224 protein-coding genes, 3 pseudogenes and 1 riboswitch (2 of these 228 only partly in view) are annotated in these 222,817 nt (G+C 65.8%); of the genes and pseudogenes, 113 read left to right on the top strand and 114 right to left on the bottom strand.

Annotated features, from left to right (window positions below; all coding sequences use genetic code 11):
- Window positions 1–567, top strand: partial view of a PAS and ANTAR domain-containing protein gene (locus ACZ9J7_RS03265; protein ID WP_476206986.1) — the 3' portion only. Its footprint begins 114 nt before the window's first position; only the last 567 of its 681 coding nucleotides appear in the window; the start codon falls outside the window, past its left edge; the stop codon is at window positions 565–567.
- An 82-nt stretch (window positions 568–649) separates the two neighbouring features.
- Window positions 650–2,002: a Na+/H+ antiporter NhaA gene (nhaA, locus tag ACZ9J7_RS03260; RefSeq protein ID WP_476206984.1), complete on the top strand. Its 1,353-nt coding sequence runs from the start codon at window positions 650–652 to the stop codon at window positions 2,000–2,002.
- 14 nt (window positions 2,003–2,016) lie between these two features.
- Here nhaA and ACZ9J7_RS03255 read toward each other — a convergent pair whose 3' ends face one another.
- The 8 genes from ACZ9J7_RS03255 to ACZ9J7_RS03220 all read right to left on the bottom strand — a co-directional run bounded on the left by ACZ9J7_RS03255 (window position 2,017) and on the right by ACZ9J7_RS03220 (window position 10,621).
- Window positions 2,017–2,283 (bottom strand): hypothetical protein, encoded by a 267-nt coding sequence (locus ACZ9J7_RS03255; protein ID WP_476206983.1) that lies wholly within the window; start codon window positions 2,281–2,283, stop codon window positions 2,017–2,019.
- Window positions 2,284–2,389: 106 nt separating this feature from the next.
- Window positions 2,390–3,547, bottom strand: a complete 1,158-nt coding sequence (locus ACZ9J7_RS03250) for an ABC transporter ATP-binding protein (protein WP_476206982.1) — start codon at window positions 3,545–3,547, stop codon at window positions 2,390–2,392.
- Complete coding sequence (locus tag ACZ9J7_RS03245) at window positions 3,544–5,133, bottom strand: ABC transporter permease (RefSeq protein ID WP_476206980.1); 1,590 nt, start codon at window positions 5,131–5,133, stop codon at window positions 3,544–3,546. The genes ACZ9J7_RS03250 and ACZ9J7_RS03245 overlap by 4 nt, the downstream gene beginning before the upstream one ends.
- 4 nt (window positions 5,134–5,137) lie before the next feature.
- On the bottom strand, window positions 5,138–6,190 hold the full coding sequence (locus ACZ9J7_RS03240) for an iron ABC transporter substrate-binding protein (RefSeq protein WP_476206978.1): 1,053 nt from the start codon (window positions 6,188–6,190) through the stop codon (window positions 5,138–5,140).
- A 337-nt stretch (window positions 6,191–6,527) separates the two neighbouring features.
- Window positions 6,528–8,288: an aa3-type cytochrome oxidase subunit I gene (gene ctaD, locus ACZ9J7_RS03235; RefSeq protein ID WP_476211796.1), complete on the bottom strand. Its 1,761-nt coding sequence runs from the start codon at window positions 8,286–8,288 to the stop codon at window positions 6,528–6,530.
- Between the two features lie 13 nt (window positions 8,289–8,301).
- Window positions 8,302–9,159 carry an aa3-type cytochrome oxidase subunit II gene (gene ctaC, locus ACZ9J7_RS03230; RefSeq protein ID WP_476211795.1) on the bottom strand — a complete coding sequence of 286 codons (858 nt, stop codon included), beginning with the start codon at window positions 9,157–9,159 and terminating at the stop codon, window positions 8,302–8,304.
- 207 nt (window positions 9,160–9,366) lie between these two features.
- The gene (locus ACZ9J7_RS03225; RefSeq protein WP_476206976.1) at window positions 9,367–9,855 is read right to left on the bottom strand and encodes a hypothetical protein; all 489 of its coding nucleotides are present in this window, start codon (window positions 9,853–9,855) and stop codon (window positions 9,367–9,369) included.
- Window positions 9,856–9,898: 43 nt separating this feature from the next.
- Window positions 9,899–10,621 (bottom strand): VIT1/CCC1 transporter family protein, encoded by a 723-nt coding sequence (locus ACZ9J7_RS03220; protein WP_476206975.1) that lies wholly within the window; start codon window positions 10,619–10,621, stop codon window positions 9,899–9,901.
- 204 nt (window positions 10,622–10,825) lie between these two features.
- On the opposite strand from ACZ9J7_RS03220, the gene ACZ9J7_RS03215 reads away from it, so the two are divergent.
- Window positions 10,826–11,971: a carboxylate-amine ligase gene (locus ACZ9J7_RS03215; protein WP_476206973.1), complete on the top strand. Its 1,146-nt coding sequence runs from the start codon at window positions 10,826–10,828 to the stop codon at window positions 11,969–11,971.
- Between the two features lie 16 nt (window positions 11,972–11,987).
- On the opposite strand, the gene ACZ9J7_RS03210 is transcribed toward ACZ9J7_RS03215, so the two are convergent.
- The 6 genes and pseudogenes from ACZ9J7_RS03210 to ACZ9J7_RS03185 all read right to left on the bottom strand — a co-directional run bounded on the left by ACZ9J7_RS03210 (window position 11,988) and on the right by ACZ9J7_RS03185 (window position 17,293).
- Window positions 11,988–13,634 (bottom strand): alkaline phosphatase family protein, encoded by a 1,647-nt coding sequence (locus ACZ9J7_RS03210; RefSeq protein ID WP_476206971.1) that lies wholly within the window; start codon window positions 13,632–13,634, stop codon window positions 11,988–11,990.
- A complete protein-coding gene (locus tag ACZ9J7_RS03205; RefSeq protein WP_476206969.1) occupies window positions 13,635–14,831 on the bottom strand; it encodes an alkaline phosphatase family protein in 1,197 nt (398 codons plus the stop codon).
- A gap of 181 nt (window positions 14,832–15,012) precedes the next feature.
- Window positions 15,013–15,777, bottom strand: coding sequence for an ABC transporter permease (locus ACZ9J7_RS03200; RefSeq protein ID WP_476206967.1), 765 nt, complete (start codon window positions 15,775–15,777; stop codon window positions 15,013–15,015).
- Complete coding sequence (locus tag ACZ9J7_RS03195) at window positions 15,777–16,547, bottom strand: ABC transporter ATP-binding protein (protein ID WP_476206965.1); 771 nt, start codon at window positions 16,545–16,547, stop codon at window positions 15,777–15,779. The genes ACZ9J7_RS03200 and ACZ9J7_RS03195 overlap by 1 nt, the downstream gene beginning before the upstream one ends.
- A 26-nt stretch (window positions 16,548–16,573) precedes the next feature.
- A complete protein-coding gene (locus ACZ9J7_RS03190) occupies window positions 16,574–17,014 on the bottom strand; it encodes a DUF1048 domain-containing protein (protein ID WP_476211794.1) in 441 nt (146 codons plus the stop codon).
- Window positions 16,942–17,293: pseudogene (locus ACZ9J7_RS03185) on the bottom strand (PadR family transcriptional regulator). The gene ACZ9J7_RS03190 and the pseudogene ACZ9J7_RS03185 overlap by 73 nt, the downstream one beginning before the upstream one ends.
- Before the next feature lie 196 nt (window positions 17,294–17,489).
- Here ACZ9J7_RS03185 and ACZ9J7_RS03180 point away from each other — a divergent pair.
- The 9 genes and pseudogenes from ACZ9J7_RS03180 to ACZ9J7_RS03140 form a co-directional block, all read left to right on the top strand.
- Window positions 17,490–17,846, top strand: a complete 357-nt coding sequence (locus tag ACZ9J7_RS03180; RefSeq protein WP_175317785.1) for an SPW repeat domain-containing protein — start codon at window positions 17,490–17,492, stop codon at window positions 17,844–17,846.
- A 15-nt stretch (window positions 17,847–17,861) separates the two neighbouring features.
- Complete coding sequence (locus tag ACZ9J7_RS03175) at window positions 17,862–18,209, top strand: CU044_2847 family protein (RefSeq protein ID WP_476206964.1); 348 nt, start codon at window positions 17,862–17,864, stop codon at window positions 18,207–18,209.
- 5 nt (window positions 18,210–18,214) lie between these two features.
- Window positions 18,215–19,555 carry a phosphoribosyltransferase family protein gene (locus tag ACZ9J7_RS03170; protein ID WP_476206963.1) on the top strand — a complete coding sequence of 447 codons (1,341 nt, stop codon included), beginning with the start codon at window positions 18,215–18,217 and terminating at the stop codon, window positions 19,553–19,555.
- On the top strand, window positions 19,552–21,384 hold the full coding sequence (acsA, locus tag ACZ9J7_RS03165; RefSeq protein ID WP_476206961.1) for an acetate--CoA ligase: 1,833 nt from the start codon (window positions 19,552–19,554) through the stop codon (window positions 21,382–21,384). The genes ACZ9J7_RS03170 and acsA overlap by 4 nt, the downstream gene beginning before the upstream one ends.
- Entirely contained in the window at window positions 21,381–22,442 is a 1,062-nt protein-coding gene (pdhA, locus tag ACZ9J7_RS03160; RefSeq protein ID WP_476206959.1) for a pyruvate dehydrogenase (acetyl-transferring) E1 component subunit alpha, read from the top strand. Before acsA ends, pdhA (ACZ9J7_RS03160) begins: the two co-directional genes overlap by 4 nt.
- On the top strand, window positions 22,439–23,419 hold the full coding sequence (locus tag ACZ9J7_RS03155; protein ID WP_307359451.1) for an alpha-ketoacid dehydrogenase subunit beta: 981 nt from the start codon (window positions 22,439–22,441) through the stop codon (window positions 23,417–23,419). The genes pdhA (ACZ9J7_RS03160) and ACZ9J7_RS03155 overlap by 4 nt, the downstream gene beginning before the upstream one ends.
- Entirely contained in the window at window positions 23,412–24,839 is a 1,428-nt protein-coding gene (locus ACZ9J7_RS03150; RefSeq protein WP_476206957.1) for a 2-oxo acid dehydrogenase subunit E2, read from the top strand. Before ACZ9J7_RS03155 ends, ACZ9J7_RS03150 begins: the two co-directional genes overlap by 8 nt.
- Before the next feature lie 21 nt (window positions 24,840–24,860).
- On the top strand, window positions 24,861–25,103 hold the full coding sequence (locus ACZ9J7_RS03145; RefSeq protein ID WP_141159506.1) for an acyl carrier protein: 243 nt from the start codon (window positions 24,861–24,863) through the stop codon (window positions 25,101–25,103).
- 7 nt (window positions 25,104–25,110) lie between these two features.
- Window positions 25,111–25,668 (top strand): annotated as a pseudogene (locus ACZ9J7_RS03140) (alpha/beta fold hydrolase); the annotation flags it as partial.
- 426 nt (window positions 25,669–26,094) lie between these two features.
- Here ACZ9J7_RS03140 and ACZ9J7_RS03135 read toward each other — a convergent pair.
- The 8 genes and pseudogenes from ACZ9J7_RS03135 to ACZ9J7_RS03100 form a co-directional block, all read right to left on the bottom strand.
- Window positions 26,095–27,357 (bottom strand): annotated as a pseudogene (locus ACZ9J7_RS03135) (MFS transporter); the annotation flags it as partial.
- A gap of 157 nt (window positions 27,358–27,514) precedes the next feature.
- Window positions 27,515–28,915, bottom strand: coding sequence for an MBL fold metallo-hydrolase (locus ACZ9J7_RS03130; protein WP_476206954.1), 1,401 nt, complete (start codon window positions 28,913–28,915; stop codon window positions 27,515–27,517).
- Between the two features lie 91 nt (window positions 28,916–29,006).
- Window positions 29,007–29,417, bottom strand: a complete 411-nt coding sequence (locus tag ACZ9J7_RS03125) for a rhodanese-like domain-containing protein (protein ID WP_476206952.1) — start codon at window positions 29,415–29,417, stop codon at window positions 29,007–29,009.
- 4 nt (window positions 29,418–29,421) lie between these two features.
- Window positions 29,422–29,784 carry a thioredoxin gene (trxA, locus tag ACZ9J7_RS03120; RefSeq protein WP_476206950.1) on the bottom strand — a complete coding sequence of 121 codons (363 nt, stop codon included), beginning with the start codon at window positions 29,782–29,784 and terminating at the stop codon, window positions 29,422–29,424.
- A 62-nt stretch (window positions 29,785–29,846) separates the two neighbouring features.
- Window positions 29,847–30,143 carry a rhodanese-like domain-containing protein gene (locus ACZ9J7_RS03115; RefSeq protein ID WP_307359436.1) on the bottom strand — a complete coding sequence of 99 codons (297 nt, stop codon included), beginning with the start codon at window positions 30,141–30,143 and terminating at the stop codon, window positions 29,847–29,849.
- A 49-nt stretch (window positions 30,144–30,192) separates the two neighbouring features.
- Window positions 30,193–30,534 (bottom strand): rhodanese-like domain-containing protein, encoded by a 342-nt coding sequence (locus ACZ9J7_RS03110; protein WP_224026918.1) that lies wholly within the window; start codon window positions 30,532–30,534, stop codon window positions 30,193–30,195.
- A 22-nt stretch (window positions 30,535–30,556) separates the two neighbouring features.
- Window positions 30,557–31,315 (bottom strand): sulfite exporter TauE/SafE family protein, encoded by a 759-nt coding sequence (locus ACZ9J7_RS03105; RefSeq protein ID WP_307359431.1) that lies wholly within the window; start codon window positions 31,313–31,315, stop codon window positions 30,557–30,559.
- On the bottom strand, window positions 31,312–31,929 hold the full coding sequence (locus tag ACZ9J7_RS03100) for a rhodanese-like domain-containing protein (RefSeq protein ID WP_307359429.1): 618 nt from the start codon (window positions 31,927–31,929) through the stop codon (window positions 31,312–31,314). The genes ACZ9J7_RS03105 and ACZ9J7_RS03100 overlap by 4 nt, the downstream gene beginning before the upstream one ends.
- 125 nt (window positions 31,930–32,054) lie before the next feature.
- On the opposite strand from ACZ9J7_RS03100, the gene ACZ9J7_RS03095 reads away from it, so the two are divergent.
- The 6 genes from ACZ9J7_RS03095 (at window position 32,055) to crcB (ending at window position 35,293) form a co-directional block, all read left to right on the top strand.
- Window positions 32,055–32,312 (top strand): metal-sensitive transcriptional regulator, encoded by a 258-nt coding sequence (locus tag ACZ9J7_RS03095; RefSeq protein ID WP_043452296.1) that lies wholly within the window; start codon window positions 32,055–32,057, stop codon window positions 32,310–32,312.
- Window positions 32,313–32,360: 48 nt separating this feature from the next.
- Complete coding sequence (locus tag ACZ9J7_RS03090) at window positions 32,361–32,777, top strand: DUF302 domain-containing protein (protein WP_476206942.1); 417 nt, start codon at window positions 32,361–32,363, stop codon at window positions 32,775–32,777.
- Between the two features lie 180 nt (window positions 32,778–32,957).
- Window positions 32,958–33,629, top strand: coding sequence for a haloacid dehalogenase type II (locus ACZ9J7_RS03085; RefSeq protein WP_476206940.1), 672 nt, complete (start codon window positions 32,958–32,960; stop codon window positions 33,627–33,629).
- 55 nt (window positions 33,630–33,684) lie between these two features.
- A riboswitch (Fluoride riboswitch) is annotated at window positions 33,685–33,771 on the top strand.
- Window positions 33,772–33,843: 72 nt separating this feature from the next.
- A complete protein-coding gene (locus ACZ9J7_RS03080) occupies window positions 33,844–34,392 on the top strand; it encodes a universal stress protein (protein ID WP_476206938.1) in 549 nt (182 codons plus the stop codon).
- Window positions 34,392–34,919 (top strand): fluoride efflux transporter FluC, encoded by a 528-nt coding sequence (locus tag ACZ9J7_RS03075; protein WP_476206936.1) that lies wholly within the window; start codon window positions 34,392–34,394, stop codon window positions 34,917–34,919. The genes ACZ9J7_RS03080 and ACZ9J7_RS03075 overlap by 1 nt, the downstream gene beginning before the upstream one ends.
- Entirely contained in the window at window positions 34,916–35,293 is a 378-nt protein-coding gene (gene crcB / locus ACZ9J7_RS03070; protein WP_476206934.1) for a fluoride efflux transporter CrcB, read from the top strand. Before ACZ9J7_RS03075 ends, crcB begins: the two co-directional genes overlap by 4 nt.
- Window positions 35,294–35,332: 39 nt before the next feature.
- On the opposite strand, the gene ACZ9J7_RS03065 is transcribed toward crcB, so the two are convergent.
- Together ACZ9J7_RS03065 and ACZ9J7_RS03060 are read right to left on the bottom strand one after the other, a co-directional pair.
- On the bottom strand, window positions 35,333–36,067 hold the full coding sequence (locus ACZ9J7_RS03065) for a CDP-alcohol phosphatidyltransferase family protein (RefSeq protein WP_476206932.1): 735 nt from the start codon (window positions 36,065–36,067) through the stop codon (window positions 35,333–35,335).
- Between the two features lie 42 nt (window positions 36,068–36,109).
- The gene (locus ACZ9J7_RS03060) at window positions 36,110–36,538 is read right to left on the bottom strand and encodes a hypothetical protein (RefSeq protein WP_476206930.1); all 429 of its coding nucleotides are present in this window, start codon (window positions 36,536–36,538) and stop codon (window positions 36,110–36,112) included.
- 146 nt (window positions 36,539–36,684) lie between these two features.
- Here ACZ9J7_RS03060 and ACZ9J7_RS03055 point away from each other — a divergent pair, with 146 nt between their 5' ends.
- Window positions 36,685–37,230: a YceI family protein gene (locus ACZ9J7_RS03055; protein ID WP_476206928.1), complete on the top strand. Its 546-nt coding sequence runs from the start codon at window positions 36,685–36,687 to the stop codon at window positions 37,228–37,230.
- A gap of 83 nt (window positions 37,231–37,313) precedes the next feature.
- Here ACZ9J7_RS03055 and ACZ9J7_RS03050 read toward each other — a convergent pair whose 3' ends face one another.
- Complete coding sequence (locus tag ACZ9J7_RS03050; protein WP_476206926.1) at window positions 37,314–38,060, bottom strand: ABC transporter permease; 747 nt, start codon at window positions 38,058–38,060, stop codon at window positions 37,314–37,316.
- Window positions 38,061–38,269: 209 nt separating this feature from the next.
- On the opposite strand from ACZ9J7_RS03050, the gene ACZ9J7_RS03045 reads away from it, so the two are divergent.
- Window positions 38,270–40,846: a DUF4118 domain-containing protein gene (locus ACZ9J7_RS03045; RefSeq protein WP_476206924.1), complete on the top strand. Its 2,577-nt coding sequence runs from the start codon at window positions 38,270–38,272 to the stop codon at window positions 40,844–40,846.
- Window positions 40,843–41,526, top strand: a complete 684-nt coding sequence (locus ACZ9J7_RS03040) for a response regulator (RefSeq protein WP_476206922.1) — start codon at window positions 40,843–40,845, stop codon at window positions 41,524–41,526. Before ACZ9J7_RS03045 ends, ACZ9J7_RS03040 begins: the two co-directional genes overlap by 4 nt.
- A 33-nt stretch (window positions 41,527–41,559) precedes the next feature.
- Here ACZ9J7_RS03040 and ACZ9J7_RS03035 read toward each other — a convergent pair whose 3' ends face one another.
- The gene (locus tag ACZ9J7_RS03035; protein WP_476206920.1) at window positions 41,560–42,237 is read right to left on the bottom strand and encodes an NADPH-dependent F420 reductase; all 678 of its coding nucleotides are present in this window, start codon (window positions 42,235–42,237) and stop codon (window positions 41,560–41,562) included.
- A gap of 136 nt (window positions 42,238–42,373) precedes the next feature.
- Between ACZ9J7_RS03035 and ACZ9J7_RS03030 the strand changes: the two genes are divergently transcribed.
- On the top strand, window positions 42,374–42,952 hold the full coding sequence (locus ACZ9J7_RS03030) for a TetR/AcrR family transcriptional regulator (protein WP_476206918.1): 579 nt from the start codon (window positions 42,374–42,376) through the stop codon (window positions 42,950–42,952).
- Window positions 42,953–43,096: 144 nt separating this feature from the next.
- Window positions 43,097–45,073 (top strand): APC family permease, encoded by a 1,977-nt coding sequence (locus ACZ9J7_RS03025; RefSeq protein WP_476206916.1) that lies wholly within the window; start codon window positions 43,097–43,099, stop codon window positions 45,071–45,073.
- Here ACZ9J7_RS03025 and ACZ9J7_RS03020 read toward each other — a convergent pair.
- Window positions 45,042–45,467, bottom strand: coding sequence for a hypothetical protein (locus ACZ9J7_RS03020; protein WP_476206914.1), 426 nt, complete (start codon window positions 45,465–45,467; stop codon window positions 45,042–45,044). The genes ACZ9J7_RS03025 and ACZ9J7_RS03020 overlap by 32 nt on opposite strands.
- Before the next feature lie 144 nt (window positions 45,468–45,611).
- On the opposite strand from ACZ9J7_RS03020, the gene ACZ9J7_RS03015 reads away from it, so the two are divergent.
- Window positions 45,612–46,130, top strand: coding sequence for an N-acetyltransferase family protein (locus tag ACZ9J7_RS03015; RefSeq protein ID WP_476206912.1), 519 nt, complete (start codon window positions 45,612–45,614; stop codon window positions 46,128–46,130).
- 120 nt (window positions 46,131–46,250) lie between these two features.
- Window positions 46,251–47,150 (top strand): SGNH/GDSL hydrolase family protein, encoded by a 900-nt coding sequence (locus ACZ9J7_RS03010; protein WP_476206910.1) that lies wholly within the window; start codon window positions 46,251–46,253, stop codon window positions 47,148–47,150.
- 61 nt (window positions 47,151–47,211) lie between these two features.
- Here the strand turns inward: ACZ9J7_RS03010 and map are convergent, their stop codons facing one another.
- Window positions 47,212–47,985, bottom strand: coding sequence for a type I methionyl aminopeptidase (gene map, locus ACZ9J7_RS03005; RefSeq protein WP_476206908.1), 774 nt, complete (start codon window positions 47,983–47,985; stop codon window positions 47,212–47,214).
- A gap of 140 nt (window positions 47,986–48,125) precedes the next feature.
- Here map and ACZ9J7_RS03000 point away from each other — a divergent pair, with 140 nt between their 5' ends.
- Genes ACZ9J7_RS03000 through ACZ9J7_RS02980 form a run of 5 tightly spaced genes read left to right on the top strand, consistent with a single transcriptional unit; the run spans window position 48,126 to window position 51,163 of the window.
- Window positions 48,126–48,476 carry a metalloregulator ArsR/SmtB family transcription factor gene (locus ACZ9J7_RS03000; protein ID WP_476211793.1) on the top strand — a complete coding sequence of 117 codons (351 nt, stop codon included), beginning with the start codon at window positions 48,126–48,128 and terminating at the stop codon, window positions 48,474–48,476.
- A complete protein-coding gene (locus ACZ9J7_RS02995) occupies window positions 48,473–49,174 on the top strand; it encodes an aquaporin (RefSeq protein ID WP_476206906.1) in 702 nt (233 codons plus the stop codon). The genes ACZ9J7_RS03000 and ACZ9J7_RS02995 overlap by 4 nt, the downstream gene beginning before the upstream one ends.
- Window positions 49,171–49,581, top strand: a complete 411-nt coding sequence (locus ACZ9J7_RS02990; RefSeq protein ID WP_364396711.1) for an arsenate reductase ArsC — start codon at window positions 49,171–49,173, stop codon at window positions 49,579–49,581. The genes ACZ9J7_RS02995 and ACZ9J7_RS02990 overlap by 4 nt, the downstream gene beginning before the upstream one ends.
- Before the next feature lie 15 nt (window positions 49,582–49,596).
- The gene (locus ACZ9J7_RS02985) at window positions 49,597–50,952 is read left to right on the top strand and encodes an FAD-dependent oxidoreductase (RefSeq protein WP_476206903.1); all 1,356 of its coding nucleotides are present in this window, start codon (window positions 49,597–49,599) and stop codon (window positions 50,950–50,952) included.
- Window positions 50,953–50,965: 13 nt separating this feature from the next.
- Complete coding sequence (locus ACZ9J7_RS02980; protein ID WP_476206901.1) at window positions 50,966–51,163, top strand: hypothetical protein; 198 nt, start codon at window positions 50,966–50,968, stop codon at window positions 51,161–51,163.
- 178 nt (window positions 51,164–51,341) lie between these two features.
- On the opposite strand, the gene ACZ9J7_RS02975 is transcribed toward ACZ9J7_RS02980, so the two are convergent.
- Complete coding sequence (locus ACZ9J7_RS02975; protein ID WP_476206900.1) at window positions 51,342–52,901, bottom strand: IS1182 family transposase; 1,560 nt, start codon at window positions 52,899–52,901, stop codon at window positions 51,342–51,344.
- A 158-nt stretch (window positions 52,902–53,059) separates the two neighbouring features.
- Here ACZ9J7_RS02975 and ACZ9J7_RS02970 point away from each other — a divergent pair, with 158 nt between their 5' ends.
- Window positions 53,060–53,320, top strand: a complete 261-nt coding sequence (locus tag ACZ9J7_RS02970) for a hypothetical protein (protein WP_476206898.1) — start codon at window positions 53,060–53,062, stop codon at window positions 53,318–53,320.
- A 32-nt stretch (window positions 53,321–53,352) separates the two neighbouring features.
- On the opposite strand, the gene ACZ9J7_RS02965 is transcribed toward ACZ9J7_RS02970, so the two are convergent.
- The 4 genes from ACZ9J7_RS02965 to ACZ9J7_RS02950 form a co-directional block, all read right to left on the bottom strand.
- Complete coding sequence (locus ACZ9J7_RS02965) at window positions 53,353–53,787, bottom strand: hypothetical protein (protein WP_476206897.1); 435 nt, start codon at window positions 53,785–53,787, stop codon at window positions 53,353–53,355.
- 116 nt (window positions 53,788–53,903) lie between these two features.
- Window positions 53,904–54,731, bottom strand: coding sequence for an oxidoreductase (locus ACZ9J7_RS02960; RefSeq protein ID WP_476206895.1), 828 nt, complete (start codon window positions 54,729–54,731; stop codon window positions 53,904–53,906).
- 42 nt (window positions 54,732–54,773) lie between these two features.
- The gene (locus ACZ9J7_RS02955) at window positions 54,774–55,802 is read right to left on the bottom strand and encodes an aldo/keto reductase (protein ID WP_476206893.1); all 1,029 of its coding nucleotides are present in this window, start codon (window positions 55,800–55,802) and stop codon (window positions 54,774–54,776) included.
- 14 nt (window positions 55,803–55,816) lie between these two features.
- Window positions 55,817–56,698, bottom strand: a complete 882-nt coding sequence (locus ACZ9J7_RS02950) for an aldo/keto reductase (RefSeq protein ID WP_476206891.1) — start codon at window positions 56,696–56,698, stop codon at window positions 55,817–55,819.
- 86 nt (window positions 56,699–56,784) lie between these two features.
- Here ACZ9J7_RS02950 and ACZ9J7_RS02945 point away from each other — a divergent pair, with 86 nt between their 5' ends.
- A complete protein-coding gene (locus tag ACZ9J7_RS02945; RefSeq protein ID WP_476206890.1) occupies window positions 56,785–57,687 on the top strand; it encodes a helix-turn-helix transcriptional regulator in 903 nt (300 codons plus the stop codon).
- A gap of 316 nt (window positions 57,688–58,003) precedes the next feature.
- Entirely contained in the window at window positions 58,004–58,852 is an 849-nt protein-coding gene (locus tag ACZ9J7_RS02940; protein WP_476206888.1) for a response regulator transcription factor, read from the top strand.
- Between the two features lie 29 nt (window positions 58,853–58,881).
- Here ACZ9J7_RS02940 and ACZ9J7_RS02935 read toward each other — a convergent pair whose 3' ends face one another.
- Entirely contained in the window at window positions 58,882–59,247 is a 366-nt protein-coding gene (locus ACZ9J7_RS02935; protein ID WP_476206886.1) for a DUF7793 family protein, read from the bottom strand.
- 125 nt (window positions 59,248–59,372) lie between these two features.
- The gene (locus ACZ9J7_RS02930) at window positions 59,373–59,753 is read right to left on the bottom strand and encodes a hypothetical protein (protein ID WP_476206885.1); all 381 of its coding nucleotides are present in this window, start codon (window positions 59,751–59,753) and stop codon (window positions 59,373–59,375) included.
- A gap of 186 nt (window positions 59,754–59,939) precedes the next feature.
- Between ACZ9J7_RS02930 and ACZ9J7_RS02925 the strand changes: the two genes are divergently transcribed.
- Window positions 59,940–60,941, top strand: a complete 1,002-nt coding sequence (locus ACZ9J7_RS02925; RefSeq protein ID WP_476206883.1) for an MIP/aquaporin family protein — start codon at window positions 59,940–59,942, stop codon at window positions 60,939–60,941.
- Here ACZ9J7_RS02925 and ACZ9J7_RS02920 read toward each other — a convergent pair.
- From ACZ9J7_RS02920 to ACZ9J7_RS02885, 8 genes are all read right to left on the bottom strand, one after another.
- Window positions 60,938–61,756, bottom strand: coding sequence for an alpha/beta fold hydrolase (locus tag ACZ9J7_RS02920; RefSeq protein ID WP_476206882.1), 819 nt, complete (start codon window positions 61,754–61,756; stop codon window positions 60,938–60,940). The genes ACZ9J7_RS02925 and ACZ9J7_RS02920 overlap by 4 nt on opposite strands.
- A gap of 69 nt (window positions 61,757–61,825) precedes the next feature.
- Window positions 61,826–62,467, bottom strand: a complete 642-nt coding sequence (locus ACZ9J7_RS02915) for a winged helix-turn-helix transcriptional regulator (RefSeq protein ID WP_476206880.1) — start codon at window positions 62,465–62,467, stop codon at window positions 61,826–61,828.
- A gap of 5 nt (window positions 62,468–62,472) precedes the next feature.
- Window positions 62,473–62,907: a VOC family protein gene (locus ACZ9J7_RS02910; protein ID WP_476206878.1), complete on the bottom strand. Its 435-nt coding sequence runs from the start codon at window positions 62,905–62,907 to the stop codon at window positions 62,473–62,475.
- A 130-nt stretch (window positions 62,908–63,037) separates the two neighbouring features.
- Window positions 63,038–64,027 carry a sensor histidine kinase gene (locus tag ACZ9J7_RS02905; RefSeq protein WP_476206876.1) on the bottom strand — a complete coding sequence of 330 codons (990 nt, stop codon included), beginning with the start codon at window positions 64,025–64,027 and terminating at the stop codon, window positions 63,038–63,040.
- On the bottom strand, window positions 64,024–64,695 hold the full coding sequence (locus ACZ9J7_RS02900) for a response regulator transcription factor (protein ID WP_476206874.1): 672 nt from the start codon (window positions 64,693–64,695) through the stop codon (window positions 64,024–64,026). The genes ACZ9J7_RS02905 and ACZ9J7_RS02900 overlap by 4 nt, the downstream gene beginning before the upstream one ends.
- 5 nt (window positions 64,696–64,700) lie before the next feature.
- Entirely contained in the window at window positions 64,701–65,471 is a 771-nt protein-coding gene (locus tag ACZ9J7_RS02895) for a DedA family protein (RefSeq protein WP_476206872.1), read from the bottom strand.
- An 8-nt stretch (window positions 65,472–65,479) separates the two neighbouring features.
- On the bottom strand, window positions 65,480–66,238 hold the full coding sequence (locus ACZ9J7_RS02890; protein ID WP_476206870.1) for a phosphatase PAP2 family protein: 759 nt from the start codon (window positions 66,236–66,238) through the stop codon (window positions 65,480–65,482).
- A gap of 225 nt (window positions 66,239–66,463) precedes the next feature.
- On the bottom strand, window positions 66,464–67,483 hold the full coding sequence (locus ACZ9J7_RS02885) for a hypothetical protein (protein WP_476206868.1): 1,020 nt from the start codon (window positions 67,481–67,483) through the stop codon (window positions 66,464–66,466).
- A 445-nt stretch (window positions 67,484–67,928) separates the two neighbouring features.
- Between ACZ9J7_RS02885 and paaA the strand changes: the two genes are divergently transcribed.
- The 12 genes from paaA (at window position 67,929) to galU (ending at window position 78,479) form a co-directional block, all read left to right on the top strand.
- Entirely contained in the window at window positions 67,929–68,921 is a 993-nt protein-coding gene (gene paaA, locus ACZ9J7_RS02880; RefSeq protein ID WP_175317725.1) for a 1,2-phenylacetyl-CoA epoxidase subunit PaaA, read from the top strand.
- Entirely contained in the window at window positions 68,918–69,295 is a 378-nt protein-coding gene (paaB, locus tag ACZ9J7_RS02875) for a 1,2-phenylacetyl-CoA epoxidase subunit PaaB (RefSeq protein ID WP_255173088.1), read from the top strand. Before paaA ends, paaB begins: the two co-directional genes overlap by 4 nt.
- Window positions 69,292–70,152, top strand: a complete 861-nt coding sequence (paaC, locus tag ACZ9J7_RS02870; protein ID WP_476206866.1) for a 1,2-phenylacetyl-CoA epoxidase subunit PaaC — start codon at window positions 69,292–69,294, stop codon at window positions 70,150–70,152. Before paaB ends, paaC begins: the two co-directional genes overlap by 4 nt.
- Window positions 70,153–70,157: 5 nt before the next feature.
- Complete coding sequence (paaD, locus tag ACZ9J7_RS02865; protein ID WP_476206865.1) at window positions 70,158–70,679, top strand: 1,2-phenylacetyl-CoA epoxidase subunit PaaD; 522 nt, start codon at window positions 70,158–70,160, stop codon at window positions 70,677–70,679.
- Window positions 70,680–70,689: 10 nt separating this feature from the next.
- Entirely contained in the window at window positions 70,690–71,916 is a 1,227-nt protein-coding gene (gene paaE, locus ACZ9J7_RS02860; protein WP_476206864.1) for a 1,2-phenylacetyl-CoA epoxidase subunit PaaE, read from the top strand.
- 30 nt (window positions 71,917–71,946) lie between these two features.
- Window positions 71,947–72,735, top strand: a complete 789-nt coding sequence (locus ACZ9J7_RS02855) for an enoyl-CoA hydratase/isomerase family protein (RefSeq protein WP_476206863.1) — start codon at window positions 71,947–71,949, stop codon at window positions 72,733–72,735.
- Between the two features lie 169 nt (window positions 72,736–72,904).
- Window positions 72,905–73,510, top strand: coding sequence for a hypothetical protein (locus tag ACZ9J7_RS02850; RefSeq protein ID WP_476206861.1), 606 nt, complete (start codon window positions 72,905–72,907; stop codon window positions 73,508–73,510).
- Window position 73,511: 1 nt separating this feature from the next.
- Window positions 73,512–73,793, top strand: a complete 282-nt coding sequence (locus ACZ9J7_RS02845) for a PqqD family protein (protein WP_476206860.1) — start codon at window positions 73,512–73,514, stop codon at window positions 73,791–73,793.
- A gap of 4 nt (window positions 73,794–73,797) precedes the next feature.
- A complete protein-coding gene (locus ACZ9J7_RS02840) occupies window positions 73,798–75,018 on the top strand; it encodes a PqqD family protein (RefSeq protein ID WP_476206858.1) in 1,221 nt (406 codons plus the stop codon).
- A 45-nt stretch (window positions 75,019–75,063) separates the two neighbouring features.
- Window positions 75,064–76,629: a tyrosine-protein kinase domain-containing protein gene (locus ACZ9J7_RS02835; protein WP_476206856.1), complete on the top strand. Its 1,566-nt coding sequence runs from the start codon at window positions 75,064–75,066 to the stop codon at window positions 76,627–76,629.
- Window positions 76,583–77,539: a nucleotidyltransferase family protein gene (locus ACZ9J7_RS02830; protein WP_476206854.1), complete on the top strand. Its 957-nt coding sequence runs from the start codon at window positions 76,583–76,585 to the stop codon at window positions 77,537–77,539. Before ACZ9J7_RS02835 ends, ACZ9J7_RS02830 begins: the two co-directional genes overlap by 47 nt.
- 49 nt (window positions 77,540–77,588) lie before the next feature.
- The gene (galU, locus tag ACZ9J7_RS02825) at window positions 77,589–78,479 is read left to right on the top strand and encodes a UTP--glucose-1-phosphate uridylyltransferase GalU (protein WP_476206852.1); all 891 of its coding nucleotides are present in this window, start codon (window positions 77,589–77,591) and stop codon (window positions 78,477–78,479) included.
- Between the two features lie 8 nt (window positions 78,480–78,487).
- Here the strand turns inward: galU and ACZ9J7_RS02820 are convergent, their stop codons facing one another.
- The 10 genes from ACZ9J7_RS02820 to ACZ9J7_RS02775 form a co-directional block, all read right to left on the bottom strand.
- On the bottom strand, window positions 78,488–78,937 hold the full coding sequence (locus ACZ9J7_RS02820; protein WP_476206850.1) for a VanZ family protein: 450 nt from the start codon (window positions 78,935–78,937) through the stop codon (window positions 78,488–78,490).
- A 251-nt stretch (window positions 78,938–79,188) separates the two neighbouring features.
- Window positions 79,189–79,785 carry an LPXTG cell wall anchor domain-containing protein gene (locus ACZ9J7_RS02815; protein WP_476206848.1) on the bottom strand — a complete coding sequence of 199 codons (597 nt, stop codon included), beginning with the start codon at window positions 79,783–79,785 and terminating at the stop codon, window positions 79,189–79,191.
- Window positions 79,786–79,955: 170 nt separating this feature from the next.
- Window positions 79,956–81,686 (bottom strand): DUF4012 domain-containing protein, encoded by a 1,731-nt coding sequence (locus ACZ9J7_RS02810; protein WP_476206846.1) that lies wholly within the window; start codon window positions 81,684–81,686, stop codon window positions 79,956–79,958.
- Between the two features lie 143 nt (window positions 81,687–81,829).
- Complete coding sequence (locus ACZ9J7_RS02805; protein ID WP_476206845.1) at window positions 81,830–83,143, bottom strand: UDP-glucose dehydrogenase family protein; 1,314 nt, start codon at window positions 83,141–83,143, stop codon at window positions 81,830–81,832.
- A gap of 63 nt (window positions 83,144–83,206) precedes the next feature.
- On the bottom strand, window positions 83,207–84,634 hold the full coding sequence (locus tag ACZ9J7_RS02800; RefSeq protein ID WP_476211792.1) for a sugar transferase: 1,428 nt from the start codon (window positions 84,632–84,634) through the stop codon (window positions 83,207–83,209).
- Between the two features lie 70 nt (window positions 84,635–84,704).
- A complete protein-coding gene (locus ACZ9J7_RS02795; protein ID WP_476206843.1) occupies window positions 84,705–85,673 on the bottom strand; it encodes a GDP-L-fucose synthase family protein in 969 nt (322 codons plus the stop codon).
- Entirely contained in the window at window positions 85,673–86,701 is a 1,029-nt protein-coding gene (gene gmd, locus ACZ9J7_RS02790) for a GDP-mannose 4,6-dehydratase (protein ID WP_476206841.1), read from the bottom strand. The genes ACZ9J7_RS02795 and gmd overlap by 1 nt, the downstream gene beginning before the upstream one ends.
- A 38-nt stretch (window positions 86,702–86,739) precedes the next feature.
- Window positions 86,740–87,972: a glycosyltransferase family 4 protein gene (locus ACZ9J7_RS02785; protein WP_476206839.1), complete on the bottom strand. Its 1,233-nt coding sequence runs from the start codon at window positions 87,970–87,972 to the stop codon at window positions 86,740–86,742.
- A gap of 45 nt (window positions 87,973–88,017) precedes the next feature.
- Window positions 88,018–88,590 carry a glycosyltransferase gene (locus ACZ9J7_RS02780; RefSeq protein ID WP_476206837.1) on the bottom strand — a complete coding sequence of 191 codons (573 nt, stop codon included), beginning with the start codon at window positions 88,588–88,590 and terminating at the stop codon, window positions 88,018–88,020.
- 565 nt (window positions 88,591–89,155) lie between these two features.
- The gene (locus ACZ9J7_RS02775; RefSeq protein ID WP_476206836.1) at window positions 89,156–89,992 is read right to left on the bottom strand and encodes a glycosyltransferase family 2 protein; all 837 of its coding nucleotides are present in this window, start codon (window positions 89,990–89,992) and stop codon (window positions 89,156–89,158) included.
- A 373-nt stretch (window positions 89,993–90,365) separates the two neighbouring features.
- Here ACZ9J7_RS02775 and ACZ9J7_RS02770 point away from each other — a divergent pair, with 373 nt between their 5' ends.
- The 3 genes from ACZ9J7_RS02770 (at window position 90,366) to ACZ9J7_RS02760 (ending at window position 93,979) form a co-directional block, all read left to right on the top strand.
- Entirely contained in the window at window positions 90,366–91,898 is a 1,533-nt protein-coding gene (locus tag ACZ9J7_RS02770; RefSeq protein ID WP_476206834.1) for a tyrosine-protein kinase domain-containing protein, read from the top strand.
- Window positions 91,899–91,977: 79 nt separating this feature from the next.
- The gene (locus tag ACZ9J7_RS02765) at window positions 91,978–93,228 is read left to right on the top strand and encodes a hypothetical protein (protein ID WP_476206832.1); all 1,251 of its coding nucleotides are present in this window, start codon (window positions 91,978–91,980) and stop codon (window positions 93,226–93,228) included.
- A gap of 61 nt (window positions 93,229–93,289) precedes the next feature.
- Window positions 93,290–93,979: an acyltransferase gene (locus ACZ9J7_RS02760; RefSeq protein WP_476206830.1), complete on the top strand. Its 690-nt coding sequence runs from the start codon at window positions 93,290–93,292 to the stop codon at window positions 93,977–93,979.
- Window positions 93,980–95,273: 1,294 nt separating this feature from the next.
- On the opposite strand, the gene ACZ9J7_RS02755 is transcribed toward ACZ9J7_RS02760, so the two are convergent.
- Window positions 95,274–96,023, bottom strand: coding sequence for an ATP-binding protein (locus ACZ9J7_RS02755; RefSeq protein WP_476206829.1), 750 nt, complete (start codon window positions 96,021–96,023; stop codon window positions 95,274–95,276).
- Window positions 96,020–97,573 carry an IS21 family transposase gene (gene istA, locus ACZ9J7_RS02750; protein WP_476206828.1) on the bottom strand — a complete coding sequence of 518 codons (1,554 nt, stop codon included), beginning with the start codon at window positions 97,571–97,573 and terminating at the stop codon, window positions 96,020–96,022. The genes ACZ9J7_RS02755 and istA overlap by 4 nt, the downstream gene beginning before the upstream one ends.
- A gap of 741 nt (window positions 97,574–98,314) precedes the next feature.
- Between istA and ACZ9J7_RS02745 the strand changes: the two genes are divergently transcribed.
- The 5 genes from ACZ9J7_RS02745 to ACZ9J7_RS02725 all read left to right on the top strand — a co-directional run bounded on the left by ACZ9J7_RS02745 (window position 98,315) and on the right by ACZ9J7_RS02725 (window position 104,106).
- On the top strand, window positions 98,315–99,514 hold the full coding sequence (locus ACZ9J7_RS02745; RefSeq protein ID WP_476206826.1) for an IS110 family RNA-guided transposase: 1,200 nt from the start codon (window positions 98,315–98,317) through the stop codon (window positions 99,512–99,514).
- A gap of 83 nt (window positions 99,515–99,597) precedes the next feature.
- Window positions 99,598–100,425, top strand: a complete 828-nt coding sequence (locus tag ACZ9J7_RS02740) for an MBL fold metallo-hydrolase (protein ID WP_476206824.1) — start codon at window positions 99,598–99,600, stop codon at window positions 100,423–100,425.
- Between the two features lie 270 nt (window positions 100,426–100,695).
- Complete coding sequence (locus ACZ9J7_RS02735) at window positions 100,696–100,848, top strand: hypothetical protein (protein WP_476206822.1); 153 nt, start codon at window positions 100,696–100,698, stop codon at window positions 100,846–100,848.
- A 344-nt stretch (window positions 100,849–101,192) separates the two neighbouring features.
- Window positions 101,193–102,455, top strand: a complete 1,263-nt coding sequence (locus ACZ9J7_RS02730; protein ID WP_476206820.1) for a MinD/ParA family ATP-binding protein — start codon at window positions 101,193–101,195, stop codon at window positions 102,453–102,455.
- A 313-nt stretch (window positions 102,456–102,768) separates the two neighbouring features.
- A complete protein-coding gene (locus tag ACZ9J7_RS02725) occupies window positions 102,769–104,106 on the top strand; it encodes an O-antigen ligase family protein (protein ID WP_476206818.1) in 1,338 nt (445 codons plus the stop codon).
- Between the two features lie 375 nt (window positions 104,107–104,481).
- On the opposite strand, the gene ACZ9J7_RS02720 is transcribed toward ACZ9J7_RS02725, so the two are convergent.
- The 7 genes from ACZ9J7_RS02720 to ACZ9J7_RS02690 all read right to left on the bottom strand — a co-directional run bounded on the left by ACZ9J7_RS02720 (window position 104,482) and on the right by ACZ9J7_RS02690 (window position 109,951).
- The gene (locus tag ACZ9J7_RS02720; protein WP_476206816.1) at window positions 104,482–104,634 is read right to left on the bottom strand and encodes a hypothetical protein; all 153 of its coding nucleotides are present in this window, start codon (window positions 104,632–104,634) and stop codon (window positions 104,482–104,484) included.
- A 34-nt stretch (window positions 104,635–104,668) separates the two neighbouring features.
- On the bottom strand, window positions 104,669–104,929 hold the full coding sequence (locus ACZ9J7_RS02715) for a hypothetical protein (RefSeq protein ID WP_476206814.1): 261 nt from the start codon (window positions 104,927–104,929) through the stop codon (window positions 104,669–104,671).
- A gap of 313 nt (window positions 104,930–105,242) precedes the next feature.
- Entirely contained in the window at window positions 105,243–105,752 is a 510-nt protein-coding gene (locus tag ACZ9J7_RS02710) for a hypothetical protein (RefSeq protein WP_476206812.1), read from the bottom strand.
- A 444-nt stretch (window positions 105,753–106,196) separates the two neighbouring features.
- On the bottom strand, window positions 106,197–107,372 hold the full coding sequence (locus ACZ9J7_RS02705) for an alpha-hydroxy acid oxidase (protein ID WP_476206810.1): 1,176 nt from the start codon (window positions 107,370–107,372) through the stop codon (window positions 106,197–106,199).
- A gap of 23 nt (window positions 107,373–107,395) precedes the next feature.
- Complete coding sequence (locus ACZ9J7_RS02700) at window positions 107,396–108,160, bottom strand: amino acid ABC transporter ATP-binding protein (protein ID WP_476206808.1); 765 nt, start codon at window positions 108,158–108,160, stop codon at window positions 107,396–107,398.
- Complete coding sequence (locus tag ACZ9J7_RS02695) at window positions 108,157–109,116, bottom strand: amino acid ABC transporter permease (protein WP_476206807.1); 960 nt, start codon at window positions 109,114–109,116, stop codon at window positions 108,157–108,159. The genes ACZ9J7_RS02700 and ACZ9J7_RS02695 overlap by 4 nt, the downstream gene beginning before the upstream one ends.
- A gap of 4 nt (window positions 109,117–109,120) precedes the next feature.
- Window positions 109,121–109,951, bottom strand: a complete 831-nt coding sequence (locus tag ACZ9J7_RS02690) for an ABC transporter substrate-binding protein (RefSeq protein WP_476206805.1) — start codon at window positions 109,949–109,951, stop codon at window positions 109,121–109,123.
- A 301-nt stretch (window positions 109,952–110,252) separates the two neighbouring features.
- Here ACZ9J7_RS02690 and ACZ9J7_RS02685 point away from each other — a divergent pair, with 301 nt between their 5' ends.
- Both ACZ9J7_RS02685 and ACZ9J7_RS02680 read left to right on the top strand, forming a co-directional pair.
- Entirely contained in the window at window positions 110,253–110,954 is a 702-nt protein-coding gene (locus ACZ9J7_RS02685) for a GntR family transcriptional regulator (RefSeq protein WP_476206804.1), read from the top strand.
- A gap of 313 nt (window positions 110,955–111,267) precedes the next feature.
- Window positions 111,268–112,161: a hypothetical protein gene (locus tag ACZ9J7_RS02680; protein WP_476206802.1), complete on the top strand. Its 894-nt coding sequence runs from the start codon at window positions 111,268–111,270 to the stop codon at window positions 112,159–112,161.
- Window positions 112,162–112,645: 484 nt separating this feature from the next.
- Here the strand turns inward: ACZ9J7_RS02680 and ACZ9J7_RS02675 are convergent, their stop codons facing one another.
- A complete protein-coding gene (locus ACZ9J7_RS02675; RefSeq protein ID WP_476206800.1) occupies window positions 112,646–113,536 on the bottom strand; it encodes a hypothetical protein in 891 nt (296 codons plus the stop codon).
- 546 nt (window positions 113,537–114,082) lie between these two features.
- On the opposite strand from ACZ9J7_RS02675, the gene ACZ9J7_RS02670 reads away from it, so the two are divergent.
- Window positions 114,083–114,436, top strand: coding sequence for a hypothetical protein (locus ACZ9J7_RS02670; RefSeq protein WP_476206798.1), 354 nt, complete (start codon window positions 114,083–114,085; stop codon window positions 114,434–114,436).
- 74 nt (window positions 114,437–114,510) lie between these two features.
- Here the strand turns inward: ACZ9J7_RS02670 and ACZ9J7_RS02665 are convergent, their stop codons facing one another.
- Together ACZ9J7_RS02665 and ACZ9J7_RS02660 are read right to left on the bottom strand one after the other, a co-directional pair.
- Window positions 114,511–114,912, bottom strand: a complete 402-nt coding sequence (locus ACZ9J7_RS02665; RefSeq protein WP_476206796.1) for a PepSY domain-containing protein — start codon at window positions 114,910–114,912, stop codon at window positions 114,511–114,513.
- Window positions 114,913–115,213: 301 nt separating this feature from the next.
- Window positions 115,214–116,053, bottom strand: a complete 840-nt coding sequence (locus tag ACZ9J7_RS02660; RefSeq protein ID WP_476206794.1) for a COG4705 family protein — start codon at window positions 116,051–116,053, stop codon at window positions 115,214–115,216.
- A 201-nt stretch (window positions 116,054–116,254) separates the two neighbouring features.
- On the opposite strand from ACZ9J7_RS02660, the gene gad reads away from it, so the two are divergent.
- Complete coding sequence (gene gad, locus ACZ9J7_RS02655; RefSeq protein ID WP_476206792.1) at window positions 116,255–117,655, top strand: glutamate decarboxylase; 1,401 nt, start codon at window positions 116,255–116,257, stop codon at window positions 117,653–117,655.
- A gap of 17 nt (window positions 117,656–117,672) precedes the next feature.
- A complete protein-coding gene (locus tag ACZ9J7_RS02650) occupies window positions 117,673–118,542 on the top strand; it encodes a class II glutamine amidotransferase (RefSeq protein ID WP_476206790.1) in 870 nt (289 codons plus the stop codon).
- 30 nt (window positions 118,543–118,572) lie between these two features.
- Here ACZ9J7_RS02650 and ACZ9J7_RS02645 read toward each other — a convergent pair whose 3' ends face one another.
- From ACZ9J7_RS02645 to ACZ9J7_RS02625, 5 genes are all read right to left on the bottom strand, one after another.
- Complete coding sequence (locus tag ACZ9J7_RS02645) at window positions 118,573–119,433, bottom strand: anti-sigma factor (protein WP_476206788.1); 861 nt, start codon at window positions 119,431–119,433, stop codon at window positions 118,573–118,575.
- Complete coding sequence (locus tag ACZ9J7_RS02640) at window positions 119,420–119,992, bottom strand: RNA polymerase sigma factor (RefSeq protein WP_476206786.1); 573 nt, start codon at window positions 119,990–119,992, stop codon at window positions 119,420–119,422. Before ACZ9J7_RS02640 ends, ACZ9J7_RS02645 begins: the two co-directional genes overlap by 14 nt.
- A 179-nt stretch (window positions 119,993–120,171) precedes the next feature.
- On the bottom strand, window positions 120,172–120,888 hold the full coding sequence (locus tag ACZ9J7_RS02635) for a DUF4397 domain-containing protein (RefSeq protein ID WP_476206784.1): 717 nt from the start codon (window positions 120,886–120,888) through the stop codon (window positions 120,172–120,174).
- Window positions 120,889–121,018: 130 nt separating this feature from the next.
- Window positions 121,019–121,561 (bottom strand): hypothetical protein, encoded by a 543-nt coding sequence (locus ACZ9J7_RS02630; RefSeq protein ID WP_476206782.1) that lies wholly within the window; start codon window positions 121,559–121,561, stop codon window positions 121,019–121,021.
- A gap of 129 nt (window positions 121,562–121,690) precedes the next feature.
- Window positions 121,691–122,413, bottom strand: a complete 723-nt coding sequence (locus ACZ9J7_RS02625; protein ID WP_307494160.1) for a hypothetical protein — start codon at window positions 122,411–122,413, stop codon at window positions 121,691–121,693.
- Window positions 122,414–122,599: 186 nt separating this feature from the next.
- Here ACZ9J7_RS02625 and ACZ9J7_RS02620 point away from each other — a divergent pair, with 186 nt between their 5' ends.
- A complete protein-coding gene (locus ACZ9J7_RS02620) occupies window positions 122,600–123,097 on the top strand; it encodes a DUF2127 domain-containing protein (protein ID WP_476206779.1) in 498 nt (165 codons plus the stop codon).
- Window positions 123,098–123,102: 5 nt separating this feature from the next.
- Here the strand turns inward: ACZ9J7_RS02620 and ACZ9J7_RS02615 are convergent, their stop codons facing one another.
- From ACZ9J7_RS02615 to ACZ9J7_RS02595, 5 genes are all read right to left on the bottom strand, one after another.
- Complete coding sequence (locus ACZ9J7_RS02615) at window positions 123,103–123,561, bottom strand: cupredoxin domain-containing protein (RefSeq protein ID WP_476206777.1); 459 nt, start codon at window positions 123,559–123,561, stop codon at window positions 123,103–123,105.
- Window positions 123,562–123,620: 59 nt separating this feature from the next.
- Window positions 123,621–124,097: a class F sortase gene (locus tag ACZ9J7_RS02610; RefSeq protein ID WP_476206775.1), complete on the bottom strand. Its 477-nt coding sequence runs from the start codon at window positions 124,095–124,097 to the stop codon at window positions 123,621–123,623.
- Window positions 124,098–124,396: 299 nt separating this feature from the next.
- Window positions 124,397–125,149, bottom strand: coding sequence for a hypothetical protein (locus tag ACZ9J7_RS02605; protein ID WP_476206774.1), 753 nt, complete (start codon window positions 125,147–125,149; stop codon window positions 124,397–124,399).
- 121 nt (window positions 125,150–125,270) lie between these two features.
- A complete protein-coding gene (locus ACZ9J7_RS02600) occupies window positions 125,271–125,879 on the bottom strand; it encodes a hypothetical protein (protein ID WP_476206772.1) in 609 nt (202 codons plus the stop codon).
- Between the two features lie 130 nt (window positions 125,880–126,009).
- Window positions 126,010–127,104 carry a sodium:calcium antiporter gene (locus ACZ9J7_RS02595; protein ID WP_476206770.1) on the bottom strand — a complete coding sequence of 365 codons (1,095 nt, stop codon included), beginning with the start codon at window positions 127,102–127,104 and terminating at the stop codon, window positions 126,010–126,012.
- A 153-nt stretch (window positions 127,105–127,257) separates the two neighbouring features.
- On the opposite strand from ACZ9J7_RS02595, the gene ACZ9J7_RS02590 reads away from it, so the two are divergent.
- Entirely contained in the window at window positions 127,258–127,770 is a 513-nt protein-coding gene (locus tag ACZ9J7_RS02590) for a hemerythrin domain-containing protein (protein ID WP_476206768.1), read from the top strand.
- Between the two features lie 31 nt (window positions 127,771–127,801).
- Here ACZ9J7_RS02590 and ACZ9J7_RS02585 read toward each other — a convergent pair whose 3' ends face one another.
- The 7 genes from ACZ9J7_RS02585 to ACZ9J7_RS02555 all read right to left on the bottom strand — a co-directional run bounded on the left by ACZ9J7_RS02585 (window position 127,802) and on the right by ACZ9J7_RS02555 (window position 133,382).
- A complete protein-coding gene (locus ACZ9J7_RS02585) occupies window positions 127,802–128,716 on the bottom strand; it encodes a DMT family transporter (RefSeq protein WP_476206766.1) in 915 nt (304 codons plus the stop codon).
- 13 nt (window positions 128,717–128,729) lie between these two features.
- Window positions 128,730–130,004 carry a glycoside hydrolase family 26 protein gene (locus ACZ9J7_RS02580; protein ID WP_476206765.1) on the bottom strand — a complete coding sequence of 425 codons (1,275 nt, stop codon included), beginning with the start codon at window positions 130,002–130,004 and terminating at the stop codon, window positions 128,730–128,732.
- A 92-nt stretch (window positions 130,005–130,096) separates the two neighbouring features.
- Window positions 130,097–130,864: a VOC family protein gene (locus tag ACZ9J7_RS02575; RefSeq protein WP_476206763.1), complete on the bottom strand. Its 768-nt coding sequence runs from the start codon at window positions 130,862–130,864 to the stop codon at window positions 130,097–130,099.
- 124 nt (window positions 130,865–130,988) lie between these two features.
- Complete coding sequence (locus ACZ9J7_RS02570) at window positions 130,989–131,552, bottom strand: copper resistance CopC family protein (RefSeq protein ID WP_476206761.1); 564 nt, start codon at window positions 131,550–131,552, stop codon at window positions 130,989–130,991.
- A 13-nt stretch (window positions 131,553–131,565) separates the two neighbouring features.
- On the bottom strand, window positions 131,566–132,300 hold the full coding sequence (locus tag ACZ9J7_RS02565; RefSeq protein ID WP_476206759.1) for a YcnI family copper-binding membrane protein: 735 nt from the start codon (window positions 132,298–132,300) through the stop codon (window positions 131,566–131,568).
- 121 nt (window positions 132,301–132,421) lie between these two features.
- Window positions 132,422–133,012, bottom strand: a complete 591-nt coding sequence (locus tag ACZ9J7_RS02560; protein WP_476206757.1) for a hypothetical protein — start codon at window positions 133,010–133,012, stop codon at window positions 132,422–132,424.
- Window positions 133,013–133,175: 163 nt separating this feature from the next.
- A complete protein-coding gene (locus ACZ9J7_RS02555; RefSeq protein ID WP_307359209.1) occupies window positions 133,176–133,382 on the bottom strand; it encodes a hypothetical protein in 207 nt (68 codons plus the stop codon).
- 177 nt (window positions 133,383–133,559) lie between these two features.
- Here ACZ9J7_RS02555 and ACZ9J7_RS02550 point away from each other — a divergent pair, with 177 nt between their 5' ends.
- From ACZ9J7_RS02550 to ACZ9J7_RS02525, 6 genes are all read left to right on the top strand, one after another.
- The gene (locus ACZ9J7_RS02550) at window positions 133,560–134,798 is read left to right on the top strand and encodes a DUF1611 domain-containing protein (protein ID WP_476206755.1); all 1,239 of its coding nucleotides are present in this window, start codon (window positions 133,560–133,562) and stop codon (window positions 134,796–134,798) included.
- The gene (locus ACZ9J7_RS02545; protein WP_476206753.1) at window positions 134,792–136,537 is read left to right on the top strand and encodes an ABC transporter ATP-binding protein; all 1,746 of its coding nucleotides are present in this window, start codon (window positions 134,792–134,794) and stop codon (window positions 136,535–136,537) included. The genes ACZ9J7_RS02550 and ACZ9J7_RS02545 overlap by 7 nt, the downstream gene beginning before the upstream one ends.
- Window positions 136,537–137,655 carry a CapA family protein gene (locus ACZ9J7_RS02540; RefSeq protein ID WP_476206751.1) on the top strand — a complete coding sequence of 373 codons (1,119 nt, stop codon included), beginning with the start codon at window positions 136,537–136,539 and terminating at the stop codon, window positions 137,653–137,655. Before ACZ9J7_RS02545 ends, ACZ9J7_RS02540 begins: the two co-directional genes overlap by 1 nt.
- 143 nt (window positions 137,656–137,798) lie before the next feature.
- Entirely contained in the window at window positions 137,799–138,644 is an 846-nt protein-coding gene (locus ACZ9J7_RS02535) for a hypothetical protein (protein WP_476206749.1), read from the top strand.
- A gap of 157 nt (window positions 138,645–138,801) precedes the next feature.
- Window positions 138,802–139,455 (top strand): peptidoglycan-binding protein, encoded by a 654-nt coding sequence (locus ACZ9J7_RS02530; RefSeq protein WP_476206747.1) that lies wholly within the window; start codon window positions 138,802–138,804, stop codon window positions 139,453–139,455.
- 6 nt (window positions 139,456–139,461) lie between these two features.
- A complete protein-coding gene (locus tag ACZ9J7_RS02525) occupies window positions 139,462–141,876 on the top strand; it encodes a hypothetical protein (protein WP_476206745.1) in 2,415 nt (804 codons plus the stop codon).
- Window positions 141,877–141,890: 14 nt separating this feature from the next.
- On the opposite strand, the gene ACZ9J7_RS02520 is transcribed toward ACZ9J7_RS02525, so the two are convergent.
- Entirely contained in the window at window positions 141,891–143,156 is a 1,266-nt protein-coding gene (locus ACZ9J7_RS02520; RefSeq protein WP_476206743.1) for a S1C family serine protease, read from the bottom strand.
- Between the two features lie 301 nt (window positions 143,157–143,457).
- Here ACZ9J7_RS02520 and ACZ9J7_RS02515 point away from each other — a divergent pair, with 301 nt between their 5' ends.
- Complete coding sequence (locus ACZ9J7_RS02515; RefSeq protein ID WP_476206741.1) at window positions 143,458–145,680, top strand: transglycosylase domain-containing protein; 2,223 nt, start codon at window positions 143,458–143,460, stop codon at window positions 145,678–145,680.
- A gap of 183 nt (window positions 145,681–145,863) precedes the next feature.
- On the opposite strand, the gene ACZ9J7_RS02510 is transcribed toward ACZ9J7_RS02515, so the two are convergent.
- From ACZ9J7_RS02510 to ACZ9J7_RS02490, 5 genes are all read right to left on the bottom strand, one after another.
- Window positions 145,864–147,978 carry an OmpL47-type beta-barrel domain-containing protein gene (locus tag ACZ9J7_RS02510; protein ID WP_476206739.1) on the bottom strand — a complete coding sequence of 705 codons (2,115 nt, stop codon included), beginning with the start codon at window positions 147,976–147,978 and terminating at the stop codon, window positions 145,864–145,866.
- Window positions 147,975–148,463 carry a hypothetical protein gene (locus tag ACZ9J7_RS02505; RefSeq protein ID WP_476206737.1) on the bottom strand — a complete coding sequence of 163 codons (489 nt, stop codon included), beginning with the start codon at window positions 148,461–148,463 and terminating at the stop codon, window positions 147,975–147,977. Before ACZ9J7_RS02505 ends, ACZ9J7_RS02510 begins: the two co-directional genes overlap by 4 nt.
- Before the next feature lies 1 nt (window position 148,464).
- The gene (locus ACZ9J7_RS02500) at window positions 148,465–149,601 is read right to left on the bottom strand and encodes a COG1470 family protein (protein WP_476206736.1); all 1,137 of its coding nucleotides are present in this window, start codon (window positions 149,599–149,601) and stop codon (window positions 148,465–148,467) included.
- A gap of 77 nt (window positions 149,602–149,678) precedes the next feature.
- Window positions 149,679–150,131: a hypothetical protein gene (locus tag ACZ9J7_RS02495; RefSeq protein WP_476206734.1), complete on the bottom strand. Its 453-nt coding sequence runs from the start codon at window positions 150,129–150,131 to the stop codon at window positions 149,679–149,681.
- A 370-nt stretch (window positions 150,132–150,501) separates the two neighbouring features.
- The gene (locus tag ACZ9J7_RS02490; RefSeq protein WP_188570390.1) at window positions 150,502–150,963 is read right to left on the bottom strand and encodes an Lrp/AsnC family transcriptional regulator; all 462 of its coding nucleotides are present in this window, start codon (window positions 150,961–150,963) and stop codon (window positions 150,502–150,504) included.
- 160 nt (window positions 150,964–151,123) lie between these two features.
- Between ACZ9J7_RS02490 and pdhA (ACZ9J7_RS02485) the strand changes: the two genes are divergently transcribed.
- From pdhA (ACZ9J7_RS02485) to ACZ9J7_RS02475, 3 genes are read left to right on the top strand one after another with little or no spacing between them, the layout of a single operon-like run.
- Window positions 151,124–152,350, top strand: a complete 1,227-nt coding sequence (gene pdhA, locus ACZ9J7_RS02485; protein WP_476206733.1) for a pyruvate dehydrogenase (acetyl-transferring) E1 component subunit alpha — start codon at window positions 151,124–151,126, stop codon at window positions 152,348–152,350.
- Window positions 152,347–153,474 carry an alpha-ketoacid dehydrogenase subunit beta gene (locus ACZ9J7_RS02480; protein WP_476206731.1) on the top strand — a complete coding sequence of 376 codons (1,128 nt, stop codon included), beginning with the start codon at window positions 152,347–152,349 and terminating at the stop codon, window positions 153,472–153,474. The genes pdhA (ACZ9J7_RS02485) and ACZ9J7_RS02480 overlap by 4 nt, the downstream gene beginning before the upstream one ends.
- Before the next feature lie 2 nt (window positions 153,475–153,476).
- Entirely contained in the window at window positions 153,477–155,024 is a 1,548-nt protein-coding gene (locus ACZ9J7_RS02475) for a dihydrolipoamide acetyltransferase family protein (protein ID WP_476206729.1), read from the top strand.
- Between the two features lie 102 nt (window positions 155,025–155,126).
- On the opposite strand, the gene ACZ9J7_RS02470 is transcribed toward ACZ9J7_RS02475, so the two are convergent.
- Together ACZ9J7_RS02470 and ACZ9J7_RS02465 are read right to left on the bottom strand one after the other, a co-directional pair.
- Window positions 155,127–156,209 carry a DUF1648 domain-containing protein gene (locus ACZ9J7_RS02470; RefSeq protein WP_476206727.1) on the bottom strand — a complete coding sequence of 361 codons (1,083 nt, stop codon included), beginning with the start codon at window positions 156,207–156,209 and terminating at the stop codon, window positions 155,127–155,129.
- Window positions 156,206–156,604 (bottom strand): GntR family transcriptional regulator, encoded by a 399-nt coding sequence (locus tag ACZ9J7_RS02465; protein WP_476206726.1) that lies wholly within the window; start codon window positions 156,602–156,604, stop codon window positions 156,206–156,208. The genes ACZ9J7_RS02470 and ACZ9J7_RS02465 overlap by 4 nt, the downstream gene beginning before the upstream one ends.
- Window positions 156,605–157,488: 884 nt before the next feature.
- On the opposite strand from ACZ9J7_RS02465, the gene ACZ9J7_RS02460 reads away from it, so the two are divergent.
- The gene (locus ACZ9J7_RS02460; protein WP_476206725.1) at window positions 157,489–158,223 is read left to right on the top strand and encodes a glycoside hydrolase family 16 protein; all 735 of its coding nucleotides are present in this window, start codon (window positions 157,489–157,491) and stop codon (window positions 158,221–158,223) included.
- Here the strand turns inward: ACZ9J7_RS02460 and ACZ9J7_RS02455 are convergent.
- Together ACZ9J7_RS02455 and ACZ9J7_RS02450 are read right to left on the bottom strand one after the other, a co-directional pair.
- Window positions 158,124–159,512, bottom strand: coding sequence for an RNA polymerase sigma factor (locus tag ACZ9J7_RS02455; protein WP_476206723.1), 1,389 nt, complete (start codon window positions 159,510–159,512; stop codon window positions 158,124–158,126). The genes ACZ9J7_RS02460 and ACZ9J7_RS02455 overlap by 100 nt on opposite strands.
- Window positions 159,512–159,847 (bottom strand): YciI family protein, encoded by a 336-nt coding sequence (locus ACZ9J7_RS02450; RefSeq protein WP_476206721.1) that lies wholly within the window; start codon window positions 159,845–159,847, stop codon window positions 159,512–159,514. The genes ACZ9J7_RS02455 and ACZ9J7_RS02450 overlap by 1 nt, the downstream gene beginning before the upstream one ends.
- A 193-nt stretch (window positions 159,848–160,040) precedes the next feature.
- Here ACZ9J7_RS02450 and ACZ9J7_RS02445 point away from each other — a divergent pair, with 193 nt between their 5' ends.
- Window positions 160,041–161,492, top strand: coding sequence for an FAD-dependent monooxygenase (locus ACZ9J7_RS02445; protein WP_476206719.1), 1,452 nt, complete (start codon window positions 160,041–160,043; stop codon window positions 161,490–161,492).
- Window positions 161,493–161,818: 326 nt separating this feature from the next.
- On the opposite strand, the gene ACZ9J7_RS02440 is transcribed toward ACZ9J7_RS02445, so the two are convergent.
- Entirely contained in the window at window positions 161,819–162,556 is a 738-nt protein-coding gene (locus ACZ9J7_RS02440; RefSeq protein WP_307359159.1) for a GAF and ANTAR domain-containing protein, read from the bottom strand.
- Between the two features lie 104 nt (window positions 162,557–162,660).
- Between ACZ9J7_RS02440 and ACZ9J7_RS02435 the strand changes: the two genes are divergently transcribed.
- Complete coding sequence (locus ACZ9J7_RS02435) at window positions 162,661–163,866, top strand: acyltransferase family protein (RefSeq protein ID WP_307359156.1); 1,206 nt, start codon at window positions 162,661–162,663, stop codon at window positions 163,864–163,866.
- 33 nt (window positions 163,867–163,899) lie between these two features.
- Here the strand turns inward: ACZ9J7_RS02435 and ACZ9J7_RS02430 are convergent, their stop codons facing one another.
- From ACZ9J7_RS02430 to ACZ9J7_RS02420, 3 genes are read right to left on the bottom strand one after another with little or no spacing between them, the layout of a single operon-like run.
- Complete coding sequence (locus ACZ9J7_RS02430) at window positions 163,900–164,634, bottom strand: cation efflux transmembrane domain-containing protein (protein ID WP_307359154.1); 735 nt, start codon at window positions 164,632–164,634, stop codon at window positions 163,900–163,902.
- 11 nt (window positions 164,635–164,645) lie between these two features.
- Window positions 164,646–164,972, bottom strand: coding sequence for an ArsR/SmtB family transcription factor (locus tag ACZ9J7_RS02425; RefSeq protein WP_307359151.1), 327 nt, complete (start codon window positions 164,970–164,972; stop codon window positions 164,646–164,648).
- Window positions 164,973–165,030: 58 nt separating this feature from the next.
- Window positions 165,031–166,569 carry an LCP family protein gene (locus ACZ9J7_RS02420; RefSeq protein WP_476206714.1) on the bottom strand — a complete coding sequence of 513 codons (1,539 nt, stop codon included), beginning with the start codon at window positions 166,567–166,569 and terminating at the stop codon, window positions 165,031–165,033.
- Window positions 166,570–166,770: 201 nt separating this feature from the next.
- Here ACZ9J7_RS02420 and ftsW point away from each other — a divergent pair, with 201 nt between their 5' ends.
- Window positions 166,771–168,090: a putative lipid II flippase FtsW gene (gene ftsW / locus ACZ9J7_RS02415; RefSeq protein ID WP_307359142.1), complete on the top strand. Its 1,320-nt coding sequence runs from the start codon at window positions 166,771–166,773 to the stop codon at window positions 168,088–168,090.
- Window positions 168,074–169,360 carry an MFS transporter gene (locus tag ACZ9J7_RS02410; protein WP_307359139.1) on the top strand — a complete coding sequence of 429 codons (1,287 nt, stop codon included), beginning with the start codon at window positions 168,074–168,076 and terminating at the stop codon, window positions 169,358–169,360. Before ftsW ends, ACZ9J7_RS02410 begins: the two co-directional genes overlap by 17 nt.
- Here the strand turns inward: ACZ9J7_RS02410 and ACZ9J7_RS02405 are convergent.
- Together ACZ9J7_RS02405 and ACZ9J7_RS02400 are read right to left on the bottom strand one after the other, a co-directional pair.
- Window positions 169,357–169,503, bottom strand: coding sequence for a hypothetical protein (locus tag ACZ9J7_RS02405; protein ID WP_307359137.1), 147 nt, complete (start codon window positions 169,501–169,503; stop codon window positions 169,357–169,359). The genes ACZ9J7_RS02410 and ACZ9J7_RS02405 overlap by 4 nt on opposite strands.
- Window positions 169,504–169,800: 297 nt before the next feature.
- Window positions 169,801–170,553: an ANTAR domain-containing protein gene (locus ACZ9J7_RS02400; protein WP_476206711.1), complete on the bottom strand. Its 753-nt coding sequence runs from the start codon at window positions 170,551–170,553 to the stop codon at window positions 169,801–169,803.
- A gap of 223 nt (window positions 170,554–170,776) precedes the next feature.
- Between ACZ9J7_RS02400 and ACZ9J7_RS02395 the strand changes: the two genes are divergently transcribed.
- Entirely contained in the window at window positions 170,777–171,295 is a 519-nt protein-coding gene (locus tag ACZ9J7_RS02395; protein WP_476206709.1) for a MarR family winged helix-turn-helix transcriptional regulator, read from the top strand.
- A gap of 62 nt (window positions 171,296–171,357) precedes the next feature.
- Window positions 171,358–171,852, top strand: a complete 495-nt coding sequence (locus ACZ9J7_RS02390) for a hypothetical protein (RefSeq protein ID WP_476206708.1) — start codon at window positions 171,358–171,360, stop codon at window positions 171,850–171,852.
- A 146-nt stretch (window positions 171,853–171,998) separates the two neighbouring features.
- Here ACZ9J7_RS02390 and ACZ9J7_RS02385 read toward each other — a convergent pair whose 3' ends face one another.
- Complete coding sequence (locus tag ACZ9J7_RS02385; RefSeq protein ID WP_476206707.1) at window positions 171,999–172,322, bottom strand: hypothetical protein; 324 nt, start codon at window positions 172,320–172,322, stop codon at window positions 171,999–172,001.
- 306 nt (window positions 172,323–172,628) lie between these two features.
- On the opposite strand from ACZ9J7_RS02385, the gene trxB reads away from it, so the two are divergent.
- Window positions 172,629–173,606, top strand: a complete 978-nt coding sequence (gene trxB / locus ACZ9J7_RS02380; RefSeq protein WP_476206705.1) for a thioredoxin-disulfide reductase — start codon at window positions 172,629–172,631, stop codon at window positions 173,604–173,606.
- A 28-nt stretch (window positions 173,607–173,634) separates the two neighbouring features.
- On the opposite strand, the gene ACZ9J7_RS02375 is transcribed toward trxB, so the two are convergent.
- Window positions 173,635–173,976, bottom strand: a complete 342-nt coding sequence (locus tag ACZ9J7_RS02375; protein WP_307359124.1) for a thioredoxin domain-containing protein — start codon at window positions 173,974–173,976, stop codon at window positions 173,635–173,637.
- Between the two features lie 287 nt (window positions 173,977–174,263).
- Here ACZ9J7_RS02375 and ACZ9J7_RS02370 point away from each other — a divergent pair, with 287 nt between their 5' ends.
- The 4 genes from ACZ9J7_RS02370 to ACZ9J7_RS02355 all read left to right on the top strand — a co-directional run bounded on the left by ACZ9J7_RS02370 (window position 174,264) and on the right by ACZ9J7_RS02355 (window position 177,519).
- Window positions 174,264–174,785 (top strand): PAS and ANTAR domain-containing protein, encoded by a 522-nt coding sequence (locus ACZ9J7_RS02370; protein ID WP_307359122.1) that lies wholly within the window; start codon window positions 174,264–174,266, stop codon window positions 174,783–174,785.
- A gap of 234 nt (window positions 174,786–175,019) precedes the next feature.
- Window positions 175,020–175,451 (top strand): hypothetical protein, encoded by a 432-nt coding sequence (locus tag ACZ9J7_RS02365; RefSeq protein ID WP_476206701.1) that lies wholly within the window; start codon window positions 175,020–175,022, stop codon window positions 175,449–175,451.
- A gap of 91 nt (window positions 175,452–175,542) precedes the next feature.
- Window positions 175,543–176,760 (top strand): MFS transporter, encoded by a 1,218-nt coding sequence (locus tag ACZ9J7_RS02360; RefSeq protein WP_476206700.1) that lies wholly within the window; start codon window positions 175,543–175,545, stop codon window positions 176,758–176,760.
- Window positions 176,761–176,817: 57 nt separating this feature from the next.
- Window positions 176,818–177,519 (top strand): esterase/lipase family protein, encoded by a 702-nt coding sequence (locus ACZ9J7_RS02355; RefSeq protein WP_476206698.1) that lies wholly within the window; start codon window positions 176,818–176,820, stop codon window positions 177,517–177,519.
- On the opposite strand, the gene ACZ9J7_RS02350 is transcribed toward ACZ9J7_RS02355, so the two are convergent.
- The gene (locus ACZ9J7_RS02350; protein WP_476206696.1) at window positions 177,488–178,615 is read right to left on the bottom strand and encodes a flavin-containing monooxygenase; all 1,128 of its coding nucleotides are present in this window, start codon (window positions 178,613–178,615) and stop codon (window positions 177,488–177,490) included. The two genes, ACZ9J7_RS02355 and ACZ9J7_RS02350, sit on opposite strands and share 32 nt — an antisense overlap.
- A gap of 115 nt (window positions 178,616–178,730) precedes the next feature.
- On the opposite strand from ACZ9J7_RS02350, the gene ACZ9J7_RS02345 reads away from it, so the two are divergent.
- Entirely contained in the window at window positions 178,731–179,384 is a 654-nt protein-coding gene (locus ACZ9J7_RS02345) for a TetR/AcrR family transcriptional regulator (protein WP_476206694.1), read from the top strand.
- A gap of 62 nt (window positions 179,385–179,446) precedes the next feature.
- On the opposite strand, the gene ACZ9J7_RS02340 is transcribed toward ACZ9J7_RS02345, so the two are convergent.
- From ACZ9J7_RS02340 to ACZ9J7_RS02330, 3 genes are all read right to left on the bottom strand, one after another.
- Window positions 179,447–180,556, bottom strand: coding sequence for an ABC transporter substrate-binding protein (locus ACZ9J7_RS02340; protein WP_476206692.1), 1,110 nt, complete (start codon window positions 180,554–180,556; stop codon window positions 179,447–179,449).
- Between the two features lie 91 nt (window positions 180,557–180,647).
- Entirely contained in the window at window positions 180,648–181,487 is an 840-nt protein-coding gene (locus tag ACZ9J7_RS02335; protein ID WP_476206690.1) for an ABC transporter permease, read from the bottom strand.
- A gap of 41 nt (window positions 181,488–181,528) precedes the next feature.
- A complete protein-coding gene (locus ACZ9J7_RS02330) occupies window positions 181,529–182,383 on the bottom strand; it encodes an ABC transporter ATP-binding protein (RefSeq protein ID WP_476206688.1) in 855 nt (284 codons plus the stop codon).
- A gap of 190 nt (window positions 182,384–182,573) precedes the next feature.
- On the opposite strand from ACZ9J7_RS02330, the gene ACZ9J7_RS02325 reads away from it, so the two are divergent.
- The 9 genes from ACZ9J7_RS02325 (at window position 182,574) to ACZ9J7_RS02285 (ending at window position 189,435) form a co-directional block, all read left to right on the top strand.
- Entirely contained in the window at window positions 182,574–184,214 is a 1,641-nt protein-coding gene (locus ACZ9J7_RS02325; RefSeq protein ID WP_476206687.1) for an ATP-binding protein, read from the top strand.
- The gene (locus tag ACZ9J7_RS02320) at window positions 184,198–184,875 is read left to right on the top strand and encodes a response regulator (protein WP_476206685.1); all 678 of its coding nucleotides are present in this window, start codon (window positions 184,198–184,200) and stop codon (window positions 184,873–184,875) included. The genes ACZ9J7_RS02325 and ACZ9J7_RS02320 overlap by 17 nt, the downstream gene beginning before the upstream one ends.
- A gap of 190 nt (window positions 184,876–185,065) precedes the next feature.
- Window positions 185,066–185,632: an alternate-type signal peptide domain-containing protein gene (locus tag ACZ9J7_RS02315; protein ID WP_476206683.1), complete on the top strand. Its 567-nt coding sequence runs from the start codon at window positions 185,066–185,068 to the stop codon at window positions 185,630–185,632.
- Between the two features lie 76 nt (window positions 185,633–185,708).
- A complete protein-coding gene (locus tag ACZ9J7_RS02310; RefSeq protein WP_476206681.1) occupies window positions 185,709–186,320 on the top strand; it encodes a hypothetical protein in 612 nt (203 codons plus the stop codon).
- Window positions 186,310–186,954, top strand: a complete 645-nt coding sequence (locus ACZ9J7_RS02305; protein WP_476206679.1) for a signal peptidase I — start codon at window positions 186,310–186,312, stop codon at window positions 186,952–186,954. The genes ACZ9J7_RS02310 and ACZ9J7_RS02305 overlap by 11 nt, the downstream gene beginning before the upstream one ends.
- On the top strand, window positions 186,955–187,452 hold the full coding sequence (locus ACZ9J7_RS02300; RefSeq protein ID WP_476206677.1) for a hypothetical protein: 498 nt from the start codon (window positions 186,955–186,957) through the stop codon (window positions 187,450–187,452).
- Window positions 187,453–187,701: 249 nt separating this feature from the next.
- The gene (locus tag ACZ9J7_RS02295; RefSeq protein ID WP_476206676.1) at window positions 187,702–188,079 is read left to right on the top strand and encodes a VOC family protein; all 378 of its coding nucleotides are present in this window, start codon (window positions 187,702–187,704) and stop codon (window positions 188,077–188,079) included.
- A 311-nt stretch (window positions 188,080–188,390) separates the two neighbouring features.
- Complete coding sequence (locus tag ACZ9J7_RS02290) at window positions 188,391–189,032, top strand: LbetaH domain-containing protein (RefSeq protein WP_476206674.1); 642 nt, start codon at window positions 188,391–188,393, stop codon at window positions 189,030–189,032.
- 100 nt (window positions 189,033–189,132) lie between these two features.
- Window positions 189,133–189,435, top strand: a complete 303-nt coding sequence (locus ACZ9J7_RS02285; RefSeq protein ID WP_476206672.1) for a hypothetical protein — start codon at window positions 189,133–189,135, stop codon at window positions 189,433–189,435.
- A 4-nt stretch (window positions 189,436–189,439) separates the two neighbouring features.
- On the opposite strand, the gene ACZ9J7_RS02280 is transcribed toward ACZ9J7_RS02285, so the two are convergent.
- Both ACZ9J7_RS02280 and ACZ9J7_RS02275 read right to left on the bottom strand, forming a co-directional pair.
- Window positions 189,440–190,345: a phosphatase PAP2 family protein gene (locus ACZ9J7_RS02280; RefSeq protein ID WP_476206670.1), complete on the bottom strand. Its 906-nt coding sequence runs from the start codon at window positions 190,343–190,345 to the stop codon at window positions 189,440–189,442.
- Window positions 190,346–190,381: 36 nt separating this feature from the next.
- On the bottom strand, window positions 190,382–191,566 hold the full coding sequence (locus ACZ9J7_RS02275; protein WP_476206668.1) for an MFS transporter: 1,185 nt from the start codon (window positions 191,564–191,566) through the stop codon (window positions 190,382–190,384).
- 53 nt (window positions 191,567–191,619) lie between these two features.
- Between ACZ9J7_RS02275 and ACZ9J7_RS02270 the strand changes: the two genes are divergently transcribed.
- The 6 genes from ACZ9J7_RS02270 (at window position 191,620) to ACZ9J7_RS02245 (ending at window position 197,252) form a co-directional block, all read left to right on the top strand.
- Complete coding sequence (locus ACZ9J7_RS02270; RefSeq protein ID WP_476206666.1) at window positions 191,620–192,609, top strand: ABC transporter ATP-binding protein; 990 nt, start codon at window positions 191,620–191,622, stop codon at window positions 192,607–192,609.
- Between the two features lies 1 nt (window position 192,610).
- The gene (locus tag ACZ9J7_RS02265; RefSeq protein WP_476206665.1) at window positions 192,611–194,233 is read left to right on the top strand and encodes an ABC transporter permease; all 1,623 of its coding nucleotides are present in this window, start codon (window positions 192,611–192,613) and stop codon (window positions 194,231–194,233) included.
- Window positions 194,230–194,769, top strand: a complete 540-nt coding sequence (locus tag ACZ9J7_RS02260; RefSeq protein WP_476206663.1) for a GbsR/MarR family transcriptional regulator — start codon at window positions 194,230–194,232, stop codon at window positions 194,767–194,769. The genes ACZ9J7_RS02265 and ACZ9J7_RS02260 overlap by 4 nt, the downstream gene beginning before the upstream one ends.
- A complete protein-coding gene (gene corA, locus ACZ9J7_RS02255; protein ID WP_476206661.1) occupies window positions 194,766–195,782 on the top strand; it encodes a magnesium/cobalt transporter CorA in 1,017 nt (338 codons plus the stop codon). Before ACZ9J7_RS02260 ends, corA begins: the two co-directional genes overlap by 4 nt.
- Window positions 195,783–195,813: 31 nt before the next feature.
- The gene (locus tag ACZ9J7_RS02250) at window positions 195,814–196,851 is read left to right on the top strand and encodes an o-succinylbenzoate synthase (RefSeq protein ID WP_476206659.1); all 1,038 of its coding nucleotides are present in this window, start codon (window positions 195,814–195,816) and stop codon (window positions 196,849–196,851) included.
- Window positions 196,852–197,009: 158 nt separating this feature from the next.
- Complete coding sequence (locus ACZ9J7_RS02245) at window positions 197,010–197,252, top strand: hypothetical protein (RefSeq protein WP_476206657.1); 243 nt, start codon at window positions 197,010–197,012, stop codon at window positions 197,250–197,252.
- A gap of 34 nt (window positions 197,253–197,286) precedes the next feature.
- On the opposite strand, the gene ACZ9J7_RS02240 is transcribed toward ACZ9J7_RS02245, so the two are convergent.
- Window positions 197,287–198,459: a serine hydrolase domain-containing protein gene (locus ACZ9J7_RS02240; protein WP_476206655.1), complete on the bottom strand. Its 1,173-nt coding sequence runs from the start codon at window positions 198,457–198,459 to the stop codon at window positions 197,287–197,289.
- A 304-nt stretch (window positions 198,460–198,763) separates the two neighbouring features.
- On the opposite strand from ACZ9J7_RS02240, the gene ACZ9J7_RS02235 reads away from it, so the two are divergent.
- From ACZ9J7_RS02235 to ACZ9J7_RS02215, 5 genes are all read left to right on the top strand, one after another.
- Entirely contained in the window at window positions 198,764–200,830 is a 2,067-nt protein-coding gene (locus tag ACZ9J7_RS02235) for a PhoX family protein (protein ID WP_476206653.1), read from the top strand.
- A gap of 273 nt (window positions 200,831–201,103) precedes the next feature.
- A complete protein-coding gene (locus tag ACZ9J7_RS02230; protein WP_476206651.1) occupies window positions 201,104–202,525 on the top strand; it encodes an extracellular solute-binding protein in 1,422 nt (473 codons plus the stop codon).
- On the top strand, window positions 202,522–203,523 hold the full coding sequence (locus ACZ9J7_RS02225) for a carbohydrate ABC transporter permease (protein ID WP_476206649.1): 1,002 nt from the start codon (window positions 202,522–202,524) through the stop codon (window positions 203,521–203,523). Before ACZ9J7_RS02230 ends, ACZ9J7_RS02225 begins: the two co-directional genes overlap by 4 nt.
- A gap of 8 nt (window positions 203,524–203,531) precedes the next feature.
- Complete coding sequence (locus tag ACZ9J7_RS02220; protein WP_476206647.1) at window positions 203,532–204,434, top strand: carbohydrate ABC transporter permease; 903 nt, start codon at window positions 203,532–203,534, stop codon at window positions 204,432–204,434.
- A 32-nt stretch (window positions 204,435–204,466) separates the two neighbouring features.
- Window positions 204,467–205,855: a glycoside hydrolase family 32 protein gene (locus ACZ9J7_RS02215; protein WP_476206646.1), complete on the top strand. Its 1,389-nt coding sequence runs from the start codon at window positions 204,467–204,469 to the stop codon at window positions 205,853–205,855.
- A 46-nt stretch (window positions 205,856–205,901) separates the two neighbouring features.
- On the opposite strand, the gene ACZ9J7_RS02210 is transcribed toward ACZ9J7_RS02215, so the two are convergent.
- Complete coding sequence (locus ACZ9J7_RS02210) at window positions 205,902–206,990, bottom strand: LacI family DNA-binding transcriptional regulator (protein ID WP_476206644.1); 1,089 nt, start codon at window positions 206,988–206,990, stop codon at window positions 205,902–205,904.
- Between the two features lie 315 nt (window positions 206,991–207,305).
- On the opposite strand from ACZ9J7_RS02210, the gene menD reads away from it, so the two are divergent.
- Complete coding sequence (gene menD / locus ACZ9J7_RS02205; RefSeq protein ID WP_476211791.1) at window positions 207,306–209,057, top strand: 2-succinyl-5-enolpyruvyl-6-hydroxy-3-cyclohexene-1-carboxylic-acid synthase; 1,752 nt, start codon at window positions 207,306–207,308, stop codon at window positions 209,055–209,057.
- A 99-nt stretch (window positions 209,058–209,156) separates the two neighbouring features.
- Here the strand turns inward: menD and ACZ9J7_RS02200 are convergent, their stop codons facing one another.
- The 4 genes from ACZ9J7_RS02200 to ACZ9J7_RS02185 all read right to left on the bottom strand — a co-directional run bounded on the left by ACZ9J7_RS02200 (window position 209,157) and on the right by ACZ9J7_RS02185 (window position 213,467).
- The gene (locus ACZ9J7_RS02200; RefSeq protein WP_476206642.1) at window positions 209,157–209,933 is read right to left on the bottom strand and encodes an amino acid ABC transporter ATP-binding protein; all 777 of its coding nucleotides are present in this window, start codon (window positions 209,931–209,933) and stop codon (window positions 209,157–209,159) included.
- Window positions 209,930–210,889, bottom strand: coding sequence for an amino acid ABC transporter permease (locus ACZ9J7_RS02195; RefSeq protein WP_275179716.1), 960 nt, complete (start codon window positions 210,887–210,889; stop codon window positions 209,930–209,932). Before ACZ9J7_RS02195 ends, ACZ9J7_RS02200 begins: the two co-directional genes overlap by 4 nt.
- A gap of 35 nt (window positions 210,890–210,924) precedes the next feature.
- Window positions 210,925–211,878 (bottom strand): ABC transporter substrate-binding protein, encoded by a 954-nt coding sequence (locus ACZ9J7_RS02190; RefSeq protein ID WP_476206641.1) that lies wholly within the window; start codon window positions 211,876–211,878, stop codon window positions 210,925–210,927.
- Window positions 211,879–212,066: 188 nt separating this feature from the next.
- A complete protein-coding gene (locus ACZ9J7_RS02185) occupies window positions 212,067–213,467 on the bottom strand; it encodes an isochorismate synthase (protein WP_476206639.1) in 1,401 nt (466 codons plus the stop codon).
- Window positions 213,468–213,581: 114 nt separating this feature from the next.
- Here ACZ9J7_RS02185 and ACZ9J7_RS02180 point away from each other — a divergent pair, with 114 nt between their 5' ends.
- From ACZ9J7_RS02180 to ACZ9J7_RS02165, 4 genes are all read left to right on the top strand, one after another.
- Window positions 213,582–214,358 (top strand): demethylmenaquinone methyltransferase, encoded by a 777-nt coding sequence (locus ACZ9J7_RS02180; protein WP_476206638.1) that lies wholly within the window; start codon window positions 213,582–213,584, stop codon window positions 214,356–214,358.
- Window positions 214,359–214,361: 3 nt separating this feature from the next.
- Window positions 214,362–215,693: a geranylgeranyl reductase family protein gene (locus tag ACZ9J7_RS02175; protein ID WP_476206636.1), complete on the top strand. Its 1,332-nt coding sequence runs from the start codon at window positions 214,362–214,364 to the stop codon at window positions 215,691–215,693.
- Window positions 215,690–216,790, top strand: a complete 1,101-nt coding sequence (locus ACZ9J7_RS02170) for a polyprenyl synthetase family protein (RefSeq protein ID WP_476206634.1) — start codon at window positions 215,690–215,692, stop codon at window positions 216,788–216,790. Before ACZ9J7_RS02175 ends, ACZ9J7_RS02170 begins: the two co-directional genes overlap by 4 nt.
- 462 nt (window positions 216,791–217,252) lie before the next feature.
- A complete protein-coding gene (locus ACZ9J7_RS02165; protein ID WP_476206632.1) occupies window positions 217,253–217,906 on the top strand; it encodes a DUF559 domain-containing protein in 654 nt (217 codons plus the stop codon).
- Window positions 217,907–218,019: 113 nt separating this feature from the next.
- Here the strand turns inward: ACZ9J7_RS02165 and ACZ9J7_RS02160 are convergent, their stop codons facing one another.
- Both ACZ9J7_RS02160 and ACZ9J7_RS02155 read right to left on the bottom strand, forming a co-directional pair.
- A complete protein-coding gene (locus tag ACZ9J7_RS02160; protein ID WP_175316201.1) occupies window positions 218,020–218,448 on the bottom strand; it encodes a hypothetical protein in 429 nt (142 codons plus the stop codon).
- A 51-nt stretch (window positions 218,449–218,499) separates the two neighbouring features.
- On the bottom strand, window positions 218,500–219,153 hold the full coding sequence (locus ACZ9J7_RS02155; protein WP_476206629.1) for a trimeric intracellular cation channel family protein: 654 nt from the start codon (window positions 219,151–219,153) through the stop codon (window positions 218,500–218,502).
- A gap of 60 nt (window positions 219,154–219,213) precedes the next feature.
- On the opposite strand from ACZ9J7_RS02155, the gene ACZ9J7_RS02150 reads away from it, so the two are divergent.
- The 4 genes in view from ACZ9J7_RS02150 to cysD are tightly spaced (at most 54 nt apart) and all read left to right on the top strand, a layout consistent with a single transcriptional unit that may run on beyond the window.
- The gene (locus tag ACZ9J7_RS02150; RefSeq protein ID WP_476206628.1) at window positions 219,214–220,071 is read left to right on the top strand and encodes a sirohydrochlorin chelatase; all 858 of its coding nucleotides are present in this window, start codon (window positions 219,214–219,216) and stop codon (window positions 220,069–220,071) included.
- Window positions 220,072–220,125: 54 nt separating this feature from the next.
- On the top strand, window positions 220,126–221,871 hold the full coding sequence (locus tag ACZ9J7_RS02145) for a nitrite/sulfite reductase (RefSeq protein ID WP_476206626.1): 1,746 nt from the start codon (window positions 220,126–220,128) through the stop codon (window positions 221,869–221,871).
- A complete protein-coding gene (locus ACZ9J7_RS02140) occupies window positions 221,871–222,626 on the top strand; it encodes a phosphoadenylyl-sulfate reductase (RefSeq protein WP_476206625.1) in 756 nt (251 codons plus the stop codon). Before ACZ9J7_RS02145 ends, ACZ9J7_RS02140 begins: the two co-directional genes overlap by 1 nt.
- On the top strand, window positions 222,623–222,817 hold the 5' portion of the coding sequence (gene cysD / locus ACZ9J7_RS02135; protein WP_476206623.1) for a sulfate adenylyltransferase subunit CysD. Its footprint extends 750 nt past the window's final position; the window shows 195 of its 945 coding nt (coding positions 1–195); the start codon lies at window positions 222,623–222,625; its stop codon lies off the right edge, out of view. Before ACZ9J7_RS02140 ends, cysD begins: the two co-directional genes overlap by 4 nt.

Below are 222,817 nucleotides of genomic sequence, written 5' to 3'. Positions count from 1 at the left end.
GACGGTACCTACCGGCTGCACGGATACCGCCGGGGCGAAGTGGTCCCCACCATGGAGCTGGTCTTCGCCCACAAGCATCCCGATGACCGCGGACGGTGCGAGGAGATCGTGGCGCAGGTCTGCAACACCGGCGGCTTCTTCTGCATGTACCACCGGCTGGTCGATGCCCAGGGCCGGACGCGGCGCGTGCTGACCTCAGGCGAGGCTGTCCTCGGCCCGGACGGCGAAGTCACGGCGCTCGAAGGCGTGATGGTGGATCTCAGCCGGACGCTGCAGCGCGAAACCGAACAAACCGCCCGCGAGGCCGTGGCCGGCGCTACGGCAACCCGCACCGTGATTGACCAGGCGCGCGGAATCCTCATGGGCCAGCTCAAAATTGGCTCCGATGACGCCTTCCAGATGCTGGTGACCACCAGCAGCCACCGGAACGTAAAACTCGTGGCGGTGGCGGCGGAGCTGGTCCACCTGGCCAATTCACCGGAGGCGCGGACCTACCTGGACCGGGCCGTGCGGGCCATCGAGCTGCACGGCCGGCCGGAACCAGCCCGGGGCCGTTGCGCGGGCTGAAGCCTGTTCCCTTAGGATTGAAGCAGGTGCGCCGGGAAGTCTGGTCGGCATGGATTTGTCGAACCCGGATTTAAGGACGCCCATGAACTCCACGCCGCCCACCCCGCGCCGGAACATTTTGTTCGGTTCCACGCTCTTTTCGCGCGGCAGTTACTCAGAGGCGCTGCGGATCGGCGAGATCCTCCGCAAGGAGACCGTCGGCGGAGCCCTCCTGGTCGCAGCCGCCGTGATCGCGCTGGTCTGGGCCAACTCGCCGGCGTCGGACAGCTACTTCGCTCTCCGCGACTTCAAGCTGGGCTACGAACCGTGGCACCTTGACCTCAGCCTCGGAGCCTGGGCGGCGGACGGCCTGCTGGCCATTTTCTTCTTCCTGGTGGGCCTGGAGCTCAAGCGGGAATTCGTGGCCGGTGACCTGCGCCAGCTCAGCAAGTCGATCGTGCCCGTGGCGGCCGCTGTGGGAGGGGTGGCCGTCCCGGCGGTGATCTACGCCGTCGTCAATTTTTCCAGTCCGGACACGCTCCGTGGCTGGGCCATCCCCACAGCCACGGACATTGCGTTCGCCGTTGCCGTCCTGGCGATCATCGGCTCCCACCTGCCCAGCGCCCTGCGGATCTTCCTGCTCACGCTGGCCGTGGTGGATGACCTGATCGCCATCACCATCATCGCGTTCTTCTACTCCAGCGACATCCAGGTGGCCCCGTTGCTGCTGGCGCTCATCCCGCTGGCCCTCTACGCCTTCCTTGCGCAGAAGTACCGCCGGTTCTTCGGCCGCCATGCGGCCGCCGCCTGGCTGATCCTGCTGCCCCTGGGTGCCGTCACCTGGGCCCTGGTCCACGCGTCCGGCATCCACGCCACCGTGGCCGGCGTGCTCCTGGGTTTCGCCATCCCAGTGATCCGCTCGCAGGCCTCCGGCGGACCCGAGGCCGGGCCAGGGCTCGCGGAGATTTTCGAGCACAGGTTCCGGCCTATTTCCGCCGGCGTAGCCGTCCCCATTTTTGCGTTCTTTTCCGCGGGCGTGGCCGTTGGTGGTTGGGCGGGCCTGGGGTCGGCCCTGGCGGACCCGGTGGCCCTGGGCATCATCCTGGGCCTGGTCCTGGGCAAGCCGATCGGCATCCTGGCCACCACGTGGATCCTGACCAAGGCCACCCGGGCACGCCTGGACAGCTCTTTCAAGTGGATCGATGTGTTCGGTGTGTCCCTGCTGGCGGGGATTGGTTTCACCGTCTCGCTGCTGGTGGCAGAGCTCAGCTTTGGCCAGGGCAGCCTGCACGATGACCACGCCAAGGTGGGAATCCTGGCTGCGTCACTGATCGCGGCGCTGCTGGCAACTGCCGTCCTGCGCACCCGCAACCGGCAGTACCGGGTTGCCGAAGAGCTCGAAAAAGTGGACTCTGACAACGACGGCGTCCCGGACGTCTACCAGGAGCGCACCTGACCCCCGGGGGGGCGTCAGGCCGGGGCGAGGGGCGGTGCCGCCCCCGCCTCCAGCGTGGCCGCGGCGGCGAGGGCCGCCGGTGCCGGTTCCACGTGGCGGATCTCCAGGGCCTCGGGGTCCAGCAGCTTGCGCGCGCCGGTCCGGGCGTCCAGGATCCAGAAGAGTTCGAGGGCCGGGACGACGTCCGTGACCCGGCCTTTGTGGAAGAGCCTGCCCCGGTGCCACGCCTCGATCTGGTCGCCGATGCGGAGCTGGGCGGTCCGAATTCCTTGTGCCTCCATTGGGCTGCCTCCTGCTGTTGTGTCCCCGTAAGCACAGCTTGCCGTGGGCAGGTTGCCGCAGTGTTTCGGCCCGGTGTTTTTTCTGTGTCTTGTGTGGCTGGAGGGGCTACTCGTCCATGGGGAACGCCACAGCCTCGCCCACCACGCGCAGGCAGAGCTCCATCCCGGGGCGGGCGATCGAGGCGTTCCAGTGCCGGATGGTGATCACTTCGCCGCCGCCCGGGTAGCGGTGGTCGGCGTGCTCCGCCACTTCCTTGGGCACATTGAGCTTCAGCCGTACGGTGGTTTCGGGCCCGAAGTAGTCGGTGTCCACCACCACGCCGCGGATGGGGCCGTCCTCGGCAATGCGGATCTGTTCCGGCCGCAGCATCAGCTGCACGCGGCCCTGCGCCGGTGGCCTGCGCACCGGGATGCCGCCCAGGGAGCAGGTGGCCAGGGTCCCTTCCAGCCAGGCGTCCAGGATGACGGCGTCGCCCAGGAACTCGGCGGTGGCCCGGTCCGCGGGCCGGGTGTACACCACGAAGGGGTTGCCGATCTGTGCCAGCTTGCCGCCGCGCATCACGGCCACCTGGTCCGCGAAGGACAATGCCTCGGCCTGGTCATGGGTGACCAGGATGGTGGTGACGCCGGCCTCGGCCAGGACCTTGGCCACGGCGCGGCGGGTGGCCACGCGCAGGCCCGCGTCCAGGGCTGAGAACGGCTCGTCCAGCAGCATCAGTTCCGGCTCGCGTGCGAGGGCGCGGGCCAAGGCAACGCGCTGCTGCTGTCCACCGGAAAGCTGGTGCGGCCGGCGCTTGGCCATGGAGGGATCCAGCGACACCATTTCCAGCAGCTCCGCCACGCGGTCGTTCACGGCGCGGCGTCCGCCGTCGAGCCGGGCCGGATTCAGGCCGAAGGCAATGTTCTGGCCAACGTTCAGGTGCGGGAACAGTGCCCCGTCCTGGGCCACATAGCCGATCTGCCGCTTATGTGCCGGAAGCCACGCACCGTCGCCGGCCACGGTGGTGCCGTTGAGCGAGATGGTCCCGGTGTCCGGGTGCTCGAACCCTGCGATCAGGCGCAGGAGGGTGGTCTTGCCGGAACCGGACGGACCCACGATCGCGGTGGTCCCGCCCTTGGCCACGGACAGGTTGACGCCCCTGAGGACCGCCTGGGATCCGAAGTTCTTGGTGACGTCCGTGATCTGCAGGTGGCTGTTGGTGGTGGCTGCCACCGAAGGTGCCACCCGCGGCTCGGGCAGCCTGCGGGTTGATGGTGCTGTCACTGTCCGGCTACTTTCTTGGACTGTTGGAAGAGGAGATAGGTCATGGGCGCGGAAAGCAGGATCATCAGCAGGGCATAGGGCGCGGCGCCGGCGTAATCGATCTCGCTGCTCTTGCTCCAGAACTCGGTGGCCAGCGTCTTGGTCCCGTTGGGGGAGAGGAGCAAGGTGGCGGTGAGTTCGTTGGCGATGGCCAGGAACACCAGGGCTGCGCCGCCGGCTGCGGCCGGGGCTGTGAGCCGCAGGGTGACGCGGATGAACGCCAGAAGCGGGGGCTTGCCCAGCGCCTGGGCTGCCTCATCGAGTTCCTTGGGGGCCTGCGCCAGTCCGGCCCGAAGGTTCACCAGGGCGCGCGGGAGGAACAGGAGTACGTAGGCTGCCACCAGCACACCGGCCGTCTGGTAGATCCCCGGCGCCAGGCGGATGCTGACGGTCACGAAGGCCAGGGCCACCACGATGCCCGGCATGGAGCTGGTGACGTAGTTGGACAGTTCCAGGGACTTGCTGAACCAGCCGGGCTTCCGGACCGCCAGGTATGCCATGGGGAAGGCGACCACGATGGTGGCCGCGGCACCGGCGAGCCCGTACCCGAAGGTGGCAAAAAGCGCGGGAAGGAACTCGGCGGCGGCCCACACCTCGGCGCCGCCGGCCACGATCCACTTGAGCACGTAGTACAACGGGAGGCCGAACGCCAGTGCCGTGAGTGCCAGCAGGAAGACCTGGCCAGGGGCCTGGTAGGCGTGCAGCGGGAGGCGCAGCGCCCTGGCCTGGACCCCCGAGCCGATCCTGGCGTACCGGGCGGTGCCGCGGCTGCGGACCTCCGCCAGCAGCAGGAGCAGGCAGAAGAACACCAGCACGCTGGCCAGCATGTTTCCGGCGGCCCCGTTGAACGTGGACCGGTACTGGGTCATGATCGCAGTGGTGAAGGTGTCGAAGCGGATCATGGCGAAGGCGCCGTATTCGGCGAGCAGGTGCAGTCCCACCAGCAGCGCGCCACCGGTCAGGGCGATCCGCAACTGGGGGAGGACCACCCGGAAGAAGGCCCGCCAGGCGCCCAGGCCCAGCGCGGCTGCGGACTGTTCAATGGCCGGGTCCAGCCGGCTGAGTGTGGCGGCCGCCGGGATGTACACCAGCGGGAAGTAGGACAGGGTGGAGATCAGGATCCCCGAGCCCAGGCCGCCCAGCGACGGGATGGCCGATACCCACGCGTAGCTGTTCACGAACGCCGGGACGGCCAGCGGTGCGGCCAGCAGGACCGCCCAGATCCGGCGGCCGCGGAGGTTGGTCCGTTCCACCAGCCACGCCCCCGCCACGCCAAGCAGCAGGCACAGCGGGATGGTGGCTGCCATGAGGAGCAGCGTGTTCATGAGCAGTTCGCCCACGCGGGGCCGCAGGATGAGGCCGACGGCGGTATCCCACCCGGTTGCCACCGTCATGTAGACCACGTACCCCAGCGGGACGAGGGAGAAGAGGGCGATCAGCACCGCCAGGACAGATACTGCGGAAACGCCCAAAGGCGGGCGGGGGCTGCTGCCCCTGCCCGCCGTCGTCGCGCCCGCCCTTGGCGGAGCCGATAGATCGGAGGTCACGGAATTAGAGTAGTCCGGCCTGGGTCATCAGATCGCTGACCTTCTGCGAGTTGAGCTTTGCGGCGTCAACCTTGGGAGCCTGCAGGTCCTTGATGGGAACCAGCTTGTCGTTGGCGGGCACGTCGGAGCCGATGGCGTACTCGAAGGACGTACCGTTCTTCAGGACTTCCTGCCCCTTCTTGCCCGTGATGAACTTCAGGAACGCCTGCGCAGCGGCAGCATTCTTGGAGGACTTGAGCACGCCGCCGCCGGAGACGGACAGGAACGCGCCCGGGTCCTGGTTCTTGAAGTAGTACGGCGTGACGTTGTTGGAGTTCTCGCCGGTCTTGGCCTGGTCGCCGTAGTAGTAGTAGTGGTAGATGAGGGCGGCATCCACTTCACCGGCGTTGACAGCCTTCATGGCCGTGCTGTTGCCCTTGTAGGCCTTGGAGTTGTCCTTCATGGCCTTCAGCCAGTCCTCCGTGGCGGACTCGCCCTTGAGTTCCAGCAGGGCCGAGACGATCGCCTGGAAGTCGGCGCCGGTGGGCGAGGCAGCCCAGCGGCCCTTCCACTCCGGGCTGGCCAGGTCCAGCATCGACTTGGGCAGCTGGTCCTCGGTGAGCTTGGTCTTGTTGTACACCAGCACGGTGGAGCGGGCCGCGATGCCCGTCCACTTCCCGGTGGACGGAGAGAACTCGGCCGGGACCTGGTCCAGGGTGTCCTTGTTGACGTCCGCGAACAGGCCGGCGTTCTCAACCTGCGTCATGGCGGGGGAGTTCTCGGTCAGGAACACATCCGCGGGGGAGGCCTGGCCTTCCTGGATGATCTGGTTGGACATTTCCGTGTCATCGCCCTGGCGGAGGGTCACCTTGATTCCGGTCTCAGCGGTGAAGGCATCCACCCATTCCTGGGTGAGGCTTTCGTGCTGGGCGTTGTAGACGGTGATCTCGCCGGAGGCCGCGCCGCCGGAGGCGGAGGAGCCGTTGCCTGCCGGGGTGCCGCCGCCGCAGGCGGTCAGGCCGAGAGCTGCGGTGGCGGCGAGTGCGATACCTGCCAGCGCGCTGTTGCGGATCTTCATTGAGGCTGCTTTCGGTGGGGAAAAAAGTCTGCTTGAACCGAGGTCCTATTGCGCAACACTAATGTTGCCTATGTCTGAAAACTGTAGGGTAGGCAAACCTAAGCTCCAAGCCGAAAACCCGTTTAAGTGATGAGGTTCACATCAATTACGAAACTATGGCGTGACGTAATTATCGGGATGTGGGTGTGAGGGGACCGGCCCGTTCCTGCCACGCAATGCCGCTGCCGAAACGGAAAATGGAATGCGCTGCGCAACATCACCGGCGCTGCCCGGTTTTGGGGTGCGCCAGCGATGCTGCGCCTCGAAAAGTACGGTGCGCCCCCGAAACCGGACCGGGCTATTTGTCCGGGTTGGGATCGCGGACGTCCTGCGCCCCGATGTCTGCGGCTCCCAGGACGCTTTCCGCCGGCGCGTCCTCCGAGGGGTGGAGCCGGATACTCAGCTCGGGGTGGTGCAGGTCCAGGGCGGGTCGCTCGGACCGGATGCGCGGCAGCGACGTGAAGTTGTGCCGCGGCGGCGGGCAGGAGGTGGCCCATTCCAGTGAAGCCCCGAAACCCCAGGGATCGTCAACGGTGACCTTCTTCGCCGAACGCGACGTGATGTACACGTTCCAGAAGAACGGGATCAGGGACGCACCCAGCAGGTAGGACCCGACAGTGGAGAACTGGTTCATGAAGGTGAAGTTGTCCTCCGGCATGTAGTCCGCGTACCGGCGCGGCATGCCCAGGACGCCCAGCCAGTGCTGGATCAGGAACGTGGCATGGAAGCCCAGGAACAGCATCCAGAAGTGGATCTTGCCGAGCCGCTCGTTCAGCATCTTGCCGGTGAATTTGGGCCACCAGAAATAGAAGCCGGCGAACATGGCAAACACCACGGTGCCGAACACCACGTAATGGAAGTGCGCCACCACGAAGTAGGTGTCCGAGACGTGGAAGTCCATGGGCGGCGAGGCCAGGATGATGCCGGTGAGGCCGCCGAACAGGAACGTGGCCAGGAAACCCAGGCTCCACAGCATGGGGGTTTCGAAGGTCAGCGATCCGCCCCACATGGTGCCGATCCAGTTGAAGAACTTCACGCCGGTGGGCACCGCGATGAGCATGGTCATGAAGGCGAAGAACGGCAGGAAAATCGCGCCGGTGACGTACATGTGGTGGGCCCACACCGTGACCGACAAGGCCGCGATGGCGATGGTGGCATACACGATGCCCTTGTAGCCGAACAGGGGCTTGCGGCTGAACACCGGGAAGATCTCCGAGACGATGCCGAAGAACGGCAGCGCGATGATGTACACCTCAGGGTGTCCAAAGAACCAGAACAGGTGCTGCCACAGGATGGCGCCGCCGTTGGCGGGATCGAAGATGTGGGCACCGAACTTCCGGTCCGCGCCGAGGGCGAACAGCGCCGCGGCCAGCGGCGGGAACGCCATGAGCACCAGGATGGCGGTGACCAAGGTGTTCCAGGTGAAGATCGGCATCCGCCACATCGTCAGCCCGGGAGCGCGCATGCAGATGATGGTGGTGATGAAGTTGACCGAGCCCAGGATGGTGCCGAAGCCGGACAGCGCCAGGCCGAAGACCCACAGGTCACCGCCGATGCCCGGCGTAAAGGTGGTGTTGGACAGCGGCGCGTAGGCAAACCAGCCAAAGGATGCCGCGCCCTGCGGGGTGATGAAGCCGGACACGGCGATGGTGGAACCGAACAGGAAGAACCAGAAAGCCAGCGCGTTCAGGCGCGGGAACGCCACGTCCGGGGCACCGATCTGCAGCGGCATGATCACGTTGGCGAACCCTGCGAACAGCGGGGTGGCGAACATCAGCAGCATGATGGTGCCGTGCATGGTGAACAGCTGGTTGTACTGTTCCTTGGTCTGCAGGATCTGCATTCCGGGCTCGAACAGTTCGGCGCGGATCAGCAGCGCCATCACGCCGCCTGCGCAGAAGAACACGAAGGACGAGATCAGGTACATGTACCCGATGGTCTTGTGGTCGGTGGAGGTGATCCAGTTGACCACAAGGCGTCCCTTGGATTTAGGGACCACGGGTGCCGGCAGGACTCCGGCGGCCGGGGTGCCGCCCATTCGTTGGCCTGTGGTGGTCATCGTCATGCCCTCACTACTCTGTAACTTCCGCGGGCTGCGGCGCAGGGGCCGATTGCGGGACCCTGTCGTAGTCGGCGCCCAGGTTGCCGGTGTTGCCCTTCGCCTTCAGGTCTGCGATGTGGTTGTCGTACTCCTGCTGGGTCACCACCCTGACTTTGAAAAGCATCTCGGAGTGGTACTCGCCGCAGAGCTCAGCGCACTTGCCCATGTACTCGCCGGTGCGGTTGGGGGTGATGCTGATGTACGGGTTGTACTGTTCGTGACCGGGGTAGAGGTCGCGCTTCTGCAGGAAATCCACCACCCAGAACGAATGCTGGACGTCGCGGGACTGCAGGTGCAGTTCCACCGTCTTCCCCACCGGAAGGTAGAGCGTGGGCAGCCGGTCCGGTGCGCCATAGGACCCGTTCAGGTGGGCCTGCTGCCCGGCGTCCTCGTGGACCTGTTCCTTGACGTAGTTGAAGTCCCAGGACCACTGCTTGCCGAAGACATCGATCACCACGTCCGGGTTGGGGTAGCGCGCATCGATGGCACGCTGTTCCCGGTCGGTAAAGACGAACAGGACGCCGATGACAATCAGCGGAATGGCGAGGTAAAAGACTTCGAGGGGGAGGTTGTAGCTCAGCTGCGGTGGGAACCCCACGGTGTTCTTCCGGCGCCGGTACGCCACGATGACCCAGATCATCAGCCCCCAGGTGATGACGCCAACCACCAGTGCGGCGATCCAGGAGTTGACCCACAGGTCCGTGATCAGCTGGGTGTTGTTGGTGGTGTCACGGGCTCCGGGGAGGAAACCGCGGGAGACTTCCGCGGAGCAGGAGGCCAGCGCGGGCAGGGCAAGAATCCCTGCGGCAAGCGCTGCGAAGCGCCGCATGCTGTGGTTTCGGAACGGTTTCTTACCCACTTGTGGTCCCTCCGGCATGCTCCAGAAGCCCGACTGCATGAGCCCACCGCCGGCCCGGGGACCAGCAGTTGTGAGCCCCACCCTACGCGCGGAGCATGGCGATGTGAAGGGTTTTTAGGGCGCCCGGGGCAGCAGGTGCAGGTCCCCGAAGAGGACCGTTTCGCCGGGCTGGCTCCGCTAGCGCGTGGCGGCCCAGACTGACGCTGCTCCCGAGTGGCCGGTGGCGATGCTCTGGTACACCAGGAACAGGCCCGCCAGGACGCCCAAGACGGACGCGGCAGGAAGGACCCAGCGGGATTCGAGGAGCGTGGCCAGGCCGCGGAAGGCGGGCAGCCGGCCAAGCAGCGAGGGGAATGCGGCGGCGATCTGCACCGCCACCACCACCAGGAACAGCGCCGCAACATAGCGGAGGAAGCTTCCCTGGTGGGCGTGGTCCTGGATGAGTTGGGATGCCGGCCGGGCCTTCTCCAGCTGCTCCCCGGCTTCAGCAGTGACCACCGTCAGCGGAACCATCATCAGCGCCAGGATGCCCAGCGGCCATGCCAGGTAGCGCCTGCTGCGCCGGAGAAGTGCGAAAACCACCGCCAGGACACCGGCCAGCGGGGCCAGGACCACCACGCCGTGAATCAGCAGGATGTGGGCGGGAAGGCCGGCGATTTCGAGCACGTGGACGCTCCTGGGCGGTAGGTGGCGGGCGGGGTGGGTGCTGCTAGGCGATGCCGGTGGTGCCCAACAGGCTACCCACCGCGAACGTGAAGGCCATGGCCAACGCGCCGCCCACAACCAGCCGGATGGTTGCCTTGCGCTTGGAGCTTCCGCCGATCTTGGCGCTGATGGTGCCGGTCAGGGCCAGCGCCAGGATGACGGCAACGAAGGTGACCGGGATGCGGGCAGCTTCCGGCGGGAAGATGATGGCCAGCATGGGCAGGATGGCGCCGACGGTGAACGCGATGGCGGAGGCGAACGCGGCGTGCCAGGGGCTGACCACTTCTTCTTCGTCGATGTTCAGTTCGGCGGAGAGGTGCGCCTTCAGGGCGTCCTTCGCCGTCAGTTCCTCGGCCACGGTCCTGGCCGTGGCTTCGCTGAGCCCCTTGTTCTGGTAGATGTGGGCCAGTTCGTCCAGTTCGCCCTCGGGATCGTCCCTGAGCTCCTGGCGTTCCTTTTCGATCAGCGCGCGCTGGCTGTCACTCTGGCTGCTCACGGAGACGTATTCCCCCAGCGCCATGGACACGGCACCGCCCACCACGGCGGCGGTGCCCGCCACCAGGATGGGTGCGAGGTCGTTGGTCACGCCCGCGACGCCCACCACGGTTGCCGCGACCGAGACGATACCGTCGTTCGCTCCCAGTACACCGGCGCGCAGCCAGTTCAGGCGTGCTGCCACGCTGCTGTCGTGGGGCTCGTTGCGGTTGAGCTTGAGGGTTTCAGACATGTTGGCAGTAAAGCACCATGGCGGCCAGTACGCCATGAAGGTTTGCATCCCCTAACACACGGGTCGGGGAAGTGGTGGCTCTTCCCACGGATTGATAAGGCTGCTTATCATAAGGTTTCCTTCCAACAGCGCCTGGAGACAGGGGGCTGAGGGCCGGCAGCGGGAAGGAACTTGCAACGGCGCAGGGGACAGGGGACGACGGCGATGGACACCTATGGCAATGACGGCTCCGGCGGTGCGGGTGCAGGCAGCCGGACGTTCGGCATCGAGGAGGAGCTGCTCCTCGTGGATCCCGGAACCGGGGAAGCCGTACCCCTGGCAGGGGCCCTCCTGGACCTCTACGTCCGCCCGCTGGAAGCCGCGTCCGGACCCGTCCTGACAGCCGAGTTCCAGCAGGAAATGATCGAGGTGGTCAGCCCCCCGCATGCCACCCTGGCCCGGCTGGAACAGGACGTCGTGGCCGGCCGGGCCATCGCCCGCCAGGCGGCCGAGGACGTGGGTGTCAGGGTGGCGGCACTGGGAACCTCGCCGCTGCCCGCCGATCCCCATCCCGTACAGCTCCGGCGGTTCCGGGCAATGATGGAGGAGTACGGGCTGACCGCCAGGGAACAGCTCACCTGCGGCTGCCACATCCACGTCTCGGTCGAGTCCCCGGAGGAGGCCGTGGCCGTGCTGGACCGCATGCGTAACTGGCTGCCGGTGCTTGTCGCGCTGAGCGCCAATTCCCCGTTCTGGCACGGCGAGGACACCGGCTACGCCAGCTACCGTTCGCAGGTGTGGAACCGCTGGCCGTCCGCCGGGCCGCTGGAACTCCTGGGCTCCCCGGACGCCTACCACCAGCTGGTGCATGACATGGTGAGCACCGGCGTCGCCATGGACGAGGGCATGGTGTACTTCGACGCCCGCTTGTCCCGGCACTACCCCACGGTGGAAATCCGGGTGGCCGACGTCTGCCTGCGGCCGGAGAACACCGTGCTGCTGGCCGGAATTGCCCGCGGCCTGGTGGAAGCCGCCGCCAGGGAGTGGCGGGAAGGGATCGAACCGGTGTCCGTCCCGTCTGCGCTGCTCAGGCTTGCCGGCTGGAAGGCAAGCCGGTGGGGCCTCCGGGGTGAGCTGCTCGATCCCCAAACGCACCGCCCGGCGCCCGCGCTCGCCGTCGTCAACTCCCTGCTGCACCATGTCCGCGGGGCGCTGGAGGACATGGGCGACCTGCACCGGGTGGAGGACCTGATGGACAGACTGCTGGCGGACGGTACCGGTGCGGTGCGGCAGATGGAGGTGCTGCACCGCACCGGTGAGCTGGAGCGCGTAGTGGAGGACGCGGCGGACTGCACGGTCCCAACCTCCTGAAAGGCCTGCGGCGGGGTCAGTACGTTGTCGCGTCGGAGATGATCAGGGGTGGCCGGGGCGCCTGGTTGAAGTCGAAGGCGTTGGCCAGGTCACCGAGCTGGGGATTGTTCTCCCGGACGCCCGGACGGTTGTCAGGCCGGCCGTCGGTGGCGGGGTCGATCCGCTCACCGCCCAGGAAATCGTCCTCGATAAACTTGAAGTACGCGTCCTGGCTGAGGACCTGGTGGTCGATGTACCCCTTCTTGGCATACGGGCTGATAACCATGGCGGGGACGCGCAGGCCGTATCCATTGTTGTCCACCACCGGCGGCTGGACGTGGTCATAGAACCCGCCCCAGTCGTCCCAGTTGAGGAAGATGGCGGTGCTGTCCCAGTCCGGTCCGCTCATGATCGCGTTGATCAGGCCGGCAACATACTGCTGGCCCGTGCTCATCTTCGCCGGGGGATGTTCGCTGACTGCGTCGGTGGGCGCCACCCACGTGACTGCAGGGAGCCTGCCCTGCCGGGCATCGTCGTAAAAACCGGTCAGCGGCTTGATGTTCCCTTGCTCCCCGTCCTCCTTGACGGTGTCGAAATAGGGAAGCGGATTCCACCGGCCCGGCGTTTCGGCGTCCTGTTTGACGGGCTGGCAGGTGGCGGCGTCGTTTTCGCAGTCCGGTTCGGTCCCGCCGAACACGTAATACGCCCACGGGACGGCGTGTTTGTGGAGCAGGTAGGTCAGGTCGGTCCAGGCGTAGTCCGGCCGGCTGAGCGTTTTGGCGGCATCGGCCAGTTTTCCCTTTAGGGCATCCGGGACGTCGGCGCCGTTAACGGCGTTCCTGCAGCCGGTGAAGGTATCGGTGAATTTGCAGCTGCCAGAGGCGACCTGCGAGGTTTGCGCGGCCAGGTCAGGGCTGAGGCCCGCAGCCTGGAGGGCAGCCTGGCAAGGCTGCGGATCGGTGTTCGCCTGGCATTGGCCGATCAGGCTCTTGTCAAAGTCCGCCTTCTCCGGCTCGGTATCGAGGCCCTGCAGCGAATTGACGCACGACGACGGGTCCCCGGCCTTGGTGCACTTGGCGGACCACTCCGAAACCATGTAGAGGTGGGCCTGCAGGCTGCCGGCCGCAGCGGAGGAAAACATGTGGTCCTGCAGGACGAAGTTGTCGGCGTAATCCCAGTAGGTGGGCAGTTGGTTCCTGTCGTGGTAGCCCATGACATCGGTGGCCTTCGACTTGTACTTGCAGTCGGTGGCCGTGGGTTCGCAATGGGCCAGGCCTTTTTCCGCCTGCGCCACGAAACCGTCCAGGGCCCCGCCGTTGATGTCGGCGGTGGCGTCGTCCGGGCTGTGCGGGCCGCCGGCGTTGGAATCGGCGGTGCTGTAGAACGGTGACGCGCAGCCGCCTTTGGCAGGATCCGGAATGCAGGCGGTGGGTTTGCCGTCCTGCATGGGAATCCCGTCGGCACCCGGGTAGGTGCCGAAGTAGCTGTCGAACGACCTGTTTTCCTGGGTGATGATCACCACGTGCTTGATCTTGGAGATTCCCGTGTCAGGCCCCGAGGGCGTCCCGGACCGCATGACGGGGGGAATGGCGACGGCGAGGACCACCAAAACGAGCGCGGCCGCACCCGCCAGGACGGCCCGCCGTCGTCCTGCCCGTTGAAGCCGGGCCCGGGAGAGCTTCACCTAGGATGCCTGCCGCAGGACGTCGCCGCTGAAGGTCTTCACGCCGGGGTCGGCCGCCATTCCCAGCCGGGGCAGGTGGAAGAGGTCCTCGATGGTGGCCAGCAGGCTGTAGTGGTTGTACGGCTGGTCCGAGGAAGCGCCCGCCGTGCTGAACGGGGAGAGCACCAACGCTCCCACCCTTCCGCCTGCGGCACCTCCGGCGGGGCTGCCCGCGGATCCGGAAGAGGGGCCCACCGAGTTGACCTCGGCCTCGTCGAAGGTGATCACCAGCATGCCGTCCTGTTGGAAGGCCGGGGAGGCGAGGATGGCCGGGACCTGGTCCTTGAGCCAGTTGTCCACCGTCCCCATGCCGCCGCCGGTGCCGTCGGCGCAGGATTCGTCATGCCCGTCGTGGCAGAGGTCGGGGGTGATGTAGGCGAGGTTCGGCGTGGTGTCCACGGATTTCATGTCGTCCGCAAGCGCAGAGTAATTGACCACGTTGTTGGCGCAGTCCGGGGACGACAGGATCGAGTGGAAGTAGACGAACGGGTTGTGGTGCGTGGAGTACATCTCCTCCCGGGTGGCCCTGATGTGGTTATCGGCATCCCCGACGTTGGGGTGCTCACACGGTTGCTGCATGTCCTCCATGTAGCCCTTCCACGTTTTGCCTTGCGCGGTCAGCTGCCCAGCCACAGTTTGGGTGTCCTCAGGATAGACGCAACCGTTGCCCTGCAGCGTGCCGTCCGGCCCATTGCCGGTGGCGTGGAACTCGGTGTAGGCGCGGCAGTCCTGCTTGGTGGCGTCGTTGGGCAGCTGTCCGGAGATTTGGGCAAGGTAGTTGGGCAGCGAGTTGTGCGATATCCCGTAGTAGTTCGTCAGCAGCACACCCTGGCTCCGGAGAGTTCCGGCAAGGTACGGGGCGGCAGAGTTGTCACCCCACACAGTGTCGTAGTTCTTGTTTTCGAGGTTGATGACAAATACGTGCCCCGGAGTTCCCTTGGCAGGTGCGCCGCCGGGATTCGTGACGGGGGAGGGGGCCGGGGCTGCCGTCTTTGTGGGGCTCTGGGTCGGCGCTGGCTTGGGGCTGCCCGTCGGGGCAGGCGCGGGGCTGGCGGGCTGGCAGCCCACCAGGACGGTTACCAACAGGGCCGGGACCAGGAGCAGGCCGGCGGCCCGCCACCCCCGCGGCCTTTTTTGCGCAGCTGAACCTGGTTCCATGCCTGGCCTCCTTGGGCTGTCTGAGGTGACCTGCCGGCCGGGATGGGGGACAGCCCGGCCGGCAGGTATTTGCTCCCCAGCGATGCGGATACTCTCGCACACCGAAACCGCGTTTCGTCCGGGCACTACCTGTGAGTTGACCGGGAATCCAATGCCGAGGCTCCGCAATGCCTGACCAGGCTCAGCCGGTCTTTCGGCGGTATACCAATGCCGCGGCCGCGCTGGCTGCGACGAGTATCCCGGCAAGCCAGGCCAGGGCCGTCCAGATGCCGCTGCCCACCGCTTGCTGGGCAAACAGGGCACGGATGGTGTCCACGATGGAGGTCACCGGCTGGTTCTCCGCGAACCAGGCCACCGGGCCCGGCATCGAACCGGTGGGAACGAACGCCGAACTGATGAACGGCAGGAAGATCAGCGGGTAGCTGAAGCCGCTGGCCCCGTCCACCGTTTTGGCCAGCAGCCCGGCGATCACGGCGATCCAGGTCAGGGCCAGGGTGAACAGCGCAAGGATTCCGACGACGGCCAGCCAGGCGGCCACGGACGCTCCGGTGCGGAAGCCCATCAGCAGGGCAACGCCCACCACGATCGACAGTGCGCCGAAGTTGGCGGCCAGGGACGTGAGTACGTGGGCCCACAGCACGCTGGACCTGGCCACCGGCATCGACCTGAACCGTTCAAAGATGCCGCCCTGGAGGTCCAGGAACAGCCGGTAGGCGGTGTAGGCCACGCCGGAGGAAATGGTGATGAGCAGGATGCCGGGCAGCAGGTAATTGACGTAGGGGCCGCCGGTGCCGGTGCTGATGGCGCCGCCAAAAACGTAGACGAACAGCAGCATCATGGCCACCGGTGTGACAGCCGTGGTGATGATGGTGTCCGGGCTGCGGAGGATATGGCGGAGTGAGCGCCCGGTCAGGATTCGGGTGTCGCTGAGGGCATGGGTACGCATCACAATTCATCTCCAACAAGTGCCAGGAAGACGTCCTCCAGGGACGGCTGCTTCTCGACGTATTCCACCGTGGCGGCCGGCAGGAGCCGCTTGAGCTCGGCCAGGGTCCCGTTCTGGATGATGGTGCCATGGTGCAGGATGGCGATCCGGTCGGCGAGGTGTTCGGCCTCGTCAAGGTACTGGGTGGTGAGCAACACCGTGGTGCCCTGGCTGGCGAGTTGCCGGATGGTGTCCCAGACCTCGAGCCGTGCCTGCGGGTCCAGGCCGGTAGTGGGTTCATCGAGGAAGATGACCGGGGGATTTCCGATCAGGCTCATGGCGATGTCCAGCCGGCGCCGCATTCCCCCTGAGTAGGTGGAGGCCCTCCTGCCGGCGGCCTCCGCCAGCGAGAACCTGCGGAGGAGTTGGTCCGCGATGGCCCCGGCATCCTGCAGGTGCCGGAGCCTGGCCACCAGCACCAGGTTCTCCCGTCCGGTCAGCACTTCGTCCACGGCGGCGAACTGGCCTGTAAGGCTGATGGAGCCGCGCACCTCCGCCGGCTCTGCGCCGACGTCGTACCCGCCTACGGAAGCGGTGCCCGCGTCCGCCCTCAACAGCGTTGAGAGGATCCGGATCAGGGTGGTCTTGCCGGCGCCGTTGGAGCCGAGGAGCGCAAAGATGCTGCCCCGGGCGACATCAAAGTCCACGCCCCGCAGCACGTGCACGTCCTTGAACGACTTCTCGATGCCCTGCACCCGGACGGCGGGTTGCAGGGCCTGGTCAGTGGCCATGGCTGGTCCTTTCGGCGTTGGTGGGGTCAGGCGTCGCCGGCGGAGGCCTGGTTGATGGAGTCCGTCAGGCGCTGCCGCTCCTTCTGGATCCACTGGCCGCCGGAATAGTTGCGAATGAAAGTCTCGGCGAATTCAACGGGGTCGTCCCCCACGACGTCGCGGACGGGGGTGTTGTTGGCGGCGGCCTGTTCGATCAGGTCAGCAAGGTCCTCCAGCATCTGCATGAGGACATCGCCCTTGACGATGGCGCCCGCGTACATGAAGTAGCGTTCGAGGGCGTCGATGGCAGTGCGATAGCTGCCGGGCAGCTGCTCCTTGCGCGCCTTGTACTGGCGCCAGCGCTTCTTGTCCTCGAGCGGACCGGTGACTTTTTCGAGCCATCCCTGGGCCATGGTCATTCTCCTTGTTCGTGTGGTTGTTGATTGTTGCGGTGGAGGTGTTCGATCCGTTCGGCGAGGAAGCTCCAGGTGCTCCAGAATTCGTCCAGGTAGGTGCTGCCTGTTGCATTGAGGGTGTACACCTTGCGGGGCGGCCCCTTTTCTTGAGGGGACCTTTTCCACGTCCACCAGGCCACGCTGCTCGATCCGGACCAGCAGGGCGTACACCGTGCCCTCGGCGATGTCGGAAAAGCCCTGTTCCCGCAGCCGCGCCGTGATGTCATACCCGTACGCGGGCTGCAGGGCGAGGAGGGCAAGGACCACGCCTTCCAGCGTGCCCTTGAGCATCTCGGTCATTTGCTTGCCCATGAGGTGTTTTCCTTAGTACATAGTTACGCTGACTACTGGTAAATAGTAACACTGAGTACCGGAAGGGCAAGGGCCGGGCAGGTCTTTCTGCCCTACACGCCGGACAGCGGCAGGCGTTGACTTAAACCGCGGGATGCTGGGGACCGCGGGCTGGAAACGCACAATGCGTCCCGCCCACACCAGAAAGGAAAGTTCAGTGAAAAAGTGGTATCGGTGGCAGGACTATGTAGCGGTCGCCGCCGGACTCTTCACCGCGGTGGCGGTCCTGTTCACGCGGCAGCTAAACATGTCCACCACCCTGATGCTCGTCTTCGGCGGGCTCCTGGTGGTCAGCGGCATTATCAACCTGGCCATGCCGGGAACTCCGGCCATGGAATACGTGCAGGCCATCCTCGCAGCAGGACTGGTCCTCTCGCCATGGCTCGGGACATACACGGGCGCAACGGGTGCAGCCTGGACGTCATGGATCGCAGGGGCAGTGGCACTGGTGGTAACAGCGGTGGCCATTAAGCCCAGCACCGACCTCCGCCACACCTACCGCGTCTCGCATTAGCAGGAGGCATCCGCCATGACTGAGGTGCTGCGCTACGAAGTGGGATCCGGAACCGTGCTCGTTGAGGCTGCGGACAACAGCTACGGGGTGGACCATCCCGCCCGCAACGAGCAGGGGATCCTGGACACGGGCAGGCGGCTGGAAGATGCCCTTGCCAGCGTCCGTCCCGCCGCCCGCGCAGCACTGGAGGCCATGGCGGAACTCACCCCCGAACAGATCCAGATCGAGTTCGGCGTGAAGCTTGCCGGGGACGCCGGGGCGGTGATCGCCAAGAGCAGTTCGGACGCCCACTTTGTCCTCCGGATGTCCTGGAACCCCGCGGCGGCAGCGCCGCCACGGGAAGAAACCACACATGACGGGTGACGGCGATGGTGTCATTTCATGACAGGTCCGACGCCGGGCGGCGGCTGGGAAAACGGCTGGCCGGCCTGCGCGGCCGGGACGTCGTGGTGCTGGGCCTGCCCCGCGGCGGCGTCCCCGTTGCGTTTGAGGTAGCCAAGGCCCTCGGGGCGCCGCTGGATGTGATTGTGGTGCGGAAACTGGGGGTTCCGTTCCAGCCGGAGGTGGCCATGGGCGCCATCGGGGAGGGCGGCGTCCGCGTCCTGGACCCGCGCACCATCTCCATGGCCCGCGTCTCCCAGGAGGACCTGCAGCAGGTGGAGCGCCGGGAGCGGGCCCTGCTGGACAGCAGGGTGGCGCGGTTCCGCCAGGGCCGGCGCCGCATCGACCTCGCCGGCCGTACGGTGGTCATCGTCGACGACGGAATCGCCACCGGGTCAACCGCCAGGGCGGCCTGCCAGGTGGCACGGCAACTCGGCGCCGCAAAAGTCATCCTCGCAGTTCCGGTTGCCCCCGCCCGCGCCATTGTGGAGCTCAAGGAACCGGACGACGTCGTCTGCCTGCTCTCGCCCCAGGACTTCCAGGCCGTGGGGTACTACTACCGTGACTTTTCGCCCACCGAGGACGGTGAGGTGGTGCAGCTCCTGGACGCCGCTGCCGCTCCGGAGCATCCCAGTGACGGGTATCTGGGAGACGGCAGCCTGGAGGACGACGTCGAAATCCCGGACGGGATGGTGGTGCTGCGCGGCAGCCTCTACCTGCCGGCCCGGTGCGACGGCACGGTCCTGTTCGCGCACGGCAGCGGCAGCAGCAGGCACAGCCCCCGCAACCGCTTCGTTGCCTCCGTGCTGCACGCCGCCGGCCTGGGGACACTGCTGCTGGACCTGCTGACCCCCGAGGAGGAGGTCAACCGGGCCAACGTGTTCGACATCAGCCTGCTGGCACGCCGCCTTTCCGCCGCCACGCATTGGCTGGAGGCGCGGCATGACGGGTCCGCCGGCCGGATCGGCTACTTCGGGGCCAGCACCGGTGCGGGTGCTGCCCTGTGGACCGCCGCCGAGCCGGGCGCCCAGGTTGCCGCCGTGGTGTCCCGCGGCGGCCGGCCGGACCTGGCAGGTCCCCGGCTTGCGGCGGTCAAAGCCCCCACCCTGCTGATCGTCGGCGGCGCCGATACCCAGGTGCTGGCCCTCAACCGGCAGGCCATGGCGGGCATGCAGGCCCCCACCCGGCTGGAGATCGTCCCGGGCGCCACGCACCTCTTCGAGGAGCCTGGCACCCTCGCTTTGGCGGCAACCCTGGCGGCGGACTGGTTCCGGCATTACCTCCTGCCCTCGCCGGTCGGCCGGTCCGCGCCGGAGGCCAGGGAATGAACGTTTCCGCCGGCGGCCAGGTCGCCGCCGCCATCGCCAAAGATGTGGCCGCCCTCAGGGTCCGGCCCAACATGCTGGATTACGACGCCGCCCGGCGGGACTTCAGCTGGGAACAGGCACGGCAGGCGCTGGCCGGTCTGCCCGGTGGCCGCGGCGTCAACATCGCCTACGAGGCCGTGGACCGGCACGTGGCGGAAGGCCGGGGCGCCAAGGAGGCGCTGCGGTTCGTGATGGCCGACGGCGGCACCAAGTCCCTGAGCTACGGGGACCTTGCGGACGGGTCCGCAAGGTTCGCCGCCGTCCTCAGGACGCTCGAGGTGGGGCGCGGCGAGCGGGTCTTTTCGCTGCTGGGACGCAGCCCGGACCTGTACACCGCAGTGCTGGGGACGTTCAAGAACGGCAGCGTCTTCTGCCCGCTCTTTTCCGCCTTTGGTCCCGAACCGGTCCGGCAGCGGCTGCACCTGGGGGCAGGGCGGGTGCTGGTGACCACCAGGGCCCTGTACCGCAGGAAGGTTGCACCGCTGCGGGACACCCTGCCGGAGCTCCGCCACGTGCTGCTGGTGGACGCTAACGGCACTCCCGACCCCGGGACCCTGGACCTGGCAGCACTCCTGGCCCAGGTTGACCCCAGCGGGGAGATCGCAGCCACGCAGCCGGAGGACATGGCCCTGCTGCACTTCACCAGCGGCACCACAGGCACACCGAAAGGTGCCATCCACGTCCATGACGCCGTGGCAGCCCACTACGCCACCGGCCGCTTCGCCCTGGACCTGCACCCGGACGATACCTATTGGTGCACCGCCGATCCGGGCTGGGTGACCGGCATGTCATACGGCATCATCGCGCCGCTGGTGCACGGGGTCACCGCCATCGTGGACCAGGAGGAACTGGACGCGGACCGCTGGTACCGGATCCTCGCGGAGCAGCGCGTCACGGTCTGGTACACAGCCCCCACCGCCCTGCGGATGCTCATGAAGGCGGGTGCGGAACGAGCCGCCGGGCATGACCTGTCCGCGCTGCGCTTCATCGCCAGTGTGGGGGAGCCGCTGAACCCGGAGGCGGTGGTGTGGGGGCGGGACGTGCTCGGCCTGCCGGTGCACGATAACTGGTGGCAGACCGAAACCGGCGGAATCATGATCGCCAACTATGCCGCCATGGACATCCGGCCCGGGTCCATGGGCCGCCCGCTGCCCGGCATCGAGGCCGCCCTGGTGGCCCGCGACGCCGACGGCAAACCCATCATCAAGGACGGCCAGGCCGTCCTGGTCACCGAACCGGACACCATGGGTGAGCTGGCCCTTCGTCCCGGCTGGCCGTCCATGTTCCGCGGCTACCTCAATGAGGAGGAACGCTACCGGCGCTGCTTCGCCGGCGGCTGGTACCTCACGGGGGACCTGGCAAAGCGCGACGGCGACGGCTACTTCTGGTTCGTCGGCCGCGGCGACGACGTCATCAAGTCTTCCGGCCACCTGATCGGCCCCTTCGAAGTGGAGAGCTGCCTGATGGAGCACCCGGCAGTGGCCGAAGCGGGCGTGATCGGGGTTCCGGACCCCGTTGCCGGCGAAGTGGTCAAGGCCTTTGTGGAACTCAAGCCCGGCCACGAGCCCACCGAGGACCTGCAACTGGACATCATCGGGTTCGCGCGGAAACGGCTGGGGGCCGCCGTCGCGCCCCGGCTGCTGGACTTCACCACCACGCTGCCCAAGACGCGCAGCGGCAAGATCCTGCGCCGGCTCCTCAAATCGCGCGAGCTGGGGCTGCCCGAAGGTGACACCTCAACGCTGGAATCCCCGGCAGGACCTGCTATGACGCTGAAGGAGCGGCCATGAGCACCCTCAGGGGCCAGACCGTCCCGGACCCGGAACACGCCCTGCACCTGCTGCGGCAGATGCTTCGTGTGCGCCGGCTCGAGGAGAAATGCATCGAGCTGTACAGTGCCGCCAAGATCCGCGGCTTCCTGCACGTCTACATCGGCGAGGAGGCCGTGGCCGCAGGTGTGATGCAAACCCTGGCGCCTGAGGACGCAGTGGTGGCCACCTACCGCGAACACGGGCACGCCCTCCTCCGCGGCGTCTCGGCCGGTGCCATCCTCGCCGAAATGTACGGCCACGCCGAAGGATGCTGCCGGGGCCGCGGCGGGTCCATGCACCTCTTCGACGCCGCCACCCGCTTCTACGGCGGAAACGCGATCGTGGCCGGCGGGCTGCCCCTCGCCGTCGGCCTGGCGCTCGCGGACCGGATGGCCGGCCGCCAGCAGGTGACCGTCTGCTTCTTCGGCGAAGGCGCCGTGGCTGAAGGCGAGTTCCACGAAAGCATGAACCTGGCCGCCTTGTGGCAGCTGCCGGTGCTGTTCTGCTGCGAAAACAACCTGTACGCCATGGGAACCGCGCTGCGCCGCTCCGAATCCCAGACCGACATCGCGCTCAAGGCCGCCGGGTACGAGATCCCCGCCTGGGCAGTGGACGGCATGGATGTGCTCGCCGTGGAGGAAGCCGCCCGGCGGGCCGTGGAGGCGGTGCGGTCCGGCGGCGGCCCGCACTTCCTCGAACTGCGCACATACCGGTTCCGGGCCCACTCCATGTTCGATCCGGAGCTGTACCGGGAGAAATCCGAGGTGGCCCAGTGGATGGAACGGGACCCCATCAGCCTGCTGCAGGGTGCCATGCAGGCGGCGGGTCAGCTGGCGGAGAAGGACTGGACCGCCCTGCAGGCGGACGTGGACGCAGAGATCAGCACCGCCGTCGGATTCGCCGAGAACGGGACGCCGGAGCCGGTGTCCGAGCTCAGCCGGTTTGTCTACAGCGACCGGCCGGATGACGGCAGTGCGGGCAGCGGCGCGGGCCCGGGCCAGGGGGAGACGACTGGGAAAGGCGGGGCTGCAGGATGAAAACCACGTACCGGGAAGCCATGCGCGCGGCCCTCCGCGACGCCATGCAGCGCGATGACCGGGTGTTCCTCATGGGCGAGGACGTGGGCCGGTACGGCGGCAGCTTCGCCGTGAGCCTGGGCCTGCTGGAGGAATTCGGGCCGGAACGAATCCGCGACACGCCCCTGTCCGAGTCCGGTTTCGTCGGCGCCGGGATCGGCGCCGCCCTGGGCGGGATGCGTCCCGTCGTCGAAATCATGACCGTCAACTTCAGCCTGCTGGCGCTGGACCAGATCATCAACAACGCCGCCACCCTGCTGCACATGTCCGGAGGCCAGTTCAATGTGCCCATCGTGATCCGGATGACCACCGGCGCCGGCCGCCAGCTCGGCGCCCAGCACTCCCACAGCCTGGAGGGCTGGTACGCCCACATTCCCGGGCTGCGGATCCTCGCCCCCGCCACACTCGCGGACGCCCGCGGCATGCTGTGGACCGCGCTGCAGGACCCGGACCCGGTGCTGATCTTCGAGCACGGCTCGCTGTACAACGTGGCGGGGGAGCTCGACGACGGCGCCGGCGCCGTGGACATCGACAAGGCAGCGGTCCTCCGGCACGGGGACGGCCTGACCCTCATCACCTACGGCGGCACGCTGCCCATGGTGCTGGAGGCCGCCGACCAGCTGGCCGGTGAGGACATCGACGCGGACGTCATCGACCTGCGCACCCTCCGCCCGCTCGATGCCCACACCATCGTGGACAGCGTGGCCAGGACGCACCGGGCCGTGGTGGTGGACGAAGGCTGGCGCAGCGGCAGCATCTCCGCCGAGATCGCGGCCCGGATCTGTGAGCAGGCCTTCTTCGACCTCGACGCGCCCGTGGAACGGGTGTGCAGCCTGGAGGTGCCGGTCCCGTACGCCAAGCACCTGGAGCAGGCGGCGCTGCCAACCGTGGAGCGGGTCATGGCCGCCGCGCGAAGGGCCGTGGGGGCCAATGGCTGACTTCCGGATGCCGTCCCTGGGCGCGGACATGGAGCACGGCAAGGTGGTGGAGTGGCTGGTCAAACCCGGGGACTACGTCCACAAGGGCGATATCGTGGCGGCCGTGGACACGGACAAAACAGTCATGGATATCGAATCGTTCGAGGAAGGCGTGGTGGCCGAGTTCCTGGTGGACCTCGGCGACACGGTGGACGTGGGCACCCCGATCGCCCGGATCACGGCCACCCCCGCCGAACTTCCGGCCGCCCCAACCCCGCCCGCCCCATCCCCAAAGGCAGCCCCGCCCGTGCGCCACCTGGCGCACACACTCGGGGTCGACGTCGGACGCCTCAGCGGGAGCGGTGCCGGCGGTGAGGTGACACGGGAGGACGTCGAACGCGCCGCGGCAGCGCCCGGCGCCGGCCCCGGGCCTGCCCCCGCCGTGGCGGCGGAAGCGCCCGCGGAGCCGGCGGAGGACACGGCCCACCGGGTGCGGTCCTCACCGCTGGCCCGGCGGCTGGCGGTGGAACTCGGCGTCCGCCTGGCAGACATCGCGGGAACGGGCCCCGGCGGTGCGGTGACGGAAGAGGACGTGCTGGCCGCGGTTCCGCCCAGGGAACGGGCACCCCAGGGCACCCGCGCGGACAAGCCGGCGGCAGCACCGCCGTCGGCCGTTCCAGCGACGGAACCAGCCACGCCGGAACGGCAGGCTGCGGCGCCACCCGCGCCCCAGCCGCAGCAGTCGCCCCAGCACGGCAGGAAGGACACCGGCGGCAAGGCCGAGAGCCTGCGGCAGGCGATCGGCGCCCTGATGTCCCGGTCCAAGAAGGAAATCCCGCATTACTACCTCTCCACCACCCTGGACCTGGCGGCGGCCATGGCGTGGATGCAGGCGGCAAACCAGCAGCGCCCGGTCTCGTCCCGGCTGGTGCCGTCGGCCCTGCTGCTGAAGGCCACCGCGCTCGCGGCCAAGGAGGTGCCGGATATGAACGGGTTCTTCACCAAGGGCGCCTTCCAGCCCAGCAGCGGCGTGCACCTGGGCGTGGCAGTCGCCCTGCGGCACGGCGGCCTGGTGGCCCCGGCCCTGCACGACGCCGACACGCTGTCGCTCGATCAGCTCATGGACCAGCTGCGCGACCTGGTGGGCCGGGCCCGGGCCGGCCGGCTGCAGCGCGCGGAGATGGCCGATCCCACCATCACCGTGACCAATTTGGGGGACCTCGGCGTCGAGAGCGTGTACGGCGTGATTTATCCGCCGCAGGTGGCCATGGTGGGGTTCGGCAAGGTGATGGAACAGCCGTGGGCGCACAACGGGATGCTGGGCATCCGGCACGCGGCGATTGCCACGTTGTCAGCGGACCACCGGGTGAGCGACGGCCTGCGCGGCGGGCGGTTCCTGGCCCGCATTGACGAGTTGCTGCAGAAGCCCGGGGACCTGTGAATCCGTGAGCGAGGAGGAACCGTGAACGAACAGGACGCACGCCAGGCGGTGGAGGCCGCGATCGGCAAGGTAGCCCCCGACGTCGAGCCTGGAGACCTGGACAGCGGTGCCCGCCTGCGCCAGGACCTGGAACTGGACTCGCTGGATTTTCTCCGCCTGGTGGAAGTCATTGCGGAATCCACGGGCGTGGACATCCCGGAGGCGGACTACCCGGAGGTGGCCACGGTGGGCGGACTGGTCCTGTATTTGGCGGGCCACGGATAGGGCTGCCATGAAGCCCCGGAGGCCGCGGCGCCGGCTTCGCCGGTTGGGCATCACGGCACTGGTTGTCCTGGTGCTGCTCATGGCCTCTGCGTTGGCCAACGTGGCCCTGGAGTCGCGGGAGAAGGCCACCACCCCGTCCTACGGGGAGCGCGTCGCGGTGGCAGGGGGTTCGCTGAACGTGGTCCGTAACGGGAGCGGGGCCGGGCGGCAGGGGCCGCCCATCGTCCTGCTCAGCGGCCTGGGAACCGCCGCCCCTGGCCTGGATTTTGCCCCGCTGATGCGCGAGCTGGGTGAATTCGACGTGATGGTGGTGGAAGGCTTCGGGTACGGTTACAGCGACCTGGTGGCCAGTGCCCGGACGAATGAGAACATCAGCACCGAACTCCATGAGGTCCTGTCAAAGCTCCAGGTACGGCAGCCCTACGTCCTGGCCGGCCACTCGATTGCCGGGTTCTACCTGCTGGACTATGCCAACCGGTACCGTCCGGAGGTGGCCGCGGTGGTGGGCATTGACGCCACCATTCCCAAGCCGGGGGACCACCCGGTGACGGAACCGGAGACCGGCGTCAACTGGGTGAAGCTGCTGGCTGCCATGGGGCTGGTGCGGGCGGCGGCCGCGGTGGCGCCGGGGGTTTTCGATCCGGACAGCCATGCCTATTCGGACGAAGAGCTGCAGCGGATGCGCACCATGATGCTGTGGAACCTGGGCAATCCTGCGGTGGCGGATGAGACCGCCCGGATCGGCAACAACGCGGCGGCGCTCCGGGGAGTCACCTACCCGGTGGACCTGCCCGTGCTGGCGTTCGTTGCCGATGAGGGGGACGGCAGGGCGGCGGCGAAAACGGCAGCAGCCCAGGAGCTCCTCAGGAACGTCACCCGGCACGAGGTGCTGCCGCTGCAGGGCGGGCACTACCTGCACTGGACGCAGGCCGGACGGATGGCGGAAGAGATCCGGCGGTTCCTGGCCCCGGCCGACCTGTTCTACCCCCATGACGTGGTCGTTGCCGCGCATCCGGATGGCCACCACGGCGCCGGAAGCTGCGGTGAGGACCGCGACGGCGGCAACGGCGGCGGGGATGCCGTAAAGGTCGGCCAGGACACCGGAGAGCAGGGCACCCACGGCGAATCCGCCGTCGCGCCACAACCGGTACACGCCCACGGAGCGCGCCCGCCAGGCAGGGTGTGCGACGTCGCCGATGGCGGCCAGGAGGGTGGGGTAGACCAGGGCGGTGCCCAGGCCCAGCACGACGGCGGCGGCGAGCCAGGGCCCGAAGCTGTGGGCGGCTGCGGTGATGCCCAGCGCCACGGCCTGGACCAGCATGCCGGCGGTGATGAACCATTTGCGGCCCCAGCGGTCCGAGGCGGCGCCGGTGGCCAGTTGCGCTGCACCCCAGGCGGCGGGGTAGGCGGCAGCGAGGATGCCGATCTGCCCAAGGTCCAGCCCGGCGCCGGCGAACAGGACGGGGAAGAGGCCCCAGGCCAGGCCGTCGTTGAGGTTGTTGACCAGGCCCGCCTGGCTGGCTGCCGAGAGGGAACGGTCCTTGAAGCTGGTGAGGGTGAACACCTGGCCGGTGGTGAGTCCGGCGTGGGCGCCGCTGGAGTTGGCGGCGTGCTGGGAGGCTTCGGTTTTGGCGTGGTGGTGGGTTTCCCTGACGGCCAGGACGGTCAGTCCCAGGCCGAGGGCGATATAGGCCGCACCGAGCAGGAACGGGGCGGGGCGCAGGCCATAGGCGGTGGCCAGGTAGCCGGTGGCCAGCGCGGTGGCGGCCACCCCCAGGTAGCCGGCGGCCTCGTTGAACCCCATGGCCAGTCCGCGCTGCCTGGGGCCCACCAGGTCCATTTTCATGATGACGGCGGTGGACCAGGTCAGTCCCTGGCTGATGCCCAGCAGGACGTTGGCGGCCACGATCCAAGCCCAGGACGGGCCGAAGATGAGCATCAGCGGTACGGGAACCGCTGCCAGCCAGCCGGCGATGAGGACCGGTTTGCGGCCGTACTTGTCGGAGAGGGTGCCGGCGAAGTAGTTCATCGCGGCCTTGGACAGGCCGAAGGCCAGGATGTACGTCAGCGCCCCTGTGTAGAGGTCCAGGTGGAACTCCTGGGAGGCCAGCAGGGGCAGGACCGTGCGTTCCTGGCCCAGGGTTCCGCCCACCAGGGCATTGACGGAAACCAGCAGCATGAACTGCGCCAGGTTCTGCCGCAGGCCCAGCACGGGGCCGGCCGGACCGGCTGCGGGAAGTGTTCTGCCCTGCATTGGCTGCTCCATTCCTGGCGGGGACATTGGTGGGGACATGAAAGTGGCCCGGGCGTGTGGGGGCACGCCCGGGCCGGGTCCGGAGGCGCTGGGGACGCACCGGACCAGGGCCCGGGCAGGAGGGGGGTCCTGCCCGGGCGGTCTGTGGGTGTCCTGGTCAGACGGCGGGGACGCTGTTCTGCCAGGCGTTCCAGGCGGCGTAGCTGCCGTCCAGTTCGACGACGTCGTACCCGGCGCGGCGCAGGGCGCTGGCGGCTACGGAGTTCCTTACACCGGACTGGCAGTAGGAGACGATGGTGCCGCCGGCCGGCAGCTCATCGAGGTGCCACATGACGCGGCCGCCGCTGAGCTGGTAGGAACCCGGGACGTGCCCGGCCTTGTGCTCGGTCTTGTTCCGGACGTCCAGGACCATGGCGGCGTCGAAACCTTCGAGTTCCTCAGGCTGGATCAGCTTGGGGGTGAAGGTGGGCAGCCCCTCAATGCTGGTGAGGTAGCCGGCCACGTTGTCGATGCCCACGCGGACCAGGTGGTCCCACATGTCCTGGGCCTGGTCCTGGTCATTGGCCAGGAGCACCAGCGGGTTCTTGTCGGTTTCCGGGTTGACTACCCAGGCGCCGTAGCTGGCCACGGACTTGCCGGCCGGGACGTTCAGGGACCGGGCCACGGTGCCTTTGTGGACTTCGGCGTTGGAGCGGGTGTCGATGAAGGTGAGGGTGTCCTCCGCCAGGCCTGCTGCGACGATTTCGGTGGAGAGTTCGGGCAGCGGAGCGCGTTCGCCCATGACGTCCGGGCCTACGCGGTTTTCGCGCTTCATGCGGCCGAAGTAGGCGTGGGCGTCGGGCTGGCCGTCGAGGAGTTCGTCGATGAAGCCCTGTTCGTCGTTGGCGGCGAGGTAGGGGCCCCACCAGGCGTAGAGGCGTTCGTAGCCCACGGTGGAGGAGGGGATGGCGCCGAGGGCCTTGCCGCAGGCGCTGCCGGCGCCGTGGGCGGGGTGGACCTGGACGTAGTCGGGCAGGGTGAGGAACTTGTCGCGGAGGCTGGCGAAGAGCTGCTTGGCGCCCTCGAAACGGGTGTCCACGCCGCCGGCTGCCTCGTCCAGCAGGTCCGGCCGGCCCAGGTCGCCGGAGAAGACGAAGTCACCGGAGAGCAGGTAGCCGGGCTTGTCGCTGAACGCGCCGTCGGTGACCAGGAAGGACAGGTGCTCCGGGGTGTGCCCGGGGGTGTGGACCGCCTTGATGGTGATGTTGCCCAGGGTGATGATGTCGCCGTCGTACAGCCGCTCGCCCTCGAACTGGTACTGCCAGTCGGGGCCGCCCTCGCCGGAAACGTAGATCTTGGCGCCGGTGGCGGCAGCCAGTTCGCGGGTGCCGGAGAGGTAGTCGGCGTGGATGTGGGTCTCGGTGACGGCCACGATTTTCATGCCGTTCTTGGCGGCCAGCTCCTGGTACACGGCGATGTCGCGGCGGCCGTCCACCACGATCGCTTCACCCTTGGCCTGGCAGCCGATGACGTAGCTGGCCTGGGCGAGGTCTTCGTCGTAAATGCGCTCGATAAGCATCTGGTGCTCTCCTTCAGTTGAAAGGGGATTGGGAGGTTGTTCTGGATTCAGTATAGATACCCCCGGGGGTATATCGCAAGTGCGCTGCGGCCTATGCGGATGTCCTGCGGAAGAGCCTTGTCAGCAGGCGCCGGAGGCCTGGTGCTGCGGGGTTTCTTGATGGCGCCGGCTGGTCTGCCGGAGTTTGGTTGTAGGTGACGGGGTGCCCTGCCCGGTACCACTCGGTGATCCCGCCGGCCACGTTGACCGCGGTGTATCCGTGGTCGGTGAGGATCCGTTCGGCCTGGCTGCTGCGTTTGCCTGACCCGCACAGCAGGTAGATCGTGCCGTTGGGCAGGTCCGCGAGCCGGGAGGGCAGCTCGTTCAGGGGAATGTTCAGGCTCCCCGGAACATGCGCGGTGGCATGCTCCTCCCGGCTGCGGACGTCCACCAGCGTGGCCCGGGGCCACACCCGGGCAAGTTCGTCCGCCGTGACGGAGCGGAACGCCTGCGGGTCCGTCATGGTGTCAGGCGTGCTGGTGGGCGGCCTCGGCGCGGAGCTTGTCCATGTCCAGGTCCTTGACGGCCTGGATGACTTCCTCCAGGCCGGTGGCGTTGAGGGCGCCGGGCTGGGAGAAGACCAGGGTCTTGTCCTTGAAGGCCATCAGGGTGGGGATGGAGGTGATGTTCGCCGCGGCCGCGAGGGCCTGTTCGGCCTCGGTGTCCACCTTGGCGAAGGTGATGTCCGGGTGGCGGTCCGCGGCGGCGCCGTAGGTGGGGGCGAACATCCGGCAGGGGCCGCACCAGGCTGCCCAGAAGTCAACGAAGACGATGTCGTTCTCCTCCAGGGTCTGGGCGAAGGATTGCTGGGTGATGTCGATGGTTGCCATGGTCTGTCGTTGTCCTTTCGGGCGGTTGGGGTGGGTGCCCTGGGTTGGCGGGGCGGGTGGTGCTAGGTGGTGGGGAGTCCGGCGCGGGTCCAGGCGGTCATGCCGCCGGCCATGGTGTCGGCTTTGTAGCCGGCGCCGTTGAGGGCGTCGGCGACGGCGGCGCTGCGGTTGCCGCTGCGGCAGACGGCGATCACGGGCACGGTGGGATCGAGTTCGCCCAGGCGGGCCTGCAGTTGGCCCATGGGGATGTGCAGGGCGCCGGGAATCATGCCCTCGGCGACTTCGAAGTCCTCGCGGACGTCGAGGATCCGGGCGGTGGAGCGGCGCTCTTCGGCTTCGGTGATGGTGATTTCAGCCATGGTGGTTCTCCTTTGAAGTGGTTGGTGGCTGGGAGCTGGTGGGGTGTTGCTAGCGGACGGGTTCGCCGGCCTGGCGCCAGGCGGCCATGCCGCCGCGCACCGAGTAGGCGTCGTATCCTTTGGCGGCCAGGAGCCGGGCTGCGGAGGCGGAGCGGACGCCGGAGGCGCAGACGGCAATTACCGGCCGGGTCTTCTGGATGCCGGCAGTGCTGGTCTGCAGCCGGTCCAGGGGGACGTGCTTGGCCTGCGGCGCCCGGCCGGTCCGCCATTCCTGGGCAGACCTGACGTCGATGAGCGTGGCCCCGGAACCCAGGAGTTCCTTTGCCTGTGCCACGGAAATCGTTTTGTAGGGCTTGCTGAAGGCCTTCTTGAGGGAATCAATCAGTCCCATGGTGTTCTCCTCTGTGGAGGGGTCAGGCGGTGACCGTGCCGGCGGTGACCCACGCCGCGACGGCGAAGATGAGTACCGCGAACGAGATGCGGATGTGTTTGTCGTGCAGGTGCCGGGCGAACCTGGCGGCCACCACCGATCCCACGATCGCCGGGATGGCGAACGCCAGGGTGGTGGACCAGTCGATGGTGTAGCCGGCGGCGTGGGCGCTGAACCCGGCAGCCGAGTTGACCACGATGATGGCCAGGGATGTTCCCACGGCCTGCTTCATGCGCAGGCCCAGGAAGATGGTCAGTGCGGGGGTGATGAGGAAGCCGCCGCCCACGCCCAGCAGTCCGGTGAGGAACCCGACCAGCAGGCCCACACCCACGGCCTTCGGGGCGCAGGACCGGAAGGCCCGGTTCGGTCCGGTGCTGCAGGATCCCTCGCTTTCGCGGGGCTTGCTGAGCATCCGGATGCCGGCGGCCACCATGATCACGGCGAAAGCCAGCATCAGGATGTTCGGGTCCAGCAGCTTGCCCACGGCCGCGCCGGCCCAGGCTGCCGGGATGCCGGCACCCCCCACCAGGGCGATCACGGGCCAGTTCAGTCCTTCCCGGAACCGGGGGAGCAGGGCTGCCAGCGAGGAGATTCCCACCACCAGCAGGGAGGTGGGAATGGCCTGGGCGGGGCTCATGCCCACGCCGTACACCAGGGCCGGAACGGCAATGATGGACCCGCCGCCGCCAACTACGCCCAGTACGACGCCGACGACGAGCCCCAGACCCAGGGCCGGGATCATGCCGCTGCGCCCTCTTCAGCCGACTGCACGGGAAGCTGCAGGATGGCGCTTTCGCGGGTGGGCTCCTTGGCTGCCTTGTTCCAGGGCATGGCCGAGAGGGCCTTGCCCATGGCGCAGGTGTTGGTCGCGGCCGAGAAGGTCAGTCCGGTGCCGATGGCACCGGCCAGCATGCGCACCTTGGGAGAGACGAACTTGCCGCCGGCCAGGCCCAGCACCACCAGGGAGCCGGCGGCCAGGCGGACCTGGCGCTCCAGGTCCCAGCGGTCCTTGCCCTTGACCACGTCGCCGCCCGCGGCGGCGAATCCGGGAACCCCGCCGGTGAGGACGTAAGCGGTGTCAAGGCCGACAGTGGCCATGCGCTGGCGGGCCTGCTCGGCGCGGACGCCGGACTGGCAGACCAGGACTACCCGCGAACCCAGCCGGGCGGCGAGTTCGTCGGTGTGCTCGGAGAGCAGGGGAAGCGGCACGTTGTAGGAGCCGCGGATGTGCATGGACTCGAATTCAGCGGCCGAGCGAACATCGATCACCACGAGGTCCTGGTGTTCCTTAATCCAGGACTTGAGGGCCTCAGGGGCGAGTGCGGTAACGGCTGTTGCTTTGGAAGGGGGCGTCATGGGTGGCCTCTCGGAAGGGGTCGGGTTGATACCCCACCGAGTATTACAGATACCCCCGGGGGTAGTCAAAACACCCATGGGGGTATATAGTTGAACGCAAGCCCCTTACCGATGGAGACCCCGTTATGGAACTGAACCCCACAGAGCTCACGCCCGTGATCAACCGCCTCAAGCGGGCACAGGGCCAGCTTGCCGCCGTCACCCGGATGCTCGAGGAAGGCCGCGACTGCAAGGACGTCGTCACCCAGCTGGCGGCCGTGTCCAAGGCCCTTGACCGCGCCGGCTTCGCCATCATCGCCACGGGTCTTGAGCAGTGCATCGTCCAGAAGGACGAAACCATGGACCGGAAGGACCTGGAGAAGCTCTTCCTCTCGCTGGCCTGACCTGGCCCCGCACCGCAACCGACCGCCCGGCAATTTTCAAGGAGCATCATGACCTACACCCTGGCCACCACTGTTTCCCTTCCCTGGGCGGAGGCGCTGGAGCGCACCCGCGAAGCCCTTGCCGCGCAGGGGTTCGGGATCCTGACCGAAATCAACATCCGGTCCACCTTCGAAGCCAAGCTCGGCGCCGACGCCGCGGACGCCGTCGGCGATTACGTCATCCTCGGCGCCTGCAACCCAGCCCTTGCCAGCCGCGCCCTGGCCGCCGAGCCGGAGATGGGTGCCCTGCTGCCCTGCAACGTGGTGGTGCGCCGGAACAGCGCGGCAGAGTCCACCACGGTCGAAGCGATCGATCCGCAGACAATGGTGCAGCTCAGCAGCGCGCCTTCGGTGAAGGACGTGGCGGACGACGCCGGCACGCGCCTTCGCAAGGCCCTCGCCAGCCTGGGCGGGACGCCGGCCTAGCGGCCTGCGCCCAAGAACCACAACGCGGCGCCCCGCTGTCAGCGGGGCGCCGCGTTGCTTGCGTTTAAGGCGGCCCAAGGGGCTGGAACCTGCCAATCCCCGCCGGTAGTGTCCGTAGCCCCATGTGATCTACTGCTGAGTAGCCTGGCTATTCTGGACGGCGGAACGGAAAGGGACACCATGGCAGAACCCCTTGTCATCGTTTTTGACGTGAATGAGACCCTCTCGGACATGGGTCCCCTTGCGGATGCCTTCGAGCAGGCCGGTGCGCAGCGGGAACTGGCCAGGCTCTGGTTCGCCACCCTGCTGCGGGACGGCTTCGCCCTCGCCGCGAGCGGGGACAACCGGGCCTTCGCCGATATTGGCGCCGACGCCCTCGGCGCCCTGCTGGAAGCCGAAGGGGTGCCGGGAGACCTGGACGCCGCCGTCGGCCGCGTCATGGCAGCTATGCAGGACCTTGCCCTCCACCCTGATGTCCCGGCCGGGGCCAGGGCCCTGGCCGCAGCCGGGCACCGCCTCATCACCCTGACAAACGGCGCGGCCGCCAACACTGAAAAGCTGCTCGGGGCCGGGGGCATCCGGGACAACTTTGAGCTGCTGCTCTCCGTGGCGGACGCAGCCGCATGGAAGCCCGCCCAGGCCGCGTACCACTACGCGGCAGCTGCCGCCGGCGCGCATCCTTCCGGGATGCTGCTGGTGGCCGTGCACCCCTGGGACATCCACGGTGCAGCCCGGGCCGGACTGCGGACCGCCTGGATCAACCGGACCGGTGCCCGCTACCCCTCCTATTTCCGGGCGCCGGACATCGTCATCGCGGCCCTGACCGAACTGCCGGCCGCCCTCGCCGCATAAGCGGCTGTTCCGGCCCGCAGCCGTGGTGGCGGACGCCGCGGAAAAGCCTGTAGTCTCTGTTCACGGTGATGGATCCCGCCGGAAGGCCCGCGCAGGTGCGCGGTCTTCGAACCGCCGCCTGGCTGATGGTTCCTGCCTTTGCTGATCCGAAGGTAGGTGGCCCGTGCCCGCAGCCAGCCCAGTCTTCCTGCCCCCGGCCCGACCAGGAGAGCCCATGACTGAGCCCGAGAAACCACAAGACTCCGCCGGCGCCGTGCCCTACGTCCCCCGGAAAATCGGCGGTCCGGTGCTCATGGGCGTGGTGCCCGGCCAGCCACTGGTGGTCGCCCACCGTGCCGCCGAACTGGCGTACAGCCTGGGCGTGAAACTTGTCTGTGCCTACGTGGACGTCACCACTTACCTGGCGGAAGAGCCCGGCGGCAGGGTGGAAGCCCGCCCCATCGACCCCGACGGGATTGACGACGACATCGAAGGGATCAGCGCCTCCATCGCCGGTGGCCTCCGCGAAGCCCTGGGGGGCACCGGGATCGACTGGTCCTTCGTGACCCTGGCGGGGGACCCGGCCCGGGCACTGGGACGCCTGGCCGAATCCACTGATGCCTCCGTCATCGTGGTGGGCACCCGGGAACGCGGGCTCGGCGCCCGGTTCGAGGAACTGCTGGTGGGATCCGTCGCCGTCCACCTGACCCACCGCCAGCACCGGCCCGTCCTGGTGGTCCCGCTGGCCCCGCATTCCAGGCACCAGCCGAAGGCGGCCCGCTGATGGAGCAGCCTGTCCCCAGGGCCGACGCGCAGGACGCAGTAGACCAGGGCACCCTGGGCCGGGCGCGGGCCCACCGTCCGGTCCACCTGCACCCCGGGTTTGTCCTGGTGGTCACCGCCGGCGGCATCTTCGGCGCCCTGGCCCGCTACGGGGTAGCCAGCGTCCTGCCCGCACCGGGCGGCTGGCCGCTGCCCACCCTGACCATCAACCTGGCCGGCGCCTTCCTGCTCGGCGCCTTGCTGGAGGCCCTGGTCCGCCGGGGGCCCGACGCCGGACGGCTGAGGCTGGTCCGGCTGCTGGTGGGCACCGGGTTCATGGGAGCGTTCACCACCTACAGCACCCTGGCCGTGGAAGCCACCACCCTGTTCAGTGCCGGCCGCAGCGCCGACGCCGTCATCTACGTCGGCGCCTCCGTGGTTGCCGGCGCGGTGGCAACCGTGGCCGGCATCCGCCTGGCAGCAGCCCACCACGCCCGCACCACACCACGGCCGGGGCCGGCCGGTCCTGGCAACGGAGGAAGAAGGTGAGCCCCCTGGTCATCATCCTGCTGGGACTCGCCGGCGGACTCGGAGCCGCCACCCGCTTCGTGGTGGATGGCCTGGTGCGCGCCAAAATCAGGACCGCCCTGCCGGTGGGCACCATCGCCATCAACGTCACGGGATCGTTCCTGCTGGGCCTCCTCGCCGGTGCCGTGATCGTGCATGCGGCCCCGCCCGAGCTGCAGGCCATCGCCGGCACGGGGTTCCTCGGCGGCTACACCACCTTCAGCACGGCCAGCTTCGAAACAGTCCGCCTGGTCCAGTCCCGCCGCACCGGCCTGGCACTCCTCAACGCCGTGGGCACCGCGGTGGCCGCGGTGGGCGCCGCAGCCGGCGGCTTCGCCGTCGCAGGCCTGCTCTGACGGGACCTGCCCTGGCGGGACCGGGCCCAGCGTAGCCGGCTAGGCAATCCGGGCGGGAACCTCCCGCAGCCCGGCGCGGTGCAGGCGTTCCAGCTGGACCACATCACGGGTGAAGGACAACGTGAGCAGGGCCAGGGCCAGCGCGGGAACCAGGACCGCGGCCAGGGCAGGGACGCCGGGGAGCAGCGCAAGGAGCAGGGCAAACGGCTGGAATGCCCCGATGGCCTTCCGGGACGCCCTGAACGGCAGCGCCGCGCGAAGGTGCGGCCGGACGAGGCCTGCCACCACGAAGACGTAATACATGGCCCCGATGCCCAGCGTCCACGGACCGGCCACGGGAGCCGCCGCGACGGACAACACCAGCACCAGGGCGGCGTCCGTGGCGGAATCGAACCGCGCCCCGGCTGCCGAGGAGGTGCCAGTGCGCCGCGCCACCACGCCGTCCAGCCCGTCCAGGAGGAATGCGGCGGCGCCCAGGATGGGCAGGAGCAGGTCGGTGCGGCGGCCCGTGAACAGCTGCGGAACCGCCAGCACCGCGCACAGGGCCACCAGGATGGCGCGCAGCAGGGTCACCCGGTCCGCCGGCGTTGAGAAGCGCGGGATCCGCCGCAGGACCGAGCCGGCGGCGGCCACGGCCACCAACGCCCCCGCGCACAGGCCGGCCAGTTGGAGGAGCAGCCCGGACGGGGACAGGAGCGTCAGCGCGAGCGCCGAGAGCGCGTAGGCAGAAACGGCCCCGAACGCATCCGGCACCGCCCGCTCAGCCCCGCTCATCTCCCACCTCCCCTCGCATGCTAACAACGGCCGGGGTGATGCTCACCGCCGGCGGCGCGGCGCCCGAACCTGCGGCCCGGCGTCGGACGTTCCCCTGCGGCGGCTGCGGACCAGGCCGGCGAGCGCCAGCAGGGCGCCGGCCCCCTCGGCTGCGGCGCTCAGGGATTTGGAGAAGAACCAGACCGGGTCGTACATGGCCGGGATCGGCCCGATGGCAGGGATGTCCACGTACCGGTACAGCATGACGGCGGCGAACGCGCTGAGGGCCACCACCAGGGCCACGGCATAGGCAGCCCTGCTGCCGCGGACCAGGACGTAAACGCCGGCCACCAGCGCGGCCGCCGCCTCGAGCAGGAACAAAGTGCCCTGGCTGACGGTGCCCGGCTGCGTGTTCTGGTACCCGGGGGCCAGGAACAGGTGCACGCCGGCATCGATGAACAGCGCCAGGGCGGTCAGTAATCGTAGAGCCACGCTTATGTATACGCCCGAAGTTCCCTTCCGGTTCATTCGGCCCTGTTCTCCTTGTGGGATTTATGGGGAATATTTAGGGGCATCCGCATTCTTGCGCCCTTTAGCGGGCAGCCGAGCCTGCGGCCCTACGAGCAAGGAGAATGACAATGACCCTTCCCAAGGACATCACGCCGGGAATCTGGACCCTGGACATGTCACACAGCGAGATCGGCTTCAGTGTCCGCCATGCCGGGATCAGCAAGGTCCGCGGCCGCTTCACCGAAGCCCAGGCCGAGGCTCGCGTGGGCGAGTCGCTGGCGGACTCGTCGGTGCATGCCACGGTGTCCACCGCCAGCTTCGACTCCGGTGACGCCAACCGCGACGCCCACGTGCGCGGGGCGGACTTCTTCGACGTCGAGAAGTATCCCGAGATGACGTTCCGCGGCACCGCCATTGAAGGGGACGGGGAGGACTACACCCTGACCGGGGACCTGACCATCAAGGGCGTGACCCAGCCCATCGAGCTGGAAGTCGAGTTCACCGGTGTCGCTGTGGATCCCTTTGGCGCCACGCGGGCGGGTTTCTCGGCCGAAACAGAGATCAGCCGGAAAGCCTTTGGACTCACCTGGAACGCAGCCCTCGAAGCCGGCGGCGTGCTGGTCAGCGACAAGGTGAAGATCAACCTAGAAGCTGCGCTGGTCAAGCAGGGCTAAGCCCCAGGTTCCCGCTGCGCCCGTTACTTTTCGACGCGCAAAAATGCCGGCGCTACCGGAATACCGGTAGCGCCGGCAACTGCCTACAGCGGGTCGGGCCGGACCTTCACGTTGCCCAGCGAACGGATCAGGGCCACGGCGGTGATGGACCCCGCTGCCATGATCGAGGCGAGCACCACCACCTGGAAACGGCCCGCCTCGAACGGGGAGGCGCCGCCGAAGATCGCCCCCACGAAGGCGCCCGGGAGCGTGACAAGGCCAGTGGTCTTGGTCTGGTCCGTGGAGGGAATCAGGGCCGAGTGCACCGCCTGCCGGGCCTGGACCAGGGTGGCCTGCCGCGGGGTGGCACCCAGCGCGAGCCACCCCTCCACCTGGTCCCACTGCTCCATCACGGCTTCGAAGAAGCGCCTGCCGGCCAGGGTGGCGATGGTCATGGAGTTGCCGATCACGATCCCGCCCACCGCCAGCGCGTACCGGGGCGAGAATTCAATGGCGCCCGTTCCGAACACGACGGCGACCGTCACCAGGATCCCGGCGGCCATGGTTCCGGCCACCAGGCCAAAGCGCCGCCAGGACCAGGTGAGCCGCCGGGTTGCGGTTACGGACGCCACGCTGAACATCACCAGCAGCGCCACGCCCACCCAGAGCGGGTCGCTGATGACACCGCCCAGCACCAGGCTGATCACCGCCAGCTGCGCCGCGCCGCGAAGGATGGCCAGGGCGGGGGAGAGGTACGACGGCGTCCGCGAGCCCCACAGGATGCCCACCGTGAGTGCCGCCAGGATGGCAATGGCCGCCAGGGTGGGCAGCAGGGCGGCAAGCACGGACATCCTGCCAGCTTACTGAGCGCCCGCCGTCGTCCCCGCCCGGACGCCCGATCACGTTTGGCGCGTTTTCCTGCGACGCCCGATCACGTTTCGCGGGTTTTCCTGCGACGCCCGATCACGTTTGGCGCGTTTTCCCCTGACGCGCCATCACTTCCACGGCTGTCGCGGGCCGTGAGTTGGTTCCGGTGACGGGACGGGATAAGACTGTGGGTATGTCACGGGGAACCCTTCGGATCTTTCTGGGCGCGGCGCCCGGCGCGGGCACCACGTACGCCGCGCTGCGGGAAGCGCACCGGCTGCTGGCCGGGGGCAGCGACGTCGTGGTGGGCATTGCCGCGGACCACGGCCGGGAGGAGACGCGGCAGCTCGTTGAAGGGATCGACGCCGTTGCCCCGCGCCTTTCGGCCGGTACCGGGGGAGCGGAGGCGTCCGGGCTGGACGTGGACGCCGTGCTGGAACGGAATCCGGATGTGGCGCTGGTGGACGAATACGCGCAGGTCAACGCCCCGGGCAGCAGGAACCAGCGGCGGTGGCAGGATATCGAGGAACTGCTGGCGGCGGGCATCGACGTACTGTCCACCCTCTGCGTGCAGCAGCTGGCGTCCCTCAAGGACGTGGTCGCCGCGATCACCGACGATCCGCCGCAGGCCATGGTGCCGGATGGGATTGTGCGGCGGGCGGACCACATCGAGCTTGTGGACATCTCTCCGGACCTCCTGCGCCAGCGGGTGGCGGACGGCAGGATCTTCCCGGCGGACCGGATCGACGCCGCCCTGGCCAACGAGTACCGGCCGGGCACCCTCCTGGCCCTGCGCGGGATCGCCCTGATCTGGCTCGCGGACCGGGTGGAGGAAGGCCTGGCGGCGTACCGGGAAAGCCAAGGCATCACCGCCGCCTGGCCCACGCGCGAACGGGTGGTGGTGGGGATTGCCGGGTCTCCGGAGGACGGGGTGCTCATCCGGCGGGCAGCCCGGATCCTGTCCAGGGTCAACGGCAGTGAACTCCTGGCAGTCCATGTGCGCGGTACCACCGCCCGGCGGGAGGCATCCGAGCAGGCGGTGGAGGCGCAGCGGCAGCTCATCACGGACCTCGGCGGCACCTGCCACACGGTGTCCGGGGATGACCCGGCGCGGTCCCTCCTGGAGTTTGCCCGGAGTGCCAACGCCACCCAGATTGTCCTCGGGGCGTCGCCGGGAGGGCTCTGGAACCGCGTCCTGGGCAGGGGCGTGGCGTCAAGGGTGGTGCGGGACTCGGGAGACATCGACGTGCATCTGGTCTCCCATCCGCCGGCAGCCCGGGGACTCCCGCGGCACACCCCCGCCGCCCTCAGCCGGGCGCGCACCACGGTGGGCTACATCCTCGCGGTACTCCTCCCCGTCCTCGCCTCCACCGTCCTGTCCTTCAGCCGCGACCTGAACCTCGCCACCCACGCCCTGGTGCACCTGACCGGGGTGATGGCGGTGGCGTTCATCGGCGGGCTCTGGCCGGCCGTGCTCGCAGCCGTCCTGGCATCCCTGCTGCTGAACTACTTCGAAACGGACCCGGTGGGCACGTTCAACATCAGCGACCCGCAGAACGTCTTTGCCCTGCTGGTCTTCCTCGGGGCCGCGGTGGCTGTTTCCCTGGTGGTGGGCCTGTCCGAACGCCGGGCGCGGGAAGCTGTCCGCGCCCGTGCCGAGGCCACCACCCTCGCCGACCTCGCCCGGGACGCGCTCCTGGCGGACGATACCGTTGCCGGCTTCCTGGACAAGGCCCGCGAAACCTTCCAGGTCCGGGCCGCCGGCCTCTTCACCCGCGCCGGGGACCGGCAGAACACGTGGGAACTGCAGGCCTTCTCCGGGGACGCGCCGCCACCGGCCCCGGAAGCGGCCACCGCCATGACGGACAACGTGGAACTGGCCGATCCCCGGACCGCCCTGGTCCTGTCCGGCCGCACCCTGACGGCGGGGGACCGGCTCCTCCTGGCCGCCCACGGCGCCCACCTCCTGCTGCTCCGGCAGCACCACGCCCTGCAGCGCACCCTGAAAAGCACCACGAAACTGGCCGAAGGCAACAGCGTCCGCACCGCAATCCTGAGCGCCGTCAGCCACGACCTTCGGACGCCGCTGGCCGGGATCAAGCTGGCGGTCACCGCCCTGCGCCGCCAGAACAGCAGGCTCCCGGCGGAGGTGCAGGAAGAAATGCTCGCCACCATCGACTCCTACTCCGAGCGCCTGGACGCCCTCATCTCCAACCTCCTGGACATGTCCCGGATCTCCAGCGGATCGGCCGCCCCGCACACCGCCCCCGTCACCTGGCGCGACGCCATCGAGGACGCCCTGCGCGGCATCCCCACGGAGCGCATCCGGATCGACCTCGCCCCGAACATGCCGGCCGTGGACGCGGACCTGGGCATGCTGGAGCGGGTCATCGCCAACATCGTGGAAAACGCGCTCAAGTACGCGCCCGGCTCGGACGTGGTGATCGTGGGCGTTTCCGGAGCTGCCAACGCAGCGGACGACGGCGGCACACCCTTCGGCGAGCTCCGCATCGTCGATCACGGGCAGGGTGTGCCCGCTGCCGCGGTGGTGGAGATGTTCCTGCCGTTCCAGCGGCTTGACGATGCGCCGGAGGGACTGGGGATCGGGCTGGGCCTGGCCGTGGCGAAGGGCTTTACCGAGGCGATGGGCGGCCGGCTGGTGCCCGAACCAACTCCGGGCGGAGGGCTGACCATGGTGGTCAGGCTGCCGCTGTCCACCGGGCCCTACAGCCCCCACCTCCGCCGGGAAGCAGGCACCAAAACCGCATGAGGACAGTCCTGATCGTTGACGACGAACCGCAGCTGCTGCGCGCCCTGCAGGTGAACCTGCAGGCGGAGGGGTACCAGGTGCTCACAGCCCTGGACGGGGCAGCCGCGCTCAGGCACGCGGAAGGCGGCCACCCGGATGTCATGGTGCTGGACCTGGGCCTGCCGGACATCAACGGCGTGGACGTGATCACCCGCGTCCGCCGGACCAGCAGCATGCCCATCATCGTGCTGTCCGCCCGGCACGGGTCCGTGGACAAGGTCAGGGCCCTGGATGCCGGCGCCGATGACTACGTGACCAAGCCGTTCGGGCTGGACGAGCTCCTGGCCAGGCTGCGCGTCGCCGGCCGCCGGAGCAGCACGCCCGAGGTTGCCGAGGCCCCGGCCGCCGTCGACGTGGGGGACTTCGAGGTGGACCTGGCCAACCGGAAGGTCACCCGGGAAGGGGAACCGGTCCGGCTCACCCCGCGCGAGTGGGCCATCCTGGAGCTGCTGGTGCGGAACCCCGGCCGGCTGATCACCCAGCAGCAGATGCTGGCCAAGATCTGGGGACCCGGGTACGACAACGAGACCCATTACCTGCGCGTCTACATGGGCCAGCTGCGCCGCAAGCTGGAGGCGGACCCGGCCCGGCCCAGGCACCTGCTCACGGAAGCCGGGATGGGCTACCGCTTCGAGCCGTGACGCCCTGCCGGGCCCGGCGGGTGGTTGAGGGGCTTACCGGACGATCTTGAAGTTGAAGGCGGGGGTGCCCAGCGCGCCCCAGAGGCGCAGCCAGACGGGCAGGAGCATTTCGGTGCCGCGGGCGGTGGAGATGTCACCGAGATCGATGACGTCTTCATGGCCGAAGTCCTTCAGGAGGCCGGTGACGGTGTTCTTGGCCTCCGCGTCGTTGCCGGAAACGAAGACGGTGCCGGGGTCGGCCAGGAGCGTGGGCCGTGCCATGAGGTCGGCGTTGAGCGTGTTGAGGGACTTCACTACCCGCGAGGCGGGGAAGGCGCGCTGGATCTGTTCGCCAAGGGAATCGGTGTCCTTGACGAACAGGGTGGGCGGCATGCCCTGGCTGAAGTCGAGCGGGTTGGCGATGTCCAGGATCACCTTGCCGTCCAGGTTCCCGGCGCCGGCCGCTGCAAGGACGTCCAGGGACACGCTGCCGTTGGTTGCGTTGACGATGAGTTCGGCACCGGCCGCTGCGTCCGCGAAACCGGCGACGGCGACGCGAGGGTTTTCGGCGCTCCAGGCGGCGAACGGGGGAGTCCCCATGGCGTCCGGCGCGGTGCGGGCGAGGGTGGCCTTCGGATCGCGGGTGCCGATGGTAACGGTGTGGCCCAGTTCGGCCAGGCGGGTGGCGATGGTCCGGCCGACGATGCCGGTTCCGAGGACGGCGATGTTCATGGTTGCTCCTTGTGTCTCCGCGAGGGGCAGGAGAGTTTGTGACGGATCGTTCTCATGTAGTTTGTGACGGAACGTTCCGTCTGTCAAACTTGAAGCCACATAAGGGTGCAGGGACTTTTAGAGGAGGGCGGTCCAGATGGTGCGAAGAACGGCCGAGGAGAACCGGCGCAATGTCCTGGAGGTGGCCACCCGGCTGTTCTATCAGCAGGGGATAAGGGCCGTGGGGATGGATGCGGTGGTCAAGGAATGCGGTGTTGGAAATGCCACCGTCTACCGGCAGTTTCCCACCAAGGACGCCCTCGCCACCGCGTATGTGCAGGGACGTGCCGACGCCTGGTTTGAGCGGATGCGCCAGGCTGCGGACGCACAGCCAGGCCCCAAGGAGAAGCTCCTTGCGGTGTTTGCGGTGCTGGCTGATGACTGTGCCGGCCCAACGTACCGGGGCTGCCCGATGCTGAACACGAGCACCGAGTTTCCGCTCGGCCAGCACCCGGCCCATGTGGCCGCCGTTGACCACAAGCAGCAGGTGCGCGACTGGTTCAGTTCGCTCGCGGCCGACGCCGGAGCGGACTCGCCGGACCAGCTCGCCGAAGAGCTCCTCATCATTCTCAATGGCGCTTACGCCACGGCGGCAGTGCTCGACGGCGGCGTGTACGGAAGGCGCGCACTGGCCCTTGCAAAGTTGCTCATCGAGCAGGCCTGCCCGCGCCCCTAAAGCACGCCGCGCCAGCCGCGTGCCGCCGTCGTCAATCCCCGCGTAAATGATTCGTCAATAAAGGTCCTTTTCGAGGGCCGGCTGTTTTGGCCGGTGCTAGCTTCGCAGTGGTCGCGGTGCAAAGGGCAGCGCGGAAAGGCAGAGATGACCACGTTGAGCAGGCCCCCGGCGGATCCTTCCGCGCCCCATGCCCACGGCAGGAAGGCGCTGAAGGACTGGCTGCTGTTCGGGCTGCAGGACAGCAAGGGTGCCCACCAGGGCCCCGGCGGCGTGCCCACGCAGCACGAGAAGAAGCATGCGTGGTGGCAGGTCATGTGCCTGACGGGCGTGGACTACTTCTCCACCTTGGGCTACCAGCCGGCCATCGCCGCCCTGGCCGCCGGCGTCATCTCGCCGCTGGCCACCCTGGTGCTCGTGGCCGTGACCCTGCTCGGTGCCCTGCCGGTGTACCGCAGGGTGGCCGGTGAAAGCCCCCGCGGTGAAGGCTCCATCGCCATGCTGGAACGGCTGCTGCCGCGGTGGGGCGGCAAGCTCCTGGTCCTGGTGCTGCTGGGGTTCGCGGCCACCGACTTCATGATCACCATGACCCTGTCGGCCGCGGATGCCACGGCGCACCTGATCCACAACCCCGTGGCCCCCGGCTGGCTGCAGGGCCAGAACATTCCCATCACCCTGGTCCTGCTCGCATTGCTCGCTGCCGTGTTCCTGCGGGGTTTCAAGGAGGCCATCGGCGTCGCCGTGGTCCTGGTGGTGGTGTACCTGGGCCTGAATGCCATCGTGGTGGTGGTGACCTTGGGCCAGGTGATCTCGCACCCGGTGGCCATGGGTGACTGGTGGACCAACCTGTGGGTCTCGCACGGCAACCCGCTGATGGCGGTGGCCATCGCCCTGCTGGTGTTCCCCAAGCTGGCGCTGGGCCTGTCCGGCTTCGAGACCGGCGTCGCCGTCATGCCCCAGGTGCGTGGCGCGGCCAATGACACGGAGGAAAACCCTGCCGGGCGCATCAAGGGTGCCCGGCGCATGCTCACCACCGCCGCCGTGATCATGAGCGCCTTCCTGCTGACCTCGAGCTTCATCACCGTGGTGCTCATCCCGGAGCAGGAGTTCCAGCCGGACGGCCAGGCCAACGGCCGCGCCCTTGCCTACCTGGCGCATGAATACCTGGGTGTGGGCTTCGGCAGCGTGTACGACATCAGCACCATCGCCATCCTCTGGTTCGCCGGGGCGTCCGCCATGGCCGGGCTGCTGAACCTGGTGCCCCGCTACCTGCCCCGCTACGGCATGGCCCCGGGGTGGGCCAAGGCCGTGCGGCCGCTGGTGCTGGTGTTCACCCTGATCGGCTTCCTGATCACCTTCATCTTCAATGCCGACGTCGATGCGCAGGGCGGTGCGTACGCCACCGGCGTCCTGGTGCTGATGACCTCAGCCGCGGTGGCCGTGACCCTCTCGGCCCGTCGGCGCAGGCAGCGGAACCTCACCGTGGGCTTCGGCGCCATTTCGGTGGTGTTCGCGTACACCACCGTGGCGAACATCTTTGAACGGCCCGAGGGCATCCGGATCGCCGCCATCTTCATCCTCGGCATCATCGTCATCTCGCTGCTGTCCCGTGTCCGCCGCTCCTTCGAACTGCACGCCACCCGGGTGCACCTGGACCAGCAGGCCCTCGAATTCATGTCCAGCACCCTGGACGGCCCCATCGCGATCATCGCGCACGAACCGCTGCGGATGACCCCGGAGGCCTACCGGGACAAGCTCGAGTCAGCCATCGAGGTCAGCCACCTCCCGCTGGCCGGCGAGGCGCTGTTCCTCGAGGTCATCGTGGACGACTCCTCGGACTTCGAAACCGAGCTCCACGTCCGCGGCGTCAACCGGCACGGCTACCACATCCTGGAGGTCCACGGCCCGGTGGTTCCCAACACCATCGCCTCGGTGCTGCTGCACATCCGGGACGTCACGGGCCTCATGCCGCACATCTACTTCCGCTGGACAGAGGGGAACCCCATCACCAACCTGGTCCGGTTCCTCTTCCTGGGCGAGGGCGAGATCGCGCCGGTCACCCGGGAGGTGCTGCGCGAGGCCGTCCCGGACGTCACCCAGCGGCCCTGGGTCCACGTGGGCTGACGCCGGGTTGGCCGGTTTGCGGCTGGCTGATGTGCGGCACCGAGGCCGCCACCCGGGCTGCGTCCGCCAGGCTGGCAGGTGCCTTGTCGCGGAAGGCGGACTCGGCGTCGTCCTCCCAGACGCCGGCGGCCAGCACCACCACGTGCACCATGTCGCCGTAGGAGTCGTTGCAGGCCAGGATGTCGCCGGGCACCTTGTGCGCCGACGGCCCGGCTGACGACCAGGGCTGGAAGACCACCCACCAGCCCTCACCGTCCTGGTCGGGGAACAGGTAGCCGCTGGCCGGCTGCAGCGCGCGTCCGTTCAGTCCGCGGCCGCCGTAGCCCTCCACGGCCCCGGCTGCCGCGGCGAACTTGACCCTGCCACGGTCCTCGGGCGACTCATCCCACCGCATCCTGCGCTCCCGGCTCTCCACACTTTCCCTGAGTTAATGAAAGGTCCGGAGGGGGCTATCCGGGGCGTGGGCGGCCGTTTTTTGACGCATTATTTACGGGCCGCCGTGCGAAGGCTCCGCAGGTCAGCGCCCATAATGGGACCCATGGAAAGCCCCGTAACCATCCGCCCCATGTGCCCCGAGGACTGGGACGCCGTCCACGCCATCTACGCCGCCGGCATCGCCACGGGGGAGGCGACCTTCGAGAGCGAGCCGCCCACCTGGGAAGCGTTCGACGCCGTGCGGCTGGCTGAGCACCGGATGGTCGCCCGGGACGCGGGTCGGGTGGTGGGCTGGGCCGCCGTGTCCCGGGTTTCCTCGCGTGAGGTGTACCGGGGCCTGGTGGAGCACTCTATCTACGTGGCGCCGCAGGCGCAGGGCCGGGGCGTGGGCCGGTTGCTCCTGGGCGCACTGGTCGAGTCCACGGAGGCTGCCGGCATCTGGACCATCCAGTCCAGCATCTTCCCGGAGAACACCGCCAGCCTGGCGCTGCACCGGAAGCTGGGCTTCCGGGTGGTGGGTACCAGGGAGCGGATTGCGCGGATCAGCGCCGGCCCCAAGGCGGGGCACTGGCAGGACACGCTGCTGCTGGAACGCCGCAGCGCCGTGGCCGGGACCGAATAGCTGCCCTCACCCACTTTGATTCCTACGAACCACTTGCTGGGCCTAAGGACCCTGTCCTGACCTTCCGCCCGGGCCTAGCGTCATGGGGACATGCCTCCCCGAATACACTTGGAGCCCACAATGCAGGTCCCCGTACTCTTCCGGCGCAGTGCGGCCACGTTCGCCGCCGCAACAGCTCTTGTCCTTTCGGGCGCGTCCGCTCCGGCCTTCGCCGCGCAGGACCCGGTCAACTATGTCAACCTGGGGGACTCCTACTCGGCCGGCTGGGGCTCGTTGGCGCCAACCGCAGTCGTCAACCCGTACGTCGGCAGCCCGGCCTGCCGGCACGGCGGCCCGGACGACGTGACGATGCTCGATCAGCTCAAATCCGTGGCACTCGCCGGAGACTACGCGTGTGCAGGCGCGACTGTCGGAGCAAACGAGTCCGGTATTCCGACCATCGCCCAGCAGGCGGCAAAGGCATCCCTTGATGGTGCGCTGGACAGCGCAACTGGGCTGGTGACCCTCACAGCCGGCGGAAACGACGTCAACTTCGGACCGATCATCGCGGCCTGCGCCGCTGACACATCGCCGCAGGCCAGCGGGTGCCAAGCGGCCACAGCGTATGGACTTGGCCTGGCAGCGCAGGTCGATGTCGTCAAGACCGTTGGAACAATCCGTCAGTTGGCACCAAATGCCAAAATCATCTGGCTCGGGTACCCCCATCTCTTCGCGACAGCCGGGGAATCCACCACAGTCATCGCCGGAGGTGGCGTCATGTCCGCAGCGGCGGCGGCGGTCTTCGACAACGGCACAGACCAACTTAATGCGCTCCTCGCGAGCAAGGCCCGGAGCGCGGGCGCGCAGTTCGTGGACGTCGCTCCCAAGTTCAATGGCCACGAAATCGGATCCTCCGACTCCTGGTTCAACCTCGGCCCGTACACGGACTTCAACTTCCACCCGACCGCCCAGGGATATGCGCAGGGTTACTACCCTGCCATGGTCAGCCAGATCAAACCCGCCAGGCTCGTCAACCGCTGACAAGCGTTAGCCACGGCGCTGCTGCTGGAACGCCGCAGCGCCGTGGCCGGGACCGGGTAACTTACCGCGAGGGCAGGGTCAGGATCTCGGCGCCGTCCTCGGTGATCGCGATGGTGTGTTCGGTGTGCGCCGTCCGGCAGCCGGTGGCGCTCCGCAAGGTCCAGCCGTCGTCGTCCGTCACCAGCTCCGCCGTGTCCGCCATGATCCACGGCTCCAGCGCCAGCAGCAGCCCGGGCCGCAGTTTGAAGCCTCGCCCCGGCCGCCCGGTGTTGGGGACGTGCGGGTCCTGGTGCATGGTGGAGCCGATGCCGTGGCCGCCGAACTGCGTGTTGACCGGGTACCCGGCGTCTATGAGGACGCGGCCGATCGCGTAGGAGACGTCGCCGATCTTGGCGGCCGGCCCGGCGGCGGCGATCCCGGCGGCCAAAGCCCGTTTCGTGGTTTCGATCATGGCCACGCTCTCTTCCGGGCGTGAGTCCCCCACGATGAAGCTGATGGCGGCGTCCGCGGCCTTCCCGTTCTTGACGACGGCGAGGTCCAGCGTCAGCAGGTCCCCGTCGGCCAGGTCATAGTTGTGGGGGAGTCCGTGCAGCACGGCGTCGTTGACACCGGTGCAGATGTAGTGCCCGAACGGGCCCCGGCCGAAGGACGGCGCGTAATCCACGTAGCAGGATTCGGCCCCGGCCTCGGTGATCATCTCCTTGGTCCACTGGTCGATGTCCAGGAGGTTGGTGCCCACGGCGGCGCGTTTCTTCATGGCCTGAAGGATGTCCGCCACCAGGGCGCCCGTCTCCCGGGCTCGGGCCACTTCAGCGGGGTTCAGGATTTCGATCATGGGGCGCCCTTCGTATCCGGTAAAACCTACGGGCCATCCTATTTCCCGTTTCTCCGCGCACTGCAAGGGGAGGCGGGAATCGGCGGGATTTGTGCGGGTTGCCGACAGACATAGATAGGTGTAAATATTTACATGTGTCTATGTCTTTGGAGCTGACCCCCGTGGAAGCAGTGGCGTGCTGCGCGCCGCTGGCCCGTGAACCCCTGACCGAGCCGGAAGCGGAAGGGATTGCCCCGTTGCTGAAGGCCCTGGCCGATCCGGTCCGGCTGCGGCTGATGTCCCTGGTGGCCTCGCGTGCAGGCGGCGAAGCGTGCGTCTGCGACCTCAACGACGCTTTCGAACTCTCCCAGCCCACCATCAGCCACCACCTCAAGATCCTGCACGAGGCCGGGCTGCTGGACCGGGAGAAGCGCGGCGTGTGGGTCTACTACCGCGCCCGGACCGAGGCGCTGCAGAACATTGCCGCCCTGATCGGCGGCCAGGCCGCGTGAACGTCCTGGGCCGGCGGGTTGCCGCTGAATTCGTGGGCACCGCGTTCCAGGTGATGGCGGTAGTGGGCTCGGGCGTCATGGCCTCGCGGCTTTCACCGGACGACGCCGGGCTGCAGCTTCTGCAGAACAGCCTCGCCACGGGTGCGGCGCTGGTGGCGCTGATCGTGGCACTCCAGCCGGTGTCGGCGTCGTTCAACCCCGTGGTGACCCTCGTGGAGCGTGCGCTGGGCATGATCGATACCCGCGCGGCGGCAGGCCTGGCCGGGGCGCAGGTCCTGGGCGGCCTGGCCGGCACAGTGGCGGCGAACCTGATGTTCGGGCTGGACGCGGTGACGGTTTCGTCGCACGTCCGCACCGGCCCGGCTCTCTGGTTCGGCGAGGTGATCGCCACAGTTGGCCTGCTGGTGGTCATCTTCGGCAGCGTCCGCTCCGGCCGGGCAGACCGGGTGGCGTTCGCCGTCGGCGGGTACATCACCGCCGCGTACTGGTTCACCAGCTCCACCAGCTTCGCCAACCCTGCCGTGACCATCGCCCGGACGGTCACGGACACCTTCGCCGGCATCGCGCCGTCGTCGGCCCCTGCCTTCATCCTCGCCCAACTGTTGGGCGGCGCCGCCGGGTACGTCCTGGTCCGGTTCCTTTACCCACCCCTCGCAACTCCCGCCGTCGCCACGGCTGACCGAAAGGTGCTCTCATGAGCCAGAAGCCCTCCGTCCTGTTCGTCTGCGTCCACAACGCGGGCCGGTCCCAAATGGCGGCCGCCTTCCTCACCACGCTGTCCAAGGGCGCCATCGAGGTCCGCTCCGCCGGATCGCAGCCGGCCGAGAAGGTCAACCCGGCCGCCGTCGAGGCCATGGCCGAGGTGGGCATCGACATGTCTGCCGAGATCCCCAAGGTCCTCACCACTGAGGCCGTGAAGGATTCCGACGTGGTGATCACCATGGGCTGCGGCGACGAGTGCCCCTACTTCCCGGGCAAGCGCTACGAGGACTGGGTCCTGGAGGACCCCGCTGGCAAGGGCGTGGACTCCGTCCGGCCCATCCGCGACGAGATCAAGACCCGCGTCGAATCCCTCATTGCCTCCCTTATCCCTGCTTCGGCCTGAAAGGTTGTTGACGCTATGGCATCCCTGGAATCCCTCCCCGTTGCCGTGATCGGAGCCGGTCCCGTGGGGCTGGCCGCCGCCGCGAACCTGCTGGAACGCGGGCTGGAACCGCTCGTCTTCGAGGCCGGTCCCGCCGTCGGGGCAACCATCCGTCAATGGGGGCACGTCCGCGTGTTCTCCACCTGGAAGTACAACCTGGACCCCGCCTCGGTGCGGCTGCTGGAGCGCCACGGCTGGGAAGCTCCACGGCCCACCGCGCTGCCGTACGGGTCGCAGATCGTCTCCGAATACCTTGAGCCGCTTGCCGCGACGCCGGAGCTCAAGGACCGGATCCGGACCGGGTCTCGGGTTGTGGCGGTCACCCGGCAGGGCATGGACAAGGGCCGCAGCCAGGGCCGGGACAGTGCCCCGTTCCTCCTGCGCATAGGGCACGACGGCGGACAGGTCACCGAGGTGCTGGCCCGCGCCGTGATTGATACGTCCGGGACCTGGAGCAGCCCGGCGCCGCTGGGATCCTCAGGCCTGGCCGCTCCGGGCGAGGCGGAAGCGCGTGCCGCCGGCTTGGTCACCGGTCCGCTGCCGGACGTAGCCGCCGGTGGTTTCGCCGGCCGCCGCACCCTCGTCATCGGCTCCGGGCACTCCGCCGCCAACATGGTCCTCGATCTGGCCCGCGTGGCCCGCGCGAACCCCGGAACCGAAGTTTTCTGGGCCATCCGCTCCGCCACCCCGGCCCGGGCCTACGGCGGCGGCGACGCCGACCAGCTGCCCGCCCGCGGCCAGCTCGGGGCCAGGCTCCGCACCGCCGTCGAGAGCGGAGCTGTGCAGCTCCTGGCCAGCTTCCATACTGCTGCCATCGACGTGCAGGGTGCCGCCGTGACCGTGCACTCCGCGGACGGCCGGAGCGTTGAAGTGGACCGGGTCATTCCCGCGACGGGGTTCCGCCCGGACCTGGCCATGCTGTCCGAGCTGCGGCTGGACCTGGACCCCGCCGTCGAGGCTCCCAAGGCCCTGGGCCCGCTCATCGATCCGGACTTCCACAGCTGCGGCACCGTCCCCGCCCACGGTGCCCGGATCCTTGAGCAGCCGGAGAAGGACTTCTACCTCGCGGGCATGAAGTCCTACGGCCGCGCGCCCACGTTCCTCATGGCCACCGGGTACGAACAGGTCCGCTCCATCGCCGCCGCCCTGGCCGGAGACACCGCAGCCGCGGACGCCGTCGAACTCGAACTGCCCGAAACCGGTGTCTGCTCCACCTCAATTCCGGACGACGCCGGGGATGCTGTCGCGGACGCCTGCTGCTCAGCCCCGGTTCCGGTGACGATCGGTTTCGCGACGGGACTGCAGCATGGCCGGTCCGGAGCGGCTGTGTAGCGGGAGCGCCATCATGCCTGACGAGGATCCGGTGCGGCAGGAACTGCTGTGGATCGCGGCCGACTTCCGGAGCATCGTCCTGGGCGCCTCGGCGGATGAGCTGGACCTGCCGTCGAACGGGACGCGCTGGACCAACCGGCAGCTGCTCTTCCACATGGCGCTGGGGCAGAACATCGCCCTCGCCGGGATCCCGCTCCTAGGAGACTGCTGAACTAAGTGCTTTGTAGGGCTGGTCCGTGGCGTTCGCTGTCGGGCCAGCCCTACCTTTTGTGGGTTGGGGTTTCTGGGGTTGAAGTGTTTTGGGGTGGTTCCGGGCTTTTGGTGCCTGTTGGCCGGGTAGGGGGTGTTGTTTTGGCTGGCTGTGAGAGGCCTGGTCCTGGTTTCCGGGTTCAAGCGATGGCCCAGGATCCCTGTTCCGCGGTGAGTCCGAGCTTCAGGAGGCGGCGGAGGTTCAGTCCCGCGATCCGTAGCTGGAGCCAGGCGTTGTTCCGGTTGATGCCGCGATGGGGAACGCGTCGGTTGCCGCGGGTGAGCCATGCGATGGACCGCTCGACCATGGGCCGGTGGGTGCGGTAGTCGTCCTGGAAGGCCGGGTTCTTGGCGCGTTGGCGGTGTTGCCGTTGCAGCGCGTCATGTTCGTGGAGAACGATTTTGCGTCCTCGCGGTGAGGCGGTGCATCGGTGCCGGAGGGGGCAGCCTGTGCAGGCGGCGCCGAACGTGACCCGTCGTTTGGTGGTGATGTTGCGGGTGAGTCCGTGCGGGCAGGTCATGGTGCCGGCTGCTTCGTCGACAGTGAAGTCATCGAGGGTGAATCCGCCTTCGACTGCTGGGCGGAGGGGCCAGGGTTTGATCACCGGGGTGTGGCCGGCACGGGTGAGGGCGGCGAGCATGTCCCCCGTGCCGTAGGCCGAGTCGGCCAGGACGTCCAGGCTTGTGCCGGCGATCGTGGAATCCATGCCGATCAGCCGGGCACCGACGGCCCCGTCGCTGTTTTCCGGGCCGGAGGCCTTGGTCAGTTCCGCGGCGGTGATCAGCCCGGTGTCGGGTTCGATCACGATGTGGGCCTTGTATCCGTCCTGCTGCCTGGACTGGGTCTTGTGCGCGTGCCGGGTGTCGGGGTCAACGGTGGAGATCATCCGGTCCGGGGCGACCTTCCGGGCGATCCGCCATCGCCCGTCGGTCCCGTCGGAGTCCTCGGCCGGTTCCACGTCCTGCCCGGCGACCAGGGCCAGCAGAGCGTAGGCATCAGCAGCCTTTCCGTCCAGCGTTTCGGGATCGACCGCGGCCAGCAACGCCAGGGCGTCGGTGACCAGCGCGGAGATCAGCCCGTCTTTCGCTCCCTGGTCATCCCAAGCGATGTCCGGCTTACCCGTGCGGATGTAGTCATAGCCCGTGGCGTGGGCGGTCACGAGTTCTTGTCCGCCCGGGATGTCCCGGCCGAAGCGGCGGACCGCGGCGATCAGCTGCGTGATCGTGTCCTGCCTCGCGACCGCGTCGTCCAGGACCGTTGAATCCACCGCCCGTCGGCGCCTACCCGTCAAAGCCCCGGTTTCCGCGACGACTTTGGCGATGGCTTCCATGATCCGGTGCGGATCCGACGAGGCGGCCAGCCGCTTTCGCCAGTACGTCAGCGTGCTCGGATGGAACGCGGTATCGGTCAGCCCGTAACCGCAAGCGGCCTTCCACCTCAGATCAAAAGTCAACGCCTCGGCGGTTTCCCGATCAGAGAGGCCCTGCAATGCCTGCAGCACCAGCACCGACCCGATGACCGGCGCCGGAACCGACGGCCTGCCCCGCCGCGACGGAAACAAATCCTCCATCATCGAATCCGGAAACAACCGCCCCCGATGTTTGGCCAGAAAAGCGAAAACACTGCCCGGAGCCAACAACTCCCCGGCCAATGCCTCCACATCCAAATACCCGCGTTGCGCGTCCTCGCGTCCCTGCATAAGACCAGTCTTAACCACCAGACCCACCAGTCCAGTCGACGCGCCCCACATCCGCCGATTAGTTCAGCAGTCTCCTAGGGCTGTTCTCGCACCTGCCTCCCGGGGCCTCGCGCCGCTGGAGCCGGATCCTCGACTCCTGCTCAGGTCCCTACAACTGGGTGAACTGGGCCGGAAGCGCAGCGGCCGGTCGGGTCCTGCCGCCGCAGGCCATGGCCTGGATGATGGACCGGACCACCGCGGTCATTGTCCACTGGTACAGCCGCGCGGACAGCAAGGCCTTGGCCCGAGGCATGACCATGCCCGTGCGCTGGGACCCCTACTTCCTTCCGTGGATGAGCCGCCGGGAAATCCTGGAATGGGCGCCCAGGCACTACCGCCACCACCGGGCCCAGCTGAGCCTGAGCACCCTTCCGGCCTGAGCCGGCGCTCGCGTGCACTCCCGGAACGGGACTCAGCGGGCTGGCGGGTCTCCGCCGTCCAGGCCGATGGAACGGCCGCGGGCAAAGTGGGCGTTCGCGATCTCATTGACCTCGCGGACGCTCTTCCCCGGATGGGCCAGCCGGAGCCACTCGTAGTCCCACTCCTGCATGTCCCGCACGCGGCTGATCCGCTTGTGGGCACGCATTTGGGCCGTAAGCTCCTCGCCGCTGGGGACCGCCGGGGGCGGGGGCCTGACGGGTTGCGGCCTGGGCGGCGGCATCTGGGCTGGCCGTGCCGGGGCATTTGCGGAGCGGACCAGCGCCACGGTCAGCGCAACCACCCCCGCAGCAATGAGGAGCACCCACCAGTACTGGATGATGAGGGCTACGACGATAAGGACGAGGAAGGGGGCGCACCCGACTGCGCCCCCGCCCTTGCCGGCTGACCGACGTCGTTTGGCTGCCATGCTGGTTCCTCTTGCGGAGTGGTGGAACGTTAGGAATCCACTCTTCCACCGGGCGCGCGCCATGTCATGAGTAGTGGCTACTCGACTTTTGCGCTCCAAGGCCGATCAGGCAGCGCCTAGTCGATGTCGGTGCTGGTGCTCAGTTCCTGCCACTGGTCCAGTTCCGCGCGCTGGGCGTCGGCCACCATGCCGAACGCGCCGAAGGCGTCCGTGCCCAGGACCAGCAGGCCCGGCGGGTTGGGGGAATCGACGACGGCGAGGATCGCCTTGGCTGCCTTGTCCGGGTCCCCGGGCTGGTTGCCGTGGGCGGTGTCGACTTCCTTGCGGCGCTTGCCTGCCGTGTCCGCGTAGTCACCTATCGCCGTCGCGGACTGCGTGAGCGAGCGGCCGGCGAAGTCGGTGCGGAAGCCCCCGGGCTCGATGGCGGTGACGTTGATGCCGAGCGGCTTCAGTTCGTTGCGGAGCGATCCGGACATGCCTTCCAGCGCTGCCTTGGTGGCGGCGTAGTAGCCCGAGCCGGCCGGCGTGATGCGCGCCCCGATGGAGGAGATGTTCAGGATGGACCCCGACTTGTTGGCGCGCATGCCGGGGACCACGGCCTTGATCATGTCCACGGCGCCGAAGAAGTTGGTGTCGAAGAGGCGTCGGATGTCGGCGTCGTCCGCTTCCTCCACGGCCGCGCGGTAGCCGTAGCCGGCGTTGTTCACCAGGACGTCGATGCTGCCGAACTTATCCTCGGCTGCCTTCACTGCCGCGGTGATCTGCGCCTTGTCCGTAACGTCCAGCGCCAGGGGGAGCGCGGTGTCCGGGAAGCCGGCGGTGATGTCCTGGACCGCGTCAACGTTCCGGGCGGTGACGACGGCGTTGTGCCCGGATGCGAGCACGGCTTCCGCCAGTGCCCGGCCAAGTCCGGTCGAACAGCCTGTGATGAGCCACGTTGCCATGAGGGGTTTCCTTTCCTAGGGGTTGTAAGGCGGGGCAGGCACCTAAGCCCGCTGCCGCCGTCGTGCGTGTGCTGTCAGTTCGTGGGTGCCGTAACTGTTGTCGTCCGGGTTGACCGTGACGCCGGGGGCCACCAGCTGGTCGATCCGGTCCAGCACCTCAGGTGCCAGGACGGTGTCCGCGGCCGGGAGGTAGGACTCCAGCTGCTCCATGGTGCGCGGGCCCACGATCGCGGACGTGACGCCCGGGTGGTTGATCACGAACGCGATGGCCATCTCGATGAGCGTGACGCCGGCCCACTCGGCCACCTGCGCGAGTTCCTCCACGACGTCCAGCTTGCGCTGGTTGGCGGGCTGGCTCATGTCGAACCGGGCACTGGGCCGGCGGGACGAGGCGGGCCGGGACGGGGAGTCCTTCCGCCACCGGCCGGAGAGCCAGCCGCCGGCCAGCGGACTGTAGGTGAGGGTTCCCATCCCGTGCCGCAGCACCGTGGGGAGGACGTCCTCTTCGATGCCGCGGGTCAGGATGGAGTACGGCGGCTGATCGGTGACGAACCGCTCCAGGTTGCGCTCGCGGGACGCCCACTGCGCCTCCACGATCTGCGAGCCGGAGTAGGACGAGGAGCCGATGTAGCGGACCTTCCCCTGGCGGACCAAGTCGGTGAGGGCGCCCAGCGTCTCCTCCACGTCGGTGTCCGGGCTGGGCCGGTGGACCTGGTAGAGGTCGATGTGGTCGGTGTTCAGCCGGCGCAGCGAGTTCTCCACCTCCCGCATGATCCAGCGCCGCGAGCCGCCGCGCTGGTTGGGGTCCTTTTCGTCCATGGGCATGAAGAACTTGGTGGCCAGGAAAACGTCGTCGCGGCGCCCGGCAATTGCTTCGCCCACGATCTCCTCCGAGGCGCCACCGGAGTAGACGTCTGCGGTGTCGATGAAGTTGATGCCGGCGTCGAGGGCGCGGTGGATGATGCGGGTGGCGTCGGCGCGGTCGTCGTTGCCCCAGGGGCCGAACATCATGGCGCCGAGGCAGAGGGGGCTGACCTGCACTCCGGTGCGGCCGAGCGGGCGGTATTCCATTGTTGCTTTCTCCTTTAGGCTTCCGGGATGACCATGGCGAACCGTTCCGGGCGGGCCACATCAGGGTCCGGTCCGCTGCGGACGCCGGTATCCAGGGCATCGATGGTCTGGAGCTCCGCCGGGGACAGCTCAAAGCCGAACACGTCGAAATTCTCCGCGATGCGCACCGGGTTGGTGGACTTGGGGATCGCGGAGCGGCCCTGCTGCAGGTGCCAGCGGAGCATCACCTGCGCGGGGGTCTTGCCGTGGGCCTGCGCGACGGCGGCAACCGCCGGGTCCCGCATGACGTTCTTCCGGTTCTCGCCCCACCCGGGGTAGAACGTGATGCCGCCGATCGGCGACCACGCCTGGGTGAGGATGCCGGCCTCAGCGTCCGCTGCCTGCACGTCCCGCTGCTGGAAGTAGGGGTGCAGTTCGATCTGGTTCACGGCCGGCACCACGTCCGTTTCCTGGAAGAGCTGCTGCAGGTGGTGCGGCATGAAGTTGCTGACGCCGATGGCCCGCACCCGCCCGTTCTTGAGTAGGGTTTCCAGGGCCTTGTACGCGGCGATGGTCTTTTCCATCCGGTCCGGCGCGGGCTGGTGCAGGATGAGCAGGTCCAGCTGTTCCACGCCGAGCTTGCCCGCCGCCTTGTCCCACGCGTGCAGGGCCTGGTCGTAGCCGTAGTCGCTGACCCAGACCTTGGTTTCGATGAAGACGTCGGCGCGGTCCAGGCCCGAGCGGCGGATCCCTTCGCCCACCTCGCGCTCGTTGCCGTACGCTGCGGCCGTGTCGATGTGCCGGTAGCCCACCTCGAGCGCTGTCTGGACGGCCGCCGTCGTCTCTTCCGGGGGACTTTGGAAGACGCCCAGGCCAAGTGCTGGCATGCTGACGCCGTTGTTGAGTTTCAATTCCATGCCTCCACGCTATTTCGGCGCGCGGGTTTGTGGGAGGACTTGCCAGTCCCTCTTTCGCTGCCTGCCCGGGGCGTAGCGTGGAGGCCATGACCAACAGCGACGACGTGCGGAAATTCCTGACCTCCCGCCGCGCGCGGCTCACCCCGGAGGACGCCGGGCTGCCTGCGTACGGCGGCAACCGGCGCGTGGCCGGGCTGCGGCGGGAGGAGGTGGCCATGCTCGCGGGGATGAGCATCGACTATTACATCCGGCTGGAGCGGGGGAACCTTGCGGGTGCCTCGGACAGTGTGCTGGAGGCCCTGGCGCGGGCGCTGCAGTTGGACGACGCCGAGGCGGCCCACCTTTTCGACCTGGCCCGTGCGGCCAGCGCGGCTCCGCGGGTGCGGCGGAAGCGGAGCCCGCAGGCGGTGCGGCCCAGCGTGCAGCGGGTTATCGACGCGATCACGGCCGCACCGGCCTGGGTCCGCAACGACCGCGGGGACGTGCTGGCCGCCAACGAGTTGGGCCGGGCCCTGTACCTGGAAATGATGGCGGACGCAGTGGCCCCGCCCAACAGTGCACGGTTCACGTTCCTGAACCCCAAAGCGCGGGAGTTCTTCCGGGACTGGGAGCGCAGCGCCGATGACATCGTGGCCGTCCTGCGCTCCACGGCGGGGAAGAACCCGTATGACAAGGACCTCTCAGACCTGATCGGCGAACTCTCCACCCGCAGCGAGGAGTTCCGCATCCGCTGGGCCCGGCATGACGTCAAGTACCACCGCACCGGGCGGAAGCGGCTGCACCATTCCGTCGTGGGGGACCTGGACCTGACCTACGAGGCGATGGAGCTCCCCGCGGACCCGGGCCTGCGGATCAACATCTACACGGCCGAGCCCGGCACGCCCTCGGAGGATGCGCTCAAGGTCCTGGCCAGCTGGGCCGCGACACAGCGCGCAGCCGGGGCCTTGCTGGAGGTGCCGGCGTCTGACGTGCCGGCGCGGGAGACCTGAATGACGATGCTGCCAGAGGCGTCAAACCGGGGTGGCTTAGCGCTGGCAGCGACAGGTTGTCCTGCGGTGGAGCCCGGCCGGGGTGTTGGCACCCTGCTTATAGGGCTAGCCTGTAAATGAGTCGGCAAGTTCGTTCGCTTTTTCTACAGCTACCTCTGGGTTCGGTAACTGTTCTCCTTTTTCACGGTGGGGCCAGATTGGCAGCAGGAGACTAACAATCGCCTTTGGGGTTTCAGAGGGCGAATGAGCGGAAGCGAATATGGCCACTGGCCATCAATCTGGTTTGGCGTCGTCTCCCTTCGGGAGCATATATGTGGTGACGGGTGAAGAGCTCGTTGGGCGCGGCTTGCGGGCGCTGTTGTCGGCTAACGGGTTCAACGCGGCCGGTGTGGCGGGGTCTGTCCGCCAGGCGGCGCGGCGGATTCCCGCGATACGTCCGGATCTGGCCATCATCGACGATGATCTTCCCGATGGCTCCGGTGCCGGGCTTTGCCGGACTATCGCAGCCGCTGACGCCACTATCCGGTGCGTGCTGATGACAGGTGAAACCGACGAAGCCGTGCTGATCGGGGCTATCCTGGCCGGCGCCTGGGGGTGTTTGTCCCAACAGGACGATAACGCGGAACAGCTCAGGCTGATCCGGCGGGCAATGCGCGGGTACACCGCGTTCAGCCGTCGTTTCCAGACCGGCATCCTGGCCCCGATCCAGGCCGACGGGACGAACGGGCCCGACGGTCGGTTGGGAATGCTTTCGAAACAGGAAATGAAGGTGGCGGCTGGGGTGGCCCGCGGGTTGAGCAACGGACAGATCGGACAGGAAATGTTTCTGGCCGAAAAGACAGTGAAGAACATGGTCTCTTCCGTGCTGCTGAAATTCGACATGTCGCGCAGGACGGAGGTCGCGGTGTTCGTCTCCGGTGCGCTTGAGCAAACGGAAGACCTTGCGCAGGAGTACCGGCGCAGTCGTAACCCGGACCTGGTCGCGGAAGTCACCGCGGCGCTGATTATCTGCACCAGCGAGGCAGGCAGCAGGCCGCTCTCCCGCAACATGCTGCTACTGGACGCCATGCGGCTTGCTGATGCCCTGGCCGTTACCCGTGCCCGGCCTCGCGCGGCAAGGCACTTGCCGGAACGGCGGAGGAAGTCTAAAGGCCCTGAGGGCTGAGGACGGACTCGAGCCAGTCCTCAGCGCACCTACGGCAGCGCTCGGCCTTCCTCCAGCCACGCCATCGCCTCATCCGTAGACGTGAAGAACCGGTTGGGATGCACCGGTTTGTGCCGCCCGGAGAAGAAGTCGGCAATGGTCTGGTCAACGGGCGTGACGCCTACTATGGCCGCGCGCGTCACCGGCCAGGAACCGGCAAAGGCCTTCAGGGCGCCCTGGTCAATCCACTGCAAGCCCGTGATCTCCACCAGCATCGGGAGGGCGCGGCCGCCGCTGAGCTCCCGCGCCCGCTTCATCAGCGCCACTGCATCGCGCTCACTGACCACGTCCCCGGGGGCCCACTTCAGGTGCAGCAGTGCCCCTGCGAGCTCGATGGTCCCGGTGACGTCGTCCATACCCCTACTCTGCTGCTACTTCCCGGTGAACAGCAACACCGAATGACAACGGGCGACGGCGGCGCAGGCCAGGGCGGCCTGCCCGCCGCATGGAGGCAGGCAGGCTGCCGGGCGCGGGTTGGGTGCTAATGCCCGGTTCGCGGGGATGGGCCACCCGGCTTGCGGGCCGGGTCCACGCTGCCGCCCTTTCCGTAGTTGCCTTCCGGGTACCGCCCGGTTTCGGAGGCGGCGGTCCGCCCGGGTACTGGGCCGGCCCCGCCGTAATCGGCCTTGACGTAGCGCCCGGCTCCCACGGTCCTGTCGCCCAGGGGTTCGGGCAGTCCGCCTTCGCTGCCCGCGGGCCCGTAGTTCCCCTCAATGTACTGGCCCTCTTCGTCTTCGGCATGGCGGCCGTGCTGGGCACCGGCTTTGCCGAAGTTGCCTTCAACGTACCGTCCGCGCAGGTCGGGCGCCTCGGGTGCGCCTTCCGGAGCCGGGGTGTTTTCGGTGCTGCTGTTGTCGTTCATGATCGTGCCTTTCGAACGAACCCCACGTCCCCATGGCGCGGTCCGGTCTGTTGCGCTTTTGAAACTATTGCCATTCCGGGACTGTTGCCTAGGGATACTTTCGGCGTAGCATAAAAGTACGCGGATTGTCAATTGGCCCCGATGTGCGGCCAACAAACCAAGAAAATCGCAAAGAAGGTACATGCGATGAGTGACATCAGTCCACTGAGGAATGCGGTCCGCAATGGCAGCGGACTCAAGAAATTGGGCGGAACGTGGGGCGAGCTCCTTGCGGAGTTCCTGGGCACGTTTGTGCTGATCGCGTTCGGCGACGGCGTGGTGGCCATGGCGGTCGCAGCGTTGCCCGGATCGGGCCGCGCCCAAACATCAACCACCATCTTCATGGCTGCGGGCGACTGGCTGCTCATTGCCTGGGGATGGGCCCTGGCCGTCGCACTGGCGGTCTACGTGGCCGGCGGCGTCAGCGGCGCCCACATCAACCCGGCCGTGACCATCGCGTTCGCGGTCCGCCGCAAGTTCCCCTGGCGGAAGGTGGGTCCGTACATCGTGGCCCAGGTGGTGGGGGCTTTCGCCGGAGCGGCGTTGGTCTACCTGCTGTACTACAACGCCATCGACGCCTACAACAAGGCCGTCGGAACCGGCCGCGCCGACGCGAAGGGGCTGGCAACCTACTCCATTTTCGCCACGTTCCCGGCGCCCTACTTCAACGGAAACGCCGTCGGTCCGCTGGTTGACCAGATCGTGGGCACTGCGTTCCTGGTTATCTTCGTTGTGGCCATCATCGACATGAGAAACACCGCCGTCCAGGCCAACCTGGGCCCGTTCATGATCGGGCTGGCGGTGGCTGCCATCGGCATCTCCCTCGGCGCGAACGCCGGCTACGCCATCAACCCGGCCCGTGATTTCGGACCGCGGCTTTTCGCGTGGATGGCCGGCTGGGGCCAAACGGCGCTGCCTGGCACAGTCGACGGGGCCTTCAGCTGGTACTTCTGGGTGCCCATTGTCGGCCCGGTGGTCGGCGGTGTGATCGGCGTGCTGGTCTACGACTGGTTCATCGGCGACGTCCTGGACGCCCGCGCACGGCTGCAGGAATCCACGCCTCCGGGCCGCGCCGGCGGCGAAACCCCGCCTGCCACCGAAGCTGAGACTGCGAAGACCCACACCATTCCAAAGCGCCGGGCGGCCTAGTTGCCGCGGAAGAAATCCCTGAGCTGGGTGGCGATGGCGGCGGCGGAAACCTGGTGCGTTTGGCCGTCGAGGACGCGGTGCTCGCTGCCGGGGACGGCGCCCGCGATGGTCTTTTGCCCCTCCGCCATGGGGCCGGCCGCTTTCCCGCCTACCATCACCAGGGTGGGTACGGTAACGGTGCGGAGCCGTTCCACGGGCGCCACGAAGTTGTTGGTGACCCGGGTTTCATAGGGCAGGGTGTTCGCCGCCGCCGTCTGCTTCTTCCACACTCCCGGCATGATGCGCAGCAGGTAGGGAAGGAAGGCCGGCGCCCCCACCATCTTGACCAGGAAGTAGGACACCGCGCCGCCGCGCTTGCCTTCACGAAGCAGGGCCTCGAGGTGCTCGCGGTGGCTTCCCGGTGTGCCGTCCGGACCCTGCACGCCGGTGTAGGGCGCCTCATAGGTGGCCAGTCCGCGCATCGGGACGCCCGCTGCTGCCGCCTCGAGAGCCAGGGCGGCGCCGGAGGAGATCCCATAGACGAACGGGTTGCCGCCGGCCTCCGCAAGGACGGCCTGGAGGTCCTCGATCTCGCGTTCGACGGCGTATGGCAGGGTCTCGCCGCTGTCCCCGCGTCCGCGCCGGTCATAGAAATAGACCGTGAAGGCATCCTTCAATTCATTCGCCAGCGCACGCGACGGCCCGAAATTGCGCCCGCAGAAGGCCCCGTCCACCAGGACCAGGCTGGGTCCGGCGCCCATCCGCTCGACGCTGAGGGAGGTGCCGTCGGCTGACAACACGCTGGAGACTGTGCCTTGGTCCTGGGTTTTGGTCATCGCGATGCTCCATTCAGGGGCGGGTCAGGGGTTCGTGGGCGGATCAGGGTGTCGGGTCAGGCTAGCGGGTTAGGCCGCCAGATGGAACGTTTCCGCAAAGCGGTGGAGGAGGTTCCCCTGTCCGCTCAGTACCTGGACCACTCCGCTGTCGATGGCGCGGTCGGGGGCGATTTCGCCGGCGATGAGCCTCCGGATGCCCGGTCCGCTGGCGAAGGCGAGGTCGGCCACGCCATCACCGTGCCGGACATCCAGGCTGGGGCCATCCACCCGGATCAGGAGTTCGGTGGAACCAAAGTGCGCCGCGTAGGCGGTGGCCGGCAGGGTGGCGGCCACGTCCGGGCGGAAGGTGGTGCGCAGGTCTATGGTCATCGACGCCGGGGTGATGATCTGCTCGTCGCGTGGATCGCCCATCGTTTTGAATCCCCAGGCGCCCAGCGCGAGGATCACGGGTTCAAGCTCGCGGCCGTACGGCGTGAGTTCGTAAACGATCACCCGGGAGCGGGGTGCCCGCCGGATGACGCCGGCAGCCTGGAGCTCCTTGAGCCTTGCAGCCAAAATGTTGGTCGGGATGCGGGGGAGCCCGGCGGCGAGCTCCCCGTAGCGGCGCGGCCCCACCAGCAGGTCCCGGACGATCAGAAGGGCCCACCGCTCGCCCACGATCTCCATGGCCTGCGTAATCCCCGAGTACTGCCCGTAGTCGCGTGCTGCCATGAACCTCAGGCCTGCTGGTTCATGAACGCTTCGGGTCCCTGTTGGGCGGCCGTCGGGTCCATGTAGCCGAATTCGAGGATGTTGCCGTCCGGGTCGGTCAACTGGCGCTGGTACATGAAGCCGTAGTCGGATGCGGGCTGCGCCTCGGTGCCGCCGGCCGCGAGTCCGCTGGCCATGCTGGCATCCACTGCATCCCGGCTGTCCAGGAAGATTGCGGTGGTGGCCGATACCGTCGCTGAGGGGTCGCCGATGGGCCGCTCGCTGAAGGTCTGGAAGAACTCCCGGACCAGGAGCATGAAATAGCTGTGGTCTTCCTCCACCACCACGCAGGCCGCGTTGTGGTCCGTGAAGAGGGGGTTGATGGTGAACCCTACCGCCGTGTAGAACGCCTTGGCGCGCTCCAGGTCGGTCACCGGCAGGTTGACGAACATTGCGGTCATGATGGTCTCTTTTCAATGGTGTTGGTTCGGATAAGGCTGATACTTGCAAAAAACAAGTGGACCGTCAATACCCCCGCCCAGCCCCCAGGCAGTGCACGACGACGGCACGCACCTCGGCGGTAATCCCCGGTCAGTCCCGTGCCAGCGGAAGCGTCAGCCGCATGGTGGTTCCCCCGGGCCCGGTGCGGGCCACCTCCACGGTGCCACCGGCCGCGGTGGCGATGTCGCGGACCAGGGCCAGCCCGATCCCGAAGCTCCGCCGCCCGCCCCGGTCCAGCCCCGGAGCCCGGACGAACCGGTCAAAGATCCGCCCCGGGTCCACGCCGGTGATGCCGGAGCCGGTATCGGCCACCAGGATCACCGCCCGCGACCCTTCCACTGAGCAACTGATGGCCACGCGTCCGCCGGAAAGCGTGTGCGCCAGCGCGTTGTCTGCCAGCGCCAGCACCGCACGCCGCAGCGGCCCGGGATCAACACGCACCATCGCCGGGCCGCCGGTGAACTCCACGGAAACGCCCTGCTGCCGGGCCAGGTCCTGCAGGCTTTCGCTGACCGATTCCGCCACCGCGGCAACATCGGCAGCGGCGAAGGATTCGGCGCCAGGGGGCGCAGACGCCGTCGCGGCCAGCAGCAGTTCGTTGACGATGCCCGTCAGCGTGGCGGTGTCCTCCCGGATCCTGGCCAGGGCCTGCGCCGGTTCCGATCCCGGCTCCGCCTTCCGCTGGGCCAGCTGGATGCGGGTGTCCAGGATGGCCAGGGGCGTGCGGAGTTCGTGGCTGGCGTCCTGGACAAACCGCCGCTGCCGGGCCAGGGCGTCGCCGAGCGGCCGGATGGCGCTGCGGGCACTGACCCACCCCACCACGCCGGCCAGCACAATCCCCGCCAGTCCGGCCAGGATCATCCCCTCGATCAGGTCCCTCGAATCAAGGTAGGTATACGCCGGAGAGGTGGGCTGCGAGGGGTGCGCCAGCTTGTTCATCAGGAACACGGTGGCGGCGGCGAGCAGCACCAGGACCAGCACGGCCACCCCGGCGCTGATCCGCAGGGCCACCTTGAGCGACGCGCGGCGGAGGGTGTCCCGGTCGGGGTCGCCGGGGGAGGCATTGGAGCCGGTGGTCATGTGGGGTCGCCGATCTGGTAGCCCACGCCGTGGACCGTGCGGATCACGGACCGGGAAATCTTCCGGCGGAGGTGGTGGACGTAGGTATCGATGACGCCGGGCTGGTCCGTGGACTGGAAATGCGCGGCGAGCAGTTCATCGCGGGTGAACACCCTGCCCGGCTCGGCCGCGAGCGCCGCCAGGACTTCGGCTTCCTTGGCCGTCAGCGTCACCAGGTCCCCGTAGGGGGAGCGGACAGCGCGCGACGCCGGGTCGAAATCCCAGGTGCCGAGTCCCACCGGTCCCGCGGGGGTACTGAAGGTCCGGGTCAGCGCGCGCAGCCGCGCGGCCAGCTCGCCGGCGTCGAACGGTTTGGCCATGTAGTCGTTGGCCCCCGCGTCCAGCCCCCGGACCTTCTCGTCCGTTTCGCCCAGCGCCGTGAGGACCAGGATGGGGGTGCCGATTCCTTTGGCCCGCAGGGCCGCGATGACCGCCAGCCCGTCCATGATGGGCAGGCCGCGGTCAATGACCATCACGTCCCAGGGCTGGGTGAGTCCCAGGTGCAGGGCCTCCTGCCCGGTGACTGCCAGCCGGACCCGGTAGTCGGGTTCCAGCAGTTCGGTGATGAGCGGACCCAGGACGGGGTCGTCCTCGGCCAGGAGCAGGGTGAGCCGGTCCGCAGTTGTCATGCAGCCTATTCTTTCGTGCTGCCGTCCCGGCGTGAGCTGCTGGCTGCCGTGTCGAGCACTGGTGCGTCCGTGGCACCGACGTCCGTGCCGTCGTCGTCCGCTGCCTGTTCCGCTGCGGCGCGCCGGGTCCTGCGCCGGTGCTTGAGGTATTCGATGCCCCACGGCACCACGGACACCAGCACCATGACCACCGCGATCACGTCGATGTTCTTGGCGATGATCTCGTAGTGTCCCAGCCAGGTGCCCAGAAGAATCACGGACGTGGCCCAGGCGAACGCGCCCACAATGTTCCACAAGGTGAAGGCCTTGTGCCCGTACCGGGCGGTCCCGGCGGTCAGGGGAGCGAAGGTCCTGATGATGGGCACGAAGCGGGCCAGGACCACGGCGGCGCCGCCGTGCCGGTGGAAGAAGTTCTCGGTGGCGGTGAGGTGGGCTGTTTTCAGCACCTTGGCGTCGTCCTTGAACCAGCGCCGGCCGAATTTGCGGCCCAGGAGGAAGCCCACCTGGTCGCCGGCCACCGCGGCTGCCGTGACCACGCCGATCAGGACGGGCAGGGCCAGGTTCAGCTGCTGGTGCAGGAGCCCGGCGGTGAACAGCAGCGAGTCGCCGGGCAGGAACGGGAAGAGGACGCCGGATTCGATGAAGACCATTGCGGCGATGATGCCCAGCGCGGCCGGGCCGAATCCTTCCAGGAGGCTGGCGGGGTCCAGCAGCGAGGGCTGCCCGCTTGCGGTGGCGACGCCGGAGATGGCGTGGGCGGCAAGGATGGTGTGCACGGGGGTCCTTAGTGTCGGCTGGCAGGGGCGGTAAGCGCTGCGGGCAGGCGGTCCAGGAGCCGGGGGCCGAAGCGGTTCCAGAGTCCGGCGAGCAGGACCACCGCGGCGCCTGCCGCCAGGAAGGAGGCAATCACATCGGTGGGGTAGTGCACCCCTACATATACCCGCGACCAGGCAACAATCACGGGCAAGGCGGCGCCGGCTGCGGCCACGGGCTTGGACCAGCGGGTGCCGCGGCTCAGGAAGTACACCGCGAAGGCCAGGGCCACGGCGAAGGAAACGTGGCCGCTGGGGAAGCTGTTGGAGCCGGTTTCCGGGGCCAGGGGATCGTAGAGCAGGCCGGGGTTAGGCCGCTGCCGGGCGATGATGAGCTTGAAGACTTCGCTGGCCACCCAGCCGGAGCACGCCGTGAGCCCGAACGCAATGGCCGTGGCCAGGTCCTTCCGGAGCAGCCAGATGGCCACCGCGATGACAGCAACCATGCCCAGGCCCACCACGGGACCGAACAGGGTGTTGATCACCATGGCCCCGGCGGTCAGTGCGGCCACGTGGTGCTGGCTGAGGTCCTGGTCCACGTGCAGTTCGGCGGTGGCTTCGCCGGGCAGCAGCTGCACCGTCATGCCCAGGGCCAGGACGGCGGCGCACAGCAGCAGCCCGACCAGCAGCCAGTGGCGGGGCTGGGGCAGCGCGGGGAAGGGCGCGCGGGCCGCGGCGGGGGTGCCGGGCGCTGCTGCGGTCTCATGGTGGTCATGGGTTGGCTGGTACACGGAAATCCTTCGGATGGTCCTGCGGCGGACAGGGTTCTGTCCAGGTCTCTGGTTCGATCCTTCCGTGCCGTTCCTAAGAAAGGCTTAAGAAACGTGGGTCGCCGCCGGTTCACGGGAGCGCGTCGCAGGCCCACGGGAACGCACGACGACGGCCCGCACCACGGTCAGCCGGCGCACCACACCGACCGGGCTCGGCGGCCGTCCCGCAGGTGGAACCGGGCTGCTTTAGTTGGCCACGGTGAACGGAACCACCGTCACCCCGGAGTTTGTCGAGCCCAGCTTGTTGTCCCGGCACGACGTGCGAAGGTGCAGCTTGTGCACCCCGTTGGCCAGGGTTCTGGTGTCGATTGCGATGGGCGCCGAGCCGAAGGTCCCGCGTCCGTAGGGGCCCGCTGAATCCCACAGGACGGTTCCGGGGTTGGGCGGATCGGCGTGGAAGTCGGGGTCGATCGAGATGAACGAGTGCGTCGCCGGGAGCGAGTTGTTGGGGTGGGTGCTCAGGGCCACGGCCGGAGTCCAGACGCCGGATACCGGGGCGTCGGGAAGGGGGACGCTGCGGACCGAGGCCTCGCAGTACCCGGAGTGGGTGTACCAGCCCTTGCCGCGCAGGAACGGGTACCGCGTGGTGTCGGACCTGGACTTTCCGTTCTGGATGTCCGTTTGCCAGTTGAGGCTCGCCCGCATCTCGTTGCCGTCCGGCTCCGGTACGAACGCGCGGAGGTGGACCTCCTGCAGGCCCGAATGCTTGAACGCCGAGATGGGGCGGGAGAACGTCAGCCAGCGCTCGCAGGTCCCGCTGCACACAAAGTCGCCGCCGCCTGAGCCGGACGGCCCGGGGCAGGTGAAGTTGGCTGCGGCGGCCCGCAGGTAGCACTTCTGCACCGCGGTTTCGCTGGTGGAGGTCAGGAACACCATGGAGACGTAGTTGGCCGTGCCGGGATTGTCATGGAGGATCACCCGCACGTTCACGGTCAGGCTGCCCGAACTCAGCGTTTCACGTTCGGGGATGCACGCCCCCAGATGGACGTGCCCGTTGTTGGTGATCGTGTTGCTGGCCTGGTCAACATCGGGCATCCACCAGGCCTGGGAATCCACGAACTGCCTGGTCTCCGCATATGTGCTGCCATCGGCGGGAGGCGCTCCGATGCACGGTCCGGGCGCGGCCGCGGCGGCGCTGATGCCCACAGTGGGGGTGACAAGGCAGGTTAACGCCAGTGCAGCCAGCAGTGCCAGGAACCGTTTCATGACCATCCATCTCACGGTGGCCATCCCAGTCCCAGCACGGGAAGCCGATGTACGTCGATTAGGGAAGCCGCGCGGAGGCGTTGCGGCTGTCGCCGGCGCCGGAACGCCGGACCGTGGAGTGTTTCCCTGTGCAGGGCCACTGAGGCGTGGTCATTGTATGCCCCGGACCAACAGGCAATCCAGAGTTGACGGCTTTCCCGGCGACGACGGCCCGCGCCACCCCGCGGGAGGTGATGGGGCGTTGGTGGAAAGCGGGCGGGAGGTGATGGGGCGTTGATGGAAAGCGGGCAGGACGTGATGGGGCGTTGGTGGAAAGCGGGCAGGACGTGATGGGGCGTTGAAAGAGGGGGACACGCTTGACGCCCGCGCACGCTCCCGCATATCCTGAACGAACGGTCGGTAAATAATTCCGAGACGCCCGACAGGTCTTTGCATAGGAGCAACCATGGCAGCGCAGAACTTGCAGTCAGTGCCGGCTGAGCTAACCCCGGAAGAGGACGCCGCAGGCCAGGCCCACTTCGACCGGATCATCGCCGAGGACTCGCGCATCGAGCCCCGCGACTGGATGCCGGCGGCCTACCGCAAGACGCTCCTGCGCCAGGTTTCGCAGCACGCGCACTCCGAGATCATCGGCATGCAGCCGGAGGCCAACTGGATCTCCCGCGCCCCCAGCCTGAAGCGCAAGGCCATCCTCATGGCCAAGGTCCAGGACGAGGCCGGCCACGGGCTGTACCTCTACTCGGCAGCGGAAACCCTGGGCCAGTCCCGGGACAAGATGATGGACGACCTCATCGCCGGCAAGGCCCGCTACTCCAGCATCTTCAACTACCCGGCCCGCACCTGGGCGGACATGGGCGCCATCGGCTGGCTGGTGGACGGCGCAGCCATCTGCAACCAGGTCCCGCTGTGCCGCGCCTCGTACGGCCCCTACGGCCGCGCCATGGTGCGCGTCTGCAAGGAAGAGTCCTTCCACCAGCGCCAGGGCTTCGAGATCCTCCTGGAACTTTCCAACGGCACCCCCGAGCAGAAGCAGATGGCCCAGGACGCGGTGAACCGCTGGTACGCCCCGGCCCTGATGATGTTCGGGCCGCCGGATGACGATTCCCCCAACTCCAAGCAGTCCATGGCCTGGAACATCAAGCGGTTCAGCAATGACGAGCTCCGCAGCCGGTTCGTGGGCATGATGGTGGAGCAGGTCAAGGTCCTTGGCCTCACCCTCCCGGATGACCAGATCCGCTTCAACGAGGACACCAAGAAGTGGGAGCACGGTCCGCTGGACTGGGATGAGTTCCACGAAGTCCTGGCCGGCCGCGGTCCCTGCAACGCCCAGCGCCTTGAGCGCCGGCGGGCAGCGCACGACGACGGCGCCTGGGTCCGCGAGGCAGCAGCCGCCTACGCAGCAAAACAGTCAAAGAAGACGAAGGAATACGCAGCATGAGCCCGCACGGCAACCCGGAAACCCCCGCCAGCTCGGCCACCGAGATCAACCGCGAAGCCCCCAAAGCCAGCCCGGCCCCGGACCACCACGACCGCTCCACGTGGGGCCTCTGGGAGGTCTTCGTCCGGTCCAGCCGCGGCCTGAGCCACGTCCACGCCGGCTCCCTGCACGCCCCGGATGCCGCCATGGCCCTGCGGAACGCACGGGACCTGTACACCCGCCGCAACGAGGGCGTGTCCATCTGGGTGGTCCCGGCGGACGCCATCGCCGCCAGCGACCCCGACTCGAAGGGTTCCTTCTTCGAGTCGCCCCAGGGCAAGGACTACCGGCACGCCACGTACTACACCAAGAGCGAGGGAGTGAAGCACCTGTGAGCGAAGCCAACGCCTCCGCAACAAGGATCACCCCCGGCAACGCCCTCCGCCCGGAGGACATCGCGCTCGAGGTCAAGACGGGCCTGGCCAAGCCCACCGAAGACGTCGCAGAGTATGCCCTCCGCCTGGGCGATGACGCCCTGATCCTCGCGCAGCGCCTGGGCCACTGGATCTCCCGCGCCCCCGAGCTGGAAGAGGACATCGCCCTGGGCAACATTGCCCTGGACCAGCTGGGCCACGCCCGCAGCTTCCTCACCTACGCCGGCGCCGGCATGCCGACCGAGGACGGCACGGCCAAGTCAGAGGATGACCTGGCCTACTTCCGCCGCGAGCATGAGTTCCGCTCCGTGCAGCTGTTCGAGCAGCCCAACGGGGACTTCGCGGCCACCATCGCCCGCCAGTTCGTGGTGAGCTACTACCAGTACGAGCTCTACCGCCGCCTCACCGAGTCCACGGACGCCACCCTGGCCGCCATCGCCGCCAAGGCCGTGAAGGAGGTGGACTACCACCGCGACCACAGCACCCAGTGGGTCCTGCGCCTCGCCGGTGGCACGGACGAGTCGCGCACCCGGATGATCCACGGACTGCGGACCATGTGGCCGTACGTCAACGAACTGTTCCAGGACGACGAACTGACCGAAAGGCTCGCTGAGGCGGGTGCCGCCGTCGCGCCCTCCAGCCTGCGGGAAGACTTTGACCGCCTCATCGCCGAGGTCCTGGCCGAAGCCGAAATCGAGGTTCCGGACGTGCCCGCAGCCCCGGGCGGCGGCCGGTACGGCAAGCACTCGGAGTACCTGGGCTACATCCTCGCGGAGATGCAGGTGCTGGCCCGCGAGCATCCCGGGGCCAGCTGGTGACTGCCGTGTACATCTCGGATTTCGAATCCCGGACCCGCACCCCGGAGCAGAAGGCGTGGGACATCGCGGCCACCGTGGTGGACCCGGAGATCCCGGTGCTCAGCATCGCGGACCTGGGCATCCTCCGGAAGGTGGACGTGGCGGGCGGCGAGGTCACCGTCACCATTACGCCCACGTACTCGGGCTGCCCGGCCATGGACGCCATCCGTGACGATCTCCACACCGCCTTCAAGAAGGAGGGCTACGCGGACGTGCACGTGGACCTGGTCCTGGCCCCTGCGTGGACCACGGACTGGATGACGGAGGCCGGAAAGCAGAAACTGCAGCAGTACGGCATCGCCCCGCCCACCGGAAACTCCCGCGCCGGCGGCCACTCCGGCCCCATCCGGCTGAGCCTGGCCGTGAAGTGCCCGCAGTGCAACAGCCTCAACACCAAGGAACTCACCCGTTTCGGTTCCACGTCCTGCAAGGCGCTGTATGTGTGCCAGGACTGCAAGGAACCGTTCGACTACTTCAAAGTCCTGTAAGGAAGCCCCCATGCCTGTTGTCCGCCAGACCGCCGCCGAAGAGGCTGAGGTGACCGGCCGCCGTCGTCCGTCCTTCCATTCCCTTGCGGTGAAGGAGGTGCGCCGGCTCACCGACGATGCCATCGAAGTCAGCTTCCATGTGCCGGCCGAGCTCGCCGGCAAGTTCGACTACCTGCCCGGTCAGTACGTGGCCCTTCGCACAACGCTGCCGGATGAGAGCGGCGAGCCGAAGGAAATCCGCCGCAGCTATTCCATCTGCGCCGAGCCGCGCAGCTTCGCGGACGGCACCAGCGAGATCCGCGTGGCCATCAAGAAGGACCTGGGCGGGCTGTTCTCCACGTGGGCCAACGCCGAGCTGAAGGCCGGCGACACCCTGGACGTGATGAGCCCCATGGGCGCGTTCGTGTCCAAGCACGGCCGCGACGGCGTGGCCGTGGACCAGAACGTCATGAACTCCATGAACCACCCGGAGGACCTGGCAGGGGAGGCGGGGAACTTCGTGGCCATCGCGGCCGGGTCCGGCATCACCCCGGTGATCGCCATCGCCCGGACGCTGCTGGCCGCCAACCCGGACACCCGGTTCGACCTGATCTACGCCAACAAGGCCGCCATGGACGTCATGTTCCTTGAGGAGCTGGCGGACCTGAAGGACAAGTACCCGCAGCGGCTGGCCATCCACCACGTGCTGAGCCGTGAGCAGCGGATCGCGCCGCTGCTCTCCGGCCGGATCGATTCGGAGAAGCTGCAGCAGCTGCTGGGCACCGCCCTGCACGCGGACGATGTGGATGAGTGGTTCCTCTGCGGGCCGTTCGAGCTGGTGCAGCTGTGCCGGGACACCCTGGCCGAGCGCGGGGTGAAGCCGGAGAACGTACGGTTCGAGTTGTTCACGTCGGGCAAGCCGGACCGCCCGGAGGGCCAGGCCGGCCGTCCCGTGGTGGTGGACGAGTCCAAGGAGACGTACAAGATCACGTTCAAGCTGGACGGCCTGCAGGGCGAGGTGGCCAGCCCCACGCACGCCCGCGAGTCGATCCTGAACGCGGCGCTGCGGGTGCGCCCGGACGTGCCGTTCGCGTGCGCCGGGGGAGTGTGCGGCACGTGCCGGGCCAAGGTGGTCACCGGCAGCGTGACCATGGACGAGAACTACGCGCTGGAGCAGGATGAGCTGGACAAGGGCTACGTCCTGACCTGCCAGAGCCACCCCACCAGCAAGGAAGTCACGGTCGACTTCGACGTCTAAGTCTTTTCCCGGTCTCAACAAAGGAGCTCCATGATTTCCCTTTCCATCAGCAACGGCATCGCCGAGGTAGTCCTGGACGCGCCGCACAAGCTGAACTCGCTGGATGAGCAGGCGCTGCGGGATTTAACCCAGGCGTACGACGACGCTGCTGCCGCCGCCTCGCGCGGTGAGGTGCGGGCGCTGCTGCTGAGGGGAGAGGGCCGGGCCTTCTGCGCGGGCCGGGACATCGCCGGGGTCACCCCGGAGAACGACGACGCCGCAGCCTACCTGGGCGGGCTGGTGGAGCCGTTGCTGAAAAAGATGGCTGCGTTCCCGGCGCCGACGTTCGCGGCGGCGCAGGGCGCGTGCCTGGGCGTGGGGCTGGGGCTGCTGCTGTCCACGGACGTGGTGTACGTGGCGGAGAACGCCAAGTTCGGCTCGCCGTTCGCCAAGCTGGGCGCCACGCTGGACTCGGGCGGCCACTGGTACTTCACGGAGCGGCTGGGCATGCACCGGACACTGGACCTGATTTACACGGCGGACCTGATCTCCGGTGCCGAGGCGGTGGCTCAGGGAATGTTCAGCCGTGCCATGCCGGCCGACTCGTTGTTGGAGTCGACGCGGGCGATCGTCGCGCGGGTGGCTGCCGGCGCCACGGGCGCTTTTGTTGCTTCCAAGGAGCTGGTGGCGCACATCCGCGATCAGCGCCTGGGCCTCTGGCAGGCCATGCAGGAGGAGAACGAGGAGCAGGCACGCCTCTGCAAGACCGAGGACTACGCGGAGGGGTTCCGGGCCTTCCAGGAGAAGCGTGAGCCGAAGTTTTCCGGCTCCATTGGCTGAACGAGTCTGATCAAGAGGCCTTGAAGAATTCTTGATTCAAACTTTCAAGGCGATTGCAGAAATCTTTATTTGTGTTCGCGAGAGTAGGCGAAGCCGGGCAACACCGGCCATAGCGCGCTGCCGGTCTCAACCAGGCAGCGGCATTTAGAAACTTACTCTGGGGGCACATTTGTCTGAGGTTTTGAATGCAGAAATCGATGGTACGGAAGAGAACGGCTTCAGCCGCAGGAGGGTAGTCGCGGGGGTGGCCTGGTCGCTGCCGGTTATCGCCACGGCCATTGCGGCTCCTGCGGCTGCAGCGTCGCCGGGGCCGACTACACCTCCAACTAGTCCAGACCCGGCCGGGGCCTTCTCCACGTTGATGCAGCCGATGCCTTCAACTCGTCAAGGCAACCATGGGCGCAACGAAAATTTGCCCGAACGACTTAGTCTGAGCAATGTTGGTGGCCTAACTGGCGAGGTAAGCGTTGATCTGGAAATCACCCCGAACTCGGTGTCGGCACCGCGAATCTCTTTCGCGAAGGTCGTAGTTGAAGGGAAGACGTTCAACTACACGCCGCCACCTTCAGGCAACATATTCAAAGCAACCTTCAGTTCCACGGTGCCGGTAGGTGCAACCACCCTGACCTTCGTTATGAGCGGCTACAGCTACACGGGAATGAAGTCTGACACCGGCGCGTACACTTTCAACGCGCGCGTCACCTATGTGAAAGGTGGCAAGGCGCTCCAAATCAATCCGGCCCCGGCTTACACCTTCGACCTAAAGAAGGTTTGACGTGGTCTGGAAACGTGGCGGCTTGGTAGCTGAAGTCTGCACCGAACCCCGGGCGCGCGTCGCCCTGTTGCACCTCGACGCAACCCAACCGGTGGTCCTGGAAGGACCAGCAGCAGTTATCTGGGACCTGATTGATGGCCAGCGGACTGAGCAGAACATCTTCGCTGAGCTTGAGGCCACCTTCGAGGACCAGTCAGGACAGATGCAGGCGCAGGTGGAAGGCTTCCTGGCAAGCCTCGAAGCGCAGCGCCTGATCGAAGCTGCCCGCAGCGTTTCCCACTAACGGCATGACGACCGCGGGAATCACGGGGAGCGCACGCTCGGCATGGCAGCAGCGCCTGTTCGATGAATTGGCACGGGGCGGTGACCTGTTGTGCCTGAAGATTATGGGCCAGCGGTTTGTGGTCCGCTGGGGCCGTGCGGTCACGTGGCAGCAGCGGGCATCAATGAGCATCGCCTGGGCACGGTGTATCAGCGGTAGTCTTCAGCCGCTGCTGCCGCCGGAGCCGATGGAACCCACTGAAGACCGTCAGTTCACGGCCTCAGTCACCTGCGCCTCCATGAAGTACGGAGACGGCACCTCCCAGCTCGAGGCAGCCTCCTTTGAGGAGCTGGCTGAGAACCTCACGTCTCGGCTCACGGTGTCCGCGATTCTGGCCAATGCCGGTGAACTCACCATGCTCCACGCCTGCGGAGTAGCGGATCCGGACACTGGGGCAGTGGTGGCTCTGGTAGCCAAGTCTGGAACAGGAAAGACCACCGCAGCGTCCGTGCTCGCCAGGACTTATGGTTATGTCACTGACGAAACGGTAGCCATCGCCTGGGACGGCTCCGTGGTTCCCTATCCCAAGCCCTTATCGGTCAAGCAGGGAGCCGGTGCACCCAAACGCCAGGCGGGACCGGATGAGTTCAGACTTCAGCCGGCCCCGGCCATGCCCTTCATCCAGTCCATCGTGCTTTTGAACCGGGTCCAGGGGGAGCGTCCGGTGGCTCCGGTGCTGAAACGGGTACCGCTGGCCGACGCTTTGCTGGCCCTGATCCCGGAATCGTCCTCGCAGGCAGAATTCGTGGATCCTCTGCAGTCGCTTTGCCGCCTGGTCGAGAGTGTCGGGGGAGTGTGGCAGGTGACCTATGCGGAGGCAGCGGACTTGCCGGCCGCCCTGAAACCCCTGTTCCAGCTGCAGGCTAGGTCGGAGTCGGAGTGGGAACCAGCCGCTGAAGAACGTCCCCAACGGGCACCCCTCCCGGCCGGCAGCATCCGGCGCAGGGCCCCAAAGGACGCGGTGAAGATCGGCGGGGATCTGCTGGTCATGCTGGACCGCGACATAGTGCACCTGAGCGGGATCGGACCCGCCATCTGGGAGGCCTGCGCTGGCCCGGTGGGGCTGGACCACGTGACTCAACACATAGCGAAGCTGTACGGCGAACCGGAAGGCTACCTGGCCGCCGTTGCCCAAGCCGTAGATCAACTCATCGTCAAGTCGATCCTGGAACGCGGCGAAAACTGAACCGCCTGCACGGGCACATCAAGAACTTGAGCTTAAGGAACCACTATGAGCACAACCACCACGCCCCCGGAGGCGTCCCCGGGCCTGGACTTGGCGGACTACCTAATTATCGTGCGGGTGTACTGGAAGGCCATCGTCGCCTTCACCCTGCTGGCCACCCTGGCGGCTGCGGGATGGACCGTCCTGCAGCCAAAGATCTACTCCTCTGATTCCAGCGGCATAGTGGTCACGCCCGGCTCAGACAATGTGAGCCTGGCACTGGCTGGAGACAGCCTGGCCAAGGCAAAGGTCAAAAACTATGAGTCCGTAGCGAAATCCCGGCTTGTCGCGGACCGCGTCATCCAAGCTCTGGATCTGAAGACGACTGCCGATGCCCTGCTGGGCAGCATCAGCGTCAAGGTGCCGCTGGACACGGCAGAGATCAGGGTTACCGCACAATCCAAGAATCCCGCAACTGCCCAGCGCGTGGCGGATGCCTGGGTCAACGGCCTCGCCGCCCAGGTGGAGGCGATCGAGACAGCGCCTCCCGCAGACCCGACGTCAGGTGCTGGAACAATGCCCGAGGGCGGAGCTCCAGAGAGTGCAGCCACGGCTGTCCGTGTCCTCCCTTTGGGTAAGGCAGTTCTCCCTACGACCCCCACGTCGCCCAACACCAAGCTTAACTTGGCGCTGGGCGCCATTGTCGGGCTGGCCTTGGGTGTGGCTTATGCGTTGGTACGGCGGCACTTGGACCGTCGGATCCGGAAGGCTGCGGACATCGAGCGAATGTTCGGCGTTCCCGTGATTGGCACCCTGCCGGTGGACCACCGGCTGGATGGGAAAAGCACCATCGTGGACGCTGGCACGGCCGCCCAGCTTCACGACGCCGGCGGAGCCATGGCAGAGGCCCTCCGCGAGCTGCGCACCAACCTGAGCTTCCTGGACGTGGACCAGCCGCCACGGATCATCGTGGTCACCAGCTCCATGCAGGCGGAGGGCAAGTCCACCGTGACGGCCAACCTGGCGGTCACCATGGCGGCAGCGGGTGAAAACGTTGTGGTGGTCGACGGCGACCTCCGCCGGCCCACATTGGTGGACGTCTTCAACCTGGTTCCGGGAGTGGGGGTCACCGATGTGCTCACGGGCACCGCCGAGCTCGCCGACGTCCTCCAGTCATGGGGTGCGCTGCCCAACCTCTCAGTCCTCGGGTCGGGCCGTATCCCGCCCAACCCCAGCGAGCTGCTCGGTTCCCGCGCTATGAAGAACATGCTCACTACCTTGGCCAAGGATGCCGTGGTCCTGATCGACGCACCGCCGCTTCTTCCCGTGACGGACGCTGCCGTCCTGTCCCGGGCAGCAGACGGTGCCATCCTTGTGATTCGCACCGGCAGGACCACCCAGGAGCAGCTGGACCAGTCCTTGGGCAACCTTGAAAAGGTCAAGGGGCGGGTTCTTGGAGCTGTTCTCAATTACGTTCCCACTAAGGGCACGGACGCCTACTCCTACTACGGGACTTATAGCTCGGCGCCCGCACCGTCGCCTGCGGAACCGGAAGCGGTCGACGATTTTTCCGCTGCGGATACGCATGTCGCATTGGAATCCGTCCTCGGCGGCCGTAGGGCCAGGATCTAGGCGCGCCATGACTTCCGCCGGCCACGAAGCCCAGCTCAGGATCCCGGAGGGTGTGCTCTTGGGCCATGCCCTCGTGGCGCGGCTGGCGGACAGCTTGGGCATTCGGGTCTTCTTTATCAAGGGACCAGCCAGTGTGATTCAAGGGCTGCGCAAAGCCAAAATATCTGCCGATGTGGACGTTTTCGTGGACCCCACCCGGATAGAGGACTTGCTGCAGGGGCTCCATGAACGCGGATGGCGGCAACGCCCTGTCGACCCGGATGATAGGACGTTCCCAAAGCACTCGGTCACGGTCCACCATGCAGCGTGGCCCTGTTGTATCGATGTCCATTTTCGCTTCCCCGGGATGGAAAGGGCCGCCCGTGAGTGTTTCAAGGCGCTGTGGGCAAACACCGTCCACATGGAGCTCGCAGGGCAACGGCTTAGGGTCCCTACGAAGGCTCTTGGCATCTTGCTTCTGGCGTTGCACGCCCTACGGTCGCGCGACCTGCCTGCCTGCCGGGAGGAGCTTGAGTACTTGGCCGTGCTCACGCGGCGGGAATCATTGGCGGAGGCGCTCCTGGAGCTCGCTACAGCCACGGGCGCCTTGGCGGCCGTCAGGCCCTTCCTCGAGGGTCTTCTGCCTGAAGCCACTACCGCGGTCTGGCCCGAGCCCTCGCGAGAGTGGCACAACCGTGTTGCCGCGCAGGCGCCTGGGAGCGCCCGGCTCATTGCCATCGCGCAGGCATCCTGGAGGGACAAATCCCGTATGCTTTGGGCCGCGATCTTTCCACCGCCGGACGTCCTACTCAGCGGAAATATCTACGCCGACATGTCACTTCCGGGACAATTCAAGCAACATCGCGCCCGGTGGGCGCGCTTTCTACGTGGAGTTCCGCGACTCGTGCGGAGCCTTCGCGGGCTCCGATGATTTCGCTTCCAATTGCTGATTAGCCCAACAAATTTGTTAAGGTTCACCTATGACTACGGGGAAAGCTATAACCAAAGCCGTCATTCCTGCTGCCGGATTGGGAACACGCTTCCTGCCCGCCACTAAGGCAATGCCGAAGGAAATGTTGCCGGTGGTTGACCGCCCGGCCATCCAGTACGTGGTGGAGGAAGCGATTAACGCTGGCCTCTCGGACCTGCTGATGATCACGGGCCGCAACAAGCGCGCCCTGGAGGACCACTTCGACCGTGAGCCCGGCCTGGAGGCTGCGCTGGAGGCCAAGGGGGACAAGGACAAGCTTGGACTGGTGGAGTACGCCTCCAACCTGGGCCCCATCCACTACGTCCGCCAGGGCGAGGCCAAGGGCCTGGGCCACGCGGTGCTCTGCGCACAGCAGCACGTGGGCGACGAGCCGTTCGCCGTGCTCCTGGGTGATGACCTCATCGACGAGGCTGAGAACCTGCTGGGCACCATGATGGAGGTGCAGCAGAAGACCGGTGGTTCCGTGATCGCACTGATCGAGGTTGATCCGTCACAGATCAGCGCTTACGGCTGTGCAGACATCACCGTCGTGGAAGGCGAGGACTACGTCCGGGTCAACAGCCTGGTGGAGAAGCCGGCCGTTGCTGAAGCGCCGTCCAACCTGGCTGTCATTGGCCGCTACGTGCTGCACCACTCAGTGTTCGGTGTCTTGGAGAAGACCGAGCCCGGCCGAGGCAACGAGATCCAGCTGACTGATGCCCTGCAAACTCTCGCCGCCGGCGAGGGCGAAGGCTCCGGCGTGTACGGCGTGGTCTTCAAGGGCCGCCGCTACGACACCGGCGACAAATTGAGCTACCTCAAGGCCGTCATCACCCTCGCGTCCGAGCGCGTTGAGTTCGGTGAGGACCTGAAGACCTGGATGAAGGGCTTCGTAGGCTAAATCAGCGTCTAACGCTCCTGGGAGGTCCGCTGCCGAAAGGTAGTGGACCTCCCTTTTTGCGTGGCCAGGATGGCCACTACGGCGCCTATGACAGCACCTGACGTGTTCGTCATGACATCTGACGGGCTGGCAAAGCGGTTGTGAAGAAACAGGAGCTGCCCCAGCTCAATGCAGCCGGAAACCAGCATTCCGAAAGCGCCGATTTGCCACCAGCGCTTGTTCGGAAATGCCAACGCGGCAACAAGGCCGACCGGGATGAAAAGCCCAATGTTCGCTGAGGCCTCGACGAAATTGTAGTTGAACCAGCGGGGAACGCCGTGGTCATGGAGGAAATTCAATACGCCTGCAAGCTGCCCCGAGACAGGCCGGTCCACGGGTGTTGGCCAGAAGGCAATGAGTGCCAAGGGCACCACCATGGCCGCCAGAATGAGCTGCCAGAGCCGGTGGTTGGAAAGCAATCTCAAAGGGGCCTCAGGACGTCCGCAGAAGGGCAAACGCCGCAGTGGCCAGCGCACAGACCGCGAGTAGAACGAACAAGGCGTAACCTAACACCTGTGGCCGGGGGAGTGGAACGGAAAAGTCGTATTCGTGTGGTGTTCTGCGCCAATGTCTCCCCATAGTTCAAATAGATACCACACAAAGCAAAAGGCGGGTGCATCCCCGTTTCCGGAGACGCACCCACCTTCGTTGGTGCTATTGAGCGTTGGTGCTAGGCGGCGACCTCAGCCTTGGCGCGGCGGCGAACCACCACGACGGAGGTGGCACCGGCGGCCAGTGCGCCTGCGCCAACCAAGGTCCACAGGATCAGGCCGGAGTCTGCGCCGGTGTTGGCCAGGTTGGAGCCGGTGTTGGCCAGTGCGGAGTTGCCGTTCGCAACCAGGTCAGCGGGCGTAACCTTGACGACGACGGGACCGACAACTACACCGGACGTGTCGCCCGTTGCGGTGACGCTGTAGGTTCCGGGTTCGTTGATGGCGATCGGCAAGGAGAACGCACCTTGCGCGTCGGCGGTTGCCTTCAGCGTCTGGGCCTCAGCCACCACGCTAATACGGGCGGCGACGGAGCGGCTACCCGCAATGTTGGCGCCGTTCGAAGCGGGAGCCTGACCCGGAGTGACCCGGATGGTCAGCGATTCGCCGGCGAGGAAGCCTTGGCCGCGGAAGACGAAGGTTTCGCCCGGGCCCACAGTGCCGTCAGACACAGCGGCCTGCGGCGGTAGGGCCGGGTAGGTGGCGGCCATGGCAGGTGCGGAACCGATGAGCGCAATGGAGCCTGCAAGGGCGAGTGCGGCGAGTGTTTTTTTCATGTGTGTCCCCCCGGAGACGTTTAAGTATTGATACCCGATATGGGGAAATGTCCCCTCTGCACGAGACCATGTGCAGAACTACGGATAGATATCCCAAGAGAAACCGTATCACCCGAACGGAGCTACGACCAAGCTCAATCCAGTCGGTTTACATAGTGTTAACGCAGGCGTCACTGCCCTTGTTCGCATACTGGCTTTTCGGTGGTCTGTATAACGTCCTTTACGGCTTGAACCGTTGGCGTGACAACCAAGTTAGGTTCCGTGTGCTGAACGATTTTCCCGAAGTTGAACTCGATAGTCTTGATTTCCCCCGGCGCAAGCTGTTGTGCCACAACGCCCACTGGACGATTGGCGTGTAGATAGGAAGCAAACGGTTCCTTCTGTCCGTTGACGGTGGCTGACTCCACATTTGCCTGCGCGGGACCGTAGGCCACGATATTTGTCTGCACCGTACCCCGCGCAACACCGAAGCCGCCGCCGGTGACATAAGCTGGCAACGAGGTTCCGGCGTCCGCCGGAGCCGTGTTGGTGCTCGTTACCCGTACTGCTATTTGCTCATAACCGTCTAATGGGCACTCCTTGACGAGTTGGACGGTGTGCTTGACGTAGTAATCCATTTTGGCACCTGTCCCGTCGTTGAAGTAAATGCCGAATTGCGCGGGTTTCACACTAGGGCCGGTGACGGCGCCACTCGCAGGATATTTCCAGATAATGGCCTGCTCGCTCGGGCTGCCTGACCATATCCTGATACGCCCCTCGCTAGTGGCGCGCGTGATGCCGCTCATCAGTTCTTTTGTGTCTGACTTCCCATCAGCCAATTTGTGGAAGACCTCTCGTGCAACGCCGGCAAAGTATGCATCCTGAACTTCGGGTTGCTTAATTTTCGCATATACATCAGAAAGCAGGGTTTTGACCACATTCTGGCTGTTCAATTCCGTCGGTAGTCCGCGACCTGCAAGTACAGCGAGAGAGGGGTCGGTGATCCGCACTGACCCAGATGCCTGTAGCAGATAGCTCAGAGCCACCGGGTCTATAGACAGAACTCCGTTGACAAGCTGGCCGGTCTTTCTTTCCCACATTGCTTGTGCAGTTGTAGCTGCCGTGGGGAAGTCAGGTGTGAGATTCACGTCCTGTATGAATTTTCCCATTCGAGTTGAGTAGATCTGCTGCTGCTGAGTGTCAACTGGGAGGACGGGCGACATAACTCCTAAGCTGGATGCACTGGTTTCCGCACTAAGCGTGAGTTTTCCCTTGTCAACGTTAAGGACCGCCAGCGCGCCAGGAATACCACCTGAAGCCCGAGTTTCTGCGCTATTCTGAATCATCAGAAGATAGTTTCTTGGGCTATCCGCACCGAGCATATTCGGTGCAATACGAGAAACGTCTGCGGCCATGTCGAGGGTCTCAGTGACTTCTGAAAGTTGCCCGGCGGCGCTGGCAAGTGGTTCTGCGACCTGCGGCAGGAGATTGCTGGCATCGATGGCTGTGAGTCGTTCAACGGATACTCTTACTGCATAGGCTGCAGAAGTAACTTGAGGAGATGTGGCCTTGAGCGACTCCAAATCGCTCCCGCCACTAGTTGGTATGAGGCTGTCCCAGTTCAATGATCCCCAGGCTTCTACCAAAGGCACCAAACCGAGGCCAGCAACATCATCTGCCGATCTAGCCATTTCCGATACGGCACTCAGATTGTCTCCAACTAGGGGTAACTCCGAAGTCAGGGTCCAGACTGGATCATCTGCGGAACCTCTGGCCTCGGTGGTGTGGCGGTGTATCAGCCATGCCGTATGTTTGGCGGCATCACTGTCATCCAGGGTCAGTTCCTGTTTGAGCTCAGGAACTAGCTTCATGGCTTCGGCCATTTCATCCCGAATGGAAATGCCTTTGACCAACAGCCACACGACCCAAATCGTCAGGATAAGGAACAGGCTAGCGGCGGCAAGCCATATGGCTCCGCGGCGAGGCCTTTTCTTCCATCTCCGAAGGGGAGAATGCGTGCTTGGCGCCGGCTCGGACGACGCGTCGCCTTCAGAAATTGCCATTATCAAGGGCGCCCAAGCCCACGGTATGTCCAGCCAGCTGCACGCCATTTGTTAGCGTCTAAGACGTTTCGGCCGTCAAGAATGCGAGGCGAAGCGACCGTTGACGCCGTGTGGAACGGATCCAATTCTTTGTACTCCTGCCACTCTGTCAGCAGAAGTACTGCGTCTGCACGTCGTAGGGCAAAGTCTGTACGAGCTTCGTAATTGAGTTCCGGGAATCTCCGCGCCGCATTAGACAGTGCTTCAGGGTCGGTGACGGTTACGACGGATCCCTGTAATTGCAGCTGGGCAGCGATACTTAGAGCGGGTGAGTCGCGAACATCATCGCTCATTGGCTTGAACGCGGCGCCTAGTACGGTAATTCGTTTTCCCATCAGCGAACCATCGCAGAGATCACGGGTCAATTCGACGACGCGCGTTCTCCGGCGCATATTTATCGCGTCGACCTCACGAAGAAATGTCAGAGCCTGGTCCGCTCCTAGCTCGCCAGCCCGTGCCATAAACGCTCGTATGTCTTTCGGGAGGCAACCACCTCCAAAGCCGATGCCGGCATTCAGGAACTTCCTGCCAATGCGATCGTCCATTCCTATTGCATCTGAAAGAAGCGTTACGTCAGCGCCAGCCGCTTCACAGACCTCCGCCATGGCGTTGATGAAAGAGATTTTCGTCGCGAGGAATGAATTGGCGGCGGACTTAACAAGTTCCGCCGTAGGGTGGTCTGTAATCAAACGCGGAACTCCTGACGAAAGAGGCTTTGCGTAGACTTCATCCAGCACGTAAACGGCAGGATTATCCTCAGAGCCGTTATCCACGCCATATACAAACCGATCAGGTTGCAGAGTGTCTGAGACGGCGTGTCCCTCTCGGAGGAACTCGGGATTCCAAACTAAGTGGGCTTCTGGCTGTTCGCCCAGCACCATCTTCGAGAGTCGGGCTGCCGTTCCGACGGGAACGGTCGACTTGCCGACAACGACGTCACCAGGAGACAGGAACGGGATTACCCCGCTCGTAGCTGCGTCTACATAGCTGAGATCGGCGGCGTTCTCGCCCATTTTCTGTGGTGTACCCACACAGATGAAATGAACTTGGTTGCCCTCAGCGGCTGACAAATCGGTTGTGAAAGTCAAACGCCCAGTCTGTTGAACCTCCAGAAGGATCTCCTCCAGCCCTGGCTCATAGAATGGCGCCCTAGCGGCGGAGAGCTCGTCGATTTTCGTTTGGTCCACGTCGATCCCGACGACGTCGTGCCCTAGTTTAGCCATGCACGCTGCATGAACGGCTCCAAGATAGCCGCAGCCTATAACTGAAATACGCATGATTTATTTTCCCCAACCAAAAGGACGGGCGGATTAACCGCATGTGATGAGTCTAAGAGGGTTTCAGACGGCGCCGGTGCTTGCAAATACGGCCTTGAAGGTTTTGAGCAGGATGACTACGTCTCCCAGCAGCGACCAATTCTCAACGTAATAAAGATCGAGGCGTATGCTTTCTTCCCAGCTGAGATTAGACCGGCCACTAACCTGCCAGAGACCGCTCATGCCCGGGCTCACGTAGAGACGTCGGTGAGCTGCATCGTCATACAAGGCGACTTCGCCGGCTCGTTGAGGCCGAGGGCCTACGAGACTCATGCTTCCAAGTAAGACGTTGAAAAGTTGCGGCAACTCATCGAGGGAGTACTTACGAAGAATACGCCCTAGGCGAGTAATTCTGGGATCATTAGCAATTTTAAAAAGCGGCTTGTCACCAGATCCCTGGGCAGCAAGAAGAGCGCGTAGTTGCTCGTCCGCATTGACTTTCATCGATCGAAACTTAAGCATATGAAATGTCGTTCCACGAAGACCAATACGTTCTTGCTTATAAAAAACCGGGCCAGGATCAGTAAACTTGACTAGAAGCGCAAGTATGAGGAAAAGCGGAGAAAGAACGGTTATCAAAATTCCAGATATAAGTATATCAAAACTACGCTTGGCAACCTTCTTCCCTCCGGTTAGCTTGGGCGTTGACACATGAATAAGCGGCAGCCCAGCAACAGGCTGGGTGTGGATACGAGGACCGGCGATATCCGTTAGCGCCGGCGCCATAATCATTCCAATGTCCCGAGATGCTAGATCCCATCCAAGCTTCCTGAGGTCTTTGGGATGCATATTCACGCCCGCTGATATAGCAACAACGTCGACGTCAGCGGTCAGGATAGTATCAAGAATCGTCTTATAGTCCGAGGCAGTCCCAGTAACCGGAACTGCGAAATTCGGTCGGGTGCTCACCTCCGTTGCGCCGGGCAAGTGAACTGCGACTGGACGGTAGCCCGCCGCCGGAACGCTAGCCAAAGACCTAACCAGATGCTGGGCGGAGAAAGGTCCACCGATTATTAGGACTCGGGAATCACTTTTTCCGTGTGTACGCTCAAGGATTAGATGCTGGCGAAGGATCCATCGTGCAATTAGGAGTCCGACTGCACCTGCCGGAAAAGCTAATCCGACGAAGCCTCTTGCCGTATCAATCTTCAATGCATAGGAAACAATCGCAACGAAGCCGAATAGCCAAGCAGAGCTGGATATAACCCTTTTGTATTCCTCAGCGCCGGACCCGAGAATCCGTGGTTCTCGGGATCCCCAAAATCCCAGCATGAGCCACCAGGCGACAACAAGAAGTATGGACAAAACGATATAATCAGGGTCGCGTATACTATTGCTATCGATATCCGGAAAGCCGAATCTGATACCGTATGCGCCCGCGATGGCCCATAATATAACGCCTACGTCAACAAAACGGAGTCGTGCGGAATACCTGATACGCCAAGCGGACATGCGTCTTGTAACAGTCCCCTGCCCGTCAATCGTTGTATTCACCTTCTGAGCGCCCCCAATCACCGTTCGCCTAAGATCTGATGTCAGCAGCGTTGCTTCGGAACCACTCGACAGTTCTCTTAACGCCATCGCTTAGGTCGATGCTTGATGTCCAACCCGCTGCTGCCAACTTGGATACGTCCAGCAGTTTTTGTGGCGTCCCATCTGGTTTAGTCGAATCCCAGACCACGTCACCCTGGTAACCCACAGAATCGGCCACGATTTCTGCTAATTCCTTAATGGTCACGTCGGTCCCGGTACCGACGTTTACCTGTTCGGCGCCATCATAATTTTCCAGCAGGTGTAGACAGGCTGAGGCCATGTCGTCCACATGCAAAAATTCGCGGCGGGGGGATCCGGTTCCCCAGTTTGTAACGCTGGAGGCACCCGTGAGCATGGCCTCCTCGAAACGGCGAATGAGGGCTGGTAGTACGTGAGAGCCGTTCGGAGAGAAATTATCGCCTGGTCCATAGAGGTTAGTGGGCATAGCTGATATCCACGGCAACCCGTACTGTCGGCGAACCGCTTGAACTTGCATGATTCCGGCTATTTTTGCAATAGCGTAGGCGTCGTTCGTGGGCTCAAGATGGCCGGTTAAGAGAGAGTCTTCACGTATTGGCTGCTCGGCATACTTCGGATAAATGCAAGACGACCCCAAGAATAGAAGTCTTTCAACGCCGCTTTCTCTAGCTGCATCCAGAATGTTAACCTGAATCCTCAAATTATCGCTAAGGAAGTCCACGGGGTATGTACTGTTGGCTAGAATACCGCCGACTTTAGCGGCTGCGAGAACCACATAGCGGGGTTTTGTCTCTCGAAAAAAGGCGAAAACTTCATCGCGATTTTTCAGATCGAGCTCTCGAGAGCCGCGACCGTGAAGGTTCGTAAAACCTTCGCCTTCAAGCTTGCGCCAAATGGCAGAACCCACCAGACCCCGATGGCCAGCAACGTAAAAAGTTGAGGAGCGATCCAATTCCCTTGGGGTGTACTCTGTTTTCATCAATTCTTCCAGCTAGGTAGATCGACAGTGTCAATCCAATCTTTGCCTGCGTGGGCTAGTGCCTGGATATCGGCGTCCACCATTATGCGGGCAAGTTCGGGTGTATGCACAGATGCCTTCCACCCGAGTTTTTCCTGTGCTTTGGAGGCATCGCCTACGAGTGCGTCCACTTCAGTCGGGCGAAGGTAGCGTTCGTCGAAACGGACATGATCTTCCCAATTGAGCCCAGCGTGATCAAACGAAATTTGGAGGAAGTCGCGAACGGTGTAGTTGCCACCTGTTGCAAGAACAAAGTCATCCGGTTCATCGGCTTGGAGCATCCGCCACATGCCTTCGACATACTCCGCGGCATAACCCCAGTCTCGAACGGCGTCAAGGTTGCCCATGTAGAGGAGATCCTGCTTACCTGCTTTGATCGCTGCAACAGCCCGGGTAATTTTTCGCGTTACGAATGTTTCTCCACGCCTCGGAGACTCATGATTGAAGAGAATGCCGTTTACGGCAAACATGCCATACGCTTCGCGATAATTTTTTGTTATCCAGTAGCTGTAGACCTTTGCAGCTCCGTAAGGAGAACGAGGATAGAAGGGTGTTGATTCGTCTTGCGGGGGAGGTGTAGCCCCAAACATTTCTGACGAGGATGCCTGGTAGAACTTGGTCTCGATCCCCGACATGCGGACCGCTTCGAGGAGTCGTATTGTTCCAACGCCCGTGGTGTCGGCTGTGTGTTCTGGTTCGTCAAATGAAACCCGGACGTGCGACTGTGCAGCGAGGTTATATACCTCGTCTGGACGTATGTCAGCAAGGAGTGTCACCAACCGTGCCCCGTCACTCAGATCTCCGTAGTGGAGAAACAGGCGGGCCTTCGGATCATGGGGATCCACGTAGAGATGATCCACTCGTGCTGTATTGAAAGTTGAAGCTCGGCGGATGAGGCCATGGACCTCATATCCTTTGGAGAGTAAAAGTTCGGCCAAGTAGGAACCGTCTTGTCCTGTGATGCCGGTTATTAGTGCGCGCTTAGTCATAGAATGCCCCCAGATGATGCAAAAAATAGTCACGCAACCTAACGGTTGCGCGACGTCGCCAGAGTCGTGATGAAATCATCATAGTGCCCGATCGCGGCTTCCTCGGACAGTGTTTCATAGCGATAGCGCAGACCGCGGATACCGAGCTCGCGCGCCAGTACAGAATCCTTTTTCAGGTATTCTGCAACATCAACAAGGGCGTCGGGATCAGCGCTGTCGATCCTCAACCCACCGCCCGAGTTGGCAATTTCTTGGGCTGTGACACTTCCCTCATCTGTTGCAGCGATCACGGGCTTACCCGCGTTGAAGTACGAGGTCAACTTACTCGGAACCGACATGTCCTTTACGCCGGGAAGTTCGTTCACTAGGAGAGCATCGGCACTGGTCAGAGCTAACTGAAAGTCATGGTCGGATAGTGAATCGATGAATGAGAGATGACTGTTCTGGCCAGCAAGTTGCTGCAGTCGGCGTCGCTGATTCCCGTCTCCTAAGAGAACGAATCGGACGGTGCTGTTTCTTTTCCGGGCTGAGGCGGCGGCTTCGACGACATTCTCCAGACCCTGCTTCTTACCCATGTTCCCGGCATGAAGCACTACGAAGTCGTCAGCCTGCCAACCCATCCTGGTCCTGAATGCTGTCTGACCATCAGTTGGACATTGAGGCAAGTGCGTCCAGTTGCGTATCACGGTGATCTTGTCAGAGTCGAGTCCTAGAGTATCTACGAGGTACTGACGGAACCTGTCGTGGATCACGACCACTCCATCGGCTTGTCCAAGAACCCAGGCTTCGAAGCGGGCAGCGAGCTTGGCCGAAGTTCCCGTCGCCCCTGAGGTCTCGACTAAACCTCTGCTATATAAGTCTTGGACCCATATCGCTGTTGCGGGACGTCTAGGGCTCAGCCGAGCACGAAGCACAGCTAGGGACGTGGCGAAAAGAGCAGGGCTAACCATGATAACGATTTCCGGCCCGCCCCACCGAGTGGCTATGAGGCGAGCACCGAAGCTGAGTTCCATGTGCAAGCGACTAAGAGCAGACGGCTTAGCAGGAACATGGTGGCGAAGCCTCTTTACCAAGACGCCATTAATTGACTCCCGGACGCTCCACCCACCGTAGCCGGCGGCTATTTTCCACTCCGGATAATGGGGGTATCCGGTAACAACAGAAACTTGGTGCCCACTGCGAACCAGACCAGCTGCCAAGCTTGACGTGTAGGGTGCGTTGCCTGATGGCTCTGGACTGTAGTGCAGCCCCAGAAGCGCGATGCGAGACATATAAAGCTCCTAAAAATTGCGATCTGCGGTAGTAGTTATGCGGAATCAAATACTCGCGACAAAATTCCGAAAAGCGGATGCTGCGCCAGCCGGGCTGCAGGCATGGCTAACGGCAGCCGATGATCGTCGTCGCGCCTCACTACGATCGGACCAGGAGGTAAGCCGAGACTTGAGAGATTGCGACACATCGTCCCGATTGGCCGGCGTTACGTCAATGTCTGCAAGGCGAGCAAAGTCGGCGGCAGACATGACCCTGTCAACCAACACCAAATCAGCTTCTGCGACTAGAGCCTCAACGGCTGCGTGGCAATAGTTCTCAACCAGCGATGTCACAGCCACAACCCGCGACCGCCTGAAATACTCCAGGGTTTCGCTGTGCGTCTTCCACCCATGCCATACGACTTGGCTAGAAATTCCGAGTTTTTCGGCCTCTTCTTTGAGGGTGCTTACGTACTCAGGATCGCCGTCGCCCACCAGATGCAGGGCACTCTGATCCCCGAGGTCAGCGAAACCCTTGAGTAGTAGAGGAATGTCTTTTTGCGGGTCTAGACGACCGACAAAAAGAACATCCAGGTCGCGATGCCCGGTGCTTTTAGTGGTTTTAGCTGTGATGGACACGGACGGGTGAAGGATTATTTCTGAGCGCCTCCAAGACCGTGGCTCACTCAAATCACGTTCACCCGTCGACGCAAAAATAACACCGTCAATCTTACTTAGGATGACGCTCACTGCCGGCCTCAGGCATCGCTTCACCAAGCGATGCTTGGCCCAGTCGTAAGTCGTGAGCGACATCGTGGGAATAAGAATTACGGGCCGATTCTTGCGTCTAAGTAATACCGCGGACAAAGCGTTGAGTATGCCTATTACAAAAAAAGAAAGGTGCCAAACTCCGACGACTACGATGGCACCTCCTGGTCGCTGACCCCTGAAGAGCCGAAACAACGCCCCCAACTTAGCAGGTATCGTTCCGCTGATGCCCAGCAGTTTGGTTGCCTTCGAGTCAGAGAAATTCTTCGCCATCTCCTCTGTCGTACCCAAGCCTGCTATTTTGGTTCGAGCCCCAATACTTTCGAGACCCTCGACATACCCCCAAATGGTACGTGTGGGTCCTCCTATCTTGTCGTGGACTCGCCCGAGAACAAATGTGTAGTAGGGATAAGCGGGATTTTCGGTTTGACTCGACTCAGTCATTTGCGGACCTTCTTCTGTCTTGTTCATTTTGTTCAAGCGAGAACTCATCTATTAGGAGTTCATACACGAACATTCGTCTCAAGTAGGATCGACCCTCAGGGCCATCGAGAAATCCTCGACGAATAACGAGGTAATAAATAATAGACGCAAACTTGCGTAGTCCTCCGAGTCGATACCGAATGGTTCGCAGGACCCCGCGTCTATCTGGACTGACGGGGGCATTACCTTGGTTGGTGATTCTTGCACTTTCCCATTTAGCGTACCGGACATGCTTCATCAGCCAGTCCTCAAAGCCTTTGGCATTTGTTTCGTGGATATAAGGGACGGAGATGAATCCTACTAATCTTTTGTCGCTAAAGTCCTCCCACACGCCTCCTACAAAGCTGACAGGGGAATCGCGTTTGACGATACGAGGGTGCCAATTTGGATATCCGCTGGTGTGCTTTATCCACTTATCGTAGTAGATGAACGCAGGTGCGGCATAGAAGGCCTGGTATCTAGATGCGGAGAGGGATTTAATGACTTCATTCTCGAATTCATTTGTAGACTCCTCGTCAGCGTCAAGAAACAGGATCCAGTCACCTTTCACGGGTAAGTTATGCATTGCCCAATTCCGCTGTTCACTGATGAGAAAGACGCCCTCTTGGCGATGCTTATATACGTTCGCCCCCATTCTTTCGGCAATGTCGCAAGTCGCATCGCTGCTTTCACTGTCAACGACGAAGATTTCGTCGCACCATCCAAGACTCTTGATTGCGTTTGCGATGGTTTCTTCCTCGTTGAGAGTAAGAATCACAGCACTTATCTTCGGGGATGAAGCGGAGTCCATAACGTCCTTCGTACGGTAGATGATCTGCTGTGGGGGAAGTGGTCGTGCAGACCGCCAAGAGGTGCCACGCTGGCTACTTCTCCCAAACTGGCTACTTCCCCAAAAGGATAGTGGAACAGCGTGCTGCCGTTGGCGGCGCGAAACCTCCAAACTAAAAGCTGGCCGTAGCTCCAACTTTGACGAACCACCCGGACCTCAGGTTGCGACCGGAGAGGGCGCAGACACTGATCCCTGGTCGTGGCGCTTCGCATGATTGCCGACCTATCCAGCATGCAGATCGACTGCAAATCGGCAGGTACACTATGACCTGACTTAACGACGACTTCCGGCTCGCTACCTTTGGGCCAGTCGATCGAGACCGCAGGGGGAAGCTTTGGAAATTCGGGACCTGGTTACTCTAGTGCGACGAAACTGGCTGATCATCGTGTCAATGTGCCTGTTGGGCGTTGTATGCGGCGGCCTCTTTTCTCTTCTTGAAAAGCCGACGTACACATCAGAAACCGAGTTGTTCGTGGCAATCCAGAACTCTGGAAGTGTCCAAGAGTTGCAGCAGGGCAATACATTTACGCAGGCTCGCGTCCAGTCCTATGTAAAGGCTGCGACCACGCCGGTTGTGCTCCAGCCGGCTATTGATTCACTCGGGTTGGATCTTCGGCCGAAGGAGCTTGCTCAGCGCGTTACCGCAAGCGCGGATCTTAATACTGTCTTGATCAAGATCCGAGCTTCGGACGCGTCGCCGGTACAGGCATCAGCGCTAGCAAAGGCCGTGGGAGAAAGTCTCATAAACGCCGTTCAAACCTTGGAGACAACCCGACCTGGTGACGTGTCACCGGTACGTCTGTCGGTCATAACGCCTGCTGTGGCGCCGGAGTCACCGTCCGCTCCGAATACAAAGCTGAGTCTACTTTTTGGCGCCGTACTCGGACTTGGCGTAGGCGTCGGGGCGTCATTCATCAGACGTGCAACCGATACTAAAATCAGAGGCGAAGCTGACCTGCGACTCGTTACGGATTCGCCCGTATTGGCCGGCATCGCTTTTGATGCGGACGCGAGTAAGAGCCCGCTTTTGAGCCAGGTACCAACCCAAGGACCGAGAGCTGAAGCTTTTCGGCAGCTGCGAACAAACTTGCAGTTTGCCACCATGACTTCCTCGCGTGGAGCCATAATGGTCACTTCTTCGATGCCAGGTGAGGGGAAGAGCACAACTGCAATCAACCTCGCCATTGCTTGCGCGCAGACAGGAAGTTCGGTCTGCTTGGTCGACGCCGACCTCCGTAGACCGATGATTGGCGAGTACTTGGGCCTGGAAACCGGAGTCGGCCTGAGCACTGCGCTAGTTGGAGCGCTCGATCTGGATGATGTTCTCCAACCATGGGGGAGCGAGAACCTATTTGTCCTGACCGCCGGTCAAACCCCTCCCAATCCGAGTGAGATTCTTGGATCGGCAGCAATGAAGAACCTTTTAGAGCGTCTCGAGATGACCTTCGACATTGTGATCATCGACACCCCTCCCCTTCTGCCTGTAACAGATGCGGCAGTCCTGGCCCAAAGCGTACAAGGCGCGATCGTCGTTGTTGGGGCCCAGAGGACTAAACGTCTCGAGCTTGAGCGATCCTTGGGATCGTTGGAAATGGTCAATTCGCGCGTTCTGGGCATCGTTCTCAACAGGACGGCCACTAAAGGCCCCGACGCGTACGGTGGAGGAACCTATGCCTACGCTAGCCACGGACATCTGCCTCGCGAGAACGGAGGCTTTCGTTCTAGCGGGCCCGGAGGCGATGTAGAGGACGACATGGGTCGTACTCATTTCGCCAATCATGATGGTGCCCGAAGCGTTTACGAGCCGGAACTCGCGGAACAAAGGCGTGCCGTTGCGTTCCCGCTTCGGTCACGAACGGACCGCTAATGTCCGACGGTAGGTGGACGGCCTAGGCCCCAACATGACCAGTGCCCTAAAGAGGCTTCAACCGTCGACAGGGAGAGGGTTGGGCAAGACTTGGTTGGTCCTGGGGTATGCGCTTACAACAATGCTGCTAGGCGTATCAGGGCTTCTGTTCATACCAGCTGTGGTGCAAGTTGCGGGCGCAGCCGTTTGGGCTTCAGTCGCCATTGGCCAAGCTTTCGGAGTCATCCTTGCCGTGATCGTGGGGTACGGATGGGCTTTAACTGGTCCTGCCATGATCGCAGGCAGCAGCATAGACCAACAAGTCCTAGAATTTCGCAAGTCGGTAATTGGGCGGTGTCTAATTGGTATTCCTGCCGTCACTATTGGAACAGCGCTGTCGTGGTGGATTTTCCCGGGTAATGAATTGATAACGGGCCTAGCATTACTAGGAACGTCCCTGACGGGGCTCAGTAGTAATTGGTTTTTCGTGGGCCTGGGGCGACCTTTCGCCTTGCTGTGGTGTGAAACGGTGCCTCGTACTGTTGCAACACTTGCCGCAATTGTGGCGCTCTCTCAAGGCTGCTCGCTGGAAAATGGGCTAATTATTCAGTTACTGGGTATTATTGTCGCGTTGACGATAACGCTTGTTGTCATATCCCGGTGGGCGAAACGGTTTGAAGTTGGCATGGAAGCTGTTGCTCCCATGACTCTTTCATCGGTGATTGAGTCCCTGCGAATCCAGACGCATGGAATGACTTCGAGCTTAATTTCTGTTTTGTTCTTGTCGGCGCCTGTCTTGGTGGTGGGCGTTGTTGCGCCATCGGCTCTTCCTGCATTTGCACTTGCCGACAAAATTCAGAAGCAGTTCATTTCAGGGATTGCGCCGATTATCAGTGTGGCTCAGGGGTGGGTTCCAAAAGGCCGGACCAGAACTGGCATCATCATTCGAAGCAGAAAAGCTTTAGCCTTGGGTGGGTTGCTCGCTGCCTTCGCTGCCACTTGTATGTTCATCCTTGGGCCCTGGCTGTGGGTATTTTTAGGGGCCGGTGAAATCCAGTTTGATCTGGGTTTGATAGCTGTCGTTGCCGCGGTCTGTTCCCTGATTTTCTTTGAACGTATTTGCAGTCGTGCCGGCCTTATACCTGTTGGCGGTGGTGGGCAGCTCGTTATGGCCACTTCTGTTGGCAGTCTTGCGGGAGTCGCACTAGTCCTTCTGCTAGTGCCACTTGGTGCTACCGCGGCACTTATCGGTGTCGGGACAGGATTTGCTGTAACGGTCGCTTTGGAAGTCGTCTTCTGGGGTCGTCGCGTGCGCTCTCAACGGCGGCGGCGTGAGAATCGCATCTTATGATCCAGAGTTGTCAGTTTGCTAAGGCGTACCGACGTATTGGCTCTTATTGGAAAGGTCACTTATGAAAATTGCCACTCTCTTAGCGGGCCTACTTCCAAGTGGGTGGGCGAAGAACCGAATTTTGAATCGTATTGGCTTTGATGTTCACGATACCGCGGAAATAAAACCCTGCCTACTAATCGGCGTTGATCGGTTATACGCTGGCCCTAAAGCCCGTATCGGTACTTTTTCGTGCCTGCGGTCGCTGAAGGAAGTGCGCCTTGAAGAGGGGGCACGTATAGGGCAGCTGAACTGGATCTCTGCGGCTCCTGACCTGTCCTACGGGCCGAAGTCGGGGCGACTTCTTATAGGAGCAAAGGCGGCCATTACAAATCGCCACTATCTTGATTGCAGTGGAGGCATAGAGATAGGTGCTTACACGACTGTTGCAGGTGTTAGGTCGACCTTTATTACGCATGGTATTAACTGGAAAACATCTGAACAATCGATTGCTCCAATCACGCTCGGCTCCTATTGCATAGTTTCGTCCAACGTAAACGTGACCCCCGGAACGGTCCTAGCCGATTACTCGGTTGTAGGCATGGGTGTAACCATTGATAAATCGCTGCCCACCGGAGGCGGCCTGGTTGTTTCTGCTAGGGGTGAGGTCGTAAAGCCAGAGATGAAGGGGCAGTATTTCAAGCGCCGAGAGGGAGTGGTGAGACCGCCGGGTGGCTTGAGGGCTGACGAAGTGGGTAATCAGCGACAGTAACACGCAGTTTTGGCTCATTGGTGGGTCCTAAGCGATAAAACCTTATAGCCCGGCTAGCTCGTGGTTGCCGCAAATGGAAGTTGCGGTTACGAACTCAGTGCACAAGCACAGGGGGCTGGCCTGTACGCTGATATACCTTTTGTATGCGCTACCAATGGTCAGTGACAAGTAGGGCGAGGTTTTGGGTGACGCCCTCAGAGCACAGGCCCGCTTTCATATGCCGGATTGAGATCCTTGTATGTGCCGGTCGATGTGGGTTTTGCATTTGTCAGCCTGATACTCGCCCGTCTTCGGTGTTCGAGGCGTGGCGCGCCATCGCCCAAGAGAATCGGCGAAATCTGTGGTGTATCGCCTTTGCGCCTGACGTTAGGACGTCCTCATTCCTCTTGACAAGCCCTGAAGCGAGATCGTCAACAATGCAGCAAGGGTCTTCCGTGCTGGTCAGTTGCCGAGAAGACCCTACAGTGATCGCGTAGGACAGCAGATGGTTGTTATCGCAGACGGTCTGACCGATGGGATGCAACGCTCAGCAGCGCGGTCGGCGGGATGGGGTTTGTCCCTGGCCGGAGCTGGCCTAATGGTCGCCGTGGACTTCTGGTTCAAGCGGGAGTAGCAGCGCGCTTCTTGGTCAGTTCCCGCGAGTACAGCCGCTGTGACGTTGCCTTGGGCGCGCTAAACCTCCGTGGCCCACCCAACGAACGCCACGACAGTCGCCCAACCAAGGCGATCTGCAAGCCCATTAGCCCGCCCCGTTCACCCGTCCGCATCCTAACCAGGACTTGCGTTGAACGCGGTGAATACGGCCCAGGTAGCAACGAGAGTAAGCGCGGAGGACCACACGGTCTAGCGGGGCGTCACGCCACCGAACAGGCTGAAGACAAGGGAAAGGGCGATGGCGCCGAACCATCCGAAATTAATGGACCCTTGTCCCAGCGGACCAGCGGACCAGCGGACCAGCGGACCAGCAGACCAGCCGGAAGGCCGGACAGGCCCGAATGTTTGAGAGTCTCACCGAGAACCTGAGGCAGGAACTCCGGTTTGTTGGGCCAGAGCGAACGTGGGATCAGGGCGCGGAATCCCGCAGTAAGATCCGAATAGACCCTCACGGACCTCGATGCCCAGGAAATCCGGTTGACCAGCTACGGATTCAGGAAACGTTCCGCGCATCAGCCAGTCCCAGTGAGTATTTGAAGCTTTGAGCGCCACCTGTTCGTGCGGTTCAGCGCCGGGGTTCGTGCGGGAGAGCGCCAGCGGTCGCGTGGCCTGGCACCGCTGACGCCCTCCTTGACGGTTGCTAGGCGGTTACGAGTGCCGTGTGCTCGCGCATGTTGTAGCTGCCTGTCTCGACCCAGATCGTGTTGTGGATGATCCGGTCCATGATCGCATCGGCGTGAACCCCGGAGCCGAGCCGCTGGTGCCAGTCCTTCTGCGAGTACTGGGTGCAGAACACTGTTGACGTCTCACCGTAGCGGCGTTCCATCAGTTCCAGCAGCATGGTGCGCATCGATTCCGTGGGTCGATCCAGCAGCCACTCATCAATGACCAGCAGGGTAAACGCCGCATATTTACGCAGGAATTTGCCGGATCCGCCAGGGGTGTCTTGGGCGGCGACCCAGGCTTCCTCGAGGTCGGGCATGCGGACGTAATGCGCGCGGATGCGGTGTTCGCATGCTCGTTTAGCAATCGCGCATCCCAGGTAGGACTTCCCCGACCCGGTGAACCCTTGGAAGACAACGTTTTGCTGCCGGGCCACGAACGAGCAGGTGCCGAGCTGGCTCAGCAGCGGCCGGTCAAGACCTCGCTCGTCAAGGAGGTCGATGCGGCGCAAGTCAGCGTTCGGGTAGCGCAGCCCCGCTCGCCGGATCAGGCCGCTGACTTTGGCATGGGTGAACGAGGCGTAGGCGTCATCGACGACCAGCCGGAGACGATCTTCGAACGGCAGGCTAATGCTCAGCGTCTCATCTTGGGTATCGATGGCCTCCAGCAGCTCGCCCGCGTTCATCTCCCGCAGCTTGCGTTTGGTTTCCGTGTCCAGGCGGCTCATCGGGTCCCTCCTGCGTAGTAGGAGCTGCCGCGCACGTATCCGCCATCTTCGTCATCAGGGTCCTCGACGTGCCCGGTTTTGTCTTGCCCGGTGTCCAGGATCGGCCGCAGGTGGGCGTAACGGGGCGATCGTATCGGCCCGCGCAACGCGAGCTGGCATGCGGCTTCGACCCGGGCTGGTGAGAACCTGCGAGACAGGCGCAGGACCGCCAGGGCCGGGTCGTAGCCGGCTTCCTCGATGCGGACGGACTGGAAGATCTTCTCGATCACGGTCCCGGTCGCCGGTCCCATCCGTAAGGCCCAGGCGTCGATCCGGGCCCGGTCCCAGGCTTGCCAGCTGTGCCCCTCAGGAAGGTCGGCTTCGTTCGTCCGATACTGGTTCGTCATCGTCACGGGCAGCAGCAGGTGGCTGGTCAGGCGCTCATCACCCCGATAGATCTCGAGCATGGTGTCCGTGACGCGAAGATCAACATGCGCGCCGATGTGGGTGAACGGGACTGAGTAGAAGTTCTTTGCCCAGACCACGTGTCCGTTCCGGCCTACTTTGCGCCCATAGGTCCAGGTGCTGATCTCGAACGTCACCGCCGGCAACGGTTGCAGCAGCGGCTTCTCCTCGGCCGTGAACACGCTCAACCGGGAGCCCTCCCGCTTCTGGAACGGCTCTCGGTTGTAGGCATCGATCTGCTCCCGAATCCGGGCCCGCAGCTGCACCAGGCTGGCGAACTGCTCCTGCCTCAGACCCGCAATCACCCAGGTGGCGATGTGCGAGACAGTGTTTTCGACGCTCGCTTTGTCTTTCGGGTGCCGCACCCGGCCAGGTAGTACCGCCGCCGAATAATGCGCCGCCAACTCCCGGTAGGCGTCGTTGAGGACGACTTCGCCCTCGCGCGGGTGAGAGATCACCCCGGTCTTCAGGTTGTCCGGGACGAGCCGCGGGACCGTGCCGCCGAAGAATGCGAACATCGCCGCATGCGCCCGCAGCCACGACTCCTGCCGCATATCCAACGTCGCCTCCACGAACGCATACCTGCTGAACGGCAGGCAGGCGACGAACAGATACACCTTCGAGATCTCTCCCGTTGCCGGGTCAACGAGCTGCAGCGTAGGCCCTGACCAGTCGACCTCGACGCTGCGGCCGGCCTTATGGCCGACCCGGGACGACGCGCCAGTGACATTCGCGTAATCGCCATAAAGCCTGCAGAACCGGTCATAACTCATCGCCGCCTGCCCGGCCCGACTGCACCCGTCGAGATACTCCTGATGCAACAGCTTCAACGTCACCCCGACCCTTGCCAGCTCACGGTGCACCTGAATCCAGTCCGGTTGCGCGAACACGCTCTCCCGCACCCCGCGACCGGGAAACAGCGTCAGATACACCTCGCCCTCAGATTTCTCCGCAACGTCGTCCCAACCGAGCCCGAGCTGATCCGCAGCGTCGATCACCGCCTGAATGCTGTGCCTCGACATGCCCTGAGCAAGCGAGATCGCTCTGCCGGACAGGCCCTGATTGCGCAACTGCAAGACGAGCTTCGCCCTGATCTTCCGTACCATTACCGGTACTCCTTCCACCACGTGGCCGTCACGCGGTGGAAGGAGCCTTACAGGTGGCGCTCAACCACACCAACACCGGCGCCGACCAGCGCAAATCGTGGGATCGGACCCTGGCGCTAACCCGCACCACACATGGACCCCTCAAGAGCGAATATTCAGTCCCAGTTCGGCGGCTCCATCTCCGCGCTTGTTATTCGTTCCGAGTGAGCCTCAGTTCACTACGGCAAACTTTCACACGCGGGGCATGTTCACGACCCAGTACACCTTCCGTTCGTGGCGGGAAGGCAATCCGGGTATAGCACCTCCGCCGGAAGACTTCCGCAGCTTTGATTTCGACTGCGAGTCAACGATATATAGGTCTGCATTGACCTCTGCGCCGGTGTCTTGACGATACGTGGTGACAACGATTAGGTACATCCCGAGTGCTAATTTAAGGGCTTCCCTAGATCATGCCTGTGGTGACTTGGACACGAAAAGGACAGTCTGAGGATCTGGCAGGACTGCAGTGCCCGTTACATTTATTGGGTCCCCGAGGGTCGGGGATTTGGTCGCTGGATCCGGTATGACTTTCTTGCCCTGTCTTTGATGATCCGGGGGGTGTTGTCGCCGGGTTCGGAGGCACGCGTTGACTGCTGATAGGGACACGGCCGGCTCCTTCCGATGGGGCCAGGTCTCTTTGTAACGTGGGTGCCAGCATCGGGTGTCGTGACTGCGGCCATAAGTGGTGCAAAGGAGCGCCGGATGGACGAACGATACGAGATTTTCTGCGGGCTTGATGTGGGCAAATCCGAGCACCACGCCGCGGCATTGAACGCAGCTGGCGAACGGGTCTTCGACAGGCCCCTGCCTCAGGATGAGGCGCGGCTGCGCGAGCTGTTCACCGGGCTACAGCAGCACGGCCGCGTGCTCGTGATCGTCGACCAGCCCAACACCATCGGCGCTCTTCCGATAGCCGTGGCCAGAGACTGCGGCTGCACTGTTGCTTACCTGCCCGGCCTGGCGATGCGTAAAGCCGCTGACCTGTATCCGGGAAAGTCCAAGACGGATGCACGTGATGCGTTCATCATCGCCGAGACTGCACGTGCGATGCCGCACACGCTGCGGGCCGTTGACCGCGACAGCGAGGTGCTCGCGGCCCTAAAGGTGCTCTCCGGATTCGACGCGGACCTGACCCATGAGTGCACCAGGGCGATCAACCGGCTGCGGTCGCTGTTGCTGCAGATTTTCCCCGCCCTGGAGCGAGTCTTCCCGGGGACAGTGCTGACCCGGTCCCTGGTCCTGGAGCTGTTCATCAAATATGCCGGACCGACCGGCCTGCGGGCCGCGGGGCGATCCAACGTGTTGCGCTGGGCCAGGAACCACAGCCGCAAGGACCCGGTGAACCTGGTTGACGCCGTCTTCACGGCACTGGGCGAGCAGACGGTCACCGTGATCGGCACCGAAGCCGTCGAATTGGTCATCCCCCGCGTCGCCGCCCAGATCAAGGAACTCAAACACCAGCGAGCCATCGTGGCCGAAGAAGTCGACAAGCTCCTCGATGACTTCCCTCTTTCCCAGGTCTTGATGTCCATGCCGGGAGTCGGCATCAAGACCGCAGCGACGATACTCCTGACCATCGGCGATGCCGGCACCTTCACCTCTCCCGGGCACCTCGCCGCCTACGCAGGCATCGCCCCTGTCACACGACGCTCCGGCACCTCGATACGCGGTGAATTCCCCGCACGATCAGGGAACAAACAACTCAAGAACGCCCTCTTCAGATCCGCCTGGATCGCCAGCTGCCACCACCCCGCATCGAAGGCCTACTACCAAAAGAAACGGGCACAGGGGAAGAAGCACAACGCCGCCGTCATCTGCCTGGCCCGCCGGCGCTGCGACGTCATCTACGCAATGCTCAAACACGGCACCTTCTACGAGGAAAAACCCGCCCTGGCCGCTTGACCAAAAGCATAGGGACACCCCCCATGGGTACAATCGGTCACCAAGACAAATGCACACTGCACGGCCGGAGGTTCGGAGAAACAATGTCGGAATGGCTCGAAGTCGGCACGGACAACTATGTGCTGGTCACTGAAGGATCCTTGCTGAACACGGGCCTGATCGTTGGTTCCGAACGCGCCATGGTCATCGATACTGGCTGCGGTCCGCGCCAGGGACGCGAGATTCTGGATGCCGTCCGCGAGAAGACTGAACTTCCCATTGTGGTCGTTAACACTCACGCCCACTACGACCACTTCTTTGGCAACGCCGTCTTCGCTGAGGCGGGCGTGACCGAGTTCTGGGCCCACCAGAACTGTGCAATCGAGATCGACCGTCGCGGCGACGCGCAGCGCCGGCAAGTTGGAACCCTGGAACCTGAGATGGCCGCCAGTGAGGGCGAGAATGTGGAGCTTGTGGCCCCCAACGCCATCGTCAAGGACCAGCCCGTCCTCGTAGACCTTGGTGGCCTGACTGCAACCCTGTTCTACCTGGGCCGCGGCCACACCGGTGGAGACCTACTGGTTGGAACTTCCACAACTCTATATGTGGGCGACCTTGTGGAGCAGGCTGCCCACCCCTCGTTCGAGGACTCCTACCCGGAAGAGTGGGCAGACGCCCTGCGACACATCTCAGCCCTGCGCCATCGCTACGAATTCCTCATCCCTGGCCATGGGAATCCGTGCAGCGACCAGTTCGTCAGAACCATGGCCAACACTATGAGTACGGCCGTTCGCCAGGCTCGCCAATCCATCCGCGATGCCCCCAACGACGCCACCAAGGCCATCCCGGTTCTGCCGTACGGCCCGGAGCAATCCCGCTGGTTCATCAAGCGCCTGCAGGACAACTGGCGCAGCAGCCAGAACGCGTCGTAACCACATGCCCCCTTAGGGAACGTTGAAGTTGGTTTCCTAGCCCCTGGTAGATCACGTCCCCGTCGGTCGCCTCAGGGCCGCAACGGACTGCACCTGCGTCTCACCGCCCTGCCCGCCGGCGGCGACTGCTCCGGCCCCGCCGTCCTCCTCCAGCCTTGACGCGGGAGGTAGGGGGACGCTCGCTGGTTTGACTCAATTTGTCAAATACGTTGACTCATGGTTGGGTGATGATGAACGGGATGGAAAGACTGCTTACCAATGGAGGATTTTGTGGTTCTTTCGGACTACGTGATTGCACTGACCGCACTGCTTGGAACCCTGCTGGTTCCCTTCGCCGTCCTCTACCAGATGCTGCGGCTCAAGCGCCGCGCACTCCGGATCCCCATCCGGCCCGCACCCGCACCCAGAGGTAATCAACGCTGACCATGCCGTATGTCGACATCAACCCCCACAAAGGCCGCCCCAGATGGGTGAGCTACGCCGTCCTTGCCGTACTCCTGGTTCTCACCGCCGCGGTAGTTTCCGCTGCTCTGATCCACCACTGACCAGGAGACACTGGGCCAGCGCCCCCTGCCGGACCCCCTAGACTTATTGATTGAACCAGTGCCGCATAACCGCTTGCCGAAACGTCCGGGGGGACACACATGCCACATCCGGCGGATGAGAATGCAGGCGCCCAAGCAGAGGATGCAGGGCAGCCGCGACTGCGCCGACGCCGCGACCTTCGTCGTGCCGACGGCTCAGAGCAGGATGCCTGGACAGGAACCATGCCAGCCGTTACCCCCGAAATGTCCAGTTCCAGTGACGCCGGCAAGCCGGTGACACGCCGATCCTCTTGGGCGGAAGCGGCGGCCGCAGCCGACGCCAACAAACCGTCCCGTGCACCGTCAGCGGCTGCCCCAGGTGTTCCTGCCGCTCCTGCGGCGCCGGCCCCGGCCCAGCCGGTGCCGGGCCCAATCTCCTCAGCTCCCACACCGCTGGACTCCGCGCCCGCTGAGGCAGCCGACCAAGCTGCTGCCCCGGCGTCGGACGTTCCGGCCGGGACCCCTTCCTTCCGGCGGAGCCGGCCCACCGTGGCCGATGAAATTGCCGACAGCCCCATGCCCGACTTCATTGGCTCGCCGGGCCTGTTTGTCAAGGAGCAGAAGCCGCGCCCCCGCGGAGGCATCCGCGGCGCCCTCTACAACCTGACGGGCGGCGCCTGGAACCTGGGCCCGGGACCCAAGCAGCGCCAGGAGGACGAGCTGGGCCGACGCATCTCCCGCCAACTCCAGGGCAGCTACAACACGGCCATCCTGAGCCTCAAGGGCGGCATCGGCAAAACCTCCACCACCGTGGGTGTCGGCCTGACCCTGGCCGAATACCGCGGGGACGCTCCCTGCGCTATCGACGCCAACCCGGATTCAGGCGACTTGGTCGAGCGCGCGCTGGGTGAGGGCATCTACCAGCAGTCCAGCCCGAGGACCATCACGGACCTGCTAGAGAACATCGACTCCATCGACTCGCTGACCGCCCTTGCCCGGTACATGCACCACGCCGGGCGGCTGCACCTGATCGCGGGGGAGCAGGATCCGGAAGTCTCGGACTCCCTGACGGCGGAGGAATACCTCCGGATCCGCAAGCTCATCTCCAGCTACTACTCTGTGGCCCTGACGGACTGCGGCACCGGTGTGACCCATAATGCCATGAGCGGCATCCTGCAGTCGGCCGACAACCTTGTGATCGCCGCTGGCTATGCAGTGTCCGGCGCCAAGCGGGCCCGCAGCACCCTGCACTGGCTGGCAAGCCACGGCTACGAGGACCTTGCGCGCAATGCGATCGTGGTCATCACGGACAAGGACGAGGTGTCCTCCCGCGTTGACAAGGACGCCATTGAGGAGCACCTGTCCGGGATTTGCCGAGAGCTGATCGCTGTGCCGCACGACCGTGGTGTGGCTGACGGTGACCTGGTGACCCTGGACGTGCTGAAGCCGGAGACGCGGCGTGCCTACAAGGAAATCGCAGCGGCAATTGTGGACGGGTATCGGTAATAGCGAAAGTTCCGGGGTGTTGCATAAGTGGATTTATCTGACCCCTTCGGACGGACTGATAATCTTGTCCCATGAAACGTGGGGGAATAAGTGACGTGCGCTTGGTCGGCGTTTTGAGAGTCTTGGTGGCAGGGTTTTTCTTGGGCGGTGTCGCTCTGTTCATGCCGAGTGAGTCCGGCCCGGCTAACCTCGACTTCGTCACTATCACCGCATGGATACTGGCTGCAGCCTGCGCGATTGCTTCCATGTTCATTGAAGACGGCAGCGCTCGGAGTTGAAGACGCCTATTGACGGCGCCACTTGGGCTGTTGCCTTGACCGGCGCTGTTGGCGTTCTGCTGATCATTGTGGCGCTGGCCTCGAACAGCCTGGTTGTTGCTGGAGGCATCCTCGCGCTCCTACTCGCGGTTCTCTTGGTACTTGCCAAAGGACTGCGTGCCATGGTCCTTGTGCTGGCATTCGCCGCCTACTTCTTTTCCCCAATGATTGCGGTGCGTCTTGCTGAAGCGCTCACGGTAGGAGATGTGTTCCTCGTTGCCGCTGTCGGTGTGGCGCTCTTTGCAGCACGGGACACGCTGCCACTTCCTCGATCCGCGAAGGGATTCATTGGGGTGCTTGCTCTGATGGTCGGCGGTGGCTCCCTCGCTTCCATTACGGTGTCGCAGGATCCGGGAACATCGTTTTCCCAGATGATGCAGTACGCCATCGCTATAGTCCTATCGCTGGCCCTCGTGCGCCTGCTGAAGCCGACAAAGGGAACCCTGATAGGTCTAGGCCTCGCTTACGGGCTCGGGGCCTCGGTGTCCTGCGCTGTCGCTATCGCTGACAAGGTGAACCCGCGACCCTCAGGCCTGGCTTTGCACTCAAATCACTTGGCCCTCTCATCAGCCCTTGCCGTAGGTGTCTGGGTAGCTCTCCTGCTGGCCACCAAGAGCAAGATGCTTGGCCTGCTCGCAATCGCCGGGATCGTGACCTGCGTATGGGGCACGGTAATCGGCGGCTCACGCGCCGGGGTAGTCGCTGTTGCTGTTGTGGTCATGCTGACGGTGTTGGGGATCGGTGCCAGCAAGCTGACCGGCTTTCTGGTGCTGGCAACGGGCGGCGGTGTGCTGGCAATCGTCATGGGTTACATCGACATCTCCGGTTCGAACAATGCTATTGGCCGGCTCCTCGGTGGGGGCACTGCGGAACAGGCCGACCTAGGGCGGTCGGAGCACTACGACCGTGTGTGGGACAGAATCGATGGCAGCCCGTTTATCGGAACGGGTTTTGCGGATGCTCGTGACGGCCATTCCCTCTACCTTCAGATGTGGGATTGCGCCGGAGTCTGGGGAATCATCGCCGCCCTGCTACTAGTCCTTACTCCGGTCCTGGCTTACCTTCGTGCCCGGCGGGTAAAAGCCAGGGTGTCCGTTGCCCTCTGGTCCGGCTACATGGGCTACCTCGCGGCTGCCATTCTCTCCAACCAGATTTGGGACCGGTACATCTGGTTGGCGCTGGCTTTGGCTATGATCAGCGAACACCTGATGCCTAAACCAGCGCCTGTTTCCAAAGATGTTCCTTCGGAACCGTCAGCGACAAGATCCATTCTTGTCCGCAATCAGAAGGCCTCGATGCAGCGGCAGTCCGCTGCACTCAAGTCACAGTCCTAGGACATTTTGCGGAGTTCGACGGCTTGCACTGAGTAGTCGGCGGCGAGCCTGTCCAGGGCGGCGGCCCCGTTACGGCGAACGGTCCGGATGACGGGCGGGCAAGTGCACCAACGACGGTCACGTCTTTGCGGACACCCTGAGCGGGCGCCGTGGCGGTGACCTGGGAGGATATCTGTTGGGCGCCGATGATGGCGGACCCATCATTTCCCAGGACGTGGACGGGGGCCTGGAACCGGACATCACCCGCGCCCGCCGTCGGGTTGGTAGTGATCAGCACAATGTCATAGGTTGACCAGCTACTCGGCACGTACACCTGAGCCCGGATATCCTCGGTTGCCGCACTGTCCAGCGCCCAGTTTGGGACTCCAAGCGCGTTCATGCCAAGCGCGGGCGACCGGTCAGGGCGAAGAACTGGGTGGCGGGGATGCGGACGGTTGTGGTGGGTGCCGCGCTGTAGGCGTCGTCTCCCCGTTTCTGCCCCGCTGCGGCCGCCTGCGCGGTGGCCCCTGCTGGGGTGCGAGCGGTCATTTCCGCCCAGTACCGGCCCAGATGGTGACGCCCACTACGGGCTTGTAAGCCTTCCAGAATGGGTAACGGTCGGTGCCGTTGGTGCCGGTGTGGGGGTGATGGCTGACAGTGCTACCCCGTTGATGAACGTGACGGCGGTGTCGCCGGTCATGATCGTGACGGCCTTGTTGGTATGCCTGCCCGCCGCGATCCATGACGCCTGGTCTGCATGCTGGACAAGGGGTGTCGGTAGCGTCTGCGTCTTGATGAGAACAGCGGCCGGAGCGCTACCGGTTTCGTTGACGTAGTATTCCAACCGGTCCGTGTTGAGGATGATGTGCCAGCGAAGAACACCACCTCACAGCCCACGGTGGTAGCCGGCTAGGTGAGGGGTGCTGTGCGGGTGTCCATGTAGTACTGCCCAGCGGTTCCGTTGCTAATCAACACCCCGTTCTGCATAACGATGTTTGTTGCCCCGGTGAAGCCGTGCCCGAACGACTGCCCACTGTCAGCCGCTACCAGGCAACTGGTTTGGTTGGTGAAGTCGGAGCGGATGTCCGAGTTTCGGCCCGTCGCCACCGCTGTAGCAGTTGTGGCAGTAAGTGCCGTTGCCGTCTCAAGCAGGTAGGTCACTGTGCCGTCGTCCTCCAGGACGACCTCCCACAGGTATTCCTGCCCGCTGTCAGGGGCGTGGCGAAGAATCCGTCCCGTACTGTCGTGGTGGTGTTGGCCGCCCGGTACTGGAAGCTCCATTTGTCCCGCTGGACGATGAAGTGCCCGGAGTCGGCAATCAGTGCGGTGCTGTTGTACCCGGCGCCGACCACGATCGCTACTAGGGTGGTTGCCCCTCCGGTCGTCAGCACCTTGAACTTGACGTCTAGGCGGTGGCCGGAGGCTATAGGGAAGCCAGCGTAACCTGACCCGACTGCGGTGCAGACCAGCGCTCCGCCCGCGATCTGTGGCAGCCCGGCGCCCGTCACGTCGTACACCTGACCTGACGGGGCGGTCCCCAGTGCTCCGTTGGCCCGTTCAAAGTCATCCCAGTAGATGAGCTTTTCGCCGATCTGCTCCACGATGGCCGTTTTCAGGGGAGTGGATTCTGCCACGGCGGCAGGGCCATAAGTGGCAGAAAGCGGCACCTGAAAATTTTGGCTTAGCCGCTTATGTTCTGTGCCGGGCCACCTCCAATGGATCGCCACCCAGCCATGTGCGGCATCGCAGGAAGGCGCGGGCGCCGACAAGATTGGCCCGCCAAAAGGGCTAAGGGGATCTGGGCGAGCATATACGCGTGACTGATCGGGAACACAGGTGCTTTCGCCGTATGGTTCCCGACAGGCAGCGGCCTCTCAGCGCTTAGATTCAGAAGGCCTTGAATCCTCCGCCGCTTTATTGCCGTACACGGCAGCTTTCCCGGAACGAGCGGTCGCTGGGCATGGCTCCCGGGCGCGTAGAGCTTCGAAAACCCCCAGCAGGTGCGGCCACTCGCCGGAATCGGTTCCCGGACGCCGTCCTACTCCAAACTCCCTCCACGCAGAAGGTGCCCCCGTGGAATGAACCGGGGGGCACCTTTCGTGCAGCGGCTGCTAGACCAGCACCCTTTCAGCCGGCGCCGCCTGGCCCAACCCTGCGAAGATGCTGCTATCCAGGTCCGCGACGGAGGACTTGCCCACGAACCCCATCGCCCCCTTGAACTCGTCCTGCAGAATGCTGAACACCCGGTCCACCGCCGACTCCCCGTCGGTGGCAAGGGCGTAGGCGAAAGGACGTCCGGCGAGGGCTGCCTTGGCGCCCAGTGCCACGGCCTTGACGATGTCGTGGCCGCGCCGGATGCCGCCGTCGAGATAGATCTCCGCGCGGCCGCCCACGGTGTCAACGATGGACGGCAGGACGTCGATGGTGGCGGGCTGGGAGTCAAACTGCCGGCCGCCGTGGTTGGAGACGAAGATGCCGTCGGCGCCCTCGTCCACTGCTCGGGCTGCGTCCTCGGCGTCCATGATGCCCTTGATCACCAGGTTCCCCTTCCACTCGGAACGGAGCCTGGCGAAGTCCTCCCAGTTGGCGCCCGGGTTCTTGTTGGAAGCCATCCAGTTGTTCATCTCGTCCATGCGCAGCGGGCGGCCGTTGATCTGGTAGTTCCCGTACGTCATCTTCCGGCCGGTGAGCCACCGCCACAGCCAGGCAGGGCGGGTGGCGGCGTTGAAGTAGTCCGCCACCGGCGGGCGCGGCGGCATGGACAGCCCGTGGTGAAGGTCCCGTTCGCGCTTGCTGGAGGACCCGACGTCGCCCGCCACCACCAGCGTCTCGACGCCTACCGCCCGTGCCCGATTGATGTAGCTGGCGGTTTCCTCCGGATCCTTCCAGAAGGCGATCTGCGCCCACAGGTTGTTGGGCGCCACCTTGGCCACCTCTTCCAGCGAGCAGCCGGCCCAGGCGCTGTGGATGAAGATGGACCCTGCCCGGACCGCGGCCCGGGCAACGGCAGGATCCGAACCCGGGTGGAAGATGGTGAGCATTCCCATGGGTGCCACCATCAGCGGCATGGCCAGGGAATGGCCCAGCACGGTGGTGGACGTGCTGAGTCCCCGGAGGTCCACCATTGACCGTTGGCGAAGCATCAGGGCGTCGAACCGGTCCTCGTTGGCGCGCATGGTGGTTTCGTCCAGCGCGCCGCCCTCCAAGTAATCCGAGATCATCTTCGGAAGCTGCTTCCGGGAAGCCTTGCGGTAGTCATCGATGCTGACAATCCATTTGTTTCTCAAGGGTCCTGCTCCAATGTGAAGGTCTAAATTACTTTCGCCAGGAATTGTTTGGTGCGTTCGTGCCGTGGTTCGCGCAGGACGGTCCGGGGGTCGCCCTGCTCCACGATGCCGCCGCCGTCCATGAAGATGAGGTGGTCGCCAACTTCCCGGGCGAAGCCGATCTCGTGGGTGACCACGATCATGGTCATCCCGCCGTCTGCGAGCTTGCGCATCACGTCCAGGACTTCGCCCACGAGTTCCGGGTCCAGGGCGGATGTGGGTTCATCGAAGAGCATCAGCCGCGGCTCCATGGCCAGTGCCCTGGCGATGGCCACGCGCTGCTGCTGGCCGCCGGACAGGGACGCCGGGTAGGAGTGCGCTTTCTCGGACAGGCCCACCCGCTCCAGGAGGATCTTTGCCCGGTCCTGGACGGCCTTCCGGCTCTCCTTCTTCACCCTGACCGGTGCCTCGCAGATGTTCTCCAGCACCGTCATGTGGGGAAAGAGGTTGAAGCTCTGGAACACCATGCCGATGTTCTCGCGCATCTTCGCCGCCTCAGCATTGTTCTGCGCGTGCAGCCGGCCTTTCCTGACCTTCACCCCAACCGGCTGTCCCTCCACAAGGATGTACCCGCCGTCGAGCGTTTCCAGCTGGTTGATGCAGCGCAGGAACGTGGACTTGCCGGACCCGGACGGCCCGATGATGCAGGTGACGCTGCCCTTGGGGATGGTGAGGTCGATGCCTTTGAGAACCTCGAGGTCGCCGAAGCTCTTGGTGACCCCCTGTGCCTCGATCATCACGTCCGTCATGGCCGAACCTCCTCTGCTGGGGTGGGGGAGCCGGGCGCCTTGGCCTTGCGGCGCCTGCTGCTGCGTCCGGCGGTGATGCCGCCCCGGTTGAAGTGCCGCTCGATGAAGTACTGCCCCAGGCTCAGGATGCTGGTGACCAGCAGGTACCACATGCTGGCGGCGATGAGCAGCGGGATGGTCTTGAAGTTGGCGCTGTAGACCAGCTGCGCTGAGTACAGCAGCTCCGGGAAGGCCAGGACGCTGACCAGGGAGGTGGTCTTCAGCATGGAGATGGTCTGGTTGCCGGTGGGCGGGATGATGATCTTCATGGCCTGCGGCAGCACAACCCGGGACAGGATGTGGAAGCGCCGCATGCCCAGGGCCGTGGCCGCTTCCGTCTGCCCGCGGTTGACGCTCAGGAGCCCGGCGCGGACGATTTCCGACATGTAGGCGCCTTCGTTCAGGCCCAGCCCCAGGATGGCCGCCATGAACGGGGTGATCAGCACGTTGGCATCCACGGAGAAGAACTCCGGCCCGAACGGGACGCCGACGGCGATCCGCGGGTAGATGGCCGCGATGAAGCCCCAGAAAAGGAGCTGGACGAACACCGGCACCCCGCGGAAGAGCCACACCAGGAAGGCGGCCGTCCCCGCGACGATGGCGTTCGGCGCGAGCCGGGCCAGCGCCAGCAGGACGCCGACGACGATTCCCACGGCCATGGAAATGGCCGTCAGTCCCAGCGTCCGCAGCAGGCCCGTGAACAGGCGTTCCGAGGTGAACCAGCCGAACACCACGTTCCACTCGAAGCGGGGATTGGTGACCAGGGAGTAGGCCACCAGGAAGATCGCGAACAGGACGATCGCCGCCGTCAGCCACAACCCTCCGTGGTGCTGGTGCGGACGGCCCATGAGGAGCTGGCGGTCCAGATCCTCCCCGGCGGATGCCGTGGCGTTGGGTTCCGTGGCTGTGTTGGCCATGCTGCTACTGCGCTTTGTTGAAGGCGAAGTCAGAGATTGCACCACTGCCCACACCCCACTTGTCCAGGATCTCCTTGTACTTGCCGCTCTTGGCCAGGGACTCCATGCCCAGCTCGATGGCCTTCTCCAGGCCCGCGCCCTTCTTGAAGCCGATGCTGACGGGGGAGACGTCCTTTTCGCCGAGCAGCTCGATCTGGCCGCCCTGCTTGATGGCGTAGCCCAGGGTGGGTCCGTCGATGTAGACGGCGTCGATGCGGCCGGCGGTCAGCGCCAGGTTGGGAGCCTGCATGTCCGGGTAGGTCATGGCTTCAATGGCCGGGTTGCCGGCGTCCGTGCACGCCTTGGACAGGGCGGGAAGGCGCTTGAGGTCCTGGAAAGACCCCTTCAGCACGCCCACGTGCTTGCCGCAGAGGGTGTCCACAGTGAGGTGCTGCGGGTTGCCCGGAGCCACCCCGATGCCGCTGCCCGACTGGTAGTAGTCCACGAAGTCGAGCACCTTCATGCGCTCGGTCGAAGGAGACATCTGGGAGATGGCCATATCGAACTTGCCCGCAGAGATGCCGGGGATGATGCCATCGAACGGTCCGCTCTTGACTTCGGTTTTGAGGCCGAGGGTCTGTCCCAGGGCCATGGCGATCTCCGGGTCCACGCCAACCGTGGTGGTCCCGTCCGGCGCCATGAAGTGCAGGGGCGGGGAGCTCTGGCTCATGGTGATGGTGAGCGTCCCCTTGTCCTTGGCTTCCTTGGGCAGGGCTGCCGCGGCGGCTTCATCGACCTTGACGGCCTCCGCGGAGCCTGAGGGGTTGGGGGTCTGGGACTGGGCAGAAGAGGTCACGCTGGGATTGGAGCATCCGGAGAGAAGCACGCCGGCCATGGACACTGCGGCGACGCTTGCCAACATCGATCGAAACTGAATCATCTACACGCCTTCGGAAGTGGGGGAGGAGGGGTGGTAGGAGAGCTTCCAACCTGGGCGGGCAGCCTTAGTTGTGGTACAAATCACTTTGCGGTCCGGTATCATGTACCGTACATCATGCACGATTTTCTGCAAACACCCTTCTCGAGCTGATTGGTTTGTGACGGGGCGCTGCTGATGGTGCCCTCCGACTGACCCTTACTTCACATAGGATTCCGAAATGAACGCCGCTTCGCCCGAAGAAGAAGTCCTGATCCCCGGCCGGCCCATGCTGGTGGACCAGGTGTTTGAGGCGATCCTGTCCCTGCTGCTGGACGACAAGATCTCCACCGGATCACCGCTGAGCATTGACGGGCTGGCCAAGCGGTTCAAGGTTTCCTCCACCCCTGTGCGGGAAGCCCTGGCGCGCCTGGAAACGACGGGCATGGTGCGGCGGGAAGCGCTGCGGGGCTACAAGGTGGCGCCGGAACCGACCGCCAGCGACATCGCGGCGCTGCTGACCTCGCGGCAGATCCTCGAGCCTGCGTGCACCAGCATTGCCTGCACGAATTCGACCGAGGATTTGGTGGCGGACCTGGAAGGGTTCCACCGCGACCTGGAGGCGTCACGCCACGGCGGGGACACCTTCGCCGGATACCGCGCCTACTGGCAGGCGGACGAGAACTTCCACCGGCGCATCGTCGAGGCCACCGACAACGAGTTCCTGCTCCGGGCCTACGGATCCATCGAAGGGCACATCCAGCGGTTCCGGCTGATGGTGCACAACGACATGAGCGGCGACCACACCGTGCAGGAGCACCAGGCCATCATCGACGCCTTCAAAGCGGGGGACTGCGCCGCGGCAACGGCCGCGATGAACGCCCACATCGAGGGCATCAGGTCCCGCTCGCTGAGCCTGAAGAAGTTCGGGCAGCAGGGCTGAACGGTTGATGCGTCGGTCGGATCCAGTCCGGCACATCGCATTTAGGAGAGTGGTATCTCCCATTCCCAAGAAGGGGGCGGAACTTGTTGACAGGTACTAGCCCTCTGAGGATCCTCGATCCTACTTAGTTTCTGAGGATTGACACCAATTCCTATCGCGCCGCGCCGTCTCTGGCGCATCACGGGGAGTATCTGACGCCCAAGGTTTATTGCCAGGCATCCCCGACGAAATTCCAGCGTATGGTCTCCATTGCCGGCCTACCGCCGGGCTGCGCACTAGTAAGCAAGTGCTTGGTGAGCAACGGGAGTTATTCATGAGATCTGAACTACCCTTCCACGAGCGGGCTCCACATGAGCCACGCCCGGGGACACTTCGTGGCGCCTTTATTGCAGTGGCGACGCTGGTTTTGTCGCTAACCGGGCTAACCGTTCCAGCGGCGGCAGTCACCCCAGCTCCTGCGTGGAAAATCGAAGTCCTCATCTATCCGTACACAGACATCACTTACGCAGCATCTGGCGTTTCCCACAGGCTCGTTGGGAGCCTCATGCCCGACGAAGTGACCAACATCAAGACAAGTATGGCCGGATTCGTCGACACTGACGTCCCGACGCTTTCCTCGGGGATGCAGCATCCCAGGCTGACAGTGAAAAGTGTCAATAAGCCCCTAGACGCCACGTCGCTCGTTCCCGACGGCAACGGCGGTTGGACGCCTGATCCTCGGACAACGAAATCGGACCAGGACGCGGGCTACGACTCGTATATCGTTTTCTGGCAGTCCTACGGTTGGGACTTTGGCACCAGTGCGACAGACAACATCGGACACTACGGAGGTCTTACATGGCCACTTGGCACAGCCCCAACCTTTTCCGAGATCACTCTGTCCCAGCTTAATTACGGTGCACATAACGTGATCAAACACGAATGGGGACATGCAATTACCGGTTATTACGACGCAAAGGGTACTTCCCCGAAACCTATGGTTGACATTCACCAGCCTGCTGCATCTGTGAACTGTAAGACTGGCAAGGGGTATGCGAACGTGGACGAATCACCCTCGAATCCAATCCCAAACTCGATCTATAACAATAATTCCGGTTTTACGCACGACTACTATTCGGGACTAACAGCGCAGGCTAACAACCCGAGGCATTGCATCGGAATCACGCGCACGGCTTGGGCGAGTGGAGGGCCGGTTACAAAACAGTAGGGTGACCTCGACGCAACGCCGCCCTGCATTTATCGGGGTACGATGTCCGCTACTCGCGCCGGGAGATCAACCGGCGCGGGCTGCGGGCCATTCCCTATTCAGCAAACCAACCCGGAGGCCTGTTCACGCTCGCCGACCTGTCACAGGCCGTGGCGTCGCCAACGCCCTAACGCCTCAAAGATGCTGGCCATGATCCCGCGAGCCAGCAGTCGGGGCCGGTCCCTTATTCCAGCCAGTCCGGCAAGGGTCGCCGTAAACGCTCCGCGGATGGGTGGGCTTGTTCGTCACGGTTCCGGCTCATGGTGCACAACGACATGAGCGGCACACGGTGCAGGAGCACCAGGCCATCATCGACGCCTTCAAGGCCGGAGATCCTACGGCGCAACGGCCGCGATTAACAGCCACATCGAGGGAATCAGGAGCCGCTCGCTGAACCTTAAGAAGCTCGGGCAGCAGGGCTGACATGGCCCTGGCGCGAAGCGGGTTAACAACCTATTTTGGGCACATTCACACGGGAGCAAAATTTGAAGATGTCTTCGAAGGCAGCGGCAATCTTCGTGGCGGTCGGTGAACTCTCCACCGCCTTGTCGGTATAAGCCTCCCAGCGGGAAACCTTGCCAGCTACCTCAGGGTTGTCGGCGTCGAGGTCCTTCACAGCCTTAAGGCAGGAGGATCCGGTGGTTGTGGCCTTGAGCGAGGCACTGAACCTCCGAAGGGCACTGGAGGAGTCCGTCAGGTCTTGGAAGGAGGTCACGGACTCGCCCGCTGACTTGGCGCACGATGCCAACGCCCCCGCCTTCGGGTCACGGTGTTTGAGTATTGCCAGGTAGAGCGACTGATCCATCTCCTTGTACCTGTCAGCTGCAAGCTTGTACCCTGCCCAGGCTGTGGTCTGCTTTGAATCCGGTGACCAGTCGTAGAGCCAGATTTTCGGTTGCGCCACCTCTCCGGGCGCCAGGAACCACTTTTGGCTTGTATTGGAAAGAAAAGTGGTACGGAAATAGCCTGCTTCGTCCGTGTGCGATACGTAGGGCTCCAGCGAACCCGGAACAAATGCCCATACCTTGTCCCCGTGGTTGCTTAACACCGAATTGGTCTCGACCGGTCCATAACCCGAATAGCAAATAGTCAATCCTTCGTAAAGGTCGTCGTTCTCCGGGTATTGGACGGGGACGGGCCGGTCCGCTGGGCACCCTTGGCGGTTGTACCACGCGGTGCCAGTGTCCTGTGGGGGGTCGGTCTGTTCCCCTGATGGTGGGGTTGGAGGATCCGAATGGTTGCCGCCACCGCCGCCATCGTTGGAACAGTTGGTCAGGGAGAGCACCAAAGTGAGCAGCCCAATTATGGATACAAATTTCCTGCGGTGCTGGTACATTGCATCTACGCGGCTTTCCTGGCCGGCCTAGCGGTATTCGGCCCCTCGCCTAAATCCGAGAGCATAAGCCTACGGCGGAATCAGGAAAGCCAGTAGTGCCCGACGCATACAGGGGAGCTGAATAGGTACCCTTCTGTCGTTCGCCATATTAAGTAGGCGCATTCTGCAAATCTTGAGATGGGTGCGTACCCTCCCCCAAGCGAGGACAGTTTCGAGGACCATTTGGAGGAACCGTTCGGCAGGTATCCGGGCTGGGAAATTCAAGTATCGGTTACTGGTCAAATCTGCCGCGCGGGAGCCTAGCCTTCATCCATGCTGACGACCGTATTTAGGATTTTTCGATCCGCTCCAAAATGCAGGTTTTGCGGCGGACCCCTACCTCAAACTCCCTCTGCGGAATTTTGCTCCCGTGACTGCTACGACAGTTACCAGTTCATAAACCGCGATCCCGCCCACGGGCAATAGCCGCATTGTCCTGGCGGCCCCGCCTGATTTCATCATGGCTGCCGAAACCAGCCTGGTGCCGGCTGGGCTTATGCTCGAACCATGGCGATGCAAGAATCCCCGGCCAAGACCATCAAGGTCCGCGACAAGGGGCTGTGGCGGCGGCGCATGTGGATGTGGATTGTTGCCGCGGGACTGGACGTGTACATCCTGGGCTTCGTCATCGGACTCCAGCCCTCGGGTCCCCTCTGCGGCAGCCCGCTGCTGCGGGAAAGCCATGCCGCTGAACTGATCGGCCTGCAGAAGGCCGGCATCGGGGCGGCCGCCGTCTGCTACAAAAACATCGATGCCGATTCCGTCCCCGTCTGGAGCCTCATGGCCTTGGGCGTCTTCATGGTGATCGCCGGAGTCGCCGTCCGGATCATTATGATCAGGCGTTCGGCACGCGTTGAGTGAGCCCACCGGGCAGACGCAGCAGCGCGCCCGGTGATCACCGGACGCGCCATGGCTGGAACAGTGCTTAGCGGGCATCAGCCTTTCATGCCGCCGCCCGGACCACCGGCGTCGGTGGAGGTCACGGTGAAGGACGCATCCAGGTAAACGGTGGCGCGCGTGCCGTCCGCTTTGATGATGTGGGCCTCGTAAACAGCGCCTTCGGCGTCGTTCTCCACCCGCTGGATGGTGGCGCCCGGGTTCGCGGCCAGCGCGGCGTCGGTGACCTTCGTTGCCGTGTCGCCGGTCAGCAGGGTCTCGGTGATCCCGTTGGCCTGGTGGCCGCCCTTCGACTCGTCGCGCGGCTGCGCCTGCGTGGTGGACTGGCTGGAGTCGGTGGTGGCGGCGTTGGCCGGCAATGCCGTGGTTGCCAGGGCGCCGCCGCCGATCGCTGCCGCGAGGGCCAGGCCAGCCAGCGTGGACTTCATGGTGTTTTTCATGGGAACTCCTATGGTGTTGGCCCTCCCGGTGGAGGGAATACACTAAGCCTCCGGGTCCCGCCTGTCACCGGTGTAGGGCGGGGCTGTGCAGCCGCTGTGCATGCTGGCAGCTGGCCCCTTGGGGTGTGAACAGTGCGGAGTGGCGGGAGTGAAAGACGGCGTAAAAAAACCGTCAAGGTTTCCGGCCTGAGGCCCGGATCCCGGCCGGTCTGGCCTGTCCCGGGGGTACCTTGGATGCAGTGCCGCCGCCTCATCATCCCCCAAATTTGAGGCGGCGGCACCTGGCTTTTCCCCCGAGCGGTCAGGCCTTCCGGCCCGGAGCGGAACTCCGGGCCACCACGGCCGCGGTGCACACCGCGAGCCCCAGGGTGACCACCCCCGTTCCCCACCCCAGCCCGCCGCGGTCCGCGCCCACGGCGGTCCAGTCGGCGAAGGACGCTCCCAGCGGCCGGGTGAGGATGTACACGAACCAGAACGCGGGGATGGCAGCGATCCAGCGGCGCCACCAGGCCAGCGCGGCACCAGCGATCACCGCCGCGAAAGTCAGACCGGACGCGAAGTAGCCGAGGTCAAGGCTGTAGGCGGCCAGGTCCCCGGCGGCGGTTCCCAGGGCGAAGGTGGTCAGCACGGCCGCCCAATAAAACAACTCGCGGCGCCGGTTGTCCACGCTGTGAATGGACAGCGTCTTCTCGGTCCGGAACCAGACGCCGAAGACGGCCAACAGCGCGGCCAGGAAGAACACCGCAGACGCCACGTAGGGCACGCCGAGCACCACATGCACGGCGTCCGCCGCCATGGTGCCGAAAACACTGACCATCACCACCGCCAGCCAGTAGGCCCATGCAACGTAGCGGCGCACAGTGAACTGCAGGACCAGTGAACCGGCCAGCCCCACGCCGCCGAGGGCCAGTGCCACGGCCGGATCCAAAGTGTGGACCAGGAAGTCCGAGGCAGTCTCGCCCATCCCCGTGGTGAACACTTTCGCCACCCAGAACCAGGCGGTGATTTCCGGTACCTTGGCCAACGCCGTCCGCACCGGGGCCCCGGGGTGTGTGCCCCTCCGGGATGGGGTGCTGCCAGGGTCGCGGAGCGCTGATGCGGTGCCGTGGGGCGGAAGGATCTGCTGCGGGGGTTCTGTCATGCCGTGATTGTCCCTGACGGACCCGGCAGAAACCTGAGTTCCGCTGGAACGTGACGCCCCGCCGTCGTACGCCCTGACGCGCCGACGGCGGCGTCCCTGGACGCCCTTCACAGGCGGCGCATGAATAATACGGAGTGCTGGGAACAGCGGAAGTGCAACGGCAGGCGCGCGCCTGCGACGGCGAGGGCTAAGGAAGCGGACATGACCAGGTCACACCGGAGCGAACGGCACGAACCCGAATCGAGCGTGGAGCTGAACCCCCTGTTCAGCCGGCCGGGGGAGTCCACCATCTTCCCCCGCTTCACCATCCCGGACGGCGAATCCCTGCCCGGCACCGCCTACCAGGTGGTCCACGACGAAGTGATGCTGGACGGCAACTCCCGCCTGAACCTGGCCACGTTCGTGGGCACCTGGATGGAGCGGGAAGCGTCCCAGCTCTACGCCGAAACGTTCGATAAGAACATGATCGACAAGGACGAATACCCGCAGACCGCGCTCATCGAAACCCGCTGCTGGCGGATGCTCGCGGACCTGTGGAACGCCCCGGACCCGGCGGCCGCCGTCGGCACCTCCACGGTGGGCTCCTCCGAGGCGTGCATGCTCGGTGGCCTTGCCCTCAAACGCCGGTGGCAACACCGCCGCCGCGCCGCCAAAAAGCCCACGGACGCACCCAACATCGTGCTCAGCTCCGCCGTGCAGGTGTGCTGGGAGAAGTTCTGCAACTACTTCGAGGTGGAAGCCCGCTACGTGCCCGTCTCGGAAGAGCACCCCGCGCTGGACGGCAATGACCTGGAACGGTACGTGGATGAGAACACCATCGGCGTGGTGGCCATCATGGGCGTCACCTACACCGGCGCCTACGAACCCGTGGAACGGATCTCCGCCGCGCTCGACGCCATCCAGGCCAGCACCGGCCTGGACATCCCCATCCATGTGGACGGCGCGTCCGGAGCCATGGTGGCGCCGTTCCTGCAGCCCGAACTGGTGTGGGACTTCCGGCTCCCCAGGGTGGCCTCCATCAACACCTCCGGCCACAAATACGGGCTGGTGTACCCGGGCCTGGGCTGGATCGTGTGGCGGGACGAACAGGCACTCCCCGCGGACCTGGTGTTCCACGTCAGCTACCTGGGCGGGGACATGCCCACCTTCGCCTTGAACTTCTCCCGGCCCGGCGCCCAGGTGCTGCTGCAGTACTACCTCTTCCTTCGGCTGGGCTTTGCCGGCTACCGGTCCGTGCAGGCCAGCTGCCGCGACGTGGCCCTCTACCTCTCCCACGAGATCGGCGCCATGGACGCCTTCACCCTCTGGAGCGACGGGTCTGACATCCCCGTCTTCGCCTGGCAGCTCACGGACGGCCATACCAAGAACTGGAACCTGCACCACCTCTCCGAACGCCTGCGCATGAACGGCTGGCTGGTCCCGGCCTACCCGCTGCCGGACGGGCTCGAGGGCATCACGGTGCAGCGGATCGTGGTGCGCAACGGCTTCACCCGCGACCTCGCCGCCAGCTTCCTGGCCGACCTCCAGAAGGAAGTGGACTACCTGGATGCCCTCACCGGTCCCATGCCCACGCAGCAGCAGAAGGAAGCCTTCCACCACTAGTCTCGTGAGGAGCGGCCATGTGCCGGTTATTCGGGCTGCACGCAGGGTCCCGGCCCGTCCGCGCCACCTTCTGGCTGCTGGACGCCCCGGACAGCCTGTCCCGGCAGAGCAGGAAAGAGCCCGACGGCGCGGGGATCGGCACGTTTGAGGCCGACGGCGGCGCGCGGGTCAGCAAACGGCCGCTCGCCGCGTGGGAGGACCACGCCTTCGCCCGGGAGGCCAGGCAGCTGGTCAGCACCACCTTCCTGGCCCACGTCCGGTACGCCAGCACCGGCGCGCACACCCTGGCGAACACGCACCCGTTCGAGCAGGACGGGCGGCTGTTCGCGCACAACGGCGCCTTCCACGGGCTGGACCGGCTGGACGCGCGGCTCGCAGAACTGGGGGTGGCGGGGCTGGTCCAGGGCCAGACCGACAGTGAACGCCTCTTCGCCCTGATCACCGCAGAGAGCCGCCGGGCCGGCGGGGACGTAGCGGAAGGCATCGTGCGCGCGGTGGGCTGGATCGCCGTCGAACTTCCCGTCCTGGCCCTGAACCTGATTGTCACCACGGCCACCGACCTCTGGGCGCTCCGCTACCCGGCGACCCACCCGCTGTTCATCCTGGAACGCGACCCGTCAGCCGAGCCGGCCCCGGCGGCCCCGCTGGACGCCCGGAGCCACCGGATCCACTCGCGAAGCACCGAACTCTCCGGGGCCAGGTCCGTGCTCTTCGCCACCGAACCCATGGACCACAACCCCGGCTGGCGTCCGCTGGCGCCGGGGGAGCTGGTGCACGTTGGCCCGGACCTGGCGGTGACCTGCGCCGTCCCGTTCCCGGACCAACCTGCCCACCCGCTCACGCTCGCCGACCTGGACCCGTCCGCGGCGGCGTCGCAAACGTCCTGACCGCTTGCTCCTGGTGCGCCGTGGGGCGTGTCAGGTCTTGGGGGTGAACCTTCCCCTGGCGACGCTGTCGTCGGAGTGCGCCGGATTTCCGTTGTAGGCCTGGTCGGAAATGTCGACGATGGGATATTGGGCCAGGTCGATCCCGGCCGGGACGGTGAAGGTGCCGGTTCCATCGGCCAGGACACCCAGGCTGACCATTCCGGTGAGGTCGCTGGTGGCGACCCACACCTGCCGGTATCCGGTGGTGGGGTCGGCGGAGAGGTGGATGGTGAGTTCGCGGGTTCCGTCGGGGAGCTGTTTCACCTGGGCTTCTCCGTTGCCGGTATGTGCGGGTAGGGGGGTCAGGGGTGTTTGGGCGAGGACGATGGGCGTGGGACCGGACGGGGTGGGACCCGGGGCAGGGGCACCCGGACCTCCCAGGACGCCGGCCGCGGTCCAGCCGGCCGCCGTGCCGAGGACGACGCCGGCGGCAGCAGCGGCCATCCAGAGCCGGGGACGGGGGCGGCCACGGTCCTTGGCGCCGGACCGCAGCGGCCTTGGCGCGTCGTCCCATTCTTTCCCGTCCCGTTCTTTGACCGGGTTGGATTTGACCGGGTTGGAAGGCGCTTCCACCGCAGCCGGCCGGCTGACAGGGGTGGGCTGGGCCAGGGGATCCGCTGCAAGGGCCGGTGAAAGCCCCAGCGCCTGATGGATCGCGGCCCAGGTGCCGGCGCCGGGTTGCTCGAGCTTGATGCCCGCGGGCTCCAGGGTGGCAATGTCCATGACATGTTGGAGGCCCCGCAGGGTAGCGGTGCATTCCGGGCACCTGGCCAGGTGCTCTGCGTCCGCGCCACTGCCCGGGGTTTCGCCCAAGGCCATCAGGCTCAGGAGTTCCGCGTCAAGGTGTTCCATGTTCCACCTCCAGGCGGCTGCGCAACCGGGTGAGGCTGCGCCGGATATGGCTTTTGACCGTGCCGAGCGGCAGGTTCAGCCGTGATGAGATCTCGTGGTGCGTCAGGTCCTCGTAGAACGCCAGCCGCAGTATGGTCTGTTGCGGGTCTCCCAAGTGTTCCAGTTCGTCGTCAAGGATCAGGCGGTCGGCCACCGCCTCGACATCTCCTGCTTCAGAGGCGGCGGACGGGTCCGGGAGCAGCTGAACGGCCGCTTGCTGCAGATGGCGTTGCCTGGCCCGTTCGGACAGGGCGTCATTGATGGCGTTCCGGGTGATTCCCACCAGCCAGGCCGGCAGCCGGGCAACCTCGGGCCGGTAGGTGGTCCGTGACTTCCAGGCCCGGATGAATACCTCCTGGGTGACTTCGTCAGCGGCGCTCCGCTCTCCCAGGGACCGGAGCGCCAATGTGTAAACCAGGGGGCTCAGCCTCCGGTACGCCTCGGCGAGGATGCTCTCGTCTCCGTCGGCAAACGCCTGATCGAAACCGGGGTTCCAATCGGGGGTGGCGGCAGCCTCCATCGGGTGCTCCTTGAGCGGCAACAGGCCTGATTGAACCCTATTATGCCGGTGCCCGATGTGGTCCGCTATGGTCGATTGGCTCCCGAACGCGGACTTTTCCGGTGTCTGTCCCGGGCGGGGCCGCGGTGGGCGCGGCCCCGCCCGGGACAAACCGTTGAAGTTCTGCAGGGCTTCGGAGGTTAGTCGTCGTCGCAGTCGTGTCCGCGACCTGCGGAGTCCACCACCTGCACGGCCAGCGCAAGGTTCTTATCTTTGAGGCTGCCCCAGGCGTACACGATCGTGTTCTTTCCCTCGGCGATGTTGACGTTGGCCGGGCCGATCAGCGGGGCGGTGGTTCCTGCTGCCGCCACCGACGCCGAGATGGTTCCATCCTTGAGGGTGAGGGTCTTCTCCTCGGGGTTGGTGAGGCCCTTGATGACGGCCTTCCCGCCGGCCAGGATATCGACGGCGGGGGCGGCGGCGACGTGCCGGACGGTCAGCTTTCCCTTCCCGTCAGGGCTGGGCGTGGTGTCGTTGGTGAACAGCGTGGCGGTGGGGGTGCCGTCAGCGGCCAGGTTCGCGACGGCCGTGTAGTCCCCGCCGGCTTCGAGGTCCACCGTGACCGGGCCGATCACGGGGTTGTCCGCGCTGGTCGCCTTGGGGCCGGTGATGGCGATTTTGTGGTCTCCGCCGGGAAGAGTCAGTGGGCCGGTCAAGGTACCCGGCTTGAAGTTGTCCAGGGTGAGCTTGCCGTCCACCCACACGTCCACCTTCATGTCAGGTATGCCGTGGAGGACGGAGAGTTTTGCTGTTCCTTCGTCGTCGTGATGCCAACCGGACGCCTGGGCCGGGGAGGCGAGGGCCAGTGCTGCCAGCAGGGCGGTTGCTCCGGCTGCTACAGAGAGTGTCTTGCGCATGTCGAACTCCTTTGAGGGGCCCCGGTGGGGCGGGGTTTTGCTTACACCCCTACTACCGGCCGGATGCCTTGCCCGGATGCAGTCCGGCGAAAATTTCTTTAGGCCGGCTGCCGGAGACTTGTATGCACCCCTACCGCTTGGGTTCTTGGCCTTGCCTGCGTCCCACCAACGCTGCCGCACCAAACGCCGCTGCCAGGACCAGCATGCTGCCCAGCCACCCCGCTGCCAGGAACATCAGGGTCCTGCGGTCGCTTGCCTCGAAGGGTGCCAACGACTGGCCTGCCACGACGACCCTCCCGGCCGCCTGCTTTGCCACGATCGCCATCCGCAAACCGGGCTCCGGCTGCCACGTCACCGTGTCGGTGCCCAAGGCCCGTGCCGTTTCCAGCACCCCCGCGGGGACCATGGGCATCGTCCCATGCAGCGTCACGGTGGTGGAGAGCGGACTGTTGTTGTCCCCGTAAACGATGAGGAACACGCCGCTGTCAGGTGTCAGTTCAAGCCAGGGCCCTGCCGTTGTATCGGGCCCCGGTTGTTGAACCCGCGCCGCGGCGGCCGCGGCCGGTGCCGTGTCCACCGAGTGCCGGCCGATCTGCTGGAGCGCGACGTACACGCTGCCAAAAGCGAGCGTGGTGATGAGGGCCGCCGCCAGGCACCAGATGATCCTTCTCATGGGAACATCATGCGCTCATATCCCTGCCCAGCGGCGGTGCCACAACGAACCCAGCCCACTGCCCACGCCCGCCGGACCTGGAACCGTCCGCGCCGCCGTCGCACGCCTCCCGGCGGCTGGCTGGAGGTGTTACGTGCTGGGCGTTGCCGCCTTCTTCTGGAGTGCCTCGGCCATTTTCTGCACCTTGGCGCCGTAGCCGCCATTCAGTGCGGTGTCCTTGATCTTGTTCGCCTGGGCGTCCAGGTCCGCGGGGGCAGCGTTCTTGAGCGTGGTCAGGTCAGCCTGGAGGTTGGCGGGAAGCTTGGCGAACAGCTTCGGGTGCGCGATGAGCTGGTCGGCCACCTTCTGGAGCCCGGCGCCGGGGTTGCCCGAGCTGAACGCGGTGCGCAGCTCCTGCCGCAGGCCGGCGAAACCGGTAACGGTCTTCTCCAGCGCTTCGGCACGCTTCTGGACTTCGGGTCCGTAGCCGCCGGAGAGGGCCGTGGTCTTGATCTTGTACGCGTCCTTCACCCGGTCCGCTGCCGGGGCGTCCTTGAGCGTGGTGACGTCGGCCTGGAGGGCGGCGGGCAGCTTGGCGAACAGTTGCGGGTGGTTGACCAGGGCTTCGGCTGCCTTCGCGGCACGGTCCCCAACGGCCTGGGGGCTGTCTGCGTTGATGCCAAGGAACGCCTGCAGGCCGCCGGCGACCTTCGCCGTCTTGGCCTGGCCGGTGGCCGCGGCCGAGGCGGTAGCTGTTGGACTGGGGGAGGCGGACGCGGCGCCCACACCTGCGACGGCCATGGCGCCGGCGGCCAGGAGAGCTGAGGCTCCGACGCCGATGCGGGTCTTCATTGACGGGATTGATGGGTTCACCTCGGTGTGTCCTTCCAAATTTGCGCGTGCGTCCTCGCCCCCGCGGCATGGACCGGCACGGGATCACTGTAGGAGACGATGCTGGGGAAAAGCTGAATGCCGTGGCCGCCGGCGCGTGGTCTGCTTGGCGGGTGCCCAGTGCTGTCCCGGGGATACACTGCACGGGTTGTGGGAAGGGAATATCCAATGGAAAACACGCGCCAGGGAACGGCCCTGCTGGACAGGACCTTCCGCATCTCCCTCATCCTCAAGGGCCTGGACGGGGTCCTGGAACTGATCGGCGGGGTACTCCTCCTGCTGGTCACGCCCGCGCAGATCAATGACCTGGTCCGGTTCCTCACCCAGCACGAACTCGCCCAGGATCCGCGGGACTTCGTGGCCAACACCCTGGTGCACCTGACCGCTAACCTTTCGGGGCCGGCGTCGTTGTTTGGCGCCGTCTATCTCCTCCTGCACGGCGTGGTGAAGATTGTCCTGGTGTGGGCTGTCCTGAGGGAGAAGCTGTGGGCCTACCCCTGGATGATCGCGTTCCTGCTGGTGTTCATCGCGTACCAGGGGTACCGGATCTCGGTGGAGTTCACCTGGGGCATGGTGCTGCTCACCGCGTTCGACATCTTCATCGTGTGGATCACGTGGCGTGAGTACCGGATCCGGCGCGCGCAGAACCGGATGCCGGTGGGCTGACCCGCTTACTTGACCGTCAGGGTTCCCTGCATGCCGGAGTGGTAGGTGCAGTGGTAGGGGTAGCTTCCGGCCTTTGCGGGGGCAGTGAAGGTGGTACTGGTCCCGGGCTTGACCACGGCATCGAAGGAGCCGTCGTCGGCGGTCACGGTGTGGGCCTCGTTGTCCATGTTCATGACGGTCACACTCGCGCCGGCGGGGACATTGTCCGGCCCGGTATAGGCAAAGGACTTGATGTGGATCGTCAGGCTTGAGGTCGTTCCGGACGACTGATGCCCTGCCATAGTGGTGCCGCTTGGGGACGCCATGGGCGAACCTCCCATGCCCTCCATGGATGCCTGCGTGGACGTCGGCGCTTCCGGTGCCGTGGAGGAGCCTCCTCCGCTGGTTCCACACGCGCTGGCCCCGAAGATGGTTGCGGCGCCGATCAGGGCGAGGGCCATGCGCTTGGTTAATGTCGATTTCATGGTGTTCCCTCTCGGGGATTAGTGGCCGCTGTCTGCCCGGGCGGGGCAGCCGCTGCGGATCACGCGGGGTGGCTGGAGACCAGGTGCGCGTAAACGACGGTGTTGTCGAGGTACTCCCTCGTGGCCGGATCGTAGCCGCCGCACGTGATCAGGCGGATCTCGGGCCGGTCGGCGTTCTGGTAGACCTTCACGGTGGGGAACGTTGATTTGTGGTACACATCCACCTTGTCCACGGTGAAGACCGCGGCGGTGTGGTCCGCACGGGTCACCGTGATGGTCTGCCCCGCGGTGAGCTCGTGGAGGCGGTAGAACAGTCCAACATCGCTGGTGGTGCTGTTGACGTGGCCCAGGATCACCGCCGAGCCCGTCTGGCCCGGGGTGGGCAAATCCTGGTACCAGCCAGCAGGCGAGCCCGGTTCTCCCGACGGAGTCTGGACCTCCCCGTTCGCTTGCTTTCCCACCGGAGCCACAGCCGCGTCCACCCCGATGGAAGGCACCTCGACCCGCACCGGGACGGAGGCGGGCAGCCGGGGCATCCGGAGTGGCCGGTTTGGCGCCGGCCGGCGGGACGGGCTGGGCCGGTGGAGCGGGCGGCGGTCCGGTTGGGGACGCCGGCCCGGAGGCGCCGGCGTCGGCGGGCGGCGCCGCGGCCGGTGGGCTGGACACTGCTGCGGGTTCCCCCCTGCCCGGGGGCTCGGCGTGGAGGCCGAGGCCGATGGTGGTGATGCCGCCGGCCAGGAGCACCGCGGCTGCCGCGGACGCGATGACGCGTCCGCGGCGGCTGCTGTTCCGGGGTCCCATCAGGTCCCTGCTTGTTCCTGCTGTTCTGCCGGGCCTACGCAGCCATCTTGCGGCGGAGTGCGTACGCGCCGCCGGCTGTGAGGACCAGGCCGCCGCCGGCGGCGAGCAGGCCGAGGTCAGGTCCGGCCGGGGCCGGGGTGGTGATGCCCGTGCCGGGGGCTCCGGCCGGCATGGCCTTCAGGGAGCCGCACAATGCCGGTGAGGTGGCGGCCAGGGGCAGGGAAGGCACCAGGTCGCTGGGAGCTTTCTGCGCTGCCTCGGGCAGGGTGGCCGGATCCAGGCCATGGACCACGACGACGGCGGTTCCGGCCTTGAGCGAATCAGCAGTCTTTGCATCCAGGGTGAAAGTCCGGTTGTAGGTATAGGAGGCACCCATGCCCGCGACCTTCAGGTCCGTTCCGGCCGCGGGGCTGGTGTCCCCGCTGGTGGACAGCGTCGCACCGATGCCGCCGTAGGCCGGGGCACCTTCGGTGGTGCTGATGACGCCGTCTTTGTTGGTATCGGCAGACATGTCAGGGCACGTGCCCTTCGCGCCGATGTGGATGTGCTGCACGTGCGGGTACGGGTTTCCGTTGAACATGGCGGCGAGTCCGGAGACCTTCTCCGTGACGGTTGCCTGGTCACCGTTGACGGTGACCATGACGGTTCCGGAGGCGTTGCTGCCGTTGATCGCGGCGAGGTTCGCCTGGTACATGGTGGCGTTGTCGGCGGCAAGGGCCGGGCTGGTGGAGAGTGCGAAGGCGCCCAGGGCAAGAACCGGGGCTACCAGGAAAGCGGATTTCTTCATGACATTTCCTCCATTGGAAATGGACGCTCCCCTGATGGGCCGCCCATGACTGTGACAATGCTGGTTCGCTGTGCTCCGCGTCACGGATGGGGAGGGCGGGCGCTTATCTGCCCCTCCCTGGCTATTCGGACCAGCAGGCCAGTACGGCGGTGGCTATCTGGTACGCGAAAGCGTCACGGGAAACGTCGTGGGGGCCCAACGTAGCTGGGAGGGCTGCCGCGTCCACAGTCAGGACGAAATTGTCCTTCGTGAAGACCGCGGAGGTAGGCGTTTGGAACGCCGGAAACCCCAGGTTCGCCAGCCCCTCGATAGGCGCAGCCCCGGGAGCCTGTTGCTGCAGCCCGTCAAAGAAGGTGCGGGCGGCTTCCGGATCGGACGTTTCCTTGACCGAGAGCAGCAGGTGCCCGGAGGGAAGCGAATAGGTGCAGGTGTAGAGCTTGTCCGCCCAGGAGTCCGTGGTGGGAGGCTCGGATGGAAGGGACAGGGCCTTGACGATGTTCGTCCTGGTCTCGTCGCCGCAGACCATGGTTGCGGCCGGCGAGGGGCCGTCAGCCGCGGCACTGGCGGTTGCCTCTGGCGAAGCGGACGGACCCGCTGAAGGTCTTTCGGACGGCGGCTTTTCGGCGCCGGCCACGGCGCAGCCGGACAAGGCCAGGGCCAGGAACGTTGTCAGGGCCGTCACCCGCAACCGTCCGCTGTTGTGCGCTCGCGGACTGCTGTGTGGATTCATGGCTGCACCTTCCGAACGCTCCTGCACTGGCCTGACCCGGCCGTAACTACCAACTGTTCGTAACGGCAACCCCTCTGGACCGGTCCCGGCCCGTGTTGCGCGGCCCTGGATTCGACGCCAGCGGCGGCGGTCAGGACATGGTGGCGACGGCGAACAGTCCGGCCACGCCCACCAGGTACAGGACCAGGACCACCAGTGAGTCGGTCCCCATGCCCAGGTGCTTTTTCTTCGGGCGGAAGAGCAGGCCCAGCAGGTAGGTGAGGGTCAGCAGGATGGCCAGCGCAGTGAGGTAGATGTCGGTGGCCTGGGCTTGCGGCAGTACCGGTTTGCCGGTGATCAGGACGGCCACCAGGAACAGGACCGGGAGGAAGGCGTTGCCGCCGAAGATGTCGCTGAAGGCAAGCTTGTAGTCGCCCTCCTTCACCGAGGCCAGGCCGGTGGAGATTTCCGGCAGGGATGTTGCCAAAGCGAGGAAGGTGGCGCCGAAGAGAACCCCGGAGAGGCCGATGTGCCCGGCGATCGCATCGCCGCTGCGCTCCAGCACCACGCCTGCGCCCAGGGTGGCCAGGGCCGCCACGATGAAGATCAGGGCTGACTTGCCGGTGCTGATGTGCCGGTTCTTGTCGGTGGACTTCTTCTTGGAGTGTCCCTTGGGCTGGTCCTGCCCGCCCGGGGCGTCGCCCTGCTGGTGCCAGGGCAGGCCCTTCTGGGAGCGTTGGACCATGATCAGCCCGAGGATCCAGATGACAGCGATCAACACCGCGGCAGGGGTCAGGTGCAAGGCCACGAGTGATCCGGGCATTTGGCTGCCGGCAATCACCACGCCCAGGACGGCGACGACCGTGACCGCCTCGATGACCAGGGTGAGGGATGCTGCCTTGTAGCTGAGCGGCTCCGTGCCTTTGGTCCCGAACACGTCCAGGATCACCAGCACCACGGTCTGGATGGCGATGCCGCCCAATATGTTGCCCACGGCCACGCCGATGTTGTTGGACGCGGCCGCGCTGACCGTGATGGCGATCTCCGGCAGGTTGGTGGCAATGGCCAGCAGGATCAGCCCGCCCAGCGCCGAGCCCAGGTGCAGCCGGTCATCCAGGACGTCCGTCTGCTTGGACAGCTGGATCCCGGCCACCCAGATCACCGCCGCCGCACCGGCGAAAATCAGGAGCAGGACCACCAGGGGCAGCGCTTCCATGTCTTTTGCCTCCTCTTGGATTGTTGTCACGGCTTCAATGAAGCCGTACCCACCGGCCTGCCCCAACTGGTGGTTATTTGCTGGGAATCCGCTGGGAATCCTGTCCCTGCAGGGTGTGCTGGTGGAAGACGGGCTGGTGAGGGTAAGGATTAGGGCGTAGCTACCCCCGCGGAGAGGACCACCATGGACATCGTTGAAGTGATTTTGAACGACCACCACGAGCAGCGGCGCCTGTTCGCCCTGCTCGATGAAATGCATGCCAGCGAAACATCCAGCCTGGACGCGGTATGGAAGCGGATGCGGATCCTGCTGGAAGTCCACGCCAAGGCCGAGGAGGAACTCTTCTACCCGGAGCTGCTGGAACTGGGGAAGGGGGCCGGCGGAAAGGACTCCGCCGAAGACGAAACCACCGACGCCATCCACGACCACAACGAGATCCGGGACGCCATCAGTGACGTGGACCGGCACCCGACGGGTAGCGCCGACTGGTGGGACGCGGTGGCAAAGGCCAACGAAGCCAACGGCGACCATATGGCTGAAGAGGAACGCGAAGGCCTGACCGACTTCCGGCAGCACGCCTCCCTGGAACTGCGGCACCGTCTGGGCCTGGCGTTCGCCATCTTCGAATCCGAGCACGCCGACGGGATAGAGCCCCAGGACGTCAGCCCTGAGGAATACATCCGCGAGCACGAATAAACCCCTCACGCCGGCTGCCAGACGGGTGGTGCTACCGCTTGACCCGTGGTTCGGCCCGTTCCTTGACCGTGGCCAGCAGGATGACCCCAGCCACGGCGGTGGCTCCTGACAGGAGGAACAGGACGATCGCCAGCGGCGGGGCGGAGTCAGCCTCGCCCAGGATGGTGACGCCGATGGCCACGGCCACGAGCGGATCGATCACGGTGAGTCCGGCCACCACGAGTTCGGGCGTTCCCCGGGTGTGGGCGTTCTGGACCAGGAAGCTGCCGGCCAGGGCCGCGACAACAAGCCCCGCCAAACAGGTCAGGGACAGCCACTCGAAGTCGCCTTGGAACAGCCGTGCAATGACGGTCTTGGCCAGGGCGGCGACGAACCCGAAAAGGATCCCGGCGCCGGCGGTGAACACCACGGCGCCGGAGCGGTGACGCCACAAGGCATAGGCCACTGCGACGCAGGCCAGGACCACGGCGAGGACGATCAGGATGGTCACCAGATGCCGGTCACTGATTTCCACGTCCTCCGCGGAGAACGCCGCCACGGCCACGAACACGCCCACCCCACCGACGCAGAGGGCGACGGCGGTGAGGGCCCGCCGCCCGGGGGACCTCCGGGTCATCCGCGCGGTGGCGAGGGTGGTGACCACCAGGGCCACCGCGCCGATGGGCTGCACCACGATCAGGGGTGAGAACCGGAGGCTGGTGAGCTGGAGCAGGATCGCAGCCCCGAGCATCGCCGTTCCGGCCAGCCACGCCGGTTTGCGGACCAGTGCCTGGAGCCGACCTCCGCCCATGCTGCCCGCCGCGCGCCCGGATGCAGCCGGCTGGTCTTCCACAGCCCGGTGCTGGAAGAGCGTTCCCAGGGCGAGCAGGACGGCGCCGGCGGCGGCAATGGGAATTCCCAGCCAGTGGTAGGACGTCAGTGCGGACACGGCCGCAGCCTGGATCATGGACAAACCTTACCTAACCAGCGGGTCGGCAGGTGGTCCCAGTCCCGTAGTGCAGCCAGTCCGGCAGGGCCGTAGTGAAGGCGCCGCGGATGGCGGGGCTGTTGGTGGTAGTCCAGTCGATCCTGCCGTTGACCTCGACTTCGTTCTTGTCCCATTCGAACCAGTTGATCATCTTCAGGTTGGGGAACTGGGCGTGGGTCTGGGCGCTGAACACCTGCTCCCACCAGGTGCGCTTGATCTCGATTTCCGCGGCGCCGCCGGCCGTAGGGTTGTAGAGGGCGGCGGTTTCAGGGATGGCCACGGGTTTGTTGTGGTCTTTGCCGTACACGCTGTAGAAGTCGGGCAGGAGGGTGTCATCGCCGTTTGCCCCCACGTAGTTGCCGGTGAGCTGGTCGGCGAACTTGTTGGCCTCCGGGATCTCGTTCTCGCCCCACGGGTACTTCGCGCCCCAGTGGTAGAGCGACATGCCCACCCAGTCCACCGCCCCGTCCCCCGGGTAATACGGGGCGTAAGGATCGTCCGCCATGGTGATGGCGCCGTCGTGATCAGTGTCCAGGGCCGCGAAATCCGCGCTGCCCGCCTTCGCCTCGAACTGGCCGCCCGCGAACGGATAGCCGCCCGCGTAATTGGGCGCCCACATCATGGCCGAGCCCGGGACGCCCGTGTGGACAGCGTCCGCGACCCGGGTGAACATGTCCCTGTACTCCAGCGGCTGCTGGGACCAGGGATACCAGGACCCGTTCATCTCGTGGGCCAGGCGGACGATCACCGGGACGCCCTGGCTGTTGATCGACCCCAGATCCTTCACCAAGTCGCTGATGACGTCGCGGGTGACGGCGGCCAGGCCCTGTTTGGGTTCGAGGGTCAGGAGCATGATGTGACCGTCCGCCCGGATCTGGGCGGCCGCCTGCTGCAGGTGGGTCCGTTCCTGCTCTGTGTAGGGGAAGTCGGCGAACGAGACGCTTACGGCGGGCTTGTGGCCCAGGTCGGCCGCGTACTGGGCCAGTGGTTTGGCGTCAAGGTTCAGGTTCACGCCCAACAACGCGCCCGACGGCGGGACCAGGCTGTTCCGGTCCGTCACCTCACAGGTGGGGATGGCCGCGGCACTTTGGCTGGCCGCCGCTTCTTGGTTCTTGCGGTCCCGGTCCGCCAGGCCGCCGGTGATGCTGGCGGCGCCCAGCGCGATGGCCGCCACGGCAACCCCCAGGGGCAAACCCCAGTCCTTTAGGCGCCCAAGTACTACGTCACGGCGCTTGGTGTCCTTCGGTGCGGACTGTTGCTCGGGCAAAGCTTGACCCCCTGTTGGCCTGCGGTTTTACCCGATTCTATGCGCCGTCACCCCCGGCTCCGGCGCTCATCGCCGGGCGCGGGGGACCGGCCCTATCTTTGGGCGATCCGGAACAGCGCGCCGGTGGGGTCCGTGAGGGTGGCGATTCGCCCAAACGGCGTGTCCTCGGCGGGATGGACCACCTGGCCGCCCAGGGACGTGGCGATCTCCACCCCGGCGTCGGTGTTTTCAACGGTGAAGTAGTTCTGCCAGTTGGCCGGCACACCTTCAGGCAGGAAATGGGAGGCGTCCATGATGCCCGCCCGTGAGTCCCGCCCGGATCCCAGCGTGGTGTAGCGGAAGTCCTCGGTGTCACTCATGACGTCCGTGTCCCAGCCGAAGACGTCCTGGTAGAACTTCACCGACGCCGCGTAGTCCCGGGCGTGGAGTTCATGCCAGTAGGGGGTGCCGGGTTCGCCCTTGGCCTGGAACCCGGTGTGGCCGCCGAACTGCCAGGCGCCGATTGCGGCTCCGCCTGCGTCCCCGAGCATCGCCATGTGGCCCTGCTCGGGCACCTCCATGGGCCCCATCAACACCTGGCCGCCTGCCGCCACGGCCGCGTCGGCTGTCGCCTGGATATCCTCCACCCGCAGGTACGTTGTCCAGACATCCGGGTACCCGGAGCCGGCGTCGTTCTTCATCATCCCGGCCACCATCGCACCGTTGGCGAACGCCGTGATGTAGCCGCCGTACTTCTCCTGGTCGCCCTCCTCGTAGGTCCAGCCGAACAGCCGGGTGTAGAACTCGCCGGACTTCTCCGGATCCGACGTCATGAGGTCGATCCAGCAGGGATCACCGTTGGCGATGGTGGGCTTGGGCATGGGGACTCCTGGTGTTCGCAGGTGTGGACCGGGCAAGGCCCACCCTAACGCTGCCCGCCGCAAAAGCCGAGGAGCGCCGGCACGGCCGAATATACGGTGGTTGCCGTGCCGGCGCTGGCCATTCTTAGCCTTCGCCTTCCGGGTTCCGCAGCCTGCGCCTGATCAGGAGCCCGGCCACCACCAGGCCGATGACCAGGACGCTCCCAACTACCCCTGCCGCAACCAGCGGCCCCGGAACCCCTGGGCTGGCGGATGCGGGGCTGGCAGCCGTAGTCGCCACCGGCGTGGCATTCGGGCCGCCGGCGGTGAAGGTGAAGGTCCCCTCGATGGGGTGGCCGTCCGAGGACACCACCCGCCACACCACCTTGTATTTCCCCTGGGGAGCTCCCGGCTTGACCGCCTGGCTGACCTGGTTGTCAACGATTTCCACGGGCCCATCCGCCTGGTCGGTACCGCTGGCATCCTCAACGCGAACGATCGAGTTGATGGCAATGGGGGTGTGGTCGAAGGTCAGCTCGATCTTCGCCGGCATCGCGCTGACGGTGGAACCGTTGGCCGGGTTGCTGGACTCGAGGGCGTCGTGCGCCTGGGCCGGTGCGGAAAAGACCAACAGGATCGCGGCGGTGGCCAGCGGCAGCAGCAGGCGTACCTTCCGGGCCAGGATGATGCGGGGTGACGTTTTCTTCATGATCCGGCCCGCCCTACTTGCCGGTGGGGCGGGTCCGGCGGGCGGCGAGGACCATGCCCAGCGCCACGGCACCCAACACGAAGCCGGCAGCGCCGAGGACCACGCCCGACACCGACGTGCCGTCGGTGGAAGCCTGCTTCGTCTCGGACGCAGCCTCGGCGTTCGGTGCCGCGGACGCTGGGGTGGAGGCAGCCGCGTCGTCGGCCGTTGTTACAAAGGACGGTGCCGGATGCTGGGGTTCCGGCTGCCCTTCAGCGCCCTCTTCGTCCCACTTCACCACGCTGCCGTCCGTATAGGTCTGGGCCGCCTTCAGGGTGACCTTGGTGCCCTCGGCGGGAAGCCGGCCCACGGACAACGAGAACGCCTGGTACTGGTTCTGGCCCAGCTGGTGGGATTCGTCCGCAGTCCAGACCACCGTGGTGGGCGCCTTGGTAACCGTCGTGCCGGAGACCTTGACGGGTTTGGGCAGGTCACTGGTAATCACCTGTGCCGTCCACCCCTCAACGGGTTTCACGGAGACGGAGGTGAAGGGGGTGTCAGCTGGCAGCGTGACCTCGAGCTTGCTGGTCTTCGCTGTGGGGGACTCGTTGGGGACGTTGAACGTCAGGTGGGAGTAGCCGTTGGCGGCGGTATCGTCCGGGTTCACGCTGACGTGGGCGGACGCGGCGGTGGCGCCCGCGGCCACGATTCCGGCGGCGGCAGCGGCAGCTGCAAGGGTCTTGAGGGTACGGCGGAGTGAGGTGTTCAAGGCAAGCCTTCCAAAGGGTGCGCCAAAGAGGCCGCTAGTGGGCGGCGGCGCAGGAAAAGGGGACAACGCGGCGGCCCTGCCTGGTTTCGGCGGGTTGGGCACGTCGCGGAGCGTCTGCCGCCTAAAGGGCGGCGTGGAAGGAAGGCGGCCCGCGCAGCGCAGGCAGGCGCAGGTTCCGCCACCGGAAAGGAATGACGACGGCGGCCGGCGCGGCAATGTGCGGCCACTCCGGGATGGCGACGGCGGCCAGGATCCGGACCAGGGGGCGCAGCCATGCGGCCAGGGCCCACACTGCCGCCTCGCCCCGGGCAAGGACGAGGGCGGTGGCCACTGTGGCCACCGCGTGCAGGGCCAGCATCAAGGCTCCCGGCACGGCGGCGTGGCCCGGCGCGAGGACTGCAGCCATGGAGGAGGCCGGGAGGGCACCGTGTCCATGGGCGCCGTCCGCCGGGGTGAAGGTCGCGGAAACCGATAGTGCATCGAAGGCCCAGTGGAGCGCCAGTTGGCTGGAGGCCAGGAGTCCGGTCATCGCCGGCGCATTGATCTTTGTTTTCGAGAGGATGGTGACCGGGGCCAGTACCAGCGCCACGATTCCGGCCAGGATTACCGGCGGGGGCAGTATGCCGCCGGCCAGTAGGTGGGCCCCTGCGGCGAGGGTCAGCATGGCGGCGGTGAAGGCTATGGCCCGGGGGACGCGGAACGGAGCAGTCATGCCAGTCGCCGCCCTTCCTTCCACAGTTGCCATCTTCCACTGTAAAGAACGGGCCGCCATGGCCGGTAATCAGCTGCACGGTGTGGAGGAAACCGGAGGGGGCAAAAACAGCAAAGCCCTTGGCCGGGGCCAAGGGCTTTGCTGGGAACTGCTGGGTGGCGCGCTACTCCGCGAGCTTGGCGACCGAGTGCGCCCAGATGAAGAACTTGTTGGTGCCCAGATCCTTGACCGTCTTGATGTTAAGGGCTTCCTTGAGCTTCTGGGCGTCGCTTTCGGACAGTCCCTTCAGCGCTTCCACCGGCGCCTTCGCGAGGTCGTCGATGCCCTTGTCGATGTATTCCTTGTCGAACTTCGAGTTGATTCCAGTCATACTGTCCTCCTGGTGTCCGGTTGGGGCGTCACTGTGCCGGGGGGCACATTCGCCATTCAACCACGCGAGATGCTTTTCTGCGCGGGTTTTGTTGCTGGACACCAAGTAGTCCCTAATCTGAACTTCAGGTACCGCTTTCCCTGTCCCCGGCTTGTATTCCCCACTAGCGTGCGGGGCATGAGCACAGATCGAGGGGTATGGGTCAAACCGCTGGACCCTGTTCGCGTGGCGAGGGCCAAAGCCGCTTTTACCACCCGGCGGGTGGTACCGGAGCGGATAGCATCGCTGGTGTCGGGCGCAGTCCGTCCCCGCTCGGGCGATCTTGTGCTTGCCCGGATCGTACAGTTGGGCCACCACCGCCACATCGAACAGCCAAACGGCCGGCGCGCCGTGCTGCACGATGACGACGAAATCATCGTCACCTACGGTGACCGGTACGCCACCGACCAGTTCGAATCCCGGGTCCCCGCCACCCTCGGCGAAACCCAGCTGGTCGCCTCCGGCGGGATCGCCTCGGAGGTGCTGAGCAGGAGTATGGCAGTCCGGCGGGCAACGGAAATCGAGCCACTTGGGCTCTTGGGGGACGCCAAGGGGCGCCCCCTTAACATCCAGGATTTCGCCCTGCCGCCCGTTTCACCCCATGTTCCCCGTCCCCGGACCATCGCCGTGATCGGGACAGCCATGAATTCGGGCAAGACAACCACCGTGCACTGCCTTGTCAACGGGCTGAGCAAAGCGGGCGTCGCTGTGGGGGCCACGAAAGTTACGGGAACAGGTTCCGGAAACGACTACTGGTGCATGCTCGACGCCGGCGCCCACCTGATGCTCGATTTCACCGACGTTGGCCTCGCCTCAACGTACCGCCAACCAATGGAGGTGCTGGAGACGAAGTTTGCTGAACTGGTGAACCACCTGACGGCGTCGGGCGCCGCCCTAAACCTGGTGGAAATCGCCGACGGAATCTACCAGGACGAAACGTCCCGCCTGCTGGAGGCGAACGTCCTGCGAAACATGGTGGACGCCGTCATATTCGCCGCCCCTGATTCGATGGGCGCGGTAGCCGGGGTTTCCCACCTCCAGAAACTGGGGCACAAAGTCCTTGCGGTAACGGGACTCCTGACCCGGTCCCCCCTGGCCATCCGGGAGGCCGCAAAAGTGACAGGGCTGCCCGTGCTGACCCGTGAAGAACTCACCGAGCCTGGTACCGCGGCATCCCTCCTCGGGATCCAGGACGTCCTGGCGGCCGCACAGGCGGACAAGGCCGAAACCGCTGTTGAAGTCCAGGCCGAGCCCGCAGCCAACGAAGTGATCATTGGACCCTTCACCTCATCACCGGAGCGCCAGCCTAGGCCAAAGCCGGGATTTTTCGGATTCCCCAGGCCCAGCACTTCCGCGGGAAGCGCGGACCTGTGGTGAACGCAGCGGCCGGAAAAGACAGGCTCTACAGAATTCCAGGCAAGGTCTACGCCAAAGCCATAGCCATTGGGCTGGGACAGGTGGCCACGCTGGTCGCCTATATCTTCCTGCTGCGCCTGATTGTGGACGGACTGGCCCCGGCCACGGTAGGAGCCGCTGCGGACCTGCAATGGAGGTGGGCCCTGATCCAGGCAGGACTGCTGGGCCTCGTGGCACTGCTGCACGGCTGGCTCCGCGCAGCCGGTTTCAATGTTGCGGAGACTGCCGGCTACGAAGCTGTACGTGTGCTGAGGATGACGATGTACGGCCATTTGCAGGGCATGACGCCCCGCCAATTCCAGCACCGGGCCCGCGGCGGCCTTTTGCTGCGCTTCCTCGGTGACCTTTCAATGACACGGCTGTGGATCAGCCGGGGGGTGCTGAGCGGAATCATTGCCGCGATCGTCATGGTGGGCGCGCTGGCTGTCCTGTTCTTTTTCAGCGTCTGGATGTCACTGGCCATCGTGGTGACGGTGGCCGTGGGGGCCGCCGCGTCCTTCCTTGCCGGCCAACGCATGCGCCAGGCGACGCGTGTCATGCGCCGGCGACGTTCGCTGGTGATGAGCAACATCGACGAGCAACTCAATGCCCAGCCCGTGGTGCAGGTCTTCGGCCGGTCCGCAGGGGAATACAGCCGGCTCTCCCATCAAAACGACGAGCTGACCCGGGCACTGGTAAGGGTCGCGCGGCTTCGCGGCTACCTCCGCGGAGTCTCCACCGCCTTCGCGTTGCTGGCCTTGGGGGCGGTCCTCACTGTCGGCCTCTTTGAAGTCCGGCGGGGGACAGCGACCATCGGCACTGTGGTGGGTTTCGTCGTCGTAACCCGGCAACTGTCCGGGCCGGTACGTACCCTGGGCCTGGCCCACGACTACTGGCACCGGGCCCAGGTCTCCGTGGGCAAAATCAAGGAATACCTCCGCAGTTCCACCCGGGACCTCGACAGCGGCGGCCATGCTCCGCTGAGAGTCCGGAAGGGTTCCATCAACTTCATGTCCGTGTCGGTGCAGGGCGCGCTGAGCGAGGTCGACCTCCAGGTAGCCCCGGGGGACGTGGTCGCCATCACCGGGGAGGGCGGCAGCGGAAAATCGACCCTGCTGGGCCTGGTCTCCCGAACTGTGGACCCGGACGGCGGATGCGTGATTATCGACGGGCAGATGCTCAGCAAAACCGCCCTACGTTCCGCCTCCCGGTGGATTGGGGCTGCCGGGCCCGAGTTGCCGCTGATGCGCGGCTCCCTTTGGCGCAACATCACTTATGCCTCCCCTAGAGCCTCGGAGGAGGAAGTGGAACGGGTGCTGTCTGCCACGGGCCTGGACGAGATGCTCCTGGATCTTCCTTACGGGTTGCAAACGTGGGTCACGGAGGGAGGCCTCAATCTCTCCTACAGCCAGCGGCAGCGGATAGCCCTGGCCCGGGCGCTGGTGGGCAACCCGCCGATCCTGCTCCTGGATGAGCCCACGCTTGGCCTTGACCAGAAGGCCAAGGCCGACTTCGCCGCCATTTTGGCCCGCTATGACGGCACAGTCCTGATTGCCACGCAGGATTCCCGGGAGATCGCCATGGCCAACACGGTGGTTGTCCTTAAAGGCGGAGCGGTGGCCGAGGTCATGTCCGGCGAGGAGTACCGGGACAGGGCGTGGCTGGAGTCAAACCTGAGCGGGGAACACCGGCTGTACGGCAACCAGGAAAGCGGCGCGTAATGCACCCCAAGAAGCGCGACAGGGTCCTCATCGCCGCCGCACTGGCCGTAGCGCTGGGCGGAACCGGGGCGTTGGCGGCCAACTACGGTGCAACGGAAGCCGCCCACGTTGAATCAATAGATCTTGCGGCCGGGGCCTTGGAGGATGAGCAGCTGTCCATCCAGTTCCTGGGGGACACCATGCTGGGCGACGGTGAGGCGCCCCTGGCAGACGCTGCAGCCTACGAGGCGGCGATGGCGGCGGTCCTTCCGATGATCGATGGGGACCTGGTCATCGCCAATGCAGAAGCTCCAATGACCTACTCCACCCAGCCCCTGAGTCCCGGCAAGCAGTTTTCGTATCACGCGGACCCCATGGCGGCCTGGGCACTTTCCAAAGCAGGCATTGATGCGCTGGGTCTGGGTAACAACCACTCCATGGATATGGGAATCGCAGGCCTCGAGGACACCGTCAAGTTGTCCGCAAACTCGGGCATGGACACCTTTGGGGCCGGCCACACCCTGGCAGAGGCGGAACGGCCGCTTATCTGGCACACGGATATGGGGACGATCGGCGTCGTCGCGCTGGGGGAGAACTTCGGGAAGGCCACGCGGGCAGACGAAATCACCGCCGGAACCGTTGTTTTCAGCCCGGAAACTGTTCAAAGGGGCTACGACCTGGCCCGTGCTGCCGGCGCTGACTGGGTCATCGCCTACGTGCACTGGGGCGACAACTATACGGAAACCCTCCCTGAACAGCGATTCTGGGCCCAGGCTATGGTGGATGCCGGCTACGATCTGATTGTCGGCACCGGTCCCCACATTGCCGACAAAATCGAATACATCGACAAGGTGCCTGTCGCCTACAGTCTTGGCAATTTCGTTTTCGGCACCCCGGGACGCTTTGCTTCCTTCGGTAAACAAGGGGTGGGGTTATCGCTCAGCGTGGAATTGAGGAAGGATGCCCCGGCCCAGTTCGTGGTTAAGTGCTTCAACACCGACAACGCCATGACCGGCTTCCTGACGCAGCCCTGCACTGCACCCCAAATGGTCAGCGCCATTCCCCTGGTCCATCCGGCGCTTCAGATCCAGGGCGATGCCGCCAGGATGCCGTGCCGCTGTTTCGAGCCGCGGGAGTGAGTGCCCGCCGCGTCCGGAGACGCAGAAGGCCTGTTCTCAGGATGCTGGCGGTCGCACTCAGCCTGATCGCCTTCGCAGTTTCCTGCACTGCCGCCCCCGAAGGAACCCCGGCAGGACCGACGCCGTCCAATCGAGGAGGAGAAATGGCAAGCCCCGCTGCCACCAGTTCACAAACACGGATGATATCGCCGGGTGAGACGGGGGATTTCACCTTCAGCGGCCAAGGTCCACTGCAGGACCAGCCCATCCGCGTCTGGTACAAGGCGCCGGACGATCCGTCGTCGGCTCAGATTCTGATGGTCATGACGGGGGCGCACCGCGACGGCGAGTCCTACCGTTCGGACTGGCTGCCCCTCATCCAGAACAGCAACACGCTGCTGCTGGTGTTGGAATTTTCCAAAGACGACTACCCGGGCGCCGCCAGCTACAACCAAGGCAACATCCTCGACGTCGCCGGCAATATCAACCCCCCCGAGTCCTGGAGCTTCAACGTAGTGGAGTCACTCTTCCAGGCAGTGGTCCGGGATACCAACAACAGAACCGAAAACTATGCGCTCTTCGGCCATTCGGCGGGAGGCCAGTTTGTTCACCGCTTCATGGAGTTCACCCCAACGAACCACGTCAGCGTCGCAGTCGCAGCAAACGCCGGCTGGTACACCATGCCGGACCAAAGCGTTGAGTACCCGTACGGATTGAAAAACTCGCCGCTCGCACCCAAGGCGTTAAGAGACGCCTTTTCCCGGCGCCTGATCATTCTCCTCGGCGCCGACGACGTCGACCCGAAAGATGCGATGCTTCAGCGCGACCGGCATACCGATGCCCAAGGCGACAACAGGCTGACGCGCGGGTTGGCGTTCTACCAGGCCTCCCGGAATGCAGCCCGGGAGGGGGATCAGTTCAACTGGGCCTTGTCCGTCATACCGGGTGCAGCGCACGACCACAAACTGATGGCTGCTGCGGCGGCGCCTTTGCTCCTCGAAGCGCGATAGTCCCTGGATGCCCCGTATAGCGATGACCGAAAGCGGCCACCGGCGGAGGAAAGCTTCGCAAAACTACTAATCATGCTTACTATTGGTGGGCGTGGGCTGCCCGCTGGGGGCAGAGCACCCGCGCCGCACTGGAGGTCTCACAAGCATGGACAACGAAATGCGTCCTCTCACCGACGAAGAACTGATGTCCGAACAGGCCACAGCCCTGCCGGACAAGGAAGTAGCATCCGTCCTGGACCTGAACGCGGACCTGGACCTGGGGATCAATGCTGCAGCCCCGATCGACCTGGCCGTCGCCGCCAATGCGAACGTGGCCGCGCCGATTGACGCCGCCGCGTCAGCCAACATCCTGTCCTATGGCTCCGACGCGCAGGCCTTGTCCAGCCAAGACGCGGCGATTGACCAGGGCATCGTGGCCGACGCCAATGCCAACTCCGCCCAGGACAGCGTAATCGGCCAGGGCGACGGCACCACCGACACGGGCACCGCCGGAACCACGGATGGGACCACCGGAACAGCACCTGCGCCCACAAGCACCGGTGGCGTCACAGACGCAGCGGGTGCGCTGAACGGCAACCTGTTGAACGTCGACGTGAACCTCGATGCGGACGCCGCCATCGCCGCCCCCATCAACGGTGCCGTCGCCGCGAACGCCAACGTCGCAGCCCCCATCGACGCGGCCGTCGCCGCCAACATTGGCTCCATCGACAGCCAGGCATACGCGATCTCGGACCAGAGCGCCACCATCTCCCAGCACATCGACGGAGCCGCCAACGCCACGGCCGGCCAGCAGTCCGACCTGCAGCAGTAAGCCAAGATGACCCAGACCCAAGGCGGCCCGCCTGCCCAGGCGGGCCCGCCGTCGTCGGGCGCCGGCCTTTCCCAGGATCCGCCGGGCCGGACCATCACGACGGCGGGAGCCCACCTTCCTGCGCTGGCCGACGGCGTGCAGCTGCTTGGGCCGGCGGAAGGCTCCGGCTACCGGGAGCCGCCGTCCTTGGTGCGCCGCGGCGATGGGCAGACCCTCCAGCTGACCCGGCTCCTGTACCTGGTGCTGGAGGGAGCCGACGGGACGCGCGACCTGGAGGCCATCGCCCGGCACGTCAGCGACGGCTCAGGGCGCCTGGTCAGCGCGGACAACGTCCGCACGCTGATGGACTCCCAGCTGCTGCCGATGGGCCTGCTCCGGCTCGCCGACGGCAGCCAGCCCGAGGTCAGGAAATCCAACCCGCTGCTGGGCCTGCGGTTCCGCTACATCGTGTCCGATCCGGAGCGCACGCGCAGGATCACCGCCCCGTTCGCCGTGCTGTTCCACCCGCTGCTGGTGGTGGCCGTGACGGCCGCGTTCCTGGCCGCATGCTGGTGGGTGCTCATGGTGAAGGGCCTGGGCTCCGCCACCCATGAGGCCTTCGAACAGCCGGCCCTCCTGCTGCTGATCCTCGCAGTCACCATCCTCTCCGCCGGGTTCCACGAATTCGGCCACGCCGCTGCCACCCGCAAGGGCGGGGCGACGCCCGGAGCCATGGGGGCCGGGCTGTACCTGCTGTGGCCCGCGTTCTTCACTGACGTCACGGATTCCTACCGGCTGGGCCGCGGCGGCAGGATCCGCACCGACCTGGGCGGACTATATTTCAATGCCATCGTGGCGGTGGCCATCATGGGCCTGTGGTGGGCCACCGGCTTCGACGCGCTCCTGCTGGTGGTGGTCACCCAGATCCTGCAGATGGTCCGGCAACTGATCCCGCTGGTGAAATACGACGGCTACCACATCCTGGCCGACGCCACCGGTGTCCCGGACCTCTTCCAGCGGATCAAGCCAACCCTACTGGGGATCCTTCCGTGGCGGTGGGGAAACCCGGAAAGCAGGGTGTTGAAACCGTGGGCGCGGGCCGTGGTGACCATCTGGGTCCTGGTCACGGTGCCGGTGCTGCTGTTCAGCATGGTGATGATGGTGCTGTCCCTGCCGCGGCTGTTGGCCACCGGGTGGGCCAGCGTGGGCAAACAGCAGGAGGCGCTGGCAGCGAGCCTGTCCTCGGGCGACGCCCTGGGCGTGACCGTGCGGGCCCTGGCCATTCTTGTGGTGGCCGTCCCGGTGCTCGGCGTGCTGTATATCGTGGTGCGGCTGTTGCGGCAGTTGGTCACCGGCTTGTGGCAGAAGACCCGCGGCAAACTTGCCCAGCGGATCGTGGCCATGAGTGCCGTGGGGGTCCTCCTGGCGGGACTCGCGTGGGCATGGTGGCCCGACGCCGGGACGTACCGCCCGGTGCAGGCCTACGAGCGCGGAACGGTGGGGGATGCCGCCCGGGCGATCCTTCCCACGCACGACGGCGGGGCGTTGCGGCAGGGCGCGGCGGGACGAACCGTTGCGCTGTGGCCTGCCGGCACGGCCAAACCCACCCGTGATAACCCGCAGCTGAGCATGGTGCTGGTACCGGAGGGTTCCTCCGCCGCTCCATCTGCCGGCCGCGGTTCCTCCGCTGCGGCGCCGTCCTGGGTGTTCCCGTTCGACCGGCCGGCTGCTCCCGAGGGTGACGGGAACCAGGCGCTCGCCGTCAACACCACCGACGGCTCCGTCCAGTACAGCGTGGCGTTCGCCCTCGTATGGGCCGACGATGGCCAGCCCGTCACCACCACCAACGAGGCCTATGCCTTCGCCAACTGCGCGGGCTGCGCAGCGGTGGCCGTGGGGTTCCAAGTGGTGCTGGTCGTGGGGCAGGCGGACGTGATCGTGCCGCAGAACCTTTCCGCGGCGGCCAACTACAACTGCCTGGACTGCCTCACCTACGCCTTGGCCAGCCAGCTGGTCCTGACCCTTGATGGTCCGCTGGACGGTGACAGCAAGCAACAGCTGGAAGCGCTGTGGGCCCAGATCGCCGAATACGGGAGAAACATCCGCGACGTACCGCTTTCCGATATCCAGGCCGCGCTCAACGGGTTCAAGGAACAAATCACGGCCGTCGTCAGGGGTGCTTCGGTGACCCCGGCCTCCGCCCCGGCGCCGACTGTTTCGGCAGATCCCAGCCCAGGTCCCTCATCGTCCAGGGCCGTCATGGAACCGTCCAGTCCGGGGACGGTCCCTGCCGGTGATCCCAACCCAGCCCCGACGTCCGGTGCCACCGCGCCGGCGGGGCAATACACGGAAGTGCCGCAGCCGACGTCGTCCGTTGTGCCCACTCCTGACGCCGAGTACGGCTCGACGCCTGTTCCGGCGCCCACCTCCAGCGCAGGCTGAAGGGTATTGGGCGGTCAGCAGGCTTTGGGCGGCCCTGCGGGAGTGGACGCTGCCGCCATCCGCCAAATGCTTCCGTCCCAGGACATTCGGTAACGGAGTCCCCAGTCGGAGCACGTTTGGCCGCCGGGACCGTCGGCAGCGGCCTGCTCGGTGCGGAGGACGACATCTGCCGTCAGCTCGTTGCCGGAGCCGCTGATGGTGTTGACGGTCAGGGCGCGCCAGAAGGACGTTCCCAGCCCGGAACTCCACTTGGCCAGTCCGCCTTCGCTGGCCTGCAGTTCGGGCGTCAGGACGGCAAAGGCGGTGTCGTAGGCCGCCCGGTTGATGGCCTGTCCATGGGTGAGCAGGCTTTGGATGACTTTGGGTGCCTGCTCGTGGTCCGAATGGTTGGTGGTGATGATGTCGCTGCTGGAGGTCTGCGCCTGGTTGTCGCAGCTGGCCTGGGGCACCGGTGTGCTGCGGCGGCCCCAGTCCGTCAGCGCCGCGGCGGCCGACGGTGCCGGGGCGGCGTAGCCCACGCCCTCGGCGCCGTAATCGTTCTCGTCACGGGTGCCCAAAACCCAGGCCCGCTTCGAACTGACCACTCCGACGACGCTGCCGTCCATGAGGAGCAGCGGTCCGCCGCTGTTGCCCGGGTTAATGGCCGTGTCTGTCTGGATGAGGCCGCGGACCCTTCCGGCGGGGAGGCTGACTTCCTGGTCCAAAGCGCTGACGCGGCCGGAAGTGAAGGCAAGTCCCCGGTCCAGGGGGAAACCAAGCGCTGCCACCTCAACGCCCTGGGAGGGAAGGTCGGGAGCGAGCCGGAACTTGTACCCGCTCAGTGGCGTGGGCGTCCGCAGCAGGGCCAGGTCAAGGTTGTCATTGATCCCCAGGACCGCCGCCGACGTGAACTGGCCGTTCACCGAAACGTTGATGGCGGCCTCGTTCTTTGCCACGTGGGCCGCCGTCATGATCAGGTCATCGCCCACCAGGAAACCGGTGCCCACGCCGCCGCCATCGCAGAGGGTTACGGCAACGCGGGCCACCCCTGACCTGACCAGTTTCACCGTCTCCGCCCAGTCTTTTGGTGCCGTCGGAGACGGGGTTGGTGTCAGCGAAGGCGATGCTGACGCAGTGGGCACGGCGGCCGCGGTAGAAGACGACGGCGCGGCGACGGTCGCGGACGTGGAAGGCGGAGAGGAAGTGCTGGGTGCGGCCTGGGGCGGCTGGCATGCTGTGGCGAGGAGCAGGACGGCAACCGCCGGTGCAAAGCGGACAATCCGGCGCGAGGCTGCGAACATCGGGCTTCCTTCCCCCAAGGTGGTCCCTGTCCAGCCCCAGTTACCGGTCCAGTAGCCTCACGCTAACCACGCTGAGGTCCGGGCCACAAGCACATCCACTACCTAACCTGGGGCGGAGGCTACCCCTGTTGGGTGCCCACCTCGCTCTGGGCAACTGTTCCGCAACGGCCTTTGCTGGGAAAACGCTATGAGTTCTTCCGCACTCCCGCGTGGTTGCGGGGGCAGGTCCGCAGGGCGCGGATTCTGGAGAGTAGGGTAAAAACGTATGGTTGCCGGCAAGGAAGAAGATCCGGAGACACGAATGCCCGAGCGAGTCCCGTTCCGAACTTCCCCGACCGCACCCCGGAGCAGGAACGTGTTCCGCGCCACGGGAATTACCATTGGCTGGTTCCTGGGTTTCATCGGTGTCAGTGCCCTCTGTGGCGCCCTGGTCGCCGGGTTGATGGTACCCGCAGCAGCGCTGACCGAGACGGCAGTGTCAGGTGGCTCCGCCGCACTGACCACCGACCTCCCCAATGATGTGTTCTCCGCGCCGCCCGCGCAGATGACGCGTGTCCTGGCGGCGGACGGTTCGCTGATCGCGACGCTTTTCGACGAGAACCGGACCCGGATCCCGCTCGACCAGATGTCGCCCAACATCAAGAACGCGATCGTGGCGGTCGAGGACTACCGGTTCTACCAGCACGGCGGCATTGATCCTGAGGGCATCTTCCGGGCGCTGGCGGTCGACGCCGCCGGCGGCCACCAGGGCGCGTCCACGCTGACCCAGCAGTACGTAACGAACATGCTCAACGAGAACCTCATTGCCCAGGGCAAGGACGCCCAGGTGGTGCTCAACGGGCAAAAGGGCGTGAACCAGAAGATCCAGGAGATGAAGCTCGCCATCGGCCTGGAGGAGAAGTACTCGAAGGACCAGATCCTCGCCGGGTACCTGAACGTCGTCGGCTTTAACGCCAACGCGTACGGCATCCAGGCGGCGAGCCAGTACTTCTTCTCTGTTGATGCCAAGGACCTCACCCTGCCCCAGGGGGCGCTGCTCGCCGGGCTGGTCAACGGCCCGTCACTTTACGATCCGACCGTGCACCCTGAGGCGGCCAAGGGCCGTCGGGACCTGGTGCTCGACGCCATGCTGCAACACGGCTACATCGACCAGCAGCAACATGACGACGCTGTCGGCACTCCCATCCAACTCAAGGTCAACCCGCCGAAGCAGGGCTGCGCCTACGCATCCCAGGCACAGTATTTCTGCGACTACGTCCTGCACCAGATCGAGAACGACCCGGCCTATGGCGCCACCCTGGACGAGCGGGACCAGAAGATCATGGCTGGCGGCCTGACCATCAAGACCACACTGGATCCGCGCCTGCAGGGACCGGCCCAGGCGCAGGTGGACGCCACGGCCGGTGCAAATCCGGACAAGTGGGGCGCCTCCCTGGTGACCATCGAACCGGGCACCGGCAAGGTCCTGTCCATGGCGCAGAATTCACGGAAACTGCCGGACCAGGGTGCCGGGTTTGTCTCCGACTACAACTTCAACGTGGACAGCGGCGATGCTGCAGGGAACAGCCTCGGCGGTGTGGGAGGCATGCAGCCCGGATCAACCATGAAGCCGGTGACCCTGGCCGCCTGGCTGGGCGAGGGCAAATCGACCAACCAGGTTGTGGACGCTTCCAAGCGCCGCTATGGCATCTACTACCCGTGGAAGACCACCTGCCAGCCGGTGCACGGCTGGTTCGACAGCACAGTTCCGCAATCCTCGGACCTGCAAAACGATGAGCCCAACTGGTACCGGCCCATGACCGTCAGGGAAGGCATTTACCAGTCGATCAACACTGCCACGTTCGCTTCGCTCGCCGGACTTAACGATTTCTGCGATGTCCAGCGTGCCGGCGATGCCATCGGCCTCCACCTGGGCAGCGGAGGTGGCGAAAAAATCGACCTCTCGACCCTGGGCAACATCCTCGGAAGCCAGAACGTCGCTCCGCTGACCATGGCCAACGCCTTCGCCACGTTCGACGCCAACGGGACCTACTGCGCGCCGATGTCCATCACCGAGGTTGACGATTCCCAGGGCAACAAGATCGGCGGCCAAACGTCTTCCTGCCAGGCCGACGCCCTGAAACCGGACGTCGCCAAGGCCGTCACCAACGTCCTCCAGGACGTCCTCACCAAGGGCTCCGGCCTTCTGATCCCGCAAAAGCTGGGGGTTCCTGATGCCGCCAAGACCGGAACCAACGAGTACAACAACCAGACCTGGGTGGTTGGCTACACGAAGGGCCTGGCGACGGCGTCCTTCTTCGGCGACCCCTTCAACGGCGGCCCGACCCGGTTGGGCCGCAACATCACCGTCAACGGCAAGTTCTACCCGGCAGTGGACGGTGCATTCATCGCCGGGCCGCAATGGGCGCAGTACATGCAAAGTGCGGTGGGGCTGTACGACCACGGCAATTTCGATGCGCCGCCGCAGAACCTGATCAGCGCCCCCGGAACTGCCTCGCAGCCGACGCCATCCAAGGGCAAGTGACGCGGATTCCGTTTTCGACACGCAGAATCTTTGACGCACCGGCTATCCGGGGGTCGCGGTGGAGTCTGCGGGTCGCAACCCCCTACGCGGATCGATGACATGGCCAAGGGAAGCTGCGCTCCATATACGAAGGGCCGGCCTGCAGTCGTCGAACTGCAGGCCGGCCCTGGATGTGAACAAAGGTCAGGGCGCAAAACCCGATGTTGTCAAGGAAGCGAACGGTGCTGTCCCCAGCGCGTTTCCGGCCAAGTCCGTGAGTCCTGTTCCCGGGGTGTAGCCAGGCTTTCCGGGAACGACTCCGACATTGAGCACACCCGCACCCGAGCTTCCATTGGGCGCATTTCCGAACGTAATGGTCAGTGCGTTATTTGTACCGTCCCACGTAAGGGTGGACGGAGTTCCCTTTGCCCCGAACGAGGCTGGGCTGCCATTCAGGTAATCCCCGCCCAGCGTGACCGTACCGAGGCTGCAACCGCTGAACGAGAAGGCCAGTGAATCGTCGCTGCCTTTATCGGTGATTGTCGCGGTTCCGGACGGAGGGGTCGTCCAGTTGGAGCACACCGTGGTTTGATCCAGCTTCTTCGAGAATGTGATGGTGACGGTGTCGCCGGCATCAGCAGAGGCCTTGCTGGTATTGGTCGAACCACCATTGGCCAGCTTGACTCCCATGACAGTTGGGGGAGTGGTGTCCTTGATGGTGTTGCCGGAAGCGGTGGCCGTACCCGGGTTTCCTGCTGCATCGGTAGTTGCCGCCGTGTAGGTTAGGGCGCCATCAGCCAAAGTTGAGATGTCCACAGTTGTCGACCACGACGTCCCCGTGGGCGTCACTTGGGCTGTCACTGGTTTGAATGCGGAATCCCTGACGGTGACGCTTACGACGGTTCCAGCCTCCGTGGTGCCGGTTACCTTGCTGCTGCCGCTGGCAAACAACGGGGCAGTGATGGTGGGGGTGGGCGCGACGGTGTCTTTGGTGTCCGACGTTGTGGCGGGGCTGCTGGTGTTGCCCGCTGCATCGATAACCGTGACCGTGTAGGTCACGGTGTCATCCTTGAGGGACCTGAGGTCCAGGTTCAGCGACCAGGCGCCATTGCTGGCAATGGCGGTGCCCGTAACTGCGGCGGGGGACCCTGGGCTCATGGCCGAAACAGATACGGTCGCCCCGGCTTCCGCGTTGCCCGAAACGTTGATGGACGGGGCGGTGGCGGCATTGATAAACGTCGGGACTTTCAGGGCCGTAGCGGCAGCAGGGGCCGAGATGTCCTTGATGCTCGTGGCGGTCCTGGCTGGGCCTGTGTTGCCCGCGGCATCCGTTGCCGTTGCCGAGAACGTCACGGTTCCCTCGTTCAGGCTGCTGAGGTTCAGGGTGGCCGTCCATTTGCCTGTGCTGTCCGCGGTGGGCGTTGCAGCGGGTGCGGTGTGCGCGGCCCCTGCGTCAGTGGCCGTGAGGGTGATCGTCGCATTCGCCTCAGCGGTCCCGCTGACGGTCACTCCGGAAACCGTCGCCAGGTTCACAAACTGCGGTACGGACAGTCCAGGAGCCCCCGGCGCCTGGGTATCGATCTTGACCGTCTGGCTCTGCGCCGTTCCGGCGTTGCCCACCTTGTCCGTCGCGAAGTAGGACACCGTGTGCGTCCCGTCTCCTGCCACCGGGACGGCGGCGACGGAGCCGCTCACCGTCTGCTGCGCGCCGCCGTCGACCGCGTACTTAATGGAGGCGACGCCGGAACCGTTGGTGCCGTCGTCGGCCGTGAGCGTCACGGTGACAGGGCTGGTGTTGTTCCAGCCGGCAGCGTTGGGCGTGGGCGAAACGGAAGCAAAAGCAGTGGGCGGGGTGGCATCGCTGCTGATGCCGTTGCTGCGCGGGCTCTCGGCGCCGGTCCACAGCGCGATGGCCGGGGTGACGGTGTAGTACCAGGTGCCGCCCGGGACGTTCTGCTCCGTGCAGGTGAGGGTGGTGACGGTCCCCGCGCAGCCGCCGGTGGCCGGGGTGGCGGCCCCGCCGGTGGCTGCTGGGTAGCGGGCCACCGTGTAGCCGGTGGCGGCCCGGCCGTTGACGGTGGTGCCGCTGGCCCAGGTGACCGAGAGTGCGGCGCCGTTGGCGCTGACGGCCGGCTTGGAGCCCGGCGTCAGGGCGTCGGCTGCGGCCGCTGCGTTGCTGCTGCTGGTGGTGGAGGCCCAGAACGCGTAGGCGGCGGTGCCCGAGCCGAGCAGGAGCAGGACCGCGGTAATGATCCAAGCGAGCCTGCGGGACGGGCGGCGGCCAAAGAAGAGTGCTGCGTTACGGACGGCGAGGCTCATTTGCGGACCTCCGCCGTCACTGGAACGCTGAATGTTGCGCCCTGGCAGGCGGCGAGCGAGGTGGTATCCATGGTGGCCGCTCCGGGGAGGGTAATGAGTGCTGACGAGTTCGCGGCAACGTAGGTTGCGGGGGCGAGAGGTGCGGCAGTGCCGGTGAAGATGACGCCCGTAGTGGTGCATCCGAGGTGCGCGGTGTCCGCTGTGACAGGCCCGTTGCCGGTGACGCTGTAGACCTGTACCGCATACGGGTTGGGGTTGGTCAGGCGGAGGACGACGTCGGCACTGCCGCCAGGGTAGAGGGCCGCCTTGGGGTTGTCGCTTTCGACGAGGGCGTCCACGGTGACGGCCTGCATGGTGCCTGCGGCTGCCGATCCGCTCCCGGCGCCCGTGCCGCTCCAGAAGGCGTAGGCCGTTCCGGCGCCGGCGGTCACGAGGAGTCCGGCGAGGGCAGCTGCCTTGAGCCCCCGGCTTCTTGTGGGTGTCATCTCAGTTCCCCTGTCCTGATCCTGAGTAGCTGAGCTGGAGGGTGGCGCCTTTGCAGCCGTCCTGGTTGGTGGACGTGTCCAGCATTCCCACCCGCGGCCACGCGGTCTGTGCGACGTTGAGCCCCTGGAGGGAACCGCCAGTGGCGGGCACTGCCAGTGGGTAGGGGCCGCTGTACTGGGTGACGGTGAAGTCGGCCGGTGTGCAGGGCAGGTTGGCTGCCACCGCGCCCGCGCTCCTGGTGACGCCTGCGACGGCGACCGAAAGGTTGGTCAGCGACAGCGGCTTGTTGATGGGGTTGCTGATCTGCAGGTTCAGTCCGGCCGACGTACCGGGGGACAGGGTGCCGGGGACGTTCCCGGAGATACCGAACTGTTTGATGGTGGAGTCCAGGACCAGTTGCACGTTCGCGTAGGCGTACTGCGCTTTCCCGGAAGAGTCCTTGCCGGTGCCCACCAGGTAGAGGCTGGAAGTTCCGGTGGGCGAGGAGTTGGTGGTGACCACCTGGAGGGTGGTGGAGTCTCCGGTAGCCGGGTTGGGCGAGAACGATGCGGTGGCTCCGGCCGGCAGGCCGCCCAGGACGCTGAAGTTGATGGGTCCGCTGAGGTTGGTGCGGCTGAGCTGCAGCGTGTAGACCGCGGTTGCCCCTGGCGGGATGCTCACGGAGTCCGGGGTGGCAGTCATCGAGAAGGAGCTGGAGATTTTGTAGTTCACCGTGAGGCTTGCTGTTGCGCTGCCGGAGACCTTGCCGCTTGCCGCGGTAATGGTGATTGAGCTGGTGCCCGCCGGCGTCGTCGCGGCGGTGGTGGCGTTCAGGGTGGCCGTTGCGGTGCTGCCGGAGTTGAGGGTGACGGACGACGGCGAGAACGCACCGCTTGCGCCGGCCGGAAGTCCCGCGGCGGTCAGGTTTACGGCCCCACTGAATCCGCCGGTGGAGGTCAGTGACACCGTGTAGGACGCCTGCTGGCCCTGTTGGACGGACTGGCTCGCGGGCGAGACCTGCACCGTAATCCCCGGCTTTGGATTGTTGGCCGCGGCGATCAGCGATCCGGCACCGACCAGCAGCAGCACCAGCGCCACCAACGCTGCCTTGATTCCGATCCGCCTGCGACGCCGCGCATGCCCATCCTGCTCGTGCACCCTGTGCCCCTCTTTCTTCGGTGCAAATGACGGCAAGCCGGGGGCGGATTCGCACCGCCCCCGGCCCGCTCGCTTAGTTAGTGGCTGGTGACCGCTACGGTGATCTTGGCGCCTTTGCAGAGATCCTGATTGCCGGCAGTGTCCGCGAACACCAACTTGCCCGTACCAAGTGTCTGGGTGGCTCCGGCGGCGATACTCGTGGTGTTGGTCGGCACTGAGGCAGTGAACCAGGTGGCGTCACACCCGTTGTCAGCGCTGACCACGGCCTTGTCCAGGGTCACCGTGGTGCTTGAGGAGTTCGGGTTGGTTGCGGTGTAGGTGATGTCCTCAGTGGCGCCAGGCGTCAGACCGTCCGCAAAGGTTGCAGTGATCGCGATAGTGGACGTCGTGGTGCCGGACGAAGCAGTGGCAGAACCGCCACCCGAACCGCTGGTGCTCCAGTAGGCGTATGCGGCGCCGCCGCCGGCTGCCAGCAGCGTCGCGGACAGGGCAACAGCGGCGATCTTGTTCTTCTTGGTCATCTTGCGCATGGAGAAGCTCCTTGAATGTGTGATTGAGAACCCGTTCCCCCATTGGTGGCTCCATCCAGGTGCCTTCCGGTGGATCGATGACCCAATATTTGCCGGAGCCAAATAGGCGCAACAACAGGTACCGGTACCCGAGTTTCTGGAACCTCAAGAAGCCCGGTACTCGGTAAGCGCTGCCACTACCTGCGTTCTACGCGTTGCGTTGCCGTGGAAGTTTCTCCGCGCACCGTGAAGACTCAAGGCGAAAAGGGGCAACCCAAGTAGTCGTCCCCGCTGGCTTCGGGTACTGCCGTGGAGCGCTCACATTGAGGAAATCTTGAGTACCTGGAACATCAATTTCCGGAATAAGCACTGCCCTCGGCGCGGAAGTCTCCTAGCGCGTATCCACGTCCTCGAACACCAGGAACGTCTGCGTATCGAGCACGCCCGGCATGGACTGGAGCTGGTCGAAGATGACCCGGCGCAGGTCGATGTTGTCCACGGCCCGGACCAGCAGGATCACGTCGAAGTCGCCACCCACCAAGGCAATGTGGTGCACCTCGGGGATAGCGCCCAGCTGGTCGCGGAGTTCGCGCCAGGAGTCCTGCTTCAGCTTCAGGGTGACGTAGGCGGAGGATTTCAGCCCCGCCTTGATGGGATCCACCAGCGCCGTGAACCGGGTCAGCACCCCGTCGCCGGTCAGCCGGGCAATCCGGGAGTAGGCGTGGGCCCGTGAGATGTGCACGTTTTCGGCCACCTGGGTGACGGACATCCGGCCGTCGCGGGTGAGCTCGGCAATGATGCGGCGGTCGATCTCGTCCAGCGGAACCTCAGCAGCAGCATCCTTGCCCGGCATTTTGTCCACAGCCCCCGTCGGTAATCCACGTCACAGTTACAAATCGTCTCCCATAATAGGGCCGTGGGAGCAGGTTCTCCACGATTTGGCTATCCAGTAGATACGAAACCGGCGTCAGGACAATACTTGGAGGGAATAGTGGCTACCGAAGGACGGACCAATGACGATCTCCGCAGACCACACCGCGCCGGACACCACCAGCACGGCAGCGCCCGAGAATGCGCTGACGGAAGCTGTGAAGAAGTTCGGCATCACGGTGGAGGATTACATGCTCCCCGCCCGGCACCAGATCCAGATGGTGGACCCGGACGGCAGCCTGAAACCCAAAGGCGAGCAGGGCACCCAGCCCGGCCACGAATACCCCGTGCCCGGCGACAAGGAACTGCTCGAAGCATACGAACAACTCGTCGTCGGCCGCCGCGTCAATGACCAGAATTCCGCCCTGGTCCGGCAGGGCCGCATGGCCGTCTACCCCTCCAGCCACGGCCAGGAAGCCTGCCAGGTGGCTGCCGCCCTGTGCCTGTCCGACGGCGACTGGATGTTCCCCACCTACCGCGACGCCGTCGCCGTGATGACCCGCGGCGTGGACCCCGTCCAGGTGATGACCATCTTCCGCGGTGACTGGCACGGCGGGTATGACCCCCTCAAGTACAAGGTGGGCATCCAGTGCACCCCGCTGACCACCCAGCTGTTGCACGCCGTCGGTGTTGCCCACGCCGCCAAGCTGCGCGGTGAGGACACCGTGGTGCTGGCCATGTGCGGCGACGGCGCCACCAGCGAAGGCGACTTCCACGAAGCCCTGAACTTCGCCGCCGTCTTCCACCTGCCGGTCATCTTCTTCGTCCAGAACAACAAGTACGCCATCTCGGTGCCGCTGGCGCACCAGTCCGTGGCGCCGTCGCTCGCGCACAAGGCCGTGGGCTACGGCATGGCGGGTGAGCGCGTGGACGGCAACGACGTGGTGGCCCTCCTCGCCGTCCTGGATCGCGCCGTGAAGCTGGCCCGGGAAGGCTCCGGCCCGCTGCTGGTGGAGGCCAATACGTACCGCATGCAGGCCCACACCAATGCCGACGACGACACCCGCTACCGGGAAAGCGCTGAGGTTGCCGAGTGGCGGGCCAAGGACCCTGTGAACCGGATGCGCACCTACCTGACGGACCGGGGCCTGCTGGACGACGACGGCGAGGCCCGCATCCGCGAGCACGCCGAGGCGGTTGCCGCGCAGCTCCGCGAAGGCCTCGGCGAGGACGTCCCCGTGGACCCTCAGGAGCTCTTCCGCCACGTATTCGCGGTGCAGACCCCGCAGCTGAAGGAACAGTCAGCCCTGCTCGCCGACGAGCTGGCCCGCGACGCCGCAGCTACCGATTCGAAGGAGGCCGGCAAGTGAGCCCCACCATCACCACCTCGTCCGAGGCCAACGGCAACGTTTCCGCCGCCACCGCCCGGGCGGCAGCCTCCGCCGCAGCATCAGCGGAGGCCGCCGGCCCACAGCCGGTCACCATGGCCAAGACCCTCAACACGGCGCTCGCCGACGCCATGCATGCTGACTCCTCCGTCCTGGTGTTCGGCGAGGACGTGGGGCTCCTGGGCGGCGTCTTCCGCATCACCGACGGCCTCACCGCCACGTTCGGCGAGCAGCGCTGCTTCGACACCCCGCTGGCAGAATCCGGGATCGTGGGCATGGCTGTTGGGATGGCCATCAACGGGATGCGCCCGGTCATCGAGATGCAGTTCGACGCGTTCGCGTACCCGGCGTTTGAGCAGATCGTCAGCCACGTGGCCAAGATGCACAACCGCACCAAGGGCACGGTCAAGCTGCCCATGGTCATCCGCATCCCGTACGGCGGCGGCATCGGGGGAGTGGAGCACCACTGCGACTCCTCCGAGTCCTACTACGCCCACACGGCCGGCCTGAAGGTCTACACCCCGGCCACGGTGGCGGACGGCTACCGGATGCTCCGCGAAGCCATCGACTCCGACGATCCGGTGGTCTTCATGGAACCCAAGAAGATGTACTGGACCAAGGACTCCGTGGACCTGGGCGAGCTGCGGCGCCTTCATGAGGACGGGCGTTCTGCGGACGGTACGACGGCGGGACGCACCTCGGAGGGAAGGGCCGCCGTCGCGCGTCCCGGCACCGACGCGACGCTGATTGCGTACGGTCCGTCCGTGCCTACTGCTTTGGCTGCCGCCGAGGCTGCCGCCTTGGAAGGGCGCTCGCTGGAAGTCATTGATGTGCGGACCATCGTCCCGTTCGACGACGAGACCGTATGCGAATCGGTGCGCAAGACCGGCCGCGCCGTGGTGATCGCGGAGGCACACGGGTTCGCGTCCGTCTCCTCCGAGATCGTGGCCCGGGTGCAGGAGCGCTGCTTCCACTACCTGGCCGCACCGATCCGCCGCGTGACCGGGTTCGACGTCCCGTACCCGGCGCCCAAACTCGAGAAGTACTACCTGCCCGGCGTGGACCGCATCCTCGACGCCGTTGACGACCTTCAGTGGGAGAACTGACCATGAGCGAACCACGCGTATTCTTGCTGCCGGACCTGGGTGAGGGCCTCACCGAGGCTGAGCTGGTGGCCTGGCATGTCTCCGTTGGGGATGAGATCGCCGTCGATCAGCCCATCGCCGAGGTGGAGACCGCCAAGTCCGCGGTGGAGGTGCCGTCGCCCTATGCCGGGATCGTGGCCGAGCTGCACGGGAAGCCGGGGGAGACCCTGGACGTAGGGAAGCCGCTGATCTCGGTGACGCCGGTGGTTGAGCCTGTCGAAACCCGTGGCGTTGCCGCGCCGGTTGCCGCCGCGGATGATGCCGCCCCCGCCCCTTCGCCGGACAGCCATGCTGCAGGCAGCATGGCGTCCGGCTCCGACAGGCCCGATGCCACTCCCGGGGCGGCACCATCCGCGTCGGCTGAGGCGGAAGCGTATCGGGAAGAGGAGAAGGCCGGGTCCGGCAATGTGCTGATCGGGTACGGCACTCCCGGCGGGCACGGTCAGGCGCGGCGTACCCGTGCCCCGCGAAGCTCCGTCTCGGTGGTTGAGCCTGTCGAAACCTCCGGGGTTTCGACAGGCTCAACCACCGGTGACGACATGACACTGCTCCGCACCCGTGTACCCGGCAAGCTGGGCGCGGTGATTTCACCACTGGTCCGGCGCATGGCGAAGGAGCACGGCGTGGACCTCGGGGACATTTCGGGTTCCGGTGACAGCGGGCTGATCATGCGCCGTGATGTTGAAGCGGCGCTGAAGTCGGCAGCCCCTGCAGCCACACCCCCGGCCCAACCCGTTGAAGCGCCCGCACCGTTGGCGGAGCCGGCCGCACCGTCCGCCGGCCCGGCCACGGACGCCCGTACCGGACTCGCCATCTCCACCCGCACGCCTGTCCGCGGCGTCCGGAAGGCAGTCGCCGCGAACATGGCACGCAGCCGTTCCGAGATCCCGGAAGCCACGGTCTGGGTGGACGTGGATGCCACCGCGCTGATGGAGCTGCGTGAGGGGCTGAAAGCCAATGGCGCGGAGGTTCCCGGTTTGTTGGCGTTCATTGCCCGGTTCGTCACGGCGGGGCTGAAAAAGTTCCCGGAGCTGAACACCCGCATCGAGACTGCCGACGACGGGTCGCAGGAGATCGTGGCCTTCGACGGGATAAACCTGGGCTTTGCGGCGCAGACCGACCGCGGCCTGGTGGTGCCTTCCGTGCGCGGGGCCGAAAAGCTCAGTGCCAGGGAGCTGGACGCGGAGATCCGCCGCCTCACGCAGGTGGCCCGCGACGGCAAGGCGACCCCGGCCGAGCTGGGCGGCGGAACGTTCACGGTGAACAACTATGGTGTGTTCGGCGTCGACGGCTCAGCGGCGATCATCAACCACCCGGAGGTAGGCATCCTCGGCGTGGGCCGGATCATCGACAAGCCGTGGGTGGTCAACGGCGAGCTGGCTGTCCGCAAGGTCACCGAACTCACGCTGACCTTCGACCACCGGGTCTGCGACGGCGGCACAGCCGGCGGCTTCCTCCGCTTCGTGGCCGACGCCATCGAAAACCCCACATCCCTCCTGGCGGACATCTAACCCAGCGGACGTTTTCGACACAGGAAACCTCCGCTGACACGCAGAGAGGCTGGCGCTCCCGGTATTCGGGCTGCGCCAGCCTCTTTGCGCGTCGAAAGCTCCTCAGCTGGTAAAGCGGAGCGCGATAACCAACCCGATCAGCGCGACCACGCCGGCCAAAAACATCGCCGCCCTCGGGTCGCCGAAGTTCAGGGTCCAGCCGATGCCGAACCTGCGGGGGACAACCAGGGCCGGGTCTTCCCGATTGATGTAGATCACGCCGCCGCGCCAGTACCTGTCGTCGTCGCGGTGAGTGAGGCCGGTGTCCTCCCCGTTGCCGCCGCGGTCCCGGTTGTTCCTGGCCAGGACAGTGATAGTTGCTGTCACCGAGACCAAGACCGGAATCACGATCACCAAAGGTGCCCACCGGGAAACGGTTCCGGTCCACATTAACAGCGATGATCCCATCAGGCCCAGGTCGATCATGGCCACCAGTCCCAGCAGGGCCTTGGCGCCCAGCGACATGTAGTGCCGTGCCCACCGCGAGGACCCCATGGGGCGGGCCGGGTCAAGATCGGGACGGCTGCGGAGAATGGCCGCCGCGATGCCGGCCAGCAATGCGGTGAGCCCCAGCTGCAGGAAGACCAGCGAAAAAGCGGAGCCAACCGACTTCATTTCAATCCTGTTCGGCACACCGTTCGCGCCATAGTGTACCGCGAGGTTCTGCGGCATCGACGGATACATCAGGATGCCGATAACTCCCGTCGCCACCGGGATGGCTACTGCCGGCACCAGCCAGAGCCAGGGGAACCGTGGAGGATTGGTCCGCAGCTCGGTGTCCACGGCGATGCCTTGGTGCAGCCCCTCGAACCAGCCGCCGGCGAGTTTCGCCGCGCGGATCTCCTGATGGGCCAGGAAGAAGCAGCCATACCAAGTACCTACAAGCACCAGGACAGACAACGGCAGAAGCAGCGGCTGCCCGGTCACTGCAACGCTGGCCACGCCGGCAGCCGCGATGATGCCTCCGCAGATCAGGACCCGACGCCGGTACAGGCGCGACTGCGCGGTGACCACCGGATCTGCGGCATTTTGGGCCGGGATCCGGACCCCGAACGGAACAGTTCCGCTGGTGACCGACGGCAAGACCAGTGCCAACAGCAGAACCAGGCCCAGCAATACCAGGCCCAAAATCACGGAAACAATCACGGCGTGCCCTCCTGCTGTTTGGAGCTGAATGAATCGAGAACTGTCCGGCAGGCCTCGAGCACCTCAGGGGCCGAGGCTCCGCGGGCCACGGCCTCGGCCAAGAGGGTCCGGACCCTGCCGGTCCAGTCCGCGGGGAGTGGGTTCGCGGCGGGTGCGGTCACCACCGCTCCGGTGCCGCGGCTGAGGCGGATCAGGCCTTCTTGCCGGAGGAGATCGTAGGCCTTGTTGGCAGTGTGGAAGTTGATGCCGAAATCGGCAGCGAGAGTGCGGGTGGGTGGCAGTGAGCTGCCGTCCTTCAATGCGCCGTGGGCGATCGCTTCCACGATCTGGTCCCGTATCTGCTGGTAGATCGGGACGTCGGAAGCCAGGTCCACATTGAGGATCAATGCCCCCACCCCATTTCCTTTGTTCTATTAGTTATAGAACAAAGCTGACTCCGGCGCTAGGGCCACCTGGCCCGCCTCGGCCCGCCACCGCCGTCGGGCATCCAAATTTTTTCCATGAAGGGTCTTTACGCTCCGGCAGCCAGTTATTAAAGTGGAACGCGTCATAGTCCGGATGGGCGCCGGGGGCGTCCGGGAAGGGGGATTGCGCATCACCGCTGACCGATACCAGAAGACAAGTGACCACTACGTTCAAGGCCCCTCCTAGGAGGGGCCTTCCCTTTGCCCTGCAGCTCCGTGGAGCGTACCTTGCAGCCAGTGGCACGCCTCAAGCCCGGCCCGGGTGGGGATTGTAACGGCGCGGCCATCCTCCGGAACCGGTTAGGGCAAAAACAGGTACCCCTGCCATGCGCCCCGGAGCGAAGTTCCGGAAACCTGAGTACCAGCTACTCATGACCAGTCGCCAGGAGGTTCGTAGGCTGGACCGGACTAGGGACGGGATGCCGCGTACGGTTCTCCCGTCGTCGCAGGATCCAGGGGGAGGACAGCAATGCAGACACCCGTTGCGGAGCCGGTCGCCGCCTGGATTACCCGGCGGTAGAATCCAATAACTCTGACTGGACGGAGGCAGGCCCGTGGCGACATTTGCCCATCATGCCCGCAGCCTTGTCCTCGTCATGGTTATTGCTTTGACGGCCGTTGCCTGCGGTGACCTCAACGCTCCTGCAGGTTCAGGACCCGGGTCAGGTTCCGGGCCCGGAAGTGCCTCCTCTGACCCCGCGGATCCCCCGACTGGCCCCGTTCCCTCCGCGGCCCCTGAAGTTTCGCATGACGTCGAGCCCCCTCCTGTCTCCGGCACTCCTCGTATCGCAGACCCCTCTGCAGCTTCGGAGGCCATGCCCACCACGGATCTTCCCGGTTGGAAACAGGTCTTCGCGGAGGACTTCACCGACGGAGACGTTGGCCTGGGGACATTTCCCGGTCCCGTCTACGCCTCACGCTGGAGCGAGAACTACGCGGATGGAACACCGGACACCGCCGCCCAGCAGCAGCTAAAGGGTGCGCGGACGTCCGGGTACTTCCCGTCGAAGGTTCTGAGTGTCCATGACGGCGTCCTGGACATGTTCCTGCACTCGGAAGACGGAGTGGCCATGGGGGCCGCGCCGTCGCCCAAACTCTACGGAGCCAGCCAGCGGCCCTACAACAGCTTGGTGTACGGACGATTTTCCGTCCGTTTCAAAGCCGAAGTGTTGCCGGGATTCAAGTTGGCGTGGCTGCTGTGGCCGGACAGCAAGCAGTGGCCGGAGGATGGGGAGATCGACTTCCCGGAAGGGGACCTGTCAAAGGTCCTCTACGCTGCGGTGCATGGCGTGGAGGACGGCGAACACCGAAGCGACGTCTTCCGCCCCAACCAGCCGTATGGGGACTGGCACATCGCCACCACTGAGTGGCGCGCCGACGGCATCGAATTCTTCCTTGACGGAAGATCCCTCGGCGTCTCGACGAGGTTCGTCCCGGGCAAGCCGATGCACTACATCCTGCAGACCGAGTCATGCTCCCCGAACTGTCCGCTGCCCGAAACCAACGGCCATGTCCTGGTGGACTGGGTATCCATCTGGGAGAGAGCGTAGCTATCCGGGCCAGGTCCCGGCCCAGTGGTGCCCGGGTCACCCTGCCGGCTCGTCCAGCCGCCCCGGAGGAAGCGCCGCTCCGCGTCGTTGTCAGTGAGGATCAGCGCCTCCTCAAACGCCACGCGGGCCTCCTCGGCGCGGCCAAGCCTGACCAGGAAATCGCCCCGGGCGGCCGCAAGGTACGGGTAGCGTGCCAGCTGTGGCTCGGCACCCAGCGCATCCAGTTCTGCCAGGCCTTGGGCATATCCCGCGGCGAAGCCCAGGGCAATGGCCCGGTTGAGTCGAACCACGGGGGAGGGCCACCGTTCCATCAGCAGGTCATATAGTCCCAGGATCTCCTGCCAGTCGGTGTCGGACCAGGACCCGCTCTCATCATGCACGGCCGCGATGGCCGCCATGAGGGCGAAGCGGCCCGGCGGCCGGGCAGCTAAGGCTTCCCCAAGGAGCGCCACGCCTTCATTGATGGACTGCCGGTCCCAGGCGGACCGGTCCTGGTGCTCCAGCAGGACGACGTCATGGTGTTCATCGAGCCGTGCATCCCTGCGGGCTTCGGTGAGCAAGACGAGTGCCAGGAGCCCGGCGACATCGGGATCAGCAGGAAGCAGGACGCGCAGCATCCTTGCCAACTCCAGCCCGCGTTCGGCGAGGTCGTGGCGCATCAACTCCGGTCCCGACGTAGCCGTATGCCCCGTGGTGTACACCAGGTACACCACTGCCAGCACCCCGTCCACACGCTCATGCAGCTCGGACGCCGGCGGCACCCGGTACGGGATATGGGCTGCCGCGATCTTCTTCTTCGCCCGGGTGATGCGGGCGGCCATCGTAGGTTCCGGCACGAGGAACGCCCGCGCCACGTCGGCCGTGGACAGCCCGCACAACAGCCGCAGCGTCAGGGCTACACGGGCCTCGAGCGCCAGGGCCGGGTGGCAGCACGTGAAGATCAGCCGGAGCCGGTCGTCCGGAATGCCAGCGGGATCGAAGTCCGGAAGACCGCCGTCGTACTCCTCCGGCTCAAGCAGCTTGGGGAGCGACCGTTGAACGGTAGCTGCGCGGCGGCGCATGTCCAGGGCCCGGTGCCGGGCCGCCACCGTGAGCCAAGCCCCCGGATTCCTGGGGATCCCGGTCCCGCCCCAGCTGGACAGTGCGCTGGCATAGGCGTCCTGGACAGCTTCCTCGGCGGTGTCGATGTCCCCAGCCACCCGCACCGTTGCCGCCAGCACGAAGGCCCACTCCCGGCGGTGCGCGTCCGCCACCGCTGCAGCGACCTCCGCGCTGGCGGCCTGCGGCATCAGTTGGCCACCCGCACCGGCCACAACTCGACTCCGACGCCGGCGGGAACCTCCTTGGCAATCTCAAGTGCCTCATCCAGGTCGGCGGCCTCAACGAGGTAGTAGCCGCCCAGGGTTTCCTTCGACTCGGCAAACGGGCCGTCCGTGACCAGGAATCCGCCGGCCCCGTCGCGGCGGACCGATGTCGCAGTGGAGGAGGGGTGCAGGGCAGCTCCACCGAGCAGGGACGGGCCACGGCGCTGCTGGAACTCCTGGTAGCTCGCGCTGATCGATTCCCCTTCGGCCTGCCGTGCCACCGATTCGTCCTGGTAGATCAGGATCAGGTACTTGGACATGTCATGCTCCTTTGCCGTGATGAAAGGCCCTTCATCGAGCCCCTACCAATTCGACGCACAGCGGAAGCGGAAATCGACAACACCCGCAGTATTCCTTCCATTTTCAAAGTACCCCGCCATGGGGGCCTTGCCGCAAGGCCCCGGGGGTGCCGCATACTGGCCGTCGTATACCGGACGTAGGCGGGGGAGCGAGATGCACGACGCAGTGATTGTGGGGTGCGGGCCCACGGGCCTGATGCTGGCGGGGGAACTTCGGCTGGCTGGGGTGGACGCGGTGGTGCTGGAGCGGCGCGCGTCCCAGGAACTGGCCGGTTCCCGCGGTGGCGGGATCCACTCGCGCACCATCGAACTGCTGGACCAGCGCGGCATCGCGGACCGGTTCCTCGCCGCTGGCAAGACGGTCCAGACGGCATCCTTCGGCAACACGCAACTGGACCTGGGCGGCCTGCCCACCCGCCACCCGTACACGCTGGCACTGTTCCAGAACCACATTGAGCAGCTGCTGCTCGAGTGGGTGCAGGGCCTGGGCGTGGAGATCCGGCGCGGCGTTGAGGTCACCGGCGTGTCCGCGGACGACGACGGCGCGGAGGTCCAGCTGGCCGGCGGCGGACCCGTGCGGGGCTGCTACGTTGTGGGCACCGACGGCGGGCGCAGCGTAGTGCGCCGGTCCGCCGGCATTCCCATGGTGGGCCCGGACGCTACCCGGAGCAGCCTGATCGCAGAGGTGAAGGCCGCCGGGGAACCGGGTCAGCAGGGGAAGGTGGACGCCCGCGGGATCCACGGGCTGTACCCGATGGGCGGCGGCATGGTCCGGGTGGTGGTCACCGAAGCGTCCCTGGGGCCGGGCACCGAGCCCACCCTGGCAGACCTGCGGGAGGCCCTGACAGAGGTCTTCGGCACCGACTTCGGCGTGCACAGCCCCACCTGGCTCTCGCGCTTCACCGACGCCACCCGGCAGGCGGAGGCGTACCGGAAGGGCAGGTTGCTGCTGGCCGGGGACGCCGCCCATGTCCACTCACCCACCGGCGGGCTCGGCATCGGCCTCGGGCTGCAGGACGCCGTCAACCTTGGCTGGAAACTGGGGCAGGTGGTGCGGGGCGTCGCCACCGAAGGCCTGCTGGACACCTACCACGCGGAGCGGCACCCGGTGGGGGAGCGGGCCCTCAAGTACACCATGGCCCAGTCCCTCTTCCAGAAGGCCGATCCCCGGCAGGAAGCCCTGCGGGACTTGCTCGGCGAGGTGCTGCGCGTCGACGGCGCCGGAACGCCCATCGCGGCGCTCATCACCGGACTCGACGTCGCCTACCACCGTGGCCCGGGCCACCCGCTCCTGGGCCGCCGCATGCCGGACCTGGACCTGGCCACCCCTGCCGGGCCGGCCACCGTGTACGGGCTGCTGCACAGTGCGCGGCCGCTGCTGCTGGAAGTCGGCGGCCCGGCGCTGGAGCCGGGGTCCTGGGCCGGACGCGTGCTGCACACCCGGGCAACGTACGACGCCGCGTGGCAGCTTCCCGTGCTGGGAACCGTTGCTGCACCCACGGCAGTACTGGTCCGGCCCGACGGCTACGTCGCGTGGGTGGGGCAGGGGTCGGCGGACGGCCTCGCCGAGGCCCTGGGTACGTGGTTCGGCCCGGCCAACCCGTGAGGATTCAAAACTGGTCCGCGCCACAGATGCATTAATTGGGGGAAACTGAGCAAAAACTGGGGGAGTTCCCCCTATTGCCCGCAGCTGCAGTTTGTTAAGCTGAATCCCGGGTCAGGCAGGTGGCCTTGCTGTTGCTGCCGAGGGAAAGCCTCTTCATTGCCGCCCGCCCCTTTCGCCGGGATCCTGGCAATCATTCCTGGGCAGGCAACCGCCCGCAAAGCTGACGCGGATGTGGCCCAGGGTATCCATTTTTCGGGGGTGGGCCACATCCCGTCGTCCACTCCGGGGGCCAGCAGCGTGGCTGGCTCCCGGGCATCGTGCAAACGTCAGTCGTCGAAGTGCGCCTTCACGGCCACAGCGCCGGAGAAGCGGCTGACCAGGGCTTCGGCAATCTCGTGGAGCTTTTGGTTCCGGGTGCTGGACGCACTGCGGAGAAGCTCGAAGGCTTGGTCCTTGCTGCAATTGTTTTGGGCCATAATGATCCCGCAGGCCACATCGATTACGGTCCTCGTGTCCATCGCCGCCCTCAAATTTTCAGCGAGCTGGTCCGCCGAGGCGATCCGCACCGCGAGCCGCAGGGCCTTGCCCGCCATCTCGCCGAATCTCATGGCGTCGGCCACGGCCTGCTCGTCGAAGAGCCCGCTGACCGGAGCGAAGAAGTCCAGGACCGCGCCGCCGTCGTTCTCCAGTTTCATCGGAATCCCCAAAGAGCTGGCGACGCCCGCCGCAGAAAGGGCCGTGCGGTATTCCGGCCAGCGCGGGTCCGTTGACACGTCTTCCAGCAGGACCGGAACCCCAGTCTCCAAGGCCTCGATACAGGGCCCGTCCCCCAGCGATTGTTCGATTCGGTCCAGTACCACGGCCCTCCCGCTGCTGCCTCCGATGGTGGCCGTGCGCTTGCGCCGGTGCAAGGTAACGGCGCACTCGATGGACTTTCCCGTGCTGTTGGTCATGGTGGCTGCCGCGAATCCGGTGAGATCGTCCAGCACGGATTTGATGTCCTCCATGCCGGCGATGAGGTCCACGAGCTCTTCCAGGTCTTCTGCCCTATCCTGTTCCACCATGCCTTCAATGTAGGAGCGGCAGCCAGCACCCACAAGGGCCCGCTCCCAGCTTCCACCCAGCTCCGGGTCAGCGCAGTTATGGAAACGTTATATATGCTTGCTTAGTGGTTTTGAGGTCAAGCAGCGGAAATTCGTCAGTATCGGCCGGCCCGGCGGCGCCCCAGGCCAGGCTCCTTGCCGGGCGTAAGCATGCCCTGGACGGGCTGAGGATCATCGCCGTGGCCGGCGTGTTCTTCTTCCACACGGCCACCGAGTCGATGCCGGGCGGGTCCATCGGCGTGGACGTATTCTTCACCCTCAGCGGCTTTGTGATCACGCTGCTGATCATGAAGGAGCGGATCGCCACCGGCCGGCTGCACCTGGGCATCTTCTACGCCAAGCGGCTGGCCCGGCTTTGGCCCGCGCTCCTGGCGCTCTGCGCCGTGATCGTCACCGCGGGCCTGCTGTTCCCCGCCTCCGGCTGGGGCGGCCAGGCAGGCTTCGTCCTTCCCGCCGCCGCCTATGTGATGAACCTGGCCCACTTCGGCGTGTTTGGGGACCCCATCGCCGGCGAAACCCTGGGCCCCACCTGGACGCTCGCCGTCGAAGAACAGTTCTACCTGGTGTGGCCGCTGCTCCTGCTGGGGATGCTCCGGTTCTGGAAGGTTCGCACCGCTGCCATCGCCACCGTGGGCCTGGCCACCGCTTTCGTGCTGAACCGCTTCCTGCTGGTCAACGCCGGCCAGCCGCTGGACCGGATCTACAACGGACCGGACACCCGCGCCGACGAACTGCTGATCGGCTGCGCCCTGGCCCTGCTCTTCACTGCGGTCCGCGAGGGCTCCAGTCTGCACCGCGCCCTGGCATCGGCTGCCCGCTGGAGTGCTCCGCTGGCCGGGGCCGCCCTCGTGGCCGCCCTGTTCCTGCTGAAGGAACCCGACACCCCCGGCGCCTGGTTCAACACCTTCTGGACCGTGGGCCCCACGGCGCTCGCCCTGGTTTCGGCCGTGCTCATTGGCTCGCTGGTCCTCCAGCCGGCCGGCTTCCTGTCCCGCGTCTTCAGCCATCCCTGGCTGGCCCGCCCCGGCCGCGACCTGTCCTACGCCATGTACCTCTGGCACCTGCCGGTGTACCTGCTGCTGATGCGGCTGATCCCGGCGCTGCCCCTCCGCATCGGGCTGACGGCCGTGCTGACGGTGCTGCTGGCGTACGCGTCCTTCCGTTGGGTGGAGCGGCCACTCCGGCTCTGGGCGAACCAAAAGCTGGAACCCGTCGTCGTCCGTTCCACCGTCAAGCCTTCGAAGCAACCCGTGTCGGCGTCAGCCGGGTAGGTCCACGCCTGCCCTCTGTCCACCAACCAAAAGTCAGCTTTTCCTGATGGGCTGAAGTCCCAGCTGGGGCCTGCCCGCTGAGTCAGGCACAGGGGTTGAGCTCGTACAGTCCGGGCAGCAACCCTCCGGGCGGTCGGCAGCGGCAGCCACCCGCTGCGGCACAGCGCAGCAGGCGTCCCCGCGCCACGCGTTGATGCCTTCACGGACGGCGAGGCCCGCGATGGCAAGCGCTGCTCCAGCGTCGGCCCACCACCAGCCCAGGGCGCTGTTCAGGACGAGTCCAACCAGCAGCACCGCGGAGAGGTAGGTGCACAGGAGCGTCTGCTTGGAGTCCGCGACGGCAGTCCGGGACCCGAGCTCTCGGCCGGCGCGGCGCTGTGCCCAGGAGAGAACGGGCATGATGGCCAGGCTCAGCGCCGCGATCACGATGCCCGGCAGGGAATGCTGTGCTTCGCCGCCGCCGGCCAGGGACCGGATGGAGTCCGCGGCGACGAACGCTGCCAGTGCGAAGAACGATACGGCGATGATCCGCAGGGTCAGGTGTTCGCGGCGTTCGGGATCCTTGGCGGAGAACTGCCATGAGAGCGCCAGTGCTGAGGCCACCTCGATTACCGAGTCCAAGCCGAAGCCGATCAGCGCGGACGAATCAGCAGCGCCCCCGGCCCAGAGGGCAGCGATGGCCTCGATGATGTTGTAGGTGATGGTGGCTGCAGCGAACAGCCTGATCCGCCGGTTCAGCACGCGCCGCCTGGCGACGGTGGGTGCCATGCCTGGGTCCGTCACGCCAGGCACTCCCCATCCGGCGCGCAGCAGGCAGGGTCCACCGCCAGGACAACGCCCAGCAGTTCCTTGATGGCATGGCCGATTGCCTGATCCGCCAGCTCGTAACGGCTCCGTCGTCCATCCGGCACTGCAACAACCAGCCCGCAGCCCCGCAGGCAGGTCAGATGGTTGGACATGCTTTGGCGGGATACCCCCAGGCTGTCTGCCAGGTCGGAGGGGTAGCACGGTGACTCCGCGAGGGCCAGCAGCACCCGCGCGCGGGTGGGATCCGAAACGGCATGGCCGAAGCGGGCCAATACCGGGGCGTGGGTAAGGGTCTGCATGTCCCAAAAGTACAGCCGAAGCTGTATTCAGGCAAAAGTGGATTCCTCCGGGGCCTGCCTAGTAGCCGGCGGGGTTGGCTGACTGGCAGGTCTGGTCGCTGCCGGTCTGCGCCACCACGCTCCCGGAGGAGTCGGCGGACGACGGCGGTGCGGCGGGCTTGGTGCCGGTGGCAAAGTCGGTGCCGGCATACAGCTGCACGCCCTGGATGTTCGCCACCTGCTGGACACTGGTGGCCGGCAGGCCGAAGAGTGCTGCCACGTCGGCGGCGACGTCCTCGAACCCGGCCGAGTAGTACACCATGGTCTGGCTTTGGGCCTGGGCCTGCAGCTTGGTCACCTTGGTGAAGCCGGCATCGGAGAGAAGCCCCGCAATCGCGGTGCTCCGCCCCGCCACCCCGGTGCCGTTGGCGATGGAGACCGGCTGCAGCGACTTGTCGTATGCCGGCGCGGCAGGGGTTGCGGGCGCCTCCGTGGGGGCCGCAGGGGCCGGCTGGCTCAGGTCCGGGCTGTTGCGGAGGGCGGCGAAGAAGTTGGATGCCGCCGGCTCATCCAGGGTCAGCCGGTTGGGGTCCTGGGGGGACGGCACCGTCGGGGTGGTGATGAAGTTGATGTTGGCTGGATCGATGTTCTTCAGCCGGTTGGCGATGGTCAGCAGCGACGGGATGGAGGACAGGCCCGAATCGACAGTCAGGTTCTTGGTGATGGTATCGGCGATGGTCAGCGTCTTCTGCGGGTTGCCCAGGGTGCCCTCGGACTTGAGCTTGCGGCTCAACGAGGCCAGGAAGGCCTGCTGTGCCTGGATGCGTCCCAGGTCCCCGCCATTGGCGAAGGCGTGCCGGGTGCGCAGGAACGCCAGCGCCTGGTCACCCTGCACCTGCGACTTGCCGGCCGGCAGGTTCAGGTGGGAATCGGGATCGTTGACGGCAGCGGTGACGCAGACCTCCACACCGCCAACAGCGTTGGAGAGCTCCTTTACCGCGTTGAAGTCGGCCATCATGAAGTGGTCCACTTCCAGGCCCGTGAGCTTGTTCACCGTGTCCACCGCGCAGCCAATGCCGGCCTGCGCCATGGCGCTGTTAATCATGGCGCTCTTCTGCTCGGGGTACGCCTGGTTGGTTTTGGAATCCGTGCACGCCGGAACGTCCACCATCAGGTCACGCGGGAAGCTGACCACGTTGACGTGCTTGTTGTCTGCCGAGATGTCCAGCAGCATCATCACGTCAGACTGCCCGTAGCCGGAGGACTGGTCCGCCGTGCCGTACTGGCTGTTGTTCCCGCTCCTGGTGTCCGACCCCAGGACCAGGATCTGCAGCCGGTCCGTGCTGTCATTCACGGCACCTTCGGTACGCTGCCCTCCCGCAGACAGCTGCGAGGTGCTGATGTTGGACTGCAGGCGCCAGGCCCAGTAGCCGCCGAACGCCAGGACGCCAAGGAGCAGCACGGACACCACGGCGGTGACGGCTTTGACCCAGCGGGGGGCGTGGCGGAAAGGCCGACGGCGGCGCGAACTGGCGGCGTACAGCTCCCCTTGGCCGGGGTAGGCGGGCGAGCTGGCGGCTTCCTGTTCCGGGCCGGGGGATTTTTTGGAACCGAACACGACGAAATGACCTTCGGGAGGGGACAGGTTTCCGTTACGCTACACGCCGAAGCTGGCAATTCACCCAGAACCGTAGCGCTGGCGGGTGTCCCGGCGCCTCCGCCGGGGTGTGGGGGCGTACTCTTTCTTCTCGGCGGTATCCGCCCCGGCGATGGGCCCGGCCGTGGGGAAAGCCCGGTGTGCAGGCTGAGGAACGGACAAATGGATACAGGACAAAAACAGCACGGAACGGGCCGGCCCGCCCGGCGCGGGTTGGGCAAACTGGCGGTCTGGCTGGAGGACGACTCCCCGGGACGCCTGCGCCCGCTGATCCTGGCGGTGGTCCTCACGCTCTCGGCGATCGGACTCGTGGAGGTGGCATCGGCGTCGTCCGTGGAATCCGTGGCGGCAGGAAACAATCCGTACGACCTTCCGCTCAAGCAGGCCATGTGGACCGTGGCCGGCGTGGTGCTCATGCTGGTGCTGGCGCGCATGTCGGTGCGGCGGATCCGGTGGCTGGGCTGGCCGCTGCTGATCGGTTCCCTGTTCGCCCTGGTGCTGGTGTTCACGCCGCTGGGGATGTCCGTGAACGGCAACCGGAACTGGCTGAGCGTGGGCGGCTTCACCGCCCAGCCGTCCGAATTCGCCAAGCTGTCGCTGATTGTGTGGGGCGCCGGCATCCTGGACCGGAAGCAGGCACTGCTGGGGCAGTGGAAGCACGCCGTGATCCCGCTGGCACCAGCAGGAGCGCTGATCATGGGCGTCGTGGCGCTGGGGCACGACCTTGGCACCACCATGATCATCATGCTGATCCTTGCCGCCACCATGTTCTACGGCGGCGTGCGGATGAAGGTGTTCTCCGTGGCCGGGCTGTTCTGCGTGGCGGCGGCCCTGGTGCTCGCGGCCACCAGCGGCAACAGGATGGGCCGGATCTCCTCCTGGCTGGGCATGGGCTCCGACGAGGACGCCCAGGGCATGGGCTACCAGGCGCAGCACGGCGCCTACGCCCTGGCCTCCGGCAGCTGGTTCGGTGTGGGCCTGGGCCAGAGCCGGCAGAAATGGAACTGGATCCCGGAAGCCCACAACGACTTCATCTTCTCCATCCTGGGCGAGGAACTGGGCTTTGCCGGGTCGCTCCTGGTGCTGGGCCTGTTCGCCATCCTGGCCATTGCCGTGTTCAAGACCATCGCCCGCACCACCAACACGTTCTCCAGGATCGTCGCGTGCAGCATCATCACCTGGATCCTGGGCCAGGCGGTCATCAACATCGCGATGGTCAGCGGGCTGCTGCCGGTGATCGGCGTGCCCCTGCCGTTCATCTCCTACGGCGGCTCGGCCATGGTCTCCTCACTCGCCGGAATCGGGGTAATCCTGGCCGTAACACGCCCCGAAGGAACTGTTCCCCCTGGCCGCGGCCGCCTGGGCCGGGGACTGTTGGGCCGCGGGCGCTTCCGCGGGGACAGGCCGGAGGATGCCAGGCCGCACGGAGCGGTGGCCGGCCCCGCCGTGGAGCAGGTCCGGGAGCATGCCCACCAGCGCTAGTGCCGCCGGGCGGGGTCCCGCGGCGCCCATCACCGCCATCCGGTTCATCCTGGCCTTCGGCATCATCAGCGCCTTGATGGACATGGTGTACGAAGGCGCCCGCAGCGTCACCGGCCCGTACCTCGGCGCGCTGGGCGCCTCGGCACTCCTGGTCAGCGTTGTCACCGGCGCCGGCGAGGCAGTGGCCCTGGTCCTCCGCCTTGGGTTCGGGCGGCTTGCGGACAGGCCCGGGCTGCGGTGGGCACTGGCAATCGGCGGATACGCCCTGACTGCCGTGTCCGTTCCGCTGCTCGGCCTCACCGACGCGCTGTGGATCGCCTGCCTCCTGGTCCTGGCGGAGCGGCTGGGCAAGGCCGTCCGGAGCCCCGCCAAGGACACCATGCTGGCCGAGGCAGGATCCGCGATGGGCCAGGGAAAGGCGTTCGCACTGCACGAGGCCCTGGACCAGGTGGGGGCCTTGCTGGGGCCGCTGCTGGTGGGTGCGGCGCTGGCGCTTTCGGGCAGCTACGGCCCGGGGTTCCTGCTGCTCGCGGTCCCCGGACTGGCGGCCATGCTGATCCTCTTCTGGCTGCGGCGGAGGGTCCCTGACCCGGGCCTGTTCGAGCCGACGGACGTCCAGCCCGCCGGTCCTGTTCCCGGCGAAAGCAGCCCCGTCCACGGCGATGCCGCCGCCGTGTCCGGCAAGACCGCCCCCATGCCGCGCCAGTACTGGCTCTACGCTGCGTTCAGCAGCCTGACCATGTTCGGCTACGCCACGTTCGGACTGCTCTCATTCCACCTGGTGGCCACCGGCCTGCTGCCGCCCGCCATGGTGCCGGTCCTCTACGCGGCAGCGATGGGAGTGGACGCGGTCGCCGCCCTGGCCTCCGGCTGGCTCTTTGACCGGGTGGGATTGAAAGTCCTCCTGGTCCTTCCCGTCCTGGCGGCTGCGGTGCCGTGGCTGGGTTTCAGCAACAATGCGGCGCTGGCCGTGGCCGGGGTGCTGCTGTGGGGAGCGGCCATGGGCGTCCAGGAAAGCACCATGCGGGCCGGGGTGGCCGGGCTGGCTCCGGTTGCCCGCCGGGGGAGTGCCTATGGGATGTTCACCGCGTGCTACGGGCTCGCGTGGCTGGCCGGAAGCGTCCTCATCGGGTGGCTTTACGAGTACTCGACTCTAGCCCTCGCCGTCACCGTCACGGCTGTGCAGGCCGCCGCCATGGTGCTCTTCGTCGTCGTCCGTCCCCACGCCGCACGCCCTGAACTGCAGTCTCCGGGAACCGAATCCTCCTAGGCGACCGCTCCGGCGATCTCCGGGCACTCAATGCAGCGGACGTCCGCAACCAGGGAACCGGCGTCGTCCTTTTGGAAGTGGGTGACGTGATTGGTGGTCCTGCCGCAGGTGGGGCAGTAGCTCTGGCTTTGTTTAGTCCACATGCATGAATAATACGGAAAGCCGCGCCAAACGAAAGGTTAAGGACCAGAAGTATGTGGATCCCCGCACGTCCTGTGACCGGATCTTGACCAAACCTGCTGGCGATTCTTCAGGGAACACTGAGTTTCGCCGCGTAGCTTGGGCGCATCAGGCAGTACGGAAGGAGCGCAGGACAATGACCATCACCGATTACATCGTGGCTCTCGGCGGCATGCTGGCTTCACTCGGATGTGCAGGACTCGTGGCCGCCGGCCTCATCAAGGCGCGGGCGCGGCACCAGGCGTAACCCGGTCGGCCGGCTACGCGATCGCCGGGGGGTCGAAACGCGTTCGGGGTGCGCCGCTGGGCATCGCCTTCAGGATGCTGTCCGCCACGCTGCGCACTTTGAGGTTGCGGTTCCTTGACGTTCCCGCCAGCCTGCTGAACGCCTCCGCGTAGGAGCAACGGTTCTGCGCCATGAGCACGCCGCAGGCAACGTCGATGCTGGTGCGGCTCTCCAGGACCTGCTTCAGGTTGTCGCCGGCACGGATCACGCCGTGGACGTCCAGGGCCAGTTTCAAGCTGCGCGATGCAACATCGCCGAACCACGCGGCTTCACTGGTGACCCGGGGGGTGAATGCGTGATTGGCCGGGCCCAGGAACACCAAGGCGGCGGATACGCCCGGTTGCAGTTCCAGGGGCACGACCAGGGCCGCGCCGAAGCCGTGCTCCAGCAGCCGCCGCCGGTAGGCCTGCCAGCGCGAGCCTGCCTGGCCCACCACCGTGGGCGCGGCCAGCGCGGTGCCCAGCGCGGCCGGGCCGTCCGAGTACTCGTCCTCCGAGGCTGCAACGGCTGCCGCCTCCGGGGTGCTTCCCGCTGTGGCGGTGCATCCCCGCTGCCGGTACAGCACCGCGGCACATTCAACCCCGGTTCCTGCCGCGGTACTGAGCCAGCGGGCGGAGGCGTACGCAAGCTTTTGCAGGGATGCGGCCTCGTCCTCAGCCCCGGTCATCAGGTCCAGCAGGAACCCCTGCCGATCGGGCCCCTCATTGTTCGCCGGGCCATCAGCCACCCCGCACCCCCATCTGCCATTACCCCAAGGCCGTGCTGCCGGGGATTGCACAAAAACCTATTAGTCCGGGCAGGCCTCCGGCACGAGTAGCCAGTACTCTACTTTTCCCCGGGGGCCTGGGGAGATACCTGTTCGTTTCCTCCGAGGGGAGGTGGGCGGGCGGCAAGTGGGCTACCATGGGTTTGTTAGACGGCCAAGCAAGTAGGATATCGAAGGAATTCGCATGAACCCGCATGGTGCAAGCGAAGGCTCCTGGTACCCATCTGCCGAGGGGAACCGGTCCCGGGCTGTCGACGTCATCAATGCCCTTCGGGAGTTCCGGACCTCGGAGAGCGCCATGAGAAGGCGCACCCGTTCCTCGGTGGCCATGGGGGAGACTGACCTCCTGGCGCTCCGGTACCTGATCGACGCAGAGGCCGCGGGCGTTGGCATCCGGCCCACGCAGCTTGCCGCCCGGCTGGGTATCACCTCCGCATCGATGACCAGCCTCGTGGACCGCCTGGTTGCCGCCGGCCACGTGATCCGCGAACCCCACCCTTCGGACCGGCGGGCCGTAATTCTTCGGCCCACCCCGGGCGCCGACGAGGAGGTGCGGCATAACCTCAACCAGCTGCACAAGCGCATGCTCGAGGCCGCAGAGTCACTGACGCCCGAGGAAATCACCGCTGTCATGAACTTCCTGCTGCGCATGCGGGAAGCGGTTGATGCCGTGGAACCGAGCCCGGTTTCCGGACTCCGGTAGACAAGTCAGTAATCCTAGTTAGACTAGCTACATTGTTTGGTAACTATCGGATGGCGGATCGCATGACTGCAGTACTTGAACCTCAGGCAGCGGGACAACCGATCCCTGTCCAGGCCCACGATGACATCCAGCTCCACCTGGCGCCGATGGAGCTCCAGGAGCCCCCGGCATCCGCTCTGCCGGAAGAGCATGCGGCGCCGATGGATCTGGAAGACCCGGCCGCACCCTTCCACTGCGGCGTGGCCATGACCGCCGGGCCCGTCCCCATCGCATCCCTGGGGTGGGCGCCACTGGAGCTCGGCTCATCGGAATGGTCCTGCGCCTGCGGCTACACCATGGACAGTGGGCCCGCCGGTGACCCGCTGGAATCCGTCCGGCTGGCATCAGCCAGGGTGGAGAGCCTTCAATGGGAACTTGACGCCGCCCAGGAGCAGTTCGAAAACGCCTTGAGGACCGCTTCGAAGCGCGGCGCGGAAGAGGATGCCCTGGGCAGGGCGGCCGGCCTGAGCGCAGTGGAACTCCAGGACGTCCTCGCTGGCGGCTCCGGGCTGCTGTAAGCCCACGGGCCGCGGAAGGCTCTTAACAGCCCGAAGTGCAGCCATCCGTCTGTTCAGATGCAGCTGCACTTCGGGTTGTTGGAAGCGGAAAAGCGGTTGCGGCCTGCTCTGGCCCGAAAAGTGGGCGCGGCGAGCGGCCGGGAGTTTTATGCGGCCAGCCGTACCGGCGCGGTACGCGGATGGCGGCGGTTGGGCAGCACGCTGATGGTGCAGGGTGCCTGGTCCGGATCGATCCGCGCGGGCAGCTGCCTTGTTTTGGAAGCGGCGTGGAGCATTTCCAGCGCCTCCTCATCCACCCAGGCGCTGGAGATATCAAGCTCCAGGTCCAGGCCTCCCCTCAGGGAGTTGGCACGCTTTGCCACTACATAGAGGGCGTTGACGCTGTGGATGGTGATATGCCCCTTTGCAATCACCTGGGCCTTGCTGTGGTCCAGATCGACCCGGACCACGATGTTCAGCTTAGAGTTCAAGATATAAAGCCTTCCCCGGCATTGGCTGCGACGCTGCAGCTTCTTGCATGACCTGTTTGCTTAAGCCTCAACTAGATTAGGCAACCAATGTGATGTGCGCAACACAGTGACGTTTGTTACATCGAACGCAGTTTCCTCTCGGTTGGAGGAGCGGTTCGTCACCCGCTGCCCCGTTCTTGGCCCTGGGCACCGGGCGAATGGAAGAATCAGACCTAGTAATCAAGGCACGCACTCAACAACCGACTACCGGTCTGCCGGCCGCCCAGCACGCGGACGCCCAGCAGTACCGCCACCGAAGGACACGCAATGAGCAAAGAACAGCTGATCATCATCGGCTCCGGCCCCTCCGGCTACACCGCCGCCATCTACGCAGCCCGCGCCGGCTTGAACCCCCTGGTTCTGGCCGGTTCCGTCACCGCCGGGGGCGCCCTGATGAACACCACCGAGGTGGAAAACTTCCCTGGTTTCCCCGGCGGCGTCCAGGGCCCGGAGCTGATGGACGGGCTGCAGCAGCAGGCGGAAAAGTTCGGCGCGCGCATCGAGTACGACGACGCCACGTCCGTTGACCTGAAGGGTCCGGTCAAGCGCGTGGTCACCGGAGCGGGGGAGACGTACGAGGCCCAGGCCGTCATCCTGGCCACCGGCTCCGCCTATAAGGAACTCGGACTGCCGGAGGAGAAAAAGTTCAGCGGCCACGGCGTCTCCTGGTGCGCCACCTGCGACGGGTTCTTCTTCCGCGAGCAGGACATCATCGTGGTGGGCGGCGGCGACTCGGCCATGGAGGAAGCAACCTTCCTGACCCGGTTCGGAAAGTCCGTTACCGTCGTGGTCCGCAAGGGTGAGCTCCGCGCGTCCCGCATCATGGCCCAGCGTGCCAAGGACAATCCCAAGATCCGCTTCGCCTGGAACTCCGCGGTGACTGCCATCCACGGCGACGGCAAGGTCACCGGGGTGACCCTGACGGACACCCGCACCGGAGAAACCCGGCACCAGGATGCCACCGGCATCTTCGTGGCCATCGGCCACCTGCCGCGCACCGAGCTGGTGGCGGGCCAGGTGGACCTGGACGAGGAAGGCTACATCAAGGTGGATGCCCCCACCACGTGCACCAACCTGTCCGGCGTCTTTGCCTGCGGCGATGCCGTGGACCACCGCTACCGGCAGGCCATCACCGCTGCCGGCACCGGCTGCGCCGCGGCCCTGGACGCCGAGCGCTTCCTGGCCGCCCTGGAGGACGCCGCCAGCATCGCTACGGCACTGGTGGAGGAGCCGACCCACAGCTGAATGCTGTGCAGCGCGATGGCTCCCCGGGTCAGACGACTTCGGGGAGCCTTCCCGTTAAGACCGAAACGGGTGCTGAGGACCAGCGTTCGCGTTCCGGCTCGTACGAGATCACCATTGACGGGTCGCTCTCGCGCGCCTCGTCGATGGCCAGCAACAGGGCGTCCTCCATGTGCCTGGCGTATTCCAGCCGCTCGGGCTGGGAACCCTGCAGCCCGCCGTCGTCAATCAGCACGTGGCCCTTGCCGTCCACGATGACTTTCAATGAATACCCGCTGTCCTCATGAAGGGACCCCCGGGTGGATGAAATTTCCGTGACCCGGTCTGCCCGGACCAGCCCGTTGCCCAGCGTGCGGATCCACACTTCACCCATGAAATGACCTCCCCTTGGCTGTGGGCGCAGATCATCGGCGCCCCATAAGGCGAACGCTACTCCTTCGCGGGCAACTTGTGACCCCCGCATTCTTACCGGGCTTGCGCCGAAAAATGGGGTGCCCGTCCGGCGCCTTTGACCTATGCTGGTTGTCGCCAGCCCACCTGGGGTTTAACCGACTTTGGGAGGAACTTATGTGGTCGAAACTTGATGCGTATCTCTTTCCGCTCCGGCCACCGGCAACGTGTCCCTCCGGCACCTTCGTGCTCCACGTTCCCTCTGGAAGGATGGAGTGGTCCGAAGGCATGTTCGGCATTCACGGCCTCAAGCAGGGCGAAGTGGTGCCCACCCTGGAACTCTTTATGGCCCACAAGCATCCGTTGGACCGGGAGCCGGTCCGCGCCCTCTGGGAAAACCTGCTGGACGGCGGCGGCCAAGGCGCGCTCCTCCACCGGGTCATTGACGTGCGCGGCAGGGAGCGGCGCGTTTTTTCCGCAGTCCAGGCCATGGCCGATCCATCAGGACACGTTGAATATGTCCGCGGATTCATGGTGGATGTGACCCAGAGCCTTCGCATCGAATCCCAGCACGCGGCAGAGGAAGCCATCGAGGGGGCATACGGGCATAAGGCCCTGATCGAACAGGCCAAGGGCGTTGTCATGGCGCTGCGGGGTGTGGACGGGCCGGCGGCGTTCCAGGTCCTGGCCACCAGGAGCCAGCACGCCAACACCAAGCTGCATTTTGTTGCCGAAGAACTGGTGAGTGCCGCGGCGGACGGCAAAGCCGATGAACTGCTGGCGGGCTACTGATTCCCCGGCACAGCATCTCCCCGCCCGGCTCCTGCCAGCGCCCGCGGGACCTTCGGCACTTCCCGCCGTCGTACGCCAGGGGCGACTCTGGTTGCACGTCCGTGGGCGCCCCCTTCCCTTGCATCGATTGCTGGGTAACTGCCGTTTTGAGCGCCGAAAACGGCCGGTACGGAGCAATCGATGCGGGATCAGGGGCCTTACGGCGGGAGCCAGGAAACCGGTGAGGAGGGTGGCATGGCAGGCAGGTCCGGCGCCGGCCGCAGCGGCAGCATAGGCTCCGCGATCGTCAACGCCCTGCTGCTTTACGGGATCAACATCTGGCCCGGGTGGCAGGTGCTGCCGTTCCTGACGGCGGACATGGCCCGGGTCCTGGACCTGATCAATGCCTCGTTGATTGCCGGCATCATCGTGAATCTCGTGTGCGTGCTGATCCGCTCCAGGGTGCTGCTGGCAGTGGGAAACCTTGTGGTCATGGGCATCGGGGTGGCTGCCATGCTGCGCCTCTGGGACGTCTTCCCCTTCGACTTCGGCACCGCCTGGTCCGGCTGGCCCGTCCTGGCGCGTGTCTTCCTGGTCCTCGGAATCGTCGGCTCGATCATTGGTGCCATTGCTGAGCTGGTGAACCTGTTCCGCGCCCTTGCCGGGCTGGAGCCGCGGGCACGCTGAGGGCCGGCAGAACCATCAGAGCGCCCCCGGAGATTCCTGGCAGCCCCGCCAATGCGGGAGGTCCGGATCGGGCGGCCATAGGATAAATCTGATGACTTCCCCGGATGACCCCGAGCCCTTCAACCTGCGCAGCATTGCGGTGGCCGCCTTCGGCCCCACGTTGCTTTTCGGAATCGGGCAAGGTGCCATCCTGCCGGTGGTGGCCTTGTCCGCCCGCGACCTGGGTGCCTCGGTGGCGGTGGCAGCCCTGATCGTCACCCTGATCGGACTGGGGTCCTGGTTCTTCAACCTGCCCGCGTCCCTGGTGACCCTGCGCTTCGGCGAACGCTGGTCCATCGTGGGCGCCGCCGTCGCCGCCGGCCTGGCCCTGGCAGCCGCCGCCACGTCCTCCCTCGCCCCGAGCGGACTATGGCTGCTCGCCATGGCGATGACCGTCGTCGGGATGTCCGGGGCGGTGTTTGGCCTGGCGCGGCAAAAATACCTTACCGAGGCGGTGCCCGTGGCGTTCCGTGCCCGCGCGCTGTCCACGCTGGGTGGCGTGAACCGGATCGGGGTGTTCATTGGGCCGTTCGCGGGGGCGGCGGTGATGCAGTTCTTCGGCATCGCCGGCGCCTACTGGGTGGGCGTAGTGGCGATGGCGGCCGCCGCACTGCTGTCCCTCACCATCCCGGACCTTACGACGCCGGAGGTCCGCACGGGTGCGGACGCCGGGCCCCAGCCCACGCTCCGCAGCGTTGCGGTGTCCCACGCCGGGGTGTTCCTTTCGCTGGGCGTGGGCATCCTGCTGCTCAGTGCGCTGCGCTCCTCCCGGCAGGTGGTGATCCCGCTCTGGTCCGACCACCTGGGCATGGACGCCACCTCCGCATCCCTGATCTACGGGCTGTCCGGCGCAATCGACATGCTGGTGTTCTACCCGGCCGGAAAGCTCATGGACCGCAAAGGCCGGCAGTGGGTGGCGGTCCCGTCCACGCTGCTCATGGGCACCGCGCTGCTCCTCATCCCGCTGACAGGTTCCTTCGTGGGGCTGCTGCTGGCCGCGCTGCTGATCGGGTTCGGCAACGGGATCAGCTCCGGGCTGGTGATGACTCTGGGCGCCGACTTCTCACCGGACCGCGGCCGGGGACAGTTCCTGGGCCTCTGGCGGTTCATGGCGGACGCTGGCTCCACCGGGGGACCGGTGCTCCTCTCCGGGGTGACGGCCCTCGCCTCCCTGGGTCCGGGGATCGCCGCCACGGGCGTCCTGGGGTTCGCGGCGGCGGCGGTGTTCGCCGTCGTGATTCCCCGCCTCAAGCACCGCCGCAACTACTGAAGCGTGTTTGCGCGGCCGGTTGGTGGGTAGGCCGCGCCGCGAGGCTATTCTCGACTCATGAGTGATCCCGGCGCCGCTGCCCGCATCAGTCCGCTGCAGAAGGCTGTGTGGTGGGCGCAGGACTATGTCTACGCCACGGGCTGGCAGGTCCGCGGATTCTTCTCGCGCGTCCAGCCGGCGTCCTTCCGCAACGGGACCCGCCCACCAGTAGTGATCATTCCCGGCGTGTACGAAAACTGGCAGTTCATGATGCCGCTCATCCAGGCCATCCACGACGCCGGGCACCCGGTGCATGTGGTCACGGTGCTTCAGCGCAACAAGCTGAAGGTGCCGGACGCCGCCAAACTGGTGGCCCAGCACCTGGAGGAGGCAGGGTTGCGCGATGCCATTCTCGTGGCCCACAGCAAGGGCGGACTGATTGGCAAGTACACCATGCTGTCCCTGGATCCCGAACACCGGATCGACCGGATGATCGCTGTGTGCTCGCCGTTTTCCGGCTCGCGCTACGCCCGGTACATGCTGCTGCCCAGCCTGCGCATCTTCTCGCCGCGGAACGCCCTGACCCTCCAGATGTCCCGTGAGCTGGCCATCAACAGCCGCATCACTTCCCTCTACGGGCCGTTCGATCCGCACATCCCGGAGGGGAGCGTCCTGCCCGGGGCCACCAACATCGAGCTGCCGGTGGCCGGGCATTTCCGCATCCTCGGCGACCCCGCCACCGCCCGCATCATTGTGCAGCAGCTGAACCTTCCGGCCTGACGTTCCCGGGCAGTTGCGTTGTCCCTGACCCGCGTGGCGCTTTGGCGGCGATGTGCCGGGCGATGAAGGCCGCGTCCCTTCCCACGCCGTGCACCATGGAGGATGCCAGCGACTGTTGGAAGGTGGCCCCGAGGAAATACAGCCCCTGCGTTTTGGCTAGGCCGCGGACCTGCTCCGGCTCCCCGTCCGGGCCGAACACCGGCAGGTCGATCCACGCCAGGTCCGGCCGGAATCCGGTGCACCAGATGACGTTGGAGATTTCAAGCGTCCTGCCGTCTGCGAGCAGTGGGCGGCCATCCTCGGCGCCCTCCGTCCTGGGGACGCGTTCGACGCCGGAACGCACCAGGTCAAGGTCCTTCACCCTGACCAGTGGCCCGCTGTGGGCCAGGATCTGCGGGCGGGCTTTCCGTCCGGCGGGCGTGTTGAGGTTGAGGACGTGTGAGAAGGCGAAGAAGACGGCGAGGGTGAGCGGACGCGCCGCTACCGCTTCGATGGGCCAGGGAATCTGGCCGGGGTGCCGGCCGGAGAGATAGGTGGTGCGGGTGGACGCGAGTTCAAGCGCGACGTCGGCTCCGGAGTTGCCTGCCCCCACCACGAGGACGGGGCCTGGTGACAGGTCGTCCGGGCTCTGATAGCTGGCCGCCGTGAGCTGCCTGATATCCGGGCTGAGTTGCCCGGCGAAGGCCGGCACCTTGGGTGTTCGGTCCCAGCCGGGGGCGACCACCACGTTGTCCGCCTCCAGGTCTTGGCCGTCGGCTTCGATGGTGAAACTGTTTCCGTTGTGGCTGAGGCGGGTGACCCTGCGATTGTTCCTGATGGGGAGGTTGAACTTCTCGGCATAGCTGCCGAGGTAGTCGGCGAATTCTTCACGCGACGGGTAGGACCAGGGCGGGCCGGGATAGCGGCTGCCGGGAAGCGCGTCGTACCGGGCCGGGGTGAAGAGCCGGAGGGACTGCCATCGGTTGCGCCAGCTGTCCCCGGTCCGCCCGTTGCCGTCGAGGATGACGTAAGGGCGTTTCAGGCGCGACAGGTGGTAGGCCATCGCCAGTCCTGCCTGGCCGCCGCCGATGACCGCGGTGTCGAAGTGCTCTGACATGATGCCCTCCCCTTCCGCCCCTGTTCCGCTGCGTTGGCGCCGTGCGTTGCTGTGCGGGGCTTCCTGCTACAATTCATCCGAATAGTATTCGGATGAATAAAGGGTAGGCCTGGAGATGAGTGGAGTCAACGCCCCTTCCCGCAGCTACCACTCGCCGCGGCGGCAGGAACAAGCGGCAGCCACCCGCGACGCCGTGCTGGCCGCCGCCCGCGAGCTCTTCATAGGGGAGGGGTACCGGGCCACCACGGTGGCGGGCATTGCGCGGAGGGCCGGAGTCGCCGTCGACACCATCTATGCGGCCATCGGACGGAAGCCGGACCTCATGCGGGAAGTGGTGGAAGCGGCCATCTCGGGCACCGGCCAGGCAGTGCCCGCTGAACAACGGGACTACGTGATCCGCCTGCGGGAGGCGGACGGGGCGGCCCGTAAGATTTCGATCTACGCCCACGCGCTGGCCGGAATCCAGCCCCGCCTGGCGCCGGTCTACCTGGCCCTCCGCGACGCCGCCGGCACCGATCCCGACTGCGCAGCGCTCTGGACCGGGATCTCCGAACGGCGGGCCGCCAACATGCTTAAGTTCGTGGCGGACCTTGCCGCCACCGGCGAGCTGCGAACGGACCGCCCGGCCGCCGAACTTGCCGATGCTGTCTGGAGCATGAACGGGCCTGAATACTGGGTGCTGCTGGTGGATCAGCGTGGGTGGTCGCCCGGGCAGTTCGCCGAGTGGCTGGCCGACGCGTGGTGCAGGCTGCTGCTGGCGGGGCAGTAAGCGCCCCTTCGGAACGCCGTGGTGGATATCCGGAGGAGCGCTGTCAGGCCTGTGCGGCAGTCCTACCCATCCGTGCCGGCGGGAGTGGTGGTGGCCGTGTAGCCCTCGAGCTTCAGCGCAGCCTGGGCGTACTTCTGGTCGAAGGTGTCCGCGACGTTGACCTTGGAAGTGTCAACCCCGATGGTCTTCTCCTCGTCGAAGACCGTCTTCGGGCCACCGGCGGGCATGATGCCGTCCGGAAGGAACTGGCCCTTGTCCTGGTCCAGGGCCTTGATGTAGTCGTCCTTGCTGATGGTGCTGTTCTGGACGAAGTCCTGGGGCAGCTTGTCGGCGATCTCCTGGGCGGAGTGGGTGCTGATCCAGTGCATAGTGTCCACGAGCGCGTCGACTACCTTCTGGACCTCATCCTGGTGGCTGTTGACCCAGTCCGTTTGTGCGAGCAGCCCGGCGGACGGCAGGCTGCTGCCCAGGGCAGCCTTGGCGCCGTCCGCGGTCGCGAGGTCGATGGCCGGAACAGCGAGATTCTTCGATTCCAGCGCGCCGACTGTTGGCTGCGTGGTCATGACGCAGTCCGCCGAACCACGCTGGATGGCCGCGATGGCGGTGGCACCTGCCCCCACGGCGATGGTGTGGTAATCCTCCTTGGACAGGCCGGCCTTTGACGCGATGAACTGCGTGAGTTCATCGGTGCCTGAGCCGAGGTCCGTGACGCCGACGGTCTTGCCCTTCAGGTCGGCGCCGGAGTGGACATTGGCGTTGGGGCTGCACATGATCCGCTCACCCGGCGCGCCGGAGAGCTGGATGAGGTTGGTGACCTTCTTGCCCTTCGCCTGGAAGTCCACGGTGTGGATGTACCACGCTCCGGCCATGTCCACCTGTCCGGACGCCATGGCCTCCTCGGCTCCCACGCCGCCCTGCTGCTCGGTGGAAAGTTCCATCTTGACCCCGTACTTTTCGTAGTAGCCAAGCTGCTGGGCCAGCTGGTAAGGGAGGTAGATCTGCTTGTCGATGCCGCCCACCATCATCTTCACTGTGGGCATTGAGCTGCTGCCGGCGGCCGCACTGCCGCTCGCTGAACCGCCACTGGCGGCGGGAGTGGAACTGTTGCCGCACGCTGCGAGGCTGAGGGCCACGGCACCTGCAGCGGCGGCGGCAAAGATAGAGCGCTTCATCATCATTGTTTTACGCATCCTTTGGTTCGTCCCGAACGGGACATGGGTGGTTGTCATTGGGTATTGCAGGTCCAGCGGGTGGGAGGGCGGGTCAGATGGCCTGGGCTTCGGAACGGTTTGGCGGGCGCCACTTCAGGAGCCGGTGCTCAAGCAGGTTGATCAGGGACTCAGCAAAAAGCGTGACGACGGCGATGATCACCATGCAGGCGAACACTGTGTTCGGGTCGAACGTGCCCTGTGCCTGGCTGATGATGAGTCCGATTCCCTTTTGGGCGCCAAGTACCTCGGCAACGAGGGCGCCGATGATCGCGAAACCGAACGCCGTGTGCAGGCTGGCGATGATCCACGTCATTGCTGATGGGATGGTCACGTGCATGGCCACCTGGAACGGTGAAGCGCCGAGGACACGGACGTTGGCTACCAGGTTCTGGTCCACTTCACGGACGCCCTGGAATGCATTAAAGAAGACCACGAAGAAGACCAGTACGGCCGCGAGCAGGATCTTCGGGAAGACTCCCAGGCCAAAGGCCACAATGAAGATCGAGCCAAGCACAATGCGGGGAATGGAGTTCACAATCCGGATGTAGGGCCCAACCACGGCTGAGAGGTACTTGTTGGATCCCAGGAGGATGCCGAGCACCACGCCCACCGCAGTTCCCAGGAGGAACCCGAGGAATGCTTCCTGCGCGGTGACGCCCAGGTTCTCCCAGATGCTCCCGAACGCCGTGCCTTTCGTGAAGAGTTTGACCAGGCTGGCCCAGATTTCGGAGGGCTGGCCGAAGAAGAATTTGTCCACCCATCCCTCCGTGGTGAACCACTGCCAGCCGCCGATGACCGCGACGGCCAAGATCACCCGGCCGGCCCAAATGGACGTGGAGCGGCGCCGGGCCTTTACCCTGCCCGCGTTCTGTGCTGCTGTCTCTGGTTCCACTGGCTTCCCGCCTTTGTGGGTGTCTTGATGAGTGAGGGTTGTCATGCCGCACCCGCCGTGACTGCATACGCGCGGGTGACCTCGTCCTTTAGGGACTCCCAGATGCGCCCCTGCAATTCCAGGAAGCGCTGTTCATGGCGTATCTCCTGCACGTTTCCGCGGGGCCGGGGGAGATCGATGTCGAAGACGTCCTTTACCGATCCCGGGCTGCTGGTCATAATGACCACCCGGTCGGACAGGGCCACGGCCTCGTCCAGGTCATGGGTGATGAAGAGGACGGAGGGCCGGAGCTCCTCCCAGAGCTTGAGGAGCTCATTTTGCATGATGGCTTTGGTCTGCACATCCAGTGCTCCGAACGGCTCATCCATGAGGAGGATCCGGGGATTGTTGATCAGGGCAGCGGCCATGGCAACGCGCTTTCGCATGCCACCTGAGAGCTGGTGCGGATAACGGTCCTCGAATCCGGCCAGGCCAACACGGCGCAACCAGTCCCGGGCAAGATCGGTGGCCTCCCGCTTTGGCATTCCCAGCAGGCTGGGCCCCATCATGACGTTGCCGAGCACGCTCTTCCAGGGGAAGAGGGCATCAGCCTGGAACATGTAGCTCACCCCGTTCGTGATGCCTTCCACGAGGTTGCCGCCAACCTTCACGGAGCCTGCGCTTGGCTGTTCCAGGCCCGAGACCTGGGCCAGGGTGGTGGATTTGCCGCAGCCCGTCGGTCCGACGATGGAGCAGAACTGGCCCGCTTCGACGGTCACGTTCACGTCCCTGATGGCCGTGAAGGTCTCACCCTTGGGAGTGAGGTAACGCTTGGTCAGGCTGCTGACTTCGATGCGGGCCCCGTCGTCGGCCGTGCGTGGGGGGCCGGGCGGCCGGGCGGTGTGGATGGTATTCATTGCAAGACCTCGCTGTCTTTTGATCCAGGTAATTCCGGTCCGTGATGTGGATCACTGGAACTGTGTGAAGCTTAGGAAGTGAACATTGTTGCCAGAAAGACTTCAGTAAGATGTGTGCTTTAGCCGCAAAAGTGCACGTTTTGTGCGTTTTCTGCTGCCCGGTCAAACTGCGGCGATTCCGGGGGTTCCGATGAGCCGTCGGCGGATGGCCGGGCTCCTCCGCCTCCGCCGCCATTTCTCGACATTGACGGCCCAGATCCTCCTGGCCTCACTGTCCCTGCTGCTGTTCACGGTGGTTTTGGGCGGCCTGCTCTTCTCGATGATCAGCAACCAAACCTTGGACCAGCAGTACCAGCTCCGGGCATTGGGCATCGCGACGACGACGGCGCAGATGCCCGAAATCCGTTCCGCGCTCGCGGCGGGGGATCCCGGGCACGTCATAGATGGACTCGCCCACGGCATCATGGCCGCAGCGCAGCCCGACTACGTGGTGGTCAGCGACACGGATGGCACCCGATTCTCGCATCCGGACCCGGCGCTGATCGGGCGCAGGCTGGAGGAGCCGGTGGCGGTCCTGGACGGACAGACCCACGTGGGTTTCGACCCCGGCAGCCTGGGCCGCTCGGCCAACGCCAAGGCCCCGATTTTCGACGCCGGGGGAGCGGTGATCGGCCAAGTGTCGGTCGGGATCGAGGATACCCAGGTCCTGAGCAACCAGATGCAGAACATTTGGTTGATCACCGGCTTTTCAGCACTGGTCCTGGCTTTGGGCATCGCCGGTTCGCTGTTGCTCTCACGGCGGATCAAACGCGTCACCTTCGACCTGGAACCGGCTGAAATCGCCTCCCTGCTGCAGGAACGCGAGGCACTGTTGCATGGAATCAGGGAGGCCGTCGTCGGGCTGGACGACGACGGCAGGGTAACGGTGATCAACGAGGAAGCCAGGCGGCTGCTTCACCTGGAAGGCGAACCACTGGGAAAGCCCATCGCCGACCTGCTTCCACACGGCCGGCTGCGGGACGTGCTCGCCGGCCGGCTGCCCGGCGCCGACCAGGTGGCCCTGACCGAGGACGCCCTGTTGGTTGTCAACCGGATGCCTGTCTCCACTGCCGGGCGGAGCATCGGTTCGGTGGTCACGCTGCGGGACCGCACCGAGATTGAAGGGCTGGTTCGCGACCTGCATTCCATCCAGGGCCTGATGGAGGCCATGCGGGCCCTGGAACATGAGTACGCCAACCGGCTCCATATCGTGGATGGCCTGTTGGAAATGGGAGACCTGGACCAGGCCAAACGGTACGTCTCGCAGGTGTCCACCATGTCCAGGTCGCTGGGGGAGCGGCTGCGCGCCACCATCGCGCCGCCTGAGCTGGCGGCCCTGCTGCTGGCCAAGATAGCCGTTGCTGCAGAACAGGACGTGCAGATGGACGTCACCGCCGACTCCCGGCTGGAACGTCCGGAAGTGGACGATACGGAACTGGTCACCATCGTGGGCAACCTCCTTGACAACGCCGTGGATGCGCTGGCAAATACGCCCCGGCCGCGGGTGGTGACCGTCCAGTTCGACGACGCGGACGGCACATTCATTGCCGTCCGGGACAACGGGCCAGGGGTTCCGGCCGACAAGATCGACCAGGTCATGGTGGATGGATACTCGACGAAAGACCCCCGCCCCGGCATGAGGCGCGGCATCGGTCTGGCGTTGGTCAGCAGGATTGTGCGCAGGGCCGGGGGCACGCTGGACGTATTCCCAGGGCCCGGCGGTAATTTTGAGGTGTGGCTGCCGGCAAAGACGCCGACAGCTGGCGAGGACAGGAGTGCGCGCGTTGATTAGGACGCTGGTGGTGGACGACGATTTTAGGGTTGCCGGAATTCATGCGGCCCGGGTGGCCCGGGTGGATGGGTTCGAGTGCGTCGGCCAGGTGTACAGTGCGGCCGCTGCGCGGGAAGCAATCGCGGACTTGGGTCCCGACCTGCTCCTGCTGGACATCCATTTGCCCGACGAGGATGGACTGTCCCTTCTGCGCTCCCTGCAGGCGGCCGGGACCCAGGTGGATTGCATCGTCATTACCGCCGCCCAGGACCTGGCCACCGTAAAATCCGCGATGACCAGCGGTGCCGTCTACTACCTGGTTAAGCCTTTCGGGTTCGACCGCCTCCGCACCCAGTTGGAGGCCTACCGGCAGTGGCGGGAGGAACTGGAGTCGGTTTCGATGGCCAACCAGGCAACCATCGACAACCTATACAAAGCGAGGTTGGCCGGAATCAAGGCAGCAGCCCCGGCCCCGCGGCTGCAGCCCACCATGCAGAAGGTGTACGACGCCGTTAGGACAGCCCGCGGGCCAGTCAACGCGGCGGAAATTGCCGGGCAACTTGGTGTCAGCCGGCCAACTGCCCAGCGGTACCTGAGCACCCTGGAACGCAAGGGCCTGCTGGTCCTGGACCTCACCTACGGGAGCACGGGCAGGCCATTGAATTCCTACACGGTGCCGTGACCGGGCAGCGCTTTACCCTCGCCCGTCAATAAGGGCGCGGTTCGGGTAGAGGCGCAGGTCAGACCTCGGTTGAACTTTCAAATACCTTGAGCTTTCATTGACCGTTTACCCCCTCGCGTCCTGAGGTTGGCGGTGCAAAGTGGTCCCCAGTTAGACCACAGCACACCAACCAAGTCTGAGGGGACACATCATGAAGAACAGCACTCTGATCAAGGGAACCGCAGCCATCGCCGTAGGCGCCGCACTGCTGCTGGGCGGCGGGGGCACCCTGGCCAACTGGAACGCGGCCGACGCCGCGGCTCCCGGGACGATTAGCTCCGGTGACTTGAACGTCAAAGCAAGCACTGGAGTATGGACCGACCGGGCGGGCAACGTCATCAACAACATCGGTGCCTACCGAGTGGTTCCGGGTGACAAGTTGACTTACAAGCAGGACCTGACGGTGACGCTCATTGGCGACAAGATGGCCGCAAACATTGTGGTCAGCGGTGCTAATGCCGCCAACAACTTCACCCCCGCCAATGTGACTGTTACCGGTCCTGACCTCAAAGTCGGTGCTGCAGCCGTCGCAAATCCCCTAACAGCCATCAGCGGAACCTCAACGAGGACTGTCACGGCTACTACGACCTTCGAATTCAAGGCCGCTACCTCGGATCGAAACGATGTCAACACCAGCTACAACCTGGGAAATGTTAGCTACACGCTGACCCAGGTCGTGTCGGCTCCCGGGCTGGCTGACCCCACCCCCCAGCCATAGCCGTGTGCCGGCGGGTGGTCGGTGAATAGCCACCCGCCTGCATGATCAGGCGACAGGACCATAACCAGGAGGGACCATGCGCACCAAGCGCAGGCTGCAGACGGCGGCACTGATCGCCGTTGCCGTGGTCCTGGGCCTGTTCGCCGTGCAGGGTACCTTCGCACTCTGGAACGCCGTGGCCTCGGCAGCACCGGGCACTGTCACCTCGGCGTCGTTCGATACAGCGCTCCAGGCGGTCAATACCGGCACCACGACCAACATGACCCTCGCGGACGGGAAGACGGCGGCAACGCTGACCCTGTCGCCCGCCGGGGTCCTCGGTCCGGGCACGTCGGTCAACGGCGGGGTGGTGGTCACCAATAACACCAACGCCGGCGGCCAGTTCAACACTGCAATCACGGCGGGGCCGCCAAGCGTGGCGAACCTCAACGGGGGAGTGCTTGCCACGTACGCCAGCGTCAGCGCGAAGGTGGCAGCCTCACCCGCCGATTGCAGCAACGCCACCGGCTACGCGGCGATCGGTGCGGCAGGGCTCGTCTCACCCACGGTGGCCAAGGCAGGCTCAACTGTCTTCTGCTTCCAGGTCAGCCTTGATTCCAGTGCCCCATCAACAGTGAAAGGACAGGCAGTGAACATCTCGATCCAACTCACCGCACGTCAGCTTTGCGGGGTGCCCAGTGGCTGCTGACCTGACCGAACGCCTTCCCGGCGGCGCAGCCGGACCTTTGAAGCGGTGGACCGGGACTGCCCAGGCCACCCCACGAAGTGGAACCAAACGCATAACCGCGTGGGCCGCCGTCGGACGCTTCCTGAGCATGGCCGCCATGCTGGTGGCGCTGTTCGCAGCCCTGGTCCTCATCGTGGTGCCGGTGGCCACCGGCTCGCAGACCTACACGATCCTGACCAAGTCCATGGCCCAGAAATATCCGCCGGGTACGTTCATGGTGATGAAGCCCGCGCCGTTTGACGAACTCAAGTACGGCGACGTCATCACCTTCCAGCTCTATTCGGGCCGGCCGGACGTGGAAACGCACCGGATCGTCGGCTTCGGTTCCACCCAGCAGGGCGAAAAGACCTTGATCACCAAGGGCGACAACAATGGTGCCAACGATCCCGAACCGATCCGCGCCATCCAGGTCAAAGGCAAGCTGTTCTACGCCGTACCGTACGTGGGCTTCGTGGCGAACTTCCTGGGGAACTCAGACCGTGGCACTTGGACGGTGATCGCAGCGGTGGCGCTGATCGGCTACGGCGCCATCACGGTGTACACGTCCTTCCGGAAGACCCGCAAGCGCGATGACCAGGCAGCCGAGGCTGAATAGATGGCAAGGTTCCGGGATCTTCCAGGCGCGGCGCTCGCTGTAGGGGCCTTCGTGCTCACGGTGCTGCTGGGTGGTGGCGTCGCCTCGGCGTCGGCACTCTGGCAGCAAAGCGCCACCGCGACCATGACCGTCACCGCATCCGGAACCTGGTCTGTAACTCCGTTCTCGCAGTTCACATGCTCCAATGACAGCCCGCAAAAGGTTGCCACCCTTGCCGCGGTGGCATCGAAGGCTCCGACGACCGTGACCTACGCGGCTCTCCAGGCGAATGGAACCTACGGGCCGTCCTACACGGAGGGAGTGGCGGTGGGAACAACAAGTACTGTGACGCTGACGATTGGATCGCAAATCGTTTTGGCCAACCGGACAACAACCCCGCTGACCATCCGGGTCACGGCGACCTTTGCGGACCAAAGCCAGACAAGTGCCACGGCAAAAGTGGCCCTGGAACAGGGCAACAACAGCGACAAGGTCACCTGCGTGTCCACATCGCTGTAAGCGCCACCCGCCAGCTCGGCGGAAGAAGGTGCCGCTGCATCCCCCCATGCAGTGGCACCGTCTCCTGCCGAGCTGGCGACGCGCAAATGCTTCTCCGACCCGCAGCGTCCACCTCGCTCCTGGATTGTGGCCCGCGCGAGGGAAGGAGCGCGTCGAGGATGGAGGAGCGAGTCGCGGGCGAGGGCCGGCGTGGTCCGCTCCCCGTGTCTTTGACGGTCGGCGGCCTCACGCGGTCCGTACACTGGCACCATGTCATGCCGCATCAGTGAACTGGTCCTGAACTGCACCGACCCTGAGCTGCTCGCGCGGTTCTGGAGTGAAGTCCTTGGTTACGTGGAGCTGGACCGGGAGGACGGGGCAATTGAGATCGGGCCTCCGGACGCCGGGTTCGGCGGATTGCAGCCGACGATTTTCCTGAGCCCAAGCAGCAACCCGCGGGTGGGCAGGCTTCCGCTGCATATCGACGTCAACCCCGTGGACCGGGACCAGGACGCCGAACTGGAACGGCTGCTGGCCCTCGGCGCCCGGCCGGCCGACGTCGGACAGACCGGCGACGAACAGTGGCACGTCCTGCAGGACCCCGAAGGAAACGAATTCTGCCTGCTGCGCAAACGGCTCGTACCCTGATCGACGACCGCCCCGCTCTGGAAAAGCAGGAATGCCTGGTGGCGCCCACTTCTAAACGCCGCCCAGGCACCAGCAACTATCCACCGCCCCCATCAAGCGCGGGGACCCCAAATCCTCAAGGTTGGCTCAAGACTTCCCGGTAATAAGCCCGGCAGTGCTACGGAGGGGTTCCCCTCCTGAATCTTTGGGCCGCGAAACCTTTCCTGCCGCGCGAGTCCGGCATAGGGTTTGGGGACAGCCAGGTATCAAGCAGCCGGTGAACGGGCCGAAGGACATTCCTGCAACGGAGCAGGGACTGGAAGAGGCGCACATTGAGCGAGTTGATGCTGCTGGCCATGGGCGGCTTGGCCCGGGAAGTGCTGGCCGCGGTCCGGAAGGGCGGGCAATACGACGTCGTGGGGATCCTGGACGATGACCCGGCACTGCTGGGCACCACGATCGAAGGCACCGTGGTGATGGGCGCGCTCGCTGATGCGCCTGCCTTCACCAAAGCATTCTTTACCGTGTGCCTTCCCTCCGGGCGGGACAGGGAAGGCCTGGTGGGCCGGCTCTCCCTCCTCGGCGTGCACGAGGACCGGTACGCCACCGTGGTGGACCCGGACGTCCGGGTCCCCTGGGATTCACGGATCGGCCCCGGCAGCATTGTGATGCGGAACGCCACCATCGCTCCGCAGGCCCGCATCGGCCGGCACGTGCTCCTGAAGCCGCACGTCAACGTGGGATGCAGCGCCAGCGTGGGCGACTTCGCCACCCTGTTCCCCCGCGTGTCGGTGGGGGAGGGCACACGGATTGGCCGGGCGGCGCACCTTGGCATGAATGCCGGGATAGGCGACGGACTGGCGGTGGGGGACTACTCCCACGTCGAGATGCGCTCAGCCGTGATGAACGATATTCCGGAGCACGAAACATGGGCCGGTGTGCCCGCCCGCGCGGAGGCCGCACCCACCCAATAACCCGGACTTCAGACCCTTACGCGGCAGGCACGGAAACGCTACATTGAGGCTAAGCGCGGGGGCGTTTTCCGTTCCCGGCTACCGTGACTGAGGGAACAACGTGGAACTCTTCAGCGATAAACCGGCGCTCGCCGCGGCCGCCCTGACCCGGCTCGTTGCTGCGGACATCGAAACCAAGGGCCGCCCGGCCGGCAGCCTCCGGGCGTACCTCAGCGACCTCGTGGTCCGGAACGGCCCCAGCATCGTGGAGGAGTTGGCCATCGAGCTGGCCCGCCAGCACCTGGCCACGCTTGACCGGCTGGCCAAGGCCACCGGCCGGCCAGCCGCCCGGTACCTGGACGACATAGAGCTTGCCGCGGCCATGGAGGAAAGCATGGGACGGGACTTCGGGACCGCGGGGTGAGCGACTACCGCCCGGGGACATCCCGTCGCCGTGCAGCAAACGCAAACAGCGACGTTGTGGCCACGGTGGCCAGGTAGCCCGCGATCACGATCAGCGAGATGCCGGCCCAGAAATAGTTGGTGGTGCTGGACTCCTGCCACGGGCTCGGCGCGATCCGGATCAGCGAATAGACCGCAACCCCGGCCGAGCCCAGCCCGATCAGCACCGGCAGCGTGAGCCAGATCCGGGCCGAACCAAGATGGTCGCCGAATCCGTCCCACTCATTCCACGACCCGCGCCGCAGGATCAGCCAGCCGGCCGGAATCATGAAGGCGCCCACCAGCAGGAACGCGGCCACCACGTCGGCCGGCCGGTGCCATTGGTTGATCAGGGTGGACACACCGGAGGCGATGGCGAAGGAGCCGCCAATGAAGCCGGCCATGGGGCGCCAGCGCGGGGACGCCATGAGGAACACCGCCGCCGCGGCGGACGCGGCCAGGGTGGTGTGGCCGGAGGGCAGCGAGTTCAGCTCCAGGGTCAGCACGCCCTTGTCCGGGCGCGGCGGCAGCAGGTCCTTGAGCACCTGCGTAGCGACGTTCGCCCCGATGCACGCGGCCACGGCGATCCCGGCTTCCGCCCAGTGCCGCCGGATCACGGTGACAAAGAGGACCACGACGGCGGCCATCACCAGGGAGATGGTGGGCAGCCAGTCGAGGAACTGGGTGGCGGCCTTGCCGGCAGGTCCGTGGATCTGCACCGCCTCCACCAGCGCGGACTCATCAATGAACTGGCCCGTGGTGGTCTGGACAAAGAAGTAGTAGGTGGCAACCAACCCGGCGATGCACGCCACGGTGGACAGCACGAACAGGAACGCCGAGCCCGGGGCAGGCCGCGCCGGGGTCCTGGTGGAGAGTTGCCGTGAAGAAGTCATCGCGTTTAAGCCTGACACAGAAAACTGGAAGGCCGCTCAGGCGGAGGGTCTGGCCGGGTCCAGCCGGGGAACGGCGGCGGCGGCCACCAGCAGTGCCAGTGCGCCAAGCCCGAAAGGCAGGGCCGTGGCCGTGGCGATGGCCCCCACCAGCAGGGGTCCGCCGGCATCACCGAGTTCGCGCCCCAGCTCCGCCGAGCCCATGGTCCGGCCCATCCGCTCCGGCGGCGTGGTGTCCGCCAGGTGCGCAAACCCCAGCGGGGTGGCCACGCCAATCCCCGACCCGATCAGTGCCGCCGCGAGGAAGATGGTGACCACGCCCGGGGCGGCCGCCACCAGAGCGATGCCCGCGGCCACCAGGAGCAGGCCCGTCGTGGTGCCCCTGTTGTCGCTGACGGCGTGCCTGTCCCGAAGCCTCCCGATCCACGGCTGCGTCAGCACCGAGCCCAGTGCCACTACGCTGACCGCGGCCGTGCCGGCGAAGGCATCCAGGCCGTGGCGGGTGGCCAGCGCGGGGAGGAAGCCGACGGCGGCACCCAGCGCTCCGGTCGACGCGGCAAGCACCAGCGTGGGGACCAGGAAACGGCGCTCGCCCACCTGCCGCGCCAGGTCCATCACCGTGTACCGCTTCCGCGGCAGCGGTGCCAGATGCGGTACCGACACCAGCACCCACACGGCCGTGGCCGCCGCCAGCGCGGACAGGGCCCCAAAAAGCAGGGGGAAACCGCCGGCCAGGATCAGCCCGGCGCCCAGCGGGGGCCCAATGATGTAACCCAGGCTCTTCCAGGACCCGTAGCGGCCAAAGTAGGTGCCCGCCTTTCCGCCGCGGGCCATCCTTGCCACCATGGCGGACGACGACGGCGAAAACGCCGATGCGGCCGCGCCCTGTCCGAGCCGCGCCAGGGCGAGGACCAGCGGGTCAGCGGCGCCAAGGCCGATCAGGGACAGCGCGGCGAAGGCGAACAGGCCGCCGACAATGACTGGCTTGGCCCCAATGCGGTCACTCAGGGCGCCGAACACCGGTTTCAGGAACACCTCGGCCACGTCGTAAAGGGCCAGGAGGATGCCGAGGTTGAGCAGTGTCAGGCCGATGTTTTCGCTCTCCGCGCCCAGCCCGGCCGCGATGCTGTGTGCTCCGAAAGCCGTGACGAATCCCGCCGCGTACAGCGGTGTCGTTGCCTGGCGGGTGGCCTGCGCGCCTGGCAGGGAACTGTCGGAGCTCATAGCTGGGACTTTAGTACCTTCACAAAGTTGTGAAAACTTCGAAGACTTGAGGCATGAACACCGTTGTCCAGACAGCGCAGCTGCATAAACATTTCGGCCAGGTCCGGGCCCTCGACGGATTGGACCTGGAAGTCCGGCGCGGCGAAATCCACGGCTTCCTGGGCCCGAACGGCGCAGGAAAATCCACCACGCTCCGGGTCCTCCTGGGACTGGCCAAAGCCACCTCCGGGTCCGCCACCGTCCTGGGGCTCGAGCCGTGGACCCAGGCGGTGGAACTGCACCGCCGCCTGGCCTACGTCCCCGGCGACGTCCGGCTCTGGCCCAACCTGTCCGGCGGCGAAACCATCGACCTGCTCTCCCGGTTGCGCGGCGGCACGGCGGACGGTGCCGCGTACCGCCGCCGGAAAGACCGCCTGTGCCAGGTCTTCGACTTCGACCCGGCCAAGAAAGGACGCGCCTACTCCAAGGGCAACCGGCAGAAGGTCGCGTTGATCGCCGCACTGGCCACCGAAGCCGAGCTCTACCTCCTGGACGAGCCCACCAGCGGCCTGGACCCGCTCATGGAGGAAGTGTTCCGGCGGGAGCTGCTGGCCGCCGTCGAACGCGGCGCCACCGTGCTCCTGTCCAGCCACATCCTCTCCGAGGTGGAGGTGCTCTGCCAGCGCGTGAGCATCATCCGCGCCGGCAGGATTGTAGACGGCGGCACGCTGGACTCCCTGCGGCACCTCACCAGGTCAGAGGTTTCCTTCGCCGCGGACGGCCTGGACGCCGAAGCCCTGGCCCGGCTGGGCGCGGTGCATGACCTGGCGCTCGACGCCGGGCGGGTCAGGTTCAGCGCCGATTCGGACCGGATCGCAGAGGTACTGCCCGCACTGGGCGCCTTGGGCGTGCAGGGCCTGACGATCGTGCCGCCGTCGCTCGAGGAGCTGTTCCTGCGGCACTACGGTGACGCCCCCGCCGCTGACGGGGCCCACGCCGGCGCCCCCGTCGAAGAGCATCATGGTTCCCGGCGGCACCTGCTCGGGGCGAGGGGGCGGAGCTGACATGGGCGTCCTCCTGGTTCTCTGGGGCCAGCGGCTGCGCCGGGACCGCTGGCAACTGGCCAGCTGGGTGGTGGCCATCGGGGCATTCGCGCTGTTCGCGGCCGCAGCCGTCACCCAGACCTACGGCAACATGGCCAGCCGCACGGAGATCCTGCAGGTGGCGATCGCCACGCCCGCCATCCTGATGCTGCGCGGCCTTCCCCGCGGAGCTGACCAGGGAGCCTTCACGTTCTTCCTGATCTACGCCTTCCTTGCCCTGCTGGCCGGCCTGATGAGTACCTTCCTCGCCGTGCGCCACACGCGGGCGGACGAGGAGACCGGTGCCGCCGAACTCATCGCCGCCACCCCCGCGGGCCGGCTGCTTCCCTACACCGCCACCCTGCTGCACGGCATCACGGCCAACATCCTGGTGGCGCTCGCAGTCTTTGCCGGGTTCGCCGCCCAAGGCCTGGACGCGCAGGGTTCCCTGACCGGCGGAGCCGCAACGGGCGCCGTCGGCTTCGCCTTCCTGGGCGTAGGACTGCTCGTGGCCCAGTTCATGGGGACTTCACGCGGGGCGAACGGTGCCTCTGCCGCGCTGGTGGTCCTGGCCTACGTGGTGCGCGGGATCGGGGACGCCACCGGAACGCCGGGCGCGGACGGGACCACCATGACCGAAGGTGCGGCCAGTTGGTTCTCACCCATCGGATGGGGCCAGCAGACCTTCGCCTACTCCGGGAACCGCGGCTGGCCGCTGCTGCTGGTCGTCGGAGTCGGCGTGGCCTGCCTCGCGGCGGCATGGCTGATCATGGGCGCGCGCGACGCCGGTGCGAGCGTCTGGGATACGCGGCCGGGACGGCCCGCAGCCCGGGCCGGGCTGCGGAGCCCGGTGGCGCTGGCCCTCCGCCTGCAGTCAGGATCGATCATCGGGTGGGGGCTCAGCGGCCTGGCGCTGGGATTGTTGGCGGGGTCGCTGGGGAAGGCGATTTCCGCCGTCGACACCCCTGACACGAACATCACCGCGGTGCTGCGGGCCATGCTCCAGTCGCAGGGGACCTCGCTGACCCAGCTCATGGTCTCCGTGCTGTTCATGATGGCCGGGGTCCTTGCGGCAGCATGCGCACTGCAGGCGGTGATCAGGCTGCGGCAGGAGGAAGCCGCCGGGACGGCCGAACTGCTGCTGTCCGCTCCGGTGGGGCGGGTCAGGTGGCTTGCCGGGTACCTGCTGCTGGGCGGGGCTGCCGTGGTGCTGGTGGTGGGCCTGGCGGGGGTCGGCGCGTGGGCCACGCTCATCGGCGCCGGAGACCGGTCCATGCCGGCCGATGCCCTCTGGCAGACCGCCCTGGCCCAGTTGCCGGCGGCCTTGGTCTACCTCGCCGTGCCCGCCCTGGTCTTTGTCCTGTGGCCTTCCGCCACCGTCGCCGCCAGCTGGGGGCTGCTGGCCCTGGGCGTGATGCTGGGTATTTTCGGTGGCATGCTGGGCATTGACCAGAGCCTGCGTGACCTGTCCCCGTTCACCCACACGCCCGTACCAAAGCCAACCGGAACCGACTGGAGCGGAGCGTGGTGGATGCTGGCCATTGCCGTGGTGGCCGGCGCGCTGGCTGTCGTGGTGATGCGGCGGCGGGAGGTGGGTTCGGCATGAGCGCCGACGCCGAGGTGGCGGACACCAGGGAGATGCTGCCGGGCGCGGGCACGGGTGATGCTGGCGCCCCCGCTCCCGCCCCCGCTACCGCCGCTGCCGCCGAACGGACGGCCGCCGCGTTCGCCGCTGCGGGGTTCCCCAAGATGCCTGCCCGGACACTGTTGGCGCTGGTGTCCTCGGAGCAGGGCAGCCTCACCGCTGCGGAGCTTTCGGAACGGCTGGGGGCCAGTGCGGCGGCAGTCTCCGGTGCCGTGCGGTACCTGCAGACGGTGGGCTTCGTGCACCGGATCTCGCAGCCGGGCAGCCGCCGCGACCTCTACGCCCTGCATGAAGACGAGTGGTATGTGGTGTCCATGCGGAACAGCCCGGTCTATGAAAAGCTTGCGGCACTGACGGATGCCACTGCGGAGACGCTCCCGGAAGGGTCCCCGGCACGGGCCCGGGTGGCGGACATGGCGCGGTTCTACCGGTTCCTCAACTCGCGGATCCCGGCCCTGCTGGACGACTGGGAACATGAACGGGAGGCGGCACCGTGACCATCATCGACAACGCGGTCTATGTGAATGGGCTCCGCACCGAGGACCCGGAGGACCTCGACGAGACGTACTTCCTGCTCCGGCAGCGCGAGGGGATGGCCTGGATCGGCCTCTACCGGCCGGACGCTGAGGAACTGCAGTCCGTGGGCGAGGAATTCGACCTCAACGCCCTGGCCGTCGAGGACGCGCTCGCCGGCCACCAGCGGGCCAAGCTGGAGCACTACGGCGAGTGCTTGTTCCTGGTACTGCGGCCTGCAAGGTACCGGGACGACGTGGAGAAGGTGGACTTCGGCGAAATCCATGTCTTCGTGGGCGATGAATACGTTGTCACTGTCCGGCACGCAGAGTCCCCGGACCTTGCCAAGGTCCGCCGCCGGATGGAGGCCATGCCGGAGTTCCTGGCCCTGGGCCCCGACGCGGTGCTCTACGGGATAATGGACCAGGTGGTGGACGAATACGAGCCCGTGGTGGCCGGCCTGGAGAACGACATCGACGAAATCGAGGACGACCTCTTCGGGGCCGATCCCGACGTGTCCCGCAGGATCTACGAGCTGTCCCGCCAGGTCATCACCTTCCAACGGGCCACCAGCCCGCTCGCCGGGATCCTGCAGGCCCTGATCGCCGGAACTCCGGACCGCGACCAGGCAACGGAACTCCGGGACCACTACCGGGATGTCCTGGACCACGTCATCCGGCTCAACGAACGCGTCGCCTCCTTCCGCGCCCTGCTGCAGAACGCCCTGGCCGTGAACGCCGCCCTGGTGGCCCAGCGCCAGAACGATGAAATGCAGCGCATGACCGAGTCCAGTTTTGAACAGAATGAGCAGGTCAAACGCATCTCCTCCTGGGCTGCCATCCTGTTCGCTCCCACCCTGGTGGCGTCCATTTACGGCATGAACTTCACCAACATGCCCGAACTGGCCTGGACCTACGGCTACCCCTACGCGCTGGGCCTGATGGTGGCCATGGGCCTGGTCCTCTACCTGGCGTTCAAGCACAACAAATGGATCTGAACCCGGCGGCTCCCCGCGTACAGTAAACGGCATGCCAACCCCCGGCCTTCCGACTGCCCCTGACATGCCCCAACCGGTTCCCCCGCTGGAAGAACTGCTGGCCGGAGCCCATGTGGTCACCCTGCCCATGAGGGTGAAATTCCGCGGCATCATGCAGCGCGAATCCCTCCTGCTGCGCGGCCCCGTGGGCTGGGGGGAGTTCTGCCCGTTCCCGGAGTACGGCGACGCCGAGGCCTCGCGCTGGCTGGCTGCCGCCATCGAGGCGGGATGGCAGGGGTTCCCGGCCGCGGTGCGGGCGTCGGTTCCGGTCAACGCCACGGTTCCGGCCGTTTCCGCAGACCGGGTACCGGAGGTGCTGGCACGGTTCGGCCGGGTGGACGCCGTCAAGGTCAAGGTGGCGGAGCGGGGGCAGTCGCTGGATGACGACGAAACCCGGCTTCGTGCGGTTCGCTCCGCCTTGCCGGACGCTGCCATCCGTGTGGATGCCAACGGCGGGTGGGACGTGCCCGGCGCAGTCGAGGCGCTGTCGAGGCTGGCGCCGGTGGGACTTGAGTACGCAGAGCAGCCGGTGCCGTCCATCGAGGGCCTGGCCGAGGTCAGGACCCGGCTCCGTGACGCGGGCACTCCCGTGCTGATCGCCGCGGACGAGAGTGTCCGCAAGGAGACCGACCCCCTCCGCGTGGCCCGGGCGGGCGCGGCGGACCTGATCGTGGTCAAGGTGGCGCCGCTCGGGGGAGTGCGGCGCGCCCTGGACATCGTGGCGCAGGCCGGACTTCCCGCCGTCGTCAGCTCCGCCCTGGACACCTCCGTGGGCATCCGCGCCGGGCTGGCGCTGGCCGCCGCCCTGCCGGAGCTGCCCTATGCCTGCGGCCTTGGCACGGTGTCCCTGTTCGAATCCGACGTCACGCTGGACCCCCTGGTGGCCGACGACGGCGCCATCCGCCTGCGCGACGTGGCCGCCGACTCCGGGCTGCTGGAGCGGTTTGCGGCTCCCGCGGACCGGCGCGACTGGTGGCTGGACAGGCTCCGCCGTGTCCACGCCCTCCTCACCCCATCGATTGCTGAGTAGCTGCCGTTTTCAAGCCCTAAAACGGCAGTTACCCGACAGTCGATTCGCTGCAGGGTGGCGTCCTGCGGGTGATTGCCGGAGGACCGCGCGGCTCCTATCATGATTCCACCGGTTCCTCCCTGCACCGAACAGGGACGTTACTTAAGGTCGCGAGTGCCATGGTGAAAATACCTTTCAGGCATCAGGCGGATGAATCGAAAAAGCGGCAAAACTCCGGGGAGCATCACCGGCTGCCCCTGGCGGAATGGCTGAGGCGGGAGGACGAGGGTATTGGGCATGCCGCCAGCAGTATCTTCCTCAGCAGCCATGACCGGCCCCTTGCCCCGGAACGGACCTGCATCCAGGGGCACGAGATCCTGCCGGGGGAGGACCACTGCTCGCACGGGCATCCCATGGGTTGAGGAAGCCGGCCACCAATCGGGGAGTGGTGTTGCCTCATTTGGCCGACGCGCACAGCCGGTCAAGGGCCTCGTTAAGGGTTGACTCGATTTGGCCGACCAGGAGTTCGCGCATGTTCTGGGTGGACTCATCCTCCAGCTCCGTGGGAAGTGGCGGCGTGGTGACGGTCATCGCGGCCTGGTAGCGCCCGTCGCTGCTGCTGACCGCCACAGTTTGATAATCCCAGAAGAGCCCCCTGCCCGCGTAGCGCGGCTGAGTGGAGCAGCCATCTGCGTGTTCCCATAGGCCCAGCCCGTACGGCGAGAAGACGGTCTTCGCCGTCATCGCGCCCAACGACGCAGCAGAGATTGCCCGGCCCTGGAAGAGGGCCGCCATGAAGTGGTTCATGTCCTCCACTGTCGACACGGCGCCCACGGCTGGCGAACCGGCACTGAAGATGTTGTCAGTGGTATCGATCCGCTCACCCCGGAGGGTCACATAGCCGTGTAGAAGCCCCGATTCGAGCGGGTCGAGGTGGTCCAGGGTGGTGCTCTTCAAACCAAGCGGATCAAAGATCTCCTCACGCATGACGCTGGTGAAGGGCTTATGCCGCAGCTCCTGGATGAGCAGGCCGAGTGCGAGGTAGTTCGTGTTCGAGTACCTGAAGGAGCCGACGCTGGACGCATCCCACGGGAGGGTGGCGGCCAGCTGCAAACCCCGCTCCATCGTCATCGTCCGGGAAACACTTGGGCGGAAGTCGACGTCGCGCGGCAACGCATCGCCGGCCTCCGGCATGCCAGACGTGTGGCTGAGCAGCTGTCTCACGGTGATGGGGCCCGGAGGCTTGAGTGCCGTGAAGCCGGGGATGACGTCATTGACGGGGTCGTCCAGGCCGATGAGGTGGTCGTCGACGAGTTTGAGCACTGCCACGGCCGTCATCGTTTTGGTGACGCTGGCGATCTGCACACGGTCGGTGGCCTGTGCCGGGGTCCTCGTTTCAAGGTCGCGCATGCCGAAGGCCTTCGACCACTCACCGTTGGGCCATTTGACCTGCACGACGGTGGCCACAGCGCCGTCGTTCATGAACAGCTTCACCTGGTTTTCCAGTGAACTGAAGGGGCTGGGGGAGCTTGGGGAGGGGGCGGGCTCGTCCGGGGCGTAGGTGCAGCCGGTCACGGCGAGGACGGCCGCGAAGACCGCCCGCCGCCAAGCAGGTCTGTTCGTGCTCATGTGAGGGCATCCGCTCTGGACAGGGTGACGTATTTGGGCCGCCTGCAGCGCCGTGTCCGGCCAAACCTGTGATGGCGCCGTCCGCCCAGCACTCCAATTTTAAGTTCGCCCACCGCCAGCGGGAAGCAACCATGGGATGTTCACCCAACCCACGGAACGGGGCGGTATCACCTGCATTGACGGATGAAACGTTCCTGCAGGTCACGGGCGGTTAACCATAACTTCATCGAATGGACGGTTTCCTGTAGGAACGGGCTGGAAGGGTGAGCGGGCACCCCAAAGACATTCCTTCGGAAGGTTCCCCATGTCTGAAACTGCCCGTAAATTCACCCTGCTGCCCATGCTCGGCCATACGAAGGGCAAGCGCAGCCCGGTCACATGTGCACTCAAATGCGACAACGCCTGCGCCGGCGACGTCTGCAACACCAGCTCCAACAGCTACTTCCGCGACATCGCCTCAGCCGCCATGTCCCGCCGCGCCGCCCTGGGCCTTGGCGCCGCCGGAGCGCTCGCCGTCGCCCTCGGTTCAGCCGTTAGCACCGCCGAACCTGCCTCCGCCGCCGGCCTGTCCAAGGCCGCCAAGGAAGGCTTCGGCAACTCAAAGCTTCAGTTCACCGCCATCAAGCCGGTCGACAAGGCCGTCGACGCCTTCACCGTCCCGGACGGCTTCACCTGGCAGCCGATCATCCGCTGGGGCGACCCGCTGTTCAGTGATTCCCCCGAGTTCGACCTGAACAACCAGACCGCTGCCGCCCAGGCCCGCCAGTTCGGCTACAACAACGACTACACCGATATCGTGGAAATCCCCGGCAGCAAGGGCCGCCGCGCGGTGCTGTTCACCAACCACGAGTACACCAACGAAAACATCATGGTCCCGGCCGGCTACGACCCGGTGGAAACCCGGGCCATCGGCCGCGCCGCCCACGGCCTTGCCGTGGTGGAACTGGAGCGCAAGAACACCACCAAGCCCTGGAGCTACGTCAAGGGCGCGCCGCTGAACCGCCGCTACCTCTCTGACACCACCTACGAACTGACCGGCCCGGTTGCCGGCTCGGCGCTGGTGAAGACCGTGGCCGACCCGTCCGGCCGCGCCATCAAGGGCACGTTCGGCAACTGCTCCGGCGGCACCACCCCCTGGGGCACCATCCTCTCCGGCGAGGAAAACTTCAACGGCTACTTCGTCTCCGGCGGCACGTCGGCCGGCGACAAGCGCTACGGGCTCACCGCCAAGCCCACCGCACGCAAGTGGGAACTCGATGACCCCCGCTTCGACACCCGCAATGCAGGGTACGAGAACGAGGCCAACCGCTTCGGCTGGATCGTCGAAGTCGACCCGTTCGACCCCACCTCCACCCCCAAGAAGCGCTCCGCCATGGGCCGCTTTAAGCACGAGGGCGCCAACGTGATCGTGGCCGAATCCGGCCACGTGGTGGCCTACATGGGCGACGACGAGAAGTTCGACTACCTCTACAAGTTCGTCTCCAAGGGCAAGTACGTCGAGGGCGACCGCAGGCACAACATGAACCTGCTCTCCGAGGGCGACCTCTACGTAGCCAAGTTCACCGGCAACTCGCCCGCCGCGGAAATCACCGGCACCGGGGCGCTCCCCTCCGACGGCGCGTTCGACGGCACCGGCGAATGGCTGCCCCTGGTGGTCGGCGGCAAGTCGGCAGTACCCGGCATGTCCGTCGAAGAGGTCCTGGTGTACACCCGCCTGGCCGCGGACAAGGTGGGCCCCACCAAGATGGACCGTTGCGAGGACGTCCAGCCCAGCCTGCACACCGGCAAGGTCTACGTGGTCTGCACCAACAACTCCGACCGCGGCACCGGCACCAAGGAAGGCGCCACGGAGGTCAACCCGCGCACGCAGAACCGCGACGGCCACATCGTGGAAATCACCGAAACCGGCGACCAGACCTCCACGAAGTTCAACTGGACCCTCCTGATGGTCTGCGGCGATCCGGCGCAGGGCGATGTCACCTACTTCTCCGGCTACCCGGCGGACAAGGTCTCGCCCATCTCCTGCCCGGACAACGTGGCCTTCGACTCCGTGGGCAACCTCTGGATCTCCACCGACGGCGCCCCCTCCGGCATCGGCTACAACGACGGCCTCTTCAAGGTCACGCTGGACGGCGCGGAGCGCGGCAAGGTGGAGCAGTTCCTTTCCGTTCCCCGCGACGCCGAAACCTGCGGTCCGGTCATCCACGATGACGAGCGCACCGTGTTCGTCTCCGTGCAGCACCCGGGCGAGGAAGGCACCTTCGAGGCGCCACACTCGTTCTTCCCGGACTACGTCCCGGCAGGCACGACGCCAGCACCCGGCCAAGTGCGCGCGCCCCGTCCCTCAGTGGTCCAGGTGTTCCGCGGCTAACCCCTTCCAACCAGGGACGCGCCATCACCTTTGGCGGCTTTTCCGGGGACGCGCCATCACCTTTGGCGGCTTTTCCGGGGACGCGCCATCACCTTTGGCGGCTTTCCCTAAACGCCCGTTCACCTTCTGCCCCTTCCGGCGGAACGGTGGGCGGGCGTTTCGGGCTTAAACGCGCGCCTTACCCAGCTGCCGCGGAAGCGCTCCATGTGACGCTTGACACGTGTTAGGTCGGTCATCTAAAGTTCCTAACACGTGTTAGGAAGGAAAAATGACATGACCGGAGCCATAGACGGGCACCTGCGGGACATCACCCGCCGTACTGCCCTGGGTGCCCTCGGCGCGGGAATCATCGGGGCAACCGTGGCGTCGTGGCCGCGGCTCTCCGGAACGGACATTCCGGGCCGCGGAGACAACAGCCTCAGCATCGCCATCATGGGCACCGCCGCGGACGCCGCCGCCCGCCAGCGCGCCATCGACGCATTCACCCGCCTCCACCCGGACATCCGGGTCAAGGTCCAGGCCATCCAGGCCGTGGACTGGAAAGACTTCTTCACCAAGATCCTCACCATGGTGGCCGCGGGCACGCCGCCGGACGTGGTGTACGTAGCCACCGAGGGCGCCCAGCTGTTCGCCGAAAAGCTGGCCCACCCGCTGGACGAATACATCCGCCGCGACGCCGCGGACATGCGCGAATTCTTCGATGATGTCCACCCCAGCCTGGTGGAAGCCTTCATGTACAAGGGCAGCCTCTACCAGCTCCCCATGGACTGGAACGCGGCCAACATGTACTACAACACCGCCGCGTTTGCGCAGGCAGGCCTGGACCGGCCGGCGGACGACTGGACCCACATCGATTTCCGCAACAGCCTCGCCGCGATGCGCAAGGCACGGACCTCTGACTTCACGCCCTACTACTGGACCAACCGGCTCTTCGGCGGCGTAGTGCCGTGGCTCTACGCCAACGACACCAGCTTCCTCAAGGAGACCAGGTCCGCGGGCGGCGACTGGCTCTGGGACGGCTTCTACGCCAACGACCCCTCCCGCAGCCTCCGCTCCGGCGGCTACCAGTGGCTGGAACCGAACGCCAACGACGACCGCGTGTTCGAGTCCTTCGACTACCTCCGCGGCCTGGTCAAAGACGGCCTGGGCGTCCGGCCGGAAGAAGGCGGCGGCAGTTCCCTGGTGGGCCTGTTCGCCTCCAACCGGATTGGAACCACTCCCGCCGGCGGCTACTGGGTGCAGGGGCTGCATGAAGCCGGCATGGGCGCCAACGACTTCGATGTCCAGTTCTTCCCGCGCTGGAAGACCCAGCGCCACCAGTTCGGCGCCGCCGGCTACGCGATTATGAAGACCGCCAAGGACAAGGACGCCGCCTGGGAATGGATCAAGTTCAGCTCCAGCCGCGAGGCCATGGAACTGATTTTCCCCAACCCCATCACCACGCCGGCGCGCCGCTCCATGGTCAACGAACAGCTCTACGCCGGCAAGGGCCCCGCCCACTGGAAGGTCTTCTACGACACCCTGGACCGGTTCCCCACTACGGGACCCATCCCGGCACCGCCCCAGCAGGCCGCCGTCGAAACGGCCCTGATGAAGAACGTATCCCTTGCCGTCAGCGGGGACGAGCAGCAGCTCAAGCAGGCCCTCGCATCCATGCAGCGCGACCTTGAACTTGCCCTGAGGAGGCAGTCATGAGCACCACCACCCCGCCCCGGGAGCGGCCCAAGCGGCCGGCCGGCCGGGCAAGTACGACGACGGCCCGCACCCACGGCGCCGGCGGCACCAGGGGTGCCACCACCGCCGGCGGCCGCAGCGGAGCCGGGCACAACCAGCGCTGGCTGGCCTGGATTTTCCTGGCCCCCACCATCCTGGGCATGGGCCTGTTCACCCTGATCCCCATCGTGGCCTCGGTTGTCCTGGCCTTCTTCCGCTGGGACATCATCTCGGCACCAACCTTCGTGGGCTTCGACAACTTCTCCGAAGTGGTCCAGGACCCCACCGTGCGGGTGTCCTTCCTGAACACCATCGTGTTCGTCGTGGTGGCCGTGGCTCTCCAGCTGGGACTCGCTTTGGCACTGGCGGTCATGGTGCAGGAGAAGATGCCGGCGTGGCTGCGGGTGTTCTTCCGGTCCGCGTTCTTCTTCCCGCTGATCCTGTCCGCCGCCTCGGTGTCCATCTTCATGCGGTACCTCTTCAACGAACAGTTCGGCGTGGTCAACTGGTTCCTGTCCCTGGTGGGCATCCCCGCCGTGCCCTGGCTGACCACCCCGGGGGGATCGGCCGCCGTCGTGATCCTCGTGTACGTCTGGCAGAACTTCGGCTTCTCCTTCCTCCTGTTCATCGGCGGCCTGGCCTCCATACCCGTCGAGACATACGAGGCTGCCGCAATCGACGGCGCTACCGGCTGGCGCAAGCACCTCCACGTGACGCTGCCGCTGCTGAGCCCCACAACCCTCGTCGCCTCTGTCATGGCCATCATCAGCGCCCTGCAGGTCTTCGACCAGCCCTACGTCCTGACCCGCGGCGGCCCCGGCGACTCCACCCGAACCGCCGTCATGGTGATCTTCGAATCGGCCTTCCAGCGGCTCGAATTCGGCCAGGCGTCCGCCATCGGCGTGCTCCTGACGCTGATCATCATGGCCATCACGGCCGCGCAGTTCCGGCTCAGCAAACGATTCGTCTTCTACCAGTAAGGCCAGCCATGACAACCACCACTGACCACGGCCTGGCCGGACATTCCCCCCGGCTCTCCCAAGGCCTCCCCGCCACCACGCCCAACCGGAAGAAGTTCAACTGGAGCTTCGCCGTCCGGACCCTCCTGCTGCTGCTCGCCGCTGCGCTGACCCTCGGACCTGTGCTCTGGACCCTGTCCACGTCGCTGCGGTCGCCGTCGGAATCGTTCAAGCTGCCGCCGTCGTTCATTCCCTGGAACCCGGACTTCACCTCCTACGGGGAAGTATTCAAGCAGCTGAATATCTTCCTGCTGGTCCTCAACAGCGCCCTGGTCACCGGAATAATCGCGGTGGGCCAGATGGTCTCCGCCGCCCTGGCCGGCTACGCGTTCGCGCACCTGAAATTCCGCGGACGCGGGGCGCTGTTCTCGATCGTCCTGGCCACCATGATGGTGCCCGTGCAGGTGACGATCGTGCCCGTCTTCATGCTGATCCGCGGCATGGGCCTGTCCGACACCCTGCTCGCCCTGATCCTGCCGGCCATCCCGACGGCGTTCGGCACGTTCCTGATGCGCCAATACTTCATGGGGCTGCCGGCCGAACTCGCCGAAGCCGCGTCGATCGACGGTGCCAGCCCGTGGCGGACGTTCCGTTCCGTATACGCGCCGCTGGCGATGCCCGGCATGGCGATCGTGGGGATCCTGGCGTTCAACTTCCACTGGAACGAGTTCTTCCGCCCGCTGATCCTCACCATTTCCGAACAGAACTTCACCCTCCCGCTGGGCCTTGTCTCACTGCAGGGCAACCTGGGCACCGGAAGCATCTCGGTGGTCCTGGCGGGCGTGGTCCTGTCCATGATTCCCGCGCTGGTGGTCTTCATCTTCGGCCAACGCGCCCTGCAGGACGGCCTCACGGCCGGAACCGGCAAATAAACCTCCCTCCCTCCAGCCCGAAAGGCCGTCCCATGACCTCCCCGGACCTCGCCGCCGTCCACCCCGGCACCGTCACCTTCGACGACGTTGCCGCCTCCCACCCCGACGCCGCCTTCCCCCGCTTCCACCCGCGCCCGGCGCAGGGCTGGATCAACGACCCCAACGGCATCAGCTTTATCAACGGCCGGTACCACGTGTTTTTCCAGTACAACCCGGACTCGGCCCGGCACCACCGGATCGCCTGGGGACACGTGAGCTCGGCGGACCTGGTCCACTGGGAGGAGCATCCCGTGGCGCTGCGCCCGCAGGACGGCGGCCCCGACGAGTACGGCTGCTGGACAGGGGTGGTGACGGACGACGGCGGTGTTCCCACCGCTGCGTACTCCGGTGTCCGCAGCGACGGGGGCCACTCCCAGGTGGTGATCTCCCGCGGCACGGAGGACCTTCTCCACTGGGAGCAAAGCGGGCACGTTGCCGCCATGATGCCCGCCGACGGACAGGTCACCGCAGTGCGGGATCCCTTCATTTTCCACTTCAACGGCAAGCGGTACGCCATGCAGGGCGCCGGACTGGCCAACGGGCACGCCGCCCTGCTGCTCTACACCGTGGACGACCTGGCCGACTGGAAGTACCAGGGCATCTGGCTGACCTCGGAGAACCCGGTCGCTTCGGAGTTCACCCCGGCCGAGATCTGGGAATGCCCGCAGCTGGTGCGGGTGCCCGATGCTGCCGGCGACGCGACGTGGCTGATGATGTTCTCGCTCTGGCTCGCCGGCGACTCACACGAGCACGCCAACGGGGTGGGCCACCTGATCGGCTCACTGGCCGAAGACCCTGCCACCGGGCTGCCCGTGTTCACGCCGCGGACTGGCGGAAAATCCGATCTGGGCCGCGACTTCTACGCGCCGCAGGTGGTGTCCCTGCCGGACCGGGCCCTGCTGTGGGGCTGGGCCAACGAAGGCCCGGGGCGGGACGGGCGCCGCGGCCGCAGCCAGGAAGAGATCGACGCCGCCGGCTGGGCAGGAGTCCTGACCTTCCCGCGCGAGCTCTCGATTGTGGACGGCGCCCTGGCGGTGCGCCCGGCCCTGGAAATTGATGCCTATCGCGGAGAGTTACTGGCCCGCCACGCGACCGGAACGGTGCCGGTACCGGCCTTCGCCGAGGCTGTGGTGAGGGCAGGCGAGGAAGGCCCGGTGCAGCTGCTCCTGGTGGGGAACGGCAACAGGCAGGTGGTCTTCAGCGACAGCATTGCCTCGGGGGAGGAGCTGCGGGTGTTCGTGGATGCCTCCCTGGTGGAGGTGTACCGTTCGGGTTCGGTGGCAACCACGCTGCGTGCCTACCCGGCCGCGGGGGAGGAATGGCAACTGAACCTTCCCGCAGGGGCAACGGCGGACGTCTGGAGCCTGGCCAAGCCCGCGTAGCCCACAGCCCACTTCACACCGGACCCGGGCCCGGCCGGCGGCGTGGTCAGCGTCCGGCCGGGACCAGGCCGGTGGACTCCCTGACCACCAGCCGGCAGGGGACCAACGTCTCCCGCGCGGCGCCGGAGACGGCGGCGGCAGCCGCGCCGCCGTCGTCGGACGTTCCCTCCGGCGCCGACCCCACCTCGGCGAGCAGCGACGTCATGGCGGCGGCCCCCATTTCCCGGAGCGGCAGGGCCATGGTGCTCAGCGCCGGGACCATGGCCTTGGCGATGCGGAACTCGTCGTCGTATCCCATAACGGACACGTCCTGCGGGACGCCCAGGCCCAGCCGGTAGCAGGCCAGCACCACACCGATGGCCAGGCGGTCGTTGGCGCACAGGATGGCCGTGGGCCGGGCGGCCGGCTCCACGCCTTCGAGGAGTTTCATGGCGCCGTGGAAGCCGGCGTCGATGTCCCAGCCCACCTGGATGACGCGGTCCTCGTTGACAGGCATCCCCGCGCCGCTGAAGGCCGCACGGTAGCCCTCGATCCGGCGGGGCGCCGCGGGCGTCAGGGAGTCGCCGGCGAGGAACGCGATGTCCCGGTGGCCCAGCGACATTACGTGCTCCGCGGCTTCCCGGCCGCCGCGCACTTCGTCAGGAATCACGGCCGAAAGCCCCGCCTCCGGCCGGTCATCGAAGCAGTTGGCCAGGATCGACGGGACACGCGCCATGTTTGCGGGCACGTGCAGCGGCCGCAGGCCCACGGTCACGTACATGAGGCCGTCTACCTGTCGGTCCAGCAGGGTTTCCACGGCGCTCTCGTCGCGGGACTCGTCCAGCTCGGTGTCCATGACCACGGTCACGAAGCCGTGTTCCCGGGCCACCGCATCCGCGCCGGCAATGATGTTGCCGTCGAACGGGCTGGTGACCACCTGGTCGGACACGATGCCGATGACCCGCGACTGCTGGTTGCGCAGGCTCAGGGCGATCTTGTTGGGGGAGTAGTTAAGCGTCTTGGCAGCTTCCCGGATCCGCTGCTGGCTTTCGAGGGCCACGTTTCCGTCGCCGCGGCCGTTCAACACCAGCGACACGGCACTGCGCGAGACGCCTGCCAGCTTGGCGACGTCGAGGGCGGTGGCCTTGCGCTTCATTGGCGGTCCTTCGGGTGCTGGGATCTCTTGCTTGGGTGCAGTTTACCTAACTCGTGTGAGCTTCCGCTCTCTCCCGACGCCCCATCAACTTTAGCCCCCTTTTCGGGAACGCCCCATCACCTGTTGCCTCCTTTTCGGGAACGCCCCATCACCTTTTGCTTCCTTTTCGGGAACGCCCCATCACCTTTCGGGCCAATGAAGGCACGAGGTGATGGGGCGTGTGGTGGATTGGGGCAGGAGGTGATGGGGCGTGTGGTGGATTGGGGCAGGAGGTGATGGGGCGTTGAAGGGTGGCAGACTGGGTTGGTGACTTCGTTGAACGAACCAACCCCGGACACCCCCGGGCTGGGCAGCCCTGACGTCCCCGAGGCTGAGCTGGGCGCCCTTGCCGCGGCGCGGATCGCCGTCGACGTCCTGCTCGACGGCGGAGTGCGGCACGTGGTGGTATCGCCGGGTTCGAGGTCGGCGCCAATGGCATACGCCCTCGCCGAAGCCTCCGCCGCCGGCCGGGTGGAGCTGCTGGTCCGGATCGATGAGCGCGCTGCAGGCTTCACCGCACTGGGCCTTGCCCTGTCCAGCGGCTCTCCCGCAGCCGTCCTCACTACGTCCGGGACCGCCGTCGGAAACCTGATGCCGGCCGTGATGGAAGCCAATCACGCGGCCGTCCCGCTGATTGTCCTGTCAGCGGACCGGCCGGATGAGCTGCGCGGGACCGGAGCCAACCAGACCACGGTGCAGCCGGACCTCTTTGGCGAGCAGGTCCGGTTCGCCGCCGATGTTCCCGCCGGCAGCAACCCCGAGCGGGCCATCCAGACCGGACTGTCTGCAGCCACCGGAGCCTTCCCGGACCTTCCGCCGGGCCCCGTCCAGCTCAACCTCGCGTTCCGCGATCCGCTGGTTCCCGCCCCAGGGGACCGGCTGCCCGACGCCGTGGAGCGGCAGCGCTACCGGGTGGGGGCCGAACCGCTGGTCATGAACCTGCCCCCGGCCCCGGAGACCTTGCCGGAGCGGCGCACGGTGGTGCTCGCGGGGCACGACGCCGGTCCGGTTGCCGAAGCATTCGCCCGCGCCCACAACCTGCCGCTGCTCGCCGAACCCTCCTCCAACTCCCGCTTCGGCCCCAACGCCGTAGGCCCGTACCGGCTGTTGCTGGAACATTTCCGGGCCGGCTCCGCGCAGCCCATCGAGCGCGTGGTGCTGTTCGGCCGGCCCACGCTTTCCCGTCCGGTGGCCGCATTGCTGGCCAGTGCCGTCGTCGAATCCGCCCTGTACCAGCCCGTCCCGGTGGCCTGGTACGAGCCCGGGCGCCGCACCGAGCTGCCGCTGGAGAACCTGGCGGACCTCGCCGAATTCGCCGGCCGGGGGGCCCCCGACTGGCTGGACACCTGGCTGCTGGCGGGATCAGCCGCGCAGCACGCCCTGGACCGGGTGGTGTCCGCCGAACCCGCCGCGAACGGACCGTCTGTGGCGGCGCTGGTCTGGAAGCACTCCCGCGGCCAGCTGCTGCTCGGTTCCTCCAACGGCATCCGCGACGTTGACCTCGCCGGCCTTCCCGCCGCGGATCCAGCCGCCATCGTGTATGCCAACCGGGGCCTGGCCGGCATCGACGGCACCATTTCCACCGCCACCGGCATCGCCCTCGGCGGCCGGCAGCAGACCACCGTCCTGCTGGGCGACGTGACCTTCCTGCACGACGCCGGCGGCCTCCTCCTCGGCGCCGGCGAAGAACAGCCGGATCTGCGGATCGTGGTCCTGAATGATTCCGGCGGCGCCATCTTTAGCCTGCTCGAGCACGGGGGAGTGGAGGAAGGCGGCCGCTACGGAGACGCCGTCGAGCGCCTCTTCGGCACCCCGCACTCGGTGGACATCGCGGCACTCGCCGCAGCGTACGGCGTCGGGCATTCCCTGGTAAGTACGACGGCGGGACTCGCCCAAGCACTGGGCCAGCCTGTGCGGGGGCGCAGCATCGTGGAAGTCCGCACGGACCGCCGGTCGCTGCGGCAACTCCACGAACGGATCAAGGATGCCGTCTCCGCTGCGGTGGAGGCAGTGCTCTCCGGGCAGTAGCTGGCGACGCGCACATCAGCCCACAAAGCCGAAATGCCCTGTCGCCTCCGGAACACCGGTAGCGACAGGGCATTTGCGTGTCGAAAACGTGGAACTGGGTCAGAGCACGCGGCCCAGGAACTCCTTGGTGCGCGCGTGCTGCGGGTTGGCGATGATCTCGCGGGGATCGCCCGATTCCACCACCACACCGCCGTCCATGAAGGTCAGCGTGTCACCCACCTCGCGGGCGAAGCCGATTTCGTGGGTCACCACGATCATGGTCATGCCGGACTTGGCCAGGTCCTTCATCACGTTCAGGACATCGCCCACCAGCTCCGGATCCAGCGCCGAGGTGGGCTCGTCGAAGAGCATGAGTTCCGGGTCCATGGCCAGGGCCCGGGCGATGGCAACGCGCTGCTGCTGGCCGCCCGAGAGCTGCGACGGGTAGTGGCCGGAGCGGTCCGCCAGGCCCACCCGGTCCAGCAGCTCCAGCGCACGCTTCTGGGCGGCAGCCTTGGACTGGCCCTTGACGTGCACGGGCGCTTCCATGACGTTCTGCAGCGCGGTCTTGTGCGGGAACAGGTTGAACCGTTGGAATACCATGCCGATTTCGCGGCGCTGGGCGGCAATTTCCTTGGTCCTGAGGTCGTGGAGCTTGCCGTTGACCTCACGGTAGCCAATCAGCTGGCCACCTACGGAAATCCGCCCAGCGCTGATGCTCTCCAGGAGGTTCACGCAGCGCAGCATGGTGGATTTGCCGGAACCCGAGGGCCCGATCACCACCGACACTTCGCCCTGGTTGACGGTCATGTCGATGCCCCGGAGTACATGGTGGTGCCCGTAGTACTTGTGGAGACCCTCGATCTTGACCAGCGGCTTCTCTGCTGTGACGGTCATCGTGCACTCTCCTCGGGGAAGTCCGTTTCTATTGACCGTCCGCCGTCCTGGCTCAGGGCCACGCGGGCCGACTTGGCCACTGGCTTGCCCGCCGGCGCGAGATTGTCGACGCCCTTGCCGTAGTACGCCTCAATGTAGTGCTGTCCCACCATCAGGATGCTGGTGATCACCAGGTACCAAATGGCGGCCACGATCAGCAACGGAACCGGGAGGTAGGTCCGGTTGGCCAGGGCGTTGGTGGCGAAGGTGAGGTCCAGGGTGAACGGCACGGCCAGGACCAGCGAGGTGGTCTTCAGCATGCCGATGGTTTCGTTGCCCGTGGGCGGAACAATGACACGCATGGCCTGCGGCAGGATGATCCGCCACATGATCTTCGTCTTGCCCATGCCCAATGCCTCGGCCGCCTCCATCTGCCCGCGGTCAACGGACTTCAGGCCCGCGCGGAAAATTTCCGCGAGGTAGGCCGATTCGTTCAGGCCGAGGCCCAGGATGGCTGCCACGGTGGCGTTGATGACCGCCGCGGTGTCCAGGCTGAAGAGCTCGGGTCCGAACGGCACGCCCGCGCTGATCTTAGGGTACAGAACCGAAATCAGGCCCCACAACACCAGCTGGGTGTAGACGGGTGTTCCACGGAAGAACCACACCCACACCCAGCTGGACCAGCGGAACACAGGGTTGTCAGACTGGCGCATGAACGCCAGCAGGATGGCCAGGACGATGGCCAGGACCATGGACGTGACCGTCAGCAGAAGCGTCCAGCCCACGCCCTGGACCACCTTGACGTCCAGGATGTAGGTGCCCACCACATCCCAGCGGAAGTTGGGGTTGGTAAACAGGCTCTGCAGGAACAGAACGACAAGCGCCAGGATGATGAACGCGCTGATCCATCGGCCGGGGTGCCGCACCGGCACAGCTTTGTTCAGTACCGGTGCGTCGTCCTTATGCTGGCCGTCCATGTGCACACCTGACTTGTCGTCGGTAACGCGAAAACTCAAGACTTAACCGCCGGGTTGACCTCGGACTTGGTGATGGCACCTTCGGAGTTGCCCCAGCCGTCCAGGATCTTCTTGTAGGAGCCGTCCTGCATCAGCTTGGTGACGGTCTTCTGGATAACCTCTGCCCAGGCGGTATCGGCCTTGGCCACGGCGATGCCCTGTGGAGCGGAGTCGTAGACGTCGCCCAGCTTCTCCAGCTGGCCGTTGGTCTGGGTCAGTGCGTAGCCGATGATGGGGGAGTCGGCGGCCATGGCATCGATGCTGCCGTTCACCAGGCGGGTGGTGACATCGGTCTGGTTCTTCAGGGTGACGATGTCGATGGGCTTCTTGCCGTCAGCAACGCACTTCTTGTTGCGGTCGGACAGGTCCGGATCCTCCTGCACGGTGCCGGTCTGCACACCGATGGACTTTCCGCACACGTCGTCCAGGGAGAACTTGTTGGGGTTGCCCTTCTTGACGGCCCACGCGGTGCCTGCGTTGAAGTAGCTGACCATGTTCACTGCACCCAGGCGCTCCGGGTTGATGGTGAACGAGGAGATACCCAGATCGTACTTGGGGCCGAGGGCCGGGAGGATGCCGGTGAACTCCGCGGTCTGGACCTGGACCTTGAGTCCCAGGGTGGCGCCGATGGCCTTGGCGATGTCCACGTCGTAGCCGACAGGTGTCTGGCCGTCCGCACCCAGGAACTCGGCCGGGGCGTAGCTGGTGTCGGAGCCAACCGTGATGGTGCCCTTGGACTTGATGGCGTCCGGGACCATGGCGGCCAGGGAGTCGTCCTTCTTGACGGTGGTTGGATCAAAGCTGGCGCTGGCGCTGCCCGACGAGGTAGCCGCGCTGGAGGGACCCGTTTCCGAGGCGTTGGTGCATGCTGAGAGGGCCAGGGCGCTGATGGCGATGATGGTGGCAGCGGTCAGCTTGGACGTGCCCAGGAGGGTACGGGGAGTCTGCATTTCTTACCTTTTGTTGCAGGGGCTATGAGGTACTAACGCGGCTTATAGTGTAACGCTCAACAAGAGAGGTACGTCACACGCAACTAAGTTTCACTATTGGATAACTGTAACGGTGACAAAATCAAGCCTTTCAGAGCAGCAGTAGTCTGTCATCCCAGACTCGCTGCCCGGAAGGCACAAAAAGAACGTCAGCTGCTGATGCCCAGCGATTCAAGCATCGGCCGGAACTTGGCCCACGTCTCCGCGAGCTCGGCCTCCGGCTGCGAACCGTCCACGATGCCGCAGCCGGCATACAGCCGGACAGTCTCGGGGGACTCGATGACTGCGCCGCGCAGGGCGATGCCCCATTCGCCGTTGCCGGCTGCGTCCAGCCAGCCCACGGGACCGGCATATGGCCCGCGGTCCAGGTGCTCCAGCTTGCGGATCAGTTCCCCGGCCACCAGCGTGGGCGTTCCGCAGACAGCAGCGGTGGGGTGCAGCGCGTTGATCAGGGCCAGGCAGGTGGGCACGTGGCCTTCCACCTCGGTGAGCTCGGCTTTCACGTCGGAGGCCAGGTGCCAGACGTTGGGCAGCTCCAGGATGAAGGGTTCGTCATGGGCATTCATCGCCTCGGAGAACGGCGCCAGCTGCTTGGTCAGCGACTGGATGGCGATCTCATGCTCATGTCGTTGCTTCTCGGAGCCGGCCAGGACGCGGGTGGCGTAGTCCATTGGCAGGCCGTCCTCGCCGTGGGCGTCTCGGCGGTCCAGGGTGCCGGCCAGTACTCGGGCCTGGGCGGTGCGTCCTTCCACCTGGATCAGCATCTCGGGGGTGGCCCCCACCAGTCCGTCCACGCCGTAGGTCCAGCATTCGCGGTACCGGGCAGCCAGCTCCCGCAGGACGTCTGCGGCATGTACGCCGGAAGGAATAGTTGCCACGACGTCCCGGGCCAGCACCAGCTTTTCCAGGGCGCCCGTGCGGATTTCGGCAACACCGGCTGCCACTGCCTCCATCCAGGCTTCCTCGCTGAGGGAGCCGGTGTGCAGCGTTGCGCCGGCTGCCAGGGGGAGTGGGCGGACGACGGCGCCGCGCGCCTGGCCGGGCACGGCACCAACGGACGCGTCCCCGGCTGAGTCCGCTGCCGGCGTCGTGCCTGCCGTAGCCGGCGCAGCGTGGGAGCCGCCGCCGAGCCAGCGGTCCAGCGCGGCGAGGGCCGTCTCTTCGGTGAGCGGGCCGCCGTCGAACGTCAGCTGGGTGAGCCACGCCTGGTTGTCCCGCACGCCCACCACGATCTCCGGCACGATCAGCCGGGACTCGTGGGCCGACGTTTTGGAGAACGCGAAGGAGCCGAAAGCGACGGGACCGGTGCCCGGCAGCTCCACGGAATCCGCCACCTCGGCCTCCAGGACCAGGTGCCGCCACCAGATGTCCGCCTCCAGGAACCGGTCCGGTCCCGTGGCGGTGAAGCGGGCGGTCTCGCCGAAGCCCGCCAGGCCGGCTTCGCGCCGGGTCCAGCACAGGACATCGTCACGGACCAGAAACGAAGGCAGTCCCCCGGGGAATGCTTTGCCATCCAGGGGGACCGTCAGGGTGCGGAACGTGCTCGTCATGATGAGACAACACTACTCCCGCGTAAGCCGCGGCCTTCCCGGCGCCTGGACACCCTCCGGAGGAGCACGGCGGGGCTGGTCAGCACCGTCAGGAACATTTGAGACAATGTCATGGTGAACCGAGCATCCTTGGATAAGCGTCCGGACGAAGTAGCCACGATGTTTGACGACGTCGCACCGAAATACGACGTCGTCAACGATGTCCTCTCCATGGGGCAGACCCGCCGCTGGCGGAAGATCGTGGTGGATGCCATGGAAGTCTCCAAGGGCCAGCGGGTCCTGGACCTTGCGGCCGGAACCGGTACCTCCAGCGAGCCGTATGCCGACACCGGCATAGACGTGGTGGCCTGCGATTTCTCCCTGGGCATGCTGAAGGTGGGCAAGCGCCGCCGCCCCGACATCGACTTTATTGCCGGGGATGCCACCAACCTGCCGTTCGCCGACAACACGTTTGACGCCACCACCATCTCCTTCGGGCTGCGGAACGTCAACGAACCCAAGAAGGCGCTGGCCGAGATGCTGCGCGTCACCAAGCCCGGCGGCCGGCTGGTCATCGCCGAGTTCTCCCAGCCGGTGGTTCCGCTGTGGCGCACCATGTACACCGAATACCTGATGCGCGCCCTGCCCGCCATCGCCGTCAAGGTCGCCTCGAACCCTGACGCATACGTGTATCTTGCCGAATCCATCCGCGCCTGGCCGGACCAGGACCACCTCGCAGCATGGCTGCAGGAATGCGGCTGGGAGAAGGTCACCTACCGCAACCTCACCGGCGGCATCGTGGCGGTGCACCGCGCGTTCAAGCCTGCCGATTCCTCGCCCGACGGCGCTGCTGCCGCCATCGCTGCGCACAAGGGCCCGGTGGCCAAGCTGCGCCGCAACACCGTTCGCTGACCCGTGAAGGTACTGATTGTCGGCGCGGGTCCGGCCGGATCCACCGCCGCGTACTACCTTGCCAATGCCGGCCTCGAGGTCACGGTCCTGGAAAAGACGCAGTTCCCGCGGGAGAAGGTCTGCGGTGACGGGCTGACGCCGCGTGCCGTCCGCGAGATCCAGAAGCTGGGCCTGCCGCACCCGGAGAACGAGGGCTGGCGCCGGAACAAGGGCCTGCGCCTGATCGCCGGCGGCCGCACCATCGAGCTGCCCTGGCCCGAGGTGTCCGACTTCCCGCAGTACGGACTGATCCGCACGCGCCTTGGCTTCGACGAGGAACTGGCGCGGCACGCGGAGGCCGCGGGGGCCACCATCCTTGAGCGGCACAGCGTCACCGAGGCCCTGCGGGACGACGCCGGCCGGGTCACCGGTGTCCGCGCAGCGCGCCTGGACGAGTCCGGACGCAAGACGGGGGAGACGCGTGAGTTCAGCGCCGACGTCGTCCTCGCTGCCGACGGCAACTCCACCCGCACCGCCGTGTCCCTCGGGATCCAAAAGCGCGACGACCGCCCGCTGGGCGTCGCCGTCCGCACCTACTTCACCTCCCCACGCACCGACGACGACTGGATGGAAGGCTGGCTGGAGCTTCCCGGCCGCGACGGCAAGCTGCTGCCCGGCTACGGCTGGGTGTTCGGAGTGGGCGACGGCACCTCCAATGTCGGCCTGGGCATCCTGAACTCCTCCAAGGAATTCGGCAAGCTCGACTACAAGCAGGTCCTCCGCGAATGGACCGCCGGCATGCCCGCAGACTGGGGCTTCACCCCGGAGAACCAGGTGGGCGAGATCCGCGGCGCCGCCCTCCCCATGGGCTTCAACCGCACCCCGCATTACTCGCCCGGCCTGCTCCTGCTCGGCGACGCCGGCGGCATGGTCTCGCCGTTCAACGGCGAGGGTATCTCCTACGCCATGGAGTCCGCGCGCTTCGCCGCCGAGTTCATCATCGACGCCTCCTCACGCACCGCTGCCTCGGGCGGAACGTACGACGCCGATGCGCACCTTTCGCGGTACGCGGACTATGTGCGGGGCCAGTGGGGTTCGCATTTCACGCTTGGGCGGGCCTTCGCCGCGGTGATCGGGAAGCCGGCCGTCATGAAGCTTGCACTGCGGACCGGCATGCCCATCCCGGTGCTGATGCGGTTCGTTGTCCGGCTCCTTGCCAACCTCACGGACCCGTCCGCGAAGGGCTTCGAGGACCGGGTGATCCGCGTCCTGGAATCACTGGTTCCGGCCACATCCAATACCCCGTCAGCTCCGAACCAGCGGTATCCGCAACAAAAAGTTAGGGTTAACCCGTGACCAACTCCGCAGACCACAGCTGGACGCACGCCGGGCACGGCCTGCCGGACTCCGAACCCAGCCTCAACACCACCGCCATCGCCACGGGACTTCAGCTCCCTGCCGGATTTGCGGCCATCGCGGGGGACGCCGAGCTGGGCCCGGCCATCACCAACAACCTGGCCAAGGTGGAGAAGAAGCTCCGCGAAGCCATCGCCAACTCGGATCCCCTGGCTGACGCAACGTCGCGCCACCTCGTGGAGGCCGGGGGCAAGCGGATCCGTCCGCTGCTGACGCTGCTGTGTGCCCACCTCGGGGATGCGTCCCTGCCCGCCGTGGTGCAGGCCGCCGTCGTGGTTGAGCTCACGCACCTGGCCACCCTGTACCACGACGACGTCATGGACTCCGCTCCCTTCCGCCGCGGCGCTCCCACGGCGCACGAGGTGTGGGGCAACTCCGTCGCGGTCCTGACCGGGGACCTGATCTTTGCCCGCGCCTCCATCCTGGTGTCCGAGCTCGGAGGCCGCGCACTGGGCATCCAGGCGCGCACCTTCGAGCGGCTGTGCCTGGGCCAGCTGCACGAGACCGTGGGCCCGCGGCCGGACGAGGATCCGGTGGCGCATTACCTTTCGGTCATCGCCGACAAGACCGGCTCCCTCGTGGCTGCGTCCGGCCAGTTCGGTGCCATCTTCTCCGGCGCCGACGAGGCCTACGAGGACGTCCTGGTGGAGTACGGCGAGAAGGTGGGCGTGGCCTTCCAGCTCGCGGACGACGTCATCGACGTGACGGGCGTGAAGGTCAAGTCCGGCAAGTCCCCGGGAACCGACCTGCGCGAAGGGGTACCCACCCTGCCGGTGCTGCTCCTGCGCAAGGCTGCCGTTGATGGCGACCAGTCCGCCGTCGACCTCCTGAAGCTGATTGATGGCGACCTGTCCTCCGACGAAGCGCTTGCTGCGGCCGTTGATGGACTGCGGGAGCACCCTGTCACCGCGGAGTCCTGGGTGGTTGCACGCCAGTGGGCCAAGGAAGCCATTGACGCCCTGGCTCCGCTGCCCGAGGGCGTTGTCAAGGAGTCGCTGTCCAATTTCGCGCTGGCTGTGGTGGACCGCGCCAGCTGATTACTGTCCGTTAGGAGCCCGGTACCTCTGGTTGATCCAGCCGCGGAGGTGCCGGGCTTCTTCGTTGTGCCGACTCGGCCGTGGCAGCCGGGCTTAACGGGATAGCCCCGGTCCTCAGCAACCGAAGCTGCTGTGAACCGGGGCTATCTCTCCGTTCGCATCAGACCCGCCGGAGGCGTTTAGCGGATCCGTGAATAGCTTATGACAGATTTGTCACAATGCGCAAGTCCTCTGTAACTGCTTGTGTCAAAGAGTTTTCAGGGAGCTCCGCCGGCTGTGGATGCGTCCTCGCACAACTGCGTGATTTATAGCTGGCCAGGCAGCTCCGCACCCCTTCAGCACGCGGGACAGGCCGCCTGCGCAGCCCAGAAATCACGCAATTGCGTCCGCGACTCTGGTGGCGTTATCCACATGGACAGAATCCACTGCTTCGTCGCGGGCTGCGCACGGACACGATAAGGGATGGACATCTGCGACTACCTGGCCAGGCGCGGGGGAGCAGCCCGCTCTCTTGAACTGCAAAGGGCCGGCTTCACGCGGACCCGGGTGGGACAGGCTGTGGCGCTGGGCGTTGTGGTCAGAACCGGGCGCGGCGTCTATGCGCTGCCGGGCGACGGACGGGTGGCAGGGGCTCTGGCAGCCGGCGGGCGGCTCACGTGTTTGTCCGCGGCCCCCATCTACCGGCTGTGGACTCTCATCGGCCCAACAGGACTGCACTTAAGCCGGAGCCACCCCACCCATACGTCCGCCAGGGCGCTGCTGGACCTGGTGATTCCCCGCGCGGACTCCGTGCTGGAGGTACTCGTAAATGTCCATTTCGCGCGGGCCGGATTACGGGTTCGGCGGCATGTCTACATTGCCGGAGTTGGAGAGGTGGAATTCCTCGTCGAGGAGTGCCTGGTAGTGGAGACGGATGGCTCAACGCATTTCGAGCCGAAGTCCATCAAACGGGACCAGCGGCGCAACAACCGGAGCATAGTTGGGGGCTACCTGGTGTTGCGCTACTACTATGAGGACGTTATCCACCGGCCCGAGGCGATGGTCGCGGAGGTTCAGGCGGTGCTGCGGGTGTGGCGGAGGCCGACGAACAGCGGGCTTGGCGACCTGTTTGCGTGATATATGGGCTCTTAACCGGCGAGTGCCCCTGCAAACGCAGGGGCACAGCTCAAAATCCGGTCCATAAGTGACGTATTTACGTCAAAGCCGAAGGCCAGTGAAGCCGCGGAGGCTTACTCTTCCTCTTCGTCCTCGAACGCCCACTCGAACATGTCGAAGACGAACTCGGAGAAGGTGCCTTCCTCGGACTTCCACTGGCCGCGGGCGTTGTTGCGGCGGTACACGATGGGGTCCGGGACGCTGAGGTCGCCCACCCGGAAGCCCCAGGTGAACGCTTCCTCTTCGTCCTCGAGGAACATGAGGAAGCCTTCGTCGTCCACCTCGAGCTCTTCGGGGTCCCAGAAGTAGTGGTAGGCCTCCATCAGGTCCTCGCAGCCGCCCAGTGCAAGGTAGAACTCGCGCAGGACCAGGGGGATCTCGAACTGGTGGTCGGCAAGGGCCTTGTCGAGCTCCTCGGGAGTCAGGCCATCAGCTTCCTGCCATTCATCCTCGAGATACTTCGGAACAAGCGCACGGAACTTCTCGAGGAACATGTCAGTCATGCTCATATCCTAGCTAATCCAGGGGCTCCCAAAATGACATGGAAACCAATGTCACAGCCCCGAATCGCTTGCCCGCCGGTGCCACCCGCGGACCGCCAGCGGCGCCTGCCACGAGCGCCGCCAGGCCAGGACGCGGAACGCGAAAACCAATGCCGCGGTGGCGGCCGCGGTCAGCACGTTGAACACGCCCAGGACCCACAGCACCGCAGTGAACGAGGCACCCACAAATGCGGGCAGCGCGTAGATGTCCTTGGGGTTGAAAAGCTCCGGCACCTCATTGGCGGTGATGTCACGAAGCAATCCGCCGCCCACGGCCGTCGTCACCCCCAGCAGTACCGACGCCACCGGATTGAGGCCGGTGGCGAGGGCCTTGACCGTACCTGTCATGCAGAAGAGTGCCAGGCCGGCGGCGTCGAACAGGGTCAGCAGCGACGTGTAGCGCTGGACGCTGGAGAACAGGAAATACACCAATGCCATGGCCAGCAGCGGAGGTGCGAGGTACGCCGGATTGGTGAACGCAGCAGGCACAATGCCCAAAACGATGTCCCGGATCACGCCGCCGCCCAGGCCCACCAGTGAGGCCAGCAGCAGTGATCCCACGATGTCGATCTGCTTCCGCGCCGCCAGCAGTGAGCCCGAAACGGCGAAGAAGAACACGCCCAGCAGATCCAGCCATACCGGGGAGTTGTCAAAGGCGAATGTCATGGGGCGTCCCGCTGTTTCAAAGAGGGCGGACAGGGCGGCTCCAACGTTACGCTAGCCCGTATGAACAGCCCCATCATGATCGCCTGTGCCCATGGGACGTCCAACACACAGGGGGCCGCAGAGGTCAATGCCCTGCGTGCCGCCATCGCGGAGCTCCGGCCGGGCCTTGATGTCCGCGAGGCTTATGTCGATGTCCAGCAGCCGGACCTGGTGGACGTGGTGGCGGGGCTGCCCGAGGGCAAAGCTGCGGTGGTAGTGCCGCTGCTGCTTAGCGTCGGTTACCACGTAAAAGTCGACATCGCCAAGGCTGTGAAGAGCCGGCCGGGCAGTGCCGCGGCGGCGCCGCTTGGCCCCGACCCGCGCCTTGCGGCCCTCCTGGACCAGCGGCTGCGCGAGGCCGGCACCACCGACAACGACGTCGTCGTGCTGGCCGCCGCGGGCTCGTCGAATCCCAATGCCGCGGTCAGCGTCGAGGAACTCCTGGGCCAGCTGCGGCAGCTCCGGTCCAACCGGATGGTGGCCGCCTATGGTGCCTCAGCACAGCCCTCAGTGCCCGACGCCGTTGCCATGCTCCGCGAGGAACTCGCCGGGGGCGCCGGCGCGGGGGAGTCCGCCGGGGCTGTCGACGTCGGTGGCCGGGTGGTGATTGCGTCCTACCTCCTTGCTCCGGGCTTCTTCCACGACCAGCTGGCCAAGGCGGGTGCCGACGTCGTGACCCAGCCCCTGCTGCCATCCCCGACGCTCGCTGAGATCGCGCTGGACAGGTACGACGCCGCCGTCGCCACCATGGACGGAACGCCGGGGGAAGCAGCCACGGCGGCCTCCACTGAAACGCCAAACGAGGCTTCCGGCGATGCACAGCAGGGTGGGTTCTTCAAGGTCCTCCGGCGTTTCGTGACGAAATATTTCCCTAGGTGACTTAGCGTTTCCGGGCCTTTGTGACGCTATTCGGGGGCGCCCTACAGTCGTTGCATGACTGATACAGCTCTAGCCGGAGCGTCGGCGGACTCCGCTGCCACCAAGCGCCCCGCCCGCCCGTCCCGCCCCGCTGCGAAGCCGCACGGCCAGTGGAAAGTGGACGGCAAGACGCCGCTGAATGCCAACGAAACCTGGAAGCAGGAAGACGACGGCCTGAACGTCCGCGAGCGTATCGAGTCCATCTACGCCAAGGAAGGCTTCGACGCCATCCCCAGCCAGGACCTGCACGGCCGCTTCCGCTGGTGGGGCCTGTACACCCAGCGCAAGCAGGGGATCGACGGCGGCAAGACCGCCACCCTGGAGCCGCACGAGCTCGAAGACAAGTACTTCATGCTCCGCGTCCGGATTGACGGCGGTGCCCTCACCACCGAGCAACTGCGCGTCATCGGCCAGATCTCCGTGGACTTCGCCCGGGACTCCGCCGACCTGACCGACCGCCAGAACATCCAGCTGCACTGGATCCGGGTCGAAGACATCCCCGAGATCTGGAACCGCCTGGAATCCGTGGGCCTGTCCACCACCGAAGCATGCGGCGACGTGCCCCGCGTCATCCTCGGGTCGCCCGTGGCCGGCATCGCCAAGGACGAGATCATCGACCCCACCCCGCTTATCGCCGAGCTGGGGGAACGGTTCATCGGCAACCCGCTGCTGTCCAACCTGCCCCGCAAGTACAAGACCGCGATCACCGGCCACCCCAGCCAGGACGTGGTCCACGAGATCAACGACTGCGCCTTCGTGGGCATTGAACATCCCGAGCTCGGCGCCGGCTACGACCTCTGGGTGGGCGGCGCGCTGTCCACCAACCCGATGCTGGGCAAGCGCCTCGGTGCGTTCGTGCAGCCGAACCAGGCCGCGGACGTGTGGCTGGGCGTGACCAGCATCTTCCGCGACTACGGCTACCGCCGCATGCGCACCAAGGCCCGCCTGAAGTTCCTGCTGGCCGACTGGGGCCCGGAGAAGTTCCGGCAGATCCTCGAGGACGAATACCTGGGCTACAAGCTGGCCGACGGCCCCGCCGCGCCCAAGCCCGCCACCCCCGGCGACCACGTGGGCGTGCACGAGCAGAAGGACGGCAAGTTCTTCATCGGCGCCACCCCGATCGCAGGCCGCCTTTCCGGTTCCGGCCTGGTCAAGCTCGCGGACACCCTGGAGGCCCGCGGCTCCTACCGGCTGCGCACCACCCCGCACCAGAAGATCGTGGTGCTGGACGTCGAGAAGGACCAGGTGGAGCCGCTGGTGTCGGAGCTGGACGGCCTGGGCCTGTCCGCCCGCCCGTCCGTCTTCCGACGCGGCACGATTGCCTGCACCGGCATCGAATACTGCAAGCTGGCCATCGTCGAGACCAAGTACACGGCCGCCACCGCCGTCGCCGAACTCGAGCGCCGCCTGGCGGACCTCGCCGGCTCGGGCCAGCTGCCGCCGGCATTGTCGCTGCACATCAACGGCTGCCCCAACTCCTGCGCCCGCATCCAGACCGCGGACATCGGCCTCAAGGGCATGATGCTGCCAACGCCCGACGGCGACCCCTCCCCGGGTTTCCAGGTCCACCTGGGCGGCGGGCTGGCCAACAATGATCGCGAGGAAGCCGGGCTGGGCCGCACGGTCCGCGGCCTGAAGGTTTACGTCAACGACCTGCCCGACTACGTGGAGCGCGTGGTCCGCCGGTTCGTGGCCGACCGCACCGAAGGCCAGACCTTCGCCGAATGGGCCCACGCGGCAGACGAGGAGGCACTCCAGTAATGTCCAAGCACGCACTCGGAGCAGACCCTGTGGCATCGCCTGCCACTGCCCCCACCCTCCGCTCCAAGGAAGAACTCAAGGCCCTTGCCGAGGCCGGCGCCGCCGAGCTCGGCTGGGACGCACCCGCCCGCGACGTGATCGCCTGGGTGGAGCGCAACTTCGACCTGCCGGCTGTCGCCGTCGCCTGTTCCATGGCCGACGCCGTCCTGCCGGCCCTGGTCGCGGACCAGATGCCGGGCGTCGACGTCCTGTTCCTGGAGACCGGCTACCACTTCCCGGAAACCTATGCCACGCGTGACGAGGTGGCCGCGAACCTCCGGGTCAACGTGGTGGACGTGCTCCCTGAGAACACCGTGGAGCAGCAGGACCGGCTGCTGGGCAAGGACCTGTTTGCCCGGGACGCCGCCCAGTGCTGCGCCCTCCGCAAGGTGGCCCCGCTGCAGCGGACCCTGGCCGGCTACGAACTGTGGTTCACCGGTGTCCGCCGCGACGAAGCCCCCACCCGTACCAACACGCCGCTGGTCACCTGGGACGAGAAGAACGGCCTGGTCAAGGTCAACCCCATGGCTGCATGGACGTTCGACCAGCTGGTCCAGTACTCGGACGACAACCTTTTGCCCGTCAACCCGCTGCTTTCCCAGGGGTACCCCTCCATTGGCTGCCAGCCCTGCACCCGCAAGGTGGCGCCCGGCGAAGACCCCCGCGCCGGCCGCTGGGCAGGATCCGACAAGACAGAATGCGGACTACACGTATGAGCACTTCACTTACCGAGGAGACCCAGGTGACTGACACCGCCGTATCCACGCGCCTGTCCAGTCTGGACACCCTCGAATCCGAAGCGATCCACATCATCCGCGAGGTTGTTGCCGAGTTCGAGAAGCCCGCGCTGCTGTTCTCCGGCGGCAAGGACTCCGTGGTGATGCTGCACCTGGCCACCAAGGCCTTC

It is taken from the genome of Pseudarthrobacter sp. TE9888, from assembly GCF_056279345.1.
Note: the sequence above shows the minus strand (reverse complement) of the source record. Positions and strands in the feature narration are given on the sequence as shown.

Coding starts and splice junctions, on each gene's coding strand:
- ACZ9J7_RS03155 (WP_307359451.1), top strand. CDS start 22,439: ATGAAAACCACGTACCGGGAAGCCATGCGCGCGGCCCTCCGCGACGCC.
- ACZ9J7_RS02640 (WP_476206786.1), bottom strand. CDS start 119,992: ATGGAGGCTGCCGCCACCCCCGATTGGAACCCCGGTTTCGATCAGGCG.
- ACZ9J7_RS03035 (WP_476206920.1), bottom strand. CDS start 42,237: ATGAACATCGCCGTCCTCGGAACCGGCATCGTCGGCCGGACCATCGCC.
- ACZ9J7_RS03065 (WP_476206932.1), bottom strand. CDS start 36,067: ATGAGCGGGGCTGAGCGGGCGGTGCCGGATGCGTTCGGGGCCGTTTCT.
- ACZ9J7_RS03215 (WP_476206973.1), top strand. CDS start 10,826: ATGGACACCTATGGCAATGACGGCTCCGGCGGTGCGGGTGCAGGCAGC.
- ACZ9J7_RS02990 (WP_364396711.1), top strand. CDS start 49,171: ATGAGCCAGAAGCCCTCCGTCCTGTTCGTCTGCGTCCACAACGCGGGC.
- ACZ9J7_RS03090 (WP_476206942.1), top strand. CDS start 32,361: ATGACCTACACCCTGGCCACCACTGTTTCCCTTCCCTGGGCGGAGGCG.
- ACZ9J7_RS02755 (WP_476206829.1), bottom strand. CDS start 96,023: ATGAGCCGCCTGGACACGGAAACCAAACGCAAGCTGCGGGAGATGAAC.
- ftsW (WP_307359142.1), top strand. CDS start 166,771: ATGGATACAGGACAAAAACAGCACGGAACGGGCCGGCCCGCCCGGCGC.
- ACZ9J7_RS02900 (WP_476206874.1), bottom strand. CDS start 64,695: ATGACAACTGCGGACCGGCTCACCCTGCTCCTGGCCGAGGACGACCCC.
- ACZ9J7_RS02195 (WP_275179716.1), bottom strand. CDS start 210,889: ATGGACGGCCAGCATAAGGACGACGCACCGGTACTGAACAAAGCTGTG.
- ACZ9J7_RS02495 (WP_476206734.1), bottom strand. CDS start 150,131: ATGCGCAAGATGACCAAGAAGAACAAGATCGCCGCTGTTGCCCTGTCC.
- ACZ9J7_RS02145 (WP_476206626.1), top strand. CDS start 220,126: ATGACTGATACAGCTCTAGCCGGAGCGTCGGCGGACTCCGCTGCCACC.
- ACZ9J7_RS02225 (WP_476206649.1), top strand. CDS start 202,522: ATGAGCACCACCACCCCGCCCCGGGAGCGGCCCAAGCGGCCGGCCGGC.
- ACZ9J7_RS02240 (WP_476206655.1), bottom strand. CDS start 198,459: ATGAGCACGAACAGACCTGCTTGGCGGCGGGCGGTCTTCGCGGCCGTC.
- ACZ9J7_RS02670 (WP_476206798.1), top strand. CDS start 114,083: ATGGCGATGCAAGAATCCCCGGCCAAGACCATCAAGGTCCGCGACAAG.
- ACZ9J7_RS02575 (WP_476206763.1), bottom strand. CDS start 130,864: ATGCCCAAGCCCACCATCGCCAACGGTGATCCCTGCTGGATCGACCTC.
- ACZ9J7_RS03110 (WP_224026918.1), bottom strand. CDS start 30,534: ATGGGACTGATTGATTCCCTCAAGAAGGCCTTCAGCAAGCCCTACAAA.
- ctaD (WP_476211796.1), bottom strand. CDS start 8,288: ATGACCACCACAGGCCAACGAATGGGCGGCACCCCGGCCGCCGGAGTC.
- ACZ9J7_RS02620 (WP_476206779.1), top strand. CDS start 122,600: ATGGAAAACACGCGCCAGGGAACGGCCCTGCTGGACAGGACCTTCCGC.
- ACZ9J7_RS03240 (WP_476206978.1), bottom strand. CDS start 6,190: ATGAAGATCCGCAACAGCGCGCTGGCAGGTATCGCACTCGCCGCCACC.
- ACZ9J7_RS02280 (WP_476206670.1), bottom strand. CDS start 190,345: ATGACTTCTTCACGGCAACTCTCCACCAGGACCCCGGCGCGGCCTGCC.
- ACZ9J7_RS02520 (WP_476206743.1), bottom strand. CDS start 143,156: ATGTTCGCAGCCTCGCGCCGGATTGTCCGCTTTGCACCGGCGGTTGCC.
- ACZ9J7_RS02885 (WP_476206868.1), bottom strand. CDS start 67,483: ATGAAACGGTTCCTGGCACTGCTGGCTGCACTGGCGTTAACCTGCCTT.
- ACZ9J7_RS02210 (WP_476206644.1), bottom strand. CDS start 206,990: ATGAAGCGCAAGGCCACCGCCCTCGACGTCGCCAAGCTGGCAGGCGTC.
- ACZ9J7_RS02740 (WP_476206824.1), top strand. CDS start 99,598: ATGTCGGAATGGCTCGAAGTCGGCACGGACAACTATGTGCTGGTCACT.
- ACZ9J7_RS02235 (WP_476206653.1), top strand. CDS start 198,764: ATGTCTGAAACTGCCCGTAAATTCACCCTGCTGCCCATGCTCGGCCAT.
- ACZ9J7_RS03040 (WP_476206922.1), top strand. CDS start 40,843: ATGAGGACAGTCCTGATCGTTGACGACGAACCGCAGCTGCTGCGCGCC.
- ACZ9J7_RS02555 (WP_307359209.1), bottom strand. CDS start 133,382: ATGACTGGAATCAACTCGAAGTTCGACAAGGAATACATCGACAAGGGC.
- ACZ9J7_RS03200 (WP_476206967.1), bottom strand. CDS start 15,777: ATGCGTACCCATGCCCTCAGCGACACCCGAATCCTGACCGGGCGCTCA.
- ACZ9J7_RS02915 (WP_476206880.1), bottom strand. CDS start 62,467: ATGGCAGCACGCGACTACGGGCAGTACTCGGGGATTACGCAGGCCATG.
- ACZ9J7_RS02190 (WP_476206641.1), bottom strand. CDS start 211,878: ATGCAGACTCCCCGTACCCTCCTGGGCACGTCCAAGCTGACCGCTGCC.
- ACZ9J7_RS02835 (WP_476206856.1), top strand. CDS start 75,064: ATGAGCACAACCACCACGCCCCCGGAGGCGTCCCCGGGCCTGGACTTG.
- ACZ9J7_RS03080 (WP_476206938.1), top strand. CDS start 33,844: ATGACTGAGCCCGAGAAACCACAAGACTCCGCCGGCGCCGTGCCCTAC.
- ctaC (WP_476211795.1), bottom strand. CDS start 9,159: ATGCGGCGCTTCGCAGCGCTTGCCGCAGGGATTCTTGCCCTGCCCGCG.
- ACZ9J7_RS02965 (WP_476206897.1), bottom strand. CDS start 53,787: ATGGCAGCCAAACGACGTCGGTCAGCCGGCAAGGGCGGGGGCGCAGTC.
- ACZ9J7_RS02275 (WP_476206668.1), bottom strand. CDS start 191,566: ATGAGCTCCGACAGTTCCCTGCCAGGCGCGCAGGCCACCCGCCAGGCA.
- ACZ9J7_RS02430 (WP_307359154.1), bottom strand. CDS start 164,634: ATGGCACCCACCGTCGCCAGGCGGCGCGTGCTGAACCGGCGGATCAGG.
- ACZ9J7_RS03025 (WP_476206916.1), top strand. CDS start 43,097: ATGACCACGTTGAGCAGGCCCCCGGCGGATCCTTCCGCGCCCCATGCC.
- ACZ9J7_RS02650 (WP_476206790.1), top strand. CDS start 117,673: ATGTGCCGGTTATTCGGGCTGCACGCAGGGTCCCGGCCCGTCCGCGCC.
- ACZ9J7_RS02310 (WP_476206681.1), top strand. CDS start 185,709: ATGCGCACCAAGCGCAGGCTGCAGACGGCGGCACTGATCGCCGTTGCC.
- ACZ9J7_RS02730 (WP_476206820.1), top strand. CDS start 101,193: ATGCCAGCCGTTACCCCCGAAATGTCCAGTTCCAGTGACGCCGGCAAG.
- ACZ9J7_RS03085 (WP_476206940.1), top strand. CDS start 32,958: ATGGCAGAACCCCTTGTCATCGTTTTTGACGTGAATGAGACCCTCTCG.
- ACZ9J7_RS02560 (WP_476206757.1), bottom strand. CDS start 133,012: ATGACTGCTCCGTTCCGCGTCCCCCGGGCCATAGCCTTCACCGCCGCC.
- ACZ9J7_RS02250 (WP_476206659.1), top strand. CDS start 195,814: ATGCCAACCCCCGGCCTTCCGACTGCCCCTGACATGCCCCAACCGGTT.
- ACZ9J7_RS02295 (WP_476206676.1), top strand. CDS start 187,702: ATGTCATGCCGCATCAGTGAACTGGTCCTGAACTGCACCGACCCTGAG.
- ACZ9J7_RS03045 (WP_476206924.1), top strand. CDS start 38,270: ATGTCACGGGGAACCCTTCGGATCTTTCTGGGCGCGGCGCCCGGCGCG.
- ACZ9J7_RS02300 (WP_476206677.1), top strand. CDS start 186,955: ATGGCAAGGTTCCGGGATCTTCCAGGCGCGGCGCTCGCTGTAGGGGCC.
- map (WP_476206908.1), bottom strand. CDS start 47,985: ATGATCGAAATCCTGAACCCCGCTGAAGTGGCCCGAGCCCGGGAGACG.
- ACZ9J7_RS02340 (WP_476206692.1), bottom strand. CDS start 180,556: ATGAAGCGCTCTATCTTTGCCGCCGCCGCTGCAGGTGCCGTGGCCCTC.
- ACZ9J7_RS02140 (WP_476206625.1), top strand. CDS start 221,871: ATGTCCAAGCACGCACTCGGAGCAGACCCTGTGGCATCGCCTGCCACT.
- ACZ9J7_RS02775 (WP_476206836.1), bottom strand. CDS start 89,992: ATGGACTCCGCTTCATCCCCGAAGATAAGTGCTGTGATTCTTACTCTC.
- pdhA (WP_476206733.1), top strand. CDS start 151,124: ATGACGATCTCCGCAGACCACACCGCGCCGGACACCACCAGCACGGCA.
- ACZ9J7_RS02945 (WP_476206890.1), top strand. CDS start 56,785: ATGACCAACAGCGACGACGTGCGGAAATTCCTGACCTCCCGCCGCGCG.
- ACZ9J7_RS02515 (WP_476206741.1), top strand. CDS start 143,458: ATGCCCGAGCGAGTCCCGTTCCGAACTTCCCCGACCGCACCCCGGAGC.
- ACZ9J7_RS03175 (WP_476206964.1), top strand. CDS start 17,862: ATGACTGAGGTGCTGCGCTACGAAGTGGGATCCGGAACCGTGCTCGTT.
- ACZ9J7_RS02245 (WP_476206657.1), top strand. CDS start 197,010: ATGGTGAAAATACCTTTCAGGCATCAGGCGGATGAATCGAAAAAGCGG.
- ACZ9J7_RS02785 (WP_476206839.1), bottom strand. CDS start 87,972: ATGTCTCGCATCGCGCTTCTGGGGCTGCACTACAGTCCAGAGCCATCA.
- ACZ9J7_RS02440 (WP_307359159.1), bottom strand. CDS start 162,556: ATGGTGGAACAGGATAGGGCAGAAGACCTGGAAGAGCTCGTGGACCTC.
- ACZ9J7_RS03010 (WP_476206910.1), top strand. CDS start 46,251: ATGCAGGTCCCCGTACTCTTCCGGCGCAGTGCGGCCACGTTCGCCGCC.
- ACZ9J7_RS02855 (WP_476206863.1), top strand. CDS start 71,947: ATGATTTCCCTTTCCATCAGCAACGGCATCGCCGAGGTAGTCCTGGAC.
- ACZ9J7_RS02680 (WP_476206802.1), top strand. CDS start 111,268: ATGAGATCTGAACTACCCTTCCACGAGCGGGCTCCACATGAGCCACGC.
- ACZ9J7_RS02720 (WP_476206816.1), bottom strand. CDS start 104,634: ATGACCGCTCGCACCCCAGCAGGGGCCACCGCGCAGGCGGCCGCAGCG.
- paaE (WP_476206864.1), top strand. CDS start 70,690: ATGCCTGTTGTCCGCCAGACCGCCGCCGAAGAGGCTGAGGTGACCGGC.
- ACZ9J7_RS02920 (WP_476206882.1), bottom strand. CDS start 61,756: ATGACCAAAACCCAGGACCAAGGCACAGTCTCCAGCGTGTTGTCAGCC.
- ACZ9J7_RS02315 (WP_476206683.1), top strand. CDS start 185,066: ATGAAGAACAGCACTCTGATCAAGGGAACCGCAGCCATCGCCGTAGGC.
- ACZ9J7_RS02605 (WP_476206774.1), bottom strand. CDS start 125,149: ATGAAGAAATCCGCTTTCCTGGTAGCCCCGGTTCTTGCCCTGGGCGCC.
- ACZ9J7_RS02525 (WP_476206745.1), top strand. CDS start 139,462: ATGACCCAGACCCAAGGCGGCCCGCCTGCCCAGGCGGGCCCGCCGTCG.
- ACZ9J7_RS03125 (WP_476206952.1), bottom strand. CDS start 29,417: ATGACGGACCCGCAGGCGTTCCGCTCCGTCACGGCGGACGAACTTGCC.
- ACZ9J7_RS02660 (WP_476206794.1), bottom strand. CDS start 116,053: ATGACAGAACCCCCGCAGCAGATCCTTCCGCCCCACGGCACCGCATCA.
- ACZ9J7_RS02155 (WP_476206629.1), bottom strand. CDS start 219,153: ATGACATTCGCCTTTGACAACTCCCCGGTATGGCTGGATCTGCTGGGC.
- ACZ9J7_RS02505 (WP_476206737.1), bottom strand. CDS start 148,463: ATGACACCCACAAGAAGCCGGGGGCTCAAGGCAGCTGCCCTCGCCGGA.
- ACZ9J7_RS02345 (WP_476206694.1), top strand. CDS start 178,731: ATGAGTGGAGTCAACGCCCCTTCCCGCAGCTACCACTCGCCGCGGCGG.
- ACZ9J7_RS02540 (WP_476206751.1), top strand. CDS start 136,537: ATGCACCCCAAGAAGCGCGACAGGGTCCTCATCGCCGCCGCACTGGCC.
- ACZ9J7_RS03255 (WP_476206983.1), bottom strand. CDS start 2,283: ATGGAGGCACAAGGAATTCGGACCGCCCAGCTCCGCATCGGCGACCAG.
- ACZ9J7_RS02935 (WP_476206886.1), bottom strand. CDS start 59,247: ATGGACGACGTCACCGGGACCATCGAGCTCGCAGGGGCACTGCTGCAC.
- acsA (WP_476206961.1), top strand. CDS start 19,552: ATGAACGTTTCCGCCGGCGGCCAGGTCGCCGCCGCCATCGCCAAAGAT.
- ACZ9J7_RS02260 (WP_476206663.1), top strand. CDS start 194,230: ATGAGCGCCGACGCCGAGGTGGCGGACACCAGGGAGATGCTGCCGGGC.
- ACZ9J7_RS02590 (WP_476206768.1), top strand. CDS start 127,258: ATGGACATCGTTGAAGTGATTTTGAACGACCACCACGAGCAGCGGCGC.
- ACZ9J7_RS03095 (WP_043452296.1), top strand. CDS start 32,055: ATGGAACTGAACCCCACAGAGCTCACGCCCGTGATCAACCGCCTCAAG.
- ACZ9J7_RS02405 (WP_307359137.1), bottom strand. CDS start 169,503: ATGTGGACTAAACAAAGCCAGAGCTACTGCCCCACCTGCGGCAGGACC.
- ACZ9J7_RS02270 (WP_476206666.1), top strand. CDS start 191,620: ATGAACACCGTTGTCCAGACAGCGCAGCTGCATAAACATTTCGGCCAG.
- ACZ9J7_RS02745 (WP_476206826.1), top strand. CDS start 98,315: ATGGACGAACGATACGAGATTTTCTGCGGGCTTGATGTGGGCAAATCC.
- ACZ9J7_RS02460 (WP_476206725.1), top strand. CDS start 157,489: ATGCCCACCACGGATCTTCCCGGTTGGAAACAGGTCTTCGCGGAGGAC.
- ACZ9J7_RS02975 (WP_476206900.1), bottom strand. CDS start 52,901: ATGCAGGGACGCGAGGACGCGCAACGCGGGTATTTGGATGTGGAGGCA.
- ACZ9J7_RS03075 (WP_476206936.1), top strand. CDS start 34,392: ATGGAGCAGCCTGTCCCCAGGGCCGACGCGCAGGACGCAGTAGACCAG.
- ACZ9J7_RS02630 (WP_476206782.1), bottom strand. CDS start 121,561: ATGAGAAGGATCATCTGGTGCCTGGCGGCGGCCCTCATCACCACGCTC.
- ACZ9J7_RS02600 (WP_476206772.1), bottom strand. CDS start 125,879: ATGAATCCACACAGCAGTCCGCGAGCGCACAACAGCGGACGGTTGCGG.
- ACZ9J7_RS02325 (WP_476206687.1), top strand. CDS start 182,574: ATGAGCCGTCGGCGGATGGCCGGGCTCCTCCGCCTCCGCCGCCATTTC.
- ACZ9J7_RS02950 (WP_476206891.1), bottom strand. CDS start 56,698: ATGGAATTGAAACTCAACAACGGCGTCAGCATGCCAGCACTTGGCCTG.
- ACZ9J7_RS03115 (WP_307359436.1), bottom strand. CDS start 30,143: ATGGCTGAAATCACCATCACCGAAGCCGAAGAGCGCCGCTCCACCGCC.
- ACZ9J7_RS02150 (WP_476206628.1), top strand. CDS start 219,214: ATGAACAGCCCCATCATGATCGCCTGTGCCCATGGGACGTCCAACACA.
- ACZ9J7_RS02165 (WP_476206632.1), top strand. CDS start 217,253: ATGGACATCTGCGACTACCTGGCCAGGCGCGGGGGAGCAGCCCGCTCT.
- ACZ9J7_RS02805 (WP_476206845.1), bottom strand. CDS start 83,143: ATGCGTATTTCAGTTATAGGCTGCGGCTATCTTGGAGCCGTTCATGCA.
- ACZ9J7_RS02425 (WP_307359151.1), bottom strand. CDS start 164,972: ATGCAGACCCTTACCCACGCCCCGGTATTGGCCCGCTTCGGCCATGCC.
- ACZ9J7_RS02925 (WP_476206883.1), top strand. CDS start 59,940: ATGAGTGACATCAGTCCACTGAGGAATGCGGTCCGCAATGGCAGCGGA.
- trxA (WP_476206950.1), bottom strand. CDS start 29,784: ATGGCAACCATCGACATCACCCAGCAATCCTTCGCCCAGACCCTGGAG.
- ACZ9J7_RS02980 (WP_476206901.1), top strand. CDS start 50,966: ATGCCTGACGAGGATCCGGTGCGGCAGGAACTGCTGTGGATCGCGGCC.
- ACZ9J7_RS02570 (WP_476206761.1), bottom strand. CDS start 131,552: ATGAAGAAAACGTCACCCCGCATCATCCTGGCCCGGAAGGTACGCCTG.
- ACZ9J7_RS02355 (WP_476206698.1), top strand. CDS start 176,818: ATGAGTGATCCCGGCGCCGCTGCCCGCATCAGTCCGCTGCAGAAGGCT.
- ACZ9J7_RS03000 (WP_476211793.1), top strand. CDS start 48,126: ATGTCTTTGGAGCTGACCCCCGTGGAAGCAGTGGCGTGCTGCGCGCCG.
- ACZ9J7_RS02685 (WP_476206804.1), top strand. CDS start 110,253: ATGAACGCCGCTTCGCCCGAAGAAGAAGTCCTGATCCCCGGCCGGCCC.
- ACZ9J7_RS02795 (WP_476206843.1), bottom strand. CDS start 85,673: ATGAAAACAGAGTACACCCCAAGGGAATTGGATCGCTCCTCAACTTTT.
- ACZ9J7_RS02160 (WP_175316201.1), bottom strand. CDS start 218,448: ATGACTGACATGTTCCTCGAGAAGTTCCGTGCGCTTGTTCCGAAGTAT.
- ACZ9J7_RS03020 (WP_476206914.1), bottom strand. CDS start 45,467: ATGCGGTGGGATGAGTCGCCCGAGGACCGTGGCAGGGTCAAGTTCGCC.
- ACZ9J7_RS03170 (WP_476206963.1), top strand. CDS start 18,215: ATGGTGTCATTTCATGACAGGTCCGACGCCGGGCGGCGGCTGGGAAAA.
- ACZ9J7_RS02760 (WP_476206830.1), top strand. CDS start 93,290: ATGAAAATTGCCACTCTCTTAGCGGGCCTACTTCCAAGTGGGTGGGCG.
- ACZ9J7_RS02215 (WP_476206646.1), top strand. CDS start 204,467: ATGACCTCCCCGGACCTCGCCGCCGTCCACCCCGGCACCGTCACCTTC.
- ACZ9J7_RS03100 (WP_307359429.1), bottom strand. CDS start 31,929: ATGACGCCCCCTTCCAAAGCAACAGCCGTTACCGCACTCGCCCCTGAG.
- ACZ9J7_RS02610 (WP_476206775.1), bottom strand. CDS start 124,097: ATGCCCCGGCTGCCCGCCTCCGTCCCGGTGCGGGTCGAGGTGCCTTCC.
- ACZ9J7_RS02530 (WP_476206747.1), top strand. CDS start 138,802: ATGCGTCCTCTCACCGACGAAGAACTGATGTCCGAACAGGCCACAGCC.
- ACZ9J7_RS03050 (WP_476206926.1), bottom strand. CDS start 38,060: ATGTCCGTGCTTGCCGCCCTGCTGCCCACCCTGGCGGCCATTGCCATC.
- ACZ9J7_RS02350 (WP_476206696.1), bottom strand. CDS start 178,615: ATGTCAGAGCACTTCGACACCGCGGTCATCGGCGGCGGCCAGGCAGGA.
- ACZ9J7_RS02450 (WP_476206721.1), bottom strand. CDS start 159,847: ATGTCCAAGTACCTGATCCTGATCTACCAGGACGAATCGGTGGCACGG.
- ACZ9J7_RS02490 (WP_188570390.1), bottom strand. CDS start 150,963: ATGCCGGGCAAGGATGCTGCTGCTGAGGTTCCGCTGGACGAGATCGAC.
- ACZ9J7_RS02635 (WP_476206784.1), bottom strand. CDS start 120,888: ATGCGCAAGACACTCTCTGTAGCAGCCGGAGCAACCGCCCTGCTGGCA.
- ACZ9J7_RS02905 (WP_476206876.1), bottom strand. CDS start 64,027: ATGACCACCGGCTCCAATGCCTCCCCCGGCGACCCCGACCGGGACACC.
- ACZ9J7_RS02910 (WP_476206878.1), bottom strand. CDS start 62,907: ATGACCGCAATGTTCGTCAACCTGCCGGTGACCGACCTGGAGCGCGCC.
- ACZ9J7_RS03030 (WP_476206918.1), top strand. CDS start 42,374: ATGGTGCGAAGAACGGCCGAGGAGAACCGGCGCAATGTCCTGGAGGTG.
- ACZ9J7_RS02675 (WP_476206800.1), bottom strand. CDS start 113,536: ATGTACCAGCACCGCAGGAAATTTGTATCCATAATTGGGCTGCTCACT.
- ACZ9J7_RS02550 (WP_476206755.1), top strand. CDS start 133,560: ATGAGCACAGATCGAGGGGTATGGGTCAAACCGCTGGACCCTGTTCGC.
- ACZ9J7_RS02665 (WP_476206796.1), bottom strand. CDS start 114,912: ATGAAAAACACCATGAAGTCCACGCTGGCTGGCCTGGCCCTCGCGGCA.
- ACZ9J7_RS02800 (WP_476211792.1), bottom strand. CDS start 84,634: ATGTCCGCTTGGCGTATCAGGTATTCCGCACGACTCCGTTTTGTTGAC.
- ACZ9J7_RS02220 (WP_476206647.1), top strand. CDS start 203,532: ATGACAACCACCACTGACCACGGCCTGGCCGGACATTCCCCCCGGCTC.
- ACZ9J7_RS02585 (WP_476206766.1), bottom strand. CDS start 128,716: ATGATCCAGGCTGCGGCCGTGTCCGCACTGACGTCCTACCACTGGCTG.
- nhaA (WP_476206984.1), top strand. CDS start 650: ATGAACTCCACGCCGCCCACCCCGCGCCGGAACATTTTGTTCGGTTCC.
- ACZ9J7_RS03105 (WP_307359431.1), bottom strand. CDS start 31,315: ATGATCCCGGCCCTGGGTCTGGGGCTCGTCGTCGGCGTCGTACTGGGC.
- ACZ9J7_RS03195 (WP_476206965.1), bottom strand. CDS start 16,547: ATGGCCACTGACCAGGCCCTGCAACCCGCCGTCCGGGTGCAGGGCATC.
- istA (WP_476206828.1), bottom strand. CDS start 97,573: ATGGTACGGAAGATCAGGGCGAAGCTCGTCTTGCAGTTGCGCAATCAG.
- ACZ9J7_RS03220 (WP_476206975.1), bottom strand. CDS start 10,621: ATGTCTGAAACCCTCAAGCTCAACCGCAACGAGCCCCACGACAGCAGC.
- ACZ9J7_RS02445 (WP_476206719.1), top strand. CDS start 160,041: ATGCACGACGCAGTGATTGTGGGGTGCGGGCCCACGGGCCTGATGCTG.
- ACZ9J7_RS02390 (WP_476206708.1), top strand. CDS start 171,358: ATGACTGCAGTACTTGAACCTCAGGCAGCGGGACAACCGATCCCTGTC.
- pdhA (WP_476206959.1), top strand. CDS start 21,381: ATGAGCACCCTCAGGGGCCAGACCGTCCCGGACCCGGAACACGCCCTG.
- ACZ9J7_RS02185 (WP_476206639.1), bottom strand. CDS start 213,467: ATGACGAGCACGTTCCGCACCCTGACGGTCCCCCTGGATGGCAAAGCA.
- ACZ9J7_RS02960 (WP_476206895.1), bottom strand. CDS start 54,731: ATGGCAACGTGGCTCATCACAGGCTGTTCGACCGGACTTGGCCGGGCA.
- ACZ9J7_RS02365 (WP_476206701.1), top strand. CDS start 175,020: ATGGCAGGCAGGTCCGGCGCCGGCCGCAGCGGCAGCATAGGCTCCGCG.
- ACZ9J7_RS02360 (WP_476206700.1), top strand. CDS start 175,543: ATGACTTCCCCGGATGACCCCGAGCCCTTCAACCTGCGCAGCATTGCG.
- ACZ9J7_RS02330 (WP_476206688.1), bottom strand. CDS start 182,383: ATGAATACCATCCACACCGCCCGGCCGCCCGGCCCCCCACGCACGGCC.
- ACZ9J7_RS02395 (WP_476206709.1), top strand. CDS start 170,777: ATGAACCCGCATGGTGCAAGCGAAGGCTCCTGGTACCCATCTGCCGAG.
- ACZ9J7_RS02535 (WP_476206749.1), top strand. CDS start 137,799: ATGGCAAGCCCCGCTGCCACCAGTTCACAAACACGGATGATATCGCCG.
- ACZ9J7_RS02375 (WP_307359124.1), bottom strand. CDS start 173,976: ATGGGTGAAGTGTGGATCCGCACGCTGGGCAACGGGCTGGTCCGGGCA.
- ACZ9J7_RS02455 (WP_476206723.1), bottom strand. CDS start 159,512: ATGCCGCAGGCCGCCAGCGCGGAGGTCGCTGCAGCGGTGGCGGACGCG.
- ACZ9J7_RS02830 (WP_476206854.1), top strand. CDS start 76,583: ATGTCGCATTGGAATCCGTCCTCGGCGGCCGTAGGGCCAGGATCTAGG.
- ACZ9J7_RS02265 (WP_476206665.1), top strand. CDS start 192,611: ATGGGCGTCCTCCTGGTTCTCTGGGGCCAGCGGCTGCGCCGGGACCGC.
- ACZ9J7_RS02230 (WP_476206651.1), top strand. CDS start 201,104: ATGACCGGAGCCATAGACGGGCACCTGCGGGACATCACCCGCCGTACT.
- gmd (WP_476206841.1), bottom strand. CDS start 86,701: ATGACTAAGCGCGCACTAATAACCGGCATCACAGGACAAGACGGTTCC.
- ACZ9J7_RS02700 (WP_476206808.1), bottom strand. CDS start 108,160: ATGACGGACGTGATGATCGAGGCACAGGGGGTCACCAAGAGCTTCGGC.
- ACZ9J7_RS02615 (WP_476206777.1), bottom strand. CDS start 123,561: ATGAAATCGACATTAACCAAGCGCATGGCCCTCGCCCTGATCGGCGCC.
- ACZ9J7_RS02510 (WP_476206739.1), bottom strand. CDS start 147,978: ATGAGCCTCGCCGTCCGTAACGCAGCACTCTTCTTTGGCCGCCGCCCG.
- ACZ9J7_RS02955 (WP_476206893.1), bottom strand. CDS start 55,802: ATGGAATACCGCCCGCTCGGCCGCACCGGAGTGCAGGTCAGCCCCCTC.
- ACZ9J7_RS02645 (WP_476206788.1), bottom strand. CDS start 119,433: ATGGAACACCTTGACGCGGAACTCCTGAGCCTGATGGCCTTGGGCGAA.
- paaA (WP_175317725.1), top strand. CDS start 67,929: ATGGCAGCGCAGAACTTGCAGTCAGTGCCGGCTGAGCTAACCCCGGAA.
- ACZ9J7_RS02370 (WP_307359122.1), top strand. CDS start 174,264: ATGGAGTGGTCCGAAGGCATGTTCGGCATTCACGGCCTCAAGCAGGGC.
- ACZ9J7_RS02985 (WP_476206903.1), top strand. CDS start 49,597: ATGGCATCCCTGGAATCCCTCCCCGTTGCCGTGATCGGAGCCGGTCCC.
- ACZ9J7_RS02815 (WP_476206848.1), bottom strand. CDS start 79,785: ATGAAAAAAACACTCGCCGCACTCGCCCTTGCAGGCTCCATTGCGCTC.
- ACZ9J7_RS03150 (WP_476206957.1), top strand. CDS start 23,412: ATGGCTGACTTCCGGATGCCGTCCCTGGGCGCGGACATGGAGCACGGC.
- ACZ9J7_RS02410 (WP_307359139.1), top strand. CDS start 168,074: ATGCCCACCAGCGCTAGTGCCGCCGGGCGGGGTCCCGCGGCGCCCATC.
- ACZ9J7_RS02200 (WP_476206642.1), bottom strand. CDS start 209,933: ATGACCGTCACAGCAGAGAAGCCGCTGGTCAAGATCGAGGGTCTCCAC.
- ACZ9J7_RS02930 (WP_476206885.1), bottom strand. CDS start 59,753: ATGAACGACAACAGCAGCACCGAAAACACCCCGGCTCCGGAAGGCGCA.
- ACZ9J7_RS03055 (WP_476206928.1), top strand. CDS start 36,685: ATGACCCTTCCCAAGGACATCACGCCGGGAATCTGGACCCTGGACATG.
- gad (WP_476206792.1), top strand. CDS start 116,255: ATGACCAGGTCACACCGGAGCGAACGGCACGAACCCGAATCGAGCGTG.
- ACZ9J7_RS03130 (WP_476206954.1), bottom strand. CDS start 28,915: ATGCTTATCGAGCGCATTTACGACGAAGACCTCGCCCAGGCCAGCTAC.
- ACZ9J7_RS03205 (WP_476206969.1), bottom strand. CDS start 14,831: ATGGAACCAGGTTCAGCTGCGCAAAAAAGGCCGCGGGGGTGGCGGGCC.
- ACZ9J7_RS02475 (WP_476206729.1), top strand. CDS start 153,477: ATGAGCGAACCACGCGTATTCTTGCTGCCGGACCTGGGTGAGGGCCTC.
- paaB (WP_255173088.1), top strand. CDS start 68,918: ATGAGCCCGCACGGCAACCCGGAAACCCCCGCCAGCTCGGCCACCGAG.
- ACZ9J7_RS02695 (WP_476206807.1), bottom strand. CDS start 109,116: ATGGCCAACACAGCCACGGAACCCAACGCCACGGCATCCGCCGGGGAG.
- ACZ9J7_RS02840 (WP_476206858.1), top strand. CDS start 73,798: ATGACGACCGCGGGAATCACGGGGAGCGCACGCTCGGCATGGCAGCAG.
- trxB (WP_476206705.1), top strand. CDS start 172,629: ATGAGCAAAGAACAGCTGATCATCATCGGCTCCGGCCCCTCCGGCTAC.
- galU (WP_476206852.1), top strand. CDS start 77,589: ATGACTACGGGGAAAGCTATAACCAAAGCCGTCATTCCTGCTGCCGGA.
- ACZ9J7_RS03015 (WP_476206912.1), top strand. CDS start 45,612: ATGGAAAGCCCCGTAACCATCCGCCCCATGTGCCCCGAGGACTGGGAC.